Source organism: Pseudomonas sp. 2(2015), assembly GCF_000955865.1.
Lineage (GTDB): Bacteria > Pseudomonadota > Gammaproteobacteria > Pseudomonadales > Pseudomonadaceae > Aquipseudomonas.
Map to the genome: position 1 here is coordinate 19,778 of NZ_JYOF01000010.1, position 176,726 is coordinate 196,503.

A 176,726-nucleotide genomic window follows, 5' to 3' on the forward strand; every position below is an offset into this window, starting at 1 on the left:
AGGGGGCGTCTGGATTACGAGCGCTGCGCACTCGATCGCGGGCAAGTCCCGCTCCCACAGGTCTGGTGCATGCAGATCCAAAGGCCAGCCATCAAGCCAGGGCGTTGGTGAACAACACATCGTTCTCCAACTCGATGTGCTGCTGCAAATCCTCGCGGAACTCCTCCAGCCCGTGGTACAGGGTGCGCCAGGTAGTGCAGGCACCCTCTGGCGCGCTGATGTCGTTGGTCAACAGGCTCAAGCGCGCCAGCGCCTCACCATGCTGGTCGTGCTCCATGCGCATCACCTGGATCGGCGCACCCGCCTGGCGGCCCATGCCCCGTTGCAACATCGGGAACAGCACCTGTTCCTCCTTGAGCATGTGCCCTTCAAGTTCCTGTTGCATGTCCTGCAGGTGGTCGGCCAGGCCGTTGGGGCACTGGGCGTGGCCGCCATGGACCTGCTCGACGCGTCGGGCCAGGCGGATCAGTTCCGGCAGTTGCTCACGGTGACGATCGTGGTAGCGGGTGAGGATATGGGCGATCAGTTCGGTCGGGTTCATCAGGGGGGCCTGCTCTGCTGGCAAAGTGTCCCAGGGTGATTGCATCGCCCATGCCAGCTTTACTTGCCCGAAATCAAGGTCTGGCGCCGGGCTTGTGGTGAAATCTACCCGCCTGCCTGCGGGTAGCGATAACCATAGAGGGTAATAACTACCATGCTGCGTGAAAGCCTGGCCGCCGACCTGATCGTCGAACTGCCCAATGCCGTGCGCTTGCAGCGCCTGGTACAAACCCTGCGCGAGTACTTCAACTGCGGCGCGGTCGGGCTGTTGCGCCTGGAGGGCGACAGCCTGCGCCCGCAGGCCAGCGTCGGGCTGGTCCACGAAGCCCTCGGCCGGCGCTTCGTGATCGCCCGGCATCCGCGCCTGGCAGCGATCATGGCTTCGCGCGAGCCGACCTGGTTCGAACCCGACAGCCGCCTGCCGGACCCTTACGATGGCCTGCTCGACAGCGCCGTGCACGAACCCCTGGCCGTGCACGACTGCATGGGTGTGAGCCTGTATGTCGAGGGTCAGGTCTGGGGCGCGATTACCCTCGATGCACTGCGCCCCGGGACCTTCGACAGCGCTGCCCGCGATGAACTCAAACGCTGCACCTTGCAGATCGAAGCGGCCCTGCGGGTGACCCGCCTGGAGCAGGAAAACCGCAGCCTGCGCCTGTCGCGCAGCGAACCCCAGGACCTGCGTGCGCCGCTGGAAGCGAGCGAGATTCTTGGCCACAGCCCGGTGCTGCAGCAGTTGCTCAACGAGATCGAACTGCTCGCCGACGCCGAACTGCCAGTGTTGCTGCTGGGCGAGACCGGGGTCGGCAAGGAGCTGTTCGCCCGCCGCTTGCATGGTTTATCGCGGCGCCGCCACAAGCCGCTGATCCAGGTCAACTGCGCGGCCTTGCCCGAATCCCTGGCCGAAAGCGAGCTGTTCGGCCATGTCAAAGGTGCGTTTTCAGGCGCCAGCAGCGACCGCGCCGGGCGCTTCGATGCGGCCAACGGTGGCACGCTGTTTCTTGATGAAGTCGGCGAACTGCCGCTGAGCGTGCAGGCCAAGCTGCTGCGCACGTTGCAGAACGGCGAGATCCAGCGCCTGGGCGCCGACAAGCCGCTGCACGTGGATGTGCGCATCATCGCCGCGACCAATCGGCACTTGCCCGACAGCATCCGCGACGGTCTGTTTCGCGCCGACCTCTACCATCGCCTGTCGGTGTATCCGCTGCCGATCCCGCCGCTGCGCGAGCGCGGCGACGATGTGTTGATGATTGCCGGGCAGTTCCTTGAGCTCAACCGCACCCGCCTGGGCCTGCGCGGCTTGCGCCTGTCGCCGGCGGCCGAGCGGGCGCTGCTGGCTTACCACTGGCCGGGCAATGTGCGCGAGCTTGAGCATGTAATCAGCCGCGCCGCGCTCAAGCAACTGAGCCGCGAGGGCAGCCGCAACCTGATCATTACCCTGGAGCCGCAGGTGCTCGACCTCGACAGTGCGCCGGCTGCCGCGCCAGTGGCAGAGCAGGGGGCACCACCGGCGCTGGCGTTCAGTTCCCTGAGCGAAGCCGTCGACGCCTGCCAGCGCCAGGCCATTGCCCAGGCCCTGCGCCTGAGCGGCGACAACTGGGCCAGCGCCGCGCGGCTGCTGGCGCTCGACCCGAGCAACCTGCACAAACTGGCCAGGCGTTTGCGCCTCAAGTAACGCCGCTGGCGTTGATGGCGGTCAAGGTGCGGGCGTGGCGCTGCTTACAGACTGCGCACACCTAACCAGGAGATCATCGCCATGCCGTTGTCCCTTGCCCAGATGCGTCGCAACTACACCCTCGGTGGCCTGCAGGAAGCCGAAGCGCCGCTGGAGCCTCTGAGCCTCTTTGCCCACTGGCTGCAACAGGCCCGCGAAACCGAGCGCGAGCCGGTGGAGGCCAACAGCATGCACCTGGCCACGGTTGACGCCACTGGCCGCCCGCATTGCCGGGTATTGCTGCTCAAGGGCGTTGACGAGCAGGGCTTTACCTTCTTCGGCAACTACCAGAGTGCCAAGGGCCAGGAGCTGGCGGCCAATCCCTATGCGGCGATGACTTTCTTCTGGCCGGGGCTGGAGCGCCAGGTTCGCATTGAAGGGCCGGTGGCGCGGCTTGACCCGCAGCTGTCCGATGCTTACTTCGATTCACGCCCCGAAGCCAGCCGCCTGGGCGCCTGGGCGTCGCCGCAAAGCCGGCCGCTGGCCGACCGCGACGCGCTGCAGGCAATGCTCGCGCAGACCATTCGCCGCTTCGTCGAACAACCCCTGCGCCGCCCCGAGCACTGGGGCGGCTACTGCCTGAGTCCTGAACGCATGGAGTTCTGGCAAGGCCGTGCCGACCGCTTGCACGACCGCCTCGACTACCGCTATCAGGGCGGGCAATGGACGCGCCAGCGCCTGGCGCCCTGAACCCGAAGAGATACCTCCAAGGAGGAATAGGTTCGCCCAGGCTTTAGGTTCAGGCTTGGGCCCATCCCTATCTCACCGGAGCCCAGGCCATGGCCCATCTGGCGCAACGCACGTTTGAACCCCTGAACATCGCTGTGCTGACCATCAGCGACACGCGCAACTTTGATACCGACAGCTCGGGGCAGACCCTTGTCGACCTGCTGCAGGCTGCCGGGCATGTGCTGCTTGAGCGCGACCTGGTCAAGGACGATATCTACCAGATCCGCGCCACGCTCTCGCGCTGGATCGCCGACCCCGAGGTGCAGGTGGTACTGACTACCGGCGGCACCGGCTTTACCGCCCGCGACAACACCCCGCAGGCGGTGCTGCCGTTGCTGGACAAACACGTCGAGGGCTTTGGCGAGTTGTTCCGCCAGGTGTCGCTGGCCGAAATCGGCATGTCCAGCCTGCAGTCGCGCGCGCTGGCCGGCATGAGCAATGGCGTGCTGGTGTGCTGCGTGCCGGGCTCGCCCGGCGCCTGTCGCACGGCCTGGACGCAGATTCTCGACAGCCAGCTCGACAGCCGCACCGGCCCGTGCAATTTCGCCCCGCATCTCAAGGCTCAACCCGAGCAGGCCATCGACGCCTGTGGGACGCGGCCATGAGCGGGCGCGTGTGCGACAGCGGCAAGTTGATCCCGGTCGACCAGGCGATCCGCCATTTGCTCGAACAGGCGCCACCCCCACCGGCGGCGCAGATGGTTTTGCTGGAGCAGGCCCTGGGCCGGGTGCTGGCGGCCGATATCCACGCCCCGCGCAGCCTGCCGGGCGGGGATAACAGCGCCATGGACGGTTTTGCCTTCAGGGCCGCCGACTTGCCTGCGGCGGGCGGTTGCCTGACCCTGGCCGGGCGCATCGCTGCCGGCCAGCAGGCCAGTACTGCATTGCAGCCAGGCCAGGCGGTGCGCATCTTTACCGGCGCACCCTTGCCGCCAGGCGCCGACACGGTGGCCCCGCAAGAGCTGTGCCGGGTTGACGGCGAGCAGGTCTGGCTGCCGGCCGCAAGCCTTGGCGCGCATGTGCGCAAGGCCGGCGAAGAGGTGCGCGAAGGTCATCTGCTGCTGCAGGCCGGCAAGCGCCTGCGCGCCCAGGAGCTGGGCCTGCTGGCCGCCTCGGGGCTGGCCTGGGTCGAGGTCCATCGGCCCTTGCGCGTCGCTTTGCTGAGCAGCGGCGACGAGCTGCGTGAACCCGGCCAGCCGCTGGCCCCGGGGCAGATCTACAACAGCAACCGCTATTGCCTGACGGCCCTGTTGCAAGGCTGGGGCGTGGAGGTGCATGACTACGGGGTGATGGCCGATGAGCTGGCGGCCAGCAAGCACGCGCTGAACCTGGCGGCGGCTGAGTGCGACCTGCTGCTGACTTCTGGCGGCGTGTCAGTGGGCGAGGAAGATCACCTCAAGCAAGCCATCCAGGCGCTGGGCCGTGTCGATTTCTGGCGCCTGGCGATCCAGCCGGGCAAGCCCCTGGCCTTTGGCGAGGTGGCGGGGCGGCCGTGGATCGGCATGCCGGGCAACCCGGCCGCAGCACTGATCACTGCGCTGGTGGTGGTAAGGCCCTTGCTGCTGCGCGCCCAGGGCGTGCGTGACGTGCTGCCACGGCCCGTGGCGCTGCCGGCGGGTTTTGACTGGCTGCAGCGTAACAAGCGCCGCCAGTACCTGCGGGCGCGCTTGTTGCCCGAGGCCAACGGCCAGTCCAGCGTGCAACTGCACCCGCAGCAAAGTTCGGCGATGCTCAGCGCCGCCTGCTGGGCCGACGGCCTGGCGCTGGTGGAGTGCGAGCAACAGGTGCACAAACACGACAGCGTACCGTTTTTGTCATTTGCCGAGCTGATGCAGTGAGTGGCCTTGATTGCCGTCAAGGTTCTGCTGGAGGCGCTGGCTAGACTGGCAGCGCTTTTTCCAGTGCTCCGGGCCTGTGTCAACCGCGCAGGCCAGTGGAGATAGGTTTCTTTGATGAGGAAAACCCATGCAACTGGTCTGCCCGGCAGGCAACCTGCCTGCGCTCAAAGCCGCGGTGCGCCAAGGCGCCGATGCGGTGTATGTCGGCTTTCGCGATGACACCAACGCCCGCCATTTCGCCGGCCTGAACATGGACGACAAGCAGTTCGACGCCGCCGTCGCCCATATCCGCCAGCACAATCGCAAGCTCTATGTCGCGGTCAACACCTACCCGCAACCGCTGGGTTGGGAGCGCTGGCAGCGGGCGGTGGACCGCGCCGCCGACCATGGCGTCGATGCGCTGATTGCCGCCGACCCGGGGGTGCTCGGCTACGCCGCCAAGCGCCACCCGCAGTTGAGCCTGCACCTCTCGGTGCAAGGCTCGGCCACCAATGCCAGCGCCCTGGCGTTCTACGCCCAGCACTACAACATTCGCCGCGCCGTGCTGCCGCGGGTGCTGTCGCTGGCCCAGGTGCGTCAGGTCGCTGCCAGCACCACGGTACCGATCGAGGTGTTCGCCTTCGGCAGCCTGTGCATCATGGCCGAAGGGCGCTGCCACCTGTCCTCGTACATCACCGGCGAGTCGCCGAACCTGTGCGGCGTGTGTTCGCCGGCCAAGGCGGTGCGCTGGAGCGAAGATGCCGATGGCCTCAGCGCGCGCCTGAGCGAGGTGCTGATCGACCGCTATCAAGCTGACGAACCCGCCGGCTACCCGACCTTGTGCAAGGGCCGCTTTATGGTCGGTGGCAAGCGCTTCCACGCCCTGGAAGAGCCCACCAGCCTCGACACCCTCGACCTGCTGCCAGAGCTCGCCGCCATGGGCGTCGAGGCGGTCAAGATCGAAGGCCGTCAGCGCAGCCCGGCGTATGTCGAGCAGGTCACCCAGGTCTGGCGCGCCGCGCTCGACGCCCACCGCCTGGCGCCGCAACGCTTCACGGTCAAGGCGCAGTGGCGCCAGGTGCTGGCCGGTTTGTCCGAAGGCAGCCAGACCACCCTGGGTGCTTACCATCGATCATGGCAATGAGGGACTGCACATGAAGCTCAGCCTGGGACCCGTGTTGTACTACTGGGACAAGGAACAATTGGGGCGTTTCTACAGCGAAATGTCGGCTTTGCCCCTGGATGTGATTTACCTGGGGGAAACCGTCTGCTCGAAACGCCGGGCGATGAACCTCGACCACTGGCTGGGCCTGGGCCGCGAGCTACAGGCCTGCAGCCCGGCGCAGATCGTGCTGTCGAGCCTGACCCTGATCGAAGCTGCGTCCGAGCTCTCTAGCCTGCGCCGCCTGTGCGATAACGGCGAGTTGCTGGTGGAGGCCAACGACATGGGCGCGGTGCAGTACCTGGCCGAGCGCAAGCTGCCGTTCGTGGCCGGGCCGGCGCTCAACCTGTACAACGGCCATGCCCTGGCCAGGCTGCTCGAGTGCGGGATGATCCGCTGGGTGCCGCCCGTGGAGTGCTCGGCGGCGCTGATTCGCGCGGTGCTCGACCAGGCCGTTGAACTGGGCCGTGAACTGCCCGAGGTCGAGGTCTTTGCCTATGGCCACCTGCCGCTGGCCTATTCGGCGCGCTGCTTTACCGCGCGGGCGGAAAACCGGCCCAAGGATGACTGCCAGTTCTGTTGCATCAACTACCCCGATGGCCTGGCCCTGAGCAGCCAGGAAGGCCAGGCGCTGTTCACCCTCAACGGCATCCAGACCATGTCCGCCGAAGTCACCAACCTGCTGGCCGACTATGCCGGGTTGCAAGCCTGCGGCGCCGACCTGCTGCGCCTGAGCCCGCGCGCCCAGGGCATGGCCGAGGTGATCGAGGCCTTTGCCCGGGTGCGCCAGGGCGAGGCGCCGCCGCTCTGTGTCGACGGCTGCAACGGCTACTGGCATGGCCAGGCGGGCATGTTGCGGGTCGAGGAGGTGGGCCTGTGCTGAACCGTACGCAATGGCTGCTCAAAGGCGCCGACAAGGTCCTGCCGTTGGTGCGCAAGGTGCCTTTTGTGATCCAGCGCGTGGCCTTGCAGCAGGCGCTCAACCGCTGTCTGGCCGAGCCCTTGCGCGACGGCGAGTTCGACCTGTTGCGCGGGCGCTGGCTGTGCCTGCGCATCCCTGACCTCGACCTGACCTGGTACCTGACGCGCACCCGCGAGGGCCTGCAGATCGCCGAGCGGGCCAGGGCCGATGTGACCATTCGCGGCAACTGGCGCGAGTTCCTGTTGCTGGCCAGCCGTCAGGAAGACCCGGACACCCTGTTCTTTCGCCGCCGCCTGGTGATCGAAGGCGACACCGAGCTGGGCCTGACCCTGAAAAACCTGATCGACAGCCTCGACCCCGAGGTGCTGCCGGTGTGGTTGTGGCGCAACCTGGAACGCGCCGGCAAGGGCCTGGCGGCAAGCTCTGGGCAGCGCCGGCGCGCGGGCTAGCCCGTGTAGCCGGCCAGATCATCGGTGTTGAGGATCTGGATGCTGCGCCGCTCCATGGCGATCAGGCCGCGTTCCACCAGGCGGTGCAGGGTGCGCGAAAAGGTCTCCGGCTGGATCCCCAGCTTGGAGGCCACCAGGCGCTTGGACACCTGCAACTCGAGCCGGCCGCTGTCCGGGTCGCACTCCTGCAGCAAAAAGTTGATCACCCGTCGGCTGGCGCTGGCCGAGGTCAGGGTGTCGATGTCCTTGAGGCGCTGATGCAGGTGGATGCTCATGCTCGCCAGGATCGCCAGGCAGACCTGCGGCTGGTCTTCCAGGGCGTTGCGGTAGTGGCCGCCGTCGATGCTGATCAGCAGGCAATCCTTGAGCGCCGTGGCCGTCACCGGGTAGCTGCGCGCCTGGCTGAACAGCAGCGCCTCGGCAAAGGTCTGGCCCGGCTGGATGATCTCCACCAGGTGTTCCTGGCCCTCGGCGCTGAGCCGGTACAGCTTGATCTGGCCGCTGACCAGCAAGAAGAAGCGCTTGGCCGGGTCGCCCTGGTGCATGAGCGTGTCGTGACAGCCCAGGCGCCGGAGCATGGCCAGGCTGCAGACGGCTTCGAAGACTTTCTCCGGCAGTTGGCTGAACAGGTGATGGCGACGTAAAAGCAGAACGCTAGAAGGGTGGGTCAGCATGGCGTACCTCCGCTGACGCCTATGGTAGAACCCGTGGCGCCGGCGGCCTATGCCTCTGCCGGTCTACCTCCAAAGGGGCAGTCGCCGGCTCAGGCACTGTGGCGCAGGTGCTCAAGGGCCCACACCGCCGCCTCCACCCGCGAGCGCAGGCCGAGCTTGTGCAGCAGGTTCTTCACATGCACCTTGACCGTGCCTTCGGTGATCCCCAGCTTGTGGCCGATGACCTTGTTGCTGTAGCCGCTGGCGATGGTTTTCAGTACCTGGCGTTCGCGTTCGGTGAGCTCGACGTCGGCCTGGCGCGGCGGTGAGCGCAGGGCCTGGGCCATGACCCGGGTCAGCCCCGGGCTGATCACCAGGGCGCCGTTCATGGCGTCGCGGATGTACTGGATCAACAGCTCCGGCTCCATGTCCTTGAGCAGGTAGCCGTCGGCGTCCAGGCGCAGGGCAGCGCGGATATCGTCTTCGGCATCGGACACGGTAAACAGCAGCACCTTGCCGGCAAAGCCCTGGCTGCGCAGATGGCGCAGGGTTTCGATGCCGTTCATCTGCGGCATGTTGTTGTCCAGCAGCAGCAGGTCAGGTTGCAGCGGCGCGATCAGGGCCAGGGCTTGTTCGCCGTGGCTGGCCTCGCCGACGATCTCGAAGTCGTCTTCCAGTTCAAGCATCTGGCGAATGCCATGGCGCATCATCGGGTGGTCGTCGACCAGCAGTATCCGGTAGCGCGGGGAGGGGGTCATACAGGGTTACCTTCGTTCAAGTGCCCGAGAAATTCCGGGCGAAATTCCATCTGTACCCGGGTGCCTTGCGGCGTCCGGCCAACAATCTGCAACTGGCCGCGCAGGCTGCGCGCCCGCTCGTCCATGATGTTCAGGCCGTGGTGTTCGCGCAGGTCGTGAGTGGCGCTGAAACCACGGCCATCGTCCTCGATCGACAGGCAGACCTGCTCGCCGTGCTGGCGCAATTGCAGCCAGGCGTTTTGCGCATGGGCATGGCGCAGGCAGTTGGACAGCGCCTCGCGGGTGATCTGCAGAATGTGGATCTGTTCGCTGGCCGACAGCTCGAAGGCCAGGCTGTCGACGTGCAGGTGCACCTGGAACTCGCCCCGGCGGGAGAACTCCTCGGCGGTGTCCTTGAGTTCCTGCACCAGGCCTGCGTCATGGATCTGCAGGCGAAAGGTGGTGAGCAGTTCGCGCAACTGCCGGTAGGCGTTGTTCAGGCCTTCGCGCAGCTCGGCGGTGACGTTCTCAAGGGTTGCCACCGGCTCGCCACGGCGCATCAGGGTTTGCATGCGGCTGACCTGCAGCTTCATGTACGACAGCGCCTGGGCCAGCGAATCGTGCAGCTCGCGGGCGATGATCGCGCGTTCTTCGAGCAGCACCAGGCGATGGTCCTGTTCGCGCTGGCGCTTGAGCGACAGCGAGGTGCCGATCAGGTTGGCCAGGGCCTGGATCAGCTCGGTTTCCCAGGCTTGCGGCTCGTGGCCGTCGATAAAGTGCGCCTTCAGTTCACCGAGGGTGCTGCCCTGGTTGCTGATGCTGAAGGTATGGCGCAGGGTGCGCTGGTGGCGCTGGCAACTGGCGCAGTCGCTGCTGGCGCAGATCTTGCGGCTGGCGGCGCCATGCAGGGCCAGCAGTTGCTGGGCCGGGGCCTGCAACTGGCCTTGCAGGCACAGCGACAGGCGCAGGCCCGGCAAGCGCTGCTGAAAGCGCCGGATCAGCTCATCCAGACCCTCGGCGTTGGCCAGCCGCGTGGCCAGGCTGCGGCTGCTCTGGTACAGCAGTTCAAGGGCGGCATTGGCCTGCTGCAGGTTGAGGGTTTTTTGCTGCACCTGGCTTTGCAGCGTGCGGTGCGAGTGTTCGATGGTTTCGGCCATGGCGTTGAAGCGGGTGGCCAATTCGCCGAGTTCGTCTGCCGACTGATGATTGACCCGCGCCTGGAACTCGCCACGGCGAAAGCGCTGGGTGGCGTCGACCAATTCCTTGAGCGGCGTGATGACGTTGTACTGCAGCTCGTACAGGCCGAACAGCAGGACGATCATGGTGGTGAACAGCGCCGCACCCTGGATCACTTGCTGCCAGCCCTGCTTATGCTCGCTCTGGCGCTGCAGCAGGCTGACAAATTGGTTGAGCTGGTTGACGAAGGGCAGGGTGCTGGCCTGAAACGTGGCGGCGTCGTCGCGCTGCAAGGCTGGCAACAGGGTGTTCTGCCAGTAGTCCTGCAAGCGCTGGTAGCTGGCCTGCAGTTCAAGGTTCTTGCCGTCTTCGAGCACCGCTTGCAGGGCCGGGCTGTTGAGCCGTTGCTGCAGGCTGTCGCGGATGCGCTCAAGCTCGGCAGGCTCGGCACCGGCGGCGAGCTTCCAGCTCAGGTGGTAGGTCTCCATGCGCACCGAGCCTGCGGTATTGATCGCCGCCGCATCGCCCTGGCTGAACCAGGCGATCAGGCCGGCGCTGAGCGAGCTGGCCAGGGCCAGCACGGCAATCAGGATCACCGCCAGGCCGGCGCGCGCGGGCAACGAGCTGCGCAGCCAGCCGATCATGGACGGCGGCCGGGGGCGATGAGTGGAAAACGGTACATGGAGCACTCCAGGGTGTTGCAGCTGATCGTTTCGCAGCCTTCCCTGGCGCTCTACCTCTAAAGAGTTTGCAACTGTCAGATTTCTTGCGATGGCGCTGAGAAACTTGACAAGGCCCTGATAAACAAAGGGTTTAGAGGTTTTTCGGCGCTACCTCGTTGGAGGTAGGCAGTACAAGCATAGGCCCAGGGGCGCCAGGGCTTCTTTGATCGGGGTCAAGTTTTATCGGGGTTTGCCTCTCTAGTCTGCCGGCCATGGCTACCTGACTGGAGACCCGAGATGACTCAACCGCGAATACGCCAAGGCCTGGTATTGGGCATGAGTACGCTGGCCTTCACCGTCTGCTTCATGGTCTGGATGATGTTTGCCGTGCTCGGCGTGCCGATCAAGGACCTGCTTCAGCTCAACGAAACCCAGTTCGGCCTGCTGGCCGCCACCCCGGTACTGACCGGCTCGCTGGTGCGCCTGCCGCTGGGCATGCTCACCGACCGCTTTGGCGGGCGCAGCGTGTTCTTCCTGTTGATGCTCGCCTGCGTGCTGCCGCTGTACCTGATCAGCCACGCTACGGCGTACTGGCAGTTCCTGGTCCTGGGTTTGTTCGTCGGCCTGGCCGGTGGCTCGTTCTCGGTGGGCATCGCCTATGTTGCCAAGTGGTTCGAGCAAGACAACCAGGGCCTGGCCATGGGCATTTTCGGTGCCGGCAACGCAGGCGCCGCGGTCACCAAGTTCCTCGCCCCGGCACTGATTGCCGCCGGCAGCTGGCAGCTGGTGCCGAAGGTGTTCAGCGCCATCCTGTTCATTACCGCGCTGCTGTTCTGGTTGCTCAGTGCCGACAACAAGGCCCATCGCAGCGCCAGCGGTGCGAGCCTTGGCGAGCAGCTCAAGGCCCTGGCCGAGCCTGCGGTGTGGCGCTACTGCCAGTACTACTCGATCGTCTTCGGCGGCTACGTGGCCCTGGCGCTGTGGATGACCAAGTACTACGTCCAGGAATACGGCTTCAGCCTGCAAAGCGCGGCGCTGCTGGCCGCCTGCTTCTCACTGCCGGGTGGCGTGCTGCGCGCCGTCGGCGGCTGGATGTCGGACCGTTGGGGCGCGCAGAGCGTGACCTGGTGGGTGCTGTGGGTCAGCTGGATCTGCCTGTTCCTGCTCTCGTACCCGCAAACCCAGCTGCAGGTGCAGACCATCAACGGCCCGCTGGACTTTCACATCGGCCTCAACCCTGCGCTGTTCACCGTGCTGCTGTTCGTCATGGGCATCGCCTTCGCCTTCGGCAAGGCCTCGGTGTTCAAGTACATCGCCAACGACTACCCGCAGAACATGGGCGCGGTGTCCGGCATTGTCGGCCTGGCCGGCGGCCTGGGCGGCTTCATTCTGCCGATCCTGTTCGGCGCGCTGGTCGACCTCACCGGCGTGCGCTCCTCCTGCTTCATGTTGATGTACGGCGTGGTCTGGGTCTCGCTCACCTGGATGTACTTCAGCGAAATCCGCAAGCGCCCGCTGCTGGGCAGACAGCCCGCAGCCGTAACGCCCCCGTTTTCCAGCATTGCCCAAGGAGAAGACCATGTCGGTTCTTAAACAGCCTGACCAAGGCCCGGTGATTCACGACTGGCGCCCGGAAGACCCCGCGTTCTGGGGGCAAAGCGGCAAGCAGACCGCCACCCGCAACCTGTGGATCTCGATCCCCGCACTGCTGCTGGCCTTTGCCGTGTGGATGGTGTGGAGCACGGTGATCGTGCGCCTGAATGCCATCGGCTTTACTTTCAGCACTGACCAGTTGTTCTGGCTGGCCGCCTTGCCCGGGCTCTCGGGGGCGACCTTGCGGGTGTTCTACTCGTTCATGGTGCCGATCTTTGGCGGCCGGCGCTGGACTGCCCTGAGCACCGCCTCGCTGCTGGCACCGTCGCTGTGGATGGGCTTTGCCGTGCAAGACCCGAACACCCCCTACAGCGTGTTCGTGATCATCGCGCTGCTGTGCGGCTTTGGCGGCGGCAACTTCGCTTCGAGCATGTCCAATATCAGCTTTTTCTACCCCAAGTCGCAGCAGGGCACCGCCCTGGGCCTGAACGCCGGGCTGGGTAACCTCGGCGTTTCGGTGATGCAGTTCTGTGTGCCGCTGGTGATCACCTTCGGCCTGTTCGGCGCCCTCGGTGGCCAGCCGCAGGCACTCGCCGACGGCGGCCAGCTGTGGCTGCAGAACGCAGGTTTCATCTGGGTGCCGTTCATTGTCCTGGTCACGGTGCTGGCCTGGTTCGGCATGAACGATCTGTCCAGCGCCAAGGCTTCGTTCAGCGAGCAGGCGGTGATCTTCAAGCGCAAGCACAACTGGCTGATGTGCTGGTTGTACCTGGCCACCTTCGGCTCGTTCATCGGTTTTTCCGCAGCCTTTCCGCTGCTGATCAAGACCGCCTTCCCGCAGGTCAACGCCCTGACCTTCGCCTTCCTCGGCCCGTTGGTTGGCGCCCTGGTGCGCCCGCTGGGCGGCTGGCTGGCCGACAAGCTCGGCGGCGCACGGGTGACCCTGTGGAACTTCGTGCTGATGATCGTCATGGTCTTCGGCGTGCTGGCGTTCATCCCCGCCCAGGGCGAGAGCAGCAACTTCTACGGCTTTCTCGGCATGTTCATGCTGCTGTTCATCACCACCGGCATCGGCAACGGATCGACCTTCCGCATGATCCCGGTGATCTTTCGCACCCTGCACGAACAGGCCGCCAGCGGCAAAGGCGCCGCCGCCCGCGAACAGGCGCTGAAGAACGCCGGCAAGGAATCGGCCGCAGTGCTGGGCTTCAGCTCGGCGATGGGCGCCTTCGGCGCGTTCTTCATCCCCAAGACCTTCGGCACCTCCATGGCCCTGACCGGTGGCCCGCAGATGGCCTTCTACCTGTTCGTCGGCTTTTACCTGAGCTGCATCGTCGTGACCTGGTGGTGGTACGCACGCAAAGGCGCTGCGACCCCCTGCTGACAGAACCCCGAATTCACACCTTGCCCGGGCGGGGCGCAGAACCCCGCAGCCGCAAGCCTGAGAGGAAAGCACCATGAGTCATTTACTGGATCAACTGCGGTTCTTCAATCGCAAGCAGGGCGAATTCGCCGACGGTCATGGCGAAACCCGCAAAGAGTCGCGCGACTGGGAGAACGTCTACCGTTCGCGCTGGCAGTACGACAAGATCGTGCGCTCCACCCACGGGGTCAACTGCACCGGTTCCTGCTCGTGGAAGATTTATGTGAAGAACGGCCTGATCACCTGGGAAACCCAGCAGACCGACTACCCGCGTACCCGCAACGACCTGCCCAATCACGAGCCGCGCGGCTGCCCGCGGGGGGCCAGCTACAGCTGGTACATCTACAGCGCCAACCGCCTGAAGTACCCGAAGATCCGCAAGCCGCTGCTCAAATTGTGGCGTGAGGCGCGCCAGAGCCTGGCGCCGGTCGAAGCCTGGGCCAGCATCGTCGAGAACCAGGCCAAGGCCGACAGCTACAAGAGCAAGCGCGGCATGGGCGGCTTCATTCGCTCCAGCTGGGATGAAGTCACCGAGATCATCGCCGCCGCCAACGTCTACACCATCAAGCAATACGGCCCCGACCGGGTGGTGGGCTTCTCGCCGATCCCGGCGATGTCGATGGTCAGCTACGCCGCCGGTGCCCGCTACCTGTCGCTGCTGGGCGGCACCTGCCTGAGCTTCTACGACTGGTACTGCGACCTGCCGCCGGCCTCGCCGATGGTCTGGGGCGAGCAGACCGACGTGCCGGAATCGGCCGACTGGTACAACTCCAACTACATCATCGCCTGGGGCTCCAACGTTCCGCAGACCCGCACCCCGGATGCGCACTTTTTCACCGAGGTGCGCTACAAGGGCACCAAGACCGTGGCCATCACCCCCGACTATTCGGAAGTGGCCAAGCTCACCGACCTGTGGCTCAACCCCAAGCAGGGTACCGACGCCGCCCTGGCCCAGGCCTTCAACCATGTGATCTTCAAGGAATTTCACCTCGACCGGCCCAGCGCCTACTTTACCGAGTACGCCAAGCGCTACACCGACCTGCCGGTGCTGGTGCTGCTCAAGCCGATGCTCGGCACGGCGCCGGGCAACGGCTATCAGCCGGACCGCTTCCTGCGCGCCTCGGACCTGGCAAACAACCTTGGCCAGGACAACAACCCCGAGTGGAAAACCATTGCCCTGGACGCCGACGGCGAACTGGTCTCGCCCCAGGGTTCGATTGGCTACCGCTGGGGCGAGCAGGGCAAGTGGAACATCCTTGCCCGTGAAGGCGGCGAAGGCCGCGAGATCGACCTGACCCTGAGCCTGATCGGTGGCGACGTCGCCGAAGTGGCCTTCCCGTACTTTGCCGGCGAGAGCCACGAGCACTTCCAGCATGTCGCCGGCGACGCCGTGCAGTACCGCCGCGTGCCGGTGCGCAGCCTGACCCTGGCCGACGGTAGCCAGGTCAAGGTCGCCACGGTGTTCGACCTGTCTGCGGCCAACCTTGCCATCGACCGTGGCCTGGGCGGCGCCAATGTGGCCCGTGACTACGACGACGCCAGCGTGCCCGGCACCCCGGCCTGGCAGGAGCAGATCACCGGCGTCAGCCGCGAGAAAGCCATCCAGATCGCCCGCGAGTTTGCCGACAACGCCGACAAGACCTGTGGCCGCTCGATGATTATCGTCGGCGCGGCGATGAACCACTGGTACCACATGGACATGAACTACCGCGGGCTGATCAACATGCTCATGCTCTGCGGTTGCGTCGGCCAGACCGGTGGCGGCTGGGCCCACTACGTCGGCCAGGAAAAACTGCGCCCGCAGTGTGGCTGGCTGCCGCTGGCCTTTGGCCTGGACTGGAGCCGGCCGCCACGGCAGATGAACGGCACCAGCTTCTTCTACGCCCACAGCTCGCAATGGCGCCACGAGAAGATGAGCATGCACGACGTGCTCTCGCCGCTGGCCGACAAGCGCGAGTTTCCCGAACACGCCCTGGACTACAACATCCGCGCCGAACGCGCCGGCTGGCTGCCCAGTGCGCCGCAGCTCAACACCAACCCGCTGCACATCTGCCGCGACGCCGCCGCGGCCGGCATGGCGCCCAAGGACTACGTGGTCAAGGGCCTGCACGAAGGCAGCCTACGCTTTGCCTGCGAGCAGCCGGACAACCCGGTGAACTTCCCGCGCAACATGTTCATCTGGCGTTCCAACTTGCTCGGCTCGTCCGGCAAGGGCCACGAGTACATGCTCAAGTACCTGCTCGGCACCCGTAACGGGGTGATGAACGAAGACATCGGCCAGGTCGGCGACTGCAAGCCGCAAGAGGCCGAATGGGTCGACGACGGCGCCATCGGCAAGCTCGACCTGGTGACTACCCTGGATTTCCGCATGTCTTCGACCTGCGTGTATTCCGACATCGTCCTGCCGACCGCGACCTGGTACGAGAAGGACGACATGAACACCTCGGACATGCACCCGTTCATCCACCCGCTGTCGGCGGCCATTGACCCGGCCTGGGAATCGCGCTCGGACTGGGAGATCTACAAGGGTATCGCCAAGGCCTTCTCGGCCATGGCCGAAGGGCACCTGGGCGTCGAGCAGGACCTGGTCACCGTGCCGCTGATGCATGACAGCGTCGGCGAGCTGGCCCAGCCGTTTGGCGGCACCGACTGGAAAACCGCCGGCGTCGCCCCGCAGCCGGGCAAGAACGCACCGAACCTGCAGGTGGTCGAGCGCGACTACCCGAACATCTACAAGCAGTTCACCTCGCTCGGCCCGCTGCTGGAAAAACTCGGCAATGGCGGCAAGGGCATCAACTGGAACACCGATGAAGAAGTGAAGTTTCTCGGTGAGCTGAACTACCGCGAAGTCGAGGCAGGCATCAGCCTGGGCCGACCGAAGATCGATACCGCGATCGATGCGGCGGAAGTCATCCTCTCGCTGGCCCCGGAAACCAATGGCCACGTGGCGGTCAAGGCCTGGGCGGCGCTGTCGCAGTTCACCGGCATCGACCACAGCCACCTGGCGCTGTCCAAGGCCCACGAAGCGATCCGCTTTCGCGACATTCAGGCGCAGCCGCGCAAGATCATCTCCAGCCCGACCTGGTCGGGGCTCGAGGACGATCACGTCAGCTATAACGCCGGCTACACCAACGTCCACGAGAACATCCCGTGGCGGACCATCACCGGCCGCCAGCAGTTCTACCAGGATCACCCGTGGATGCAGGCGTTCGGCGAGCAGTTGATGAGCTACCGGCCACCGGTCAACACCCGCACCATCGCCGGGGTAAAAGACAAGCGCAGCAACGGCGAGACCGAGATCGTCCTGAACTGGATCACCCCGCACCAGAAGTGGGGCATCCACAGCACCTACAGCGACAACCTGCTGATGCTCACCCTGAGCCGTGGCGGGCCGATCGTCTGGCTCTCGGAGATTGATGCGAAGAAGGCCGGCATCGAGGACAACGACTGGATCGAGTGCTTCAACGCCAACGGCGCGCTGACTGCGCGGGCGGTGGTCAGCCAACGGGTCAAGGAGGGCATGGTGATGATGTACCACGCCCAGGAACGGATCGTGAACGTGCCCGGCGCCGAGACCACCAAAACCCGCGGCGGCCACCACAACTCGGTCACCCGCGTGGTGCTCAAGCCGACCCACATGATCGGCGGCTACGCGCAACAGGCCTATGGCTTCAACTATTACGGCACGGTCGGCTGCAACCGCGATGAATTCGTCGTGGTGCGCAAGATGGCCAAGGTCGACTGGCTCGACGGCTCGCGCGGCGATGAGCTGCCCCGTCCGCTGCCGACCGAGATGGAATAAGGAGCACTGTCATGAAGATCCGTTCACAAATCGGCATGGTCCTCAACCTGGACAAATGCATCGGCTGCCACACCTGTTCGATCACCTGCAAGAACGTCTGGACCAGCCGCGAAGGCATGGAATACGCCTGGTTCAACAACGTTGAATCCAAGCCCGGGGTCGGCTACCCGAAAGAGTGGGAAAACCAGGACAAGTGGAAGGGCGGCTGGCTGCGCAACGCCAACGGCTCGATCAACCCGCGCATCGGCGGCAAGTTCCGGGTGCTGGCGAACATCTTCGCCAACCCCGATCTGCCGAGCCTGGACGACTACTACGAGCCGTTCGACTTCGACTACCAGCACCTGCACACCGCGCCCCTGGGCGAGCACCAGCCGACCGCGCGGCCGCGCTCGGTGGTGTCCGGCAAGCGCATGGAAAAGATCGAATGGGGGCCGAACTGGGAGGAGATCCTCGGCACCGAGTTCGCCAAGCGGCGCAAGGACAAGAACTTCGACCAGATCCAGGCCGACATCTACGGTGAGTACGAAAACACCTTCATGATGTACCTGCCGCGCCTGTGCGAGCACTGCCTCAATCCTGCGTGCGCGGCGTCCTGCCCGAGCGGGGCGATCTACAAGCGCGAAGAGGACGGCATCGTCCTTATCGACCAGGAAAAATGCCGCGGCTGGCGCATGTGCATCAGTGGCTGCCCGTACAAGAAGATCTACTTCAACTGGAAGAGCGGCAAATCCGAGAAGTGCATCTTCTGCTACCCGCGCATCGAAGCCGGCATGCCCACCGTGTGTGCCGAAACCTGCGTCGGGCGCATCCGCTACCTCGGCGTGCTGCTGTATGACGCCGACCGCATTGCCGAGGTGGCCAGCACCGCCAACGAGCACGACCTGTACGAGAAGCAGCTGGAAATCTTCCTTGACCCCAACGACCCGGCGGTGATCCGCCAGGCCCTGGAGGACGGCGTACCGCAGTCGGTGATCGATGCCGCGCAACGCTCGCCGGTGTACAAGATGGCCGTCGACTGGCAGCTGGCGCTGCCGCTGCACCCGGAATACCGCACCTTGCCGATGGTCTGGTACGTACCGCCGCTGTCGCCGATCCAGAACGCCGCAGCTGCCGGCACCGTGGGCATGAACGGGGTAATCCCGGACGTCGACAGCCTGCGTATCCCATTGCGCTACCTGGCCAACCTGCTCACCGCCGGTGACGAAAAGCCGGTCAAACGCGCCCTCAAGCGCCTGCTGGCCATGCGCGCTTACAAGCGCGCCGAGCAGGTCGAAGGCGTGCAGGACCTCAAGGTGCTGGAGGACGTCGGCTTGAGCGTCAACCAGGTCGAGGAGATGTACCGCTACCTGGCCATCGCCAACTACGAAGACCGTTACGTGGTACCGAGTGCCCACCGCGAAGAGGCCATGAGCGACGCCTTCGCCGAGCGCTCCGGTTGCGGCTTCAGCTTCGGCAGCGGTTGCAGCGGCAGCTCCGACACCAACCTGTTCGGGGCGAAGAAGGCCAACCGCCGCGACATCCTCAAAACCGTACAGCTGTGGGAGGAATGAGCATGCGCATCCTCAAAGTGATTTCGCTGCTGCTCGATTACCCGAACGAAGCCCTGGTGGCCGGCCGCGACGAGTTGGAGCAGGCGATCATCCAGGCGCGGGAAATTAGCCCGCGCCAGCGCGGCGCGCTGTTCGAGCTGCTGGAGCTGATCTGCAACAACGACCTGATGGATGGACAGGAGCATTACGGCGCGTTGTTTGGCCGTGGCCGTTCGTTGTCGCTGCTGTTGTTCGAGCATGTGCATGGCGAGTCCCGCGACCGTGGCCAGGCCATGGTCGACATGCTCGCCCAGTACCAAGCGGCGGGCTTTGCCATTGGCGTCAAGGAGCTGCCGGACTACATCCCGCTGTACCTGGAGTACCTGTCGACCCGCGAAGACCTCGAGGCCCGTGAGGGCCTGGCCGATGTCGCGCACCTGCTGGCGCTGCTTGCCGCACGCCTGGAGGAGCGCGAGAGCGCCTACGCCAGTTGCTTCCGGGCGTTGCTGCAGATTGCCGGCGCCGAGCCGCACCAGGCGGTGGCTGATTTGCGCGAGCAAGTCGCCGCCGAGCAACGCGATGATTCTCTCGAAGCCCTGGACAAGATCTGGGAAGAGGAGGCGGTGGACTTTCTCAAGGCCGAGCAGCAGGAGCGTTGCAGCTCACTGCCAAGCGCGCCGGGCAAGGCCCGGGAAGAAAGCGCGGTACCGCTGCACTGGGTCGATTTTCAGCATCAAGGCCAGGCCGCTGCGCCGGCCGGGGAGGTGGGTAATGTCTAAGTGGAACCTGTTGATGTTCGGGGTCTATCCCTATGTCGCCCTGGCGATCTGCTTGCTCGGCAGTTGGGCACGGTTTGACCTTTCGCAGTACAGCTGGAAGGCCGGCTCCAGCCAGATGCTCGACAAGCGCGGCATGCGCGTGGCGAGCAACCTGTTCCATGTCGGCGTGCTGTTCGTGTTGGCCGGGCACTTCGTCGGCCTGCTGACCCCAGCGTCGGTCTATCACCATGTGCTCAGCACCGAGCACAAGCAGCTGCTGGCGATGGTCTCTGGTGGGTTCTTCGGCCTGCTGTGCCTGATCGGCCTGATCATGCTGCTGCACCGGCGCCTGACCGAGCCACGGGTGCGGGCGACTTCCAGCACCTCGGACATTCTCATCTTGCTGGTATTGCTCGCGCAACTGGTACTCGGCCTGCTGACCATCGTCGCCTCCACCGGCCATATGGACGGCGCGGTGATGGTCATGCTCGCCGACTGGGCGCAGAACACCGTGCTGCTGCGCCCGGTGGATGCGGCGGCGGCAATCGCCCCGGTGAGCCTGGTGTACAAGCTGCACGTGCTGCTGGGCCTGACCTTGTTCGTGCTGTTCCCCTTCACCCGCCTGGTGCACATCGTCAGCGCGCCGGTGTGGTACCTGGGCCGGCGTTATCAAATTGTCCGGCAGAAAGCCTGAGGAGGTTGCCATGACGCACGCAAGCGAAGCGCAACTGATTGCCAGCAGCGAACAGCAGTGGCCGGTCATCAGTGTCAATGACGTGGTCATCAGCCAGCAGGCCCTGGCCCAGGAGCTGCAATACCACCCGGCCAGCGATCGCGAGGAGGCCGTGTACATGGCCGCCCGCGCCCTGGTGATCCGCGAGCTGATGCAGCAACGCATCGCCGAACTGGGGCTGGCGCTGCAGGTGGGCGCCGGCGAGAACCCGGAGGAAGCGGCCACGCGGTTGCTGCTGGAGCGCGAAGTGCAGGTGCCCAGCTGTGACGAAGCCACCTGCCTGCGCTACTACCACAGCAACCGCGGGCGCTTTCACAGCGCGCCGCTGCTCGCGGTGCGGCACATCCTGCTCGAATGCGCGCCGGACGATGTCGAGGCGCGCAGCCTGGCCCTGGTGCAGGCCGAGATCCTCCACGAGCGGCTGTTGCAGTTCCCCGAGCAGTTCGCCGAGCTTGCGCAAAAGTACTCGGCCTGCCCGTCGAAGGCCCAAGGGGGTGAGCTGGGGCAGATCAGCAAGGGCCAGACCGTGCCGGAGCTTGAGCGCCAGCTGTTTACCCTGGCGCCGGGCCTCGCGCTCAAGCCGCTGGAAAGCCGCTACGGCTGGCACCTGGTCAGTGTCGACCAGCGCATCGAAGGCCAGGCCTTGCCCTACGAGGCAGTGGCCACGGCGATCCGCACCCAGTTGCAGCAGGGCGTGTGGCAAAAGGCGCTGGTGCAGTACCTGCAAACCCTGATCGGCGCCGCCGATATTCGCGGCATCCGCCTGCAGGGCGCCGATTCACCGCTGGTGCAATAAGGGGACGCTGATGAGCACTGTGATGCAGGACGGCTTCGGGCGGCAGATCGATTACCTGCGCATGTCGGTGACCGATCGTTGTGATTTTCGCTGTGTGTACTGCATGGCCAAACACATGACCTTCTTGCCGCGCCAGCAAGTGCTGACCCTCGAGGAATTGCGGCGCCTGGCCACACTGTTCGTCGGCCAGGGCGTGGGCAAGATCCGCCTGACCGGCGGCGAGCCGCTGATTCGCCCCGGCATCGTCGAGCTGTGCCGTGACATTGCCGCCGTGCCCGGCCTGCGTGAGCTGGTGATGACCAGCAATGGCTCGCAGCTGCAGCGCCTGGCCCGGCCGCTGGTAGAGGCCGGGGTCAAGCGCATCAACATCAGCCTCGACAGCCTCGATGGCCAGCGCTTTCGGGCAATTACCCGCACGGGCGATCTGGATCAGGTGCTGCGCGGCATCGAGGCGGCGCGCGAGGCCGGTTTCGAAGGCATCAAGCTCAATTGCGTGGTGATGAAGGGGCGCAACTTCGATGAGGTGTTGGCGCTGCTGCAGTACGCCATCGAGCAGCGCATCGACATCACCTTCATCGAAGAAATGCCCTTGGGCGAAGTCGGCCGTTCGCGTGGCGAGTCGTTCTGTTCCAGTGACGAGGTACGGGCGCTGATTGCCAGCCGCCACGCCTTGCTCGACAGCGCCGAAAACAGCGGCGGGCCGGCGCGCTATGTGCGCCTGGCCCGGCATCCGGCGACGCGCATCGGTTTTATCTCGCCCAACAGCCACAACTTCTGCGCCAGCTGCAACCGGCTGCGGATGACTGTGGAAGGGCGCTTGCTGCTGTGCCTGGGGCAAGAGGATTCGCTGGATCTGCGCGGCTTGTTGCGGCGCTATCCGCTGGATGACCAGCCGATTGTCAGCGCGCTGCAACAGGCGTTGCGCCGCAAGCCGTTGCGCCATGAGTTCGATGCGCAGGGTGAGGTGCAGATGTTGCGCTTCATGAATATGAGCGGCGGGTGAGGCTGGCTGTTCTGGCCTCATCGCTGGCAANCCAGCTCCCACAGGGACTGTGTACACCGAACTTTGTGGGAGCTGGCTTGCCAGCGATGGCTGCGCAGCAGCCCAGGTTGATTGCACAACCTGGCAACCTTGATATCGATCAATTTCTTCCACCCGCTTTACCCGTAGCCTGCACTGCATATTGTGTTTTCAAATCAATAAACATCTATATGTAGTGTCCGGAGGGAAAATGCACAGCACGCTGATCAGGGTAGGGCACAACCGGTTGCACAAGCGCGATGGCAGCCTGGTGGCCTTTGACGCCGACAAGATCCGCCAGGCGTTGATCGCCGCCGGCAAGGCCACTGGCGAATATGCCGAAGCCGAGGCGGACGGTTTGCTTGAAGCAGTCCTTGCCCACCTTGAGGGCTACTTCAAGCTGCACGTCGAGCAGATCCAGGACCGGGTCGAACGGGTGCTGATGGACGCCGGGCACTTCCTTTCGCTGCGTGCCTATATCGTCTATCGCGAACAGCACGGACGCCTGCGCCGTGACCGCAAGACCCTGGTCGAAGTCGCCACCTCGATGAACGAATACCTCAACCGCGAAGACTGGCGGGTGCAGGCCAACGCCAACCAGGGTTACTCCCTTGGCGGCCTGGTGCTCAACGTTTCCGGCAAGGTCACTGCCAACTACTGGCTCGACGAGGTCTACAGCGAAGCCATCGGCCGCGCCCATCGCGAGGCCGACCTGCATATCCACGACCTCGACATGCTCGCCGGCTACTGCGCCGGCTGGTCGCTGCGCAGCCTGCTGCACGAGGGCCTCAATGGCGTGCCCGGGCGGGTCGAGGCCGGCCCGCCCCAACACCTGAGCAGCGCCCTGGGGCAGATGGTCAACTTTCTCGGCACCCTGCAGAACGAGTGGGCCGGGGCCCAGGCTTTCAGCTCCTTCGACACCTACCTGGCGCCCTACGTGCGCAAGGACCGGCTGAATTATGAAGAGGTGCGCCAGGCCCTCCAGGAGTTCATCTACAACCTCAACGTGCCGTCGCGCTGGGGCACGCAAACGCCGTTTACCAACCTGACCTTCGACTGGGTCTGCCCGCAGGACCTGCGCGAGCAGATCCCGGTGATCGGCGGCGAAGAAATGCCCTTTGCCTACGGCGAGCTGCAAGCGGAGATGGACCTGCTCAACCGTGCCTACATCGAAGTGATGCAGGCCGGCGACGCCAAGGGCCGGGTATTCACTTTCCCGATCCCGACCTACAACATCACCCACGACTTTCCCTGGGACAGCGACAACGCCGAGCGCCTGTTCGCCATGACCGCGCGCTATGGCCTGCCGTACTTCCAGAACTTCCTCAACTCGGACATGCAGCCCAACCAGGTGCGCTCGATGTGCTGTCGCCTGCAACTGGATGTGCGCGAACTGCTCAAACGTGGCGGCGGCCTGTTCGGCTCGGCCGAGCAGACCGGCTCGCTGGGGGTGGTGACCATCAACTGCGCGCGCCTGGGCTACCTGTACAAGGGCGACATCAGCGGCCTGTTGCAGCGCCTGGATGCATTGATGGAGCTGGCCATGGAGAGCCTGGAGGTCAAGCGCAAGGTGATCCAGCACCACATGGATGCCGGGCTCTATCCGTACACCAAGCGCTACCTGGGCACCCTGCGTAATCACTTCTCGACCATCGGCGTCAACGGCCTGCACGAAATGCTGCGCAACTTCAGCGACGAGCAGATGGGTCTGCACACCGCCCAGGGCCGGCGCTTCGCCCTGAACCTGCTGGACCACGTGCGCGCCACCCTGGTGCGTTTCCAGGAAGAAACCGGCCACCTGTACAACCTCGAAGCCACCCCGGCCGAGGGCACCACCTACCGCTTCGCCAAGGAAGACCTCAAGCGCTTCCCCGACATCCTCCAGGCCGGCTGCAGCCAGGCGCCGTACTACACCAACTCCTCGCAACTACCGGTGGGCTATACCGACGATCCGTTCGAGGCCCTGGAACTGCAGGACGAGCTGCAATGCAAGTACACCGGCGGCACTGTGCTGCACCTGTACATGGCCGAGCGGATCTCCTCGGCCCAGGCCTGCAAGCAATTGGTGCGCAGGGCCCTGGAGCGCTTCCGCCTGCCATACCTGACCATCACTCCGACGTTTTCCATCTGCCCGGTACACGGCTACCTGGATGGCGAACACGAGTTCTGCCCCAAGTGCGACGAGGCGCTGTTGCTGGCTCAGCAACAGGGCAGCGTGCATTGACTGCGTTTTACCCTCAACAGCAAGGAGCTTCATCATGACTGCACAGCAAACCCTGCCGACGGCGCAACGCCAACGGTGCGAAGTCTGGACCCGGGTCATGGGCTATCACCGCCCGGTGTCGGCGTTCAACCCCGGCAAACAGTCCGAGCACCACGAGCGGCTGCACTTCAATGAGGGCGCGGCAACGGCCGGGCATCCATGAGCCGAGCGCTGCGGGTCGGGGGCATGGTGCCCCTGACCACCCTCGATTACCCCGGCAAGCTCGCCTGTGTGCTGTTCTGCCAGGGCTGCGCCTGGCGCTGCCGTTACTGCCACAACCCGCAACTGATCCCGCCCCGGGGCCGTGATGAACTGCCCTGGGCGCAGGTACTGGCGTTTTTGCAGCGTCGCCGCGGCCTGCTCGATGCCGTGGTGTTCAGCGGCGGTGAGGCAACCCTGCAGGTCAGCCTGCCAGAGGCCATGGCCCAGGTGCGGGCCATGGGCTTTGCCATCGGCCTGCACAGTGCCGGGATCAAGCCCGAGGCGTTTGCCAGGGCATTGCCTGGGGCCGACTGGGTCGGCTTTGACGTCAAGGCGCTGGCCGAAGACTGCCAGTTGGTTACCGGCGTGCGCGGCAGTGGCCAGGCCAACTGGCGCAGTCTTGAATACCTGCTGGCCAGCGGCGTCGACTACGAATGCCGCACCACGGTGCACTGGCACCTGATCGATCCACCGCGACTCCTCACCCTGGCCCGGCGCTTGAATGCGCTTGGGGTCCAACGCTTCGTCGTGCAGCGGGTACGCACGGCACGCATGCTCGACCCGCAGCTGCCCGGTGCTTCGGCACACAGATTGCTACCCGAGCTGTGGGACACCCTCCACACGCTGTTTCCCGCGTTTGAAGTACGCGACTAGTAAGGCTTTGAAATGACCAGATTGACCACAGCACAACGTATCCTCATTGGTTTTGCCATCGCGCCCCTGGCGCTTCTGGGCCTGGCCTTTTATGCATTGCATGACCTGGCCACGCTTAAAGAGCAGGCGGTGGTGATCGTCAAACAGGACTGGCCGAAGATCGAACCGATCATGGTCATCGCCACCGGGGTGCGCGACAACGCACGCAACACCCGCGACCTGTTGCTCGACAAGGACAACCTGCAGGTGCAGCAGGCCATCGACACCACCAAGCAGCGCATCAGCCAGGCCCTGGCAATGCTTGAGCCGCTGTTCTACCTGCCCGAGGGCAAGGCCGCCTACGCGGCGCTGAAAGCCAGCCGCGAAACCTATGTCGCGGCGTTTACCCAGGTACAGACACTGATCCGCCAGGGTGACGCGCAGGCGGCAATGACCCAGCTCAAGCAAAACGTGGTACCCGCCGAGCACGAGGTATACCAGCACCTGGAAAGCCTGATGGCCTTGCAGGGGCAGATCTTCGTCGAGCGCGAACAGGCTGCCCAGGCCCTGTACAACGACGCCCGGCTGAACATGCTCGGCCTGGTCGTGCTGTGCCTGTTGGCGGTGATCGCCGCTGCGCTGCTGGTGACCCGCAGCGTCACCCGGCCGCTGGGCGGCGAGCCGGATACCGCCGCACGGGTGCTCAGCCGGATCGCCGAGGGCGACCTGACCATCGCCGTGCCGACCCATGGCAGTGCCGACGGCAGCGTGATGCTTAACATGCAGCAGATGCAGCAGAGCCTGAACAGCATGGTCAAGCACATCGCAGCTTCGGTGGAGCGCGTCGCCAGTTCTTCCGAGGAACTCAGCGCGGTCAGCAGCCAGACCAGCAGCAGCCTGCAGCTGCAGGGCCTGGAAATCGAACAGGCAGCAGCCGCGGTCAACGAGATGACCGCCGCGGTGGACGAAGTAGCGCGCAATGCGGTGAGTACCAGCGAAGCCTCGAAGGTCTCCGAACAAACCGCCCAGCGTGGCCGTGAACAGGTACGCGAGACGGTCGCCTCGATCAGCACCCTGGCCGACGGCGTCAGCGATACCTCCGCGCGCATCCAGCAACTGGCCGGGCGTGTGCAGGACATCAGCACGGTGCTGGATGTGATCCGCAGCATCGCCGAACAGACCAACCTGCTGGCGCTCAACGCCGCCATCGAAGCAGCCCGCGCCGGTGATGCCGGGCGCGGCTTTGCCGTGGTCGCCGACGAGGTGCGGGCCCTGGCCCATCGTACCCAGGTGTCGACCCAGGAGATCGAGCAGATGATCGGCAACATCCGGCAGGACACCAGCGAAGCGGTGACCGCCATGCTCAGCAGCAGCGAGTTGGTGCACACCACCCTGGATGTGGCCCAGCGTGCCGGCGAAGCACTGGAGGCGATCACCCAGTCGATTTCGCAGATCAACGAGCGCAACCTGATGATCGCCAGCGCCACCGAAGAGCAGGCCCTGGTAGCCCGCGAGGTGGACCGCAACCTGGTGGGCATTCGCAACCTGTCCGAACAGGTGCTGCTGGGGGCGCAACACACCGACAGCGCCGGCCAGGACCTGGCGCAGATGGCCGGCAGCCTGAGCCAGACCGTGGCGCGCTTCAAGGTTTGATGCCCGTCTGGATCAGCGCCCTTGATCTGTATCAAGGGCAAGCCCGGCACTGGGCGCTAGCGTGAACGCTCGCCCATTGCCGCCTGAGGCACTTCATGGCCAAGCCCTTTCCTGTCAGCCCCAAGCACCCCGAGCGCATCTGCTGGGGCTGTGACCGCTATTGTGCGGCCAACGCCCTGGCTTGCGGCAATGGCGCCGACCGTACCATGCACCCGGTGGAGATGTTCGGTGAGGACTGGAACGAGCAGGGTGACTACGGGTTGGCGTCGCCGGCCGGCAACGAAGGCGCAACGCAGCGGGCCGCACTACTTAAATAGCACCTGCGCAGACCATGGCTAATGTCTGCTGCTGACTTTTCCAACACCAGGAAGTCAGCATGAACGACCACGACGATGCCTCGATCGACAGCTTTATCGCCCAGCGCCTGCCAGGCTGGTTACGGGATGCGCCGTTGGCCGCGGTGCAAGCCTTGCAGCAGAGCATCGGCGACAGTCAGCGCGCCCAGGTGCCGATGCAGGCACTGCTGGACTCGCTGCAGTCTCCTGAAGATTTTGCCGCGCCACTGTTGAGCGCAGCGCTGAGTGCGCGCTTTGCCCAACGGGTAGATGTGCGCACCTGGCGCTTGCGCCTGGTTCGGCGTGTCCTCGAAGGATTGCCGCAAGCGTCACTGCCGCCGGTTTTTCGCGTGCAGACCACTTACCAGAGCCTGTTGCATGCCGCGCTGCACAATTTTGCGGCTGAAGAAACGGTGGAGGGTAGCCATGACGAACTGACCGCGATCATCGACGAAAAGGGCGTAGTGCAGCCGCTGTCGGTGGCAGCGTTCGCCAGCCTGTGCCGGGAACTGGACCTGGGTGGCCAGTACCAGGCTCACCTCAAGGCGCTGCTAAGCCCTGCTGGCGAGGTGGCCAGGCAGGTAAGCAAGACCCTGGAGCAGGCTACCCGCAGCGGCCTGGCCGTCGCCCTCAACCAGGCCTGGATCAAGGGCGACCTCGACGCCGCCAGCCATGACTGTCTGTTGCGCGTCCTGGCGCTCAGGCCGCTGGTGCCCAATGCCACCTTGAGCAGTTTTCCCCACCACCTCAATCTGCTGGGCAAGCGTCTGGTCGGGGTGGTGGCGTTTGAGATGCGCGAGCAACTGTTCGATCCCAATGGCTATTCCGATGTTCTGGGGGTGGTCTTGTATGTGCCGGATGATCCGCTGCACCCGGTCAAACACTACAACTCGTGGAGTGCGGCGTATTCGGCGCTTGCCACACGCTTTGCGCAAGCAGGGTACGGGAAGTTCTTTCAACGCTTTGTCAGCGAACGCGATCGTGCGACATTCGTGATCACCCTGACGCGGCTGCTCAGGCAAGCCACGGCGGGCTCGGCGATCGAGCTTGATGGTCGTCACTTTGCCTTTGCCGGGCCACTGCTGGCCACGCTGTCTGCTGCGCGCATCGCAAAAATCGAGGATGACGCCCGAGTACTGGCAGTGCCCACCGATGATGAAGACCGCACAGAGCGCAGCCAGCGCCTGCAGGAGTACCAGGAGATTGGCCTGACCCTGGCCAACCTGGCAGCCTTTTTTGTCCCCGGGCTCGGGGAAGTGATGCTCGGGGTTGCCGTCGCGCAGCTGCTGGGCGAGGTTTATCACGGCTATGAAGACTGGCAGCAGGGCGACCGTGAAGGCGCCATGAACCACATGCTCGGGGTGGCGGAAAACCTGGCGGCCAACGCCTTGCTGCTGGCGGGCGGCAAGGTGCTGGTCAAGGCGCTGCAGCGGTCGGGTTTTGTCGATGGCCTGGTGCCGGTCGAACTGGCCGACCAGCGTCAGCGCCTGTGGAACCCCGACCTGCAGACGTACCGGGACAATGCCTTCGCCCATCGCTTTGAGACGGTCGGCGCCACGGGCTGGCGGCCAGCCTGGGACAGCCCGCAGCACTGGCAGGGCAGTGAGGCAATGCTCAAGCGCTTCGGCGGGCAATGGCAGCAGGCCTCGGACGCGCAACTGCAGCGGGTGCTGGCAATCACCGGCACCCAGCAAGCACAGATCAGGCAGTGGCAGGTGCACGGTGAAGCGCCACCGGCGACCCTGGTCGATGCCCTTGAGCGAGTTCGGCTCGATCATCAGCTTGCTTCAACGCTCAGTAGCCTGAGCGTGGGTAACGTCGGCCAGCCGGCGCCTGTGCTGCTGCGGGCGTTGACCACCCTTGACGGCTGGCCAGAACAACTGCTGGTGACCCTGGGCGAGGAGCGCTTCGGCCAGGCAACGCCGACGTTGCCGCGGACCATCGAATTGAGCCCTGTGCCTTCGGCCAGTGGCGACTGGCTGGACCAGGTTCTGCTGGCGCTGGAGGAGACTGACAAGGTGACGTTGCTGACAAGCCCGGGCGAGGGCCTGAGCGAGCGCCAGCAACTGCTCGCGCACCTGTCCAGGCACCTTGAACAACGCCGTGCCGACGCCTTCGACTTCCTCTATGCCCATTCGCGCCAGGAGCCGAGCGCCGGGGCGCAGATCCTCCAGCGCAACTTTCCCGGGCTACCGCTGGTGGTCGCTGAAGAGATCTGCAGCCACGCCCGGGCCGATCACCTGCAGAGCCTGCTGGACACCTCGAAAGTGCCCTTGGCGATGCTCGAAGAGGCTCGCCTGCTGATGCGCGAAGTGCGCATCAACCGCGCCCTGGAAGCTGTCCACCTGCAGAGCCCGGGCCGGGCCAGCAGCGCTACGCTGGCGGCCCTGAGCGGTGCGCGACGCGAGGAGGTGGCTGGCATTATCGGCCTGAGCGAGCCGGGGCAGTGGTTTCACCCGCCGCAGCGCCTGGCCGACGGGCGCATTGGTTACCCCTTGAGCGGGCGTGGGGTGGGCGGGCGGCAGGCAGTCAATCGCGCCGTGCGTGAGTTGTACCCCACGTTCAGCGACGCCGAGATTGGCGAGTTCCTCACCGAGTTGCGGGTGTCTGGCCGCGAGTTGTGGAGCGGCTTGCAGGCGCTGCATCAGGAGCTGGCAACCCTCAACGAAACCCTCTACAGCTGGCAAGCGGCCGACCCGATCCGCGGCGCGGCCCGCGAACGGGTCGCCGCGCGCTTGCGTCGTTGCTGGCGCCGGCAGACGGCGCGGGTGCGCAATCGCGGCGCCGACTATCGCCTGCTGCTCGAGCACGAGCCGATAGGTGCATTGCCGCAGCTTCCCGAGAGCATCAGCTTCGCTCATGTGGCGGAGATTACCCTCAATGACTTGCAGATCACCGAGTTGCCGCCAGGCTTTCTCCAGCGCTTTAGTGCATTGCGCTGGCTGGATGTGGTGCACGTTGATCTCGCCCGAGTGCCTGAAGGCATTGACGGGTTGAATCATCTGACCTGGCTGAACCTCAGTCACAACCGGATTGCCTGGACCCCTGCCGACAATCGTCTGCTGGCATCGCTGGGCCGCCTGGAGGTGCTCGACCTGGATCACAATCCGCTGGCGTCCCCGCCGGATGTGACCGCCTTGTCGCGCTTGCGCTTGTTGCGCCTGCGCAATACTGCCATCACCACGGTCCCGGCCGGCTTGCTCAGCCGCCCGGCGCTGGAGAGCGCCGACCTGCGCGAGAACCCCATTGTGGTGTTGCAGGAGGGCCTGTTCAACGCGCCGCGGCGCATCCTCGAACGCATCAACTTCCACGACAACCCGCTCAACGCCGAGAGCCGTGAACGCTTGCTGGCGTTCGAACGCGCCGGGTTGCTGCCGGCGGTCGCCGGCTTCAGTCATGCGCGGTTCGACAACCTGCAGGAGGAGTGGCTGACTGGGTCGCAAGATGAGGTACGCGTGCAGCGCGCCGAGCAATGGCGGGTACTGCAGGGCGAGGAAGGCTCGGCTGACCTGTTTCGCCTGCTCGGTGACCTGCGTGAGACGGCTGACTTCAGGCGTCGGCGCCAGGACCTCACGCGTCGCGTCTGGGAGGTGCTCGATTGCTGCTATCGGCACACCCGCTTGCGCAGAGCACTGTTCGCCCTGGCCCGCGCGCCGCGAAGCTGCTCGGACAGCGTCGCCCTGAACTTCAGCACCCTGGAGGTGCGCGCCCATGAACTCACCGCGACCCGCGGCCTTAGCGGGGCCAGTCGCCAGCAACCGTTGCTGATCCTGGCCCGTTCGCTGTTTCGCCTGGATGAAGTGGATCGCTTGAGCGCCGAGGAAATCCAGCTGCGTCGCTCGATGGGCATGGCCCCGGACGAAATCGAAGTCCTGCTGGCTTTTCGCACCGGGCTTGCCGACGAGCTGGAACTGGTCGGGCAGCCACGGAGCATGGCTTATCGCTTTGTCGCTGGCGTCGATCGGCATGCCTTGAACACCATGCGCGACCAGGTCCGCCTGGCCGAGCGCTCGCCACGCCTGGCGGCTTCGGTAGCAGCGCGAGACTTCTGGGTCAGGTTTTTGAAGCAACATGAGCAGCACGCGTTAGAGGCGGTAGACCAGCCATTTTTCCAGCAACTGGAGGATCTGGCGGCGATGCAGGGCGAACTCACCGACCAGCAATACCTGCAGCGCAGCAACGACATTGGCGCCGCACGCGAAGCGGCGCGTGCCGAGCTGATCCTGCAACTGACCCGCCGTGCCCTGGCGCAGGAGGCGCAGCAATGATCGCGTCTAACCATCAGGGACAGGCGCCCGGCATTGACAGCCAGGTGCACGACTATCTGCCCACTTGGCTGCAACAGGCGCCGGCACAGCGTTTGCGGGCCCTGAGCCGGGCGCTGCAACTAAGCCAGCAGCAACGCACCAGGGTTGCTGCGGTGCTCTCGACCATTGAGCCGCTCGACGGCTTTGCCCGTAGCTTGCTGCGCCAGCAACTGCGGACACACACCGGTGCCAACCTGGATGTCGAGCTCAACCATTTTGTCCATACTCGGCACCTGAGCCTGACCTCCACCTTGCTCTCTTTACCGCGTCAGGGCTCGACGGCAGTGGTCTCCAGTCACAGCCTGCTGCAGGCTGCGCTACAGAACTTCAGCGCCGCCGAGGCGGCCAGCGGTGGGCTTGCCGGCAAAGCGCGGCTGCAGTTTGCACAACCGCTGGCCGCCTCGACGCAATTGACTCCCGAGTCTTTCGCCGCACTGTGCCGCACACTCGACCTGGGTGGCCGCTACCAGCTGCATCTGGATCAGGTGCTGACCGACGAGTTCACGCAAATGCTGCGGCGCAGTTACTACCACGACCTGGAAGTCGCCGCGTTGCTCGCGGTACTCAGTGGCGCGCTCGATGAGTACGGCTTCACGGCACTCCTGCAGCATATTCATGCAGATTTTCTGCAGCCGGGCGATGACCCGGTCATCCGCCCCCTGCAGGTGCGTTTGGGTGGGGTGAGGCTCAATGGCATGGTGGTCTTCGAGCTACTGCCGGAGTCGGCCTTCAATACATCGCCGGGTGTGGTGCGCCTTGGCCAACTGAACTGGCTATTGTACATCCCCGGTGACCCACAACGTCCGTTGGTTCAGTTCAGTGCCCGGGAAGATATGCTGGGTGAGTTGGGAGTGCGCTTGAAATCGCCCGGCTACGCGCGCTGGTTCACGCGCTTCGTGCCCCAGGCCGAGCAACTGGCATTTGCCGCGACCCTGGGTGAGCAGCGCCAGCGCGCTGCGGCGGGAGCGCCGCTGGCAATAAGCATGGGCTTGTCAGCCTTCGCCGGGCCGTTGTTCAGTACCCTTGCCAGCCAACAGCTGGCGAAGATCCGCAACGATGCGCGCACCCTGGCCGTGCCTACCGATGACGAAGATGAAAAACAGCGGGTGGAACGCCTGCATGCCTACGAGAACGCCGGCCTGTTGTTGCTCAATGTTGCCGGTTTGTTTGTGCCGGTACTGGGCGCGGTAATGCTCGGCGTGGCTGCAGCGCAGTTGACCTCGCAACTGTTCGAGGGGGTTGAGGACTGGCTGCAGGGCGACAGCGACAAGGCCCTCGAACACCTGACCGACGTGGTCGAGAACCTGGCGTTGTTTGCGGCCGCTGGCGCCGGCGTGCACCTGGTGAGCAAGGCGCTGCGCCACGCAGCCTTCATCGAGGCGTTGGTACCGGTCAGTAACCGGCAAGGCCAGGCGCGTTTGTGGAAGCCCGACCTGGCGGGTTACCAGGCCCGGATCGAACCGGACACGGCTGATGCCCAAGGGCTCATTGGCGGCGACCCGGGCCCTTATCTCACGCTGGACGACCGGGTTTACGCAGTGCAGCACGACAGCGCTCTGGGGCAATGGCGCATCGTCCATCCCGAGGGGGGCGAACGCTATTCGCCGGTCCTGCAGGGCAATGCTCGGGGAGGGTGGCGCCATAGCGGGGAGAACCCGCTGCAGTGGCAAGACACGCGGTTCATGCTCAAGCGCCTGCTACCTGAGCTGGCAACCTTGGTGGAGCCGGCGCAAGAACAGATTCTGACCACGAGCGGCCTTGATGGCGGGCAGTTACGCCGCTTGCACCTTGACAACCTGGCGGCTCCAGGCCTGCTGCGCGACTGCCTGTTGCGCTGGCGTCTGGATCAGGACATCGAGCGCTTTATCGAGCAACTTGCGGCAGGGGCTCCGCTGGACACCACAGAGGCGCAGATGCGTGACTACCTGGTGTCGCGCCTGCCCGCTGACACTACCGCCAGCACTGCGCCGGGGGTGCTGGCCCGGCACGCAAGGATGCTGCGCCAGGCGCTGTTCAGCCATTGCTATGGCCTGCGTACGCGCCTGGCGGGCATCGCCGAATCCGTGGTGCAGGTGGATTTTCCCGAGCTGCCCAGCAGCCTCGTCGGTGATCTGCTCGAGGCGGCCAGTGACGCTGAACTAGGTCGCCTGGTGGAGCAATGGCGGGTGCCTCTGGCGATGGCCAACCGCATACGGGCGCCGTTGCACGATGTACGGATCAGCCGCGCCGTCGAAGGGCTGTACTTGCAATCGGTGCGCAGCCGCGACAGCGACAGGTTGATCCTGGCCTTGCTTGGGCAACTGCCCGGCTGGCCGCAGGCGTTGGCTATCGAGGTGTTCGAAGGCAGCCTGTCAGGGCCCAGACTCGTCCCGGCCGCGGCAGCGACCGGCAGCCGTCGCGTACAGATCGTCAGGCTGGAGTCGGGATATCAGCTGTATCGTCAGGCTGGGGAGCACGCTGGCGAGTTTTATGCTGATCTGTTCAGTGCCTTGAGCAACGCGCTGTCTGCCTCTGAACAGGCGGCGCTGGACACGCCGCTGCGCAGCCGCCTTGGCGAGCTGTTGCATCTGCACCGCGGCAAGGTTGGGCAGTGGCTGCAATCGACGCCCAGGCAACGCCCCTGGTTCAACCCGCCACAGCGCTTGGCCGATGGGCGTATCGGCTATCCCTTGAGTGGTCGCGGCCTGTTCGGTGGGCGCCGCGCGGCCCAGGTGCGGGATATCCGCCAGCTGTACCCGGGGCTCTCGGATACCGACGCCGATGCCTTTGTCGACGCACTGCAGCGCAGAGGTGTCGACGTCGCGGCGCGCATCAAAGCCTATCAGCGTGAATACCAGATGCTCGACGGCACCTTGCGGGCCTGGAGCCAGTCAGTAGCCGCCGATGAAGCGGGCCAGGCCCTGCGCCGCAGCCGTCAGCAGGCGGCGCTGCTGATCTGCCGTGCCTGGCGCAAGCTGTCGCCCAAACGTTGGTCCAACCACAGCGTCATCGGTTACAGCCTGAGCCTTGAAGGGCTGTACACCGGCGACTTGCCTGGCTGGCCGGCCGAGGTCAATTTCGACCATGTGGTCGATCTACAGTTGCACAACATGGGCCTGGGCGACGCCTCGGCGGCTTTCCTGCTGCCCTTCAAGCGCTTGCGCGAGCTGAACCTGGGCAATAACGCCCTGACCCGTTTACCCGACGCCCTGAGGGGTATGCCGGCACTGGCGCGGTTGCTGGTGCCGGGTAACCATATCGAACTCGACCAGCAGGCGGCCCGGCAACTGGCCGGGCTGTCGCAACTGCGCATCCTCAACCTCAATGACAATCCTGTGGGACCCTTGCTGGACCTTGAACGTTTGTCGCGCCTGGAGGAGGTGCAACTGCGCAACACCGGGCTGCAAGCCTGGCCGCACGGGCTGTTGAACCGCTATCACGGCTACCGCCTGGACCTGCGCAACAACCAGATCGACAGCCTGCCGCAAGCGGTGCTCGACGCCCCGGGCTGGATCAACCGCGGGTTGGCGCTGCATGACAACCCGCTGTCGCAGGCAACCTTTGAACAGCTTGAGCAGTACCAGCAGCGCACCGGTATTCGCCTGGCCAGCCGCCGTAGTCATCAGTCGCCAGTGAGCAAGGCGCGGCGCCTGTGGCTGCAAGCGGCGCCGGCCGGCGACAGCGCCCAGGCACTGACTACCTGGCAGGCATTGGCCGACGAACCGCAGGCGACAGGTTTGTTCAGGCTGCTCGCAGACCTAAGCGCCACTGCCGAGTTTCAGCGCACGCCTGCTGACCTGGGGGAACGAGTATGGGTTTTGCTCGATGCTGCCAGCAAAGCGCCCGAACTGCGCGAGTCGCTGTTCGAGCTTGCGGCCTCACCGATCACCTGCGGTGACAGCGTCACCCTCAGTTTTGCCACCCTGGAAATCCGCGCTTTGGTATACATCGCCTCGCACCTCGTGACCGACCAGCCTCTGGCACAGCAGCTATTGAGCCTGGGCCGGCGGCTGTTTCGCCAGGAGCAACTGGACCTGCTGGTTGCCGAGCAGGCGCAGGCGCGAGCAAACGCGGGTGCAGTTGTCGATGTCGTCGAGCTGAGCCTGGCCTACCGCATTGCCCTGGGCGAGGCCCTGGACTTGCCGAGCAAGCCGCAGAGCATGTTGTCTGCGGCTCTGGCGCCGCTTGACGAGGGCGAGATCGCCAGCGCCCGCCAGCGCATCGAGGGTCTTGAACAGACGCAGGCGTTGCAGCAGTTCATCAGTACCCGGGACTTCTGGCTCGACTACCTCAAGGCGCAACACAAGGCGCAGTTCGAAGCCCTCGACCTGCCTTATCGCAACCAGCTGGAGGCGATCATGGACAGCCAGGGCGAGCTGCGCGATGACGATTATCTTCAGCGCATGCGGGCATTGGCCAGTGCCCGCGAGCAAGCAGAAGCGAACCTGGCGTTGGGTTTGACCGAAGAGGCCTGGGCCGCCTTCGTGGCCCAGGCGGCCGAACCGTGAAGGTGCCTCAGAACCGCTGCTGGCGCCTGTCCAGTTGCTGATCGACCAGCCACTTGCCGTGGGCCAGCGCCGCATGCTGGGCGTTTTCCAGGTCGGCCAGGTAGGCCATCTTCACCGGCAATGACAAGCGCCGGCTGGTGTGGCCTTCCGGATCGGTGATCAGGCAGCCGGCGTTATAGGGCGTGGGGATGCCGGGGTGGGTTTCGACGCTGGCGGTGATGGTGTGGTTGCGATGCTCGCATTGAAGGGTTTTCATCGTCCTTACCTCGCTGCTGTGGTATCGAAAGCGCCTCAGTCAGGGTGCTTTTTCGGGTATACCACAGCAGCGGCGCGGTTGGATCCGGGCCGACGAACGTCAGCTTCAGCGAAACGCCGGCAGCAATCCGTTGATGGGGCGTGATCCTCGCAAGCTAGACCGTAATACGTGATTTGCAGGTGTAATAGTTGGCTGCGAGCGCTGCGCGCTCGATCGCCGGCAAGTCCGGCTCCCACAGCTCTGGCGCACACCGTGGGAACCGGCGAGAAGGATCAGAACTCGGTCGGCTGGATGATCTCGACCCAGTAGTCATCCGGGTCCTTGATGAATGCCAGGTGCTTCATGCGGCCGTCGCTCAGGCGCTTCTGGAAGGTGACGCCCAGTTGCTCGAAACGCTCGCAGGCAGCACGGATGTCCGGCACCGAGATGCAGATATGACCGAAGCCACGCGGGTCGGTGTTGCCGTTGTGGTAGGCAAACCCGGCGTCGTTTTCGGTGCCGTGGTTATGGGTCAGCTCGAGAATGCCCGGGATCGATTTCATCCACTCGGTGCGCTTGGCAGCATCAGCCGGGATCTGCGCCTTGTCGACCAGGGCGAGGAAGTACAGGCTGAACTCGGCCTCGGGGAAGTCGCGCTTCTCGACCAGGCTGAAGCCCAGCACGCGGGTGTAGAAGTCCAGGGACTTGGCAACGTCCTTGACCCGCAGCATGGTGTGGTTGAAAACGAAATTGTGGGTCGCGGCATCCGGTTGCGCGGTGACACCAGGGAGGGTGTCGAGATGGTTCAGGCTCATGGGCTCTCCGCATTTGAGGCTGGCAACAGCGCTGCCAGCAAAACAGTCAGGGCGTCATGATACGGAACTGAAGCGATTGCGCAAACGATTTGCGCCCCGCCTTTGTGGGGCGGGGCGCAGGAATTAGAAGCCCGCCGAAGCGGGCGTATGGGGCGCTAGTCCGTTAGCAGTCTTCATCCTGAGCCAGTCGATGTGAAAAAAGTGTGAAGGGTTTTTTCACCTGCGCAACCAGCTGTCGACAGTCTTGGCCCCGTACTGCTCCTTCCAGGCCTTGAGGCCGCGGTGGTTGCCACCCTTGGTTTCGATCAACTCGCCGGTGTGCGGGTTTTCATAAACCTTTACCACCCGCGCACGGCGTTGTTTCGGTGCACTGGGCGAGGCTTTGTGGGTAGCCTTCGGGTCGAGGATCGCGACAATATCGCGCAGGCCCTTGTCGTAGTGTTTCATCAGGTCGACAAGTTTCTTCTCGAACTCGATTTCACGCTTCAGGCCGGCGTCCTTTTTCAGCGCCTCCAATTGCGCCATTTGTTCCTGAAGGGCCTTTTCGGCGGCGCGGAACTCTGCAAGTCTGGACACTGTCATCACTCCTTTAAGTCTGCAGTGGCCCGGCATGCGTGTAGATAGCAACATTCTGTATAACGCAGCCGCCACCGGGTTGGGCACAACATCGCACTAATAAAGAGTGTAGTAGTCGTCGCGCAGTGGGTAAACATTAAACTTTTATATTGTGTGTTATGGAACTTTCTTAATTGCCACCGGACCTTGACCAAAGAACTAGTCAATATTCCGCCAGCGGCCTTAGACCATGGTCCAATGGCCCGCAATAGAGCGGTTGCGAGATCATGATCGGTCACCGTCGACTGCCATCGACGCTGGGAGCATTGTCGGCGCCGGGATCGGCGCCGGTTGTTTTTTGCCTTTCTTTCGGATTTCGCTTCTCATGTTTGCCCCATACCCTCTCGCGCCCGGGCGCAGCCTTGTCGGCCTGCTCGCGATGTTTGCTGCTGTCTCGACACAGGCCGCTGGTTTTCTTCAAGACAGCAGCGCCAAAGTCGAAGCACGCAACGTCTACTTCAATCGTGACTTTCGCGATGGTCATACCAGTTCCGACCAGGGCGCGTCGAAACGCGAAGAGTGGGCCCAGGGCTTTATTCTCAATGTGCAGTCTGGTTATACCGAAGGCACTGTAGGATTTGGTGTAGATGCCATCGGCATGCTCGGCTTCAAACTCGACTCCAGTCCGGCCGATAGCAACAGTGGTCTGTTGCCCTCCAGCGGACATGATCCGCGTGGTTCGGTAGACCAGTACGCGAAGATGGGCGTAGCCGGCAAGATGCGTTATTCGCAGACTGTGCTCAAGGTCGGTTCGATGATGCCGGACATGCCGCTGCTCAAGTACAACGACGGCCGCCTGTTGCCGACGATGTTCCAGGGCGCGATGCTGAGTTCCGAAGAATTCAAGGACCTGAAGTTCACCGTGGCGCGCCTGGACAAGTACACCGCGCGGGACTCGACCGACCGCGAGGACATTCGCGTTCACTGCAAGAACAAGCGCTACGCCTGTGGTACCACGGCCGATCATTTCGACATGGCCGGGATCGACTACAAGTTCAATGACCGCCTCAGTGCGCAATACCAGGTAGGCAAACTTGAAAATATCTACCGCCAGCACTTTTTCGGCCTGGTGGCCAGCCAGCCGCTGAGCGTCGGCAGCCTGTCGGCCGACCTGCGCCTGATAAAAAGCGATGACATTGGCCGTGCCCGCGCCGGTGAAATCGATCACCGCGCCTTCAGCGGTATGCTCGGCTACAGCCTTGGTGGTCACAAGGTCAGTGCCGGCTGGCAGCGCATGTATGGCGAGAACGCCATGCCGTACCTGGATGGCAGCAACCCGTACCTGGTCAACTACGCCCAGGTCAACGACTTCGCGGCGGCCCAGGAGCGTTCCTGGCAACTGCGCTACGACTACGACTTCAAGGCCATGGGTGTGCCGGGCCTGAGCTTCTTTACCCGCTACATCAACGGCGACCATATCAAGGTTCCGGGCAGCCTGGCCGAGGGCAAGGAGTGGGAGCGCGACAGCGAACTCAAGTACCAGGTCCAGAGCGGCACTTTCAAGGATGTCAGCGTGCGCCTGCGTAACTCCACCTACCGCAGCAACTATGAGAAGTATGCCCGCGACATGGACGAAACCCGGGTGATCGTCAGCTACAACTTCTCGATTTTCTAACGCGCAGTACGTTGCCATTGTGCTTCGGCCAGCCGACTATGAAGGCTGGCCGAATCATGGAAGCGACGTGCAATGAAACAACTGCTGTTGATCGGCATCGGGCCGGGCAATCCGCGCCAGATCACCTTGCAAGCCATCGACGGGCTGAACCGGGCCCAGGTGTTTTTCGTGCTCGACAAGGGTGCGGTCAAGGACGAATTGCTGCAACTGCGCAAGCACATTCTCGAGTGTTACATCGATAAGCCCGGCTATCGCCTGGTGCAGGTCGAAGACCCCCTGCGCGATGGCGCTGCCAGCGATTACGTTGGCGCCGTCGAGGACTGGCACCAGCAGCGTGCGGCGTTGTACGCCAACCTGATCGAAAACGAACTGGCTGACGGCGAATGCGGCGCTTTCCTGCTCTGGGGCGAGCCGACCCTGTACGACAGTACCCTGCGTATTCTCGACCTGGTCCAGGCCCGTGGCGTGGCTTTGGCGCTGGAAGTGATCCCCGGCATCAGTAGCGTCCAGGCCCTGGCCGCCGCTCACCGTATTCCCTTGAACCGTATCGGCGAGCCGCTGACCGTGCTGCCTGGCCGGCGCCTGGCTGAACAGCCGTGCATCGACAACCTGGTGGTGATGCTCGACGGCCAGTGCGCCTTTGCCGCGCTGGACGATCCGCAGTTGCATATCTACTGGGGCGCTTACCTGGGTAGCGCCGATCAGGTCCTGATCGCCGGGCCGCTACTGGAGGTCAAGGCGCAGATCCTCGCCGCCCGTGAACAGGCACGGGCGCGCAAGGGCTGGATCATGGACACTTATCTGCTGCGTCGGCCGCTGTAGCCAGGCGGTTCTTGGCCTCGATCCACTGCGACATGTACTGGGTACTCTTGTGCTGGTGGTGACGGAGCATGGCGCCGGTGAAGTTGAACAGCCGGTGCTGGTCGAGGTCGGCCAGGGCGTACTCGATACGCTCGACCAGGGCGCTGGCGTGCTGGCGCCGGTCGTAGCGTGCGCCGAGCAAGCGCAGCGCGTCCTGCTGGGCGCGGTTCCAGCGTGCTTCATCGCTGTACAGGGCGGCGGCGGCTTCGGCCAGGCCTTCGGCGGTTTCGGCGATTGCCCCGGGCCAGGGCAGGGCGCCGTGCATGGCTTCGGCGCCGATGGGGGTGGTGACGCTGGGGGTACCGCACTGCATGGCGTCGGTGAGCTTGCCCTTGATCCCGGCGCCAAAGCGCAGCGGCGCCAGGCAAATGCGCGCGTTGCTCATCACTTCAAGGGCGTCTTCGGCCCAGTTCATGATGTGAAAGCCCTCGGCGGGTTTGTGCAGCGCCGTGGCCTTGGGCGGGGTGTAGGCGCCGTAGATGTGCAGCTGCGCCTGGGGCAGGCGCCGGCGGATCATCGGCCACAGGCTGTTCTTCATCCACAGCACCGCGTCCCAGTTCGGCGCATGGCGAAAGTTGCCGATGCTGAGAAAATGTGCGCGCTCGGCAAATGGCTTGAACGGCTCGCTGGGGGCGTCGAGCATCAGCGGGCACCAGTGCAGCAAGTGCTCGGGCACGCCGAAGCCGTTGATCAGCAGGTCGATCTCGACATCGGAAATCATCAGGCTCAAGTCGCTGCGGTAAATGGCGGCGAGTTCGCGCAGGGTCAGGTCGGCGCTGGCCATCTGCCGATAGAGGTCGGGGCCGGAAGTGTTGAACAGCGCGCGAAAGTCATTCGGGTCCAGGCCTTCGATCAGGCGCCGGCGCAGCAGTTGCTGGCGGGCATCGCGCAGGCTTTGCAGGTCGGAGGTTTCCAGCACGCGCAGGGCGTTGGGGCAATGTTTTTCGACGCGCCAGCCGAACTGCTCTTCCATCATGAAACGGTCGAACAGCACCACGTCCGGGGCCAGTTCGCTGACAAACGCGTCAAAGCTGCTGTCGTTGAGGGCAATGGCCTGTTCGCCGATGCCCAGGCTCGCCAGGTCGGCCTTGTGCTCGCCAATGGCTGCGGGGCTGCTGAAGGTGACGCGCCAACCGCGCTGCACGAAGCTTTCAAGGATCTGCATCATGTGCGAGCCGGCGGCTGAGGAGCGCGGCTCGGGCCACACGTAGCCGATGACCAGGACGTTGAGGGCAGGGGCGGGCATGGGCATCGGGGACCTTGGCAAAAAAGGTGCGTATTAAAGCAGATTCCGGGCGGGCCGGTAGGTGCCCTAAATGGCCTGGAGAATACCCTGCACCTTGTCACGCAACTGGTCGATGCTGAACGGCTTGGTTATCTGGTGCATGCCGAGCGGTATGTCAACGTCGCCATAGCCGCTGGCAAACAGCACCGGCAGCTCCGGCCGCAGTTCCCGGGCTTTGACGGCCAGGTCCTTGCCGTTCATGTCCGGCAGGCCGACATCGGTGAGCATCAAGGCCAGGGATTGTTGCGGGTCTTTCAAAACCTTCAGCGCCGCTTCTGCATCGGCAGCCTGCAGTACCTGATAGCCCAGCTCTACAAGCACCTCGACCGTCAGCATGCGCACAATATCGTCGTCTTCAACGACGAGCAGGGGCTGGGATGTCTGCGGCATGGCGGTATTCCTGTACAAAAGTCTGTTCATTATCTGTAAGCCGGGCACGCCCTGAAGTTCCCTCTGCGCTGAAAAAAGCCTCCCGAATGAACAGCATAGCGGTCATTGAAAAAGCAGGGAACGTTTGCGCGCGAGACCTCTCAAATGCTGGCTAAATGCCCTGCCAGAATGGCCAAAGGCGTTTAGACTCGGAGTAGGGAAGGCTGGCAGAATGGCCGTTCCCGCGGAAAATAGAACGATTACTCGAAAAATCCGCCACACTCTTTCGTTTGCTTCCTTAGCTCGGGCGTCTTGAGATGATTCAACCAGCCTCAATCGATCAGCGCAGCTTTCGCAAGCTGCTGACCCGCAACATCGGCCTGCCTCTGGGGGTAGGGCTGCTCAGTGCGGTGGTGTTCGTGACGATCATCAGCTACCTGCTGTCGGCCATTCAATGGGTCGAACACACCGACCGGGTGATCAACAACGCCAACGAGACGGTGAAACTGTCGATCGACATGGAAACCGGCATGCGCGGCTTCCTGATCACCGGCGAGGAGCGCTTTCTCGACCCCTATGAGGTGGCCAAGCCGCAGGTGATTGCCGGCATCAAGGGCCTGGAACAACTGGTGGCCGACAACCCGCAGCAGGTTGACCGCCTGCAGCGCCTGCTGGGCCTGCAGGATGAGTGGAACACCTTCGCCGCAAACATGATCAGCCTGCGCCGCGACAACGGTAATTTCCGCGAGGCCGTCGGCTCCGGACGGGGCAAGCGCCTGACCGACGAAATCCGCAAGGAATTCGACGCGTTCATTGCCATGGAGCATCAGTTACGGGTGGCCCGTAACGACACGGTGAATACCACCACCATCGTATCGATTTCGGCATACCTGGTGTTTGTCATCCTGCTCAGCGGCCTGCTGGCCTACCTGGGGCGCCGCGACCTGCTGGCGCTGTCGGGCAGCTACGCCAGCAGCCTTGAGTCGCAGCAACGGGCCAACCAGCGCCTGGAACGCCAGGCCTGGCTGCGTACCGGGCAGACCGAGCTGGCCGGCCAGGTATTGGGGCAACTGACCCTGCCGATGCTCGGCAACAACATCCTGCGCTTTTTTGCCGGTTACCTGGGCAGTGCTGTCGGCGCCATGTACGCCCGCGACGAGCACGGCGGCCTGCGCCGGGTGGCCACTTACGGCATGTCGGCCGAGCAGGCCGGGCAAGAGCAACGGGTCGCCAGCCACGAAGGCATCCTGGCCCAGGCGGTGATGCAGGAGCGCCTGTTGCGCCTGGACGAGCTGCCGGCTGACTACTTCAAGGTCAGCAGCGGCCTGGGCCAGGGCTTGCCGCGCAGCGTGCTGGTGATGCCGACCAGCAACGACGGGCAGATCAACGGCGTGGTCGAACTGGGCTTCTTGCGCAGCCTGGATGAACGCGACATCGAATTCCTCGAGCTGGTGGCCGGCAACATGGGCACTTCGATCGAGAGCGCCCGCTACCGCCAGCGCCTGCAGGAAGTGCTGGCCGAAACCCAGCAGCTCAACGAAGAGCTGCAGGTGCAGCAGGAAGAGCTGAAAACCGCCAACGAAGAGCTCGAAGAGCAATCGCGGGTACTCAAGGAGTCCCAGGCGCACCTGGAAACCCAGCAGGCCGAGCTTGAGCAGACCAACGAGCAACTGGCCGAGCGCACCGAAGCCCTGGCCGAGCAGCGCGATGTGCTGGACCGCAAGAACGGTGAACTGAACCAGGCCCAGGTCGAGCTGCAGGAGCGCGCCGAAGAGCTGCAGCGCTCGAGCAAGTACAAGTCCGAGTTCCTCGCCAACATGTCCCACGAGCTGCGCACGCCGCTCAACAGCTCGCTGATCCTGGCCAAGCTGCTGGCCGAGAACGGCGAAGAGAACCTCACCGGCGAGCAGGTCAAGTTTGCCGAGTCGATCTACTCGGCGGGCAACGACCTGCTCAACCTGATCAACGATATTCTCGACATCGCCAAGGTCGAGGCCGGCAAGCTTGAAGTGCGCCCGGAAACCACCCACGTGGCGCGCCTGAGCGAAGGCCTGCGCAACTTGTTCGAGCCGCTGGCCAGCGAAAAGCAGCTGAGCTTCACGGTGTCGGTCGAGCCGCAGGTGCCGGCGACCCTGTACACCGATCGCCAGCGCCTGGAGCAGATCCTCAAGAACCTGTTGTCCAACGCGGTGAAGTTCACCGAACGCGGCGAAGTCAGCCTCACTATCGGCTGGCAGCCCGGCGCCGGCATTGTTTTCTCGGTGCGCGACAGCGGCATCGGCATCGCCGCCGACCAGCAGCAGAGCATCTTCGAAGCCTTCCACCAGGCCGATGGCACCACCAACCGCCGGTATGGCGGCACCGGCCTGGGCCTGTCGATCTCGCGTGACCTGGCGCAGTTGCTGGGCGGGCAGATCAGTGTCGACAGCAGCCTGGGCCAGGGCAGTGTGTTCAGCCTGGTCCTGCCGGAGCGCTACGAGCCGATTGTCGATCAGAGCCCGGTGCAGATCGTTCATCAGCCAGCGCGCCTGGTCAGCGCGCCGTTGCCCGCACCCGTTGCGCCTGCGCCGCTAGCACGCCCGGCGCCGAGCTTTGCCGACGACCGCGACAAGGCGCCGTTCAGCAACCGCTTGATCCTGGTGATCGAAGACGAGCCGAATTTTGCCCGTATCCTCTTCGACCTGGCCCACGAACTGGGCTACAGCTGCCTGGTGGCCCAGGCTGCCGACGAGGGCTTTGAACTGGCGGCGAGCTTCATTCCCGATGCGGTGCTGCTGGACATGCGCCTGCCGGACCATTCCGGTCTCACCGTGCTGCAGCGCCTTAAAGAGCAGGCCAGCACCCGGCACATTCCGGTGCATGTGATCTCGGTCGAGGACCGGGTCGAGGCGGCGCTGCACATGGGCGCCATCGGCTACGCGGTCAAACCTGCCACCCGCGAAGAACTCAAGCAGGTGTTCGCGCGCCTGGAAGCCAAGCTGACCCAGAAGCTCAAGCACATCCTGCTGGTCGAGGACGATGACCTGCAGCGCGAAAGCATTGCCCGCCTGATCGGCGACGAAGACATCGAGATCACCGCGGTGGGCATGGCCCAGCAGGCCCTGGACCTGCTGCGCGAGAATATCTACGACTGCATGATCATCGACCTCAAGCTGCCGGACATGCTCGGCAATGAGCTGCTCAAGCGCATGTCCGACGACGACATCCGCGCGTTCCCGCCGGTGATCGTCTACACCGGGCGCAACCTGACCCGCGAAGAAGAAGCCGACCTGCTCAAGTACTCGCGCTCGATCATCATCAAGGGCGCGCGCTCGCCCGAGCGGCTGCTCGATGAAGTGACGCTTTTTCTGCACAAAGTCGAATCCAAGCTGTCCCATGAAAGACAGCGCATGCTCAAGACCGCGCGCAGCCGCGACAAGGTCTTCGAGGGCCGCAAGCTGCTGCTGGTGGATGACGATGTGCGCAATATCTTTGCCCTGACCAGTGCCCTGGAACACAAGGGCGCGATTGTCGAGATCGGGCGCAATGGCCGCGAAGCCATCGAGCGCCTGGAGCAGCACGAGGACATCGACCTGGTGCTGATGGACGTGATGATGCCGGAGATGGACGGCTACGAAGCCACCCGCCTGATCCGCAAGGACCCGCGCTGGCGCAAACTGCCGATCATCGCCGTCACCGCCAAGGCGATGAAGGATGACCAGGAGCGTTGCCTGCAGGCCGGGGCCAATGACTACCTGGCCAAGCCCATCGACCTTGACCGGTTGTTCTCGCTGATCCGTGTCTGGCTGCCGCAACTGGAGCGAATTTGAGTATCGAACGCAACACCGACATTGAAATACGGCTGCTGATCGAGGCGATCTACCTCAAGTACAGCTATGACTTTCGCGATTACTCCGGCGCCTCGATCAAGCGCCGGATCCAGCACGCATTGCGCCAGTTCGACTGCAAGACCGTCTCGGCCCTGCAGGAGCGGGTGCTGCACGACCCGGGCATGTTCATGCAGTTGCTGCAGTTCCTGACCATCCCGGTCAGCGAGATGTTCCGCGACCCCGAGCACTTTCTGGCAGTGCGCCAGGAAGTGGTGCCGCTGCTGCGTACCTGGCCGTCGATCAAGATCTGGATCGCCGGTTGCAGCACCGGCGAGGAGGTCTATTCGATGGCCATCCTGCTGCGTGAAGAAGGCTTGCTGGAGCGCACCATCATCTATGCCACCGACATCAACCCCAGCTCCCTGGAGAAGGCCAAGCAGGGCATCTACAGCATGCACAACATGCGCCTGTACGGTGACAACTACCGCAAAGCCGGCGGGCGCGGTGAGCTCAGCGACTACTACACCTCGGCCTATGGCAACGCCATCGTCGACAGCAGCCTGCGCGACAACGTGACCTTCGCCGACCACAGTCTGGCCACCGACAGCGTGTTCTCCGAAACCCAGTTGATCTCCTGCCGCAACGTGCTGATCTACTTCAACAAGACCCTGCAGGACCGCGCGTTTGGCCTGTTTCACGAGTCATTGTGCCATCGCGGCTTCCTGGTGCTGGGCAGCAAGGAAACCCTGGACTTTTCGGCCTATGCCGACAAGTTCGAGGCGCTGGTCAAGCCCGAACGGATCTACCGCAAATCATGAATGGCGTTCAGGCGATTACCCTGGGCGCTTCGGCGGGCGGCGTCAGCGCCTTGCTCACGGTGTTTCATGCCTTGCCGCCGGCGTTTCGCATTCCGCTGCTGTGCGTGCTGCACTTGCCGGATGACCGGCGCAGCCACCTGGCCGAGGTCCTTGCCCGCAGGCTCAAGCGCCCGGTGCGCGAAGCGCGCGACAAGGAAGACATCGCCCCCGGCACCATTTATGTGGCCGGACCCGGTTATCACCTGTCGGTGGAGCGCGACCACAGCCTGTCGTTGAGCCAGGAAGAGCGCGTGCATTTTTCCCGGCCTTCAATTGATTTTCTTTTCGAGTCGGCCGCCGATGCCTACGGCGCGAGCCTGCTTGGCGTGCTGCTGACCGGTGCCAACGAGGACGGTGCCCGCGGCCTTGCCAGCATCAAGCGCCAAGGCGGCCGGACCATTGTCCAGGACCCGCTTGAAGCGCAAGTGTCGACCATGCCGCGTGCGGCGCTGGCCCTGCATCGGCCCGACTACATACTCCCTTTGAATGGCATCGGGCAACTGCTCGCCAGCCTGGAAGCCCCAGAATGCTAAGGCACATACAAGCAAAACTGCTGATCGTCGACGACCTGCCGGAGAACCTCCTGGCCCTGGAGGCGTTGATCAAAGGCGAAGACCGCGAAGTGCACCAGGCCCAGTCCGCCGACCAGGCCCTGGCGCTGCTGCTCGAGCACGAATTCGCCCTGGCCATTCTTGACGTGCAGATGCCCGGCATGAACGGCTTCGAGCTGGCCGAACTGATGCGCGGCACCGAGAAGACCAAGAACATCCCCATCGTCTTTGTCAGCGCCGCCGGGCGCGAAATGAATTATGCCTTCAAAGGTTATGAAAGCGGCGCGGTGGACTTCCTGCACAAGCCGCTGGACAGCCTGGCGGTGAAAAGCAAGGTGGCGGTGTTCGTCGACCTGTTCCGCCAGCGCAAGGCCCTCGGCCAGCAACTGGAAGCCCTGGAGCGCAGCCGCGAAGAGCAGGAACTGCTGCTGGCCCAGTTGCAGGTGACCCGCCGGGAGCTTGAGCACGCGGTGCGCATGCGCGATGACTTCATGTCGATCGTCTCCCATGAGGTGCGCACGCCGCTCAACGGCCTGATTCTGGAAACCCAGTTGCGCAAGCTGCACCTGGCCAAGGACAACGCCGATGCCTTTACCCTGGACAAGATGCGCGCCATGGTCGAGCGCGACGAGCGGCAGATCAACAGCCTGATCCGCTTGATCGAAGACATGCTCGACGTGTCGCGGATCCGCACTGGCAAGCTGTCGATCCGCCCAAGCCAGTTCGACCTCGGGCAACTGGTCGGCGGCTTGATCGAGAACTTCCAGGCCCAGGCCGCAGCTGCCGAGTCGCATATCGAGTTCAACGCCGGCGTGCCGCTGGCCGGCGTATGGGACGAGTTTCGCATCGAGCAGGTGGTCGCCAATCTGCTGACCAACGCCCTGCGCTATGGGGCGAAAAGCCCGGTGCAGGTGCGCACCTTCGAGGAAGGCGGCATGGCCTGCGTCGAAGTGCGCGACCACGGCATCGGCATCAGCGAGCACAACCAGCAGCGGATTTTCCAGCAGTTCGAGCGGGTTGCCTCCAGCCAGAGCAGCGCCGGCCTGGGCCTTGGCCTGTATATCTCCGAGCAGATTGTGCTGGCCCATGGCGGCAGCATCAGCGTGCACAGCATTGAGGGTGCGGGCGCGACCTTTACCGTGCGTCTGCCGCTGCCGCAATCGCTGCGGGAAAATGACCGGCACCAGGCAACCTCTGCCTGAGGCCGGGGTCGTATAGCCAAACAGCTGAATATTTTATCGAACAAGGCATTGGCATGAGTGAAGATGCGCAAGACGTAGTACTGGTGGTCGAAGACGAGCCAGTGATTCGCATGATTCTCCAGGACTACCTCAAGGGCGAGGGATACCACGTGCTGGTGGCGGAGAACGGTGAGCAAGCTTTCAAGATTCTCGCGAGCAAGCCGCACCTGGACCTGATCGTCACCGATTTTCGTTTGCCGGGAGGAATCACCGGGGTGCAGATCGCCGAACCTGCGGTGAAGATGCGCCCGGACCTGAAGGTGATCTTCATCAGTGGCTACCCGGCGGAAATTCGCGAATCAGGCAGCCCGATCGCCTTCAAGGCGCCGATCCTGGCCAAGCCGTTCGACCTGAACAGCTTGCGCGAGCAGATTCAGGAGCAATTGCGCTAGGAGCCTGCTGACTCTTCCCACGCCATCCAGCATGGGTGGCTGATATTCCCCGCCGAGTAAAAAAGCGTCCGATAGCACCCTTGTAAGTCGCCACAGGGAGTCGGCGCATGCGCTTTATTGTTCGCAAGGGAGACGCCACCAGCACCGGTGGTGAAGTACGCAATGGCTGCGCAAACAGGGGATAACACGCAAGTTGATGGCCTATGCCCTAGGTGAAACCAGCAGCCCTGAACTTGTCTGGGAGGAAGAGAAGTTACTTCGGACCAAGTACATTCACTTGTCGGCCCATTGGAATCCCGCAGGCTATCCCATCAGCGACAGTGCTGATGTGATGTTTATCCATCGGCCTAATGACAGCGGCGAACGTAGCGTATACCCCAATGAATAGAGGGCTTCGAACCGCGCTACTTTGTGTTTTTTTGATTTTGACCGGCTGTGCCAAGCGAGGTGTATCCAGCCTGCCGTATGACGCCTGGTACCTGGGTTTTGTAGCACCCACCCATATGGCCGTCTGGATCGAGGCCGCCGACGTACTGGACATTCGCGATCGGGGGTTCTGGAGGGTCATGGGCGGCGGCGCCAGGATGGACTTTTCGCACAGGCCTGAAGACGGCTGGTCTGAACGTACCGGTGTCGGCTCGGGCAAATACATAAGCGGCAGTGATCTGCCCAAGATGATTCGTGTTCGATGGCAGTCGCTGGCTGAAATGAAAACCTATGACGTGGTCGTCGAGATACCGCAATCCGCTCGTAACACCATGTTGACAGCGGAAAGGGTCTATTGCCGATTGGACGGCAAAGTGGTTCCTCAGTACCGCAACTACCTTACCATCGGCCTGGCCCCAGGCGGCATCGCCCAGGCCTGGCTACGGGGTGTGTGTCTGGACCGCATCCAGGTCACCCGCGCGTTCGGTCGCAGCGTGCCATCGGAGGACGGCTACCTACCCCTGGAACCCGAATCCCAAGCCTACATCGACGCCCACGGTATCCCCTATGGCGCCTGGTAAGTCAGGCCATCGAGTTCAGGCTTTCACCGCGCAGGGTCCGCTCGATTCCGCCCAGCAGCATGCTTTCCATCAGCGCCAGGCCCTGGGCCTGGGGCAGTTGCGAGGCTTGCAGCCAGCCGGGCAGGCTGTTGAGCAGGTTGGCGATGACATGGGCGGTGGCTTGCAGTGCCTTGCCGTGCAGAGTTGCCTTGGGCGCCAGCAGGCGCAGCAGGGCGCTTTCATACTGTTGACGCAGTTGGCCGATGCGCGCTTGCTGCTCGACACTCAAACAGCACAGGTCACGCTCGGCCAGGCGAAACTGCAGCGGCCGCTCGGCATGCAGGCTCCAGTGCGCGGCAATCACCTCGCCCAGGGTCTGCTGCTGGCTGCGCCGCCCCGGGTTAAGGGTGGCCAGCAGCTCCTCGAACAACTCCTCGATGAGGTCGAACAGCAAGTGCTGCTTGCTCGGGAAGTGGTGGTACAAGGAACCTGCGGTCAGGCCCAGGTGGGCGGCCAGTTCGCGCATGCTGACCTGGCCGAAACCCTTCTCGGCGAACAGCTCCAGGGCCTTGTCACGCCGCTCTTCAAAGTTCGCACAACGCAAAGCGGCGTCCATGGCAGGGCTCCCTAGTAGGTGAAAAAGCCGCGACCGCTTTTACGCCCCAGGTAGCCGGCGGCAACCATTTCCTTGAGCAGCGGAGCAGGGCGGTACTTGCTGTCGTTGTAACCTTCGTGGAAGGCTTCGATGATCGCCAGCAGGGTGTCGAGGCCGATCAGGTCGGCCAGGGCCAGCGGGCCGATCGGCTGGTTGCAGCCAAGGCGCATGCCGGTGTCGATGTCTTCGGCGCTGGCCAGACCTTCCTGGAGCACGAAGATCGCCTCGTTGATCATTGGCACCAGGATGCGGTTGACCACAAAGCCGGGGCGATTGCCGGCGCTGATCGGGGTCTTGCCGACCTTTTCGGTCAGGGCCAGGGCCTTGGCGTAAGTGGCGTCACTGGTTTGCAGGCCGCGGATGATCTCGACCAGGGCCATCATCGGCACCGGGTTGAAGAAGTGCACGCCAACAAAGCGCTCCGGCTGGCTGACCGCCGCGCCCAACTGGGTGATCGACAGCGACGAGGTGTTGGTGGCGATCACGCACTGCTCGCTGACGCTGGCGGCGATCTGCTTGAGGATGCGCAGCTTGAGCTCGAGGTTCTCGGTGGCCGCCTCGATCACCAGTTCGGCCTGTTGCAGTTGCGCGTAGTCGGTGCTGGTGCGGATGCGTGCCACGGCGGCTTCGGCATCTTCGGCGGCCAGGGTCTGCTTGCTGACCTGGCGCTCGAGGTTCTTGCGCAGGGTGGCCAGGCCGCGCTCCAGGGCGGCGTCGGAAACGTCGATCAAGGTGACCTGGTAACCGGCAACCGCACAGACCTGGGCAATGCCATTGCCCATGGTGCCGGCGCCAATCACTGCAATGTTCTGAATACTCACTTTTAAATCCTTGCTCAGACGCGTTCGAAGACGATGGCGATACCCTGGCCGCCGCCGATGCACATGGTTGCCAGGGCGTAGCGGCCCTGGATGCGCTGCAGTTCATGAATGGCCTTGGTGGCGATGATCGCCCCGGTGGCGCCGACCGGATGGCCGAGGGAGATGCCCGAGCCGTTGGGGTTGACCTTTTCCGGGTCGAAGCCCAGTTCACCGGCAACCGCGCAGGCCTGGGCGGCAAAGGCTTCGTTGGATTCGATCACGTCGAGGTCGGCAACGCTCAGGCCGGCCTTGTCGAGTACCTTGCGGGTCGCCGGTACCGGGCCCAGGCCCATCAGCTCCGGCTCGACGCCGGCGTGTGCGTAGGCCACCAGGCGCGCCAGCGGCTGCAGGTTGTGGCGCTTGACGAAGTCACCTGTGGCCAGCACCAGGGCGCCGGCGCCGTCGTTCAGGCCGCTGGCATTACCGGCGGTGACCGTACCGTCCTTCTTGAACACGGCCTTCATGCCGGCCAGTTGCTCTGCGGTGACTTCGCCGCGCACATGTTCATCCACCTCGAAACGCACCGGGCCTTTGCGGCTGGGGATCTCGATCGGCACGATCTGGCTGGCGAAGCGGCCCTCGGCGATGGCGCGGGCGGCGCGGCGCTGGCTGGTCAGGGCCAGTTCGTCCTGCATCTGGCGGGTGATGCCATTGCGTTCGGCGACGTTTTCCGCGGTGATACCCATATGAAAACCGGCGAACGGGTCGTGAAGGATGCCGAGCATATAGTCGATGCCCTGCAGGTCACCCATGCGCGCGCCCCAACGGGCTTGCGGGAGCAGGTAAGGGCCGCGGCTCATGGATTCGGCACCGGCGGCGACCACTGCTTCAGCGTCGCCCAGCAGCAGGCTTTGCGCTGCCGAGACAATGGCCTGCAGGCCCGAGCCACACAGGCGGTTGACGTTGAACGCCGGGGTTTCCTTGGGAATGCCGGCGTTCATGGCCGCTACCCGCGCCAGGTAGGCGTCGCGCGCCTCGGTCGGAATCACGTTGCCCATGACCACATGGCCAATCTGCTCGGGGGCAACGCCTGCACGTTCGATGGCGGCACGGGTCACGCTGCTGGCCAGGTCCGCCAGTGGCAGGTCCTTGAGGGCGCCGCCGAAGCTGCCGATGGCCGAGCGTACTGCGCTGACTACATAGATGTCCGGGGTATTCATGATCGACTCCAGTGTGCGAAAGCGTGGCGGGGCAGGCCCGGCGTCTGCCAGAATGCTGCCCGCAGCCACCTTCAGGTTGGCTTCGAGTCTAGGCAAAGCCTGCGTACGGGCCTATGCCATAACTGTCCAGTGACACTGGTATTTTTTGCCACACCCTTGCGGAATCCGCCATGCGGGAAAACGATACAGTCGCCGTCTATTTCGTCCATACCATGCTCCATGCCCTGCGCGCGCAACCGGCGCGGGCGGCGGCGCTGCTGGTCGAAGCCGGAATCGACCCGGTGGTGCTCCAAGCGCCTGGTGCACGGGTGCCGGCGCCCGCGTTTGCACGCCTGTGGTTGCTGCTGATCGAAACCCTTGATGACGAATTCTTCAACCTCGACAGCCATGGCATGCCGTTGGGCAGCTTTGCCCTGATCTGCCGCGGGCTGATCCAGGAACCGAACCTGGAAAGGGCGCTGCGCCAGTGCCTGAACAACTTTGCGTTGTTCCTGCGTGATATCCGCGGGCAGTTGACGATCAAGGGTGGGCGCGCAGTGATCAGCCTGCGCACTGGCATCGAAGATCCGCTGACCCGGGTCTACGCCGAGGAAACCTTTCTCGCCCTGGTGATCAGCCTGGCGTGCTGGCTGGTCGGGCGACGCGTGGTCATCGATCGAACGGCGCTGGCCGACACACGCCCGGCCCAGGACGATGACCCGTTGCTGTGGGGCGCCAACGTGCAGATGGGCGGTGGCCGTACCGAGATCGAGTTTGCCGCCGATTACCTGCGCTTGCCGGTGGTCCAGGACCTGGCGGCGCTGAAGACCTTCCTGCGCAGCGCACCGCAGTGGCTGGTGATTCGCTACCGCAACCAGAATGGCCAGGTGGCCCAGGTGTACCGTTACCTGCGCGCTCGCCAATACGGCCAGTGGCCGACCCTGTTGGCCATGGCCGAACGCCAGGGCCTGAGCCCCAGCAGCTTTCGCCGCCAGTTGGAGCGCGAAGGCCGTTCGTACCAGCAGATCAAGGACGAAGTGCGTCGGGCCATGGCTTTCGAGTGCCTGCGCCAGACGCACCTGAGTATTGCCGAAGTCGCCGAGCATACCGGCTTCCAGGAGCCCAGTGCGTTCCACCGGGCGTTCAAGAAGTGGACCGGCGAAAGCCCGGGCAGTTACCGCCAGCGCATGCTCAGTCCCGCAGCTGCGCCGCCAGTTGCTTGACCCTGACCAGGTCGCCACCGGCAACCTTGGCCACGCCCTTGCCATAGGCAGGGTCGGCCTTGTACAGGTACGCGAGGATGAGGTGCTTGCTTTCGTCGTCGCTGCTGGCCAATGAGCCACCGAAGCTATTGATCAGGTCGCGGCGGTCGTTGGCGCTATAGGAGCGGAACAGCTCGCCGGCCTGCTTGAAGTTCTGCTGACGCTCGATGCCTTGCTGCTGGGTGCTGCCGCTCAAGGGTTGCTGGCTGTAACGTGCCGACTCGGTCGGGGGGCGTGGCATCAGGCGGCTGGGCTCGTAGTTGACCCCGCTGACACTACGCGCGCTGTTGAGGGCACCATCCTGATTGGCGTTATTGATCCTGACCCTGGGCTGATTGATTGGCAAACCGGCGGCATTGGCGCCGACCCGGTACATCTGGGTGTCGGCATAGGAGAACAGCCGGCCTTGCAGCAGGCGGTCCTCCGAGGGCTCGATGCCCGGCACCAGGTTGGACGGCGCCAGGGCCACCTGTTCGGTTTCCTGGAAGAAGTTGCTGACGTTGCGATTGAGCACCATCTGCCCGACTTTTTGCTCAGGCACATCTGGCCAGATCTTGGTCGGGTCCAGTGGGTCGAAGTCAAAACCGGCGAGCTGCTCGGGCTTGAGCGTCTGGATGTACAGGTCCCACTTCGGATGATCACCACGATTGATCGAATTGACCAGGTCGTTGGTCATGTGGCTGAAATCATGCCCCTGAATCTTGGCCACTTCGCCAGGGGTCAGGTTTTTCTGCCCTTGCAGGGTTTTCCAGCGAAACTTCACGTAGGTGATTTCGCCGTCGCGGTTGACGAACTTGTAGGCATGCACGCTGTTGCCATCCATGTGCCGGTAGCTCAGCGGCGTGCCTTCGTTGGAGTAGAGCAACGTCAGGGTGCGGGTGGCTTCGGGCATGTGCGAGAGCAGGTCGAAGCGGCGCGCGTCGTTGCCAAGGTTGGTGCGCGGGTCGGGCTTGAAGGCGTGAACCATGTCCGGGAACTTGATGGCATCACGAATGAAGAAGGTCGGGAAGTTATTGCCGACCAGGTCCCAGTTGCCATCAGTGGTGTAGAAACGTGTGGCAAAGCCGCGCGGGTCGCGCAGGGTTTCCGGGGAATGAAGGCCGTGCACCACCGAGGAGAAGCGCACGAACACCGGGGTTCGCTCCCCCGGGGTAAATACCTTGGCCTGGGTCAGTGCGGAAATATCGGCGCTGGCGGTGAACTCGCCATGGGCACCGGTACCGCGGGCATGCACCACACGCTCAGGCACCCGCTCGCGATCAAAACGCTGCAGCTTCTGGATCAACTGCACGTCCTGCAGCAGGGTGGGGCCGGTACTGCCAGCGGTCTGCGAGTTTTGGTTGTCGCCCACCGGGGCGCCATTGTCGCGAGTTAGCGGGGCGGCGAATGCCGTGCTGGCAATCAATACGGCCGAGGCGAATACGCCCAGCGTAAAGCCTGAAAAACGTCGGGTGCTCATGGTGACTGTCCTGTCATGGGTTAGAGCAGCCGATGATAGAAACGGCAGGACAACAGCCCCAGATGGGCTTTCTTCAAGCAGTGTCGGACTTCTCCGGAACTGCTGGGTGACTCTGCACCGGTCCCCGGCACTGTTGCAGTGCCGGGTTGTTACGGTCGTCCTACAGCATTTGTTTGAGCAGTTGTTGCAAGTGCGCCTGACCTGCGTTGTCGAGGGCAAACACCGGCCGCCGCGGCTCACCCACCGGCAAACCGGTCATGCCCAGACCGGCCTTGATGGTTGCCGGCAGGCCACCTTTGAGGATGAACTCCAGCAGCGGCAATTGACGGTAGAACACCGCCTTGGCTGTGCCCAGGTCGTTGGCCTGGACGGCCTGGTAAAGCTGCTGGTTGAGGGCCGGGATCAGGTTCGCAGCGGCGGTGCACCAGCCGCTGGCGCCAGCCACGAAGGCTTCCAGGGCCAGCGGGTTGCAGCCGTTGTAGAACGGCACCTTGCCTTCACCCAGTAGCTGCAGCTTGTGCATGCGCTGGATGTCGCCGGTGCTCTCCTTGACCATGGTGACGTTTTCGACCTCGCGCACGATGCGCAGGATCAGCTCCACCGACATGTCGGTACCGCTGGTGGCCGGGTTGTTGTAGAGCATGATCGGCAGCTCGATGCTGGCGCCAATGGCCCGGTAGTGCTCGAGTATCTCCTCCTCGGTAAGCTTCCAGTAGGCGGCCGGCAGCACCATCACCGCATCGGCGCCGTGTTCCTGGGCAAAGCGCGCGCGGCGAATGGCACCGGCGGTGGTCAGGTCGGAGACGCTGACGATGGTCGGTACCCGCCCGGCGATCTGGCGCAGGCTGAAGGCGGCTACCTGCTGCCATTCCAGATCGCTCAGGTAGGCGCCTTCGCCGGTGCTGCCCAGTGGCGCAATGGCGTGAACGCCACCCTCGATCAGGCGCTCGATCGAGCGGCCCAGGGCCTCGAGGTCAAGCTGTTCGCCGTCGGCGCTGAACGGGGTGATGGTGTAGCCGATGATGCCGTGAAAAGTCTTGGACATGAAATTTACTCCGCAAGGTCAGTGACAGGCTTGGTTCAGTTCAGGCAGTCGCCATGTACCCGCAGGCATTGGCGCGCATAGTAGTTGAAGGCGGCGCTGTGGCGCTTGGGCCGGGAGATCCAGTCATGGGCTTCGCGGCCCAGTTGCGGGGCAATCGGTTTGATGCTGCCGGCGGCCATGGCCAGCAGTTGCAGCTTGGCGGCGCGCTCGATCAACTGGGCGATCACGCAGGCCTCCTCGATGCTGGCACCGGTCGACAACTGGCCGTGGTGCGACAGCAGGATGGCGCGCTTGTCGCCCAGGGCGGCGCTGATGATCTCGCCTTCTTCGTTGCCTACCGGCACGCCGGGCCAGGCCTCGAGGAACGCGCAATCGTCGTACAGCGGGCAGAGGTCCATGTGCGAGACCTCAAGTGGCACTTCCAGCATCGACAGGGCGGCGACGTGGGTCGGGTGGGTGTGGATGATGCAGTGCACATCCGGGCGGGCACGGTACACCCAGCTGTGGAAGCGGTTGGCCGGGTTGGGCATGCCCTGGCCTTCGAGCACGTCCAGGTCTTCGTTGACCAGCAACAGGTTGCTGGCGGTGATTTCGTCGAAACCCAGGCCCAGTTGCTGGGTGTAGAAGGTGCCTGGCTGCGGGCCGCGGGCGCTGATCTGCCCGGCCAGGCCGGAGTCGTGGCCGTTGTCGAACAGAATCCGGCAGGTCAGTGCCAGCTTTTCGCGCACAGTCCACGTATTATCGGCAAGCGAGCCTTGCATCTGCTTAAGGGCCTGCTGGATCAGTTGGTCCTTGGGGAGTGCCATTGTCTTGGCCATGGGGCTATCCTCGGTGGCGTGATGGAGTGTCACGGCTGGCCCACCCCGGTTGCTTGGAAGGTGACGGGGTGGTCAACTGCATGACACAATCAAGGCTATATGACACAAGGTGTCATTAGCAAGAAAATACTTGCCCATGGCATTGGGAAAATCGCGTCACATGTCTATCCGATTGAAACTGTTGAGAAAAAAACTGGGTATTACCCTGGAGGCGCTGGCTGAAACGGCTGGCATGACCAAGAGTTACCTGTCCAAGGTCGAGCGCGGCTTGAATACGCCCTCCATCGCTGCAGCGTTGAAGCTGGCGCGTGCCTTGAACGTCAATGTCGAGGAGCTGTTTGCCGAAGACCAGCCAGGCCAGGCCCGTTACAGCCTGGTGCGCAGCCATGAACGCCAGGCGGTGTCGGGGCAGGGGCCGGGTTATTCGGTGCTGGCCAAGCAGATCGGCAGCCGCAGCCTGCTGCCGTTCATCATCAGCCCGCCGCCGGAGTTCAGCGATGCCTCGTTCAAGGAGCACCTTGGCGAGGAGTTTCTGTTCGTCCATGAAGGCCAGGTCGAGGTCGACTTCATGAACGAGCGGGTGATCCTCGAGCGTGGCGATGCCCTGTATTTCAACGCCCAGACCCCGCACCGCCTGCGTTCGTTGGGGCCGGTGCAGGCCCAGTTGCTGGTGGTGGTTCACGACGCCGAGGGCTGAAGCCTATGCACGCAAATTCGCGATTCTGGCGTGACCCGGCGCTGCCCTTCGTTGAAGTGCGCAGCGTCGCCGATGGTCGCAAGGTCTGTTACGCGGCGCATTCGCACGAGAGTTTCTCGATTGGTGCGATTACCGCAGGGCGCAGTACCTACATCAGTGGCGACCGCCAGCAGCAAGTGGCTGCCGGCACCGTGGTGCTGATGAACCCCGGAGTGGTGCACACCTGCAATCCCATCGCGGGCGAGCCCTGGTCCTACTTGATGCTGTTCATCGACTGGGCCTGGTTGCAGGGCCTGGGTTTCTCGCCGCTGGCGGCTGTCAGCAGCACCGAGGCGGGGCTGTTCGATGATTTGCTGCAGCTGTTTGCCGTGCTGCTGGATGAGCAGCAGCCGCCAGTTGGTAAAGAGGCGGCACTGCGAGTGTTTTGCAGCGCACTGAGCCTGCGCCTGGGCGAAAGCGCAAGCGCGCTGGGCCAGGGCGACCCGCGCCTGCTGGCCGCAGCTGAATTCATCCGCGCGCACTGCACCGAGCCTTTGCGCCTTGAAGACATCAGCCGCGCTGCAGGCTTGTCCGCGTCCTACCTGATCCGTGCGTTCAAGCAGCAGTTCGGCTTGACGCCCCATGGCTACCTGCTCGATCAACGGGTGCAGTATGCCCGTGCCCAGTTGCGCCGCGGGCGGTTGATTGCCGAGGTGGCACTGGAGGCAGGTTTTGCCGACCAAGCGCACTTGCAGCGAGCCTTCAAGCGCCACCTGGCGGCGACGCCTGGGCACTATCGTTCAGCCCACTAGCAGGTACAGCGCGCTGGCCAGCAACAGCAGCGCCAGGCAGCGGTTGAACCGGCGCATACGCTGGGCATTGCTCAGGGAGTGGCTGATTGCACTGCCGGCCCAGGCCCAGCTGGCAATCGACAGAAAACAGATTACCAGGTAGATCGCGCTGAACTGCCACAACCGGCGGCTATCGCCCTCGCCGACATAGGCGCCGATGCCGGCCACACAGGCCAGCCAGGCCTTGGGGTTGAGCCATTGCAGGGTGGCGCCGGCGAGCACCGAGGGCGCGGCCGTGTTGCCGCCAGCGCCCAGCTCGCCGTTGTCGCTGGCCAGTTTCCAGGCCATGTACAGCAAGAACACCACGCCGGCCCAGTGCAACACTTGGGTCATGGCCGGCCAATGGCGCAACAACTCGTGCAAGCCAAGGCCGATCAGCACCAGCAGCAGGACAAAGCCGAGGGTTGCGCCGCTGACATGCCGCAAGCTGGCGCGAAAGCCGTGGCGGGCGCCGGCGCTGAGGGCGACGATATTGACCGGGCCGGGGGAGATTGAGGCGGCCAGGGCGAAGGCGGCCATTGATAACATCAGGCTCATGAGGGGTATCCAGCAGTGGAAGACCGACACAGCCTAAGGCGCGGCGAATGGCCGGGTATTGAAGAAAATTACCCTGGATATCTTCAAGCAATGGTTACAGGTGCATGGCGTGCAGCCTGGTTTTTCCCTGATTGCTCGCAGAGCAAGATGTAATCACTTTCAAGCACAGGCAGTGATCATCATGTACAACGCTCATCAATCCTTGTTGCACCAGACCGTGCTGGTGCTCGGCGGCGCCAGCGGTATCGGCGCGGCGGTAGCGCGCCAGGCCAGGGCACGTGGTGCACGGGTCATCGTTGCCAGCCGCCAGGCGGTAAGCCCGGGCGAGGGGATCGAGGCATGTGTTGCCGATATAACCGATACCCGGGCGCTGCAGGCGCTGTTTTCCGGCGTTGGCACCGTCGATCATCTGGTGATCAGCGCTGGCCCCGCCGTGCAGGCCAGGCCCCTGGCGCAGAGCGACTTGCAACTGGCGCGCGAGGCTTTCGAGGTGAAGTTCTGGGGCGCCTTGCAGGCGATCCAGCTGGCGTTGCCGCACCTTTCTGCGCACGCCAGCATCAGCCTGACCTCGGGGTTGCTGTCACGCAAGTTCGTCGCCGGGCAGATGATCAAGACCACCCTCAATGCGGCGCTCGAAGCCCTGGCCAGGCAACTGGCCAAGGAGCTGGCGCCACTCCGGGTCAATGTTGTCAGCCCGGGGCTGACCGAAACCGAAGCCTACGCCGGGATGGACGCCGAGTCGCGGCAGGCGATGTTCGCCCGCGCCGGCGCGGGCCTGCCGGTCGGACGGGTGGGGGCGGCGGATGAAGTGGCGGCGGGGTATCTGCTGGCCATGGAGAACGGCTTCATGACCGCCAGCGTCATTGATATCGATGGTGGTGGGTTGATTTAGGCAGTTGTGGGAACGGGCGGGTACAGAATTTGAAATAGTTTCGCGCTGTGAGAAAAGCCTGCTGCAATTGTAGGATCACATCCCCAGTTGATTTCAGGTTGATATGACTTCGTTCTCGGAGCCTCCCAGTACCCGGCCGTCCCGGCCATTCTCCCGTCCTTGCGACGTTTCCCGCCCGTTCTCGCACATGAGTAATCGCCCATGGAATGGCTAGCCGACCCCACGGCCTGGCTGGGCCTTGCCACGCTGATTGTGCTGGAACTGGTACTGGGTATCGACAACCTGGTGTTCATCGCCATCCTCGCCGACAAACTGCCGCCCCATCAGCGCGACCGTGCGCGGGTGATCGGCCTGTCGCTGGCGCTGATCATGCGCCTGGGCCTGCTGGCCAGTATCTCGTGGATGGTGACCCTCACCGCGCCGCTGTTCGAGGTGTTCGGCAAGAGCTTCTCCGGGCGCGATCTGATCATGCTCTTCGGTGGTGTGTTCCTGTTGTTCAAGGCCACCATGGAGTTGCACGAGCGCCTCGAAGGCCACGTTGCGCAGAACACCGGCAGTGTGCGCCATGCCGCGTTCTGGCCGATCGTCGCGCAGATCGTGGTGCTCGATGCAGTGTTCTCCCTCGACGCGGTGATCACCGCCGTGGGCATGGTCGAAGAGTTGTCGATCATGATGATCGCGGTGATCTTCTCCATCGGCATCATGATCGTTGCCAGCAAGCCGTTGACCCGCTTCGTCAACAATCACCCGACGGTGATCATGCTGTGCCTGGGCTTCTTGATGATGATCGGCTTCAGCCTCACCGCCGAGGGCCTGGGCTTTCATATTCCCAAAGGCTACCTGTACGCGGCCATTGGCTTCTCGATTCTGATCGAGCTGTTCAACCAGCTGGCCCGGGCGCGGCGCAAGCGCAGCCTGCAGCAACACCGGCCGCTGCGTGAGCGCACCGCCCACGCGGTCCTGCGCCTTTTGGGCGGGCGCCGGGTCGGGGCCGATGATGTCGGCGAGGAAATTGCCGATCTGGTCGAAGGTGGCGAAGAACAGGTGCTGTTCGACCGCCGCGAACGGGTGATGATCAGCGGCGTGCTGAACCTGGCCGAACGGCCGATCAAGACGCTGATGACGGTGCGCGCCGAGGTCGATGCCATCGACCTGGCGCAGCCGGCCGAGGCGATTCGTACCGCACTGATGCATTCGTCCTACTCGCGCCTGCCGTTGATTCGAGACGGGCGTATTGAAGAACCGCTGGGCTTCGTGCACAAGAAGGAGCTGCTCAAGGAACTGCTGGCCGGTAATCAGCCTGACCTCGAGAGCCTGGCCCGGGCGCCGGTGAACCTGCTGGAGAGTTTCAGCATCCTCAACGCCCTGGAGCAGATGCGCAGCCAGTCGACGCACATCGCCTTCGTGGTCAACGAGTTCGGTGATTTCACCGGGGTGCTGACCATGACCGACATCCTTGAGTCCATTGCCGGTGAACTGCCCGATGCCAGTGAGGTGGAAGGCCCGGGCATCGTCGAGGACGGCCACGGCTTTGTCGTCAGCGGCGCCCTGAACCTCAGCCAGATCCAGGCACGCACCGGTTTTGCCGCCAAGCCCACCGAGGACTACCAGACCCTCGCCGGCCTGGTCATGAGCCTGCTCGATCGCTTGCCGATGGTCGGCGACAGCCTGGTGTGGAACAACTGGCAAATGACCGTGGTCGCGGTGGAGGAGCGCCGCGTGCGCCAGGTGCGCCTTACACCGAACGCCGCCGTTGACGCAGCAGGTGCCTGACGCCTTCGGCGATCAATACCAGCACCGCCAGCCAGATCGGCAGGTAGGTCAGCCACTGGTCGGGGCCGATGGTCTCGCCCAGCAGCAGGGCGACGGCCACCAGCAGCACCGGCTCGACATAGCTGAGCAGGCCGAACAGGCTGAAGGCCAGCAGGCGGCTGGCCAGCACATAGCAGATCAGCGCCAGGGCGCTGATCACCCCAAGCAGCGGGATCAGGCCGTACAGCCCCGGATGCGCGGCCAGGTCCTGGGCTGACAGCGGCCCCTGGATGACAAAGTACAGCGCCGCCGGCAGCAGCAGGCACATGTCGGCCCACAAGCCGCCGAGGTGGTCGGTCGCGCATTTGCGCCGCAGCACGAAGTACAGCGGGTAGCCTGCGGCGACCAGCAAGGTCTCCCAGGCAAAGCTGCCGTGCTGGTAGAGCTCATGGCCGACACCGGTCATCGCGCAGGCTACCGCGACTTTCTGCAGCCGCGACAATTGTTCGCCATACACCAGGCGGCCGGTCAGGACCATGGTCAGCGGCAACAGGAAGTAGCCCAGCGACACTTCCAGGCTGCGTCCGTGCAACGGCGCCCAGAGGAACAGCCAGAGCTGTACGCCCATCAATGATGAAGTACCCAGCAGGCCGAGCAACAGCAGCGGCGTGCGCCTAACCCGCGCGAGCAAGCCGGTGACCAGCGGCCAGTCGCGGGTAAACAGCATGAACAGGGTAACGCAGGGCAAGGTCAGGAGCATGCGCCAGCCGAACACCTCCTCGCCATCGAGCGGGGTGAGCAGCGAGGTGTAGTAGTACATCACGGCAAACAGGAACGAGGCCGTGACCGATGTAATGATGCCTTTTGACACAAATGCCTCGGTTACAGAAGAAAACAGAGCGGGGAACCCGCCATGATCTCAGGGCGCAGGCCTAACCGGCAACCTTCGCGACCTGCGGCGCGGTTTCGGCCTGGGCTGCCAGGGCGGCGACAAAGTCCTCGATCGGCATCGGCCGGGCAAACAGGTAACCCTGCTGGAAATCGACATTGTGGCGCGCCAGGTAATCGCGCTGGGTTTCGTTCTCGACGCCTTCGGCGACGATGCCCAGCTCAAGCTTGGCCGACAGTTCGATAATGCTGTCGAGAATGTGCAGCGACAACGCATCGACCCCGATCAGGGCGACGAAGCTTTGGTCAATCTTCAGGTAATCGACCTTGAACTGGCGCAAGTAGCTGAGGCTGGACTGGCCGGTGCCAAAGTCGTCGATGGCGATCATCACCCCCAGTTCGTGGAGTTTGCCGAACAGCGTCTGGGTAACTTCGCTGGGGGCAATAAGCTTGCGTTCGGTCAGCTCCAGGGTCAGCAATACCCGGCCAGGCGGGAAGGCGCCGAGAAAGGCCCGGCAGTCGTCGTACAGGGCCAGGTCCTGGCAATGATCGGCGGTGATGTTGATGCCGACATGAAAACCCTCGCCCATCAATGCGGCATGCGGCGCCAGCAATTGCGCAGTGCGCTGCATGAGCATGCGCGTCATCGGTACGATCTGGCCGCTGTGCTCGGCGTAGGGAATGAACAGGTCGGGGCGCACCAGACCGTCGCGCGGGTGCTGCCAGCGCATCAGCACTTCGGCGCCGGCCCAGCGGTAGTCGCCCTTGCGCACCACCGGCTGGAAGTACGGCAAGAACTCGTTGGCTTCTATGGCCCGCTGCAACTCGGCCCGTGGTGAGCTGGCACGGCGCAGCATCCAGCGGCATACGGTACCGGCAATCACCCCGAGAAACACCAGCAGGCCGAACAGGGCAGGGTATTCATCGCGCATTACCTGGCCGACCTTGCCTGGCGCATAACCGCTGTGGATCGAGAACGGGTAGTGGCTGGAGGTCAGGCGCACTGGCGCGACCTCAGCGGCGGGGGCGATCCCTTCATGCACCACGCCGTCCTTGCCCATCCAGTAACGGCCCACCTGTAGCAGCAACTGGGTCTGCGGGCCGATCAGGCGCAGGGCGGTCAGCAGGTGGTCACCATCGACGGTAGTGATGGCGCCGCGCTCGCCTTCATAGACCCGATACACCAGCAATGGGTGGCCAGGAGTCACCGAGTTGCCGTTCATCAGCCAGAGCTTGCCGTCGACATAGTCGCTGGCATTGACCGGTTCGCTGTAGGGGCCGAACAGCGAGCTGCAATACAGCTCGTTGCGGTACACCAGGTTGGTCGAGCGTACGAACGAGCGGCGGGTGACCTGGTCGCGCAGGGCCAGTTTCTCTTCCATGCACGGCATTCCGGCCAAGGGCAGCAACGACCTGGCCGCGCTAGAAATGTTGTCGAGGATCAGCTCTACCTGGGCCACCACTTGCTGCGCGGTGGCGCGGCTGCGGGCGTCCAGCTCACGCTGAGCCTGCAGGTGCATGATCAGCAGCCCGCACAGCACCGGTAGGGCGCCAACCGCCCAGGGCAGCAGGGCACGCAGGGTCCAGCGTCCGGGGCGTTTTACCGTGAGCGGCATGGCGGCTAACCTGTACAAGCGAGGGAAAGAAAACGGCTGTGTGCCTAGGATAGCCGTTCGTCGCCGCTCGGGCGTCAACTAAAGTGCGGACAAAACGGTTTACGCACTGTAGAATCTCGTTACGCATACAATAATAAGGTTCTCCACCTTCGGGGAATCAACCCGCCGAGAATGGGTCCATATGAAGTGTCATGGGTTCAAGCTGATCTATGGTGACTACCTCGCCAGAAGTGTGAGGGGCATCTCTTGCGCGCCACCACGCCTGCTCGACATCGATAGCAATTAACGACCGTTATTTACCCGCTTTGATGATGAGGAAACGAGCATGGCTGATATCTTTGAAAACCCGATGGGCCTGATGGGCTTTGAATTCATCGAGTTCGCATCGCCGACCCCGGGCGCCCTGGAACCGATCTTCCAGATCATGGGCTTCACCAAGGTGGCTACCCACCGTTCCAAGGACGTGCACCTGTACCGCCAGGGCGGTATCAACCTGATCCTGAACAACGAACCGAAAAGCGTCGCCTCGTACTTTGCCGCCGAGCATGGTCCGTCGGTGTGCGGCATGGCCTTCCGTGTGCGTAACGCCCACGAAGCCTACGCCCGCGCCCTGGAGCTGGGTGCCCAGCCGGTCGAGATCGAAACCGGGCCGATGGAGCTGCGTTTGCCGGCGATCAAGGGCATTGGCGGTGCGCCGCTGTACCTGATCGACCGTTTCGAGGAAGGCAGTTCGATCTATGACATCGACTTCAACTTCATCGAAGGTGTCGATCGTCACCCGGTCGGTGCGGGCCTGAAGATCATCGATCACCTGACCCATAACGTTTACCGCGGGCGCATGGCCTACTGGGCCGGCTTCTACGAGAAGCTGTTCAACTTCCGCGAAATCCGTTACTTCGACATCAAGGGCGAATACACCGGCCTGACCTCCAAGGCCATGACCGCGCCGGATGGCATGATCCGTATCCCGCTGAACGAAGAGTCGTCCAAGGGCGCCGGGCAGATCGAAGAGTTCCTCATGCAGTTCAACGGCGAGGGCATCCAGCACGTGGCCTTCCTCAGCGACAACCTGCTCGAGAGCTGGGATGCCCTGAAAAAGCTCGGCATGCGCTTCATGACCGCGCCGCCAGACACCTACTACGAGATGCTCGAAGGGCGTCTGCCGGGCCATGGCGAGCCGGTCGGCGAACTGCAGGCCCGTGGCATCCTGCTTGACGGCTCTTCCGATGCCGGCGACAAGCGCCTGCTGCTGCAGATCTTCTCTGAAACCCTGATGGGCCCGGTGTTCTTCGAGTTCATCCAGCGCAAGGGTGACGATGGCTTCGGCGAAGGCAACTTCAAGGCCCTGTTCGAGTCGATCGAGCGTGACCAGGTCCGTCGTGGTGTACTCAGTACCGACTGATCTGCCCTGCCACTGAAAAAGGCCATTGAGCAAACGCTCAATGGCCTTTTTTCATGATGGAGCTCACGCCGGTTTCCGTCGTTGCCTGAACAGCCCCCAGTAGGCCACGGCGGAGGTGATAATGCCGACCAAAAGCAATGACGGCGCGGTAGAGCTCATGGCCTGGCTGAGCATCTTGCGGGTATGGCCATTGGGGTAGCCGGCGTGCACGGTGTAGCCGTACTTCTCCGAGACCATGCGCTGGCTGTCTTCTTCATGGTTGGGTACCTGCTCGGCGCTGCCACTGCCGGTTGCCCAGACAAAATCGCTGCCGAACTGCAGGGCCAGGACAATGGCGTTCTTGAAGCCCTGCAGTTCTGTTTGCAGGGAGCGCGCATCGCTGATGGCGATGACGCCCGTGGGATATTCCTGCAGGCGGTAGTGCAGCACCGGCATGTCCGGGGTGATTTCGTTGCGCGAGTCCAGGCGCAGGCGCTGGTTGAAGTAGCTGCCCGGGTCGATTGCCGTGTCGATGCTGCCGAGCAGGGTGCTGCAGTAGGCACGGTTTTCCCGGGTCAGCACCAGCGAGCGCACGCTTGGCTGCCTCAGCGCTTCCTGGCGCAGAGTCGGGAGGATTTTCTCGCAGGGTTGCCCGACCAACCCGAGCACAGCATTGCTGGAGCCGTGCATGGCATCGAAGACCCGGTCGATAGCATAGATAGCCTCGACCACAGACACCTCGGCGGTTTCTTCCTGCTTGCGCTCGACCTGCAGGGCCAACACCAGAAGGCCACAGGCCACGGGCGCCAGGCCGATCAGCAGGGTTATCAGAAACTCGAGCAGGCTGCGGCCGGCAAGACGGGTTGGAGCCATGAGTGCACCTCTATGCTGAACAAGAGCCCGACCTTCCTGGTCGGGTGACACTCGTCAGCATAAAGAGCGCAATCAGCGGCGGATGTAGGCCGCGTTTACCCTCGGCGAAGTACCTATCGGCAAGCCAAGTAGGCGCCTCAGCGCTTTTTCAGTGCGGCCACCACCAGGTCAGCCACCGCGCCCCCGGAGGCGGGATTCTGTCCGGTAATCAAGCGTCCGTCTTTCTGGTCGGCGATGGCGAAGGCCTGCCACGGCTCTTCTGCCTTGCGGTACAAACCGCCGCGGGCCTTGAGCTCGGTTTCGGTGAGGTAAGGCACCACTTTGTCCAGTTCGGCCAGTTTCTCTTCAGTATCGGAAAAACCGGTGACCTCGCGGTCCTTGACCAGCAAGGTGTTATCACTGAGCTTGATATTGAGCAGGCCAACCGCGCCATGGCACACCGAGGCCACTACGCCGCCGGCCTCGAAGATGCGCCGGGCCAGGTCCTGCAGCTCGCTGTTGTCTGGAAAGTCCCAGATCACCCCATGGCCGCCGGCGTAGTAGATGGCGCTGTAGTCCTGGGACTTGACCTCCCCGGGGTTGAGGGTTTTGCCCAAACGGTTCATGAACGCCTTGTCCTGGTACCACTGCCAGTCGATATCCGCGGCCATCTGCAGGCTGTGCGGGTCCACCGGCACGTAGCCGCCGGCGGGGCTCAGGTAATCGACCTTGTAGCCGGCCTTTTCGACCTTGTCGACAAAGTGTACCGCCTCGCCCAGCCACAATCCGGTGGCGCGCTTAAGCGTCGGGTATTTGGCCGTATTGGTCAGCACCACCAGTATTTTCTTGCTCATCGCAACGCTCCCTATACTGGAACGGACCCGGACTGCCCAGGTCGCAGAGGAGAAACCTGTTCAGCATAGTAGCGACTGGCATGGATGCCATTCCCTGCTGGCGGTATGCTAGCCTGCGAGGAAAACCAGTATCGCTACAGGAGTCGACCAACGGATGAGCACTTTGAACCAGGACGTAGATGCGTTCATGCAGGCTGCTATCGATGAGGCCCAACTGGGCCGCAAAGAAGGCGGCATACCGATCGGTTCGGTGCTGGTCCACAACAACCAGATCATCGGCCGTGGCCACAACCGCCGGGTCCAGGAGGGCAGCGCGATCCTGCACGGCGAAATGGACGCTCTGGAAAACGCCGGCCGCCAGCCGGCCAGGGTTTATCGCGAGGCGACCCTGTACACCACCTTGTCGCCATGCCCGATGTGCAGCGGGGCGATCCTGCTGTATGGCATCAAGCGCGTGATTGTTGGTGAAAACCAGACTTTCATGGGCGAGGAAGCGCTGCTCAAGGCCCGCGGCGTCGATGTGCAGGTGCTGCACAATGATAACTGCGTCAAGATGATGCGCGCTTTTATCAAGGACAGCCCCGAACTCTGGAACGAAGATATCGGCGTTTAGGTCCGATTGTTCAGGCCCCCACCGTCAGCCGAGCTTGCCCATGCCAGGATCAATGAGTGTAAAGGTGCGTAACCACGACTGGGCCAGTACCGCCCTGGGGCCTTTGTACCTGTGGCCGGCGCCCTTGCGCATTGCCGTGGACATGCTGCTGGCGTCCAAATTCCCCGGTTGCCTGGTCTGGGGGCCGCAGTTGGTGACCATTTACAACGATGCCTTCAAGCCGATCCTCGGGGCCAAGCCCGAGGCACTGGGACGCGGGTTTGACGAGGTGTGGAGCGAGGCCTGGGAGAACATCGGCGCGCTGGTCTTCCGTACCCTGTCGGGGGAGGCGATCTTCATCGAGAACTTCCCGTTGATGATCAATCGCAACGGCAGCCTCGAGCAAGCCTATTTCACCTTCTGCTACAGCCCCATTCGAGACGAGCGCGGGGCGGTGGCCGGCTTTCTCGACACGGTGATCGAAACCACCGCCAGCGTCGAATCGGCGCAGCAGTGGCGTCACCTGGCCAATACCTTCGAGCGCCAGGTGCAGGAGCGCACCTCTGATCGAAACCATTTCTGGGACTTGTCCGGCGACATCATGGTGATTGTCCTGCCGGATTTGCGCATCAGTGCGGTCAACCCGGCCTGGAGCCAGATCCTTGGCTGGGCTGCAGACGAGGTGCTGGACACCTCGATCATGGACTTGCTGCATGCCGACGACCAACCGCAAGTCGCCTCGCTGGTCGAGCGCCTGCGCGCCGGCCAGCGCACCGAGAACACCATCAGCCGCTTGCGCCACAAGGATGGGCACTACCGCTGGTTCAACTGGGCAGCGGTACCCTCGCAGCTTGGTTTTACCGCCGTGGGCACCGACATCAGCCAGGAACGCGAGCGCGAAGAGGCGCTGCGCCATGCTGAAGAACTGTTGCGCCAGAGCCAGAAGATGGAAGCCATCGGGCAACTGTCCGGCGGCATGGCCCATGACTTCAATAACCTGTTGACCGGCATCAGCGGCAGCCTGGAGTTGCTCGAGCGACGTATTGCCCAGGGTAATGTGGATAATCTGCAGGTCTACCTTGATGCCGCTCGGGGTGCGGCCAAGCGCGCCGCCACGCTCACCCACCGCTTGCTGGCCTTCTCCCGGCGCCAGGCGCTCGACCCCAAGCCCGCCTGCGTCAACCAACTGGTGCAGGACATCGAACACCTGATCCAGCAAACCGTGGGTAGCCATATCGATCTGCAGGTCCAGGTGGAGCCGGCGCCCTGGTGGGTACTGATTGATGCCAATCAGCTGGAAAATGCCCTGATCAACCTGTGCATCAATGCCCGCGATGCCATGGGCGCCGGTGGCTGCCTGCGCATCACCACCGCTAACGAACGTCACGAGCTGGCCCTGGAGGGCGAAGACAGCCTGGGGCCGGGCGATTACTTTGCCTTGCAGGTGCAGGACAACGGCCACGGCATGAACGCCGATATCGTCGCACGGGCCTTTGACCCGTTCTTTACCACCAAGCCGGTCGGCCAGGGCACCGGGCTTGGCTTGTCGATGGTCTATGGCTTTGTCCGTCAGTCAGGGGGCCGGGTGTGGATCGATTCGAGCCCTGGCCAGGGCACCCGGGTTAAGGTCCTCCTGCCGCGCTATGTGGGCGAGCTGCCGCAGCCGCTGGCCGGCGAGCCGGGGCGCAAGTGCTACCCACGCGCCAATGGCGAACGCATCCTGCTGGTCGACGACGAGAGTACCTTGCGCTTGCTGATCAAGGAGGCGCTGGAGGAGGAGGGCTTCGAGGTGTTTACCGCCGCTGACGCCAACAGCGCGCTGCAGCAGTATCGCCAGTTGGGCACAGTTGACTTGCTGATCACCGATATCGGCCTGCCGGGCGGCTTCAGTGGCCGTCAGGTGGCCAATGCCCTGCGCATGCTGCAGGCGCAGCAGAAGGTGCTGTTGATCACCGGCTTCGCCGAACAGGAAGTGACCGACCAGGAGGTGCTGGAGCCCGGCATCGCCCTGATGACCAAGCCCTTCGCCTTGCAAGACCTGGTGTACCAGGTACACCAGATGCTCGAGCCGGTTCAGCCGGTGGTTTGCGAACTTTCCCCGCTGGCGCGCTGACTGGCCAGGCGCTCGAGCATCAGGTAGGTCAGCGTGGCTACCAGCAACGGCAACAGAAAGTAGATCGCCCGGTAGCCAATCAGCGCCGCGAGCAGCGTGCCCTTGCCGTAGGTGCCTTGCAGCAGGGTCAAAAACACCGTCTCGAGTACCCCAAGCCCGGCCGGAATATGAGTAATGACCCCGGCAATGCTGCTGATCATCAGTACCGCCAGCACGGTCGGGTAGCTAGCCCCCTTGGGCAACAGGATGAACACCACCAGCGCCATCAACGACCAGTTCAGAGCGCCCATCACCACTTGCAACGCTGCCAGGCGAATGCCTGGCAGGGTGATCTGCTGCTTGCGAAAGTGCCAGGTGCGGCGAGTCGCGAAGGCGCAGGCCAGCAGGTAAGCGATGACCGCTAATAACAACGCTGCACCGATCAGGCGCAGGCCGGTATTGCCGATCTCCATGCCCGCTGGCAACTTCGGCAGCCCGCAGACGAACAAGCTGCCGGCCACCGCGAAATAGCCTGCCCAGTTGGTCAACAGCCCCAGGCTGAGGATCCGGGTGATGGTCGCGACCTTGAGGCCGAGGCGGCTGTACAAGCGGTAGCGCAGGGCGATGCCGCCGACCCAGGCGCTGAGGTTGAGGTTGAAGGCGTAGCACACGAACGCCAGCGGCAACACCTGGCGCGCCGGCAAATGATGCCCGGTGTAGTAGCGCCCGAGCAGGTCGAAGCTGCTGAACAGGGCAAAGCTGCACAGGGTTACGCCTGCAGCCATTGCCAGGGTGCGCCAGCGATAGGAGGCCAGGGCCTGGTACACCTCTTGCCAGTCGAGGTTTTTCAGCACGCTGAACAGCAGCACCGGCACCAGAATGAAGAACGCCAGGGTCAGCGCCTGGCGGGCACGGCGCCAGTGCTTGTGCTGCTTGCTCATGTCGGCTTGCCCGCAGGTTGCTCGCCGTCATACAGCGGCTTGAGCCGTGGTACATGGGCCGGCAGCCAGCCGATCACGGCCGGAAATCGGCGGATGAAGTGAAAGGTCAAAAAGATCAGCGGCGCCCGCCACCAGTAGCCACGCAGTGCCCGCTGCAGGCTCACCGGTTTGCAGCGGTGGGCGGTAAGCTCCTGCAGGTGTTCATGCAGGCGGCTGTTGAAGGTCTGGTCGCGGATGACCAGGTTGGCCTCAAGGTTCAGGGCCAGGCTCAAAGGGTCGAGATTGCTTGAGCCGACCGTCGACCAGTGCCGGTCCACCAGTGCCACCTTGCCGTGCAAGGGCCGTTCGCAGTACTCGAAAATGCGCACGCCGTCGCGGATCAGGTAGTTGTACAGCAAGCGCGAGCACAAACGCACCCAGGGCATGTCGGGCATACCCTGCAGCACCAGGGTAACCTTCACGCCCCGGCGCGCGGCGTTGCGGATCGCCCGCAGCAGGCGGTAGCCGGGAAAGAAGTAGGCATTGGCAATGGTGATCCGCTCGCGGGCGCCGTTCAGCGCCCGCAAGTAGTGCTGTTCGATGTCGTTGGGGTGATCCTGGTTATCGCGGATGCACAGGGTCATGCTCGCCTGTTCGCTGTCGGCGGCGATCGGCACCCGGCGTTGCCACCAGCGCCGGGTTCCGGGCTTGAGCGCGCTCTGTTGCTCCAGCAGGGTCAAGGTGGCGCGCTGCAGGTCGGCGACGATCGGCCCGCGCACTTGTACCGCGTAGTCCTGCTTGGCCATCGGTCCGAAATCGGCCAGGTGATCGGCGCAATAATTGATGCCGCCAACAAAGCCGACCTCGCCATCGACCACCAGGATCTTGCGGTGCAGGCGGCGAAACAGATTGGTGCGCATGCCCAGGCGTTTCGGGCTCGGGTCGAAGGCCTGCAAATGCACGCCGGCGTCGCTGAGCTCGCGCAGGTAGTCAAGGCTCAGGTCTGCGGTGCCATAACCGTCGACCAGCATCTCGACCTTTACCCCGCGCCGGGCGGCGGCGATCAACAGTTGCTGCAACTGCTTGCCGACCTTGTCTTCAAAGATGATGAAGGTTTCCAGGAGGATTTCCGCCCGGGCCTGCTCGATCGCGGCAAAGGCGCTGGCGAAATAGTCCTCGCCGTTGATCAGCAGTTGCACCTGGTTGTCAGGTCGCCATTGGCTGTTCACAAGAGCACCTCCACTGCCAATGGCAGGTGATCGGACAGGTGGGTCCAGGGCTTGCGCGCCATGACCTTGGGCGCCTGTGCGCGGGCATTGCGCAGGTAGATGCGGTCCAGGCGCAACAGCGGCCAGCGTGCCGGAAAACTGCGTGCCGGGCGACCATGGGCCTGGCTGAACACTTCATTCAGGCCGCATTCGGCCAGTACTGCATCGGCGCGCTGGCGCCAGTCATTGAAGTCGCCGGCGACGATCACCGGCGCGTCGATCGGCAGGCTGTGCAGTAATTCGCAGAGCAGGTGCAACTGCTGCTGGCGCTGGCGCTCGTCCAGGCCCAGGTGCACACAGACGGTATGCAGCTCGCACTCGGCGGGCAAGGCCAGTACCGAATGCAGCAAGCCGCGCTGCTCGGTGCCATGGACGCTGACATCGAGGTTGGCGTGGCGCCGGATCGGGTATTTCGACAGCAGGGCATTGCCGTGTTCGCCGTCCGGATACACCGCATTGCGGCCGTAGGCGAATTCTGGCCAGAGGCAGTCGGCAAGAAACTCATATTGCGGCACATCCGACCAGTTGCGGTGGCGCAGAGCGTGCTGGCGGTGGCTGCCGAGCACTTCCTGGAGGAACACCAGGTCGGCGTTTTCGCTGCGTACCGCCTCACGCAGTTCTGGCAGCACGTAGTAACGGTTAAGCGCGCTGAAGCCCTTGTGCGCATTGACTGTCAGCACCCGCACCCGCTGCACGGCCGGCGCCGCCGCCAGGGCGGCGCTGGGTTGCAGCGGGCTCATGAGGTGCTGCCCTTGCCGAGCATCTGCGCGACCTTGGCGGTCAACTGGGCGAATTCGAAAGGTTTGCAGATCATCTGCATGCCCGGGTCGAGAAAACCGCCGCGAGCCACCGCGGTTTCGGCGTAGCCGGTGATGAACAGCACCTTGAGTTGCGGGCGCAGTTGCCGGCCGATTTCCGCCAGTTGCCGACCGTTCATGCCTGGCAGCCCGACGTCGCTGACCAGCAGGTCGACTGCTTCTCCGGCCTGCAGAATGGCCAGGGCGACATTGGCATCCTCGGCCACCTTGCACGGGTAACCCTGGTCACTCAGCGCCTGATGCACCAACTGACGCACCGCGGGGTCGTCCTCGACGATCAGCACCGTCTGGGTATTGCTGCAAGGCAGCGCCGGCGTTGCTGGCTCTTCGCTTTCACGGTTGGGAGCGGCGTGGCGCGGCAGGTAGACATCGACCCGGGTGCCGTGGCCGATGCGGCTTTGCAACGCCACATGGCCCTGGGACTGCTTGCTGAAGCCATACACCATCGACAGCCCCAGGCCCGTGCCCTGGCCGATTGGCTTGGTGGTGAAGAACGGGTCGAAAGCGCGGTCCAGGGTGCTTTGCGGCATGCCACAGCCATTGTCGTTGAAGCTGATCAGCACATAGTCGCCAGCGGCCAGCGAGTGGCCACCGAACAGGCTGCCGTCCTGGCGCTGATTGCTGGCGCTGACGGTCAGGCGCCCGCCGTTGGGCATGGCGTCGTGGGCGTTGCTGAGCAAGTTGCCGAGGGCTTCCTGCAGCTGCGCCGGGTCGGCTTCCACGGCCCACAGATCCGCCTCGATATGCAGTTGCAGCTTGATCTGCGGGTCAAGCAACGGCTGCAAGCGCTCGGCCGTGAGCAGGGTGGCAACTTCCACGGGCTGGGCATCGAGCGATTGCCGGCTGGAAAACGCCAGCAGGCGGTGGGTCATGCTGGCGGCGCGTTTGACCGCCGCCTGGCTGAGGCTGAGCAGGGCGGGCAGGGCGTCGTGGCGACCCTGCTGCAGGCGTTTGCCGATCATTTCCAGGCTGCCGCCGATGCCAGTCAGCAGGTTGTTGAAGTCATGGGCGACGCCGCCTGCGAGCTGGCCGATGGCTTCCATTTTCTGCGCCTGGCGCAGGTACTGTTCTTCTTCGCGCAACTGGCGCAATTGCTCTTCGACCCGTTGGCTCTGGCGCTCCAGTTCCTGGCCCTGGTTGCGTGCCTGGTACTGGCGCCGCCGCGCGCGCAACGAGGAATGGGTCAGGGCCAGCAGGTTGTCGGGTTCGAATGGATACTGCAGCAGGAACAGGTTGCCGAGCGCGGCGTGCTGGCTTTGCGGCGGGCTCTGGCCCTGGACTGGCGGCCCCGTCAGAAGCACCACCGGCAAGTCCGACCAAACCGGCTGCTTGCCAAGGTAAAGGTGCAAAGGCGAGCGTACGCTGCCGTCCAGGCAAGTGTCGGCAATGATCGCCAGGCCCACGCCTTGCTCCAGGGCAAGGCCCAGGTCTTCCATGCTGGCCGCTTGCAGCGCCTGGATGCCGGCCTGGTCGAGCAGGCGCTGGGCCAGCTGGCTAAGCTGGGCCGGGGCCAGGATCAGCGCTCGTTCGGCATTGGCTAACGCGTCGCCCACGGGTGTTCTCCTTTGATAACGCTCAGGCAAGCACCGCCGGTGCCTGCCGTGTTCGCACTATCTCTGGACCACAGGCTGGGTTGAGGGGTTCAACCGGGTTGTCAGACGGTCGTTTGCAAACCTACAGGCCTTGCTGCACCAACGGATCGTCGGGGTTCTGCTGCTCCAGCTGGGCCAGCAGCACCTGCACATTCTGCAACTGGCCGGTCTCTTTCCAATACTCGATCAGCAGCACCCGGGCCTTGCGGTTGGCCGGTTGCCGGGCAAGGATGGTTTCCAGTTGCTTTTGCGCGGCGTCGACCTGCTCCAACTGATGCAGGCTGGTGGCCAGGGTGTAGCGGTAGTCATTGTTGTCCGGCTCCAGCTCCAGGGCCCGGGCAAAGGCCAGCAGGGCGTATTCGTCCTGGCCGTGGCGCAGCAGCCAGCGGCCCAGTTCATGTTGTAGAAAGGCCGAGTCGGGACGTTGTTGCAGGGCCTTGGCCAGCACCTGGCGCGAGGCGTCGGTCTGGTTCTGGCGCTCCAGCAACTGCACCTGCGCGGCCAGTGCCTCGAGGTTGTCCGGCGCCAGCTGCAAGGTGCGCTCAAGCGCCTGCGCGGCCTCCTGGTAGCTGTTTTCATGCAGGTACAGCTGCGCCAGGTGCAACTGCGCGCTGGCATCGTCGTCGCGCTGCGCCAGCACCTGCTGATACTGCTCCAGCACCTCTTGCAGCGGGCCGAAGTACAGGCCGATGTCATCGGCGCTGAGCCCCAGCAGGGCATCGACCACGGCAAAGCGTACGCTTTGCTCCTCATCATCGAGCAACGGCCCGAGCACCAGGCTGCGCTGGGCGCCGGGCAGCATCGTCTGGATACTGGCGATGGCCGCGCGACGCACCAGCGGCTCGTCATGCTGCAGGTCGCGGCTGGCCAGTTTCAATGCCAGCGGCGAGGGGTAGTTGGGCAGTTCTGCATACAGGCTGGCGCGGCGGATCGGCGACAGGTCATTGCGCCCCAGTTGCTGGTAGAGCACCCGGGCGGCGCCGGGCTGGCCGTCATGGGCCATGGTCAGGGCCTTGGTGTAGCTGTGCTTGAGGGCAGGCGTCGGCGCCGGGCTGTCGTCACGCCAGAAATAGCCACCCAGGCCGAGGATGATGAGCAGGGTCAGACTGATAAGCGTGTACTGGCGCTGTTTCGACATGGTGAATCCGAAGCGTGTCGCGGCTGCAAAGGCTTGAGCTTGGGTCACGAGGGCCGGTGGCGTCAAATGTAAAAGGGGGGTGGGTCCCTATCGCGGGGCAAGCCCGCTCCTACAGATATCGCAGCGATGCCAAACCTGTAGGCGCGGGCTTGCCCCGCGATCGGCCATAAAAAAGCCCCGCAAGCGGGGCAAAAGGCCGGTCAGAAACCAACCAAAGGAGCCGTTGAATCAGTTCGCCGCAGCCACGCTTTCGGCCTGCCAGCCGCCACCGAGGGCCTTGTAGATGGCGACGATGCCGCGGTACAGGTCGACTTCGCCCTGGGCCTGGGCATCTTCGGCGCTCAGGCGTTCGCGTTCGGCGTCGAGCAGCACCAGGTAGTCGACCGTGCCTTCGCGGTAGCGAATCGAGGCGAGGTCGGCCGCCTTGCGACTGGCTTCGCTCTGGCGCAGCAGGGCCAGCAGCCGTTGCTGGCGTTTGCTGTAGTCGCTGAAGGCGTTTTCCGACTCTTCCAGGGCCAGCAATACCTGCTGCTCATAGTTGGCCAGGGCGCCCTCGGCATCGGCGTTGGCGCCGCGCAGGCGGGCGCGCACGCTGCCCAGGTCGAAGGCCGCCCAGGTAATGCTCGGGCCCAGGGCCCAGGCCTTGGCGGCCGAGGAGCCCAGTTGCGAGCCGCGCCCGGCGGTAAAGCCGAGAAAGCCGCTGAGGCTGACCCGGGGGAACAGGTCGGCGGTGGCCACGCCGATGTTGGCGGTAGCCGCTGCCAACTGGCGCTCGGCGCTGCGGATATCCGGGCGGCGCTTGAGCAGCTCGCCGGGGTCGCCCACCGGCAGCGCCTTGGCGATGGCCGGCAGTTGCGCCGGCGACAGGTCAACCGCCAGGGCATCCGGGCGCTGGCCGAGCAGAGTGGCGATGCGGTTGCGCGCCCGTACCTGTTCGGCCTGCAGTTGCGGCACACTGGCCTCGACCGCCGCCAGGCGGGCATCGGCCCGCACCACATCAAGGTCGTTACCGACCCCGGCGTCACGCAAGGTTTCGGTGATACCCCGCGAATCCTGCTGGGTCTTGAGGTTGGCCAGGGCGATCTTCTCGCGCAATTGCGCACCGCGCAGCTGGCCATAGGCATCGACCAGTTCGGCGATCAGGCTCACCTGCAGTTGCTGCAGGTCGGCCTGGGCGGCGTCCTGCTCGGCTTCGCTGGCTTCAAGTTGACGCTGGATGCGGCCGAACAGGTCCAGCTCCCAGGCCATGTCCAGGCCCAGGTCATAGCGTTCGCTGTTGACCCGGTCCTCGCTCTGGCCAGGCACCTGGCCCTTGCCCAGGTCGGCGCTGGCACGGCTGGTGACGGTGGGCAGGGCGTCGTTGCTGACATCGTCGCGAATCGCCCGCGCCGCTTTCAGGCGGGCGAAGGCCACGCGCAGTTCGCGGTTGCCGTCCAGCGACTGGCTGACCAGTTTGTTCAGTACCGGGTCGTCGAACTGCTTCCACCAGATGCTTTCAAAACGGCTGCGGTCGAAGGCGACCTTGGCGCTCGGTTCGTTGGCCGCGCTCAATTGCGCCGCCGCGGTGTCCGGGGCCTTGTAGTCCGGGCCCACCGCACAAGCGGCCAGGGCCAGCACCAGCAGGCTGGGCATAAAGAATTTCACACTGCGGTTCATGCATGAGTCTCCAGCTTCAGCGCACGCGCCGCTTTGCGGGCCTGGCTGCGTTCCACGTAACGGCGGATCAGAACAAAGAACACCGGCGTCAGCAGCAGACCGAAGAAGGTCACCCCGATCATCCCGGAGAACACCGCCACACCCATGGCATGACGCATTTCAGCACCGGCGCCGGAGGAGAACACCAGCGGCACCACACCCATGATGAAGGCGATCGAGGTCATCAGGATCGGCCGCAGGCGCAGGCGGCAGGCTTCCAGTACCGCGGCCAGCGGGTCGAGGCCTTCGGCCTGTTTGTCCTTGGCGAACTCGACGATCAGGATGGCGTTCTTGCACGCCAGCCCCACCAGTACGATCAAGCCGATCTGGGTGAAGATGTTGTTGTCGCCACCGGACAGAATCACCCCGGTAATCGCCGACAGCAGGGTCATCGGCACGATCAGGATCACCGCCAGCGGCAGGCTCCAGCTTTCGTACTGGGCGGCCAGCACCAGGAAGGCCAGCAGTACGCAGAGCGGGAAGACGAACAGCGCGGTGTTACCGGCCAGGATCTGCTGGTAGGTAAGCTCCGTCCATTCGAAAGTCATGCCGTTGGGCAGTTCTTCCTTGAGCAGTTTCTCGATGGCCTTTTCCGCTTGCCCGGAGCTGTAGCCCGGTGCTGCGGCACCGTTGATCTCGGCGGTGATGAAGCCGTTGTAGTGCATGACGCGGTCCGGCCCCGAGGTGTCGCTGACCTTGATGAAGGTCGCCAGCGGGATCATCTCGCCCTGGTTGTTGCGCACCTTGAGCTGGCCGATCTGCTCGGCTTCAAGGCGGAACTGCTGCTCGGCCTGGACGTTGACCTGGTAGGTGCGGCCAAAGCGGTTGAAGTCGTTGGCGTACAACGAACCCAGGTAGATCTGCAGGGTGTCGAAGATATCGCTGATCGCTACACCGTGGGTCTTGGCCTTCTCGCGGTCGATGGCAGCATCGACCTGCGGCACGTTGACCTGGTAGCTGGTGAACAGCCCGGCCAGCTCCGGCACGTTGTGGCTCTTGGCGATGATGTTCTGGGTTTCCTTGTACAGCGCTTCATAACCCAGGTTGCCACGGTCTTCGATCTGCAGGCGGAAACCACCGATGGTGCCCAGTCCCTGTACCGGCGGCGGCGGGAAGATCGCGATGTAGGCGTCTTCGATATCGGCGAACTGCGCGTTCAGCGCGGCAGCAATCGCGGCGGCCGACTGGCTCGGGTCCTTGCGCTCGTCGAAGGGCTTGAGCGGGGTGAAGACGATGCCGCTGTTCGGGCTGTTGGTGAAGCCGTTGATCGACAGGCCCGGGAAGGCCACCGAGTCAGCCACGCCCGGTTGCTTGAGGGCGATCTCGCTCATCTTCTTGATCACCGCCTCGGTGCGGTCAAGGCTGGCGGCATCCGGCAGCTGCGCGAAGGCGACCAGGTACTGCTTGTCTTGCGCCGGTACAAAGCCGGTAGGCGTCGACGAGAAGCCCAGCCAGGTCATGATGATCAGGCCGCCATAGACGAACAGGGCGATGCCGCTGCTGCGGATGACCCGGCCGACAGCGCCGACATAGCCATGGCTGGCACGGTCGAAGAAGCGGTTGAACGGGCCGAACAGCCAGCCACCGAGCAGGCGTTCGAGCACTTTCGAGAAGCGGTCTTTGGGTGCGTGGTGCTCCTTGAGCAGTACCGCGGCCAGGGCCGGCGACAGGGTCAGGGAGTTGAAGGCCGAGATCACCGTGGAGATGGCGATGGTCAGCGCGAACTGCTTGTAGAACTGCCCGGTAAGGCCGGAAATGAACGCCGCCGGCACGAACACCGCGCACAGCACCAGCGCCGTGGCGATGATTGGCCCGGTCACTTCGCCCATGGCCTTTTGCGTGGCTTCCAGAGGCTTGAGGCCCAGGCCGATATTACGCTCGACGTTCTCCACCACGACGATGGCGTCGTCCACCACGATACCGATGGCCAGTACCAGGCCGAACAGCGACAGGGCGTTGAGCGAGAAGCCGAACAGGTGCATCACTGCGAAGGTACCGATCAAGGAAACCGGAACCGCCACCAGCGGGATGATCGAGGCGCGCCAGGTCTGCAGGAACAGGATGACCACCAGCACCACCAGGATCAGCGCTTCGAACAGGGTGTGGACCACCGCCTCGATCGAACCGCGAACGAATACCGTTGGGTCATAGACAATGCTGTAGTCCATGCCTTCAGGGAAGTCCTTCTTCAGCTCGGCCATTTTCGCTCGGACCTCGTCGGAGATCTCGATGGCGTTGGAGCCTGGGCGCTGGAAGATCGGGATGGCCACGGCCGGCTGGTTGTTCAGCAGCGAGCGCAGGGCGTACTGGCTGGAGCCGAGCTCAACGCGGGCGATGTCCTTCAGGCGGGTGATCTCACCATCGGCGCCGGAGCGGATGATGATGTTCTCGAACTCTTCTTCACTGACCAGGCGGCCCTGGGTGTTGACCGACAGCTGGAAGCTGGTGGCCCCGGGTGCGGGTGGCGCGCCAAGTTGACCGGCGGCTACCTGACGGTTCTGCTCGCGAATGGCGGCGACCACGTCGCTGGCGGTGAGGTTGCGCGAAGCGGTCTTGTTCGGGTCGAGCCAGACCCGCAGCGAGTAGTCGCCCATGCCGAACAGTTGCACGTCACCGACACCGCCCAGGCGCGCCAGCTCATCCTTGATGTTGAGGATGGCGTAGTTGGACAGGTAGAGCATGTCGTAACGGTTGTCCGGCGAGGTCAGGTGCACAACCATGGTCAGGTCGGGCGAAGCCTTGTCGACGGTAATACCGATACGCGTGACTTCCTCGGGCAGCTTGGGCTGGGTGCGGGTCACGCGGTTCTGCACCTGAACCTGGGCGTTGTCCAGGTCGGTACCGAGGGCGAAGGTGACGGTCAGGGTGACCTTGCCGTCGGCGGTGGACTGCGAGGACATGTAGAGCATGTTCTCGACCCCGGTAATCGCCTGCTCAAGCGGCGCGGCGACGGTTTCGCCGATCACTTTCGGGTTGGCGCCGGGGAAGTTGGCACGCACCACCACGGTGGGCGGTACCACTTCCGGGTATTCGCTGATCGGCAGCTGGAACAGCGAGATGCTGCCGGCGATCAGAATCAGCAGCGACAGCACCGCGGCGAAGATCGGCCGGGTGATAAAAAACTTGGAAAAATTCATCGGACTGATCCCTTAACCGCGCGGTGCCGAGGCACTGGCGAGTTTTACGCTGGGGGTGGCCACTGTTTTGCCCTGGATACTGGCTTCGAGCGCCTGACGTTGTTGGGCGAGGGCGGCGATGGTCGCGTCACTGGCCATTGGCGTGTCCTGCGGGTCGACTGGCGAGCCCGGGCGTACCCGTTGCAGGCCCTTGACGACAATGCGGTCATCCTTGCTCAGGCCGTTGCGCACGATGCGCAGGCCTTCGAGTTTCGGCCCCAGCTCGACGGCGCGGTAGGCGGCCTTGTTGTCCTTGTCCATGACCAGCACGAACTTCTTGCCAAGGTCGGTACCGACCGCTTCGTCGTTGATCAGCACCGCCGAGTAGGTGGCGCTGCCGACCAGTTTCAGGCGTGCGTACAGGCCCGGGGTGAACTGCCCGTCGCGGTTGTCGAACACCGCGCGGCCACGGATGGTGCCGGTCTTGGGGTTGACCTGGTTGTCGACGAAGTTCATCTGGCCCAGGTGCGGGTTGCCGTTTTCGTTGGACAGGCCCAGGTACACCGGGGTGCTCTGGCCGCGTTGGCCGTCGCGCGCCAGCTGGGTGTACTTGAGGTACACGCGCTCGTCGGCGTCGAAGTAGGCGTAGACCTTGTCGGTAGAGACCACGCTGGTCAGCGGCGTGACGTCAGCCGTGACGATGTTACCGGCGGTGAACTGCGCGCGGCTGACCCGGCCGCTGATCGGCGCGGTGACGCGGGTGAAGCTTAAGTTCAGGCGCGCCAGGTCCAGTTGCGCCTGGATCGCGGCAACGCCGGCGCGGGCTTCGGCAGCGGCACTGGTGCGCGACTCGGCAAGCTCGGCGGAAATCGCGTTGCTGCTGCGCAGGCGCTCGCCGCGCTGGGCTTCGTTTTCGCTGCGGATGGCGGTGGCGCGGGCTTGTTGCAGTTGGGCTTCGAGGCGGCGGACCTCAGCCTGGAACGGACGCGGGTCGATCTGGAACAGCAGATCGCCTTTTTTCACCTGGGCGCCTTCGGTGAAGGCCACCTGGTCGATCTGCCCGGAGACGCGCGGACGCACCTCGACGGTTTCCGGCGCCTCCAGGCGGCCGGTGAACTCGTCCCATTCGTTGATTGGTTGTTCCAGCACCTTGGCCACGCTGACCTTGGCCGCCGTCGGCGCCTGCACGGCCTCCGGGGTGCGACCGCAGGCACTCATCACCAATACAGCCAATAGAGCAAGGGGGTAACGCAAAGGTTTGAGTGACTGTTCCATGGGGAGTCCGCCAATTTATTGATAGTGGGCGGATTCTGCGATTTGAAACTATCAACGACGAATCGAATGGGGCGAAGGTTATTATCATTGGGAATGATATGAGGAGTGTAAGGGCAGCGTTTCGGGGGTATGCTCCTGGCGATTGATGGCTAGAGGCCATGCAGGGATAGGAGTAGCAATGCCAACGCGTGAAGTACAAGGTGCAGTTGAAGGCCACGACAGAGCCGCGCAACGGCGCGAAGACGATTTGCTCGATCGCTGGAGCATCGCCCGATCGGTACTGCGCGCCGCCAGCGCAACACCCGCATGGTCGACACGAATTGCTTTGTGCGGCAGGTGGGGTAGTGGCAAGACCAGCGTGCTGAATTTCATTGAGCGCCAGGCTGGGCAAGAGAATCGCCGACGCTGTCAGGCAGATAGGCAATGGGTAATTGTGCGATTTTCAGCGTGGAATGCCACCGAGCAAGGCGGGATCGGCAGTTTTTACCAGGCATTGCTTGGCCAGCTGGGTAAACAGCGGATCAAAGTACCCAGGCTGGCCCGATGGGCCAAAGACGCCGCTGCGAAACTGGGCGGTATGGCCGATGTCGTGAAGGTCGTTATCGACGCGGGGGTGAAGCTCCTGCCTGGCGCAGAGGTCACAACGGCCGCAGTCGGGGGAGTGCACAAGTTGCTCGCCAGGCTACCAAAATGTCTGCAACCAGGTGCCGAGGATTTGCGTGCTTTGCAGGCTGAACTGCATTCGGTTCAGGTGCTGGTATTTATCGACGACCTCGACCGCATCGACCCCAAATTGATCCCCAGCGTACTGATGAGCTTGAAAGAGCTGCTGGACTGGCCAAGGTTCGTCTTTGTCCTGGCGTTTGACCTGGAGGTTGTCAGCAAAGCGCTCAAGGATCATTCGCAAGCCTTCGGCCCTGATGCCCAGCGGTTTCTGGAAAAAATCATTGATATTCGCTTCCATTTGCCGGAACCAGAGGCCGAGCAGGCAGCCAGCCTGGCCTGGTCATTGTATGAGCAGAACTTGGCGTCGTTCATACCCAGGCCGGCCTTTGCCAGGGTCGTTGACTGTATGCCGGGTAACCCGCGGTTGGCGAAAGCGATTGTCCGGGAACTCTGTTTGTACCGGGAGGTGGCAGGAAGGCACGCCAGCCACGAGCTACGCTGGGAAGTCATTGTTTTACAAACCATCTTGCGCCATGAAGCGCCGGCAACCGAACGTGCACTTGCGAGGGCTTTGCAATCTGCAGAGAGTGGCTTGAAAGCAAAAAAAGACAGTTTTGCAGCTGAATCCATCAAGGCAGACGAGGTGGGTTTCGAGGCATTGCAGCGCAAGGTTCAAGAGTTCCTCTTGCTGTGTGAGCGCGTGCCCGCAACGTTGCTGGCAAAACAGGCAAAGTTGCTGATCAGCGAGCCCGTTTTCACTGACAAGGAATATCAGGACTTTCTTCGGCGATGGAACGCACAAGAAGAGGCCGAGCAGGTGTCTGCATTTATCAGACAGTGCGTTGACATTGCCTTCAAGCGGCCAGGTGATGTGGCCCGTGAATTTCTCGAAAAGGTTCTGGCTGACTACGGGGATGCTTCACGCAAAATGGTCGATCAGCACAGTGAAGGGTTGCGTCGGTCCTTTACCGATGCGGCTCATAAGCAGCTTTCGTTACTTGAAACCAGCTGGCGCATGAGTGATCCGGCGATCCAGGAAAGTTGCCAGAGCCTCGATGCCTTCACGCGCCTATGGGGTAATACGTTGTTGAGCAGAACGTCCTTCATGTCAGCATCGGCGCCTCTGGACTTTGTGCAACGCGAAGAGCAGTTGCTCGAACGTGCGCTGGAGGGGTGTCGTAACAAGATCGAGCTGTTCGAGTGGATGCAGGAGATGCTCTATCGGCATTCGCTGGAAAAAAGGACGAGCCAGCGCCAACTTCAGTTCATCGATAAACTGGCGCGGTCATTAGATTCTGAGGTAATCGACAGCACCCTGCAGGCGTTTATCCAAGCCAGGGGAGTGGCCCGTGCGCAGGTGCAGTCAGGCAATCCACACGGTTCGTTGTACTGGCGGTTAACCTCTGAGGATTCACCACTCTACACTCCGGCGGGATGCCGCCGGCTGTGCCAACTGTTCGAGGACGTGCCATCGGCGGTTACGGCGCGGGCTGATTTCACGGAGAACGTAGTTGATTATCTGGTTATGTTGGCAAGTCGCATCATGCCCACCCAGAAAATGGAAACCTACACTGCGCAGCAGGTACGGCAAATGCAGGACATCGCTGCGACGGCTTGGCGTACCTTGCTCTTGACCGCTCAGGATTATAAAGACCCGGTGAGGTTGATGGATAACCACAAGTACCTGTCCTCTTATCTTGATAGCGCGCTCATCCCGGTACCTGAATGGCTATCGCAATGGCATGAGCGTACGCGGATGAGCAGGGTCGAAAATTAGCAGCAATAATAATCGGGCCATGCCCAGCATGGCGCGCAGGATATGGGAATGGAAACGGTAGAATCAAACCTGAACCGATGAGCCTGAGAAATTTTCTTTCCATCAGTGTGTTGATGCCCAATGTTATGAACACCTGTGTCGGGGCCGAGACCGGCTTAATTTTCTCCGGGTGAGGCGAGGGCTCTCAAGGGCACTGCACCTCTACAGTGAACGCAGGAATTCCAGTAACTCCTGGCGCTCCTGCCGCGAATAGCCTGCAAAGCGCTCCCGCGCCACTGCCGCCTCCCCACCATGCCACAACACCGCCTCCTCAAGCGTACGCGCCCGGCCATCATGCAGGTAGCCGGCGCCGAGGTTGATCCGTTCGAGCAAGCCCAGGCCCCACAGCGGCGGGGTACGCCACTCGTGGCCGGTGGCCAGGTAATCGTCACGGCCATCGGCCAGGCCCGGGCCCATGTCATGCAACAACAGGTCGCTGTAAGGCTCGATCTGCCGCGCAGGCAACAGCGGGTAGAGCGGATGCTGGCCCGTGCTCAGGTGCGGACGGTGGCATTGGGCGCAGCCAGCCTGGCTGAACAACTGCTCGCCACGTTGCACCTCGGGTTTGCTCCGGTCGCGGCGCGGCGGTGGCGCCAGGTGGGCCAGGTAGAAGTGCAGGTCGCCCAGTTGCACAGCATCGAGCTCCGGTTCGCCGCCGCTGGCGGCCTGGCGACAGGCCGTTTGCAACGGCGTGCAGTTCTGTTCGGAATACAGCGGCGAAGTAATCCCCAGATCACCGTGCATGGCACCGGCAATCTGCTGACGCAGGTCCGGCTGGTTGGCCTTGAGGCCAAAGCGCCCGGGCTCAAGGCGCTGGCGTTCGACGCTCCATACCTGGTTGACGCGGCCCTTGACGCCATCGGGCTTGGGCGCGTCGGCCAGTGCCTGCAGGGTGCTGGCCTCGATGGCTTCGAGCAGGCCCAGGCCGAATACCGGCGAGCCGACCCGCATCGAGGTGCGCACGTTACCCAACGGGCCGTAGGCCAGTTCGCTGAAGCTCAGGCGCGGCGAACGCAGGCCGATGCGTTCGCCATCGGTCAGGGTGACCCACTGCTCTTGCCAGCGCACTTGCGCCCGACCTTCAGCGGCCACGCCGGGAACAGCCGATTCGCTGAGCTGATCACCATAGACCGGATGTGGCAGCGGCCCGCCGTGGGCATCGTGCCCGGGTAGCGACAGGCGCACCAGCATCGTGCGCAGCGGTTGCTGTTCACTGGCAGGTGCCTGCCCGCGACCATTCTTGGGGTGGCAGGCAATGCAACTGATGCGGTTGTACAGCGGCCCCAGGCCATCGACCGCTTCGTCCCGCGAAGGCGCCACCACCCAGGCCTGGCGGAACAGGCTGCGGCCGTGAAAGAAACGCTCCAGCTGCTGCGCATCGTCCAGCCCCGGCAAGGGCTGGGCGAAGGCTTCACGGCTGACGGCGGCGCTGGCGGGCGTGCTCAGCAGCGTGGCGAGCAGCAAGCAGATACCGCGCTTCACAGGCCCATGGCCGACAGCAGGCGCTCGGCTTGCGCCTGTTGCCGGGCGCTATGGAACTGCCAGGCGATTTCCTCGCGGCCGAGGGCATCCTGGTCGCTCGCCGGCTGGCGCTGCATGCCATGGTCCTGGCGCTGGGCAAACAGTGCCAGCAACGGCGCGGACGCCGCTTGCTCTTCGTCGATAGGCGGCACGCTGAGAAACTCGCGCACCGCGGTCAGGTCGCGGCCCTGGGCTTCACCGGCATGCACCCGCGCCCACAACACGGCGAGGCGTTCATGGGGTTGGCCGAGCCATTGCTCGAACAGCGAGGTGATCAGCGCCAGGCGTTCGCGCGAGCTGTCGTCGGTGTAGGCATAGGCGCCCTGGCGGGCGGCGGCGAAGGGGTCGTGATAGCCCGCCGGCAAGTCGGCATAAATGCTGGGGCGCACCGGCAACTTGCGAATGTCCGGGTCGGCCAGCAGGCGTTGCCCTTCAGGCGACAACACGAAGCGCACGAAGGCCCGCGCTCCCTCGACCTGCCTGGCCTGGCGAGGGATGGCGATATGCGCCGGGTTGAGCCCGCCGTGGGCCGGGTAGACAAACTCGACCGCTTCGCCGTTACTCACCGCCGAAGCCACGAAAAAGTCGATCGACACACCCACTGCCGAACGCCCGCTGGCGACCTCGTCACTGACCAGGGTGCCACCGCGGCTGACCAGCCGCGATTGCCCGGCGAGCTCGCTCCACAGCGCCCAGCCTTGATCCCAGCCGTAGGCCTGCAAAACGATATCCAGCAGCACTGGGGCAAAGCCGACGTGCGCAGGGTCGGGCAAGGCGACGCGCCCGCGCAGGCGGGAATCGAGCAGGTCCGGCCAGTCTTGCGGGGCAGGCATGTTCAGCTTGGCCAGTTCTTCCGGGTTAATGGCAAAGCCGTAACCGGCAAGCTCCGTGGCCTGGTAGCGCGCCGCGCGATCGCGCAGGGCGATGCCGCCAATGCGCGGCGGCAAACCGTCCAGCTCGACCCCTAGCGGCTGCCAGCCGGCGTCCTGGGCCAGCCGCTTGAAGTTGCCCGGCGACGGCGCCCAGTAGACATCGACCCCGCCCTGGTCGGCCTGGCGCAGATAGGGCAGGGCATCGAAGCCCTGGCGCCAGAGGATCTGCAGGCGATAATCAGGGTTGGCGCGCTCGAAGGCCTCTTCGAAGCGCGTCATCATCTCCTCGGGGTAGCTGGTCAGCACCACCACCGGCTGCGGCGCGCCCGCCTGGACACTGGCTGCGCCCAGCAGCAGCGCCAGCAGCCAGGCCTTAGAGCGGCACATTGAACTGTACGAAGTAGCTGCGGCCAATTTCCGGGTACCCCTCGCTGTATTCATAAAGGCGATCGAACAGGTTGCGGATGCCCGCTTCGATGCGCACGTCATTGCTCAAGCGATAGCCGCTTTTGAGGTTGTACAGCGCATAGCCGCCGCTCATCTGGCTGCCATCGGACATGTTGTAACGCCGCGAAGCGGCTTCGACGCTGGCGGTGTGGCGCCAGGCGTCGAGGTTCAGGTTGGCCGAGGCGAACAGGTTGTGGCGCGGTGTATCGATCGGGCGCAGCTCGGGATTGCTGCGGTTTTCACGATCGAGGTAGGTGTAGCTGGTGTTGAATTCCCAGTTGCCCAGATCGCCGCGCAGGCCCAGTTCGACACCCTGGTTACGCGCCTTGGCGATGTTCTGGTATTGGCCGCAGGGCGCTGCGCAACCGGCGACCGGGGCGACGGTGACCTGCTGGATGGAATCTTCGATGTTGCTGACGAACAGCGCCGTGTCGAGGGTCCATTGGCGGCTGATCGCGCCGCTGTAGCCCAGCTCGTAGTGGGTGGCGCGTTCGGACTTCAGATCGGGGCTGGGGATCACCGTGCCAAAGCGGGTCGAGTAGCGGTCCTTGATGGTTGCAAAGCGGCTCTTGCGCGCCACGGTCAGGCGCACCTGGCCGTTGTGGTCGATGTCCAGCAAGGGGCCTGTGTTGATGAACAGGCCCAACTGGCTGTTGACCGCATCGTCGCTGCCGGTCGGCTCGTCATACAGGGTCTTGACCCGGGGCGAGGCGGCGCTGGTGCCGAAGTTCTCGGCCTCAAGGCTCTTGCGGTAGTTGTACGACACCCCGCCGACCACGCTGAAGATGTCGTTCAGGCGCAGGGTATCTTCCAGGGCGATGGACTGGGTCTGGTCGCGAAAGTGGGTTTGCGGGTCGCTGCCATCGCGCGAGCGGTGCACATCTTCCTTGAAGTGATAAGCGATGCCCAGGCGGTTGCCGGTGCTCAGGGCCAGGTCGCCCTCGACCGAGAAACCGGTGGACTCATCATCGTATTTGCTCGGGAACCCCGGCTGCATCGCGCCATGGATACCGTTGTTATAGACAAAGCTTTCCAGTGAGTTCTTGAAGGTGTCGCGGTACACCCGGGTTTTCAGGCCGTGCTCGCCGAAGCGTGTATTGGTGGCCAGGAACAGGCTGGTCTTGTCCCACTGCGGCCACTCCCACCAGCGCTTGCGCTGGCCGCTGGCGGGCAGGTCGCCGGCGTAGGGCGGCTGGCCTTTGCGACCTTCCTGCTGGACATAACCGAGCACGTATTCGTCGGTGTCGTTGGGGGTGAAGCCGAGCTTGAAGCTGAACTTGCCGTCGCGCTTGTTGCTGTTTTCCCGGCGGCCCTTGCCTTGCTGGTTGTTGGTTGGCTCGAAGTCGTCGGGCAGCATCGTGTAGTCATAGTCGACATACGATACGCCACCCTGCATCCACCAGTTGCCCTGGTTGGAACCCAGGTTGGCGTAGCTGCGATAGGCGTTGACGTTGCCGTGGTCGGTCAGTTCCAGGCCGCCACCGACTTCACCTTCGAAGGTTTCGGTGGGCCGCCGGGTGATCAGGTTGATCGCCCCGCCCAGGGTATTGGGGCCGTACAGCAGCGAGGCGAAACCCTTGGCCACTTCGATGCGCGACAGGTCGTAGGTGGTGAAACGTCCCAGGTCGATGTTGCCGTCATAGGGCACATAGGTGGGAATGCCGTCGATATACACCGGCACCTGCAGGCGGTCAAAACCGCGCACGTACACCACCTGCTCGGCGCGCCCGCCCATGTAGGCGAGGTTGACCCCAGGCGCCAGGGCCAGGGCGCGGTCGACGGTCTCGCGGTCATGCAGGCGCATGTCTTCGAGCTCGACGACGCTGCTGCCGGTGGCGAGCGCCTCATCCTGCGGGGCCCAAATCTGGATTTCACCGAGGCTGAAGGTTTTCTTCTGCTCGGCCACGGCAGCCTCGGCGCTGATGGCGGCCAGGGCGAGCAGCAGGGTACGGGGGGCGAACGGGGTCATGACGCTCCTTGGTCGGTATCGTTATATATTATTTTATATAGCGCGTGGCGCAAAACGACCGACAGCTCCCTCCCCGGAGCCGTCTGATCGCATCGATCAAGCGGGTACGCGCAACGGCAGAACGCCGCAGATACTAGAGCCAGGCGAGCAAATTGACAACGCTATATAAGAATTTATATAGCGTATGGCTTACATGCGGATCAGCGTTTGCACTCGGCCAGCACCACCTTGCAGGTCCTGGGCAGGCCGCCGGAGCGCCCGGCGTAGCGGATGCAGTTGTTCATCGATTTCTGCCGGGCGATCTGCAAGGTCGGGCCCCACGCCAGGCCACCTTCGCCGGCTGTGGGCACGGCTTTGGCGTGGCAGTTGGAACCGGCATTGGCGGCCAGGTATTTGGCCTTGGGTTTGCTCGAGCAACCGGCCGTGAGTGCCAGGCACAGGGCGAGCAGGCAGGTGGTGAAGAGGGTAGTGTTCATGTCAGAGGCAGTCCGGATCGCCGAAGGGGGCTGTGCCCGGGTTGGCTACCGGTCTAGCTAATTATAGGTTCTTAGTGCAAACGGTGGAAATTGGTCCTTGGGTCTGTAAGTTGGGGCAGCGAGCTTATCCATTCGCTGTGGCGCTGCTGCTGGCCCCTTCCGCCTTTACGGCGGCCTACTTTTCTCTTGGGAAAAGGTAGGCAAAACCGCTCGCTCCAGCATACGGCCCTACGCTGCGCTTCGGGTCCCCTCGCTACGGCGCCTTCCGGGGCATCGCGGCCTACGACTTGCTACGCCAAGTCTACGTCTCGCGTCTTCGGCTGACGCCGAAGGTGCTGCGCACTGCCCCTACAGGCACCTACGCTCGGCCTCCTGAAGTCGCGAAGTTACGGGCGGTGCCTGTGCTGGCGTATCTACGAAATTGGATATCGGCAGAGCTTAGCGCCACGTCGAATGGATAAGCCCATCATTACCCCATTCACGCCTGCAACGCCAACTGCATCCCCGCAAGCTTGATGCAGGTCTCCTCGTATTCACTGGCCGGGTCCGAGCAGGGCACGATGCCGCAACCGGCGAACAGACGGGCCTGCTCGCCGTTCAACAGCGCCGAGCGCAGGCCGACGATGAATTCGCCGTTGCCCCGCGCGTCCAGCCAGCCCAGGGGCGCGGCGTACCAGCCGCGGTCAAAACCTTCGCAGTGGCGAATATGCGCCATGGCCTGCTGGCGCTCGTGGCCGCCCACGGCGGGTGTCGGGTGCAGGGCTTCGACCACTTGCAGCAGGCTTGTTTGCGGGCGCAGGCGACCTTCGATCACTGTACTCAGGTGCTGGACCCGACTCAGGCGTTGCACCGACGGGGTCGCCGGTACCTGCAACTGGCTTGCCCACGGCGCCAGGCCGCTTTCGATGATCTGCACCACCAGTGCATGTTCGTGGCGGTTTTTCTCGCAGTCCAGCAGCGCCTGTGCCAGTTGCGCGTCTTGTTGCGGGTCGGGGTCGCGGCGGCTGGTGCCGGCCAGCGCCAGGGTCTGCAGGCGGCCGCCGTCGAGCTTGACCAGGCGTTCCGGCGAGGCGCCGATAAAGCAGCTTTGCTGGCGGCGAAAGGCGAACAGGTAGGCCGCCGGATCGTTGCTGGCCAGGCGCGCCAGGGTGCGTCCCGGGCTGACGGCCCGGGAAAACTCGCTGAGCACTTCGCGCGCCAGCACCACCTTTTTCATCGAGGTATCGCGCAGCGCGTCCAGGGCCTGGGCGATTTTGCTCTCCCAGCAGGCGCGCGGCAGGCTCTGGTCGCGGCGGTGCTGCGCGGGCGGCGTGACAACCGGCGCCGACAGGTAGCGATCCATCAGCCCGTGCCACTCATTGAGCACCTGCTCGCAGCGGCTTTGGGCAGTGTCCGCAGGGCCGACCAACTGCTGGCACAGCAGCCAGCAGGCGTCGGCGTCGCGTATCAGCAGCAAGGTCATCAGTCGCATCGAGGCGTCGCCAAACCCCTGCCAGGCGCTGCTGGCCTGGACCTGGTGGTCGAAGCGAAACCCCCCGCACAGCAGCGGCGGCTGCGGGCCGTGGATCACCGCGCTGCGCAGCCAGTGCTGCCACTGCTGGTCAACGCTGGCGAAACGCTGCTCGCCAGCACCGCACAGCTCTGCAGCCACGCCCCAGCCGAACAGGCTCCTGCCGCCATCGGCGGCGCGCCAGAACACGGCCTCGGCGCAGGGCTGGTCGACCCGGCAAAACAGCTCCAGCAGGTCCACCGCATCGATCGCCAGGGCGTAACTGGCCAGCACCGGCTCAGCTTGCAGCACCGCGCGCTGGCGGGCCTGCTCGAACACCTGGGTCAGCTCGCCGAGGTGCTCTTCCAGTCGGGTCAGGGCTTTCATGCGGGCACCCTCATGCTGCGCCAGTGCACGACTTGCTGGGCGATGTACCAATGAATGATCTGGGCAAACAGGGTTTCGACAAAGTGTGCATCGAGCCCGGCGTCCTCGGCCCACTGGCGCCGTTGCGGGAGCATCTGGGCGACGCGCTCGGGCGCGGCGATGCTGTTTTCGGTCGGTTTGAAGCGGGCGGCGGCTTTGACGTAAGCCATGCGTTGGCGCATGAGTTCGATGATCTGGTGGTCCAGTGAATCGATGGCGATCCGGATGTCCGGCAGGCCTTCACAAGCGTCTGGGGATTTCATCAGAGGGCTTCCTCAAGGGCAGGTGATGTCAGCGGGCGACGGCCGAGCAGGCTGGCCGCCAGGGCATCGAGCAGCGCCTGGCGCTGCTCGATGAGGTAGAAGTGCTCGCCCTGCCAGCGCTGCAGGTGCAGTGGCTGGAGGCTGGCGGCTTGCCAGGCCAGGGCTTCGTCAAGGTCGATCTCCGGGTCCTGCTCGGGGTAGAACACGGTGATGCGGCTGTTGAGCGGCTGCGGCGCGGCGCGGCTGTAGGTTTCGACGATCTGGTAGTCATGGCGCAGGCTGGGCAGGAACATCTGGCACAGGGCCGGATCTTCGAGCAGCGGGTTGGGCCGGCTCGACAGCCGCCGCACATCGTCGAGCAACGCTTGGTCGGGGCCGCTGTGCAACTGCCCGCCACGCTGGCACTGCGGCGCCGGGTGGGCGGAGACGAACAACTGCTCGACGGCGATTGTCTGCTGCGCCAGGCGCACCGCCACTTCATAGGCGACCACCGCGCCGAGGCTGTGGCCGAACAGCGCCAGCGGCCGGTCGGCATAGCCACGCAGCGCAACGCTCGCGGCCTCGGCCAGGCTGGGCATGTCGCTCAGGCAGGCTTCGCCGAAGCGGTCTTCACGGCCCGGGTACTGGATGGCCAACAGGTCGATATCGGCGGGCAGGGCGCTGGCCCAGTCGCGGAAAAAACTCGCACTGCCGCCAGCATGGGCAAAGCACACCAGGCGCCAGCGCGGCATCGGCGTCAATCGATAGGGGCGCACCCAGCGCTCGCCCTGGGACAACAGCCCGGCCATCACGAGGCGACGCTCCCACAGTTGGCATCGAGCCAGGCCTGGCGCAGGGTTGCGCGCAGGTCCTTGCGGCTGACCTTGCCGACCCCGGTCTGCGGGAACTGCGCCACGAACTCGATGCGGTCTGGCACCTTGAACGCGGCCAGGCCCTGGCTGCGCAGGTGCTGCTTGAGGCCAAACGCCGAGGGCGCCGGATCGCGGGCGACGATAAAGGCGCAGGTGGACTCGCCCAGCACCGCGTCGGGCATCGCCACCAGCGCCGCGTCATGCACCTGGGGATGGTTGATCAGCAGGTTTTCCACTTCTTCGGCGGCGACCTTTTCGCCGCCGCGGTTGATCTGGTCCTTGTCCCGCCCCTCGACCACCAGGTAACCCTCGGCGGTGCGCCGCACGCGGTCGCCGCTGCAATAGAAACCATCAGCAGTGAAGGCCTTGGCGTTGTGTTCGGGCAGCCGGTAGTAGCCGCGAATGGTGTAGGGGCCGCGCACTTGCAGCTCGCCGACTACACCGTCGGGTACAGGCTGGCCCTGTTCGTCGACGATGCGCAGCTCGTCATCGGCGCACAGTGGCCGGCCCTGGGTGTGCAGAAGCAATTCCTCGCGATCGTCCAGGCGGGTGTAGCAGAGCAGCCCCTCGGCCATGCCCAGCACTTGTTGCAAGGTGCAGCCGAGCACCGGTTTGACCCGCGCCGCAGCAGTGCTGAGCAGCTTCGCGCCGCCGACCTGGAGCAGTCGCAAGCTCGACAGATCGGCCTGGCGCTGGGCCTGGGCGTCGAGCCAGAGCATGGCCAGCGGCGGCACCAGGGCGGTGACGGTGACCCGCTCGGCGCTGATCAGGGCGAAGCAGGTGTCCGGATCGGGGCGGCGGCTGCACACCACCCGGCCACCGGCGAGCAAGGTGCCGATCACCCCGGGGCAGCAGAGGGTGAAGTTGTGCGCCATGGGCAGCGCGGCAAGGTACACGGTCTGCGCGTCGAGCCCGCAGACCGCGCTGCTGGCGCGCACGTTGTAGAGATATTCGGCGTGCCGGCGCGGAATCAGCTTGGGCGTGCCGGTGGTCCCCCCCGACAACTGGAAGCAGGCCACCGCCTCGGGATCGCCGGCGTCCTGCTCCATTGCTTCGCCGCCGTACAGCGTGCTGAGGGCAATGAACTCTTCGGCGTCACCGTCGATCAGCACATGCCGCAGGTGCGGGTTGGCAGTGCGCAACTGGCGCGCCATCTGCCGGCAGTCGAAACCTTCGAGCTGATCGCAGCCGATGTAGGCCGTGGCCTGGGCGAAGCTGCAGAAGCCGCCGATCTCGTGCTGACGATGAGCGGGCAGGGCCAGGATCGGCCGCGCGCCGAGGCGAAACAGGGCAAAGCACACTTCGACAAAGGCGCTGCCATTGGGCAGGTGCACCACCACGTTGTCACCGGCGTTGAGGCCAAGGGCACGCAAGCCGCCGGCCAGGCGCTGGCAGCGTTCTGCCAGGCTGGCGTAGCTCAAATGCAGGGCGCCGTCGCTGATGGCGATCGCAGCCGGGTTGCGGGCCGCGGCGGTGTCGAGGGCCTGGGCAAAGGTCTGCGCCTGCCAGTAGCCGGCCTGGCGGTAGCGCTGGGCAAAGGCCGGCGGCCAGTCGGGAGCGTCGCCTACGGCATCTGGCAGGGGCGTCGAAGTGTTCAAGGACATGAAATCTCCTATTTGTAGAAATAATTGGCTACAAATGGCTTAATGAGATCTATTATCATTATCCTTCGCCGAGCGCTTCTCAACGCCAAGGCTTTCGGTGCCGCGACTTTTTCATTAGATGAAATACGCAGTGGCTTCAAACAGGGAGGTTGAGGGTTTACAAACCTCCCGTTATTTCAGGTCAGGCCCCACGTAATGGCCTCAGGAAAAGGGAAAACCCAATGACTATTACGATCATCGCCCCCACTCACCCAGAGAAGCAGGCCGAACCCAAGGGCAACCAGCCCGGCACGGTCTACCTGGAACCGCACATGACCCTGGTTACCGGCACCCTCTGGTCCGAGAGCGAGGCCTGGGTCGAAGACCCGCTGGAGCGCGGTCTGAAGCTGATCCTGGTGCAGAGCGGCGAGTTGTCCTGCCGGATCCCCGGGCACGCCGAGCAATCGATCCGTGGCCCGAGCCTGTGCACCATCGTCAATGACGGCGAGTTCACCTCGTCGCAGATCTACGGCACCTCGACGCCGCTGCGCTACACCATCGTCCAGCTCGACCTGGAGTCGCTCGACCGCCACCTGGGCATGGCCCCGCGCAAGCTGCTGGCGGCCAGGGGCGGCGACCCCTACATGATGGTGCGCCCGGCGCCGCGGGCAATGCAGGCCCTGGCCACGCAGATCGCCACCTGCCCGATGCAGGGCCCGAGCCGCTCGCTGTACCTGGGTGGCAAGGCCCTCGAGCTGACCGCGCTCAGTGCCCAGTTTTTACTGGATGAACGCGCCCAGCCAGAGCAGAAACTGCGCATCACCGCCTCGGATGTCGAGCGCGTGCACGCCGCCCGTGACCTGCTGGTGCGCTCGCTGCTCGAGCCGCCGAGCCTCAATGCCCTGGCCGCCCATGTCGGCATGAGCCCGCGCAAGCTCACCGCAGGCTTTCGCAAGGTGTTTGGCACCAGTGTGTTCGGCTACCTGCACGAGCATCGCCTGAGCGAAGCGCACCGCATGCTCAGTGATGAAGAGAGCAACGTTTCGACCGTCGCCTATGGCGTGGGCTACAGCCCGGCGCATTTTTCCATTGCCTTTCGCAAACGCTACGGCGTATCGCCCAGCGAGATCCGCTGACGCGCGCTGACTCTGAATCGAATAAAAAGGCCTGTGCATCTAAAGCCTTGAGCGCTTCCTGAAAAGCCGCCTGCGATAAAGTCTCATTTGATAATGGCTTGCATCTTGGTGAGCCACGCAGACTTTATTCTTACGGGCTACAGGAAGCTTTTCATGCGCGAGCTGACCACAGCAGACACCCCCTCGGCCAACCCGTTGCGCCTCTGGCTGATCGAACACCTCGCCCAGTTGCTGGGCGCCTCGGTGGCTGAAATCGACAGCCTGGGCGACGAGCAGAACCTGCTCGGCTGCGGGCTTGATTCGATCCGCCTGATGTACCTGCAAGAGCGCCTGCGCAGCCACGGCCTGCAGGTCGAGTTTGCCCAGCTGAGCGCTGAACCGAGCCTGGCCGCCTGGCTGGCGCTGCTGCACGGGCAAACCTTGCAAGCTGCGCGGGCGCCTGGCGTTGCACCAGCATCGGCTGGCGCGCAGAGCTTCGGCCTCAGCGCCGTGCAGCAAGCCTATTGGCTGGGCCGGGACGCCGCCGAAGTGCTGGGCAATATCAGTTGTCACGCCTGGCTCGAGTTCGACTGCCAGGGCATTGACCCGCAGCGCCTTGAAGCAGCGGTGAACCTGGTACAAAGCCGCCACCCGATGCTGCGCGCGCGTTTCCACGACGGCCAGCAACAGATCCTGGCGGCGCCGACCGCGCAGGTCTTCGACCACCAGGACTGGCGTCAGCAGTCGCCCCTGGGCGCGCAGCAGGCCTGGGCCGAACTGCGCCGCTGGCGCTCGCACCAGTGCCTGGCGGTGGAGGCGGGGCAGGTGATGCTGGTGGGCCTGGTGCAACTGCCGGGTGGCCGCGACCGGGTCTGGCTGAGTGTCGACCTGCTCGCCGCCGACGTAGAAAGCCTGCGCCTGCTGATGGCCGAACTGGGCCAGGCTTACCAAGCGCCGGCGTTGCTGCCGGCGCCGCCGACCCTGCACTTTGCCGACTACCTGAGCCGGCGCCAGCAACGGCGCGCCGAGGCTTACGGCCGCGACCGCGAGTACTGGTGCCAGCGCCTGGCGCAATTGCCCGATGGCCCGGCGCTGCCGCTGGCCTGCGCCCCTGAGTCAATCCGCGAACCGCGTTTCAGTCGCCAGGCGTTTGTCTTAAGCGCCGCTGAAGCCGAGCGTTTGCAGCGCCAGGCCAGCGACCATGGCCTGACCTTGTCCTGCGTGTTCGCCACTGCCTTCAACGCAGTGCTGGCGCGCTGGAGCGGGCAGTCGAAGTTCTTGCTCAACGTGCCGTTGTTCGACCGCCATGATGACCATCCGGACATCGACCGGGCGATCGCCGACTTCACCACCTTGCTGCTGGTGGAATGCCAGGACGCGCCGCAGTTGCCCTTCGCCGAGGCGGTGCGCGAGTTTCAGCGCAGCCTGCACGGCGCCATCGACCGTTCGGCCTTTGCGGCCCTGGAAGTGTTGCGCGAAGGCCGTCGCCAGGGCCATCCGCGCTCGGCGCCGGTGGTGTTTTCCAGCAACCTCAACGAGACGGGGTTTGTTCCGGCAAGCTTTCGCCAGGTGTTTGGCGACCTCGACGACATGCTTTCGCAAACCCCGCAGGTATGGCTCGACCACCAGCTGTACCGGGTTGACGACGGCCTGTTGCTGGCCTGGGACAGCATCAGCGAACTGTTCGCCGAGGGTGTGCTGGCGGCGATGTTCCAGGCCTACATCGAATTGCTGCAGCGCCTTGCCGACAGTGACTGGAGCCTGCCGCAACCGGTGCTCCTGCCGCTGGCGCAACAGGCCCGGCGCGAGCGCCAGAACAGCGTACCGGCGCTGGCCCCGGGGCGCGGCCTGCTGGACGACTTTTTCCGCCACGCCAGCCAGCGCCCGGATGACCTGGCGCTGATCTGTGGCGCCCAGCGTTGCAGCTACGGCGAACTGGCCACGCGCGCGCTGCGGGTGGCTGCCGGCTTGCTGGAGGCCGGCATGCGCCAGGGCGAGGCGGTGGAAGTCTGCCTGCCGCGCGGGCTCGGGCAGATCGTCGCGGTGTTCGGCGTGCTCGCGGCAGGTGGCTGCTATGTACCGGTCGACACTGCGCAACCGCCGGCGCGCCGTAGCCTGATCGAATCGGCGGCGGGCATCAGCCTGGTGATTGCCGAGCAAGCACCAACGCCCACGGCGCATAGCCCGTCATTGCGCTGGCTCAACCTGGCGCAGCTGGAACAGTGCGCAGCATTGGCAGCGCCGCGGGCGGTGGCGGCGCAGGCCAGTGCCTATGTGATCTACACCTCCGGCTCCACCGGCGTGCCCAAGGGTGTCGAGGTCAGCCATGGCGCGGCGATCAATACCATCGACGCGCTGCAGGCCGAACTTGGCATCGACCGAGACGACTGCCTGCTGGCAGTGTCGGCGCTGGATTTCGACCTGTCGGTGTTCGACCTGTTCGGAGTGCTGGGGCAGGGCGCGCGCCTGGTGTTGCTGGAGCCCGAAGAAACCCGCGATGCGGCGCGCTGGGCGCAGTTGATTGCCGAGCACCGGGTGAGCCTGTGGAACTCGGCGCCGGCGTTGCTGGAAATGGCCCTGGGCATTGCCGCCAGCGACTGCCACTACCAGAGCCTGCGGGCGGTGTTGCTGTCCGGCGACTGGATCGCCCTGGACCTTGCCGCGCGCCTGCGCCGACAGGCCACGGCGCAGTGCCGGGTGTATGGCCTGGGCGGGGCCACCGAGGCCGGGATCTGGTCGAACCTGCACAGCATCGACGAGGTGCCGGGTCATTGGACCTCGATCCCCTATGGCAAACCTCTGGCCGGCCAGGCCTATCGGGTGGTCGACGACAGCGGCCGCGATGTGCCCGAGCAGGTGGTCGGGCAATTGCTAATTGGTGGCGCCAGCCTTGCCCGTGGTTATCGCAACGACCCACAGTTGACTGCCCAGCGTTTTCGCAGCGACGAGCGCGGGCGTTGGTACCACACCGGCGATCGCGGGCGTTTCTGGGGCGACGGCACCATTGAGTTTCTCGGCCGTATCGACCAGCAGGTCAAGGTGCGCGGGCAACGCATCGAACTGGGCGAGATCGAGGCGGCGCTGAGTGCCCATCCTTTGATCGACAACGCCTGCGCGGCGGTGCTGCCAGGCACTGTCGCCAGCCTTGGCGCGGTGCTGGTGAGCAGCCCGGCGCCGGTGACTGTGGCCACGGATGCCCTGCAAGGCGGCTCAATACTGGACGACACCCTGCAAGCTGAAGCACGGGTTAGCGCCGAGCTGCTGCAACGCCTGCTCAATGGCCAAGCGTTGCCGGCGCCGGCGCTGCTGGACACCTGGCGCCAGTGGTTGGGCGAACAACCCAGCCAAGCCATGAGCCTCGGTGATGCCCTGGCGCAACTGGGCTGGCGCGAGGCCGACCTGCAGGCCATGGTCGCTTCGCTGCAGTCGCTGTTGGCGGTCGAGGGTGGCGCTGCCCAGGTGCTGTTCGATCCGCTGCTGGCGCCCCAGGCCATGGCCCTTAACCTGCCGGCCGGGCGCCAGTTGCTCGATGCCATGAGCCAGGCGCTGCAGCAGCAGTGCAGCGCCCAGGCCGGGCCGTTGAGGGTCGCGGTGCTGGACGTGCGCGGTGGCCAGTTGCTCGAACAATGGCTCGATCACCTGAGCCACTCTGACTTGCAATTGACCTTGTTCGAGACCAGCCCCGGCCTCTTGGCCGCCTCTGCCGGCAAGCGCCCGGGCGTTGCCAGCCAACTGCTGGTGGATGGCCTGCTGCCCGTCGAGCAGTGCGCGCAGTACGACCTGGTGATCAGCTTCGCCGCCTTGCACAGCTATGCGCAGCCGGCTGACTGCCTGAACCTGGCCCAGGCGCTGCTCAAGCCGGGCGGGCGCCTGCTGCTCGCCGAGCTGTTGCGTGACTCGCCGCTGAGGCTGGTCAGCGCAGCGCTGCTCGACAGCCGCAGGCCAGTGCTGCCTGACCCTGCGCAGATCGCCCAGCTGCTTGGCCGCAGTGGCTTTGCCGAGCTGCACAGCCTGTGGCAGAACCCGGCGATGCTGCTGGTCAGTGCCACCGCCGCGCTTGATGCCTTGAGCGCCGACAGCCTGCAGCACTGGCTGCAACAACGCCTGCCGCAAGCGATGCGCCCTGAACACCTCTGGTGCCTGCCGCGCCTGGAGCTCAACGCCAACGGCAAGATCGACCGCAAGCGCCTGCAAGCCTGCATGACGCAAGCGTTGCAGCGTCAACAACCGGCCAGCGGCGAGGAGGGCGAGCTCAATCCTGCGCTACAACCCCTGGCCGGGTGCTGGGAGGCGGTGCTCGGACGCCCGGTGCGCAGCGCCCAGGGCAGTTTTTTCAGCCTCGGCGGCGACAGCCTGCTGGCGACACGGCTGCTGGCCAGCGTGCGCGAGCAACTGGGCGTGAGCCTGCGCATGAGTGACTTCTACCTGCAGCCAACCTTGGCCGGCATGGCCGCGCTGCTGGCCAGCAGTGCCGCAGTAGAGGAGGGCGTGCTATGAGCCTGAATGACCTGTTGCACATCTGCCGTGAGCGCCAGATCGAACTCTGGGCTACTGAAGGCCAGTTGCATTTTCGTGCGCCGCAAGGGGCGCTGGACCCGGCCCTGGCCGAACGTATCCGCGCCCAGCGCGAGGCGTTGATGGACCATCTGTTGCCACGTTCGCAATGGCGCTCGCAACCCGATCAGGCGCTGCAACCTTTTGCCCTGAGCGCGGTACAGGGCGCCTACGTGCTGGGGCGCAATCCGGCCTTCGACTATGGCGGCAATGCCTGCCACTTGTATGTTGAATACCCCTGGCCGGCTACTGTCGACAGCGAGCAACTGAACCAGGCCTGGAACGCCCTGGTGCAGCGCCACCCGATGCTGCGCGCGGTGGTGCAAGACAGCAGCCGTCAGTGCGTGCAGGCCCAGGTGCCTTGGCAATGCCTGCCTTTGCATGACCTGCGCCAGGCCTCGGCGCAAGCCTTCGATGCACACCTGCAGCAGGTACGCGAGCGCCTCGATCATGCCTGTCATGCCCTCGACCAGTGGCCGGTCCTGCTGCCGGAACTGAGCCTGGGCGCCGATCGCGCGGTTCTGCATTGCTCGGTGGATTTCACCCTCATCGACTACGCCAGCTTGCAACTGCTGCTGGTAGAGCTGAGCCAGCGCTACCTGGAGCCAAACCGGCACTGGCCGGTGCTGGAGGCGACCTTTCGCGACTACCTGCAGCATGAACAACAGAGCCGTGAAAGCGCTGCCTGGCAGAGCGACAAGGCCTGGTGGCTGGCGCGCCTGGAGAGCCTGCCGGGGCGTCCGGACCTGCCCTTGAGCGATGACGCCGGGATCACCTCGCGGCGCTTTCAGCACCACCATGCCAGCTTGAGCGTGGCCCAGTGGAATGCGCTCTGCGCCCTGGCCAGCGCCCAGGGTTTGAGTGCGGCCGGGGTGACCCTGGCGGCGTTCGCCGAGGTCATCGGGCGCTGGAGCCAGAGCGCTGACTTTTGCCTCAACCTCACCGTCCTCAACCGCCCGGACCTGCACCCGCAACTGGGCCAGGTGCTGGGCGACTTCACCGCTTTGAGCCTGTTGCAGGTCAATGGCGCCAGTGGCGCCAACTTCGTCCAGCGGGCACGGCGCATCGGCGCGCAGCTGTTCGACGACCTCGACCACAGCCGCTTTACCGGGGTCGAGGTGTTGCGCGAACTGGCACGGGTCCAGGGCCGTGGCGCCGACCTGATGCCGGTGGTGTTCACCAGCGGCATCGGCAGCGTCGAGCGCCTGCTGGGGGATAGCGGGCGCTTGTTGCAGCCGCCGAGCTACATGATCAGCCAGACCCCCCAGGTGTGGATCGATTGCCAGGTCAGCGACCAGTACGGCGGTTTGCAGATTGGCTGGGACGTACGCGTCGGCGTCCTGCCAGACGGCATGGCGGCGCAGATGTTCGAGGCCTATGTCGCGTTGCTGCAGCGCCTGTCTGCGGATGCACAGCTTTGGCAGCAGCGCGGCGACATCGTCCTGGCGCAGCAGCGGGTCACGCATCTGTCGGCGGTGAAAGCCGAGGACCGCAACATCGCCAGCGGCTTTGCCGGTCAGGCGTTGCGCAGCCCGGATGCGCCGGTGATCAGCGATCGCGACGGCGTTTACAGCTATCGTCAGGTCGCCCAGCACGCCGACGCCGTGCGCGCGGCGCTGGAGGCCCTTGATGTTGCCCCCGGGGCGCGGGTGGCGGTGATGCTGCCCAAGAGCGCCTGGCAACTGATGGCCGTGCTCGGCATCAACCAGATGGGCGCAGCCTATGTGCCCATCGATATCCGCCAACCGGCCCTGCGCCGCGAAGCCATTTTGCGCGATGCCGAAATTGCTGCGCTCATCTGCCTGGAAACCGAAGCCTTGCCTGCAGGTCTTGCGCTGCCGCGCATTGCCATCGACAGCCTCACCGCCGCCAGCCACTGGCCGCCGCGCGAACCGCTGGCGGTGCAGGCTGGCGACCTGGCCTACATCATCTACACCTCCGGCTCCACCGGCACGCCCAAGGGCGTGATGCTCAGCCATGGCGCGGTGGTCAACACCCTCGACGACATCAACCAGCGCTACGGCGTCAATGCCCGGGACCGGGTGCTGGGGCTGGCGGAGCTGAGTTTCGACCTGTCGGTGTACGACTTCTTCGGTGCCACCGCGGTGGGTGCGCAGGTGGTACTGCCAGACCCCGAGCGTGGCGCCGATCCTTCGCACTGGGCGCAACTGATGGCCGAGCACGGTGTGACCCTGTGGAACTCGGTGCCGGCCCAGGGGCAGATGCTGATCGATTACCTGGAAAGCGAACCGGCAGCCATTCCCGGGCCGCGTTGCGTGATGTGGTCTGGCGACTGGATTCCCACCACCTTGCCAACCCGCTGGTGGCAGCGCTGGCCCGACAGCCAGCTGTTCAGCCTCGGCGGTGCGACCGAGGCGGCGATCTGGTCGGTGGAGCACCCGATTCGCCCCGCCGACACGGCCTTGCCGAGCATCCCCTACGGCCTCGCCCTCAACGGCCAGACCCTGGAAGTGCTCGACAGCCTTGGCAGGCAATGCCCGCCGGGGGTGCGCGGCGAGATTCATATCGGCGGCCTGGGCCTGGCATTGGGCTACGCCGAAGACCCGCAACGTACCGCCGAGCGCTTCATCACCCATGCCAGCGGCCGGCGCTTGTACCGCACCGGCGACCTCGGCCGCTACCTGGACGAGGACGGCCTGATCGAGTTCCTCGGGCGCCAGGACGATCAGGTGAAAATCCGCGGCCATCGCATCGAGCTTGCGGAGATCGACGCTGCCTGGCTCGCTCATCCACAGATCGCCGCCAGCACCACGGTACTGGTGGGCGAGCGTCACGAGCGTTCGCTGTGCAGCTTTGTCACTGCACAAACTTCGGCTAACGATCCACAACGGCTTGGCGAGGAATTGGCCGAGGTTATGGCCAAGGCGCGTGACACCCTGGAACAGGCCGATTTCGGCCCGCGTGAAGAAATTCAGGCCGCCCTGGCGGCGCTGGACCGGGCGGCCGATGCTTCGCTGCTGCACTGGCTGGCCAGCAGCGGCTTGCTCGCAGCGGGCGAGGAGGTGGCTTTTGCCCCGCTGTGCCAGGCGCTCAAGCTTGAAACCGGTCAGCAGCGGCTGCTGCAGCATTGGCTGATGCTGTTGACCGACAGCGGCTATCTGCAACGTGCGGGTGCAGGCTGGCGCTGCCTGGTAGACCCCGGCGCGTTCGATCAGGCCCAGGCCTGGGCGCATTTCGCCCAATTGGCCCCGGCGCCGTTGTGGCCGGTGGAACTGGTCGACTACCTGCGTGGCAGCGCCATGCGCCTGGCCGAGCAACTGGATGGGCGGCTGAGCCCGGCCAGCCTGATGTTCCCCGAGGGCTCGGCGCATATTGCCGAGGCCATGTACAGCCGTGGCCTGCATGCCCAGGTGCTGCACCAGGCCATGGCCGAGGCGGTCAGGGCGATTGTTGCCCGTGAAGGCCAGCGCAACTGGCGCATTCTTGAAGTCGGCGCCGGCACCGCTGCCGCCAGTGCCTCGGTCATTGCCGCGCTGGCGCCTTTGGCGGCAGCCGGGGTGCAGATTGACTACCTGTTCTCGGATGTCTCCAGCTACTTCCTCAATGCTGCCCGGGAGCGTTTTGCCGAGTACCCGTGGGTGCGCTTCATGCACTTCGACATGAACAAACCCGCCTGCGAGCAAGGCCTGCAGCCAGGCTCGGTGGACCTGCTGCTCAGTTCCGGGGCCTTGAACAATGCCCTCGACACCCCGCGCTTGCTGGCCGGGCTGCGTCAGCTGTTGCAGGCCGATGCCTGGCTGGTGATCCAGGAGCTGACCCGCGAGCACCGGGAAATCAGCATCAGCCAGAGCCTGATGATGGAAACGCCGCAAGACCTGCGGGCGAGCACCGGGCAATTGTTCGTGCACCGCCAGCAGTGGCTGGACTGGCTCAACGCTCAGGCCGGCGACCATGCCCAGGCCCTGGGGTCAGCGGACAGCGTATTGTCGTTGCTGGGCTATGACCTGCTGGTGGCACGGATGAAAACCGACCGCCCCGTGCTCGCCAGCAACGACCTGCTGGCGTTTATCGCCGAGCGTGTGCCGCGCTACATGGTGCCGGCCCAGGTGCGGGTGCTGGACGCGCTGCCGGTGACCGCCAACGGCAAGATCGACCGCCGCGCCCTGAGCCATCAGGCCCAGCAGCGCCAGCTGGAGCCGGTGCGCCAGGTGCGCAGCGAGGTCAGCGATGAGTTGGTCCAGCGCCTGATCGGGCACTGGCAGCGGGTGCTCGACTGCAACGAGCTGTCGGCCGATCAGGACTTCTTCGCCGCCGGTGGCGACTCGCTGCTGATCGCCCAGTTGATCGCCGGCCTGCGCGAGCAGGAAGCGCTGGCCCGTGTACACCCCTTCGATCGCCTGTTGCGCTGGGCCCTGAGCCAGCCGACTCCGGCCGGCCTGGCCCAGCGCTTGCGTAGTGAGTCAGGGGCTGAGGCGCCGGCCGCTGAACAGCCGGCAACGGCTGTTTTGCAAGCCACCCGCGCGCCGCTGGCCGGGCGCGTAGGCGGCGACGCCTTGAGTGAGCTGGCCGCAGGCGAGGGCATTGCCCGGGTGCTGGTGCATGAAGGCCTCGGCACACTGTTGCCGTATCGCCGGCTGATTGCCGAGCTTGCCGGCAGCGGCCCGTTGCTGGGGCTGGCGGTGCACGACAGCGAAGCCTACCTGCGCCTGGCGCCGGAGCATGTCAACGCCACCCTCGGCAAGCGTTATGCCCAGGCCCTGTGGGACAGCGGCCGGCGCAGCTTCGACCTGCTGGGCTACTGCTCCGGCGGGCTGGTGACCCTGGAACTGGCCAAGGCGCTGCTGCAACTGGGCGCCGAGGTGCGCCGGGTGGACATTGTCTCCAGCTACCGCATCCCGTACCGGCTGGATGACGAGCTGCTGATCCTCTACAGCTTTGCCGCCACCCTCGGCCTGGACCCGCAGGCACTCGGCTTGCCGTCGGCCGAGCAGTTGCAGGCGGCCCTGGCGCCGCTGCTGCAGGCCTCCGTGCAACACCTGCCGGCGGGCAGCTTGAGCGCGGCCTTGCCGGCCTTCGACGTTGCCCAGCTCAAGGCCCGGGTGCTGAGCGCCGCCAGCGGCATCGCCGACGAACAGCTATACCGGGTGTTCGCCCATTCGGTACGGGCCAGCCACTACAGCGACAGTGCGCCGTACATCGGTGCCGTGCGCCTGTTCGTGCCCAGTGTCGGCAACCCCTTGATCGCCAATCACCAGGCCAGCCTGCAGGCCTGGTGGCAGGCCGCGTCGCTGGCGCCGCTCAGTGTCCAGACCCTGCGCGGCAATCACTTCGATTGCCTGAACGCCGGGCTCAGTCGTTACTTGCTGGAGGAACAGCGCCCATGAACACTCCCGTCAAAACCCTGGTAGTGGGTTCCCGATTCGGCCAGTTCTACGCCGCCGGTGTCGCCGCTGCCGAGCACCTACAGTTGGTCGGCGTGCTGGGCCAGGGCAGTCGCCGTTCACAGGCCCTGGCCCGGCATCTTCGTGTACCGTGTTTCGCGGCCCTCGAACAGCTGCCCGACGACACCCGCCTGGCCTGCGTGGCGGTGGGCGGCGCGGCGCGCGGCGAGCAGGGCCCGGCCCTGGCGCAAGCGTTGATGGCGCGCGGTATCGATGTGTTGATCGAACACCCGCTGTTGCCTCAGGAGCTGCACGAGCTGTTGCGCTGCGCGGCACGCTTGCAGCGCCGTTGCCTGCTCAACAGTTTTTACCCGCAGTTGCCGTGGGTGGCGCGCTTCATCGAGCTGGGCCGGCAGTTGCATCGTCAGCAGGGCATCCGCCATATCGAGGCCAGTTGTGCGGTGCAGGTCAGCTACGCCACCCTCGACATCCTGGCGGCGTTGTTGGAGTCGGTGGGGCCGTGGTCGCTGGACAACCTGGCACCGGCGCTGTCGCCGTGGCGCGATGTCAGCCTGGTGATGGCCGAGGTGCCGGTGTCGTTACGGGTGCTCAATGAACTGGCGGCGGCCGATGACGGGCGCATGCAGATGCTCCAGCGCATCAGCCTGGCCACCGACAGCGGCACCTTGCTGCTGGCCTCACCGCACGGGCCGCTGCTGTGGATGCCAGCGGTGCGCGCGCCGCGCGAGGACGAGGACGGCTTGTTTGTGCTGAGCGGCGGCGCCTTGCCGTGTGCCGAAGTGCTGATGGACGCCGCCACGGACTGGGGCCAGGTCTATCGGCAGCTCTGGCCACTGGCTGCGGCCAGGGCCTTGGAGCCGTTGCTCGACGGTGCAGGGCTGGTGCGCCGGCAACAGCGCAGCCTGGAAGTGGTCGCGCTGTGGCAGCAGGTGACAGCCGCCATCGGTTTTCCGCAAACGCCCGCACAGGCCTTGCCGGCAGCCACCCTGGCGCAGGCGCTGGAGGGGTGCCAATGAACCTGTTGGGGCCTGAACTGCAGGCACTGCTGCGCCCGTTCCGGGTGCGTTTGTGCCTGGCGGTGGTGGTGCAGGCCATATCCGGGGTCAGCTCGCTGTTGCCGCTGATTGCCCTGGCGCACCTGGCCGACAGCCTGCAACAGGAGCCGCCGCTGGCGCCCGGGGTGATGAACTGGGTGCTGCTGGCGGTGCTCGGCTCGGCCCTGTGGCTGTGTGGCCAGACCCTGGCCCTGCACCTCACCCACGGTGTCGATGCCGACCTGTGCGAGCGTTTGCGCGTGCGCCTGGCCGAGCACCTGCAACGCTTGCCGCTAGGCTGGTTCGCCCGGCTCGGGCCCGAGGGCGTGACCCGCTATGCCGAGCAGGACGTACGTGCATTGCACCAGTTGGTCGGCCATGCGCCGACCGATCTAGTCAACCTGCTGCTGATCCCCCTGGCCACCTTCGGCTACCTGCTGTGGAGCGACAGCGCCCTGGCGCTGTGGTGCCTGCTGCCATTGGCACTGGGGGGGCTGGGGTACTGGCGGCTGGGCTCGGCGCACTACCGCGAAGATGTCGAGCAGCGCAATGCGGCGGTGCAGCAGTTGTTCAGCGACTACAGCCAGTTCGCCGCCAACTTGCGCCTGGTGCGCCAGTTCCCGGGGGCCGGCGTGCAGCGCAGCCTGCAACAGGCGGTGCAGCGCTTTGATCAGCGTTTCAGCCACTGGGTGAGCCGCGCCGGTCAACTGGCGGCGTTGGTCCAGGTGCTGCTCAGTGCGCCCTGGCTGCTGGCCTGGGTGGTGCTTGGCGCGTTGCTGCCGGGGCTGAGCGAAATCGGCGCGGCGCAGTTGTGCGCCTTTCTGTTGCTGGTCCGGGCCATGGCCGCGCCGGTGCTGGCCATGGGGCACGGCCTCGATGCCCTCAATAGCGCGCGGGTCAGTGCGCAGCGCTTGCAGGCAGTGTTGAGCACGCCGCCGCTGGCCGAGCCCGACGCGCCGCAAGCGCCCAGGGACGCCAGCGTGGAAATGCGCGAGGTGTCCTTCGCCCATGGCGAGGTGCCGGTATTGTCAGCGATCAACCTGCGCCTGGAGCCGGGCACCACCACGGCCCTGGTGGGGCCGTCGGGGGCGGGCAAAAGTACCCTGGCCGGCTTGATTGCGCGGTTCATGGACGTCGACAGCGGCCAGGTGCTGGTCGGCGGGGTGGATGTTCGGCAGATCGCCAGCGCGCAACTGCAACGGCATCTGGCGCTGGTGTTCCAGCACGCCGGAGTACTGCGCCTGTCGCTGGCGCAGAACATCGCCCTGTACCAGCCCGACGCCAGCCTCGAGCAGATTCGCGAGGCTGCACGGGCGGCCTGCCTCGACAGCCGGATCATGGCGCTGGCCAAGGGCTACGCGAGCATAGCCGGTGACGATGTGCAGCTATCGGGCGGCGAACTGCAGCGCCTGGCCATTGCCCGGGCGCTGCTTTCGAGTGCGCCGATCATGCTCCTCGACGAGCCGACCTCGGCCACCGATCCGCACACCGAGCGGGCCTTGCGCATGGCCCTGCACGAGGGGGCGGCCGGGCGTACGCGGTTGATCGTTGCCCACCGCTTGCAGAGCATCTGCCATGCCGAGCAGATCCTGGTGTTGAACCAGGGCCGGATTGTTCAGCGTGGCAGTCATCAGCAGTTGCTGGCCATGGACGGCCTTTACCGTCAGTTGTGGCGTGAACAAATGTCCGATGCCGAGCAAATGGAGCCTGTGTCATGAGTGTTTTTTCGTCCTTGCGCCAGTTGCCGCCGCGCACCTGGCAAGCCCTGCGCGCGGCGCTGATATGGATGGTGCTGGCCGCGGTGCTTGATGGTCTGGCGGGGCTGGCACTGGTGCCGCTGGTGCTGGCCTGGTTCGACCGCGCAGGCGCCGATGTGCTGCAGCCGGTGGGGCTGCTGCTGGGCCTGACGCTGCTGCAGGCCCTGGTCAGCTATATCGCCCAGCGGCGTGGTTACCTCGCTGGGGCAGGGCTGGCAGCGGGGCTGGTGTCGCGCTTGCTGGAGCATTTGCCCCGGCTGGCGCGGGGCCGCCAGCGCCATCTCGACGACCTGGTGCGCGGGCCGGTGTTCAGCAGCATGAGTATCCCGGCGCACCTGTTGGCGCCGTTGATTACCGCGTTGGTGACGCCAACGGTGGTGGTCCTCGGCTTGTTCGCCCTGGCGCCATCCGTGGCGCTGGCGCTGGCCGTGGCCTACCTGCCGTTGTTCGGCCTGCTGCGCTGGGCCGGGCGGCGCAGCCTGGACCTTGAGCAACAGCGCCAGGCGGTTGATCGGCATGCCGGGCAACTGCTGCAAACTTTCGCCGAACAACAGGCGCTGATGCGCAGCAGCGCCGTTGCCAGCCAGGGCCAGGTGGCCCTGCGCGAGGCCCTGCAGCAGCAACATCAGGCGACCCGTTCGCTCAACCGCCAGGCATTGCCCGCCAGCCTGGGCTTTGCCAGCGCAGTGCAACTGGTGTTTTCGGCGCTGCTGGTCGGCGGCGTGCTGGCGGTCGCCGCCGGGCATTTGCCGGGGGCGCTGTTGGTGGCGGTGCTGGTATTGCTGGTGCGCTTTGTCGAGCCGCTGTCACAACTGGCGCAACTGGACCAGGCCCTGCGCATGGCCTGGCAGGCCTTGGCACAGGTGCTGGGGGTATTGGCGCAACCGATCCTGCACAGCCCGCAACCCGGCTTGCAACCCCTGGACGCCAGCCTGCAGGGCCAGGGCCTGAGCAGCTACGGCGAACATGGCGAGCACCTGCTCAAGGACCTCGACCTGTACTGCGCGTCTGGTACCTTCACGGCCATTGTCGGGCCGTCGGGCGCCGGTAAAAGTACGCTGCTGGCGTTGCTGGGGCGGGGCATGGATGCCCAGGCCGGCGAAGTGCGTCTGGGCCAGGTGGACATCCGCCAGTTGAGCGAGCAAACCCTTGCCGCGCACTTGACCCAGGTGTTCCAGGACAGCGGCCTGTTCGCCGGCAGCCTGCTATGGAATGTCAGCATGGCGCGGCCACAGGCAACGCCTGGGCAATTGCAGCAGGCCGCTGAAGCAGCGGCGCTGGATGAGGTGATCGCCAGCCTGGCCGAGGGCTGGCACAGCGAGGTCGGCCCGGGCGGCGCCTTGCTCTCCGGTGGCCAGCGCCAGCGCGTAGGGCTGGCGCGAGCGCTGCTGTCGCCGGCGCCGATCCTGTTGCTCGACGAGCCCACTGCCAGCCTCGATGCGCGCAGCGAGGCGCGGGTCAATCGCAGCCTGCGGGCATTGCGCGGCCGGCGCACGCTGGTGTTGGTGTCGCACAACCCGGCGCTGGTGCGCGACGCCGATCAGATCCTGGTGCTGGAGGCCGGGCGCCTGAGCGGCAGCGGCAGTCATGAGCAACTGCTGGCCACCCACCCGTGGTATGCGCAGTTCGTCGAGCAGCACGGTGTCGTCGATTGAATGCACCGGTGCCGGGCATCAATTGAAAAAGTCCCTAAATCGAAAAGTTCGCCCACTCGTTTGAAGGATACTAATGAGAATTATTATCGAAATTGGGGCGGGGCAATGTTACATCAGGGAGTCAAAAAGGCAGGACGGAGTGGGCAACGCAGCCGGGCGCACTTGGCGATGGTCCTGGTACTGGGCCTGAATCCGCTGGCGCTGGCGATTGCTGCAGAGAACGGCAACGGCACGCTGCAACTGGGCAACATCGAGATCACCGGCAAGGACAGCGCCAGCAGCGTGACCGCACCCGGGGTCACCACCATCGGCAAGATGCCGCTCAAGCTGCGCGAGACGCCGCAGTCGGTGAGTGTGATCGACCATGAACGCATCGAGCAGCAGAACCTGTTCAGTCTCGACGAGGTGATGCAGCAAGCCACTGGCGTCACCGTGCAGCCGTTCCAGCTGCTGACCACCGCTTATTACGTACGTGGCTTCAAGGTCAACTCGTTCGAACTCGACGGCGTGCCGGCCTTGCTCGGCGACACCGCCAGCTCACCGCAGGACATGGCGGTGTACGAACGGGTCGAGATCCTGCGGGGCTCCAACGGCTTGCTGCACGGCAGTGGCAACCCGGCAGCCACGGTCAACCTGGTGCGCAAGCGCCCGCAAAAAGAGTTTGCCGCCAGCACCACCTTGAGCGGCGGCAGTTGGGACCGTTACCGCGGCGAGGTCGATGTCGGCGGGCCGTTGACCGAGTCTGGCAATGTGCGCGGGCGCATGGTCGCCGCCTACGAGGACCGCGACTATTTCTACGACATCGGCAAGCAAGACACTCAGCTGCTGTACGGCATCAGCGAGTTCGACCTGAGCCCGGACACCCTGCTGACCCTGGGCGCGCAGTACCAGACCATCGACTCGGTGACCAACATGGCTGGTGTGCCGATGGCCAAGGACGGCTCGAGCCTGAACCTGCCGCGCTCCACTTACCTGGATGTCGACTGGGACCGCTTCAAGTGGACCACGCGGCGGATGTTCGGCTCGCTCGAGCAGCAACTGGACTACGGCTGGAAAGCCAAGATCGCCGCCGAATACCAGGACGCCGACTCCAGCCTGCGTTATGCCGGCGCCTACGGTGCGATTGACCCCGTCACCGGTGACGGCGGCCGTCTGATGGGCGCGGCGTACAAGTTCGAAAGCACCCAGAAGAGCGTCGATGCCTCGGTCAACGGGCCGTTCTCGCTGTTCGGCCGCAGCCATGAACTGCTGCTGGGCAGCAACTACAGCCAGGGGCAAACCGAGCAGCGCACGGCAGACTTCACCACGCCGTTGAACGTGCCGGTCAACGTCTATCGCTGGGACCCGCACAGCGTGCCCAAGCCGGGTATCGGCGCCTACACATCGCCGGGTTCGACCACCACCACCTCCAAGGGTGTCTACGCGCTGACCCGCTTCAAGCTGCTCGATCCGCTGACCCTGGTGGTCGGTGCCCGGGCCAGCTGGTGGGACCAGGATGCACCGAGCGATCACTTCAAGCCCGGGCGTGAGATCACCCCGTACGGCGGGCTGATCTGGGACTTCGCCCAGGACTGGTCGTGGTACGCCAGTTACGCCGAGGTGTTCCAGCCGCAAACCGGGCAGACCTGGAGCGGCGACCTGCTCAAGCCGGTGGAAGGCAAGACCTACGAGACCGGGGTCAAGGGCGAGTTGCTGGAGGGCCGCCTGAACGTGTCGCTGGCGGCGTTTCGCATCGACCTGGAGAACAATCCGCAGGTCGACCCGGAACACCCCGGCGCCGGCCCCAACACCTACTACATCAGCGGCGGCAAGGTGCGTAGCCAGGGCTTCGAGCTGGAAAGCACCGGCTATATCACCCCGGACTGGAGCCTGTTCGCCGGCTACACCTACACCACCACCGAATACCTCAAGGACACCCGCAGCAACTCCGGCGAGCGCTATGCCGAGTTCACCCCGCGGCACATGCTGCGGTTGTGGAGCCAGTACGAGCTGCCTTGGCAGGAGCGGCGCTGGAGCGTCGGTGCCGGGGTGCAGGCGCAGAGTGATTTCTCTGCGCAGTCGGGCGCCGTATCGATGCAGCAGGGCGGCTATGCGTTGCTCAATGCACGGGTTGCCTATCGCATTGACGAGCACTGGACGGCCTCGCTCAACGGCAACAACCTGGCCGACCGCAAGTATTACCAGAGCCTTTCCAACCCCAGCTGGAACAACCGCTACGGGGAGCCGCGCAGCCTCAACATGACCTTGCGAGGCACGTTCTGATGGCAGCCCCAGGCCTTGGGCCATGGCCGCTGCGCATCAGCCTGGCGCTAGCTGGCAGCGTGCTCAGCAGCCTGCAACTGGCGGTGCTGCTGGCCCGCCACTACCCCTTGGGCGACGGGCTTGAGCGGCTCTATGCGGCGATCTTTATCGGCCTGGGGTTTCTCGTCACGGTGCTGTTGTGGGCGCTGCTGGCGCCGGACTGCAAGCGCGTGGTCTACCGCTCCAGCGCCTGGTTGCTGCTGTTCAGCCCTTGCCTGGCATGGGCAGGAGCCGGGTCATGATGGGCGCACCGCGGGCGCTGGTGCAGCGCGTGCATGCCGGTGCCGGCGGGGTGTTCGGCGTGCTGCTGTTGGTGATTCTGCTCAGCGGCGCCTGGAGCATGGCCCATGAGGACCTGCGCAGCTGGTTTCGCGGCCCGGCAGCCTTGGCGCCAGGGCCGCTGTTGCCCTTGGCGCAATGGCTGCCGGTGGCCAGCCGCCACGGCCTGGCGCCCGAGGCGTTGCAGATTCGTCTGCCCGACGGCGAGCGCGCGGTGGTCGAGCTGTGCGCGCCTGCCAAGCCGTGCAATCTGGCCCTGGACCCGGCCACTGGCCGGGCGCTGGAAACGGAGAACGCCGCCGATATCCTCTTCAACCTGCACAAAAGCCTGTTTGCCGGCTTCCCCGGGCGGGTGCTGATCAGCCTGCTGGGGGTGGTGCTGTTGCTGATGATCTGGGCCGGCAGCGCGCTGCACAGCGGCCGCTTGCAGGACCTTACGCGCTTGCGCCGTGACCGTGGCCCGCGGCTGCTGGCCCACGACCTGCACAGCCTGATCGGCCGCTGGGCCGGGCCGTGGCTGCTGTTGTTCGGGGTTACCGGGGCGATCTCCGGCCTTGGCGCCCTGGGTACCCTGACCCTGGCCGGGCAGGCGTTTCCCGGGGCCCCGCAACAGGCGTTCATGCAGCTGCTGGGCGCACCACCGCAGGTCGATCCGCAGGCGGCGCCGGCCCAGCCGTTCGATCTCGATCAACTGCTGAGCAACGACGCGGCGGCGCACCCGGGCTTCACCGCCCAGAGCGTCACCCTGCATCACTGGGGCGAGCCCGGAGCCTGGCTGGAAGTGGCCGGCATCGAGTCCGGCCTGCCCAGCACCGCAGTGTTCGAGCGCCATGCCTACCGCGGCGATGACGGTAAGCCGCTGGCCACCAGCAGTGCCAGTGGCCGAGGCTTCTGGCTGCAGGCGTTTATCGCGGTGCAGCCGCTGCACTTTGCCGATTATCGCTGGCTGCCCCACGCCGGGCCGCTGTTGCGCGTCGTGCATTTCAGCATGGCCCTGGGCGCCGCAGTGCTGGTGCTCAGCGGCCTGTACCTGTGGCTGGAGCGCCGGCGGCTGAAGGGCGGGGCAGGCTGGCAAGTGCTGCTGCGCCTGGTGGTCGGTGGCGGCGGCGGGTTGCTGGCGGCCAGCGCCGTGCTGCTGTGCGCCGGGGCGCTGGCCAACCTCGGGCTGTTGCCGCGCAGTTCACTGACGGCGTGGTTCTGGGGCTGCTGGATCGCCAGCCTGCTGCTGGCCGCGCTGATGCCGCCGCAGCGCCAACCGCTACGCCTGCTGTTGAGCGTGGCCGGCCTGGCCTTCCTGAGTGCTGGCGCCTTGCACCTGGCTGGCAGCCTGGAACACGCCAACCTGAGCGTCTGGCCGATTGACCTGGTGCTGTTGCTCGCCGGTGCCAGTGCCCTGTGGGCGGTGCGCCGCCTGACTGTTTTTTCGCGTACGGCAAGGGCTGCCGACGCCAACGCTATCTGAATGGAGACTCGCATGCTGGATCTGTTGAAACACTGGCGCATGGTGCTGACCTTCGCCCTGTTGTACCTGTCCCAGGGCATTTGCTTCGGCATCGCCATGGACGCCTTGCCAACCCTGTTGCGCCACGACGGCGCGGCCCTCGATGCCCTGGCCTTCCTGCCATTGGTGGGCCTGCCGTGGGTGGTGAAATTCATCTGGGCGCCGCAGGTCGACAACCACTGGAGCCCGCGCCTGGGGCGGCGGCGCAGCTGGATCATACCGATGCAGATCCTTGTGCTGCTGTGCCTGGTGACCCTGGCGAGCATCGGCCTGAGTGTCGATACCGCCGGCTGGGCCGTGGGCCTGCTGATCCTCGCTTCGTTCGCCAGCGCCACCCAGGACATCGCCACCGACGGCATGGCCGCCGAGTATTTCAGCGACAACATGCTCGCGCGGATCAACGCCATCCAGGTCGGCGGCACCATGTTCGGCTTCTTCGTCGGCGGCGCCGGGGCGCTGCTGCTCAGTGGCCACTTCGGGCAAACCACGGCCTTCGACCTGTTGGCCCTGGTGCCCTTGGCGAGCCTGTGCTGCGTAGCCTGGCTGCACGTGGCACCGGCTAAAGAGAAACAACCCGACGTCGCCCACGCCAGCCTGTTGCGCTTCATCAAGCGGCCCGGGGCGCTGTCGCTGGTGGTGCTGGCATTGCTCTCGGCGATGACCGCGGTGTCTGGCTTTGGCCTGTCGAAACTGTTCCTCAACGATGCTGGCTGGTCGTTGCAGGCCATCGGCCAACTGGGCATGAGCGGCGGCGTGGTGACCATCGTGCTCGGTTGCGGCGGCGGTGCCTGGCTGATCCGTGTGCTGGGCTTGTGGCCGGCGTTCATGCTGGCGGTGGCCATGGCCGGGGTGGCGGCGCTGGTCTGGCTGCTGCAGGCAAGCGGGCTAGTGGCGCCCCGGGTCGAGTTGATCTGGCTGGCGGTAGGGCTTGGCTCGTTTGCCACCGGCGCGACCTCGGTGGCAATCATGACCGCCTCGATGGCGTTTTCCGGGCAAAGCGACCAGGCCGGCACCGACATGACCGCCGTGCAAAGCACCCGCGACCTCGGCGAAATGCTGTCGTCCTCGCTGTTGCTGGGGCTGACCGCGCAGGTCGGTTACAGCGGCGGGTTCCTCACCGGGGCGCTGATGGCGGTGGTGGCGTTGCTGGTGGCGCTGAATCTGGCGCGGTATCGGGTTATTGCGCAGTAGGGGAATCGTCCGCTCGAACGGCGATTAGACGGTGGGAGCGGGCTTGCCCCGCGATAGGGGCATGGCCGCGTGATAGACAATGCCCATGGCCCGGATCGCGGGGCAAGCCCGCTCCCACTTGACCGTCATGCATCGGCGGCAAGCGCGGCTCCCACAGGTACAACGCATGCCTGAAGGCTGGCGATATTCCTGTGGGAGCCGGCTTGCCGGCGATGAGGTCGGTACTGACAACAGAGCTTTAGATCGCTGCCTGCCATGGGTCGAAAACGGCCTTTCGCGAGAGCCAGCAAACAGCTGTGGCTTCAACCGCAGGTGCCTTCGAAACTTGCTTCGATTCTCCGACCGGCCTTGATTCCGCACACCGCCAAAGCCTTGCACGCCTTAGAGCGCTGCACGCTATTTACCCTGTTTGTTGCCAGATTGCTTAGCCGGCACCGAGGATTGCCCCGCGATTCGCTTGACCAGCGTCGCATGACTGCTGGCTTGGTCGCTGCGGGAAATGACCTGGATGACCGCCATGCGCTCGCCGGAGCCTGCGATAAAGGTGCTGTTCAAGGTTTTGCCGCCGCCCAGGGTCGCCGTGCTGTCGATTTGTCGCACGCCAAGGCCGTTGCGGTTCAGGCGTGCTTCGCCGGTTTGTCGAAAGTCCGGCAGCCCGGCACTCTGGCGTTCGACGAAACCGCTGACGGCGCCGTCGAGGAAGGCGTCGTCGTTGTCACCTGGGCGCGACGCTTCGGGGAGCGGTTTTTCGACCACCATGACCACGCGCTTTTCCTGCGCATTGGCATACAGGGTGCCCACGGCGCCGGCGCCTTCGCTGCTCTGTTCGTCGGCGCTCAAGGGGCTAGCGATGAAGCCTGCCGGCAGGGTGAAGCTGAACTTGCCGCCGAGCACCGCGACCTTTACTTCAGCTTTCGCCTGGCTGCCGGCTTTGCTCGCGGCATGCAGATTCGGTAGCGCCAACAGGCCGACAACGGCCAGGGTCAGCGTCAGGGCGGTTTTGTGGAAAATCGTCATACAGCCTCTCGTGGGGCGCGGGGCAGGGCGGGGTGGATATGCTCACATAAACCTGCATGCTCGGTAAGCCCCGGCTTTGCCGTCGGCCAGACGGTCATGGCAGATCGCCTTGCGGGGGCTATCGTTGCTTGTCTAAACAGCAACTACCGACCGAGGGCGGTGCTATGAACACCAGCGATCTACTCGAACAGCTGCTTCGCGCCGGGCAGGGTTCGCAAGCGCAACAAGGGAGCAGCGGCAGGTCCGTGCAAGACGGCCTGGGCGGTCTGGGCGGCTTGCTGGGCGGGCTGCTTGGCGGCGGCAGTGCATCGGCGGGCGGTGCTGGCCTGGGTGGTCTACTGGGCGGGCTGTTGGGGGGCAGCGCGGGTGGCGCTAGCCAGGGGCGCTCCGCCGGAGGCACCCATTACGCGGCCCTGGCGTCGTTGGGCATGATGGCGTTCCAGGCCTATCAAAGCTGGCAGCGCAGCCAGGCGGCGGCCCCGCAACAGGCGCTGCGTACGGTCGATCAATTGTCCGGCGCCGAGGCCGAGGGCCACAGTCATGCAATCTTGCGCGCGCTGATTGCGGCAGCCAAGGCTGACGGTCGTATCGATGAGCAAGAACAAGCGTTGATTTACGCTGAAATCAAACGTCACACCAACGACCCGCAACTGCAGCAATGGCTGGATGAGGAAGTCAGCAAGCCACTGGATGCTGGCGAGGTGGCGCAGTCGGCCCAGGACCCAGGCATGGCAGCGGAAATGTACCTGGCCAGCGTAATGCTGGTGGATGACCAGCAGGACGCAGAGCGGGCCTACCTTGACGAACTGGCCGGCGCGCTGCAGATCGATCCGGCCTTGCAGGTGCACCTGGAACAGCAGGCCAAGGGAAACGCCTGACGCCGCTCAACTGATGAAGATGATCTTCGACACCAGCTCTGCGCTGTTCTTGGCCTGAAGCTTCTTCATCAGCCGGGCGCGGTGGACTTCCACGGTGCGGTGGGAGATACCCAGCTTGCGCGCCACCTCCTTGCAGGTCAGGCCGTTGACGATATGCAGCGAGATCTCGCGTTCGCGCGGGGTCAGCTGGATGGTCGGCGCCGGCTGGCGGTCCAGGCGCTCGAAATGCCAGACCATCAGTTTGAACGGGTCCTCGACCGTCAGCGAAAAGCCGTGGGCCCTGGCCCAGAACACCTCGCCATTACGATGCTGCATGAAACGCTCGTCGGAGTAAAAGGCACCGGGGCCGTTGCGCAGCCAGTGCTCGCTGCGTTCGCCGATGCTCTGGTAGTCGGCGTGGGAGGGGTACAGCAACAGGGTCAGGTTGCCTTGCAGATGCTCGCGCTCGTAGCCGAACAGGCGCTCAAAGGCCTGGTTGCAGTCGAGCATGCGCCGATGGCCGGTAATCATCTGCGGCGCGGGGGAAACCTGGAAGGCCAGGCGCTCAAGGTCCTGGAAGTGCGGGGCGTCTTCGGTCATCGGGCGTCCTGCCTCGGGTTTGTCGGTGTGCACCGGGTTGGCGGGCACTACTTACTGGCGTAAGTAGTTGCCCCAACTAGCGTGGGATTCGGGCGCTGAATCATTGTATGGAATACGCGCTTCAAGGACAGAAGAAAATCACCATGACACACGATTCCGTATCCATCGTCGCGGCTGCCCACAGCCCTTTTGGTCGCCTGGATGGCCTCAACCTCGAAGACCTGATCGTCAAGGTCACCCGCGAAGCCCTGGCAGACGCCGAGATCGACGCCGGCGAGATCGACGCGCTGTTTCTCGGGCACTTCAACTCAGGCCTGGTGGCCGACGGCTTTCCTGCCTCGCTGATGCTTCAAGCCGACCCGCAACTGCGCTTCAAGCCCGCCACCCGCTGCGAGAACGCCTGTGCCTCGGGCTCGGCGGCGATCCAGGCCGGCATCAACGCGATTCGTAGCGGCGCCGCCGACCTGGTGCTGGTGGTCGGCGCCGAGAAAATGACCGGCAACAGCACCGTCGAAGTCACCCGCGCCCTGGCCGGTGCCGGCTACCAGAACGCCATGCAGGAGGCCGGCCTGAGCTTCGCCCAGCTGTTTGGCCAGGTGGCCCAGCAGTATGCCGAACGCTACCACAGCCCGTTGGCCTCGATGGCCGCGATTGCGGTAAAGAACCACGCCAATGCCATGGCCAACCCGTTGGCGCAGATGCACCGGCTGATGGATTTCGAACACTGCAACAATGTTTCCTCGGGCAACCCGCTGATCGCACCGCCCCTGCGCCTGACCGACTGCTCGCTGATCAGTGACGGCGCGGCGGCGATCATCCTCGCCTCGCCGCAGCGTGCGCGCTCGATGCGCCGCCAGGTGGCGATTCGCGCCATGGTCCAGGTCAACGACTTCCTGCCGCTGTCGCGCCGCGATGTGCTGGCCTTCGAGGGACCGCAGCGGGCGATTCAGGGTGCCTTGCGCGAAGCCGGGGTGACCCTTGGCGACCTGAACTTTGCCGAGGTCCACGACTGCTTCACCATCGCCGAGTTGCTGATCTACGAAGCCATGGGCCTGGTCCCCCGCGGTGAAGGCCATCGCGCCCTCGACGACGGTATCGTGCGTCAGGGCGGGCGCCTGCCGGTCAATCTGTCCGGTGGGCTCAAGGCCAAGGGCCATCCTGTGGGGGCCACCGGCGTGTCGATGCATGCCCTGGGCTTTGCCCAGCTGACCGGCGAACCCATCGGCCTGGGCGTGCCCGGTGCCGAGTTCGGCTTGCTGTTCAACATGGGCGGCATGGCCGTGGCCAACTACGCCAGTGTCCTGCAAGCGGTCAAGGCCTGAGGATGAACATCGCCCATTGGCTGCGCGATGCGGCCCAGCGCTGGCCGCAGCGCCCGGCGTTGTTCGAGGGGCAGCGCCAGGTTGCCGACTACCAGGCGTTCGCCGCCCAGGCCCGGGCCCGCGCCGTGCAACTGCGCGAGCAGTACGGCATTGCGCCCGGAGAGCGGGTGGCGCTGTTGATGAAAAACAGCTGCCGCTATCTCGAACTGCTGTACGCCATCTGGTGGAGCGGCGCGGTGGCGGTGCCGATCAACAGCAAGCTGCACGCCCTGGAAGCCGCCTGGGTTGCCGGCAATGCCGGCGCCCGGCTGGTCTACACAGATGACGGCCGGGTGTTCGCCAGCGGCGCCTTGCCGAGCGGCTGCCAAGAACTGGCGACGCACACGCCGAGCCCGCAAGGCCCCTTGGCGGATGAGCAACTGCCCGAGCCGTACCCGCGCCAGGACAGCGACCTGGCCTGGCTGTTCTACACCTCCGGCACCACCGGGCGCTCCAAGGGCGTGATGCTGTCCCATGGCAATTTGATCGCCATGTCCCTGTGCTATCCACTGGACGTCGATGCGGTGGCCGCTGGTGACGCGGTGGTGTACGCCGCGCCGATGTCCCATGGCGCCGGCCTGTACAACTTCATTCATGTGCGCTGTGGCGCCCGCCATGTGGTGCCGGCCTCGCGCGGCTTCCAGGCGGCGGAGCTGTTTGAGCTTGCGCAGCAACTGGGCCAGGTCAGCCTGTTTGCCGCGCCGACCATGGTCAAGCGCATGGTCGACCAGGCGCGCCTGCAGGGGTATGCCGGCGAAGGCATCAAGACCATCGTCTACGGTGGCGGGCCAATGTACCTGGCCGATCTTGCCCAGGCCCTGGACACCTTTGGCCCGCGGCTGGTGCAGATCTACGGCCAGGGCGAATGCCCGATGACCATCAGCGCGCTGTCGCGCCAGGCCATCGCCGATCGCGGGCACGCCGACTGGGCGCAGATCGCCGCCTCGGTGGGGCGTGCCCACGCCTGCGTCGAGGTGCGCGTGGTGGATGCCCAAGGCCAGCCGGTGGCCGCGGGCGAGCCGGGGCAGATCGTGGTGCGCGGGCCAGTAGTGATGCTGGGCTACTGGGACAACCCGCAAGCCACCCAAGAGGCCCTGGTAAACGGCTGGCTGCTGACCGGCGACATTGGCTTTTTCAACCAGCAGGGCTACCTGACCCTCACCGATCGCTGCAAGGATGTGATCATCTCCGGCGGCAGCAACATCTACCCACGCGAAGTCGAGGAAGTGCTGATGCAGCACCCCGAAGTGTTCGAGGTGTGCGTGGTCGGCGAGGCCGATGCCGAATGGGGCGAATCGGTGGTAGCCTTCGTGGCCTTGCGTTCACCCGATAGCCTCGATGCGCAGGCCCTCAACCAGTGGTTTCTGGCGCGCATGGCCTCGTTCAAAAAACCGAAAAAGTTCGTCTTTTGCCCCGAGCTGCCGAAGAACAGCTATGGCAAGATTCTCAAGACCCGCTTGCGCCAGTGGTTACAGGAGCCTTCGCAGCCTCTGATCAACCTCTGACGCGCGGTATTTCATGGATAGCACTACGACAGGAGTCCCCACTATGGGTGTGCCAGCTTCCAACCCCCAGCGCCAGCGGCGCCGGGCCTTTATCGGCGCCACCTCCGGCCACTTGATCGAGTGGTACGACTATGGCGTCTACGGCTTTCTCGCCGTGTACATCGGCAAGGCGTTTTTTGTTTCTGACGACCCCACCAGCAGCCTGCTGGCAAGTTTTGCCGCCTTTGCCCTGAGCTTCTTCATCCGGCCCCTGGGCGGGCTGTTCTTCGGCCCCCTGGCCGACAAGATCGGCCGGCGCAAAACCCTGATCACCGTGCTGGTGATGATGGCCGGCTCGACCTTCCTGCTCGGCCTGTTGCCAACCTACGCCAGCATTGGCATTGCCGCGCCGATAATCCTCGTGTTGATCCGCTGCGTGCAGGGCTTCTCGGCCGGTGGCGAGATCGGCACCATCACCAGCTTCATTTCCGAATACGCCGGCCCCGGCCGCCGCGGCTTTGCCACCTGCTGGCTGATGGTCACCGCGGTGCTCGGCCTGCTGCTGGGCGGCGCCGTGGCCAATGGCATGACCTGGGCCCTGGGCGCCGAGCTGATGCAGGAGTGGGGCTGGCGTATTCCGTTCCTGGTGGCCGGCCCACTGGGCTTCATCTCGATGTACATCCGCCTCAAGCTTGAAGACAGCCCGGAGTTCCTCGCCCTGGTCGAGGCCGGGCAGACCTCCAAGGCGCCACTGCGCGAGGTCTGGCAGTGGAAGCGGGCGATCGCCCTGGTGTTCTTCATCATCACCCTGCACAGCTCGATCTTCTACCTGGTGCTGACCTTCGCCTCGACCTACATGTCCAACACCCTCAAGTTCGACAGCGGCACCACCTTGCTCTACGTCTTCGTCGCCAGCCTCTCGGCGGCGCTGGTGATGCCGCTGGGCGGCGCCTTCACCGACCGTTACGGGCGCAAGCCGTTCTTGCTGGTGATCGGCACCCTGGCAACCCTGGCCATGTACTGGTTCTTCAAGACCGCGCCGGGCGCCACGCCTGCGACCCTGTTCTGGCCGCTGATGGCCGTGGCGATTTTGTTCGGTTTGTACGCGTCCTCGACCTACGCCTTGATGAGCGAGTTGCTGCCCACCCGCATCCGCTCCACCGGCATCGCCGTGGCCTATAACATTCCGGTGGCGGTGTTCGGCGGCAGTGCGCCGCTGATTTCTACCTGGCTGATCAAGGTGACCGGCGACATCACTGCGCCCTGGTATTTCTATGTCGGCACCGGGGTGGCGTCGCTGCTGGCGTTGGTGGTGTTGCGCAAGGAAGATTTTGTCGCGGCTGGCCATGCGGTTGGCAAGGAGGCGGCAGTTCAGGAGTTTTCTGCCTCGGGCGCACGCAACGCCTTGCTGTAGTAGCCGGATGAATCGAAACAGCACACCTGCTTCTTGCCGGATGCAAGCATATCGCAGGCATCGCTTATGCGTTTCGCCCGGGTCTTGAGTTGCTTGGCTGACGTGATCCAGTGGATCCAGTCGACGCGTGCGAGGGTTGTCGTACTGTTCCAGACTTCACGCGCCTCGCCAGCGTTGGCCAGGGCCTGCTGAAAGTCGGCCGGGATGTCGGGCTCGGGCTCCTTCTTCACCGGGGTCAGCTCCAGTGTAACGACATCCCCCACGGCCGCGCCTGCGGCTTCGAGCAAGGCGCTGTTTACCTGCAGCCAATGGCTCAGTTGGCCATCGGGCTCAAGCGTTGCCTGGAAAGGCTGCCCGTTGATGGTGCCTTCAACACTGGTCCGGCCGCGCCGGGGAAGCTGTTCGCTCGCCTCTCTTGGCAGGACGACGAACGCCCACGAGGCATCGTCGCCAGGCTTTGCCGGGCGCAGAAGCTTTGCTTTGAAGCGGGATTTAGCAGCGATTGTTGTCATTGCCACGCCTTCCTGTCCACTCACTGTCGCGTGCAAACGCGACAGTGAGAATAGATTCAGTACAGAAGGTCTAGCTATTGGCCACGGGTCTGTCCAGCGGCTAGGCGGGTTGGGCTACCAGGCGATTGCTGACGTTACGCCCCAGCACCAGCACCGTGACGAAACCGCAGCCCACCAGGGCCGTGGCCAGGCTCAGCAGCACCGAGCTGCCCAGCTGGTCGACGATCTGCCCGCCGAAGAACGAGCCCAATGCGATGATCACCTGGAACATGGCGACAAACAGGGGCATGCCGCGTTCGACATCCTTGGGTGCGACCACAAACATCCAGATGCTGGCGCAGGCCGGGAAGGCGCCGAAGGCGAAGCCCCAGAGCGCGATCAGCAGCGCTGCGCCGGTCATGCCGGTGGCGAAGTAGGGGAACAGCGCGGTGCTGATGGCGATCATCAGGGCGACCAGCATCAGGGTGTGACGCACGCTGCGGTTGGCGGCGAAACCGGCAAAGATATTGCCCGCCACCCCGGCCACGCCATACAGCAGCAACAGTGAGCCAATGGTCGGCCCATCGAAGCCGGCACTCTGTTTGAAGAACGGAGCGACATAGGTGTAAGCGGCAAAGTGCGCCAGGCCAATCAGCAATACCGCAATCAAGCCAACCCGGGCCTGTGGATTGATGAACAGGGCCGGCAGGTCACTGATGCGAATGGCCTTGTCGGGATTGAGCCGCGGCAGCAGGAAGACCTGCGCCAGCAGCACCGGCACGCCGACCAGCGCAGTGACCAGGAAGGTCATGCGCCAGCCCATCAAGCCACTCAGCCAGGTGCCGACGGGCACGCCCAGCACGGTGGCCAGGGTCACACCGACCATGATGATCGAAGTGGCCTGGGCCACGCCCACGCCCTTGGGCGCCAGGCGGCCGCTGAGGGCAATGGCCGTCGCCCAGAAACCGCCGATACTCACGCCCAGCAGAACGCGGCCGAACAGCAGCAGACTGAAGTCGCTGGCGTAGGCCACCACAGCGTTGGCGATGATCATGATCAGCGTCAGGCCGATCAGCAGATAACGCCGGTCCAGCGCGCCAATACCCACCGACAGCAAAGGCGCGGCGAGGGCGGCCATTATGCCGGGCAGGGTAACCATCAGGCCGGCCTGGCCGGCACTGATGCCCAGGTCGCTGGCGACATCGTTGAGCACGCCCACCGGCAGAAACTCACTGGTAACCAGGGCGAAGGCACCCACGGCGACCGAGAGAATCGCCAGCCACTGCTGCTTGACGCTCTGTTGATTATGTTCGGGAAGGCCGTGACGGCCTTGGCTTGCGCTTGGCATGGTGCGGGGTTCCAAGGGGGGATATCGCCTGGGGCAGGCGGGGGGAGCGGGGGAAATCTGCAGGCGATTATAGGGGGTGGTTGTGGCAAGCAGACAGGTGGGGTACTCGATAGTAATCATTAGTGTGATTGATGAGGGCGTTGTTCAGGCAAAGCTTGGCCTTGTACTCACTCGGGTTGCGAGTGCGTTGAACAGCTGGCGCAGGTTCTGAAGTGCTTTCAGAGGCTGTCCGGATCGCCAAAAAACATTTGAATCCGCGACCGCAACCACCGCTCCCCCGGATCATTATCCTGCGACCCGCGCCAGGCCATGTGCAGCTCGAATGTCTGCACATCGAGCGGCGGGTCTTCGGCGCGCAGGCCGCCGGCGGCGGTCAGCACTTCGGCGGTGTAGTCGGGGACGGTGGCGATGATGTCGGTACCGGTCAGCAGGCTGCCCAGGCCGTTGAATTGCGGCACGGCAAGGACTACGTGGCGCTTGCGCCCGACCTTTTCCAGGGTTTCGTCCATGAACCCGCCCAGGTCGCCGGCAAACGACACCAGGGCGTGGGGGCGGGCGCAGAAGTCGTCGAGGCTCAGGCTCCCGGGCATGCTGTCGGCACGCAGGACCTTGGGCTTGCTGCGCCGCAGCACCTTGCGCTTGGCGTTGGCCGGCAGGTCGTTGGTCCAGCTCACGCCGACCGAGATTTCTCCCGAGGCCAGCAGCGCCGGCATCAGCAGGTAGTTGACCCGGCGCACCACCAGGACGATACCCGGGGCTTCGGCGCGTACGCGCTTGAGCAGTTGCGGCAGCAGGGCGAATTCGGCATCGTCCGACAGGCCGATGCGAAACACCGCAGTGCTGGTCGCCGGGTCAAAATCCGCTGCGCGGCTGACTGCGGTGGAGATCGAGTCCAGCGCCGGCGACAGCAGGGCGAAGATCTCCACCGCCCGCGCCGAGGGTTCCATGCTGCGCCCGGTGCGCACGAACAACGGGTCGTCGAACAGGTTGCGCAGGCGCGACAGGGCGGCGCTGATGGCCGGCTGGCCGAGGAAGAGTTTTTCCGCCGCGCGGGTCACGCTACGCTCGTGCATCAGGGTCTCGAAGACGATCAGCAGGTTCAGGTCGACGCGGCGCAAGTCGTTACGGTTCATCGGCTCGGCTTCACAAGGCGGATGGGGCAGGGGTGAATCTTACGGGTAAAGGCTGCTACCCTGCACCGCATAATTTGATGGACGCTGCATTACCATCAATCAATGACAAGCATGTTGACTATTAATGGCCACTGATGGTCTAACCGTCAAAGCCCGGATAGAGTTCAGGGCATTAGAGGTTCAATTGGCGAGGTTTGCGATGTCCCGCATGATCCGTTTCCACAAGTTCGGCCCGGCCGAGGTGCTCAAGATCGAAGAGCAGGCCCCGGCGCAACCGGCGGCTGGCGAGGTGCAGATTCGCGTTGAAGCGATCGGCATCAGCTGGTACGACGTGCTCTGGCGGCAGAACCTGGCGCCGTCCCAGGCGCGCCTGCCTGCCGGTATCGGACACGAGATGGCGGGTGTGGTTACAGCCGTGGGCGAAGGTGTCGATGACCTGGCCATTGGCGACAAGGTTGCCAGCTTTCCGGCCAGCAGTGCCAACGAGCACCCGGTGTACGGCGAAGTCATCGTCATGCCGCGCAATGCCCTGACCCGTTACCCCGAGATTCTCTCGCCGGTCGAGGCCAGCGTGCACTACACGCCGCTGCTGATCGCCTACTTTGCCTTCGTCGACCTGGCGCGGGCCAAGGCCGGGCAAACCGCGCTGATTACCGACGCCAGCCACTGCGCCGGCCCAGCCTTCGTGCAACTGGGCAAGGCCCTGGGCCTTAAGGTGTTTGCCGCGACCAAAGAGGCCGAGCAGCGCGACTACCTGATCAAGCTCGGTGCCGACAAGGTGATCGTCACCGAAGAGCAGGACCTGCTCATGCAGATCAACAAGTACACCGACAACCGCGGTGTCGATATGGTCCTCGACGGCCTTGGCGGGCCGCAGATGGCCTTGCTCGGTGATGCCCTGGCACCGCGTGGCAGCCTGGTGCTGTATGGCCTGCAAGGCGGCAACCAGACGCCGTTCCCGGCCTGTGCGGCGTTCCAGAAGAACATCCAGTTCTTCGTGCATTGCATCGGCAACTTCACCGGCAAGCCGGAGCTGGGCATCAGCCAGGACCAGGTAGCGCTGCAGCGCGCCCTGCGCGATATCAACCAGTTCACCGCCGACAAGCTGCTGACGCCGCTGATCATCAAGACCTACCCGTTCGAGAAGGTGGTCGAGGCGCACCGCTACATGGACGAATGCCCGTGCGGCGGCCGGCTGGTGCTGGACTTGTCGCAGGCGGAGTAAACGCAGCACGACTGTCCATCACGGCAAAAGCCCGAGCATTGACTCGGGCTTTTTTGTGGGTATTTCCCAGGGTTGTTTAGGATGTTTCCGAGGTAACTTTGCCTGCTGGCGCTTGCCTGCTTGCGCTATGTTTGTGCAATAGGAAAAAGCACAGGCAGCCTGTCTGATTATCGGTATTGTCGAAGATGAATCTGAATGGTTTTTTTACCGTGATCTGTATCTTTTATTCGCGGGGCAACGCCCGATAATAGTTCTTCAATAGTCGTCTCACGGAGCGAGGCATGATGGGTCGTAAGCCAGGGGTTAAAGGCGCTGTGCTGCCGGACTGGGGGAGGGAAGAACGATGGTGAGCAAGAGCTTCTGAAGTTATTTCCGTAGGAAGTTGTAGGAAGTTTCTGAGGATAAACTTATTTATCCTTCTTTGCTGATTGAAAGTTCTTCGATGGAATCTTTTTCTTTCAGGTGGCCGTTTATTGAAATCGGGTAGGCGTTATGAGCAGCATTCACGATCAAGCCATGCAGTATATCTACCAGCAAGTATTGGCGCGCTTGCTGGAGCATTTGTCCCAGGCCCAGCGGGCCTCTTTGCAGTTATTGATTCAACGCTTGATTGTCGCGGCGGGCGGCGCCGAGCGCATCAACGGCTTCAGGCTGATGTTCGCCCATGATGGCAGCCAGAATGCCAGCCATGCCCTGGCCTGCCTGCGCGCGGCGCAACTGAGCATTGCCGCGCGCTCGCCGGGCACCTTCGAGCTGCGTATCGCCGTGGTGCGCCAGGCCGGCATGAGTACTACGGCCTTGAACAATATCGAGCAGGGCTTCTCGGCGCTGTTTTTGCACGATGATCCGCGGGTCGAGCTGCTGATGCTCGATGACCAGCAGTTGCTGCCATTCGACCGCCGCCACGCTATTTCCCAGAGCCAGCAACTGGCCGAGCGTCACGAATTGCTGTTGTTCGGGCATTTGCTCGCTGGCGGGCCACGGGCCGGTTTCGGTAGCCATGGCACCCTGCGCCTTGCCGAGCTGTGCCGCCAGGCCATCGGCTGGCGCGGCGGTGTCGATGCCATCATCACCGCCCAGCCGCTGCCCGAGCGCAGGCGCCTGCTGGCCTGGAGCCGCCGCGCCCTGCGCGAGGAAGACCTGCTGTGCATCCGGCCGATTCACAGTTGTGCCACGTCGCTGTGCGAGGGCATGAGCGAGTTGCGCCAGCGTTACCTGCAGCAGCTGTACGGCCAGGCCCGGCCCATGGCTACCGGGCCCAACGGCGATTACTGTGCGCCGGCTATGCGCTTCATCATCATCGATGACCTGGTGCATGACCCCGACCTGCCGTATGACGAGCGCCTGAACCGCTTTCTGGGCTGTCGCTTCGACGAGCAGTACTTTGCCTGCGCGCAGGCGGGCACCGCCAACCCGCTGTTGCTGGCGCACCTGAGCGGGCTGCACGGGCAGTTCATCGAAGACAGCGACTACCGCGAAGGCGTCGATGCCTACCTGCGCCAGGCGCGCCAGCGCATGCAGCGCAAGGGCCTGCCGCGCACGTTGCAGGTGCGCCTGCTGGGCCGCTGGCAGCACGCCGAGCAGTTACAGCAACGCCGTAGCCAGGCCAGCGACTTCGCCTTGCAGGCCTACGGCTTGAGCGAAGCGCAGCTGGTCTGCCAGTTGTTTGCGCCGTTTGTTTCCCGGGGCCTGCGCCTTGAGGTGTTTTTGCGCCGCTGTCACCCCGGCATGCTGGTGGCCTTGCCTTACCTGCACAAGGCCCTGCAACGATTGCCGGCGCCGGAGCCGGTGGTGCAGTGGATGGTCGACATCAGTGGCCTGGACCTGCCACTGCTGCAGATGCTCTATCTGCGTGAACCGGAAAGCTGGGCCCGGCCGCGTTCGTTGCTGGCGCGAATCCAGGGCCGCGGCGCCGACCTGCGCCACCTGCGCGTGCAGCCGCCGTCCTGGGCCTGGCTCAAGGCAGAGCAGCCAGGCCGGTACTGATGAAAGCCCCGCACAGTAGCGAGTTCGCCTACCGGGCGGTGTATCGCTACCTGGTTGAGCTGATCGAGCAGATGGCGCCGGGCAGCTACAGCCGGATGCCGTCGTTGCGCGACCTGGCCCAGCGCCTGAACGTGTCGATTTCGACGGTCCAGTACGCCTATTCGCTGCTTGAGCACGAAGGGCGGGTGCAGCCGGTGCCCAAGTCGGGCTACTACGCCAGGGGGCCGGCCCTTGAGCCGGCACGGCCCAGCGCTGGCGATCTGCTCCAGGATTTGCAGCAGCACGCCAACTCGGCGCGCATGCTGGTGCTCAGCGGCGGCCAGGAGCAGGCGCCGCAGTCACTGGAGGCAACCTTGCTGGGCATCGAGCGCCAGTTGCTGCGCCAGTACCCGCGCCTGGGCGGCGCCCCCCAGCCCTGTGGCGAGCTGGAACTGCGCACCGCCCTGGCGGCGCGCTATACCCGCTCGGCGCAGTTGTACTGGAGCGCCGAGGATGTCTACCTGGCGCTGGACCTGCGCTCGTTGCTGGAGACCACCCTGGCCGCCCTTGAACTGCACAACAGCGCCGTGGTGGTGACCACGCCCTGTTCCTGGCGTTTGCTGCGGGTGTTTCAGGCGGCGCGGATACGGGTGCTCGAAGTGCCCTTGCAGGCCGACGGCGGCCTTGATCTCGAGCGCTTTGCCCGGCTGCTGCGCGACGAGCCGGTACGCCTGGCGATGCTGGCCTCGCGCCTGAGCCTGCCCCATGGCAGCATCATGCCCGAGGCCGCGCGCCAGGCCGTGGCCAGGTTGCTCAACCAGCACGGCGTGTGGCTGCTGGAAAACGACCTGGACAGCGAATTGTGCCTCAGCCCAGGCTCTGGCGCTGACCTGCGCGAACTGGTCGACCCGCAGCGCCTGCTGGTGTTCTCGTCGCTGGAGCGCAGCGTTGGCGCCGAAGCGCCTTACGCCTTCCTGCTGTCGCGCCAGTGGCACGGGCCCTTGCTGCGCCAGTTCCTGCTGCGCGGGTTTCGCCTGCCGCCGTTGCGCCAGCAAGCCGTGGCCAGGCTGTACAGCAAGGGCCGTGTCGATGTGCACCTGGAGCAACTGCGGGCGCGTCTGCACGAGCGCCTGGGCCTCCTGTACCGGCAGATGCAGCTGTACCTGGGCTCGCAGCTGGAGTTCCAGATGCCCGCCGGCGGTGGCTGCATCTGGGCCCGGGTATGCGCCCCGGTAGAGACCCGGCCGTTGTTCCATCGCCTGCTGCAGCAGGGCCTGGTGATTGCCCCGGGCGAGCTGTTCAGCCTGCAGGGCGATTTTCGCCAGCACCTGCGCCTGGGCTGGCCAGCCGGGCCGCAAGGGGACTTGCCCTACGGCTTGAGTGTGCTCAGTGATGAGTTGCGGCGCAGCAACGGTTTAAATTAGTATTGAAAATCGTTATCAATTACAAAAAAACCGCCACCCCATGAGCGATGTGCTGCCTTCTGCCGACTCCCACCTGCGTACTGTCGAGGCGCTGTACAGTGGCCATCACGGCTGGCTGTACGCCAGGCTGCGCAAGGGCCTGGGCAATGCGCTGGATGCAGCAGACCTGGCGCAGGATACCTTCACCCGCATCCTCGCTTCGAAGGTGGCGGTGTTCGACAACCCGCGGGCGTATCTGAACTGCGTCGCCGGCGGCATTCTCGCCAACTGGTGCCAGCGCAAATCGCTGGAGCGCGCCTACCTGACGGCGCTGGCGCAACTGCCGGTGCCCGAGGCGCCGTCCCCAGAGCAGCGCCTGCTGGTGCTTGAGACCCTGCACGAAATCGATGCCATGCTCGATGCCCTGCCAGCGGTGGTCCGGCGCACCTTTTTGCTGTCGCAACTGAATGGCATGAAGTACGCCGAGATTGCCGAACAGCTCGGCGTTTCGCTGATCAGCGTCAAACGCTACATGAAACAGGCCTTCTTGCAGTGCCTGACGCTGGTGGAGTGATGACGTCAACCGCGATTGACCCGCAAGCGCTCGATGAAGCGGCGCAATGGCTGATGTGCCTGAGCGAAGGCGAGGCCTCTGAGGCCGAGCAGGCGGCGTGGGCGGCCTGGCGCACCAGCAGCGTCGAACGTGAGCGCGCCTGGCAGCGCGCCGAATTGTTGCTGGGCAAACTCGGCGGCTTGCCGCCGGCGCTGGCCATGTCGGCGCTCGATCGCCCGGCAGACCCGCGCCGGCGCGCCGCCATCGCCCGCCTGGCGTTGATGCTCGCGGCAGTGCCAGCCGCCTGGGCCGGCTGGAAGGTCAGCGACGAGCAAGCGTGGATGGCCGACTACCGCTCTGCGCTGGGCGAGTGCCGCGAGTTGACCCTGGCCGACGGCACCCGGGTGTTCCTCAACACCGACTCGGCCATCGATGTGCGCTATGACGCGCAGCAGCGCTTCATCCAGTTGCGGCGTGGCGAAATCCTCGTGCACACCGCCACCGACCGCCAGCAGCCGCCACGGCCGTTGCGGGTTGGCACCCGCGAAGGCCGCATGCAAGCGCTGGGCACGCGGTTTTGCGTGCGCGAGCAGGGCGGGCGGACTTACCTGGCGGTGCTCGAAGGGGCCGTCCGCATCGAACCGGCCAATGCACGCCCTGGCGCGGTGCAGGTTGTCCGCGCCGGAGAAAAGACCGACTTCGATGCCCACAGCAGCCGTGCACCACAGGCGGTCGACGCCAGCATCAGCGCCTGGACCCAGGGCATGCTGCTTGCCGACCGCATGCGCCTGGAAGATTTTGCCGCTGAGCTTGGCCGTTATCGGCGCGGTTTCATCCGCTGCGACCCGCAGATCGCCGACCTGCGCGTATCGGGCGCATTCCCGCTCAACGACAGCCAGCGCAGCTTGAACATGCTGGCAGCGACCTACCCGCTGGCGGTCAAGGCGCACCTGAACGGCTATTGGCTGTTGCTCACGCCGGCCTGAGTCAGGCGCAGGAAAATAAACCTGGCTGGCGCTGATACTTTTTTGCGTTTCGACTGGCAAGGGGAGTGCACCCCTCATTTATCCAGTCCAAAGGATCCCTCAGTCATGTCTGTTGCAAGTCGCCCTCGCGCTCAACGTCCCCTGGCCCTGGCCGTGCGTAGCGCCATGCTCGGTCTTACCCTGGTCGCAGGCAGTGGCGCCTCGTGGCTTGCCGCCGCGCAGCCATTGGATGCCGTCGCCGCCCAGGCCTACGACATTGCGCCAGGGCCGCTGGGGCGCGTGCTGTCGAGCTTTGCCATGGCCTCTGGTATGGCCTTGTCGTTCGAACCGGCACTGACCGAAGGGCAGCACAGCCAGGGCCTGCGCGGCAGCTACACAGCGCACGACGGCGCGGCGCGGCTGTTGGCCGGCAGCGGCCTGCAATTGCTTGAGCGCGCCGACGGCAGTTTCACCCTCGCCAGGCTGCCTGCCGGCGGCGACGGCCTGACTCTGGACGCCACCACCATCGAGGCCACCAGTACCCGCGCAGGTGGCCTGCCCGAGGCCTATGCCGGTGGCCAGGTGGCCCGTGGCGGGCGCGTGGGCATGCTCGGCAACAAGGACGTGATGGACACGCCGTTCAGCGTCACCAGCTACACCGCCAAGACCCTGGCCGACCTGCAGACGGTCACCGTCGCCGATGCCCTGGAACGCGACCCGTCGGTGCGCTCGACCGGGCAGACCGGCGGGATCGTCGACTCGTTCTTCATTCGCGGCTTTGCTGTGGGCGAAGGCAACCTCGGTGAGCTGGCCTTCGACGGCGTGTATGGCGTGGCGCCCAACTACCGGGTGTTTACCGAATACGCCGAACGGGTCGAGGTACTCAAGGGGCCCGGGGCGCTGATGTATGGCATTTCCCCCAACAGCGGCGTCGGCGGGGTGATCAACATCGTGCCCAAGCGCCCGCTGGCCGAAGACCTGACCCGTTTTACCGCCAGCTACAGTTCCGACACCCAGGTGGGCGGGCACCTGGACATCAGCCGCCGCTTCGGTAGCGAGAAAGCGTGGGGCGTACGTTTCAACGGCAGTGTCGCCCAGGGCGATACGGCCATTGACGATCAGCAACGCGCCCTGGATATCGGCGCCATTGCCCTGGATTACCAGGGCGAGCGCTTGCGCCTGAACCTTGACTTCATCAGCCAGAAAGAAAAATGGGACGCCTCCTCGCGGCCCTTTACCGTCGCCCCGGGCATCGACGTGCCCTCGGCGCCGAACGGGCGCAGCAACCTGCCGCAGGACTGGGGCTGGTCCAATACCCGCGAGCAATCGGCACTGCTCGGCGGCGAGTATGACCTGAACGACTCCGTCACGGTGTTTGCCCACGCAGGCGGCGGCAAGGCGGACGTCAAGCGGATGTCCGACCAGGTACCGCGAATCCTCAACGAGGCGGGCGACACCAGCAACATTCCCGGCTACTACAAGTTCAACGTCGACCGTTCGACGGCGGACGTGGGCATGCGCGCGCTGTTCGACACCGGCCCGGTCACCCATACGGCCACGCTGATGGCGACCCGTTATCAGGACGAATTGTCCCGGGGCATCAACAACGGCAGCGAAATCCTCTCCAACATCTACCACCCGATCGATGTGCCCAAGCAGTACATCAGTGCGCCGAAGGTGCTGCGCATCTCCGAGTCGGAACTCTCCGGCGTGGCGTTGACCGACACCTTGTCGGTGCTCGAAGACCGCCTGCAACTGACCCTGGGTGTGCGTCGCCAGGAAATCGAGTCGCGCAACTACAGCGCCACCGGGGTAGTGAGCTCACGCTACAAGGACAGCGCCACCACGCCGGTGGTCGGCCTGGTGGTCAAGCCCTGGGACGACGTCTCGTTCTACTACAACTACGTCGAAGGCCTGAGCAAGGGCGATATCGCCCCGGCCACGGCGGCCAACGCCGGTGAGGCCTTTGCGCCCTACGAGTCAAAGCAGCATGAACTGGGGGTCAAGTACGAGCACGGCACTTTCATGACCACCCTGGCGCTGTTCCAGATCGAGAAACCCAGTGGCGAACTGGCAAGCGGCAATGTCTTCTCGGTGCAGGCAGAACAGCGCAACCGCGGGATCGAACTGAGCATGTTCGGTGAAGTTGCGCCTGGCACCCGCTTGCTCGGCGGGGTGACGCTGCTCGACGGCGAGCTGACCGACTCGGCCACCGCTGCCAACCGGGGCAATGAGCCGGTGGGGGTGCCGGATGTCCAGGCCAACCTCTGGGCCGAGTGGGACACCCCCTGGGCCGAGGGCTTCACCCTGACCGGTGGGGCGATCTACACCGGTAGCCAGTACATCAACCAGGCCAATACCCAGGAGCTGGACGCCTGGACCCGCGTTGATGCCGGTGCCCGCTACAGCACCCGCATCGACGGGCGCCCGACCACCTTCCGGGCCACGCTGCAGAACGTCTTCGACCGCGAATACTGGTCGGGCGTAGCCTCTTATGGCGCCATCTCGCCGGGCTATCCGCGAACCTTGCAGCTGTCGGCGACGGTGGACTTCTGATGCGCTAGGCAGCGCGTTGGTCGCCCGCAGGTTGCCAGAGGGCGGCGTCTGTATGTATAACCAGTACTCCAGCCGCCAGCCCGTACCGCGCCGTGATCGCCCATTCCGTCGACGACCCGTTCTACTACCTGCACAACTTCCAGCAAGTGCTCGACTGGATCGAGCTGCGCTATGCCGACCTGCTCGACGACCAGGAGCAGGCCTTCATCAGCCAGTTTCGCCAGCAGCCGCAGGCGGCCCGGGCCTTGCTGGTGCGCATGGTGATGCGCAAGGGTCAGCTGTTTCGCCCGAGCAAGCTCGACTACGCCGAAATCGGCTCGACCCAGGCTGCCCTGGCGCCATTGCTGGCCCTGGGCTGGGTGGTCGATGACGGCGTGCTGAGCCTTGAGCAGCTGTTCCAGCTGCTGCGCAAGGACGAGTTGGCCCAGGGCTTTGCCGACCGGCTCGAACGGCCACGGGCAGCCAAGGGCGAACTGCTGGCCCAGTTGCAGGCCCTTGAGCTGCCGCCGCAGCCGTTGCAGCAATGGCTGCCGGGCTTTGCCGAGCCGATCATCGAACTACGCCTGCAGGCCTTGTGCGACCGTCTGCGCCTGCTGTTCTTCGGCAACCTGTACCAGGACTGGTCGGAGTTCGTGCTGGCCGACCTGGGCCTGCTGCGCTACGAGCAGGTGGCCTTCAGCGCCGACTCGCGGGCCTTGCGCCAGCGCAGCGACATCGATGTGGCGCTGGCCTTGCACCAGTGCGCCGAGCTGCTCGAGCAGGGCGTGGCGCTTGAACAGGTGGTCGGGCACATCGAGTGCCTGGACAGCGACAACCCCTGGCTGCTGCGCCGTCGCTCGCGGCTGCTGTACCAGCTTGGCCAGCACAGTGAGCGCCTCGGTGACTGGCCGCTGGCCCTGCGCATCTACCCGCGCAGCCAGCATCCGCAGGCGCGCATCCGTCATGTGCGGGTACTGGAGCGTAGCGAGCAGTGGGCGCAGGCGTTCGAACTGGCCTCACAGATTGCCCGGCAACCGGCCAACAGCCTTGAGCTCCAGGCCCTGGCGCGGATGCTGCCGCGTTTGCAGCGCAAGCTGGGCGGGCCGCCGCAGCCACGGCGGGCCAAGCCCCAGGTCAGCCTGGTCGAGCTGCAACTGCCGGCCGAACTGGCGGCGCTGGGCGTCGAGCAGGCCGTGCAGTTGCACCTGGGGCAGGGCGGCGGGCAGGTGCATTACGTCGAGAACAGCCTGTTCAACAGCCTGTTCGGCCTGTTGTGCTGGGAGGCGATCTTCGCGCCGTTGCCGGGGGCGTTCTTCCACCCGTTCCAGAGCGCCCCGCAGGACTTGCACGACGCCGAGTTCCAAAGCCGGCGCAGCGAGCTGTTCGCCCGCTGCCTGGGGCAACTGGACGACGGCAGCTACCGGCAGACCATCCGCCGTCATTTTGTCAGCAAGCAGGGGCTGCAATCGCCCTTCGTCTATTGGCAGGTGCTCAGCGAAGAACTGCTTGAGCAAGCCCTGGCCTGCCTGCCCCCGGCACACCTGAAAAGCTGTTTCGAGCGCCTGCTCGAAGACATCCAGGCCAACCGTTCGGGCATGCCTGATTTGATCCAGTTCTGGCCCGAGCAGCAACGCTACCGCATGGTCGAGGTCAAGGGCCCGGGTGACCGCCTGCAGGACAGCCAGCTGCGCTGGATCGAATTCTGCGCCGGGCACGGCCTGCCGGTGGAAGTCTGTCACGTGCACTGGGCGCCATGAGCTACAGCGTGGCGGTGCGGGCGTTGTGCGAGTTTACCGCCAAGGTCGGCGACCTCGACCTGCGATTCACCCCGTCGCCCACGGCCCAGGAGGGCATCAGCGGCCACCGGCGGGTGGTGGCCGGGCGCGGCGAGGGCTACGAGGCCGAGGTCAGCCTCGAAGGCCAGTATGCGGCCTTGCAGGTGCGCGGCCGCGCCGACGGCTACGACCCGCGGCTCAACCGCCTCGAAGAAATCAAGACCTATCGCGGCGACCTGGCGCGCCAGCCCGACAACCATCGCCAGTTGCACTGGGCTCAGGCCCGGGTCTACGGCTGGTTGTTGTGCCAGCAGCGCCAGTTGCCGGCATTGCGCCTGGCGCTGGTGTACCTGAATGTCGACAACGATGAACAGACCCTGGTCGAAGAGCAGCGCAGTGCCCAGGAGCTTGAACAGTTCTTCAACGCCCAGTGTGCGATCTTCCTGCACTGGGCCGAGCAGCAGCTGCAGCGCCAGGCCTTGCGCAATCAGGGCCTGCAGGCCCTGGCATTCCCCCACGGGCAGTTTCGCCATGGCCAGCGTGAACTGGCCGAAACCGTCTACAAGGCGGTCAGCACCGGCCGCTGCCTGATGGCCCAGGCCACCACCGGCATCGGCAAGACCTTGGGCACGCTGTTTCCGCTGCTCAAGGCCATGGTCCCGCAGCAACTGGACAAAATCCTCTTCCTCAGCGCCAAGACCCCCGGCCGCGCCCTGGGGCTGGAGGCGCTGCGCCAGGTGATGGCCAGCGCCACCCAGCCGGCCCTGCGCAGCCTGGAGCTGGTTGCCCGCGACAAGTCCTGCGAATACCCCGGCACGGCTTGCCATGGTGATGCCTGCCCGTTGGCCAAGGGCTTCTACGACCGCCTGCCAGCGGCGCGCCAGGCCGCCCAGGCCGTGGCGGTGCTGGACAAGGCCGCCCTGCGTGAGGTGGCCCTGGCCCATCAGGTGTGCCCCTATTACCTGGGCCAGGAGATGGCCCGCTGGGTCGATGTGCTGGTGGCCGACTACAACTATTACTTTGACCAGAGCGCCTTGTTGTTCGGCCTGGCCCAGGCCAACCAGTGGCGTCTGGCACTGCTGGTGGACGAGGCGCACAACCTGGTCGAGCGGGCCCGGCAGATGTACAGCGCAAGCCTCGACCAGGGCCAGTTGCTGACCCTGCGCAAGCTTAAGCCGGCCGGGCTGGGCAGCGCCCTGGAGCGCCTCAATCGCCAGTGGAATGCCCTGCACAAGGCGCAGCTGGCGCCTTACCGGGTGGTCGACGGCCTGCCCGACGCCCTGCTCAAGGCCTTGCAACAGTGCATCGGGCTGATCCAGGAGCAACTCAACCAGACGCCGACTGGTATTGACCCTGCGGTGTTACAGTTCTTCTTTCAGGCGCTGCAGTTCAGCCGCGTCAGCGAGTTGTTCGACGAGCACTTCCTGTTCGATATCAGCAAGCGCCCGGGCCCGGGCAAGCGCGCCTTGTCGACCCTGTGCCTGCGCAACGTGGTGCCGGCGGCGCTGATCGGCCCGCGGCTGACTGCAGCGCGCAGTGCCACCCTGTTTTCCGCCACCTTGAGCCCGCGCCATTACTACGCCGACCTGCTCGGCATGCCGGCCGATTGCGCCTGGCTCGAGGTCGCCTCACCGTTTGCCGCCGAGCAACTGCAGGTGCGGGTGATCAGCAGCGTCTCGACCCGTTACCAGCACCGCGAGGCGTCGCTGGCGCCAATCGTCGAGCTGATCGCCGAGCAGTATGCCCAGGCGCCGGGCAACTACCTGGCGTTCTTCAGCAGTTTCGACTACCTGCAGCAGGTCTCGAGCCTGTTGGCCGCGCGCTACCCGGCCATCAGCCAATGGAGCCAGGCGCCGGGCATGGACGAGCAGCAGCGCCAGGGTTTTCTTGAGCGTTTTGTTCCCCAGGGCCAGGGCGTCGGCTTTGCCGTGCTCGGCGGCGCCTTTGCCGAAGGTGTCGACCTGCCGGGCACGCGCCTGATCGGCGCGTTTGTCGCCACTCTCGGGCTGCCCCAGGTCAACCCGGTCAACGAACAGATCAAGCAGCGCATGGCCCGGCTGTTCAGCGCAGGCTTCGACTACACCTACCTGTATCCCGGGGTGCAGAAGGTCATCCAGGCGGCCGGCCGGGTGATTCGCGGCAGCGACGACCGTGGCACGCTGTTGCTGATCGATGACCGCTTCGCCGAAGCCCGCGTACAGCGCATGTTTCCGGCCTGGTGGGCGCCTGAGCAGAAATAATCGCCGGCGCGGGGATAGTCACGGTCGCTTGCTGGTCAAAGTGCCAGTAAACTGCGTGTTTTCATCACCCTGAACATCCTTTCTTGAGGTTTTGCATGAAGCTCAGTCCTTTGGCGGGCAAACCGGCCCCGGCCTCCGTGCTGGTGGATATCCCGCAACTGTTGACCGCCTACTACACCGGCCAGCCCGATGCCAGCATCGCTACCCAGCGCGTGGCCTTCGGCACCTCCGGGCACCGTGGCAGCTCCCTGGACCTGAGCTTCAACGAAAACCACGTGCTGGCCATCAGTCAGGCCATTTGCCTGTACCGCCAGACCAAGGGCATCGACGGTCCGCTGTTCATCGGCGCCGACACCCATGCGCTGTCGACCCCGGCCGCAGCCAGCGCCCTGCAGGTACTGGCGGCCAACGGCGTTGAGGTGATGTTGTCCAAGGACGACGAGTACACCCCGACCCCGGCGGTGTCCCACGCCATCATCTGCTACAACCGCGGGCGCAGTAGCGGCCTTGCCGACGGCATTGTCATCACCCCGTCGCACAACCCGCCGCAAAGCGGTGGCTTCAAGTACAACCCGCCCAACGGCGGCCCGGCCGACAGCGATGTCACCAAGTGGATCGAGGCCAAGGCCAACGACCTGCTGGCAGCGGGCCTCGACGGCGTCAAGCGCATGGCCCATGAGCAGGCGCTGGCGGCCAGCACCACCCACCGTCATGACTATGTCGCCAGCTACGTCGCCGACCTGGAAAACGTCATCGACTTCGACGTGATCCGCGGCGCCAACCTGCGCCTGGGCGTCGACCCGCTGGGCGGGGCAGGGGTGCGCTACTGGTCGGCGATTGCCGAGCACTACAAGCTCAACCTGGAAGTGGTCAACACCGAGGTCGACCCGACTTTCCGCTTCATGTCGGTCGACTGGGACGGGCAGATCCGCATGGACCCATCCTCGCCGTACGCCATGCAGGGCCTGATCGGCCTGCGCGAGCGCTTCGACGTGGCCTTTGCCTGCGACCCGGACCACGACCGCCACGGGATCGTTACCAAAAATGGCCTGCTTGCCCCGAACAACTACCTGGCGGTGGCTATCGACTACCTGTTCCAGCACCGTCCCCAGTGGCGCAGCGACGCCGCCGTGGGCAAGACCGTGGTTAGCAGCGGCCTGATTGACCGCGTCACCGCGCGCCTGGGCCGTCGCCTGTTCGAGGTGCCGGTGGGCTTCAAGTTCTTTGCCGACGGCCTGTTCGATGGCTCCCTGGGCTTTGGTGGCGAGGAGAGCGCTGGCGCCTCGTTCCTGCGCAAGGACGGCAGCGTCTGGACCACCGACAAGGACGGCCTGATCCCGGCCTTGCTGGCGGCGGAAATCACCGCGCGCACCGGCCGCGACCCGAGCCAGGCCTATGCCGAGCTTACCGCTGCGCTGGGCGAGCCGTTTGCCACCCGCGTCGAGGCCAAGGCCAACCCGCAGCAAAAGGCCCTGCTGAGCAAGCTGGCACCCGAACAGGTCAAGTCGACCATGCTCGCCGGTGAGCCGATCGAGCAGATCCTCAGCCATGCGCCGGGCAACAACCAGGCCATTGGCGGCCTCAAGGTGATGACCGCCAACGGCTGGTTCGCCGCGCGGCCGTCGGGTACCGAGGACATCTACAAGATCTACGCCGAAAGCTTCATCGATCAAGCGCACCTGCAGCGCCTGGTGGCCGAAGCCCAGGAACTGGTGGACGCGGCGATTGCCTGATCGCTAAAAGCATCGCTGGCAAGCCAGCTCCCACAGGTGTTGCAAATATCTGAGAGATATCACCTGACCTGTGGGAGCTGGTCTTGCCAGCGATGGGCCGCATAGCGGCCCTAGGCGACATCAACCAGCACTATCTCGCTGTCCTGCACCGCCATCACCCTGAGCACCTGCTCATCCTCGATCGCCAGCCCGTCACGGGCTTCGACGCTCACGCCGTTGACTTCAACCAGGCCCTTGGCCGGCACCAGGTAGCCTCGACGCCCGGCTTCGAAGCGGTATTCGGCGCTTTCCCCGGCGCGCAAGGTCGCCGCCACCAGGCGTGCATCGGCACGAATCTGCAGCGCCTGCTCATCGCCTTCACGGCCGCTGGCCAGGGTCACGAAGCCTTCGCCGCGCTCGCCTTTGGGGAACGGCCGGGTGCCCCAGGACGGCGCCTGGCCGACGCGCTGCGGGATGATCCAGATCTGGAAGATGCGCGCATCGACCTGCTCCAGGTTGTACTCGCTGTGGGTGATGCCGGTGCCGGCACTCATCACCTGCACGTCACCGGCTTCGGTCCGGCCCTTGTTGCCCAGGTTGTCCTGGTGGCTGATGGCGCCTTCACGTACATAAGTGATGATTTCCATGTCCCGGTGCGGGTGCGGCGGGAAGCCGCTGCCGGCGGCGATCAGGTCGTCGTTCCAGACCCGCAGGGTACCCCAGTGCATGCGCGCCGGGTCGTGGTACTCGGCGAACGAGAAGTGGTGATGGGCGTCGAGCCAACCATGGTTGGCATGGCCAAGGCTCTTGAACGGGCGCAGTTGCAGCATGATGGTTGTCCTCGAAAGTGAGTGGATGGGACAAATGATCCATCAATCAATGATCGAAAATAAGCGTAAATTTCGGCTGATAATAATCATGCTTGTCGATATATAGAGCTGCGGTAATTTGTACGCTTCATCGCCTAATTCACTGATCTACAAGTAATCGGCTGGTGATTTTTGCCCGATGGAGCGAACATGGCCGCTGGTTTTCATTCTGTTGGAGTCGGTGTGTCTGAAGAGCGTCCCAAGCTACCCCTGGAGTTGATTGCGCCGGCGCAGTTGCCTTGGCTGCGGCGCCTCGCTGCGCGCCTGCTGGGTCGAGGCCTGAGCCGTTTGCAGGCGCAGCACCGCGACTCCTGGTTCCAGGGCCATGCCAATGGTCAGCGCACCGGTCACGCCGATGGCTTGCGCGAAGGCTACGAAGAAGGGCGGATTGATGGCTACGAAGCCGGGCGCCAGGTTTTGGTGATCCGTGACACCCGCCCCGACGGCCATGGCGTGCCCGGGCTCGACGACGCCCTGTTCGACGACTGGCGCCTGGCGCTGACTGCCGAGCTCAAGAAGCGCTTCAAGGCCGACGTCGCCCAGCGCCTGCCAGCCCACGCCCAGCCGAGCGCGGCGCAGTGGAAGATGATCTTCAGCGACACGCCGTCGACCTGCGTTATCGCCGGTGCCGGCGCCGGCAAGTCGACTTCGCTGGTACTGCGCATCCTGCTGTTGCGCCATTACCTGGGCTACGAGCTGGACGCCATGACCGTGGTGACCTTCACCCGCGAATCGCGCAAGGACTTCATCAACCGCCTGGTCCAGGTCTTTGCCCTGTGGCAACTGGAACTCAGCCAGGTGCAGGCGCGCGAGCTGGTGCGCACCTTCCATTCGCGCATCCTGCCGCTGGTGCGCAGCCTGCCGGGTTTCAGCCAGGTGCGCGCGTTCGAGACCCTGGGCAGCGAAATGCCCGGCGGCAGCGAAGCCAATGCTGACAGCAATCCGTTCGACCTGCGTATCAACGATGCCCAGCGCCAGCAACTCAACCTCTGTTACCGCGACCTGCTGGGCAGCAGCCCGCGCTTTGCCGAGCTGATCGCCGGCCTGCGCCGCGAGGCCCTGCAGCTCAAGGCGCTGGACCGCGACCACCCCGATGTGCAAAAGCGTGTGGCGGTGACCCAGCTGTCGGCCAGCCGCGATGAAGAGCTGTGCGACACCCTCGAAGACCTGTGGTTTGCTGCCGGTGCCTGGCCGATCAAGGGCATCGAGCCGAGCCGCGAAACCGTCGAAATCAACGGTAGCCGCTTTCATTTCCATGGCCATATCGCTGAGCTGGACGCTTACGTAGTGCTCGGTTTCGACCCCAAGGAAAACCAGCAGTACAAGCGCCCCGGGGCCAAGCTGCCGGTGTGGGCGGAGTGGGTGATCAAGCGCACTCTGTTTCAAGCTTTCTGCGATAAGCCTGTGATCTGGCTGGAAAACTACGCTGCGGCCAAGCGCCTGACATCGTCCCTGGCCGGTGATGCCGTGGCCGGGCCGGGCTTTGATTACAAGGTCAAGGGCGAGCTGGGCGCGGCGCCGCTGCTGGATGCCTTTGTTGGCGCTGCCGGCTTTATCGAGAACCTCGGGCTTGAGGTCAATAAGGCGGTCGGTGCCATGAGCTTCCCGGCCGGCGACACCGACGCCCTGTTCTTTGAAGCCCTGGGCCTGTACTGGAAAGCCCTGGAGGCGCACCTGCTGGGCCAGTCGCCGCCGATCATGAGCTACAACCGCATGTTCGCCCTGTTCGGCGAGAACAACCCGCAGAACCTGCAACTGTTGCCCGACCCGCTGTTGCGGCCGTTGGCACACCTGATGATCGACGAGTTCCAGGACGTCTCGCCGCAGATCGTGTCCTGGCTGCGCGCCTGCCTGCGCGAGATCCGCCGCCGTGGCCCGGCCATGCAGGTCGGGCGGGTGGCGCAGCATTCGTCGCTCTTGTGCGTGGGTGATGACTGGCAGTCGATCTACGGCTGGCGTGGCAGTTCGCCCAAGTACTTCATGGAGTTTGCCAAGGAGTTCCCGGCGCCGAGCAGCACGCGGGTGATGCTCGCCGACAACTACCGCAGCCACCAGCACATCATCGATGCGGCCGAGCATATCGTCAAATCGGCGCCGGCCATCAGCGGCAAGAAGGCCAGGGCTTGCGGCCCGGCGGCCGAGACGCCGCTGCCGGTCAAGGTGCTCGAGCGTGACGAGGCGAGCCTGGCCGAAACCCTGCTGGAGCACTACCGCAACGGCGAATCGGTCATGCTGCTGTACCGCAAGAGCAGCGACAAGGCGGCGATTGCCGAGCACCTGCAGGCACTGGTCAACCACGAAGGCGGTTTGCCGGCGGCGCAACGGCGCCTGCGCCAGCTGACCTATCACAGCGCCAAGGGCCTGCAGGCCGACGCGGTGTTCATGCTCGGCGACTGCCAGCACCTGACCCATTCGCCGTACAAGAACCAGGTCTATCGTCAGGCGGGCCTGGGCCGCAGCGGCGATGCCCAGGCGTTCGACAACGCGCAAAAGGACGAAGTCCTGCGCCTGGCCTACGTGGCCATTACCCGCGCGGCGAAACACTGCTACTGGTATGTCGAGAAGCCCACGGCAGAGGCGGCCAACCTGCCTCGCGCCTCCAGCCAGGTGGATGGGCGCAAGGCCTTTTTTGCCGACGAGCGCGTGCCTGGCTAAGGCCGCTTGACCCGGCACCAGGCGGCGTACAGTGCCGGCAGGAACAACAGGGTGAGGGCGGTGGCGACGATCAGGCCGCCCATGATGGCCACCGCCATGGGCCCGAAGAAAATGCTGCGCGACAGCGGAATCATCGCCAGCACCGCCGCCAGGGCGGTCAGCACGATGGGCCGAAAGCGCCGTACCGTGGCCTCGATGATCGCCTGCCAGCGGTCCATGCCGGCCTTGATGTCCTGTTCGATCTGATCGACCAGGATCACCGAGTTGCGCATGATCATGCCCGACAGGGCGATGGTGCCCAGCAGCGCGACAAAGCCGAACGGCTGCTGGAACATCAGCAGAAACAGGGTGACGCCGATCAGCCCCAGCGGGGCGGTGAGGAACACCATGATCGAGCGCGAGAAACTGCGCAACTGGACCATCAACAGGGTCAGCACCACCACGACGAACAGCGGCAAGCCAGCCTTCACCGACTGCTGGCCGCGCGCCGAGTTCTCTACCGTGCCGCCGACTTCCAGCAGGTAGCCGTCAGGCAGGCTGGCGCGGATCGGCTCCAGGGTCGGCTGGATCTGCTTGACCAGGCTCACCGGTTGCTGGTCGCCCTGGATATCGGCGCGAATGGTCACTGTCGGCAGGCGGTTGCGGTGCCAGATCACCCCCTCTTCAAAGCCGTATTCAAGAATCGCGATCTGCGCCAGGCTGACGCTATGGCCCTGGGCGGTCGGCATCGACAGGCTGGACAGTTGCGACAGTTGCTGGCGCTCCTGCTCGCTGCCGCGCACAAGAATCTCGATCAGTTCGTTGTCTTCGCGGTACTGGCTGACCGCAGCGCCGGTCAGCGAGCCCTGGAGGAACCGCGACAGGTCGGCGGTGCTGGCCCCCAGCGCCCGGGCGCGGTCCTGGTCGATGTTCAAGCGCACCACCTTGCTTGGCTCTTCCCAGTCGAGGTGGACGTTGAGCACATGGGGGTTCTCGCGAATTTTGTCGGCCACCTGGCGGGCCAGGGCGCGAACCTCCTGAATGTGTTCACCCGATACCCGAAACTGCACCGGGTAGCCCACCGGCGGCCCGTTCTCCAGGCGTGAGACCCGTGTGCGCAGGGCCGGGAATTGTTCATTGAGGGTCGCGACCAGCCACTGGCGCAGCGCTTCGCGGTCCTCGATGGTTTTCGCCAGCACCACGAACTGGGCAAAGCTTGCCGCCGCCAGTTGCTGGTCCAGGGGCAGATAGAAGCGCGGCGAACCGGTGCCGACATAGGCCACGTAGTTGTCGATGCCGTCATGCTCGGCCAGCAGGCGCTCCAGGCGATGGACCTGTTGTTCGGTCGCGGTCAGCGATGCACCCTCGGCCAGCTTGATATCTACCATCAGCTCCAGGCGCCCCGAGGCCGGAAAGAACTGCTGCGGGACGAAGCGAAACAGCAGGATCGAGGCGACGAACAACCCCAGGGTCAAGGCGATCACGGTTTTGCGATGGTCCACGCACCAGGCCACCAGTGCCCGCACCCGGCGGTAGAAGGGCGTGTCGTAAGTGGCCTGGGCGCCGTGCGCCTGGGCTTGCGCGCCGGTGTGGCTGCGCTGTGGCAGCAGCCGTGCGCCCAGGTAGGGGACGAACACCACCGCGGCGATCCACGACATCAACAGCGCCAGGGTCACCACCTGGAAGATCGAGCGGGTGTATTCGCCGGTGTCCGACTGCGCGGTGGCAATCGGCAGAAAACCTGCGGCGGTGATCAGGGTGCCGGTGAGCATCGGAAAGGCCGTGCTGGTCCAGGCGTAACTGGCCGCGGCCAATCGGTCGAGGCCTTGCTCCATCTTGATCGCCATCATTTCCACGGCAATGATCGCGTCGTCGACCATCAATCCCAGCGCCAGCACCAGTGCCCCCAGGGAGATCTTGTGCAGGCCGATGCCCAGGTAGTACATGGCGGTAAAGGTCATGGCCAGCACCAACGGGATCGACAGGGCCACGACCAGGCCGGTGCGCAGCCCCAGCGACAGGAAGCTGACCACCAGCACGATCACCAGGGCTTCGCTCAGCACCCGGACAAACTCGCCGACGCCGGTCTTTACCGCCGCCGGCTGGTCAGAGACCTTGTGCAATTGCATGCCCGCCGGCAAGTGCTGCTGCAGGCGGGCAAACTCGCCTTGCAGAGCCTGGCCGAGGACCAGGATGTCGCCGCCGGCCTTCATCGACACGGCAAGACCGATCGCCGGTTCGCCCATGAAGCGCATGCGCGGCGCCGGCGGGTCGTTGAAGCCGCGCTTGACCTCGGCAACGTCACCCAGGCGAAAGGTATTGCCGGCTACCTGCAGGGGGAAATTGCGGATCTGCTCGACGGTCTCGAAGCGCCCGCTGACCCGCAATTGCACGCGGTCGGTCGGGGTCTCGACGAAACCGCTGGCGGCCACCGCGTTCTGTTCCTCAAGGGCCTGGCGCACCGCGCCGAGGCTCAGGCCGAGGTTGACCAGCTTGGTGTTCAACAACTCGATCCAGATCTTTTCATCCTGCAGGCCCAGCAGCTCGACCTTGCCGACGTCCTTGACCCGTTGCAGCTGCAACTGGATGCGGTCGGCGTAGTCTTTGAGCACGGCATAGTCGTAGCCCTGGCCGGTCAAAGCATAGATGTTGCCGAAGGTGGTACCGAACTCATCGTTGAAGAACGGCCCGAGCGTGCCCTGGGGCAGGGTGTGGCGGATATCGCTGACCTTCTTGCGGACCTGGTACCACAGCTCGGGCAGTTTCGCCGAGTTCAGGGTCTGGCTGGCAGTGAAGATCACCTGCGATTCCCCCGGGCGCGAGAACGAGGTGATGCGTTCATACTCGCCGGTTTCCATCAGCTTCTTTTCGATCCGTTCGGTGACCTGGCGCGCCACCTCTTCGGCGCTCGCCCCGGGCCACAGGGTACGGATGACCATGGCCTTGAAGGTGAAGGGCGGGTCTTCGCTCTGGCCCAGCTTGGTGTAGGCCAGGGCGCCGGTCACGGCCATCAGCAACATCACATAGAGGACGATCTGGCGATTGCGCAGCGCCCAGGCAGACAGGTTGAAATTCATCCGGGCTACTCCTTGCCGGCCAAGACAACCTGACGGTTCTGGTTATCGACCGGCTGGACCTTCTGCCCCTCGCGCAGCACCTGAACCCCGGCGCTGACCACCCAGTCGTCCGGCGCCAGCCCCTGCAGCACCGCGACCTGCTGTTCGCCATAGCTGCCGATGCTGACGAAGGCACGGCGCAGGGTCGATTGCTGCGGGTCGACCACCCACACAAACGGCCGGTTGGCTTCAGCGCTGAGCGCCGACAGCGGCACTGCCAGGGTCGCGCTGGCTTCATGGGCGATGAACACTCGCGCGCTTTGCCCCAGCTCCACCGGCACTGCGTTGTCGGTGAAGGTCACCCGGGCGGCAAAGGTCCGTGAGCGCGGGTCGGCCGACGGTGACATCTCGCGGATCTGGCCGTTGAAGCGCCGTTGTGGTTGCGACCACAGCTCGATCGATACCGGCTGGCCAATGCGAAAACGCTCGAAGGCTTGCTCCGGCAAGTTGATCAGCACTTCACGCTCGCCGTCGGCGGCCAGGCTGAACACCGTGCGCCCGGCGCTGACCACCTGCCCGACTTCGAGCATGCGCCGGGCAATCACCCCGCTTTGAGTGGCGCGCAGCACGGCATAGTCGGCCTGGTTGCGGGCACTGTTGAATTGCGCGGTGGCCTGCCTGAGCTGGGCTTCGCCTGCGCGGTAGGCGTTGTCGACATTCTCGAATTGCGAATGGCTGACCATATTGCGCTGCAACAGCCGTTGGTAGCGATCACGCTCGGCCTGCACCAGGCGCAGGTTGGCCTGGGCGGCGGCCACCTGGGCGCGGCGGGCGTCGAGCTGAAAATGCAGGTCTTGCGGGTCGAGTTGCGCCAGTGGCTGGCCCTCGCGAACCTTCTGGCCAACCTCGACCAGGCGCTTGCTGACCTTGCCATCGATGCGAAAGGCCAGCTCCGGCTCGAAGCGTGCGCGCACTTCCCCCGGGTAGGCATCGGCCAGGTCGGTCGCCGCCTGCGGGTGGACGATCAGCACGGCGAGGGGAGGGGGCGAAGGCGGGGCAGGGGCGTCGCAGGCCGCGAGCAGAGCAATGAGGCTGACAGGCAATACCATAGACAACACGGGGCTGTGCATGCGGATAAACCTTCCCTGGGCGTTGTAATTGTTATGGGCAGCGAAAAGATCCTAGGTCTGCTACCCCCCAGCGTCCAGTAATGAAATGTAAATCCGGGCAACGCTGAAACTGCAATTTCAACGGGAAAATAGCGTGACCGTTTGGTCACTGTAAGACCGATAGTTATTTATTAAAAAATATCAACTCATTTGAATATCCGTTATCGCCAATCCCTCTTTATGGCGTGATGCCCGGTCTAGACTTGTTACTCGATGCTGGTGTGACAACATCTTTACAGGTAAACAGCGCAAGTGCCCGGCGAAGGGATCCAAAAGCGATGAGCGGTGTTTTTTTTCGCTTGACGCTCGAAAAGAACCGTGCAACTTTTGGAAACAGTTAAGCGAGGAGCGCGAATATGTCGAACGGAGTCGACCACGTCATTCGGGTTGCAGTTAAACCCATCACCACACGGCTTTTGTCGTCTCGGTCCTGCTCAGATTGCTGGCGTAACCGCTGCTGCTACATGCAGTAGACACGGTCTCGGGCAATCGCTGTCAATGCTGCCGAAGTAGCCTGAATAGTCACAACTGTTTGGGATGTTTCTTACGCTGTATTACGCCACCGTATAGTAGTCGGTCTGTTATCGTCGATTTGGCCTTGAACCCAGGGCCAACTGTTCAGCCTGCGCGCCGGTGTAGTGGCGGGCGAGCGGCTGGGCATCGGAAAGTTGTAGAAAACCAACAATAAGAAGGTGTGTGCAATGAATCAAGGTCTGATGTTTTATCCGGCGCTGGCAATGATCCTGCTGACCGTCGTGGTGCTGTATCTGATGTTTCGTGGACGGCAAAGTGCCGTGAAGTCCGGAGCGCTGAGTGCCGCTTACTTCAAGACCTATGACACCGGCGAGAAGCTGCCGCGGGCAGTACGCCAGACCGAGCGCTGCTTTCACAACCTGTTGGAGTCAACGCCACCGTTCTACTTCCTGTGTGTCGCCCTGATCAGCCTGGCCAAGGTTGACTGGGTGTTCATCGGCCTGGCCTGGGCCTACGTCGCCTGCCGGGTGCTGCAGAGCCTGGTGCACGTCACCAACAACAAGGTCGGGCCACGCTCCAAGCTGTTCATGCTGAGCTGGCTGGTGCTCCTGGCGATGTGCGTGCGCCTGGGCTTTCTGATCCTCTGACAGTACGTTTGTTTGTTTCTAATGATAGACCGCGGCGACTACTGGCAATCACCGGAGACCGTTCGAGATGAGCACAACAATAACAACAACAGCGCGTGGCAGTAAAAGCAGGCGAATGTTTATAACCGGGGTGTTGTCGGCGATCCTCTACGGCGGCTGGGCCTATTATGTAAACGCCGGGCTGGAAACCGCCATGGCCTCGGCCATGGTACAGGCGCTGGGCAGCTTTATTGGCGGCTACCTGGTTGCCGGCCTGGTAGAGTTTGCCTTTAGCGTCACGCCCAAACCCTGGCGCTTTCCAATTGCTGCATTTGTCCCCTATGGCTTGACCCTGCTGACCTATGCCGCTGCGCATCGATTGGTCGGTACGCCGGAAATTCTTAAAACCATCATGCTCAATATTATTGTCGGCACACCCTACTTTGTTCTTTATTGCGTGAAACTTGAACGCAATGAAGCGCAGCGTTTGATAGTGAGCAGTTGAGTCTCTTACGTCACAGCTAATAACACTGTTTCAATAACACGTCGGTCGCGCGCAAGTGCGCGCGAGTCAGGGCTGTGCGCTGTATAAAAATAATAACGAACCAGAGCCGTTAATCATGAATATGAACGTTGAGCGGAGCACCTCGCTGGTGAAACCGTCGGCCGCTGCATCGGTAGTTGCAACGCTGGTGGATCTCGCCCGTCATCATGCCCGGGTACAACCCGATAAACAGTACTTGTTGTGGCTCGATAAGGGCCGCGAAGAGGGCAAGACCTATACCTTCGCCGAGCTGGATTACGCCGCCAGGGCACTGGCGGTCGAACTTCAACAGCAACTGGCCCTGAAGGCCGGCGCCGAGCGGCAACCACCGGCGGCGATCATCGCCACGCAACCCGGGCCGCAGTTTGTATTGGCGTTTTTCGCCTGCCTGTATGCCGGCATTGCCGCAGTGCCGGTCTACCCGCAGAAAAAAAATGAAAGCAGTGAACGCTTGTGCCGGGTCATCAGCGATGCCGGGGCGCAGTTGCTGATCACTGACCGGCTGTCGCTGGCGGCGCTGCTCGCGCATGAGGCCATCACCGGCCTGGTGCAGGTGGTCGACGTCGACCAGGCCGACCCCGCGCTTGCCGGGCAATGGCAGGCGCCGGCCATCGATGCAGACTCAGTTGCCTTCATCCAGTACACCTCGGGCTCCACCGGCATTCCCAAGGGCGTGGTGGTCACTCACGCCAACCTGATGAGCAACGAGCAGATGATTGCCGAGTCGCTCAATCACGACCACAACACCGTGTATGTCAGCTGGCTGCCGGTGTTCCACGACCTGGGCCTGATCGGCCTGCTGCAGGCGTTCTACCTGGGCGTGCGCTGCATCCTTATGTCGCCGCTGGCTTTTGTCGCCAACCCGCTGCGCTGGCTGGAGGCGATCTCCCGCTACCGCGCAACCACCAGCGGCGCGCCGAACTTTGCCTACGACCTGTGCCTGCAGCGCACCACGCCAGAGCAACGCCAGCAGCTGGACCTGAGCAGCTGGACGGTCGCCTACAGCGGCGCCGAACCGGTGCGCAAGGGCACCCTCGAGCGCTTTGCCGAAGCCTTTGCCGACAGTGGCTTCCGGGCGCAGGCGTATTGCCCCTGCTATGGCATGGCCGAAAGCACGCTGTTCGTCACCGGCGTGCCGCAAGGCATCACGCCGCTGACCCTGACCCTGGACAAAGCGCAGCTCAACCTCGACCGCGCGGTGCTGGTCGACGCACAGCACGCCGGGCCACAGAGCATTCACTTCGTCAGCTCCGGGGTACCGGCGCAAAGCTGCCAGGTACGCGTGGTCGACCCGCAGCGCTGCGTGGCGCTGGCGGACGATCTGGTCGGTGAAATCTGGGTCAGCAGCCCGAGCGTCAGTGGCGGCTATCGCAACCGCCCGCAACTGTCCCAGGAGGTGCTGCAGGCAACCCTTGAAGGCGAGCCGCAGCGGCGCTTCCTGCGCACCGGCGACCTGGGCTTCATGCACCAGGGCGAGCTGTTCGTCACCGGCCGGCGCAAGGATCTGATCATCATCGATGGCAAAAATCACTACCCCCACGACCTTGAACAGACCATCGAAAGCACCCTCGCCGAGCTGAGCATCAGCATCGCCAATGCCTTTTCCATCGCGGCGTTTTCCGTCGATCGCGACGAGCGCGAGCAACTGGTGGTGGTGATCTCGCTGCACAAGAGCCAGGCGCAGATCTTCTCGGTCGAGCAGACCAGCCGGGCGATCAGCGCAGCAGTGGCGCGTGCCCATGGTGTGGCCCTGGATGAGCTGTTGTTCGTCAGCAGCCGCTTGCCCTTGACCTCCAGTGGCAAGTTGCAGCGCGCGCAGTGCCGCAGCCTGTACCTGGACGGGCAGTTGCAGGCGGTGGTCTCGCCGTTCGAGCTCAACCACCAGGGCACCAGGGAGGTGACGTCATGAGCCAGCAACAGATCGCCCAATGGCTGCGCGAACACCTGGCAAGCCTGCTCAAGCTCGACCTGGCCCAGGTCGACAGCGCCCTGGCGTTCGATGAGTACGGGGTCGCCTCGCGCGATGCCGTGGGCATGATCGGTGAGCTCGGTGAATGGCTTGAGCGCGAGCTCGATCCTGCCCTGGTCTACGACTACCCGTCGATCGACGAACTCAGCAACCACCTTTCCACGCTCACGAGGGCTGAACCATGAACCCAGTACCGCAGCACGGCGCGCGCGTCGATTGCGAGGACGAGTTTCGCCGCCTGATGACCCGCCCGCGCTTCGCCTGGCCGACCATCATCCTGTTCGTGGTGATCATGCTGGCCTTCATCCTGTCCACGGCGCTGGCGGTCAGCGACCGCCTGGCCATGGGCTGGGCATTCGTCATCAACACCTTGTGTTCGTACCTGGCCTACACCGTGTTGCACGAAGCGTCCCACGGGCTGATCTGCGCCAACCGCTTTGCCAATGACGTCATTGGCCGCCTGGGGTTCCTGCTGGTGACCCTGACGCCGTTCTTGCGCACTTACCGCTTCCTGCACATGGCCCACCACCATCACACCAATGATCCGCGCCTGGACCCGGATTATTCCTGCGGTGGCGGTCGCGCCTGGACCCTGCCGCTGCGCTGGCTGATGATGGACAGCGCCTACATCACCACCTACTTTCGCAACGGCTCTTATCAGTCCCGGCCGACCGCCGAGAAGGTCGAGTTCTGGCTGGCCTGGCTATTTGCCGTGGCGGTGGTGGTGACCGTCTGCCTGATGGGCTGGATCGTACCGTTCCTGGTGCTGTACCTGCTGCCGACCCGGGTCGCGCAGTTCTTCCTGGCGATCACCTTCGACTACCTGCCGCACTTTCCCCACGCCACCAAGGCGCACGACAACAAGTACCAGGCGACCAACAACCGGGTCGGCATGGACTGGCTGTTCTTCCCGTTGTTCGTCGGCCAGAACTATCACCTGTCGCACCACCTGTACCCCGGCGCGCCGTTCTATCGCTACAAGAAAGTCTGGCTGTCGAGAAAGACCCGCCATGAAGCCCAGGCGCCGGCACTGGTGCCCGGGCACCGGCTGGCACCGATCAAGCAACCCCTTTCTCTGGCTGAGTAACTGAAGGCAGGTGATGGACATGAACCATTCGATTTCCAGTGTTGCCGACCCGGCCCAGGTGCGCCCTGTGTCCTTGAGTGATCAGCCACAGGCGCCAGCCTCGGCGCTGCAGGCGATTTTCGAGCAACAGACGGCAGCCTTTCTCGAACAGCCGATGCCCAGCCTTGAGGAGCGCTTGCGCGCGCTGGACGACCTCGAGCAACTGGTGCGCAGCCACATCCCGCAGATCCAGGCGGCGCTGGACAAGGACTTTGGCCACCGCTGCGAAGAAGAAACGCTGATGGCCGAGATCGTCGGCAGCCTCAAGGCCTGCACCTACGCCAAGCGTCATCTGAAGCGCTGGATGAAACGCCGGCGCTGCGCGGTGGACATCAACTTCAAGCCCGCCCGCGCCTGGGTGATGCCGCAGCCGCTGGGGGTAGTGGGAGTCATGTCGCCGTGGAACTACCCGTTTGGCCTGGTGATCAAGCCGCTGATCGCCGCATTGGCCGCCGGCAACCGGGTAATGATCAAGCCCAGCGAAATGGCCCCGGCAGTCGGCCGCCTGCTGCAGGTGATGCTGGCCAAGGCGTTCAAGCCGTCGCACGTGTGCGTGGTCGAAGGCGACCAGCAACTGGCCCGGCAGTTTACTGAACTTGCCTTCAACCACCTGCTGTTTACCGGCAGCACTTCGGTCGGCAAGCAGGTGATGGCGGCCGCGGCGGCCAACCTCACGCCGCTGACCCTGGAGCTGGGCGGCAAGTCGCCGGTGATCATCGACGAGCACTTCGACATGCGGCGCGCAGTCAAGTCGATCGTGACCGGCAAGCTGCTCAATGCCGGGCAAACCTGTACCGCACCGGACTACGTGATGGTGCCCAAGGCGCGCCAGGCCGAGTTCGTCGAGGCGTTCAGCGCGCAGGTCCGGCACATGTACCCCGACCCGCTGCACAGCCCGGATTACACCAGCATCATCAACAGCCGCCACTTCGAGCGCCTGCAGGGTTACTGCGACGATGCCATTGGCCGTGGGGCGCAGCAGCACCCGGTGTACCCGCAGCAGCTGTCTTGCGCGCAGAGCCGCAGGTTGTTGCCGACGCTGTTGATCGACCCGCCCGAGGATGCGCGGATCATGCAGGACGAGATCTTCGGCCCGCTGCTGATTGTCGTGCCTTACGAGCAGCTTTCCAGCGCCGTTGGCTACATCAACCAGCGCCCGCGGCCACTGGCCCTGTATGTGTTCACCGACGACCATAACGTCGAGGACTACGTGCTCAAAAGCACAGTGGCCGGTGGCGTGACCATCAATGACACGCTGCTGCACTACACCCAGGAATCGCTGCCGTTCGGCGGCGTCGGCAACAGCGGTTTCGGTGCCTATCACGGCGAACGCGGGTTCCAGGCCTTCAGCCATTTCAAGCCGGTGTTCCGCCAGTCGCGCATCAACTTCCTTGATGCGGTGCGCGCGCCCTATACCAGCAGTTCACGCTGGTTCCTGAAGAAAATGATCGGGATGGCCTGACCATGAACGCACCCCTGCACACTTCTAACCCGGCGCGCGTGCCTGACTGGTACGTCGAGCACATGCGCCCGGCTTGCGAGTTCGTCGCAAGCCTCGACCCGTTCCCGTTCTGCCAGCCGAGCGACCTGAGCGGCTACATCGCCTTGCACCAGAACGACTACCTGCGCCTGGGCAATCACCCGGCCGTGAGTGCCGCCCGCGCCGGGGCCAATGCCCAGTTGCGCGACGAGTCGTTCATGTCGAGCATCTTTGGCGGCAGCGCCGATGAGTGCGAAGCGTTCCGCGCGCAGATGGCCCGCTGCATGCGCGCCGACGACGCGATTCTGACCACCTCCGGCTGGGCCGCCAACGTCGGCCTGCTCGAGGCGATCACGCCGCTGTTCAAGCCGGTGTACATCGACAGGCATGCCCATGCGTCGCTGTATGACGGCATCAAGTTGTCGCTGGGCAAGAAGATCGTCATCGAACACAACGACACCGACGATCTGCTGCGCCGGCTGGAGAAGAACGGCCCGGGCATCGTCGTCATCGATGCGGTGTACAGCACCGACGGCTCGATCGGCGACATCCGCCGCTACCTGGAAATCTGCGAAGCCCACGAGTGCCTGCTGGTGCTCGACGAGGCGCATTCCTTCGGCATGTTCGGCAACGGCGGCGGGCTGGCGGTGGAACTGGGCCTGGCCGAACGCGTGCACTTTCGCACGGTGAGCCTGAACAAGGCGCTGGGCGGGCACGGCGGGCTGATTGCCGGCAATGCCCAAGCCATGCAGCTGGTGCGCGCCGGCTGTCGCTCGGTGATTTTCAGCTCGGCCACCTCCAGCGTCTCGGCGGCGGGGCACCTGGCTGCGCTGAACATCATCATGCACCAACCCGAGCGCGCCCGGCGCTGCCTGGACAACGCCAGCGAGTTTCGCCGCCAGTTGCAGGAGGCCGGGGTGGCGGTGGGCGACAGCCAGTGCCAGATCGTCTCGCTGTTTTTCGACGACGAACAGCAAGCCTGTGTGTTCTACGGCAAGTTGCAGCAGCGCGGGGTGCTCACCTCGGTGTTCCTGCAACCGGCGATCCCGGCGGGCATGGGCGTGGTGCGCTATTCGATCCACTCCCAGCTCAGCGCCGCGGAGCTGGACAAGGCGGTCGCCGCCACCCTGCAAACCCTGATGGAAATGGACCTGCTCGATGCACCGCAGGCCAGCGCGCAACAGCGCGAAGGCTGAGCGTGTCTGCGCATAACTATAAAAACAAGGGAGTCATCATGAGCGATAAGAAACAAGGCAAGCTGTCGGTGCATCCGTACATCGGCGGCAGTGCCAGCAACCTGATCCGCAATGTCATCAAGCATGGCGGCGTCAGCCGCGACAAGCTGGCGACCTTCACCCTGACACTGTGCGGCACGGCGCTGACCTTGCCGCTGCGCCTGGTGGAAACCCTGCGGTTCAACAAGGCCATCGAGCGCAGTCGCCTGCAGGAAGACCCGATCTTCATCCTCGGCCACTGGCGCAGCGGCACCACCCATTTGCACAACGTCATCAGCCAGGACAAGCGCCTGGGCTACCTGACCACCCTGCAGGCAATTTTCCCTACCTGCGCGGTGATCCTCAGCCGCCACAAGCTGCTCAAACGCATGGTTGCCAGCCTGCTGCCGGCGCAGCGGATGATGGACAACATGAAGATCGGCGTCGACCTGCCTCAGGAGGAAGAGTTCAGCCTGTCGTGCCTGATGACCACCTCGCACCACTGCAACCACTTTCCGCGCACCATCCGCGAAAGTTTCGACAAGTACGTGCTGTTCCAGACCAGCCCCGACGAGGTGGCGAACTGGGAAAAGGTCTACCAGCAGGTGATCAAGAAGGCCTCGTTCCTGGCCAACGGCAAGCGCCTGGTGCTGAAGAACCCCTACAACACCGCACGGATTCCGATGCTGCTCAAGCTCTATCCCAACGCCAAGTTCATCCACATCTCGCGCAACCCCTACAACATTTATGTGTCGGCGCTGCATGACTTCGTCAAGGAAGCCGAGGAAATGGCCCTGCAGGAGTTCACCAACGAGGACTTTTCCGAGCTCTGCTACAGCCTGTACGGGAAGATCATGAATGCCTACTGGGATGCGCGCGACCTGGTGCCGCCGGGCAACCTGGTCGAGGTGAGTTACGAGGACTTTGACGAAGACCCGCTTAACGAAGTCAAGCGTATCTACCAGACCCTCGACCTGCCGCTCGAGCCTGCCGTGCTCAAGGACATCGAGGCCTACCTGGCATCGATCGCCGGCTACAAAAAGAACAAATACACCTACAGCGAGCAGCAGGCCCGGGCCATCGAGGCCAACTGGGGCTTTGCCCTGGAAAAAATGAAATACAGCCTGCCGCCCGACATCGTCGTCGATAACAGCCGCGACTGGTCCTGCGACATGAACTACTGAGTGCCCTGGTTCACCCGTCAATGTCCGCGTGGGCCACAGGCTCACCCCTCTATAGCGCAGGAAGTGTGTTCATGAGCATGGCTGAAGATATCCACCAAACGGTTGCCCAGGGTCAGCAGGACTGGGCGTTCAGTGTCGGTGTGCAACTGGTGGTCTGGGGGCTGCCGATCGTCGAGTGCTGGAAGTATCGCCTGGGCAAGGTGGTCGGCCACGGCGCGCAAGCGCAGGGGCAGGCGATCAACGCCTTCCAGCATATGCGTAGCCTGTCGACCCGGGCGTCGAGCAAGTTCGTCAACTCGGCCACCGATTTTCTCTATTCAACCGCGGTACTGGATTTGCACCAGGGCCCGCTGGTACTCACGGCGCCAGATTTCCAGGAGCGCTGGTACGGCCTGCAGGTGCTCGATCCGTACATGGAGACCCTGGCCAACCTCGGTACCCGCACCTATGGCCGGCAACTGCCCAGCGTGGTGATTGCCAACCGTCGCGATCAGCATCGGGTGCCGGCGCAGGCCACGGTGATCTACAGCGACAGCGACTTTCTGTATGTGGTCGGGCGCATTGCCGCGGGCGATCATGAAGACCTGAGCGCGGTTAACGCCCTGCAGGACGGCCTGCGCCTGACACCGCTGCACGGCGCCGACCACCCGGGCTTTGACCTGACGCAGGTTACCCCGGGGTCTTGTGCGCCGCTGCGCGCGGGCGATTCCAGTTGCCCGGCGGAGCTGGCGTTCTTCGAAGAGCTGGGCGCGGTGCTCAAGTTTGTCCCGCCCAGCGCCAGCGAAGGCATGTTGCTCGGGCTGATGGCCGACGTCGGTATCAGCGTTGAAAACGGCTTCGCCCACCAGAGCCTGGCACCTGCAGTGCGCGAAGGCCTGGCGCGCGCGGTGGTGCAAGCCACGGCGATCCTGCAAGGCAAGGTGTTCGAGCGCGGCGAGCTGAACAACGGCTGGAAGTTGCCGGGGGCGATCGGCAACTACGGCCATGACTACATCCTGCGTGCGCTGGTGTCGTTGCACGGCATCTGGGCCAACGTACCAGAAGAAAGCCTGTACTTCATGGCCTGGACGGATTGCGAAGGCAACCTGCTGCATGGCGACAACCAGTATGAAATCCGCTTTGAAGCCGGGCAGTTGCCGCCGGTTGAAGCCTTCTGGTCGATCAGCTACTACGACGACCAGGGCCGCCTGACCGACAACCCGCAGGACAAGTACACGGTCAATTCGCTGTATCACCAGTTGCAGGCCAATGCCGATGGCTCGACCTCGGTGTTCATTGGCAAGGCGCCGGTTGCGCCGCCGTTCGCGGGGAACTGGCTGCCTTCGCACAGCGGCTACTTCAACCTCAACCTGCGCTGCTACAACCCGGGGCCAGCCTTGCTCTCGGGCCAGTACCGAGTGGCGCCGATCGTCCGCATACAGGGGCAGTGAAGCCGATGAACAAGATCGCATTGATTACCGGCGGCTCATCCGGCCTGGGCCTGGAGCTGGCCGGGCAACTGGCCAGAAAAGGCTATGACGTGCTGCTGCTGGCCCGCGACGAGGGCCGGCTGCAGGCGGCCAAGGCCAGCCTTGAGGCGCTGAACAGCCGGATCAACGTGCACACCTTCGTCTGTGATGTTGCCGACGAGCAGGCCATGTGCAGCACCTTTGCCACGATCAGCCGGCGCTTTGAGGCCATCGACTTTCTGATCGTCAACGCGGCGATTGCCACCATCGACCTGCTGGGCGATTACAAGAGCCTGCAGGAGGTCAACCGCAACCTGAAGATCAACCTGCTCGGCGCGGTGTCGTCCACCTACCTGGGCATCCCCTTGCTGCGTCGCGGCGCCCATGTGCTGTTCATCTCATCGGGCTTTGGCCTGGTGGGCGCGGCCGGTTATTCGTTGTACGCCGCCTCCAAGGGCGGCCTGAACAACTTTGCCGATGCCATCCGCCGCGAGCTGTTGCCGCGCCAGGTGCACGTGCACCTGGCCTGCCTGGGCGACCTGGACACGCCGATGTACGCCGGTGAGCTTGAGCATATGCCGGCCTGGATCAAGGCCAAGATGGGCCGTGGCAAGCCGATGCCCGCAGGCCAGGCGGCCGCGGCGATTCTCAAGGGCTGCTTCAGGCGCCAGTTTCGCATCAACCTGTCCAGTGACGTCAAGCTGCTGATTCTGGTGCAGAAGTTGTTACCGCAAAAACTGTCTACCTATGTCATCGACCGGGTGCTGCCGTTCCCGCCGGTTTGAACCGCCGGGCAGCCGATGACACAGCGTGAAGTGGAACTTCAACCGTTATTGCATGAGGTCGATGGACATGGGAAAAGTCGGAACCAATATCGTCTGGCATCCACAAGCGGTCGAGAAGCAGGCACGGGCCAGGCTCAAGCGGCAAAAGCCGTGCATCATCTGGCTCACCGGGTTGAGCGGGGCAGGCAAGTCGACCATCGCCAATGCACTGGATCAGTTTTTGATCGACCAGGGCTTTCATACCTACCTGCTCGATGGCGACAACGTCCGCCACGGGCTGAACAAGGACCTGGGTTTCAGCGAAGCCGACCGCATTGAGAACATCCGCCGCGTGGGTGAGGTCTCGCGCTTGTTTGTCGATGCCGGGGTGATTGTGCTGTGCTCGTTCATCTCGCCGTTCTGCGCCGACCGCCAGCTGGTGCGCGAGCTGGTCAAGGGCGACGAGTTTGTCGAGGTCTACGTCAAGGCCAGTGTGGCCACTTGCGAGCAGCGCGATGTGAAGGGCTTGTACAAGAAGGCCCGGGCCGGGCAGATCAAGAACTTCACCGGTATCGACTCACCTTACGAGGCGCCGCAGCAGCCGGAGCTGCTGCTGGACACCGAAAGCCAGGATGTCGACGCCTGCGTCGCGCAGCTGGTGGCAGTGCTGCGCGGGCAGGGCTACCTGGGCGCCTTCTGAGCCCGGCGCGGCTCAGGCCTTGAGGGCCGCATCCGGCGCCACTGCCGGCACCGGCTTACCGGTGGCGGCCTCGACCCGGCGGGCCACCGCCGGGTCATCGGCGAAGGGTATCAGGCTGGCCTGATCGTCCACTTCGCCGCTGTGACGCTGCAGGCAGGCGCTGGTGACCAGGTAGAAGAACAGTACGCCGCTCAGGCAATACAGTGCATACAGCCAGTCATCCATGGTCGGGCCTCCTAGGCCAGGCTGGCGTTGTTCAGCGCCAGTTTTTCATCGGCCACACGCACGGTGCGCCAGGTGTTGTAGGCCATCAGCAGCATGCCGCTCAAGAAGCACACGCCGCCGACAAAGCGCACGATAAAGCCCGGGTGGCTGGCCACCAGCGCCTCGACGAACGAGTAGGTGAGGGTGCCGTCGTCGTTGGTGGCGCGCCACATCAGGCCCTGGGCAATGCCGTTGACCCACATCGAGGCGATGTACAGCACGGTGCCGATGGTGGCCAGCCAGAAGTGCAGGTTGATCAGGCCGACGCTGTACATCTGCTCGCGGCCGAACACTTTCGGGATCATGTGGTATAGCGAACCGAAGGTGATCATCGCCACCCAGCCCAGGGCACCGGCGTGTACGTGGCCGATGGTCCAGTCGGTGTAGTGCGAGAGGGCGTTGACGGTCTTGATCGCCATCATCGGGCCTTCGAAGGTCGACATGCCGTAGAACGCCAGCGAAAGCACCAGAAAGCGCAGGATCGGGTCGCTGCGCAGCTTATGCCAGGCGCCGGAGAGGGTCATCATGCCGTTGATCATGCCGCCCCAGCTGGGTGCCAGGAGGATCAGCGACATGGCCATGCCCAGCGATTGCGCCCAGTCGGGCAGGGCGGTGTAGTGCAAGTGGTGCGGGCCGGCCCAGATGTACAGGGTGATCAGCGCCCAGAAATGCACGATCGACAGGCGATAGCTGTACACCGGGCGGCCGACCTGCTTGGGCACGAAGTAATACATCATGCCGAGAAAGCCGGTGGTCAGGAAGAAGCCCACGGCGTTGTGGCCGTACCACCACTGGACCATGGCGTCGGTGGCCCCGGCGTACACCGGGTACGACTTGAACCAGCTGACCGGGATCGACAGGTGGTTGACCACGTGAAGCATGGCGATGACCACGATGAAGGCGCCGAAGAACCAGTTGCCGACGTAGATGTGCTTGGCCTTGCGGCGCATCAGGGTGGCGAAGAAGACGATGCCGTAGGCGACCCAGACGATGGCCATCCACACCGCGCCGGTGAATTCGATCTCGGCGTATTCCTTGGTGGTGGTCAGGCCCAGGGGCAGGCTTACCAGCATGATCACGATGGTCGCCTGCCAGCCCCAGAAGGTGAAGGCGGCAAGTTTGTCGCTGAACAGCCGCACCTGGCAGGTGCGCTGCACGGCGTAGTAACTGGCGGCAAATTGCGCGCTACCGGCAAAGCCGAAAATCACCAGGCTGGTGTGCAAGGGGCGCAGGCGGCCGAACGAGGTCCAGGGCAAGTCGAGGTTAAGTTCTGGCCAGACCAGTTGCGAGGCGATCCAGACGCCCATGGCCATGCCGACGATACCCCAGACCACCGTCATGATGACGAATTGCCGGACCACCTTGTAGTTATAGGCCTGCGCCTGTTGATGTGTGCTCATGGCTAGTTTCCACAGTTCCTGTATGGCTCGCCCTGCCGTGGGGCAGGGGCACAGGCGCAGACTCTAGGAAGCTGCCGACATACAAAACAGACTCAGAAACCTGCGTTAACACCGGATCAGATCAAACCCCCGTATTCATTGGCCGATACGGCACCTGTTATGGGCAAGCTGTAGTGAATTACTGCTGTTCTGCATTGATCGTGCCGGTAAATGCGTGTCGCTGTGTCGCAGCCAAAACCCCGTGGAATTATCTTGACATCACCGCAAATGCGGCCGCAGAATTTCACAAACTTTGCGCGCAAAGTTTTATGCCGGACGCCAGCACACGTCCGGCAGTGGTGCGCAACCAACCTTGACGCCATCCCGCTATTCGCCCCTGTAACGGTGCTTTCGAGCCGGGACGGGGTACGCGCGCAGCGGCGGCACACTATAAGAACGAAGGGAGCAACAGATGAAGCTTTCCAAGGAACTGGTCGTCCAGGCAAAAGCAACGTTCGGGACACCGACCTACCTCTACGATGAAGCCGTGCTGCGCAACAGTTTCAACGAGTTGCGCGATGCATTGCCGGACTGTGTGGACATCTTCTATGCGTTGAAGGTCAACCCGAACCTGTCCCTGGTAAAACTGATCCGCTCCTACGGCGGTAACACCGAAGTCTGCTCGCTGGGCGAGCTGGAAATTGCCCTCAAGGCCGGGGTCGACCCCCAGGACATCATTTTCCTCGGCCCCTACAAAAAGCCTGAAGAACACCGGCGCGCCCTGGAGGTCGGGGTGTTCGCCATCGTCGTCGAGTCCGAGACCGAGCTGCGCAAGCTCTCGGCCCTGGCCGGCGAGCTGAACTGCGTGGCGCCGGTGGCGATCCGCATCAACCCGAATTTCTCCGCCTCCGGCTCGCCGTGGAAGATGGGCGGGCGGCCGACCCACTTCGGTATCGAAGAAGACACCGCGGTGGCCAATTTCGGTGACTACGCAGCATTGCCCAACCTGAAGATCAAGGGCATTCACGTTTACAACGGCACCAAGATCCTCGATGCGCAATCGGTGTACGACAACGCCAAGTACATCCTCGGCCTGTTCCGCAGCCTGACCCGGCGCTACAACCTGGACATGAGCATGGTCGATGTCGGTGGCGGCCTGGGCATCAAGTACTACGAGAACGAGAACGAACTCGACACCCGCCAGCTCAAGCAACTGCTGGCTCCGCTGTTCGAAGCCTTCAACCAGCAGTTCCCGCAGACCCGCATCATCGTCGAGTCCGGGCGTTTTATCGCCGGCAAGTGCGGCGCCTTGCTGGTGACGGTCGACAACATCAAGGAAAACCACGGCAAGACCTTTGCCGTCACCGATGGCGGTACCAACTGCCATGGCGCCGCCGCCGGCAGCGGCCAGGTGCTCAAGCGCAACTTTCGTATCGTCCATGCCACCGGCAGCACCGGCGCACCGCTGCGCGAATACCATATCTCCGGGCCGCTCTGTAGCCCCGACGACCTGCTGGCCCGCGACCTGCAGATCGAAACCCTGCACGAGGGCGACATCCTCGCTGTCACCGCTTCCGGCGCCTATGGCCCGTCCGCATCGCCCACCCTGTTCCACAGCCATGGCCACCCGGCCGAGGTGATCGTCAGCAACGGCCAGCTGTTCCTCGCCCGCGCCCGGCAAACCGCCCTGGACATTCGCGACAGCCATGCCGACGTACCACTGTCGGCCATGCTCGGCGCCGCACCGGCACCGGCACCGGCACCTGGCGAGCCGACGCCGATCGCCCAGGCCGCGACCCAGCGCCAGCTTGGCGAGATCCTGCGGGTGGTGCTGAAGCTGCCGGAAAACACCGTGATCAGCGCCGACTCGCACCTGCGCGACGACCTCGGCCTGGACTCGCTGACCTCGATGGAGCTGCTGGTCAACCTCGAAGACGACATCGAAGGCTTCTTCGTCAATCCCGACACCATCGCCCCGGGCCACTTCAACACCGTGGCGACCCTGGCGGGCTACATCGACGCTCATCGTCAACCGGCGGTCGCGCGCCGGTCGCGTACCGAGGTGCAGCATGAAGGCGTCTGACGTCCTCCTGCAGCAGGTGCTGGAAACCCCCAACGGCCTGCACCCGGACAAAGCGGCGATCATCTACGCCGATGAAACCTACACCTACGCCCAGCTCGATGAAGCCAGCGGGCGCCTGGCCGCCGGCCTGCAGGTCAATGGCCTGCTGCGCCAGGAACGCGTGGTGGTGTGCCTGGGCAACCGGGTCGAAACCGTTTGTGCCTTCTGGGGCGTGCTGCGGGCCGGCGGGGTGATGGTCAACGTCGGCCTGGAAACCCCGGCCGACAGCCTCGACTACATCATTCGCGATGCCGAGGCCTCGGTGCTGATCACCACCTCGGAGAAATTCGCCAGCCTGGCGCCCGGCACCGCCGAGCTGAGTTACCTCAAGGCCATTGTGTTGCTCGACGGCGAAGCCGACGCAGCCGATACCCACACGCTCGAAAGCCTGCTGGGGCAGGGCGCCGGTATTCCGCTGCCGTGCGGCAACCTTGACCTGGACCTGGCGGCGATCATCTACACCTCCGGCTCCACCGGCGCGCCCAAGGGCGTGATGCTCACCCACCGCAACATGCTCGCGGCGCTCAACTCGTTGCACACTTACCTGGGCTACCAGGCCAGCGACAACGTGTTGTGCTCGCTGCCGCTGTCGTTCGACTACGGCCTGTACCAGATGATCATGGCCCTGAGCGCCGGGGCCACGCTGGTGCTGGAGAAGGAGTTCACCTGGCCGATCTTCCTGATCAAGAAGATCCGCCAGTACCAGGTCACGGTGATCCCGTTCGTGCCGACCATGCTCATGCTCCTGCACGAGTATGCGCACAAGCGCGAGGCGACCTTCCCGCAGGTACGCATGGTCACCAACACCGGCGCGGCCTTGAAGGCCAACCATATTGCGCAGATGAAGGGCCTGTTCCCCCAGGCGCTGATCTTCTCGATGTACGGCCTGACCGAGTGCAAGCGCTGCACCTACCTGCCGCCCGAGGACATCGACGACAAGCCGGGCAGTGTCGGTATCGCCATCCCCAACACCGAGCTGTGGCTGGTGGACGACGAGGGCCGGCGCATCGACACGCCGCATCAGGTCGGCCAGCTGGTGATTCGCGGCGCCACGGTGATGGCCGGCTATTGGCGCAACCCCCAGGCCACCGCACAAAAACTCAAGCCGGGGCCGTACCCGGGGGAAAGCGTGCTGTACACCGGCGACTATTGCAGCCTCGACCAGGATGGCTACCTGTACTTCCAGGGGCGCATGGACCACATGATCAAGTCGCGCGGCATGAAGGTCAGCCCCAGCGAGGTCGAGAGCTTTCTGTATGCCATCGACGGTGTCGAAGCGGCGGCGGTGGTCGGTATCGAACATGCCTCGGTCGGCGAGGGGCTATGGGCGTTCGTCACCTTGGGCCAAGGTGTCAGCCTGAGTGCCGAGCACTTGCTCGAACGTTGCCGCCATGGCCTTGAAGCGCACAAGGTGCCGCTGTCGATCAGCATCGAGGGCAACCTGCCGCGCACCGCCAATGGCAAGTTCGACTTGCAGCAACTGCAACAGACAGCGCGCCATGCGCAACTGGCCGTGGCCGGTTGAGTGGCGCTTTTTTATCGGTGATTCAGGCATACAGGATGTGCGGATATGAGTCTGGGCAACAGAGGTCGCGAGCAATCGCTGGACGTCAACGGCAACCATTTCGCCTTGCGCATCTGGGGCAATGAGCGCGGCCACCCGGTGCTCGCCGTGCATGGCTGGCTGGACAACGCAGCGTCGTTCGAACGGATCGCGCCGCTGCTCGAGGACTGCTTCGTGGTTGCCCCGGACCTGGCCGGTCACGGCCGCTCCGAGCACCGTCGGGGTGACAGCGGCTATTACCTGTGGGAACACGCCGACGACATGAACGCCCTGGTCGAGTGCCTGGGCTGGAAGCGTTTTTCGGTCCTGGGGCACTCCATGGGCACCGGGGTTGCATCGATTCTGGCGGCGATGAACAAGTCGATCGACAGCATGGTGTTCATCGACGGCATGGGCGCACCCTTTACCATTGCCGAAGAAGACACCGTCGAGCACCTGAAAAAATCCCAGCGCCTGCTGCGCCTGGCCTTGCGCACCCGCTTGCATGGGTTTTCAGCGCCGCAATCGGCACAGTTTGGCAGCCTTGAAGCGGCCATCGGCGAGCGGCGCAACAGCATCGACGGCACCCTGTGCGCAGAGGGCGCGCGGCTGCTGGCCATGCGTGACCTGCTCAGCGTCGGCGACGGTTACCGCTGGCGCCACGACCCGCGGCTGGTGCTGCCCGAGCCTATGCAACTGACCGAGCGCCAGGCTTGCGACTTTTTGCGCCAGATCAGCTGCCCGCTGCACCTGCTGCTCGGGCGCCAGGGGCTGTTTGCCGGTGCCCAGTTCGATAAAAGAAAAAACGCCTTGCCCTGGGCCACCCAGGTGCACTGGCATGAGGGCGGCCATCATTTTCACCTGGAGGAACCCGGCACGGCCTTGATCGCGCAGATCAACGCCGCGCTGCTTCAGCGTGAACCCGGGCCGCGGCAACGATTAGTCAATGAGTAATGGAGTACACCCGTGAAAGAGTTCTGGATTGCACCGTCGATTCTGGCGGCCGATTTCGCCCGCCTCGGCGCTGAAGCCGAGCAGGTACTGGCCGCCGGTGCCGATGTCATCCATATCGATGTGATGGATAACCACTATGTGCCCAACCTGACCATGGGCCCGCAGTTCTGCAAGGCCCTGCGCAGCCACGGGATCACCGCGCCGATCGACGTGCACCTGATGGTGACGCCGGTGGATGCGATGATCCAGGCCTTTGCCGAAGCCGGCGCCGACTACATCTCGATTCACCCCGAGGCGACCCTGCACCTGGACCGCTCGCTGCAACTGATCAAGGACCTGGGCTGCAAGGCGGGCCTGGTGTTCAACCCGGCCAGCGGCCTGGACGCCGCGCAATACGTGCTCGACAAGCTCGACCTGATCCTGCTGATGTCGGTCAACCCGGGCTTTGGCGGACAGAAGTTCATCCCTGCGGTATTGCCCAAGATTGCCGCAGCGCGCAAGCTTATCGACGACAGTGGCCGGGCGATCCGTCTGGAGGTGGACGGCGGCGTCAACCTTGACACCATCGGCCAGGTGGCCGCCGCCGGTGCCGACATGTTCGTGGCCGGCACGGCGATTTTCGCCCAGGGCGATTACCGCGCCAGCATCGAGGCCTTGCGCCGCGAGATTGCCCACGCTTTGCCCAACCGCCACTGATAGGCGGTCTTTCCAACGATTCTCGCGAATCCAGTACGAGTTACCTGTCCTTGCACACTACAACCCTAATCAAGGCCTTGCTGCGTCAGCCGACAACGCATACGCCGGTCTGGCTGATGCGCCAGGCCGGGCGCTACCTGCCCGAGTACCGCGAGCTGCGGGCCCGGGCCGGGTCGTTCCTGAGCCTGGTGAAAACCCCGGACTACGCCACCGAAGCCACCTTGCAACCCTTGCGGCGTTTCAACCTGGATGCGGCCATCGTCTTTTCCGACATCCTCAGCGTGCCCGATGCCATGGGCCTGGGCCTGTATTTCGGCCATGGCGAAGGCCCGCGCTTTCGCCATCCGCTGCGTGACGAGCGGGCCATCAAGCGCCTGCGCGTGCCCGAGCCCGAAGCGCTGGACTACCTGTACCAGGCGGTGGCCCAGAGCCGCCGGGAGCTTGACCCCAAGGTGGCACTGCTCGGCTTTGCCGGCAGCCCCTGGACCCTGGCCTGCTACATGGTCGAAGGCGGCCCGCCGGGCGATTTCCAGCTAATCAAGAAGATGCTCTACCGCCGCCCGGAGCTGCTCCAGCGCATTCTCCAGGTCACCAGCCAGGCGGTGGCGGCCAGCCTCAATGCGCAGATCGAATCCGGTGCCCAGGCGCTGATGATCTTCGACACCTGGGGCGGGGTGCTGGCCGACGGCGCCTACCAGCGGTTTTCGCTGTTCTACATGCGCGAGGTGCTGGCGCGCCTGCACAAGACCCACCACGGCCAGCGCGTACCGTCGATCATCTACACCAAGGGCGGCAGCCCGTGGCTGGCGGAGATGGCCGACAGCGGCGCCGATGCCCTGAGCCTGGACTGGACCTGCGACCTGGGCATGGCCCGGCAACTGGTGGGTAACAGTGTTGCCCTGCAGGGCAACCTCGACCCCAGCGTGTTGCTGGGTGATGAGGCCTGTATCCGCCATGAAGTGCAGCGTACCCTGCAGGCCTTCGGGCCGCCCGCTGCGGGCTTTGGCCATGTGTTCAACCTGGGCCACGGGATTTCCCCGGCGACCTCGCCCGAGGCGGTGGCCACGCTGGTCAATGCCGTGCATGAACTGAGCCGTGTGCGCGGAGGTGCCTATGCTTGACCCGACCTTCGACTTCGACCGGATGCTGTGCTTCTCGCTGTACTCGACGGCCAACGCCATGGTTCGCGACTATGCTGAGCCGCTGAAAAAGCGCGGCGTAACCTACCCGCAACTGCTGGTGATGGCCGGCCTGTGGGGCCAGGACGATGTCTCGATCAGCGCCCTGAGCGAGCTGACCCTGTTCGACCTTGGCACCCTGACGCCGATCGTCAAACGCCTGGCCGACAACGGCTTCATCACCGTGTACCTCGACCCCAACGACCGTCGCCGGCGCAACCTGTTGCTGACCGACAAGGGCCGTGAGCTCAAGGCCGAGGCGGCGCAGGTGTTCAGCAACATGGCCTGCAAGATCGACCTGGGCGAGGGTGAGGTGGAGCAGGTGCTGGATGTTTGCCACCGGATCAGGGCGCGTTTGCGCTGAGCCCGCCGCGCGGGGCAAGTCCGCTTGCCCCGCGAAAGGGGATTGTGCAATCACTCCAGCATCATGATAATGAGAGTAATTACCATTAATGTGTGATCACCCTCGTGCCGAGCTCTGTCGACTCCAAGGCTATCGTCGCCCACCTCTACAGTGACCATCACCGCTGGCTGCGTGCCTGGCTGTACCGGCGGCTGAACTGCCCGGACGATGCCGCGGACCTGGCCCAGGACACCTTTGTGCGGGCCATGACCAGCAGCGCCTTGCCCGCCCTTGACCAGCCGCGGGCGTTTCTCGCCACTGTCGCCCGCCGCCTGCTGAGCAATCTGTTCCGCCGCCGGGCGCTGGAGCAGGCCTACCTCGACGAGCTGGCGAGCCTGCCCGAGCAGTGCATGCCTTCGGCTGAAGACGTGCTGCTGGTGCGCGAAGCCCTGGCTGAAATCGATCGCCTGCTTGACGGCCTGCCGCCGCGGGTGCGCCATGGGTTCATCCTGCATCGTCTCGAAGGCCTGAGCCAGCCGGCCATCGCCGAGCACCTGGGGGTGTCGCTGGCGACGGTCGAGCGTGACCTGCGCCGGGCCTTCCTGCATTGCCTGAGCGCCAGGCCAGAATGAGCAGCACACCACTGGACCGCGCTACCCACGAAGCGGTGGACTGGCTGCTCAAGCTGGAGGATGCCCCGGCCGGCAGCCCGTTGCTGCTGGCCTTCAACACCTGGCTCAAGCAATCGCCCGGCCATCAGGCCGCCTGGCAGCGGGTCAACGCCTTGCTCGGCGAACCCCTGGCCGACCTGCAGCAGGCCGAGCAGCGTAGCCCCGGCCAGTTGGCCATGGCCAGCCGCAGCCTGCGCGCCTTGCCGTCGCCGTCGCGGCGCAAGGCCCTGGGCGGCGGCCTGGCGATGCTGTTGCTGGGTTTGGGCGCCGGCGCGCTCGGCAATCGCATGACGCCACTGGGCGACCTGCTCGCCGACCTGCGCACCGGCACCGGCGAGCGGCGCACCTTCACCCTGGCCGATGGTTCGCGGCTGTGCCTGAATGCGCGCAGCGCGGTGGATGTGCGCTTCAGCGCCGGGCAGCGGCTGGTGCTGCTGCGCGACGGCGAGCTGCAAGCCGAGGTTGCTGCAGAGCCGGGCCGGCCCTTTGTCGTCGCCACCCGCGAAGGCCAGGTGCAGGCCCTGGGCACGCGCTTCAGCGTGCGCCAGGAACAACAACAGAGCCTGGTCTCGGTGCAGCAGCACAGCGTGCTGCTCAGAAGCGGCAGTGCGCCCGCCTTGCGTGTGGAGGAGGGCCAGGCCTTTCGTTTCGATGGCCACGCCAGCCAGCCGCTGGCCGCGTCGCTGCGTACCCGGGCGAGCTGGACCGAGGGCCGCGTGGATGTGCGCGACGAACCCCTGGGCGAGCTGATCGAAGCCTTGCGCCCGTACCGCGCCGGGCTGCTGCGCATCAGCCCGCAGGCCGCGCAGGTGCGGGTCTATGGCAGCTTTCCGCTGGATGACAGCGAACGCACCTTGCGCTCCCTGGCCGAGACCTTGCCGATCCGGGTCGACAGCTTTGGCGGCTGGTTGACCCGCATCGATGTGATCTAAATAAAAATAATTGCGATTTCCTTGAGGGGGTTTGTTGCGTGGCGTGTCCTCGTTATCGACAACAACTTTGAACGAGCCAACACCTCCATGCCCGACTCCATGATCCGTCCCAGCCTGCTGGCCCTTGCCATCGCCCTGGGCAGCGGCGCGCCGTTGTACGCCGTGGCGCAAACCGACAGCAGCGTCAGCGCCAGCCAGCGCTTCGATATCCCGGCCGGCGACCTGGGCGAAGCCCTGAGCCGCATCGCCCGTCAGTCTGGGCGGGTGCTGTCGGTCAAGCCGGCGCTGCTGCAAGGCAAGCGCTCGGCGGCGGTCAGCGGCCAGTTCACGCCCGAGCAAGCGGCCAGCCAGGCCCTCAATGGCAGCGGCCTCAACCTCAATATCACCGCCGGCGGCACCTGGAGCCTGGTGCCGGCCGAGCACAGCGGGGCGCTGGAGCTGGGCCTGACCCAGATCGTCTCCAACGCCAGTGAAGACGCCTGGGGCCCGGTGCAGGGCTATGTGGCCAAACGCACCGGTACCGCGACCAAAACCGACACCTCGGTGCTGGAAGTGCCGCAGACCATCAACGTCATCACCCAGGATGAAATCACGGCGCTGGGTTCGCAGACCGTTACCCAGGCCCTGCGCTACACCCCGGGCATTACCGGTGGCGGCTTCTCCGACCGGGTGGGGATTTTCGACGAACCGACCTCCCGCGGCTTCAGCCCGACGCCGCTGTACCTGGACGGCCTGCACCTGCCGTATGGCGGTGGCAGTACCGGTGGCGCCCTGCAGATCGACCCCTACGCGCTGGAGCGCATCGAGGTGATGAAGGGCCCGGCCTCGGTACTCTACGGCCAGAACCAGCCAGGCGGGCTGGTCAACATGGTCTCCAAGCGCCCGACCGCGACGCCGCTGCATGAGGTCAAGCTTGGCGGCGGCAGCCAGGACCGCCGCTATGGCGCCTTCGACTTCGCCGGCCCGGTGGATGACCAGGGCGAGTACCAGTACCGGGTCACCGGCATGGGCCTGGATAAGAACGGCGAAATCGACTACGTCGAACAGCAGCGCTACATGATCGCCCCGAGCCTGACCTGGAGCCCCAACGAGCAGACCCGGCTGACCGTCTACGGCCATTACCAGCGCGACAACGGCGTACCCGAAGCCCAGGGGTTGCCGGCGGTGGGTACGGTGTTCGCCAGCGCCAACGGGCGGATCAAGCGCAGCCGCTTCATCGGTGAACCGGGGGTCAACGCCTACGATCGCGAGCAGTACACCTTCGGCTACGAAGTCAGCCATGAGCTGGACGATGTCTGGACCCTCAAGCAGAACACCCGCTACGCCTACGTCGATGACAAGTTTCGGGCGCCACTGCACGGCTACGCTTTCGTGCCCAACCCGGTCACCGGCGCCGACGACCAGAGCGCCATGACCCGCTTTGGCGTCGACTGGGCCCAGCGCAACAAGGTGTTCGGCATCGATAACATGGCCCAGGCCAAGTTCAACACCTTCGACCTCGCCCACACCCTGTTGATCGGTGTCGATTACTACCACTCCAACTCCCGATTCCTCGGCCTGTACGACCGCAATCCGCCGATCATCGACCTCTACAACCCGGTGTACGGCAAGCCTATGAACTTCGGCCAGCCGTTCAAATGGGACCGCACCATCAACCAGACCGGCCTGTACGTGCAGGATCAGCTCAAATGGGATAACTGGTTCCTGACCCTCGGTGGTCGCTATGACTGGGCCGAGGCCGATAACAAGGAGCCGCTCGCTGGCACCCATACCACTGTCAAGGACGAGAAATTCACCGGCCGCGCCGGCCTGGGCTACGCCTTCGACAATGGCGTCACGCCTTACCTCAGCTACTCCGAATCATTCCTGCCGCTGGCCGGCGCCGACTACGCCGGCAAAGCGTTCGAGCCGTCCACCGGCAAGCAGGTCGAGGCCGGTATCAAGTACCAGCCGCCTGGCCAGGACAGCTTCATCCAGCTCTCGGTGTACGAGATCAAGCAGCAGAACATCCTCACCGCCGACGTCGGCAACCCCGGTTTCAACAGCCAGGTCGGCGAGCTGCGCTCGCGCGGTGTCGAACTCGAAGGCAAGGCCAGCCTCAGCGACAACCTCGGCCTGATCGCCTCTGTGTCGCGCAACGACGTGGTCTACACCAAGGACAACGATGGCCGCGAAGGCCGTCATCCGTCCGGCACGCCGCCGATGACCGCAGCGCTGTGGCTGGATTACCACTTCACCGGCGACACGAAGGTCGCCGGCCTCGGCATGGGCCTGGGCGCGCGTTATGTGCGCGGTAGCGACGGTACCGATTTTGCCGACGGGCATTTCAGCATCCCGTCCTACACCGTGTACGACGCCATGCTCTCCTACGACCTGCAGCAATCGCCGCTGCGCCTGAAGGGCGTGAAGGTGCAGATGAACCTGCAGAACCTCGAAGACAAGACCTACGTCAGCCGCTGCACCAGTGACGTGGACTGCTACTACGGCGAAGGGCGGACCATCACCACCGACCTGACCTACAACTGGTAAGCCTTCAGGTATCGCGCAACAAGTCATGGGCATCCAGCAGCCGGTAGGCAATCTCCGGCTGCTTCTCCAGTGCCCGGCGAATCGCCGCCGGAATGTTCTGCCGGGTCTTGCGGCACAAGCCCGGCAGGTCTTCGATCTGGATGCTGATACCGCGCATGGTCCGCACCTCGTTGAAGCTCGGGGTGATCTGCAGCCGAATCCCCAACTGCTCATACAAGCGCCGCTGCATGTGCTCCAGCTCGTCCAGGCTCTGCAGGTTTTCCAGGCGTTCGAGCAGGCGCTTTTCTTCCTGGCGCGTCAGCAGCAGGATGCGCGGGTCCTGCAGCGTCTCGCGGCCGCAGTCGCAAGCGCCAGGCGGGCAGGGGGTGCGGGTGGGCAGGGTGGCGTTCATGCCTTGCAGCATAGCGAGGCTCGAGGACTTTTGCCCATGCCTGGCAGATCGCTATTGAGCACTGGTGCGGGCGGCGCTCAGTGATACCCTTACACTTCGCCGAACTTCACCAGGAGCGAGTCGCCCATGCTGGCGCAACAACTGCAACTGCAAAGCGTATTGACCGGGCGCGCCGTGCCTTTCACCCGTCCGGGCTCATCCAGTGCCATCGCCAAGATGCCGCGTGACGGCGAGGTCGCGGTCACCGAACTGGGCCTGGTTGGCGATGAGCAGGGCGACTTACGTGTGCATGGCGGGGTCGAAAAGGCCATCCACCATTACCCCCGCGAACACTATGCCGCCTGGGCTGCAGAGCTGGGCGAGCATCCGCTGCTGCAGGCTCCGGGCGCCTTCGGCGAAAACTTAAGCACCTGCGGCTGGACCGAGCAGACCGTATGCCTGGGCGATCGCTTTCGCGCTGGCAGCGCGCTGCTGGAGATTTCCCAGGGGCGCATGCCGTGCTGGAAACTCAATGACCGCTTCGGGGTAAAAGACATGTCGTTGCGGGTCCAGCAAAGCGGCCGTACCGGCTGGTACTACCGGGTGCTGGAAGAAGGCATATTGGCTGCCGGCATGAACATCGAGCTGATCGCACGGCCGCATCCGCAGTGGTCGGTAGCGCGCTTGTCGTCGGTGCTGTTCGACAGGCAGGTCGACCTCGAGGTGATTCGCCAGTGCCTGGAACTGCCGTTGGCGGCTTCCTGGCGCCGGACCCTGTCACGACGTTTGGAAAAGGCCGAAGTCGAGGACTGGGCGCCGCGTTTGCAGGGGCCTGGCGTCGAAGTGCAGGGGTGAGAAACATTGCAAACCGGGGACACGGTTTACAGGTCTTGCCTTAGCCGAAGAAACAGGATCAATCCTTCCTCAATGTCAGAGTAATCTCAACTCTGACGGTCGCAATTACGACTAGGATCGATAGCCCTTGCCATCGACCCAGGTTGGTCCTTCCATGTCGCCTTCAGAGACCGTGACCCGCAAACCTGACCAAACAACAGGCAGGAGCAATACGCTGGCAATCATCGCTGGGATGGGCGCCAATATTTGGTTAGGGGGCTCGGCGCTGTACTGGAAGGCGCTGCGGGAGGTTTCACCCTCGGTGCTCGTTGCTTACCGGGTGTTGCTCTCGCTGGCTGTGTTGATGCTGGCGCTGGTGCTGCTGGGTAAGCTGGGTGCGCTCTACCGGAATTTAACGCTGAACAGCGTAGTCGTTCACGGGGTGGCTGCATTGCTCCTGGCGACGAACTGGGGCTTATTTATTTACGCCTCTATTCAGGGTTTTGTCCTGGAGTCTGGTCTGGGGTATTTGATTGCTCCTTGCATCACGGTCGCAGCCAGCGTGCTGATGCTGAGTGAGCGTTTGAGCAGCCTGCACACAGTCGCTTTCGTTCTGATTGGCATCGCACTGGCCTATTTGGCGGTGTACGCACAGGGGCTGAATCATGGCATCTATCTGGCGATAGCGCTTACGTGGGGCGGGTATGTGTGTTTGAAGAAGGTATCGACGATTGATGCCTTATGCGCAACTACACTGGAAACTTTGCTGTTATCGCTGGTTTGCCTGGTAGCACTGCTTTTTACTTCATGGGAGATGGCGTTGCCCGTGACGATGCCCACGTCGATGTCGATTGTCCTGCTGTTTGCCGGGCTGGTATCGGTGGTGCCGTTACTGATGATCGCGTTTTCGGCCAGACGCTTGGCGTTGACGACAATGAGTACATTCCAGTTTCTTTTACCGACTACTCAGTTCGTACTGGCTGTAGTTGTATATAAACAGTCGATCAACATGACCGTTGCGACAGTCATATCGTTTGTCTGGTTATTGTTAGCGCTGCTCGTGGCCTTTCCGGCAATGAAAAACATGCTTCGCCAGTAAACCAAACTGGCTCCAACGAATCTCGAAGGAACCAGTTCAATCAACAATCAGGCAGCCGTACCCAGCTTTTTCACCACCTGACCCTTGGCAGCCTGCTTGCGGCAGGCTTCGCCGAAGGCCTGGAACATCTTCACCGAGTCGGGGTTTTTCGCCGCTTGCCATTCCGGGTGCCATTGCACCGCGAAGAGGAACGGCGACAGGCTCGGGGCGTGGATGGCTTCGACCAGGCCGTCTTCGGCACGGGCCAGGGGCTCGATGCCTTCGCCGAGGTTTTTCAGGCCCTGGCCGTGCAGCGAGTTGACGCGGATTTCATCGCTCTGCAGCAACTTTTGCAGCCAGCTGCCTTGCTCCAGTTTGACGCTGTGAACCGCGCTGTACTGGACATCGACCGGATCGTCCGGGTTTTCCCGGTGGTCGTTGAAGCCTGGCTCGGCGTAGACCTTCTGGTAGATGTCACCACCCAGCGCCACGTTGATTTCCTGCATGCCACGGCAGATGCCGAAAATCGGCAGGCCGCGGGCGATAGCCAGTTGCACCAGCGGCAGGTCGAACAGGTCGCGGTCGCGGTCCTGGGCCTTGCCCGGGGTTTCGTTCTCCTGGCCGTACAGGGCCGGGTCGATGTTGCTGCCGGCGCCGGTCAGGTAAACACCGTCGGCCATGTCCAGGTAGGCTTCGAGGTCGTCAGTACCGCAGCAGGTCGGCACCAGCACCGGTACACAGCCGGCGTGTTCAACCAGCGGTACGATGTATTTGTGGGTCATTACCTGATAGTCGTGGCCTTTGCGCTCCTGGGAGCCCATGGTCATCAGCACGACGGGTTTGCGAAGGGTTTGATTCTTATTGCCAATGTTGCTGTTGGGCATATGTCACCTTGGGACAGGCGCAGCCTGTCATTATTGTGCAGGCGCGCAGCTGGAACCTTTGCGCTGCCTGAGGTTTCGAGCACTGCCGGTACGCCAAGCAAGGGGCTGTATCCGGTCGAAACCTGTCATATAGCTTGCCAGAGCCGTTTAATATGTCAAACGACTTCAGATTGCACGGGCGAAGCTTGAGATTGCCTGGATGCAATTATCAGCCTGCAGCCCCCGATAACCGGTAAGGCGTCTGCTACGGCCAGTTCATTATATTTAACAAGCGTCCGGTGTATGGCCGAACCAGCGCCTGCGCGGCTTTGCTGCATCGCGCGGTTTCTCTTAAGCTGGCTGTCACCGATGACTACCAGCCTGAACCATGCCCACTCCAAGACCGTCCCTGACCCTGACCCTGTTGCAAGCCCGCGAAGCCGCCATGGCCTTCTTCCGCCCCTCGCTCAACGCCCATGGCCTGACCGAACAACAGTGGCGGGTGATCCGCATCCTGCGCCAGCAAGGCGAACTGGAAAGCCACCAACTGGCCGAGCAGGCCTGCATCCTCAAACCGAGCATGACCGGCGTGCTGGCGCGCCTGGAGCGTGACGGCCTGGTGCGGCGCAAGAAGTCGACCCAGGACCAGCGCCGGGTGTTTGTCGGCCTGACCGAACAGGGCCAGCAATGCTTCGTCGACATGAGCGAAGACATGGAACACAACTACCAGCGCATCCTTGAGCAGTTCGGCGAAGACAAACTCCACGAGCTGCTGGGCCTGCTCAACTGCCTGAAGAACATCAAGCCCTGAGCGCCGTTTTGGCGCACTGGCCGCTGGCTACCTATACTGTGCCTATCCGCAACAGTGTGCCGTCGTTGACCGGAGCGCGGCGTCTCTGTTCCCGTGGTCGTGACTTTCTGAAGTAGCAGGACGCGAGTCGTCAATTGATAACGCTACAAAGGGGTTGGATCATGGATATTGTCAGTCTGATTATTCAGATTGTTGCCGGTGTGGTGGGCGGCAACGCAGCCGGTATGAGTAAACAAAGCATGGGCCCGTTACTCAACTCGATCTTCGGTGGAGTGGGTGGGGTGATTGTCGGGCAGATACTCGCAGCCTTTACCGGTGAACCCGGTGCGGCGGTGGCCGCGGGCGGTTCGCTGGACCTGCCGGCACTGATCAGCAGTATTGTCGGCGGCGGTGCAGGGGGCGCGGTGCTCACCTTCATCGCCGGCCTGATCAAATCAAAAATGCATCCGCAGTAAGCCTTGCCAGGCCTGCCCCTGATTGCAGCAGGGGCGGGCCTGTTCAGAAGTACTTCAGCCAACCGATATCGCGGCGCCGGGCCTTGAGCGCGGCGAACCAGCGCACCGGCGGATAGAGCGCAACGCTCAAGACCGTCGCCGTCAGCCATACCGACCAGACCCCGTCGAAACCAAAGTAGCTGCCCTGGTTCAGGCCAAAGCAGGCGACGCCGATCAGGTACAGCACTTTCAGTGCGTACAGGTGCAGCAGGTAGAAGAACATCGGTGCGGCACCGAATACGCTCAGCACCCGGATCGCGTGGCTGCCTTGCAGGTGCTCGAACCTGCGCAGCAGCAACAGGCCGACGCCCAGGGTCAGGGCCAGGAACAGCAGCGATGGCGGGTATTTGGTGATGTTGAAAAAGCTCATCAGCGTGCGCAACGTGGTTTCGCCGACCTGCCACCGGGCTTCGCCGTAACCGTTGAGCAAGCGCAGCAGCAGGAAGCCGGCGAGGGCACCGAGGCCGGTCAGCAGCAACGTGCGCTGACGTGCCTGCGCATCTGCACCTTGGGCAAACCAGGGGCCCATGGCATAGCCCAGGGCAATTACGCCGATCCATGGCAGCAACGGGTACGAGGTACGCAGGCGCAAGTTGTCGGCTACCTCGATCCAGCCACGGTCATGCAGGATCGCCCAAGGGACATGCAGCGCCGAGCCCGCAGCGAAGTGCAGCGGGTCGAGCAGGTTGTGCCCGGCGACGATCAGCACGCCGATTACCACCAGCAGCGGGCGCGGCAGCCACACCAGGCCGGCCAGGGCGATCATGCTCAAGCCAATGGCCCAGATCACCTGCAGGTAGATCACCTTGGGCGGCAGTTCCAGGGTCCAGGCCAGGCTGACCAGGGTGAACTCCAGCAGCACCAGGACCAGGCCACGCTTGAACAGGAAGGCCGAAACCGCAGCCTTGCCCTGGTGCTTTTCGCCATACAGGTAAGCCGACAAACCGGTCAGCAGGACAAACACCGGCGCACACAGGTGGGCGAGGGTACGGCTGAGGAACAGCCAGGGGTCGGTGCTGGCGACATCCATCGGGTCGCTGACCTGGCGGTGCAGAAAGAAGGTTTCGCGTACATGGTCAAGGAGCATGAAGACAATGACCAGGCCGCGCAGGGCGTCGATGCAAAGCAGGCGTTGGTTGGCGAGTGGCATGGGTGAGGTAGCGCCGGAAGGATGAGGTGGTGCGTTATAACATAACTAGTATTGTTGCGCTGGCCTCATCGCGGGACAAGTCGAGGCGTCGCACCGCCGCTCCTACAGGTAGCGTAGGCATTTAGAGGCGCGAGCTGATCCATTGGCGATGCTGCTCACACTTCACCTTTGCGCCTTGTCGGCGAATGGACCGGCGATGCACGAGAAGCGAAAGCAAAAAAGCGCTCTGCTTCTAGATGTACGTAATTGCAGACGCCACCGATCGTCCCTTGCAGAAGGCCGA

Annotated in this window: 135 protein-coding genes and 1 pseudogene; 87 read left to right on the top strand and 49 right to left on the bottom strand. The window is 64.3% G+C overall.

What is annotated here, in order from left to right:
- Positions 1 to 91: 91 nt before the first annotated feature.
- A pseudogene (locus tag UB48_RS13955) lies at positions 92 to 535 on the bottom strand (hemerythrin domain-containing protein); the annotation flags it as partial.
- 159 nt (positions 536 to 694) lie between these two features.
- On the opposite strand from UB48_RS13955, the gene norR reads away from it, so the two are divergent.
- From norR to UB48_RS13990, 7 genes are all read left to right on the top strand, one after another.
- Positions 695 to 2,215 carry a nitric oxide reductase transcriptional regulator NorR gene (gene norR / locus UB48_RS13960; protein WP_045197987.1) on the top strand — a complete coding sequence of 507 codons (1,521 nt, stop codon included), beginning with the start codon at positions 695 to 697 and terminating at the stop codon, positions 2,213 to 2,215.
- Positions 2,216 to 2,296: 81 nt separating this feature from the next.
- Complete coding sequence (gene pdxH, locus UB48_RS13965; RefSeq protein ID WP_045197989.1) at positions 2,297 to 2,944, top strand: pyridoxamine 5'-phosphate oxidase; 648 nt, start codon at positions 2,297 to 2,299, stop codon at positions 2,942 to 2,944.
- 89 nt (positions 2,945 to 3,033) lie between these two features.
- Complete coding sequence (moaB, locus tag UB48_RS13970) at positions 3,034 to 3,588, top strand: molybdenum cofactor biosynthesis protein B (protein WP_045197992.1); 555 nt, start codon at positions 3,034 to 3,036, stop codon at positions 3,586 to 3,588.
- Positions 3,585 to 4,820 (top strand): gephyrin-like molybdotransferase Glp, encoded by a 1,236-nt coding sequence (gene glp / locus UB48_RS13975; RefSeq protein ID WP_045197994.1) that lies wholly within the window; start codon positions 3,585 to 3,587, stop codon positions 4,818 to 4,820. The genes moaB and glp overlap by 4 nt, the downstream gene beginning before the upstream one ends.
- 127 nt (positions 4,821 to 4,947) lie before the next feature.
- A complete protein-coding gene (locus UB48_RS13980) occupies positions 4,948 to 5,943 on the top strand; it encodes a peptidase U32 family protein (RefSeq protein ID WP_045197996.1) in 996 nt (331 codons plus the stop codon).
- Between the two features lie 10 nt (positions 5,944 to 5,953).
- Complete coding sequence (locus UB48_RS13985; protein WP_045197999.1) at positions 5,954 to 6,844, top strand: U32 family peptidase; 891 nt, start codon at positions 5,954 to 5,956, stop codon at positions 6,842 to 6,844.
- Positions 6,838 to 7,332: an SCP2 domain-containing protein gene (locus UB48_RS13990; RefSeq protein ID WP_045198001.1), complete on the top strand. Its 495-nt coding sequence runs from the start codon at positions 6,838 to 6,840 to the stop codon at positions 7,330 to 7,332. Before UB48_RS13985 ends, UB48_RS13990 begins: the two co-directional genes overlap by 7 nt.
- On the opposite strand, the gene UB48_RS13995 is transcribed toward UB48_RS13990, so the two are convergent.
- From UB48_RS13995 to UB48_RS14005, 3 genes are all read right to left on the bottom strand, one after another.
- Positions 7,329 to 8,006, bottom strand: coding sequence for a Crp/Fnr family transcriptional regulator (locus UB48_RS13995; RefSeq protein WP_045198004.1), 678 nt, complete (start codon positions 8,004 to 8,006; stop codon positions 7,329 to 7,331). The genes UB48_RS13990 and UB48_RS13995 overlap by 4 nt on opposite strands.
- 89 nt (positions 8,007 to 8,095) lie before the next feature.
- Positions 8,096 to 8,743 carry a two-component system response regulator NarL gene (narL, locus tag UB48_RS14000; RefSeq protein ID WP_045198006.1) on the bottom strand — a complete coding sequence of 216 codons (648 nt, stop codon included), beginning with the start codon at positions 8,741 to 8,743 and terminating at the stop codon, positions 8,096 to 8,098.
- Entirely contained in the window at positions 8,740 to 10,542 is a 1,803-nt protein-coding gene (locus UB48_RS14005) for a HAMP domain-containing protein (RefSeq protein ID WP_045198008.1), read from the bottom strand. The genes narL and UB48_RS14005 overlap by 4 nt, the downstream gene beginning before the upstream one ends.
- Positions 10,543 to 10,857: 315 nt before the next feature.
- On the opposite strand from UB48_RS14005, the gene UB48_RS14010 reads away from it, so the two are divergent.
- From UB48_RS14010 to UB48_RS14080, 15 genes are all read left to right on the top strand, one after another.
- Positions 10,858 to 12,153 (top strand): nitrate/nitrite transporter, encoded by a 1,296-nt coding sequence (locus tag UB48_RS14010; RefSeq protein ID WP_045198009.1) that lies wholly within the window; start codon positions 10,858 to 10,860, stop codon positions 12,151 to 12,153.
- Positions 12,140 to 13,537: a NarK family nitrate/nitrite MFS transporter gene (locus UB48_RS14015; protein ID WP_045198011.1), complete on the top strand. Its 1,398-nt coding sequence runs from the start codon at positions 12,140 to 12,142 to the stop codon at positions 13,535 to 13,537. The genes UB48_RS14010 and UB48_RS14015 overlap by 14 nt, the downstream gene beginning before the upstream one ends.
- A 73-nt stretch (positions 13,538 to 13,610) precedes the next feature.
- Entirely contained in the window at positions 13,611 to 17,378 is a 3,768-nt protein-coding gene (locus UB48_RS14020) for a nitrate reductase subunit alpha (protein WP_045198012.1), read from the top strand.
- A gap of 11 nt (positions 17,379 to 17,389) precedes the next feature.
- A complete protein-coding gene (gene narH / locus UB48_RS14025; RefSeq protein ID WP_045198013.1) occupies positions 17,390 to 18,928 on the top strand; it encodes a nitrate reductase subunit beta in 1,539 nt (512 codons plus the stop codon).
- 2 nt (positions 18,929 to 18,930) lie between these two features.
- Positions 18,931 to 19,686: a nitrate reductase molybdenum cofactor assembly chaperone gene (gene narJ, locus UB48_RS14030; RefSeq protein ID WP_045198015.1), complete on the top strand. Its 756-nt coding sequence runs from the start codon at positions 18,931 to 18,933 to the stop codon at positions 19,684 to 19,686.
- The gene (gene narI, locus UB48_RS14035; protein WP_045198016.1) at positions 19,679 to 20,359 is read left to right on the top strand and encodes a respiratory nitrate reductase subunit gamma; all 681 of its coding nucleotides are present in this window, start codon (positions 19,679 to 19,681) and stop codon (positions 20,357 to 20,359) included. The genes narJ and narI overlap by 8 nt, the downstream gene beginning before the upstream one ends.
- A 10-nt stretch (positions 20,360 to 20,369) precedes the next feature.
- The gene (locus UB48_RS14040; protein ID WP_045198018.1) at positions 20,370 to 21,194 is read left to right on the top strand and encodes a peptidylprolyl isomerase; all 825 of its coding nucleotides are present in this window, start codon (positions 20,370 to 20,372) and stop codon (positions 21,192 to 21,194) included.
- Positions 21,195 to 21,204: 10 nt separating this feature from the next.
- The gene (moaA, locus tag UB48_RS14045) at positions 21,205 to 22,197 is read left to right on the top strand and encodes a GTP 3',8-cyclase MoaA (protein ID WP_045198020.1); all 993 of its coding nucleotides are present in this window, start codon (positions 21,205 to 21,207) and stop codon (positions 22,195 to 22,197) included.
- Positions 22,198 to 22,426: 229 nt separating this feature from the next.
- Entirely contained in the window at positions 22,427 to 24,439 is a 2,013-nt protein-coding gene (locus UB48_RS14050; protein ID WP_045198022.1) for a ribonucleoside triphosphate reductase, read from the top strand.
- Positions 24,440 to 24,473: 34 nt separating this feature from the next.
- A complete protein-coding gene (gene nrdD, locus UB48_RS14055; protein WP_045198023.1) occupies positions 24,474 to 24,641 on the top strand; it encodes an anaerobic ribonucleoside-triphosphate reductase in 168 nt (55 codons plus the stop codon).
- Complete coding sequence (locus tag UB48_RS14060; RefSeq protein ID WP_045198025.1) at positions 24,638 to 25,333, top strand: anaerobic ribonucleoside-triphosphate reductase activating protein; 696 nt, start codon at positions 24,638 to 24,640, stop codon at positions 25,331 to 25,333. Before nrdD ends, UB48_RS14060 begins: the two co-directional genes overlap by 4 nt.
- 12 nt (positions 25,334 to 25,345) lie before the next feature.
- Positions 25,346 to 26,965 carry a methyl-accepting chemotaxis protein gene (locus UB48_RS14065; RefSeq protein ID WP_045198027.1) on the top strand — a complete coding sequence of 540 codons (1,620 nt, stop codon included), beginning with the start codon at positions 25,346 to 25,348 and terminating at the stop codon, positions 26,963 to 26,965.
- A 95-nt stretch (positions 26,966 to 27,060) separates the two neighbouring features.
- Positions 27,061 to 27,282 carry a DUF3079 domain-containing protein gene (locus UB48_RS14070; protein ID WP_045198029.1) on the top strand — a complete coding sequence of 74 codons (222 nt, stop codon included), beginning with the start codon at positions 27,061 to 27,063 and terminating at the stop codon, positions 27,280 to 27,282.
- Between the two features lie 59 nt (positions 27,283 to 27,341).
- Complete coding sequence (locus tag UB48_RS14075) at positions 27,342 to 31,568, top strand: NEL-type E3 ubiquitin ligase domain-containing protein (RefSeq protein ID WP_045198031.1); 4,227 nt, start codon at positions 27,342 to 27,344, stop codon at positions 31,566 to 31,568.
- A complete protein-coding gene (locus tag UB48_RS14080) occupies positions 31,565 to 36,094 on the top strand; it encodes an NEL-type E3 ubiquitin ligase domain-containing protein (RefSeq protein ID WP_045198033.1) in 4,530 nt (1,509 codons plus the stop codon). The genes UB48_RS14075 and UB48_RS14080 overlap by 4 nt, the downstream gene beginning before the upstream one ends.
- Positions 36,095 to 36,101: 7 nt before the next feature.
- Here the strand turns inward: UB48_RS14080 and UB48_RS14085 are convergent, their stop codons facing one another.
- The 3 genes from UB48_RS14085 to UB48_RS14095 form a co-directional block, all read right to left on the bottom strand.
- Positions 36,102 to 36,350, bottom strand: a complete 249-nt coding sequence (locus tag UB48_RS14085) for a hypothetical protein (protein ID WP_045198034.1) — start codon at positions 36,348 to 36,350, stop codon at positions 36,102 to 36,104.
- A 272-nt stretch (positions 36,351 to 36,622) separates the two neighbouring features.
- On the bottom strand, positions 36,623 to 37,144 hold the full coding sequence (gene gloA / locus UB48_RS14090) for a lactoylglutathione lyase (RefSeq protein ID WP_045198037.1): 522 nt from the start codon (positions 37,142 to 37,144) through the stop codon (positions 36,623 to 36,625).
- 216 nt (positions 37,145 to 37,360) lie between these two features.
- Positions 37,361 to 37,720, bottom strand: a complete 360-nt coding sequence (locus UB48_RS14095) for a histone-like nucleoid-structuring protein, MvaT/MvaU family (protein ID WP_045198039.1) — start codon at positions 37,718 to 37,720, stop codon at positions 37,361 to 37,363.
- 364 nt (positions 37,721 to 38,084) lie between these two features.
- On the opposite strand from UB48_RS14095, the gene UB48_RS14100 reads away from it, so the two are divergent.
- A complete protein-coding gene (locus tag UB48_RS14100; RefSeq protein WP_045198040.1) occupies positions 38,085 to 39,374 on the top strand; it encodes an OprD family porin in 1,290 nt (429 codons plus the stop codon).
- Between the two features lie 72 nt (positions 39,375 to 39,446).
- Complete coding sequence (gene cobF / locus UB48_RS14105) at positions 39,447 to 40,196, top strand: precorrin-6A synthase (deacetylating) (protein WP_045198042.1); 750 nt, start codon at positions 39,447 to 39,449, stop codon at positions 40,194 to 40,196.
- On the opposite strand, the gene UB48_RS14110 is transcribed toward cobF, so the two are convergent.
- Both UB48_RS14110 and UB48_RS14115 read right to left on the bottom strand, forming a co-directional pair.
- On the bottom strand, positions 40,162 to 41,481 hold the full coding sequence (locus UB48_RS14110) for a glycosyltransferase (protein ID WP_082075442.1): 1,320 nt from the start codon (positions 41,479 to 41,481) through the stop codon (positions 40,162 to 40,164). The two genes, cobF and UB48_RS14110, sit on opposite strands and share 35 nt — an antisense overlap.
- A 66-nt stretch (positions 41,482 to 41,547) precedes the next feature.
- Positions 41,548 to 41,910, bottom strand: coding sequence for a response regulator (locus UB48_RS14115; RefSeq protein ID WP_045198048.1), 363 nt, complete (start codon positions 41,908 to 41,910; stop codon positions 41,548 to 41,550).
- A gap of 296 nt (positions 41,911 to 42,206) precedes the next feature.
- On the opposite strand from UB48_RS14115, the gene UB48_RS14120 reads away from it, so the two are divergent.
- From UB48_RS14120 to UB48_RS14145, 6 genes are all read left to right on the top strand, one after another.
- Positions 42,207 to 45,698, top strand: a complete 3,492-nt coding sequence (locus tag UB48_RS14120) for a response regulator (protein WP_045198050.1) — start codon at positions 42,207 to 42,209, stop codon at positions 45,696 to 45,698.
- A complete protein-coding gene (locus UB48_RS14125; protein ID WP_045198052.1) occupies positions 45,695 to 46,516 on the top strand; it encodes a protein-glutamate O-methyltransferase CheR in 822 nt (273 codons plus the stop codon). Before UB48_RS14120 ends, UB48_RS14125 begins: the two co-directional genes overlap by 4 nt.
- The gene (locus UB48_RS14130) at positions 46,513 to 47,088 is read left to right on the top strand and encodes a chemotaxis protein CheB (protein ID WP_045198054.1); all 576 of its coding nucleotides are present in this window, start codon (positions 46,513 to 46,515) and stop codon (positions 47,086 to 47,088) included. Before UB48_RS14125 ends, UB48_RS14130 begins: the two co-directional genes overlap by 4 nt.
- Positions 47,082 to 48,308, top strand: a complete 1,227-nt coding sequence (locus UB48_RS14135; RefSeq protein ID WP_045198057.1) for a hybrid sensor histidine kinase/response regulator — start codon at positions 47,082 to 47,084, stop codon at positions 48,306 to 48,308. Before UB48_RS14130 ends, UB48_RS14135 begins: the two co-directional genes overlap by 7 nt.
- A 53-nt stretch (positions 48,309 to 48,361) precedes the next feature.
- The gene (locus tag UB48_RS14140; RefSeq protein ID WP_045198059.1) at positions 48,362 to 48,739 is read left to right on the top strand and encodes a response regulator; all 378 of its coding nucleotides are present in this window, start codon (positions 48,362 to 48,364) and stop codon (positions 48,737 to 48,739) included.
- Positions 48,740 to 49,119: 380 nt separating this feature from the next.
- On the top strand, positions 49,120 to 49,746 hold the full coding sequence (locus UB48_RS14145; RefSeq protein WP_045198061.1) for a DUF2931 family protein: 627 nt from the start codon (positions 49,120 to 49,122) through the stop codon (positions 49,744 to 49,746).
- A 1-nt stretch (position 49,747) separates the two neighbouring features.
- Here the strand turns inward: UB48_RS14145 and UB48_RS14150 are convergent, their stop codons facing one another.
- The 3 genes from UB48_RS14150 to UB48_RS14160 are packed head-to-tail and all read right to left on the bottom strand — an operon-like array spanning position 49,748 to position 52,400.
- Positions 49,748 to 50,341, bottom strand: coding sequence for a TetR/AcrR family transcriptional regulator (locus tag UB48_RS14150; RefSeq protein WP_045198063.1), 594 nt, complete (start codon positions 50,339 to 50,341; stop codon positions 49,748 to 49,750).
- Positions 50,342 to 50,352: 11 nt separating this feature from the next.
- Complete coding sequence (locus UB48_RS14155; protein ID WP_045198065.1) at positions 50,353 to 51,201, bottom strand: 3-hydroxybutyryl-CoA dehydrogenase; 849 nt, start codon at positions 51,199 to 51,201, stop codon at positions 50,353 to 50,355.
- A gap of 14 nt (positions 51,202 to 51,215) precedes the next feature.
- Entirely contained in the window at positions 51,216 to 52,400 is a 1,185-nt protein-coding gene (locus UB48_RS14160) for an acetyl-CoA C-acyltransferase family protein (protein WP_045198067.1), read from the bottom strand.
- Positions 52,401 to 52,570: 170 nt separating this feature from the next.
- Between UB48_RS14160 and UB48_RS14165 the strand changes: the two genes are divergently transcribed.
- On the top strand, positions 52,571 to 53,602 hold the full coding sequence (locus tag UB48_RS14165) for an AraC family transcriptional regulator (RefSeq protein WP_045198069.1): 1,032 nt from the start codon (positions 52,571 to 52,573) through the stop codon (positions 53,600 to 53,602).
- Here UB48_RS14165 and UB48_RS14170 read toward each other — a convergent pair.
- The 3 genes from UB48_RS14170 to UB48_RS14180 form a co-directional block, all read right to left on the bottom strand.
- The gene (locus UB48_RS14170) at positions 53,571 to 55,100 is read right to left on the bottom strand and encodes a catalase (RefSeq protein WP_045198070.1); all 1,530 of its coding nucleotides are present in this window, start codon (positions 55,098 to 55,100) and stop codon (positions 53,571 to 53,573) included. The two genes, UB48_RS14165 and UB48_RS14170, sit on opposite strands and share 32 nt — an antisense overlap.
- A gap of 160 nt (positions 55,101 to 55,260) precedes the next feature.
- Positions 55,261 to 56,145 carry a dihydrodipicolinate synthase family protein gene (locus UB48_RS14175; protein ID WP_045198073.1) on the bottom strand — a complete coding sequence of 295 codons (885 nt, stop codon included), beginning with the start codon at positions 56,143 to 56,145 and terminating at the stop codon, positions 55,261 to 55,263.
- Positions 56,146 to 56,180: 35 nt separating this feature from the next.
- The gene (locus UB48_RS14180) at positions 56,181 to 56,963 is read right to left on the bottom strand and encodes an aldolase (RefSeq protein WP_045198075.1); all 783 of its coding nucleotides are present in this window, start codon (positions 56,961 to 56,963) and stop codon (positions 56,181 to 56,183) included.
- Positions 56,964 to 57,123: 160 nt separating this feature from the next.
- On the opposite strand from UB48_RS14180, the gene UB48_RS14185 reads away from it, so the two are divergent.
- Complete coding sequence (locus UB48_RS14185) at positions 57,124 to 57,660, top strand: helix-turn-helix domain-containing protein (protein WP_045198076.1); 537 nt, start codon at positions 57,124 to 57,126, stop codon at positions 57,658 to 57,660.
- 5 nt (positions 57,661 to 57,665) lie between these two features.
- Complete coding sequence (locus UB48_RS14190) at positions 57,666 to 58,451, top strand: AraC family transcriptional regulator (protein ID WP_045198078.1); 786 nt, start codon at positions 57,666 to 57,668, stop codon at positions 58,449 to 58,451.
- Here UB48_RS14190 and UB48_RS14195 read toward each other — a convergent pair.
- Positions 58,440 to 59,027 (bottom strand): LysE family translocator, encoded by a 588-nt coding sequence (locus UB48_RS14195; protein WP_045198081.1) that lies wholly within the window; start codon positions 59,025 to 59,027, stop codon positions 58,440 to 58,442. The genes UB48_RS14190 and UB48_RS14195 overlap by 12 nt on opposite strands.
- Before the next feature lie 181 nt (positions 59,028 to 59,208).
- Between UB48_RS14195 and UB48_RS14200 the strand changes: the two genes are divergently transcribed.
- Positions 59,209 to 59,919 carry an SDR family oxidoreductase gene (locus UB48_RS14200; protein WP_045198444.1) on the top strand — a complete coding sequence of 237 codons (711 nt, stop codon included), beginning with the start codon at positions 59,209 to 59,211 and terminating at the stop codon, positions 59,917 to 59,919.
- 201 nt (positions 59,920 to 60,120) lie between these two features.
- The gene (locus tag UB48_RS14205) at positions 60,121 to 61,692 is read left to right on the top strand and encodes a TerC family protein (protein ID WP_045198083.1); all 1,572 of its coding nucleotides are present in this window, start codon (positions 60,121 to 60,123) and stop codon (positions 61,690 to 61,692) included.
- Here the strand turns inward: UB48_RS14205 and rarD are convergent.
- Positions 61,655 to 62,542, bottom strand: coding sequence for an EamA family transporter RarD (gene rarD, locus UB48_RS14210; protein WP_045198084.1), 888 nt, complete (start codon positions 62,540 to 62,542; stop codon positions 61,655 to 61,657). The two genes, UB48_RS14205 and rarD, sit on opposite strands and share 38 nt — an antisense overlap.
- Positions 62,543 to 62,603: 61 nt before the next feature.
- Positions 62,604 to 64,175, bottom strand: coding sequence for a cyclic diguanylate phosphodiesterase (locus UB48_RS14215; protein WP_045198086.1), 1,572 nt, complete (start codon positions 64,173 to 64,175; stop codon positions 62,604 to 62,606).
- A 325-nt stretch (positions 64,176 to 64,500) separates the two neighbouring features.
- On the opposite strand from UB48_RS14215, the gene hppD reads away from it, so the two are divergent.
- Positions 64,501 to 65,577 carry a 4-hydroxyphenylpyruvate dioxygenase gene (gene hppD / locus UB48_RS14220; RefSeq protein WP_045198088.1) on the top strand — a complete coding sequence of 359 codons (1,077 nt, stop codon included), beginning with the start codon at positions 64,501 to 64,503 and terminating at the stop codon, positions 65,575 to 65,577.
- A 63-nt stretch (positions 65,578 to 65,640) separates the two neighbouring features.
- Here the strand turns inward: hppD and UB48_RS14225 are convergent, their stop codons facing one another.
- Together UB48_RS14225 and UB48_RS14230 are read right to left on the bottom strand one after the other, a co-directional pair.
- Positions 65,641 to 66,429 (bottom strand): CSS-motif domain-containing protein, encoded by a 789-nt coding sequence (locus tag UB48_RS14225; protein ID WP_045198090.1) that lies wholly within the window; start codon positions 66,427 to 66,429, stop codon positions 65,641 to 65,643.
- Between the two features lie 137 nt (positions 66,430 to 66,566).
- Positions 66,567 to 67,262 (bottom strand): type 1 glutamine amidotransferase domain-containing protein, encoded by a 696-nt coding sequence (locus tag UB48_RS14230; protein WP_045198093.1) that lies wholly within the window; start codon positions 67,260 to 67,262, stop codon positions 66,567 to 66,569.
- Positions 67,263 to 67,416: 154 nt separating this feature from the next.
- Between UB48_RS14230 and UB48_RS14235 the strand changes: the two genes are divergently transcribed.
- Both UB48_RS14235 and UB48_RS14240 read left to right on the top strand, forming a co-directional pair.
- Positions 67,417 to 67,875 (top strand): nucleoside deaminase, encoded by a 459-nt coding sequence (locus tag UB48_RS14235; RefSeq protein WP_045198096.1) that lies wholly within the window; start codon positions 67,417 to 67,419, stop codon positions 67,873 to 67,875.
- Positions 67,876 to 67,939: 64 nt separating this feature from the next.
- A complete protein-coding gene (locus tag UB48_RS14240; RefSeq protein ID WP_275559782.1) occupies positions 67,940 to 69,967 on the top strand; it encodes a PAS domain-containing sensor histidine kinase in 2,028 nt (675 codons plus the stop codon).
- Here UB48_RS14240 and UB48_RS14245 read toward each other — a convergent pair.
- The 8 genes from UB48_RS14245 to mexE all read right to left on the bottom strand — a co-directional run bounded on the left by UB48_RS14245 (position 69,928) and on the right by mexE (position 81,768).
- Positions 69,928 to 70,887 (bottom strand): lysylphosphatidylglycerol synthase domain-containing protein, encoded by a 960-nt coding sequence (locus tag UB48_RS14245; protein WP_045198100.1) that lies wholly within the window; start codon positions 70,885 to 70,887, stop codon positions 69,928 to 69,930. The two genes, UB48_RS14240 and UB48_RS14245, sit on opposite strands and share 40 nt — an antisense overlap.
- Entirely contained in the window at positions 70,884 to 72,095 is a 1,212-nt protein-coding gene (gene clsB / locus UB48_RS14250) for a cardiolipin synthase ClsB (RefSeq protein WP_045198102.1), read from the bottom strand. The genes UB48_RS14245 and clsB overlap by 4 nt, the downstream gene beginning before the upstream one ends.
- Positions 72,092 to 72,874, bottom strand: a complete 783-nt coding sequence (locus tag UB48_RS14255) for an endonuclease/exonuclease/phosphatase family protein (RefSeq protein WP_045198103.1) — start codon at positions 72,872 to 72,874, stop codon at positions 72,092 to 72,094. The genes clsB and UB48_RS14255 overlap by 4 nt, the downstream gene beginning before the upstream one ends.
- Positions 72,871 to 74,505, bottom strand: coding sequence for an ATP-binding protein (locus tag UB48_RS14260; protein WP_045198104.1), 1,635 nt, complete (start codon positions 74,503 to 74,505; stop codon positions 72,871 to 72,873). The genes UB48_RS14255 and UB48_RS14260 overlap by 4 nt, the downstream gene beginning before the upstream one ends.
- Before the next feature lie 121 nt (positions 74,506 to 74,626).
- Entirely contained in the window at positions 74,627 to 75,682 is a 1,056-nt protein-coding gene (locus tag UB48_RS14265) for a tetratricopeptide repeat protein (RefSeq protein WP_045198106.1), read from the bottom strand.
- A 228-nt stretch (positions 75,683 to 75,910) separates the two neighbouring features.
- Positions 75,911 to 77,338: an efflux transporter outer membrane subunit gene (locus UB48_RS14270; RefSeq protein ID WP_045198108.1), complete on the bottom strand. Its 1,428-nt coding sequence runs from the start codon at positions 77,336 to 77,338 to the stop codon at positions 75,911 to 75,913.
- Positions 77,335 to 80,514 carry an efflux RND transporter permease subunit gene (locus tag UB48_RS14275; RefSeq protein WP_045198110.1) on the bottom strand — a complete coding sequence of 1,060 codons (3,180 nt, stop codon included), beginning with the start codon at positions 80,512 to 80,514 and terminating at the stop codon, positions 77,335 to 77,337. The genes UB48_RS14270 and UB48_RS14275 overlap by 4 nt, the downstream gene beginning before the upstream one ends.
- A 12-nt stretch (positions 80,515 to 80,526) precedes the next feature.
- Positions 80,527 to 81,768, bottom strand: coding sequence for a multidrug efflux RND transporter periplasmic adaptor subunit MexE (gene mexE, locus UB48_RS14280; RefSeq protein ID WP_045198112.1), 1,242 nt, complete (start codon positions 81,766 to 81,768; stop codon positions 80,527 to 80,529).
- A 178-nt stretch (positions 81,769 to 81,946) separates the two neighbouring features.
- Here mexE and UB48_RS14285 point away from each other — a divergent pair, with 178 nt between their 5' ends.
- Positions 81,947 to 84,211, top strand: a complete 2,265-nt coding sequence (locus UB48_RS14285) for a P-loop NTPase fold protein (RefSeq protein ID WP_045198114.1) — start codon at positions 81,947 to 81,949, stop codon at positions 84,209 to 84,211.
- 201 nt (positions 84,212 to 84,412) lie between these two features.
- Here the strand turns inward: UB48_RS14285 and UB48_RS14290 are convergent, their stop codons facing one another.
- From UB48_RS14290 to UB48_RS14325, 8 genes are all read right to left on the bottom strand, one after another.
- Complete coding sequence (locus UB48_RS14290) at positions 84,413 to 85,714, bottom strand: di-heme oxidoredictase family protein (RefSeq protein ID WP_156160204.1); 1,302 nt, start codon at positions 85,712 to 85,714, stop codon at positions 84,413 to 84,415.
- A gap of 14 nt (positions 85,715 to 85,728) precedes the next feature.
- Positions 85,729 to 87,030 carry an ABC transporter substrate-binding protein gene (locus UB48_RS14295; protein WP_052676519.1) on the bottom strand — a complete coding sequence of 434 codons (1,302 nt, stop codon included), beginning with the start codon at positions 87,028 to 87,030 and terminating at the stop codon, positions 85,729 to 85,731.
- Positions 87,017 to 89,059, bottom strand: coding sequence for a TonB-dependent siderophore receptor (locus tag UB48_RS14300; RefSeq protein ID WP_045198118.1), 2,043 nt, complete (start codon positions 89,057 to 89,059; stop codon positions 87,017 to 87,019). The genes UB48_RS14295 and UB48_RS14300 overlap by 14 nt, the downstream gene beginning before the upstream one ends.
- Positions 89,060 to 89,259: 200 nt before the next feature.
- Entirely contained in the window at positions 89,260 to 89,535 is a 276-nt protein-coding gene (locus UB48_RS14305; protein WP_045198120.1) for a hypothetical protein, read from the bottom strand.
- 478 nt (positions 89,536 to 90,013) lie between these two features.
- On the bottom strand, positions 90,014 to 91,411 hold the full coding sequence (locus UB48_RS14310) for an isochorismate synthase (protein WP_045198122.1): 1,398 nt from the start codon (positions 91,409 to 91,411) through the stop codon (positions 90,014 to 90,016).
- The gene (locus tag UB48_RS14315) at positions 91,408 to 91,713 is read right to left on the bottom strand and encodes an isochorismate lyase (RefSeq protein ID WP_045198124.1); all 306 of its coding nucleotides are present in this window, start codon (positions 91,711 to 91,713) and stop codon (positions 91,408 to 91,410) included. The genes UB48_RS14310 and UB48_RS14315 overlap by 4 nt, the downstream gene beginning before the upstream one ends.
- Positions 91,713 to 92,501: a thioesterase II family protein gene (locus UB48_RS14320; RefSeq protein ID WP_045198126.1), complete on the bottom strand. Its 789-nt coding sequence runs from the start codon at positions 92,499 to 92,501 to the stop codon at positions 91,713 to 91,715. The genes UB48_RS14315 and UB48_RS14320 overlap by 1 nt, the downstream gene beginning before the upstream one ends.
- Positions 92,501 to 94,168, bottom strand: a complete 1,668-nt coding sequence (locus UB48_RS14325) for a (2,3-dihydroxybenzoyl)adenylate synthase (protein WP_045198128.1) — start codon at positions 94,166 to 94,168, stop codon at positions 92,501 to 92,503. The genes UB48_RS14320 and UB48_RS14325 overlap by 1 nt, the downstream gene beginning before the upstream one ends.
- A gap of 221 nt (positions 94,169 to 94,389) precedes the next feature.
- Between UB48_RS14325 and UB48_RS14330 the strand changes: the two genes are divergently transcribed.
- The 10 genes from UB48_RS14330 (at position 94,390) to UB48_RS14375 (ending at position 114,897) form a co-directional block, all read left to right on the top strand.
- A complete protein-coding gene (locus tag UB48_RS14330) occupies positions 94,390 to 95,283 on the top strand; it encodes a helix-turn-helix transcriptional regulator (RefSeq protein WP_045198130.1) in 894 nt (297 codons plus the stop codon).
- Between the two features lie 153 nt (positions 95,284 to 95,436).
- Complete coding sequence (locus UB48_RS14335) at positions 95,437 to 99,759, top strand: non-ribosomal peptide synthetase (protein WP_045198133.1); 4,323 nt, start codon at positions 95,437 to 95,439, stop codon at positions 99,757 to 99,759.
- Positions 99,756 to 105,161, top strand: a complete 5,406-nt coding sequence (locus UB48_RS14340) for a non-ribosomal peptide synthetase (RefSeq protein ID WP_045198135.1) — start codon at positions 99,756 to 99,758, stop codon at positions 105,159 to 105,161. The genes UB48_RS14335 and UB48_RS14340 overlap by 4 nt, the downstream gene beginning before the upstream one ends.
- Complete coding sequence (locus tag UB48_RS14345) at positions 105,158 to 106,195, top strand: Gfo/Idh/MocA family oxidoreductase (protein WP_045198137.1); 1,038 nt, start codon at positions 105,158 to 105,160, stop codon at positions 106,193 to 106,195. The genes UB48_RS14340 and UB48_RS14345 overlap by 4 nt, the downstream gene beginning before the upstream one ends.
- The gene (locus UB48_RS14350) at positions 106,192 to 107,931 is read left to right on the top strand and encodes an ABC transporter ATP-binding protein (protein ID WP_045198139.1); all 1,740 of its coding nucleotides are present in this window, start codon (positions 106,192 to 106,194) and stop codon (positions 107,929 to 107,931) included. The genes UB48_RS14345 and UB48_RS14350 overlap by 4 nt, the downstream gene beginning before the upstream one ends.
- Positions 107,928 to 109,625 carry an ABC transporter ATP-binding protein gene (locus tag UB48_RS14355; protein WP_045198141.1) on the top strand — a complete coding sequence of 566 codons (1,698 nt, stop codon included), beginning with the start codon at positions 107,928 to 107,930 and terminating at the stop codon, positions 109,623 to 109,625. Before UB48_RS14350 ends, UB48_RS14355 begins: the two co-directional genes overlap by 4 nt.
- A gap of 168 nt (positions 109,626 to 109,793) precedes the next feature.
- Positions 109,794 to 111,887 carry a TonB-dependent siderophore receptor gene (locus UB48_RS14360; protein WP_082075444.1) on the top strand — a complete coding sequence of 698 codons (2,094 nt, stop codon included), beginning with the start codon at positions 109,794 to 109,796 and terminating at the stop codon, positions 111,885 to 111,887.
- Entirely contained in the window at positions 111,887 to 112,168 is a 282-nt protein-coding gene (locus UB48_RS14365) for a hypothetical protein (RefSeq protein WP_045198145.1), read from the top strand. Before UB48_RS14360 ends, UB48_RS14365 begins: the two co-directional genes overlap by 1 nt.
- Positions 112,165 to 113,667 (top strand): PepSY domain-containing protein, encoded by a 1,503-nt coding sequence (locus UB48_RS14370; protein WP_045198147.1) that lies wholly within the window; start codon positions 112,165 to 112,167, stop codon positions 113,665 to 113,667. Before UB48_RS14365 ends, UB48_RS14370 begins: the two co-directional genes overlap by 4 nt.
- A 12-nt stretch (positions 113,668 to 113,679) precedes the next feature.
- The gene (locus UB48_RS14375; protein ID WP_045198149.1) at positions 113,680 to 114,897 is read left to right on the top strand and encodes a RhtX/FptX family siderophore transporter; all 1,218 of its coding nucleotides are present in this window, start codon (positions 113,680 to 113,682) and stop codon (positions 114,895 to 114,897) included.
- A gap of 396 nt (positions 114,898 to 115,293) precedes the next feature.
- Here UB48_RS14375 and UB48_RS14380 read toward each other — a convergent pair whose 3' ends face one another.
- Positions 115,294 to 115,914 (bottom strand): hypothetical protein, encoded by a 621-nt coding sequence (locus UB48_RS14380; RefSeq protein WP_045198150.1) that lies wholly within the window; start codon positions 115,912 to 115,914, stop codon positions 115,294 to 115,296.
- Positions 115,915 to 116,078: 164 nt separating this feature from the next.
- Here UB48_RS14380 and UB48_RS14385 point away from each other — a divergent pair, with 164 nt between their 5' ends.
- Positions 116,079 to 116,792, top strand: coding sequence for a tellurite resistance TerB family protein (locus UB48_RS14385; protein WP_045198152.1), 714 nt, complete (start codon positions 116,079 to 116,081; stop codon positions 116,790 to 116,792).
- 6 nt (positions 116,793 to 116,798) lie between these two features.
- Here the strand turns inward: UB48_RS14385 and UB48_RS14390 are convergent, their stop codons facing one another.
- Positions 116,799 to 117,371 carry a LuxR C-terminal-related transcriptional regulator gene (locus UB48_RS14390; protein ID WP_045198154.1) on the bottom strand — a complete coding sequence of 191 codons (573 nt, stop codon included), beginning with the start codon at positions 117,369 to 117,371 and terminating at the stop codon, positions 116,799 to 116,801.
- A 143-nt stretch (positions 117,372 to 117,514) separates the two neighbouring features.
- Here UB48_RS14390 and UB48_RS14395 point away from each other — a divergent pair, with 143 nt between their 5' ends.
- From UB48_RS14395 to UB48_RS14405, 3 genes are read left to right on the top strand one after another with little or no spacing between them, the layout of a single operon-like run.
- A complete protein-coding gene (locus UB48_RS14395; protein ID WP_045198156.1) occupies positions 117,515 to 118,693 on the top strand; it encodes an acetyl-CoA acetyltransferase in 1,179 nt (392 codons plus the stop codon).
- Positions 118,694 to 118,695: 2 nt separating this feature from the next.
- Positions 118,696 to 120,237 carry a class I adenylate-forming enzyme family protein gene (locus tag UB48_RS14400; protein ID WP_045198158.1) on the top strand — a complete coding sequence of 514 codons (1,542 nt, stop codon included), beginning with the start codon at positions 118,696 to 118,698 and terminating at the stop codon, positions 120,235 to 120,237.
- Positions 120,238 to 120,280: 43 nt separating this feature from the next.
- A complete protein-coding gene (locus UB48_RS14405; RefSeq protein ID WP_045198160.1) occupies positions 120,281 to 121,630 on the top strand; it encodes an MFS transporter in 1,350 nt (449 codons plus the stop codon).
- Here UB48_RS14405 and UB48_RS14410 read toward each other — a convergent pair.
- The 3 genes from UB48_RS14410 to UB48_RS14420 form a co-directional block, all read right to left on the bottom strand.
- Positions 121,588 to 122,142, bottom strand: a complete 555-nt coding sequence (locus UB48_RS14410) for a YdeI/OmpD-associated family protein (protein WP_045198162.1) — start codon at positions 122,140 to 122,142, stop codon at positions 121,588 to 121,590. The two genes, UB48_RS14405 and UB48_RS14410, sit on opposite strands and share 43 nt — an antisense overlap.
- A 100-nt stretch (positions 122,143 to 122,242) precedes the next feature.
- A complete protein-coding gene (locus UB48_RS14415; protein WP_045198164.1) occupies positions 122,243 to 123,469 on the bottom strand; it encodes an MFS transporter in 1,227 nt (408 codons plus the stop codon).
- A gap of 218 nt (positions 123,470 to 123,687) precedes the next feature.
- Positions 123,688 to 124,602, bottom strand: a complete 915-nt coding sequence (locus tag UB48_RS14420; RefSeq protein ID WP_045198166.1) for a LysR family transcriptional regulator — start codon at positions 124,600 to 124,602, stop codon at positions 123,688 to 123,690.
- Between the two features lie 199 nt (positions 124,603 to 124,801).
- On the opposite strand from UB48_RS14420, the gene UB48_RS14425 reads away from it, so the two are divergent.
- The 9 genes from UB48_RS14425 to pgm all read left to right on the top strand — a co-directional run bounded on the left by UB48_RS14425 (position 124,802) and on the right by pgm (position 138,996).
- Positions 124,802 to 125,827 carry a zinc-dependent alcohol dehydrogenase family protein gene (locus UB48_RS14425; RefSeq protein ID WP_045198168.1) on the top strand — a complete coding sequence of 342 codons (1,026 nt, stop codon included), beginning with the start codon at positions 124,802 to 124,804 and terminating at the stop codon, positions 125,825 to 125,827.
- Positions 125,828 to 126,319: 492 nt separating this feature from the next.
- Complete coding sequence (locus tag UB48_RS14430) at positions 126,320 to 127,813, top strand: hypothetical protein (protein ID WP_052676520.1); 1,494 nt, start codon at positions 126,320 to 126,322, stop codon at positions 127,811 to 127,813.
- Positions 127,813 to 129,216 (top strand): PLP-dependent aminotransferase family protein, encoded by a 1,404-nt coding sequence (locus UB48_RS14435; RefSeq protein ID WP_045198170.1) that lies wholly within the window; start codon positions 127,813 to 127,815, stop codon positions 129,214 to 129,216. The genes UB48_RS14430 and UB48_RS14435 overlap by 1 nt, the downstream gene beginning before the upstream one ends.
- Positions 129,217 to 129,256: 40 nt before the next feature.
- Complete coding sequence (locus UB48_RS14440; protein ID WP_045198172.1) at positions 129,257 to 129,769, top strand: sigma-70 family RNA polymerase sigma factor; 513 nt, start codon at positions 129,257 to 129,259, stop codon at positions 129,767 to 129,769.
- The gene (locus UB48_RS14445) at positions 129,769 to 130,734 is read left to right on the top strand and encodes a FecR domain-containing protein (protein WP_045198174.1); all 966 of its coding nucleotides are present in this window, start codon (positions 129,769 to 129,771) and stop codon (positions 130,732 to 130,734) included. The genes UB48_RS14440 and UB48_RS14445 overlap by 1 nt, the downstream gene beginning before the upstream one ends.
- A 105-nt stretch (positions 130,735 to 130,839) precedes the next feature.
- The gene (locus UB48_RS14450; RefSeq protein WP_045198177.1) at positions 130,840 to 133,269 is read left to right on the top strand and encodes a TonB-dependent receptor; all 2,430 of its coding nucleotides are present in this window, start codon (positions 130,840 to 130,842) and stop codon (positions 133,267 to 133,269) included.
- A 92-nt stretch (positions 133,270 to 133,361) separates the two neighbouring features.
- Positions 133,362 to 135,005 carry a VRR-NUC domain-containing protein gene (locus tag UB48_RS14455; protein WP_045198179.1) on the top strand — a complete coding sequence of 548 codons (1,644 nt, stop codon included), beginning with the start codon at positions 133,362 to 133,364 and terminating at the stop codon, positions 135,003 to 135,005.
- Positions 135,002 to 137,263: an ATP-dependent DNA helicase gene (locus tag UB48_RS14460; RefSeq protein WP_045198181.1), complete on the top strand. Its 2,262-nt coding sequence runs from the start codon at positions 135,002 to 135,004 to the stop codon at positions 137,261 to 137,263. The genes UB48_RS14455 and UB48_RS14460 overlap by 4 nt, the downstream gene beginning before the upstream one ends.
- A 95-nt stretch (positions 137,264 to 137,358) precedes the next feature.
- A complete protein-coding gene (pgm, locus tag UB48_RS14465; RefSeq protein WP_045198183.1) occupies positions 137,359 to 138,996 on the top strand; it encodes a phosphoglucomutase (alpha-D-glucose-1,6-bisphosphate-dependent) in 1,638 nt (545 codons plus the stop codon).
- Between the two features lie 110 nt (positions 138,997 to 139,106).
- On the opposite strand, the gene UB48_RS14470 is transcribed toward pgm, so the two are convergent.
- Entirely contained in the window at positions 139,107 to 139,805 is a 699-nt protein-coding gene (locus tag UB48_RS14470) for a pirin family protein (protein ID WP_045198185.1), read from the bottom strand.
- A gap of 189 nt (positions 139,806 to 139,994) precedes the next feature.
- On the opposite strand from UB48_RS14470, the gene UB48_RS14475 reads away from it, so the two are divergent.
- Positions 139,995 to 142,499 carry a UvrD-helicase domain-containing protein gene (locus UB48_RS14475; RefSeq protein ID WP_045198187.1) on the top strand — a complete coding sequence of 835 codons (2,505 nt, stop codon included), beginning with the start codon at positions 139,995 to 139,997 and terminating at the stop codon, positions 142,497 to 142,499.
- On the opposite strand, the gene UB48_RS14480 is transcribed toward UB48_RS14475, so the two are convergent.
- Together UB48_RS14480 and UB48_RS14485 are read right to left on the bottom strand one after the other, a co-directional pair.
- Entirely contained in the window at positions 142,496 to 145,555 is a 3,060-nt protein-coding gene (locus UB48_RS14480) for an efflux RND transporter permease subunit (protein WP_045198189.1), read from the bottom strand. The genes UB48_RS14475 and UB48_RS14480 overlap by 4 nt on opposite strands.
- Positions 145,556 to 145,560: 5 nt before the next feature.
- A complete protein-coding gene (locus UB48_RS14485) occupies positions 145,561 to 146,664 on the bottom strand; it encodes an efflux RND transporter periplasmic adaptor subunit (protein ID WP_045198191.1) in 1,104 nt (367 codons plus the stop codon).
- A 740-nt stretch (positions 146,665 to 147,404) separates the two neighbouring features.
- Between UB48_RS14485 and UB48_RS14490 the strand changes: the two genes are divergently transcribed.
- From UB48_RS14490 to cysC, 11 genes are all read left to right on the top strand, one after another.
- Positions 147,405 to 147,824, top strand: coding sequence for an MAPEG family protein (locus UB48_RS14490; protein WP_045198192.1), 420 nt, complete (start codon positions 147,405 to 147,407; stop codon positions 147,822 to 147,824).
- A gap of 67 nt (positions 147,825 to 147,891) precedes the next feature.
- A complete protein-coding gene (locus UB48_RS14495) occupies positions 147,892 to 148,308 on the top strand; it encodes a hypothetical protein (protein WP_045198194.1) in 417 nt (138 codons plus the stop codon).
- A gap of 115 nt (positions 148,309 to 148,423) precedes the next feature.
- Positions 148,424 to 150,256: a fatty acyl-AMP ligase gene (locus UB48_RS14500; RefSeq protein WP_082075445.1), complete on the top strand. Its 1,833-nt coding sequence runs from the start codon at positions 148,424 to 148,426 to the stop codon at positions 150,254 to 150,256.
- The gene (locus UB48_RS14505) at positions 150,253 to 150,501 is read left to right on the top strand and encodes an acyl carrier protein (protein WP_045198198.1); all 249 of its coding nucleotides are present in this window, start codon (positions 150,253 to 150,255) and stop codon (positions 150,499 to 150,501) included. The genes UB48_RS14500 and UB48_RS14505 overlap by 4 nt, the downstream gene beginning before the upstream one ends.
- Entirely contained in the window at positions 150,498 to 151,403 is a 906-nt protein-coding gene (locus UB48_RS14510; RefSeq protein ID WP_052676521.1) for a fatty acid desaturase, read from the top strand. Before UB48_RS14505 ends, UB48_RS14510 begins: the two co-directional genes overlap by 4 nt.
- Positions 151,404 to 151,422: 19 nt before the next feature.
- Positions 151,423 to 152,904 carry a coniferyl aldehyde dehydrogenase gene (locus UB48_RS14515; RefSeq protein ID WP_082075446.1) on the top strand — a complete coding sequence of 494 codons (1,482 nt, stop codon included), beginning with the start codon at positions 151,423 to 151,425 and terminating at the stop codon, positions 152,902 to 152,904.
- A gap of 2 nt (positions 152,905 to 152,906) precedes the next feature.
- Positions 152,907 to 154,118: an aminotransferase class I/II-fold pyridoxal phosphate-dependent enzyme gene (locus UB48_RS14520; RefSeq protein ID WP_052676522.1), complete on the top strand. Its 1,212-nt coding sequence runs from the start codon at positions 152,907 to 152,909 to the stop codon at positions 154,116 to 154,118.
- 38 nt (positions 154,119 to 154,156) lie between these two features.
- The gene (locus UB48_RS14525; protein WP_052676523.1) at positions 154,157 to 155,320 is read left to right on the top strand and encodes a sulfotransferase; all 1,164 of its coding nucleotides are present in this window, start codon (positions 154,157 to 154,159) and stop codon (positions 155,318 to 155,320) included.
- 71 nt (positions 155,321 to 155,391) lie between these two features.
- The gene (locus UB48_RS14530) at positions 155,392 to 156,750 is read left to right on the top strand and encodes a DUF1254 domain-containing protein (RefSeq protein WP_045198200.1); all 1,359 of its coding nucleotides are present in this window, start codon (positions 155,392 to 155,394) and stop codon (positions 156,748 to 156,750) included.
- Positions 156,751 to 156,755: 5 nt separating this feature from the next.
- Positions 156,756 to 157,553 carry an SDR family oxidoreductase gene (locus UB48_RS14535; protein WP_045198203.1) on the top strand — a complete coding sequence of 266 codons (798 nt, stop codon included), beginning with the start codon at positions 156,756 to 156,758 and terminating at the stop codon, positions 157,551 to 157,553.
- Between the two features lie 67 nt (positions 157,554 to 157,620).
- Entirely contained in the window at positions 157,621 to 158,232 is a 612-nt protein-coding gene (gene cysC, locus UB48_RS14540; RefSeq protein ID WP_045198205.1) for an adenylyl-sulfate kinase, read from the top strand.
- Between the two features lie 12 nt (positions 158,233 to 158,244).
- Here cysC and UB48_RS14545 read toward each other — a convergent pair whose 3' ends face one another.
- Together UB48_RS14545 and ccoN are read right to left on the bottom strand one after the other, a co-directional pair.
- On the bottom strand, positions 158,245 to 158,457 hold the full coding sequence (locus tag UB48_RS14545) for a hypothetical protein (protein WP_038994976.1): 213 nt from the start codon (positions 158,455 to 158,457) through the stop codon (positions 158,245 to 158,247).
- Between the two features lie 11 nt (positions 158,458 to 158,468).
- Positions 158,469 to 159,896 (bottom strand): cytochrome-c oxidase, cbb3-type subunit I, encoded by a 1,428-nt coding sequence (ccoN, locus tag UB48_RS14550; protein ID WP_045198209.1) that lies wholly within the window; start codon positions 159,894 to 159,896, stop codon positions 158,469 to 158,471.
- A 451-nt stretch (positions 159,897 to 160,347) separates the two neighbouring features.
- Between ccoN and UB48_RS14555 the strand changes: the two genes are divergently transcribed.
- The 9 genes from UB48_RS14555 to UB48_RS14595 all read left to right on the top strand — a co-directional run bounded on the left by UB48_RS14555 (position 160,348) and on the right by UB48_RS14595 (position 170,843).
- On the top strand, positions 160,348 to 161,958 hold the full coding sequence (locus UB48_RS14555; protein WP_045198211.1) for a phosphopantetheine-binding protein: 1,611 nt from the start codon (positions 160,348 to 160,350) through the stop codon (positions 161,956 to 161,958).
- On the top strand, positions 161,945 to 163,522 hold the full coding sequence (locus UB48_RS14560) for a class I adenylate-forming enzyme family protein (protein WP_052676524.1): 1,578 nt from the start codon (positions 161,945 to 161,947) through the stop codon (positions 163,520 to 163,522). The genes UB48_RS14555 and UB48_RS14560 overlap by 14 nt, the downstream gene beginning before the upstream one ends.
- Positions 163,523 to 163,567: 45 nt before the next feature.
- On the top strand, positions 163,568 to 164,494 hold the full coding sequence (locus UB48_RS14565; protein WP_045198213.1) for an alpha/beta fold hydrolase: 927 nt from the start codon (positions 163,568 to 163,570) through the stop codon (positions 164,492 to 164,494).
- Between the two features lie 12 nt (positions 164,495 to 164,506).
- On the top strand, positions 164,507 to 165,190 hold the full coding sequence (rpe, locus tag UB48_RS14570; RefSeq protein ID WP_045198215.1) for a ribulose-phosphate 3-epimerase: 684 nt from the start codon (positions 164,507 to 164,509) through the stop codon (positions 165,188 to 165,190).
- Between the two features lie 50 nt (positions 165,191 to 165,240).
- Positions 165,241 to 166,311, top strand: coding sequence for a uroporphyrinogen decarboxylase (gene hemE / locus UB48_RS14575; RefSeq protein ID WP_275559819.1), 1,071 nt, complete (start codon positions 165,241 to 165,243; stop codon positions 166,309 to 166,311).
- Positions 166,304 to 166,732, top strand: a complete 429-nt coding sequence (locus tag UB48_RS14580) for a MarR family winged helix-turn-helix transcriptional regulator (RefSeq protein WP_038994982.1) — start codon at positions 166,304 to 166,306, stop codon at positions 166,730 to 166,732. The genes hemE and UB48_RS14580 overlap by 8 nt, the downstream gene beginning before the upstream one ends.
- A gap of 104 nt (positions 166,733 to 166,836) precedes the next feature.
- Positions 166,837 to 167,343 (top strand): sigma-70 family RNA polymerase sigma factor, encoded by a 507-nt coding sequence (locus tag UB48_RS14585; protein WP_045198458.1) that lies wholly within the window; start codon positions 166,837 to 166,839, stop codon positions 167,341 to 167,343.
- Complete coding sequence (locus tag UB48_RS14590; protein ID WP_045198220.1) at positions 167,340 to 168,314, top strand: FecR domain-containing protein; 975 nt, start codon at positions 167,340 to 167,342, stop codon at positions 168,312 to 168,314. Before UB48_RS14585 ends, UB48_RS14590 begins: the two co-directional genes overlap by 4 nt.
- 87 nt (positions 168,315 to 168,401) lie before the next feature.
- Positions 168,402 to 170,843, top strand: coding sequence for a TonB-dependent siderophore receptor (locus UB48_RS14595; RefSeq protein WP_045198222.1), 2,442 nt, complete (start codon positions 168,402 to 168,404; stop codon positions 170,841 to 170,843).
- A gap of 4 nt (positions 170,844 to 170,847) precedes the next feature.
- Here UB48_RS14595 and UB48_RS14600 read toward each other — a convergent pair whose 3' ends face one another.
- Entirely contained in the window at positions 170,848 to 171,234 is a 387-nt protein-coding gene (locus UB48_RS14600; RefSeq protein ID WP_177329164.1) for a hypothetical protein, read from the bottom strand.
- Positions 171,235 to 171,360: 126 nt separating this feature from the next.
- Between UB48_RS14600 and UB48_RS14605 the strand changes: the two genes are divergently transcribed.
- Both UB48_RS14605 and UB48_RS14610 read left to right on the top strand, forming a co-directional pair.
- On the top strand, positions 171,361 to 172,068 hold the full coding sequence (locus UB48_RS14605; RefSeq protein ID WP_045198224.1) for an MOSC domain-containing protein: 708 nt from the start codon (positions 171,361 to 171,363) through the stop codon (positions 172,066 to 172,068).
- Positions 172,069 to 172,222: 154 nt separating this feature from the next.
- Complete coding sequence (locus UB48_RS14610; protein WP_156160207.1) at positions 172,223 to 173,146, top strand: EamA family transporter; 924 nt, start codon at positions 172,223 to 172,225, stop codon at positions 173,144 to 173,146.
- Between the two features lie 47 nt (positions 173,147 to 173,193).
- Here UB48_RS14610 and UB48_RS14615 read toward each other — a convergent pair whose 3' ends face one another.
- On the bottom strand, positions 173,194 to 174,009 hold the full coding sequence (locus UB48_RS14615; protein ID WP_045198229.1) for a gamma-glutamyl-gamma-aminobutyrate hydrolase family protein: 816 nt from the start codon (positions 174,007 to 174,009) through the stop codon (positions 173,194 to 173,196).
- Between the two features lie 367 nt (positions 174,010 to 174,376).
- On the opposite strand from UB48_RS14615, the gene hpaR reads away from it, so the two are divergent.
- Positions 174,377 to 174,799, top strand: a complete 423-nt coding sequence (gene hpaR, locus UB48_RS14620; RefSeq protein WP_045198230.1) for a homoprotocatechuate degradation operon regulator HpaR — start codon at positions 174,377 to 174,379, stop codon at positions 174,797 to 174,799.
- 161 nt (positions 174,800 to 174,960) lie between these two features.
- A complete protein-coding gene (locus UB48_RS14625) occupies positions 174,961 to 175,254 on the top strand; it encodes a hypothetical protein (protein WP_010222003.1) in 294 nt (97 codons plus the stop codon).
- Positions 175,255 to 175,297: 43 nt separating this feature from the next.
- On the opposite strand, the gene UB48_RS14630 is transcribed toward UB48_RS14625, so the two are convergent.
- Positions 175,298 to 176,443 carry a DUF1624 domain-containing protein gene (locus tag UB48_RS14630; RefSeq protein WP_045198232.1) on the bottom strand — a complete coding sequence of 382 codons (1,146 nt, stop codon included), beginning with the start codon at positions 176,441 to 176,443 and terminating at the stop codon, positions 175,298 to 175,300.
- Between the last annotated feature and the right edge of the window lie 283 nt (positions 176,444 to 176,726).

Coding starts and splice junctions, on each gene's coding strand:
- UB48_RS14010 (WP_045198009.1), top strand. CDS start 10,858: ATGACTCAACCGCGAATACGCCAAGGCCTGGTATTGGGCATGAGTACG.
- UB48_RS14275 (WP_045198110.1), bottom strand. CDS start 80,514: ATGAATTTTTCCAAGTTTTTTATCACCCGGCCGATCTTCGCCGCGGTG.
- UB48_RS14165 (WP_045198069.1), top strand. CDS start 52,571: ATGCGGGAAAACGATACAGTCGCCGTCTATTTCGTCCATACCATGCTC.
- UB48_RS14050 (WP_045198022.1), top strand. CDS start 22,427: ATGCACAGCACGCTGATCAGGGTAGGGCACAACCGGTTGCACAAGCGC.
- gloA (WP_045198037.1), bottom strand. CDS start 37,144: ATGAGCCTGAACCATCTCGACACCCTCCCTGGTGTCACCGCGCAACCG.
- UB48_RS14370 (WP_045198147.1), top strand. CDS start 112,165: ATGATGGGCGCACCGCGGGCGCTGGTGCAGCGCGTGCATGCCGGTGCC.
- UB48_RS14020 (WP_045198012.1), top strand. CDS start 13,611: ATGAGTCATTTACTGGATCAACTGCGGTTCTTCAATCGCAAGCAGGGC.
- UB48_RS14450 (WP_045198177.1), top strand. CDS start 130,840: ATGTCTGTTGCAAGTCGCCCTCGCGCTCAACGTCCCCTGGCCCTGGCC.
- UB48_RS14560 (WP_052676524.1), top strand. CDS start 161,945: ATGAAGGCGTCTGACGTCCTCCTGCAGCAGGTGCTGGAAACCCCCAAC.
- UB48_RS14005 (WP_045198008.1), bottom strand. CDS start 10,542: ATGATCGGCTGGCTGCGCAGCTCGTTGCCCGCGCGCGCCGGCCTGGCG.
- UB48_RS14205 (WP_045198083.1), top strand. CDS start 60,121: ATGGAATGGCTAGCCGACCCCACGGCCTGGCTGGGCCTTGCCACGCTG.
- UB48_RS14480 (WP_045198189.1), bottom strand. CDS start 145,555: ATGAATTTCAACCTGTCTGCCTGGGCGCTGCGCAATCGCCAGATCGTC.
- UB48_RS14515 (WP_082075446.1), top strand. CDS start 151,423: ATGAACCATTCGATTTCCAGTGTTGCCGACCCGGCCCAGGTGCGCCCT.
- UB48_RS14225 (WP_045198090.1), bottom strand. CDS start 66,429: ATGGCTCCAACCCGTCTTGCCGGCCGCAGCCTGCTCGAGTTTCTGATA.
- UB48_RS14190 (WP_045198078.1), top strand. CDS start 57,666: ATGCACGCAAATTCGCGATTCTGGCGTGACCCGGCGCTGCCCTTCGTT.
- UB48_RS14485 (WP_045198191.1), bottom strand. CDS start 146,664: ATGCACAGCCCCGTGTTGTCTATGGTATTGCCTGTCAGCCTCATTGCT.
- UB48_RS13995 (WP_045198004.1), bottom strand. CDS start 8,006: ATGCTGACCCACCCTTCTAGCGTTCTGCTTTTACGTCGCCATCACCTG.
- norR (WP_045197987.1), top strand. CDS start 695: ATGCTGCGTGAAAGCCTGGCCGCCGACCTGATCGTCGAACTGCCCAAT.
- UB48_RS14340 (WP_045198135.1), top strand. CDS start 99,756: ATGAGCCTGAATGACCTGTTGCACATCTGCCGTGAGCGCCAGATCGAA.
- cobF (WP_045198042.1), top strand. CDS start 39,447: ATGAAACAACTGCTGTTGATCGGCATCGGGCCGGGCAATCCGCGCCAG.
- narJ (WP_045198015.1), top strand. CDS start 18,931: ATGCGCATCCTCAAAGTGATTTCGCTGCTGCTCGATTACCCGAACGAA.
- UB48_RS14380 (WP_045198150.1), bottom strand. CDS start 115,914: ATGACGATTTTCCACAAAACCGCCCTGACGCTGACCCTGGCCGTTGTC.
- UB48_RS14535 (WP_045198203.1), top strand. CDS start 156,756: ATGAACAAGATCGCATTGATTACCGGCGGCTCATCCGGCCTGGGCCTG.
- UB48_RS14520 (WP_052676522.1), top strand. CDS start 152,907: ATGAACGCACCCCTGCACACTTCTAACCCGGCGCGCGTGCCTGACTGG.
- pgm (WP_045198183.1), top strand. CDS start 137,359: ATGAAGCTCAGTCCTTTGGCGGGCAAACCGGCCCCGGCCTCCGTGCTG.
- UB48_RS14405 (WP_045198160.1), top strand. CDS start 120,281: ATGGGTGTGCCAGCTTCCAACCCCCAGCGCCAGCGGCGCCGGGCCTTT.
- UB48_RS14160 (WP_045198067.1), bottom strand. CDS start 52,400: ATGAATACCCCGGACATCTATGTAGTCAGCGCAGTACGCTCGGCCATC.
- UB48_RS14440 (WP_045198172.1), top strand. CDS start 129,257: ATGAGCGATGTGCTGCCTTCTGCCGACTCCCACCTGCGTACTGTCGAG.
- UB48_RS14490 (WP_045198192.1), top strand. CDS start 147,405: ATGAATCAAGGTCTGATGTTTTATCCGGCGCTGGCAATGATCCTGCTG.
- UB48_RS14630 (WP_045198232.1), bottom strand. CDS start 176,443: ATGCCACTCGCCAACCAACGCCTGCTTTGCATCGACGCCCTGCGCGGC.
- ccoN (WP_045198209.1), bottom strand. CDS start 159,896: ATGAGCACACATCAACAGGCGCAGGCCTATAACTACAAGGTGGTCCGG.
- UB48_RS14230 (WP_045198093.1), bottom strand. CDS start 67,262: ATGAGCAAGAAAATACTGGTGGTGCTGACCAATACGGCCAAATACCCG.
- moaA (WP_045198020.1), top strand. CDS start 21,205: ATGAGCACTGTGATGCAGGACGGCTTCGGGCGGCAGATCGATTACCTG.
- UB48_RS14470 (WP_045198185.1), bottom strand. CDS start 139,805: ATGCTGCAACTGCGCCCGTTCAAGAGCCTTGGCCATGCCAACCATGGT.
- glp (WP_045197994.1), top strand. CDS start 3,585: ATGAGCGGGCGCGTGTGCGACAGCGGCAAGTTGATCCCGGTCGACCAG.
- narH (WP_045198013.1), top strand. CDS start 17,390: ATGAAGATCCGTTCACAAATCGGCATGGTCCTCAACCTGGACAAATGC.
- UB48_RS14060 (WP_045198025.1), top strand. CDS start 24,638: ATGAGCCGAGCGCTGCGGGTCGGGGGCATGGTGCCCCTGACCACCCTC.
- hpaR (WP_045198230.1), top strand. CDS start 174,377: ATGCCCACTCCAAGACCGTCCCTGACCCTGACCCTGTTGCAAGCCCGC.
- moaB (WP_045197992.1), top strand. CDS start 3,034: ATGGCCCATCTGGCGCAACGCACGTTTGAACCCCTGAACATCGCTGTG.
- UB48_RS14410 (WP_045198162.1), bottom strand. CDS start 122,142: ATGACAACAATCGCTGCTAAATCCCGCTTCAAAGCAAAGCTTCTGCGC.
- UB48_RS14140 (WP_045198059.1), top strand. CDS start 48,362: ATGAGTGAAGATGCGCAAGACGTAGTACTGGTGGTCGAAGACGAGCCA.
- UB48_RS14475 (WP_045198187.1), top strand. CDS start 139,995: ATGGCCGCTGGTTTTCATTCTGTTGGAGTCGGTGTGTCTGAAGAGCGT.
- UB48_RS14530 (WP_045198200.1), top strand. CDS start 155,392: ATGAGCATGGCTGAAGATATCCACCAAACGGTTGCCCAGGGTCAGCAG.
- UB48_RS14315 (WP_045198124.1), bottom strand. CDS start 91,713: ATGAAATCCCCAGACGCTTGTGAAGGCCTGCCGGACATCCGGATCGCC.
- UB48_RS14145 (WP_045198061.1), top strand. CDS start 49,120: ATGAATAGAGGGCTTCGAACCGCGCTACTTTGTGTTTTTTTGATTTTG.
- UB48_RS14605 (WP_045198224.1), top strand. CDS start 171,361: ATGCTGGCGCAACAACTGCAACTGCAAAGCGTATTGACCGGGCGCGCC.
- UB48_RS14015 (WP_045198011.1), top strand. CDS start 12,140: ATGTCGGTTCTTAAACAGCCTGACCAAGGCCCGGTGATTCACGACTGG.
- UB48_RS14215 (WP_045198086.1), bottom strand. CDS start 64,175: ATGCCGCTCACGGTAAAACGCCCCGGACGCTGGACCCTGCGTGCCCTG.
- UB48_RS14595 (WP_045198222.1), top strand. CDS start 168,402: ATGCCCGACTCCATGATCCGTCCCAGCCTGCTGGCCCTTGCCATCGCC.
- UB48_RS14355 (WP_045198141.1), top strand. CDS start 107,928: ATGAGTGTTTTTTCGTCCTTGCGCCAGTTGCCGCCGCGCACCTGGCAA.
- narI (WP_045198016.1), top strand. CDS start 19,679: ATGTCTAAGTGGAACCTGTTGATGTTCGGGGTCTATCCCTATGTCGCC.
- UB48_RS14375 (WP_045198149.1), top strand. CDS start 113,680: ATGCTGGATCTGTTGAAACACTGGCGCATGGTGCTGACCTTCGCCCTG.
- UB48_RS14555 (WP_045198211.1), top strand. CDS start 160,348: ATGAAGCTTTCCAAGGAACTGGTCGTCCAGGCAAAAGCAACGTTCGGG.
- UB48_RS14135 (WP_045198057.1), top strand. CDS start 47,082: ATGCTAAGGCACATACAAGCAAAACTGCTGATCGTCGACGACCTGCCG.
- UB48_RS14175 (WP_045198073.1), bottom strand. CDS start 56,145: ATGTCCAAGACTTTTCACGGCATCATCGGCTACACCATCACCCCGTTC.
- UB48_RS13980 (WP_045197996.1), top strand. CDS start 4,948: ATGCAACTGGTCTGCCCGGCAGGCAACCTGCCTGCGCTCAAAGCCGCG.
- UB48_RS14255 (WP_045198103.1), bottom strand. CDS start 72,874: ATGAGCCCGCTGCAACCCAGCGCCGCCCTGGCGGCGGCGCCGGCCGTG.
- UB48_RS14285 (WP_045198114.1), top strand. CDS start 81,947: ATGCCAACGCGTGAAGTACAAGGTGCAGTTGAAGGCCACGACAGAGCC.
- UB48_RS14300 (WP_045198118.1), bottom strand. CDS start 89,059: ATGACCCCGTTCGCCCCCCGTACCCTGCTGCTCGCCCTGGCCGCCATC.
- UB48_RS14100 (WP_045198040.1), top strand. CDS start 38,085: ATGTTTGCCCCATACCCTCTCGCGCCCGGGCGCAGCCTTGTCGGCCTG.
- UB48_RS14180 (WP_045198075.1), bottom strand. CDS start 56,963: ATGGCCAAGACAATGGCACTCCCCAAGGACCAACTGATCCAGCAGGCC.
- UB48_RS14110 (WP_082075442.1), bottom strand. CDS start 41,481: ATGCCCGCCCCTGCCCTCAACGTCCTGGTCATCGGCTACGTGTGGCCC.
- pdxH (WP_045197989.1), top strand. CDS start 2,297: ATGCCGTTGTCCCTTGCCCAGATGCGTCGCAACTACACCCTCGGTGGC.
- UB48_RS14195 (WP_045198081.1), bottom strand. CDS start 59,027: ATGAGCCTGATGTTATCAATGGCCGCCTTCGCCCTGGCCGCCTCAATC.
- UB48_RS14265 (WP_045198106.1), bottom strand. CDS start 75,682: ATGTCGAAACAGCGCCAGTACACGCTTATCAGTCTGACCCTGCTCATC.
- UB48_RS14435 (WP_045198170.1), top strand. CDS start 127,813: ATGAAAGCCCCGCACAGTAGCGAGTTCGCCTACCGGGCGGTGTATCGC.
- UB48_RS14235 (WP_045198096.1), top strand. CDS start 67,417: ATGAGCACTTTGAACCAGGACGTAGATGCGTTCATGCAGGCTGCTATC.
- nrdD (WP_045198023.1), top strand. CDS start 24,474: ATGACTGCACAGCAAACCCTGCCGACGGCGCAACGCCAACGGTGCGAA.
- UB48_RS14365 (WP_045198145.1), top strand. CDS start 111,887: ATGGCAGCCCCAGGCCTTGGGCCATGGCCGCTGCGCATCAGCCTGGCG.
- UB48_RS14075 (WP_045198031.1), top strand. CDS start 27,342: ATGAACGACCACGACGATGCCTCGATCGACAGCTTTATCGCCCAGCGC.
- UB48_RS14600 (WP_177329164.1), bottom strand. CDS start 171,234: ATGAACGCCACCCTGCCCACCCGCACCCCCTGCCCGCCTGGCGCTTGC.
- UB48_RS14185 (WP_045198076.1), top strand. CDS start 57,124: ATGTCTATCCGATTGAAACTGTTGAGAAAAAAACTGGGTATTACCCTG.
- UB48_RS14320 (WP_045198126.1), bottom strand. CDS start 92,501: ATGGCCGGGCTGTTGTCCCAGGGCGAGCGCTGGGTGCGCCCCTATCGA.
- UB48_RS14270 (WP_045198108.1), bottom strand. CDS start 77,338: ATGAACCGCAGTGTGAAATTCTTTATGCCCAGCCTGCTGGTGCTGGCC.
- UB48_RS14610 (WP_156160207.1), top strand. CDS start 172,223: ATGTCGCCTTCAGAGACCGTGACCCGCAAACCTGACCAAACAACAGGC.
- UB48_RS14345 (WP_045198137.1), top strand. CDS start 105,158: ATGAACACTCCCGTCAAAACCCTGGTAGTGGGTTCCCGATTCGGCCAG.
- UB48_RS14065 (WP_045198027.1), top strand. CDS start 25,346: ATGACCAGATTGACCACAGCACAACGTATCCTCATTGGTTTTGCCATC.
- UB48_RS14615 (WP_045198229.1), bottom strand. CDS start 174,009: ATGCCCAACAGCAACATTGGCAATAAGAATCAAACCCTTCGCAAACCC.
- UB48_RS14070 (WP_045198029.1), top strand. CDS start 27,061: ATGGCCAAGCCCTTTCCTGTCAGCCCCAAGCACCCCGAGCGCATCTGC.
- UB48_RS14120 (WP_045198050.1), top strand. CDS start 42,207: ATGATTCAACCAGCCTCAATCGATCAGCGCAGCTTTCGCAAGCTGCTG.
- UB48_RS14565 (WP_045198213.1), top strand. CDS start 163,568: ATGAGTCTGGGCAACAGAGGTCGCGAGCAATCGCTGGACGTCAACGGC.
- cysC (WP_045198205.1), top strand. CDS start 157,621: ATGGGAAAAGTCGGAACCAATATCGTCTGGCATCCACAAGCGGTCGAG.
- UB48_RS14420 (WP_045198166.1), bottom strand. CDS start 124,602: ATGAACCGTAACGACTTGCGCCGCGTCGACCTGAACCTGCTGATCGTC.
- UB48_RS14385 (WP_045198152.1), top strand. CDS start 116,079: ATGAACACCAGCGATCTACTCGAACAGCTGCTTCGCGCCGGGCAGGGT.
- UB48_RS14500 (WP_082075445.1), top strand. CDS start 148,424: ATGAATATGAACGTTGAGCGGAGCACCTCGCTGGTGAAACCGTCGGCC.
- UB48_RS14415 (WP_045198164.1), bottom strand. CDS start 123,469: ATGCCAAGCGCAAGCCAAGGCCGTCACGGCCTTCCCGAACATAATCAA.
- UB48_RS14335 (WP_045198133.1), top strand. CDS start 95,437: ATGCGCGAGCTGACCACAGCAGACACCCCCTCGGCCAACCCGTTGCGC.
- UB48_RS14200 (WP_045198444.1), top strand. CDS start 59,209: ATGTACAACGCTCATCAATCCTTGTTGCACCAGACCGTGCTGGTGCTC.
- UB48_RS14150 (WP_045198063.1), bottom strand. CDS start 50,341: ATGGACGCCGCTTTGCGTTGTGCGAACTTTGAAGAGCGGCGTGACAAG.
- UB48_RS14310 (WP_045198122.1), bottom strand. CDS start 91,411: ATGAAAGCCCTGACCCGACTGGAAGAGCACCTCGGCGAGCTGACCCAG.
- UB48_RS14325 (WP_045198128.1), bottom strand. CDS start 94,168: ATGTCCTTGAACACTTCGACGCCCCTGCCAGATGCCGTAGGCGACGCT.
- UB48_RS14460 (WP_045198181.1), top strand. CDS start 135,002: ATGAGCTACAGCGTGGCGGTGCGGGCGTTGTGCGAGTTTACCGCCAAG.
- UB48_RS14505 (WP_045198198.1), top strand. CDS start 150,253: ATGAGCCAGCAACAGATCGCCCAATGGCTGCGCGAACACCTGGCAAGC.
- UB48_RS14390 (WP_045198154.1), bottom strand. CDS start 117,371: ATGACCGAAGACGCCCCGCACTTCCAGGACCTTGAGCGCCTGGCCTTC.
- narL (WP_045198006.1), bottom strand. CDS start 8,743: ATGACCCCCTCCCCGCGCTACCGGATACTGCTGGTCGACGACCACCCG.
- UB48_RS14545 (WP_038994976.1), bottom strand. CDS start 158,457: ATGGATGACTGGCTGTATGCACTGTATTGCCTGAGCGGCGTACTGTTC.
- UB48_RS14085 (WP_045198034.1), bottom strand. CDS start 36,350: ATGAAAACCCTTCAATGCGAGCATCGCAACCACACCATCACCGCCAGC.
- UB48_RS14360 (WP_082075444.1), top strand. CDS start 109,794: ATGGTCCTGGTACTGGGCCTGAATCCGCTGGCGCTGGCGATTGCTGCA.
- UB48_RS14040 (WP_045198018.1), top strand. CDS start 20,370: ATGACGCACGCAAGCGAAGCGCAACTGATTGCCAGCAGCGAACAGCAG.
- UB48_RS14580 (WP_038994982.1), top strand. CDS start 166,304: ATGCTTGACCCGACCTTCGACTTCGACCGGATGCTGTGCTTCTCGCTG.
- UB48_RS14400 (WP_045198158.1), top strand. CDS start 118,696: ATGAACATCGCCCATTGGCTGCGCGATGCGGCCCAGCGCTGGCCGCAG.
- mexE (WP_045198112.1), bottom strand. CDS start 81,768: ATGGAACAGTCACTCAAACCTTTGCGTTACCCCCTTGCTCTATTGGCT.
- UB48_RS14525 (WP_052676523.1), top strand. CDS start 154,157: ATGAGCGATAAGAAACAAGGCAAGCTGTCGGTGCATCCGTACATCGGC.
- UB48_RS14495 (WP_045198194.1), top strand. CDS start 147,892: ATGAGCACAACAATAACAACAACAGCGCGTGGCAGTAAAAGCAGGCGA.
- UB48_RS14170 (WP_045198070.1), bottom strand. CDS start 55,100: ATGAGCACCCGACGTTTTTCAGGCTTTACGCTGGGCGTATTCGCCTCG.
- UB48_RS14295 (WP_052676519.1), bottom strand. CDS start 87,030: ATGTGCCGCTCTAAGGCCTGGCTGCTGGCGCTGCTGCTGGGCGCAGCC.
- UB48_RS14430 (WP_052676520.1), top strand. CDS start 126,320: ATGAGCAGCATTCACGATCAAGCCATGCAGTATATCTACCAGCAAGTA.
- UB48_RS14245 (WP_045198100.1), bottom strand. CDS start 70,887: ATGAGCAAGCAGCACAAGCACTGGCGCCGTGCCCGCCAGGCGCTGACC.
- UB48_RS14425 (WP_045198168.1), top strand. CDS start 124,802: ATGTCCCGCATGATCCGTTTCCACAAGTTCGGCCCGGCCGAGGTGCTC.
- UB48_RS14590 (WP_045198220.1), top strand. CDS start 167,340: ATGAGCAGCACACCACTGGACCGCGCTACCCACGAAGCGGTGGACTGG.
- UB48_RS14445 (WP_045198174.1), top strand. CDS start 129,769: ATGACGTCAACCGCGATTGACCCGCAAGCGCTCGATGAAGCGGCGCAA.
- UB48_RS14625 (WP_010222003.1), top strand. CDS start 174,961: ATGGATATTGTCAGTCTGATTATTCAGATTGTTGCCGGTGTGGTGGGC.
- UB48_RS14305 (WP_045198120.1), bottom strand. CDS start 89,535: ATGAACACTACCCTCTTCACCACCTGCCTGCTCGCCCTGTGCCTGGCA.
- UB48_RS14510 (WP_052676521.1), top strand. CDS start 150,498: ATGAACCCAGTACCGCAGCACGGCGCGCGCGTCGATTGCGAGGACGAG.
- UB48_RS13985 (WP_045197999.1), top strand. CDS start 5,954: ATGAAGCTCAGCCTGGGACCCGTGTTGTACTACTGGGACAAGGAACAA.
- hppD (WP_045198088.1), top strand. CDS start 64,501: ATGGCTGATATCTTTGAAAACCCGATGGGCCTGATGGGCTTTGAATTC.
- UB48_RS14395 (WP_045198156.1), top strand. CDS start 117,515: ATGACACACGATTCCGTATCCATCGTCGCGGCTGCCCACAGCCCTTTT.
- UB48_RS14080 (WP_045198033.1), top strand. CDS start 31,565: ATGATCGCGTCTAACCATCAGGGACAGGCGCCCGGCATTGACAGCCAG.
- UB48_RS14115 (WP_045198048.1), bottom strand. CDS start 41,910: ATGCCGCAGACATCCCAGCCCCTGCTCGTCGTTGAAGACGACGATATT.
- UB48_RS14330 (WP_045198130.1), top strand. CDS start 94,390: ATGACTATTACGATCATCGCCCCCACTCACCCAGAGAAGCAGGCCGAA.
- UB48_RS14350 (WP_045198139.1), top strand. CDS start 106,192: ATGAACCTGTTGGGGCCTGAACTGCAGGCACTGCTGCGCCCGTTCCGG.
- UB48_RS14130 (WP_045198054.1), top strand. CDS start 46,513: ATGAATGGCGTTCAGGCGATTACCCTGGGCGCTTCGGCGGGCGGCGTC.